This is a genomic window from Nitrospira sp. KM1, assembly GCF_011405515.1.
GTDB lineage: Bacteria > Nitrospirota > Nitrospiria > Nitrospirales > Nitrospiraceae > Nitrospira_C.
Genome location: NZ_AP022671.1, coordinates 575319 through 806004 on the forward strand (window position 1 = coordinate 575319; position 230686 = coordinate 806004).

Genomic DNA, 230686 nt, shown 5'->3' on the forward strand with positions numbered 1-230686 from the left:
TTGCATTTCTGCTTACCGATACGCTGCTCATCTTTGACAACGTCGCGCAGAAGATCAAAGTCGTCGCAAACGCTCACGTGGTCTCGAGCGGTGAGCGTGGCATCAAACAGGCTTATCGAACGGCTACAGAACGTATCGAGCGCATGATTGCTCGTTTGCGTCGTCCGCTTCGTCGATCGAGACCTCACCGTCGTCGCAAGCCGATTTCGTTCACATCCAATGTCGGCAAGGACGACTTCGAAAAAATGGTCACCCGCACCAAGGAGTACATCCGGGCCGGCGACGTCGTCCAAGCGGTGCTCTCCCAACGTTGGGAAACCAACGTCCAGGCCCCGCCGCTACAGCTGTACCGTGCGCTGCGGGTCGTCAATCCCTCTCCATATATGTATTACCTCCGGGTGGCCGGGGTCGAACTCGTTGGTTCGTCGCCCGAAACGCTCGTCAGGTGCGAAGACGGGGTCATTTCGGTCAGACCCATCGCGGGGACGCGTCGTCGAGGCACTACACCTGAAGAAGATCAACAATTGGAGCGGCGTCTTCTCGCCGACGAGAAGGAACGGGCTGAACATGTCATGCTCGTCGACCTGGGAAGAAACGACGCAGGGCGAACTGCCGTTCCCGGGTCCGTCACAGTGGACGCCCTCATGCATGTTGAACGCTACTCACACGTGATGCATTTGGTCTCGAACATCACGGCGAAGCTCGAAGAGTCCAAAACGTCGTACGATGTTCTACGGGCCTGTTTTCCAGCCGGAACCGTTTCCGGGGCGCCAAAAATCAGGGCGATGGAGATTATCGATGAATTGGAACCCACGAGACGGGGACCTTATGCCGGCGCGGTGGGCTATTTCAGCTTTTCGGGAAATATGGACATGTGCATCAATATCAGGACGGTCGTGATCAAAAACCATCAAGCCTTCGTGCAAGCCGGAGCCGGTATTGTCGCCGACTCCAATCCGGAATACGAATATGAAGAAACCTGCAACAAGGCCCGTGCGATGATGAAGGCGATTGAACTGGCCGAGCAGGGATTGGAATAGCGACTTCGCGATAACGTCATGCTACTGATGATCGACAACTACGATTCATTTACGTACAACCTCGTGCAGTATTTCGGCGAGCTCGGGGAAGAGGTCAAAGTCTTCAGAAACGACAAAATCACGGTCGAACAGATCATCGGCATGCGCCCGACACGCATTGTCATTTCCCCCGGTCCCTGTACGCCGAAGGAGGCCGGAGTCTCCATTGAGACCATCACGTACTTCTCAGGCAAGTTACCAGTGCTAGGAGTTTGTCTGGGACATCAGTCTCTCGCGATGGCGTTTGGAGGGGAAGTCGTGCGGGCGGAACGGCTGATGCATGGAAAGACTTCCAAAATTCAACACGACGGCAAAACACTGTTCCGAAAGCTGCCCAACCCGTTCGAGGCGACACGCTATCATTCACTCATCGTCCGTCGCGACACGCTACCGTCCTGCTTCGAGGTTTCAGCGGAAACCGCCGATGGTGAAATCATGGGTATTCGTCATAAGTCCCTTGGCGTCGAGGGAGTCCAATTCCACCCGGAATCCATTCTCACGACTTCAGGGAAAGATCTCCTGCGTAATTTCCTGACACTCTCCTAAATCCGGTGGTTTCATCCCAATGATTAAAGACGCGATTGCCAAACTGGCTGACCGCCTGTCCTTAACAGAAAAAGAAGCCGAGTCGGTCATGGACGAAATCATGGACGGGGAGGCGACTCCTGTTCAAATCGCGGCCTATCTCATGGGCCTTCGTCTCAAGGGAGAAACCGTAGAGGAAATTGCCGGATCGGTCTCCGCCATGCGGAATCGTGCGGTCCGACTCGTCATTGGGGACCCGCTCGTCATCGACACCTGCGGAACCGGAGGCGATGGTCGCCACTCCTTCAACATCTCGACTACCAGCGCGTTCGTCGTCGCCGCCGCTGGCCTGACCGTGGCGAAACATGGCAATCGTTCGGTCTCATCAAAATGCGGCAGCGCCGATGTCTTATCGGCCTTGGGTCTGAACATCGACCTTCAACCGGATCGCGTGGCCGATTGCATCAACGAGGTCGGCATTGGGTTTCTTTTCGCTCCGCTCTATCACGGGGCCATGAAGCATTGTGCCGGCCCGCGTCAGGAGTTGGGAGTGCGGACCCTGTTGAACGTCATGGGCCCGTTGACCAATCCGGCAGGGGCCGCCATCCAAGTCATCGGCGTCTACGAACCCAGGCTCACTGAACTCTTGGGAAAAGTGCTGATGCATCTCGGGTCTCAGCATTGCTTTGTCGTTCACGGTACGGATGGATTGGATGAAATTACGTTGACGGACCGAACCCTGGTTGCCGAAGCCAAAGGCGGGGTGCTCTCCAATTATGTCATCAGCCCCTCGGAATTCGGATTGACTCCTGTGGCCGGACGCGAATTTGGTGGCGGCACCCCCCAAGACAATGCGGCTATCACCAGAGAGATTCTGCATGGACGAAAAGGACCGCGGCGCGACGTGGTGTGCCTGAATGCGGCCCCGGCCCTGGTCGCCGGACGAAAAGTCAAAACGCTCCAAGATGGATTTGTGCTTGCCGGACAGATGATCGATTCAGGAGCCGCGGCCGAGAAACTGGCTCGCCTGGTGGCTTTTTCTCGGAAGGGATGACACGCGTGATTCTGTCGAGAATACTCGAACACAAAAAGGCGGAATTGCGGCGGAAGCAGAGCCGCGGGTATCTCTCTGAACTCAAACAGCGCATCCTCGATTTGTCGCGGCCAATGGGATTTGCGCTTTCCTTGGACGCGAATCGAAAACCCGGCAGTCCGGCGCTCATTGCCGAGGTCAAGAAGGCTTCGCCGAGTCTGGGTCTATTGAGGCCGGAATTTCATGAGCATTTTGATCCCGTCGGCATAGCCAAGTCCTACTATACCTATGGAGCCTCGGCGTTGTCCGTGCTCACGGACAATGACTTCTTCCAAGGAAGTCTCGACAATTTAGCCGCTATTAAACGGCAGGTTCCATTGCCTGCGCTCAACAAAGAGTTCATGGTTGGAGACATCCAGTTCTATGAAGCGAGAGCCTACGGAGCCGACGCCGTCCTCCTCATCGTCGCGGCGTTGGAACGCCGGCAGCTCCTTGACTTTCATCTGCTGGCGAAGGAGCTATCCATGGATGTCCTGTTTGAGGTTCATCATGAACGCGAACTGGATACCGTCCTCGAATGGATCCCGGATGTCCGGCTGATTGGAATTAACAACCGTGACTTGAAGACGTTTTCCACCGACATCGCAGTCACCATACGCCTGGCGAAGCGGATTCCTTCCGACAAGTTGATGGTCAGCGAAAGCGGCATCCATACGCGCTCCCATGTGGAGCAGTTGGTCGAAGCCGGAATCCATGCCATGCTGGTGGGAGAATCTCTCATCAAGGCTGAGTCTATCGAGTCAAAGATCGCTGAGCTACGAGGCACAGAGATCTCGCACGGTTGCGCCAAGGAGGAGTTCCGATGAGTGTGAAAGTCTTCATCTTGGCGGTGTGGGTTGGGCTGGCCGGATGTGCTCAGAGCGGATATGGAAAGACCGAGCAGTCATGGGACAGCTGGATCGGCACCAGCAAGGATGATCGCGTTCGCGACCAAGGCATTCCGATCCGGTGTCACGGGTTCGCGAATGGCGGGGAGGCCTGCGAGTGGCCCATTCGATGGAGTCCGGAAAGTTCAGGAACATTGACCATGCAGTTCGATGCCAAGGGCAAAGCGTGTCAGTGGACCTACCGGGATGCGTACGCTGAACAACGGAGCGCGCAAAAATGCCTATGACCGGCGTATCGGCCGTACGGACCAGAGTCAAGATTTGCGGCATCACAAGCGCCGAAGATGCGGCGAATGCCGTGTCGGCCGGGGCAGACGCGCTTGGGTTCGTATTCTACCGTCAAAGTCCCAGGTACGTGTCCCCGCAGCTGGCCAGATCGATCATTGGAAGGCTGCCGCCGCTCGTCGTGCCGGTAGGCATCTTCGTGAACGAGGGAGTCAAGGTCGTACGAGATATCGTCGATAGCTGCGGTCTCGGGTTGGCCCAGTTGCAGGGAGACGAAACGGCCGCCTATTGCGAGGAGTTGCATCGTCCGGTGCTGAAAGCGGTTCGTCTCAAGGATCGAAGAAGCTTTCTCGCCATAGCGGAATTCAGGGGGCGAGCCGGCGTACGGGGATTTCTCCTCGATCGGTACTCGGAGGAAAGCTTTGGTGGAACCGGCCTAACCGCCGATTGGACGCTTGCCGCCGAAATGGCCGAATCCGCCACCGTCGTGTTGGCAGGAGGACTCACTGCAAGGAATGTCGGAGAGGCGATCCGAGTCGTTCATCCCTATGCTGTCGATGTCAGTAGCGGGGTGGAAGCGTCACCGGGAAAGAAAGATCCTGAAAAAATCAGAGCGTTCATCGAGGCCGTGCGGGTTGTTTCCCCAATGTAGGCCACCTATACTGCCTGTGCAAGGATCGGTAAAATCGATTATGAAACCCATACCCGATCAGAAGGGCCGTTTCGGAGCATATGGCGGACGGTATGTTCCCGAGACGCTCATGCCTGCGCTGCTCGACTTAGAGAAGGAATACGAGAAGGCGAAAAAGGACCGCCGCTTTCAAGCCGAACTCTCCCATTACCTGACACAGTACGTCGGTCGCCCCACGCAACTCTACTTTGCCGCCCGGCTCACCAAGCGGTTGGGAGGCGCCAAGATCTATCTTAAGCGCGAAGATCTCTGTCATACGGGGGCTCATAAGATCAACAATGCCATCGGGCAAGGCCTGCTGGCCAAACGGATGAAGAAGCCCCGCGTGATCGCTGAAACCGGTGCAGGCCAACACGGCGTGGCCACCGCCACCGTCGCAGCCATGTTCGGACTCCAGTGCGAGATTTACATGGGCACCGAGGACATGCAGCGACAGGCGCTGAACGTGTTCAGGATGCGCCTGCTGGGGTCGACCGTCACCGGGGTCGATGCCGGCAGCCGTACGCTGAAGGATGCGATCAGTGAAGCCATGCGTGACTGGACGACAAACATCGAAACCACCCACTATATCCTCGGCTCGGTATTGGGGGCACATCCGTATCCGATGATGATCAGAGATTTCCAAGCGATCATCGGCCGCGAGGCGCGCAAACAGATCCTGGCGCTGGAGGGTCGCCTGCCGGATTGTCTGGTGGCCTGTGTCGGAGGGGGCAGCAACGCGATCGGACTGTTTCATGCATTTCTCAAAGATCCACGGGTGAAGATGGTCGGCGTGGAGGCGGGCGGGCTCGGACTCACCAGCGGAAAACATGCGGCCCGTTTCTCCGGAGGTAAGCCAGGTGTTCTCCAAGGCACCATGACCTATCTCCTGCAGGACGATGACGGGCAAATCAATCTCACTCACTCCGTCTCCGCCGGCCTCGACTATGCCGCGGTTGGTCCCGAGCACAGCTATTTGCGAGAGGTCGGCCGCGCCTGCTACACCTCGGCCACGGACGAGGAAGCCTTGGCGGCATTCGATCTGCTCGCAGTAGAGGAGGGAATCGTCCCGGCGCTTGAAAGCGCGCACGCCATCGCCCACACTGTGAAGCTTGCACCCCGGATGAAGAAGAATCAGATCATTGTCGTGAATCTCTCCGGTCGAGGAGACAAGGACGTGCAGCAGGTCGCCCGCGTGCGCGGCATCGCATTATGAAGTCGCGCCTTGATCAGACATTCGAACGGCTCCGCCAGCGAAGCGAAGCGGCGCTGATTACCTACATCATGGCTGGGGATCCAACGTTGTCGGAAACCGAGCGGCTCGTGCCCGCGCTGGAGCAGGCTGGTTCGGACATTATCGAGCTCGGCGTCCCGTTTTCGGATCCCATTGCGGACGGCCCGGTGATTCAGCAGGCGGCGGAACGGGCACTGCGGAGCGGCACGACGTTGCGCAAAATCATCGCAATGGTCCACACACTCAGAAGAACAACTCAGATCCCGATCGTCCTCATGGCCTACTACAATAGCATCCATGCCTTCGGTCCGGAATCGTTCTGCCGCGAGGCGGCTGCAGCAGGCGTGGACGGCTTGATCGTCCCGGATATGCCTCCGGACGAGTCGGGGCCTTTGATGAAGCCCGCTTCCGCCTCTGGCCTTCAATTGATTTATCTGTTGGCGCCCACCAGCACGCCGTCGAGACGGGAGTTCGTGGCGAGGCATTCCCAGGGCTTTCTCTATTACGTATCTCTTACCGGCATCACGGGCGCCAAACTGAAAAATCTCGATACGGTGGGCAGAAACGTCCAGAAGATCAGAAAAGTGTCGAAAACCCCCATCGCGGTCGGGTTCGGCATCGCGACACCGGACGATGCCGCAAACATGTCCTCCGTCGCTGACGGCGTCATCGTCGGCTCTGCGATTGTCAGACAAATCGCTGATCGCCTTCAGGATAGCGACCTGGTCGATCACGTCGCACAATTCGGGCGTTCACTCAAAACCGCCATGCGTTCACGAGCGGCAGTCGTCAGTTAAATCCATCCTACACGCCGGTACACAGTCCAGGATATGAGAAGCCTGCGCAGGCTACCGCTTGGGTTGCGGGGGCATGTACGCGATCATCTCGCGGGCGAGTTCCTTGGCAACGTCCTTGAGGTTGGGGCGGAAGAACATGTAGCTGCTTGACCGCTCGTGACGGGCTTTCCACACGGTCGTACCGGTCGTGGCATCCACCAGTCTCAAACTCAGACCGACGCGGCCCACGTTATCACCTTCCTTGCGCATATACTCCCATGAGTTCACACGCACAACAATGAAGGAATCGACGTTGAGGGCTTTTCCGAGCTTGATTGCCGATTCTTTATCAGACTGCCCGGTCATTTCGAGTCTCGAAAAATAAAAGACGAGGGAGTCGAAGGCTTCCTTCGAAGACTGAAACATATCGGTCACGCTTTCCGGTGACACGACGCGTTCAATCTTGATTGTGTTACGGAGGGCTCCGGACAGGACTTCCTGGATGTCTTCACGGGCGCTATCGTACTGACTGGCCATGGGAGGCAAGACGGCAACGGCCTGCGGATGAAAGACGTTCGCCCCGGGACCTTCCCAGGCCTCCTGTAAGCCGCCGCATCCCACAAGAATGAGGGGCAGAACACAGAGAACGTGATGAATGCTTCTCTTGACGCTCGTCAGCATGGACTCAGTATACCATTCATTCTTTTACTAGGTGGAAGCTAGAACGTCATTGAAATGGAACCTGACGCCAATGCTCCCTTCTCTCGGAAATCATATCCGCCGCCCAAATCAAGACGAAAGGCAAAAATCCGGAGACCAAGCCCGGCCGTAGGGGTGAATGGTGTCGTCGCATCCTGCATGTTCTTGAATGCCCCGACTCTGAAAGAGAGAAATTCGGTGAGGATCGTCTGTTCCGCGCCCAGACTCAACAACTGGCTTTTGACACCGGGAACCAAAGTCTTGTTGGACGTGGCATCGACGTCCATCGTCAAGGTTAACGACGAGTACGGGTTAATGGCCATACCGGCCCGCACCTGTGGATTTAAGCGGAGTTCACCGCCACCCGGCGCCTTGAAGGTGGGCTGGTTGATATCCTTCGCGACCGCCCCGAATCGCAACCATGAGGTTGGACGATAGATGGCACCAATGTCGACTCCGAGAGCCGTGGAGATCGTGGCCTGTCCAAAATAGTCGGTCAGCTTCAATTCTGTGCCGCCTTGAAGAGGCGCGTTTCCGCTATACGCCGCACCCTGCATAAGTTTTCCCGTCACCCCGAACGAAAACATTTTATCGGCGAAGGCATAGGCGTAGGACAACGCGACTTGCCGTACCTCCAGACCTTGGAGCGCCATCGCCCCGGAAATGTTATTGCCATTCACTTGTACGGGGTTGCTGATGAAACTTCCACCGGTCGCCACATCCGAAACATTGATACCAAACGCGTGCTCCCCGATATGGCCTTTGATATAGAGTCCCGCCGAACCATTGAGTGACGTATTTGCCCCTGGCCGGTTCAATCGGTTGGCAATGTCCTGCGCCTTAGCTTGGTTGGCTTGTGACGAGTCATTTGGATTGAAATCCTCGAGATCCCTCACGGCATCGGCAATGCCGAGCCGGTCAATGGCCTGCGCACCCGCCTGCAGTCGAATGTCCACAGTCTGTGTCATCGCGAGCCCGGCGGGATTCCAATACGTGGCCAGGGCATCCGTCGTGACGGCCACACCGGCTCCGCCCATGCCGGTTGCGCGGGGTCCGACACTCACAAACTCCACCGCCCCTGCGGAGAGGGGAGCAAGAATCGCTATCGCCAGCGCGCTAACTCTCGTGAGCGTCGAAAGGTGCATGCATTCAGCTGCTTCCAGGAGCTGGGCCGAGTCTATTGGAAGGAACGATTCGCGTCAAGGATTTGCCGGGTACGAGGCTGGGGACTCTTCCCTATACAATCTGACCGTCTTGCATATGGATAATGCGGTCGGCCTGTGCGGACAGCTTATCGTTGTGCGTCACGATGACAAAAGTGGTTCCCCGCGCTTTGTTCAGATCTCTCATGAGACCGAACAGCGCATCGCCCGTATGAGTATCGAGATTCCCGGTCGGCTCATCGGCCAGCACGAGATCAGGCTTCTGAAGCAGGGCGCGCGCGACGGCAACCCTCTGCTGCTCGCCGCCGGACAGCTCCCCGGGTTTATGGTGCAGCCTCTCGCTCAAGCCGACCTCTTTGAGAATCGCCGTCGCCTCGCCCTCGATGTCCTGCGTGGAGCGCCCTTGGATCAACGCGGGCATGCACGCATTTTCCAACGCCGTGAATTCAGGAAGGAGATGATGGAACTGAAACACAAACCCAATCCTCCGGTTTCGGAATTCCGCCTGAGACTGATCCGAAAGGCTAAACAGATCGCGACCCTCAAAGGTCACAGCGCCCTTCGTCGGTCGCTCGAGTAATCCCAGTATGTGGAGCAAGGTGCTCTTTCCAGCTCCAGACGCTCCAATGACCGCGATTAATTCACCGTGAGCAATCGTGAGATTGATCCCGCGCAGCACCTCGAGCGTCCGTTCCCCCATAGGAAACGACTTATGAAGGTCCGTCACCGTAATCACCGACACACTCCTGTGAAAATGGAACGCATCGGCGTTATTCGTAGCGGAGTGCCGATACCGGCTCCAGTTTCGCCGCTTGGAGAGATGGATAGACGGTCGCCGCCAGGCTGATCAGAATGGCCGACCCCGCGACGAGCAAGACGTCCTCTGCCAGCACATGTACGGGAATCTTGGTAATCGAATAGACCGTTGGATCGAAGGTCCAAAACGTTTGGATCAACCAGAGAAAGGCATATCCCACGGGAATACCGATCGCCGTACCGGACAATCCGATGATCAACCCATTGAGCATAAAAATACGCCGAATGCTTTTTCGCGTCGCGCCCATGGCCTTCAGAATGGCGATTTCCTTCTGCTTCTCGGTCACGATCATGGTGAGCGTACTGACGATGTTGAACGAGGCCACGATCGTGATCAGGATCAGCAGCAAGAACATCATCGTCTTTTCCAGCTTAAGCGCGGAGAGCAGGTTCCGGTTCATCTGCATCCAGTCGCGAGCGCCGTAGGCGAATCCCAGTGTCCGCTCGACCGCCCGCGCGACCTCGTTGGCCCGGAACATATCGATCACTTTGATTTCGACGCCGGTTGCCGTTTCACCCATGTTGAAGAATTTCTGCGCCTCCGCCAGATCGATGTAGGCCATCGAGGAGTCATATTCATTCATGCCGGAATGAAAGACACCAACCACCGCGAACGTGCGGATCTTCGGCACCATACCCATGGCGCTGAGCGGGCCGACCGGCGACACGACGCTGACGACGTCGCCGGGAAAGGCTCCTAAGCGGAGGGCGAGCTCTTTGCCGAGAATAATGGCCGGCTTTTCCGACGTCTGGAGAGGTCCGTTGGGATTGTCCGGTGGGGGAAGGTTGACCTTCACCGGTTGTTGCAGCGCGCCGAGATCACCCGACGAGAGATTTTTCTCGAGGTCCGTGACCCGGCGCTCCCGCGTAGGATCAATCCCGCGGAGGATGACTCCCTGCGCCCCGGACTGCGTCGTGAGCATCACCTGCTTCAAGATAAAGGGCGTAGCGGCCACAACCTCCGGCACGGCCTCAGCCTTGTCCGCCACCGCCTGATAGTCACCCATGGAGTCTTTCATACGGTCTTGGACCATCACATGGGCCGTGGTGCCGACGATCTTTTCCTGAATGTCCTCCCTGAACCCCGTCATGATCCCGACGGTGCCGATGAGCGCCGCCACCCCCAGCGTGATGCCGGTAATCGAGACGACCGTGTTCAAGGAGATCGTCCGGTTGCGGCGCTTGGCCCGCAGATACCGCAATCCGACGATGATTTCGTAGGGGAGAGCCATCGCTATTTCTCAGGGCGAAGCTGGGGAAACAGCACGACATCGCGAATGGAAGCCTGGTTCGTAAACAGCATGATCAGGCGATCGATCCCGATGCCTTCCCCGGCCGTCGGAGGCATCCCGTATTCCAACGCCCGCAAGAAATCCTCGTCGACGAGATGGGCTTCCTCATCGCCGGCGGCACGCTGCGCCGCCTGTCCTTCGAACCGTTCCCGCTGGTCCAACGGATCGTTCAACTCTGAAAAGGCGTTCGCGATCTCACGTCCGGCGATATACAGTTCAAAGCGATCCGTCAGCGCCGGGTCCGCATCCTTCCGTCGCGCCAGCGGGGAGATGGCAATCGGATAATCCGTGATGAACGTCGGTTGCTGGAGATTCGGCTCGACCGTTTCCTCGAACATTTCATTGACGATGTTGAACAAGGGCCACGCAGGATCGACCGGGACACGAAGGCGTTTGGCAGCCGCGACGGCTTTATCCTTATCCCGCAAGTCGGAAGCATCCAGCCCGTTCACTTCCATGATCGCCTGATGGTACGACCAGCGCCGCCACGGCGGCGTCAGATTGACTTCTTTGCCCTGGTACTCGATGACCGTCTTGCCCAAAACTTGAAGCGCCAACGAGCCGATTAATTCTTCGGTCAGCCTGATCAAATCCTGATAGTCGGCATAGGCGATATAGAACTCCAGCATCGTGAATTCAGGATTGTGAATCGTTGAGATACCTTCGTTACGAAAATTCCGATTGATTTCAAATACCCGGGGAAATCCTCCGACGATCAATCGCTTCAGATACAGTTCCGGCGCGATGCGAAGATAGAGGTCCACCCCCAGTGCGTTATGATGCGTGACGAACGGTTTGGCCGCGGCGCCGCCCGGGATCGGATGCATCATCGGCGTTTCCACTTCCAAGAACCCGCGTTCGATCAGAAACGCTCTGATCCCGGCAATGATCCTGCTTCGCGTCGCAAAGATCGCATGGACATCGGGGTTCGCGATCAGATCGACGTAGCGTTGCCGATAGCGCGTCTCGACGTCCGTCAAGCCATGCCACTTTTCCGGCAATGGCCGGAGCGCTTTGCTCAAGAATGCCAATTCTCGAACTTCGACCGTCAGCTCGTTGGTTTTTGTCCGAAAGAGGATTCCGGTGACTCCAAGCCAATCACCAAGATCCAATTGCTCGACGACGGCATACGCCTGGTCGGTCAGGAGATCCTTTTTCAAATACACCTGGAGGCGGTCGGCTCCATCCTGAAGAACCGCGAACCCGGCTTTGCCGAACCGGCGGAGGGCCACCACTCGACCGGCGAATGTGGCCGAAACCCGTTCTTGCTCCAACAGTTCTTTCGACTTGTCTCCATGCCCCGCGATCAGCGCTCCCGCACGATCCTTGACCTCAAACCGCGCGCCATATGGGGCGACGCCGGCTGTCCGGAGGTGGGCCAACTTCTTGATGCGTTGCTCCCGCTGTTCATTCAACTCATCCATGCGTCACCCATATCTTTGCCGGGCCGGACCTCTGGTGTGAATGTCGGTCGTCGAGATGCGGATATAGCCGCGACATTATTCATCGGCGGCGGATGCCGGAGCGACGAGATTTCCGGAGAGTTTTTTCTTGAGGTAGGCCTGGATAAATCCATCCACATCGCCGTCCATGACGGCAGACACGTTCCCGGTCTCAAACCCCGTCCGGTGGTCCTTGACCATTTGATAGGGTTGAAAGACATACGATCGGATCTGACTGCCCCAGGCAATGTCCTTTTTTTCTCCGACGATCGCGTTGAATTCCGCTTCCTTTTTCTTCTGCTCCAGCTCGAACAGACGTGCCTTCAAAATTTTCATGGCGCCGTTTCGATTCTGGAGTTGCGAGCGCTCATTTTGGCATTGCACGACAATTCCCGTCGGCAGGTGAGTGATGCGAATCGCCGTCTCGACCTTGTTCACATTCTGTCCTCCCGCCCCGCCGGCACGGAAGGTATCGATTTTAAGATCCTTGTCCTCGATCGCCACCTCGACGTCGTCGTTCAATTCGGGATAGACGAAGACCGACGCGAAAGACGTATGGCGTCGCTTGTTCGAGTCGAACGGCGAAATACGGACCAGCCGGTGGACTCCGGCCTCGGCCTTCAAATAGCCGTAGGCATAGGGACCCGTCACAGCAATCGTGACACTCTTGATGCCGGCCTCGTCGCCGGCTTGCAGATCCAAGGTTTCGACCTTATACGACTTGGTCTCCGCCCATCGAACGTACATGCGTAACAGCATCTCGGCCCAGTCCTGAGATTCCGTACCTCCGGCACCGGGATGGATGGCAAGAATCGCGTTGTTCGGATCAAGCTCCCCGGACAGAAGATGCTCGATATGCATCGCCGCCAAGCGCGGCTCCAGCCGTGCCAGCTCGACTTCGAGCTCCTGTTGGAGGCCGGCGTCCTCGCTTTCCCCTGCAAGTTCCAATAATGCGCCCAGGTCGCCCATTTTCCCTTCGATCTCACGCCACTGCTGCAGTTCGCGTTCGAGCGCGACTTTCTTTCGGCTGACCTTGGCGGCCGCCTGCGCGTTCGTCCAAAAACCGGGTTGTGCGGTGTGTTGTTCCAGCTCTTCCAGTTCAGAGGTCATGCGGGCGAAGTCAAAGATGCCCCCGAAGTTCGGAGACCTGTTCACTCACCGCGCGCACACGGGCACGAATGTCATCCAACATCGAACGGTCCTTTCTGGCTACACGGGGGTCGCCGCGACTGTACTGTGGGCCGGTCCTTCCGTGCGGAATAACCCAAACAGAATCAGAATGAGCGAGATTAGCACACACCCGTAGGCAAACACATCCCCGTGCCGGCTGTAGAAGGTCCGGGACTGAAGCGCGGGAATTTCGGCGTGGAACGCCTCCTCCGTAAAAATAGGGGAGGCCCGGATGATCCGTCCGAACGGATCGATAAACCCGGATATCCCCGTGTTGGCCGAACGGGCAAATGCCAGATGATTTTCGACGGAGCGGAAGACGACCATCGAGAAATGTTGCATGGGCGCGGACGAATCTCCGAACCAGGCATCATTCGTAATCGTCACAAGAAATTCCGCGCCATTGGCGGCAAACCGGCGAACCAGGTCGGGAAAGATAACTTCGTAGCAGATGACCACGCCGAACTTGACGGTTCGAGTCACTGCGGCATCGGTTTGTCCCGGCACAGGCGTCTTGGGTGTAAACGAAAAGACCGTCGGCCCGGGACCGGCCTCGAAATCGCCGATGCCTTCGACCAACTTGTCGAGAAAGAACAGCACAGACGACTTTAATGGAATGTACTCGCCGAACGGAACCAGGTGCTGTTTGTCGTATCGCCCCAGTAGAGCCCCCTGGGGTGAGAGAAAGTACGCGCTGTTCAGCAAAAACGGTTTCTTATCGGCATTGAAACGAACGGCCGGACTACCGAAGAGGAGGGGAGCGCCCGCGCGGTGGGCGATGGCCAATAACTGAAGCTGGTAGAGCGGTTCACGCTCGTACAGAAAGGGTGTCGCCGCTTCCGGCCAGACCACAAGATCGGTTCCGGCGCCGAGGGTTTCCGTCAGGCGGTCGTACCGCTTGAGCGTCTCATCACGATAAGCCTTGTCCCATTTCATAGCCTGGTCGACATTCGGTTGAACGACACCGACGCGCAACAGGCTCTTCGGTACACGACGTTCTTCGCTGACAATCAGCGACGTACTGTATGCCCAGGACAGACCGACCAAGATGGCCGACGTCGTGACCAATTCCCACGGTAGACGGGCCGGAACGAACCCCCGAAACAGCGGCATCAGCCAGGCAATGAGCTCCGCCACCGCCACATTCACTAATACGATCAAGAACGAAACCCCGTACACGCCAAGATGATCCGCGATTTGAATCACGTCGATCTGTCGATATTGCGAATACCCCAGCAGAGACCAGGGTAATCCGCTGAACAGGTAGGTCCGCACAAGCTCGAGGCTCACCCAGAGGCAGGGCGCCGCAAACAGGCCATACCTCGGCACCAATGAACGGAACCATACCAGTCCCGCGGAGTACAGTGCGACGAACAGCCCGAGATAGACGGTCAGCAGCAGCATGATGGCATAGCTGACCAATAGGGGGACCTTTCCATACGTATGCATGGCAGTCACCACCCATGACATGATCCCGGTAAAGCCAATGGTCCCGGTGAGCCACCCCAAACGGAAGGCTGTCCATCGGCTGCTTCCATCAAGGGCGAGATGCAAGGGGATCAGCGAGATCCAGGCCAACAGGCCGAGATCGAATCTGGGGAAGCACAAGGGGAGCAATATGCCGCTCGCGCTGGCGAGGATAATCGGGCGAACGGGCCGGTCACGCATTAGGCCTAACTTAGCGGAAGGTCCATTGTGATGCAACCGAGGGCCAAGGCATGCGAGAGAGGTCGGAGGAAGAAGCGTATCGCTCGATTCACAGTCCGCCGCTGTCCGTCAGTGCGTCATAAAGGAGAGAGGCCCCTCCTGATCAAATGCGATTTGGTCGAGCTCCCAGGACGTCGTGGAATCGTCCTGATCGAGTTGTACCCCGAACTGTCGGTCCTGCACCCATCGGACCGTCGCTCTTCTGATCAGCAGGGCAGCTTGCGTCGGAGGAATGAGCAGCACCGTAAGAACCATCCCGACGCGAACCGCGTGCGATCCCCGCAGGCATCCCCCTTGATGCGTCAGGTTGGCGGTGACGCCGCTCGCATGGAATGCTCCGTCTGAATAATAGACCGCACAAGCAATCGGCACTCGCAGACTCGTCCGCTTATCGGCATGACACAGCATCGATTCGCACTCCTCATCAACTGGATGGTCGTGAGACGACAGGATCGGGACAGGGATGTTGTTTCCGTCCCGCGCGGATTTTGAGGATAACGGCTGCAATGACCACGCCGGTCGCGTCGAGCAGCAGATCATCCGAGGATGGAAACCGGCCGTCAACGGTGCCCTGCCGGATTTCGGTCCAGAGACCAAAGACCAGTGCTGCAGACGACCCCGTCAGGAGGGCATAGGACAATGGCCAGGACCGCTGTTCCAGTTGTCGCATCAGCAGGTAGGCGAGTACTCCGTAAGCAGGGACGTGGGCGCCATTCAGCACGAACCAGGGAACCTGGACCATCAGATGCCCGCTGAATCCGACTCCTGGTGCGATCATCGCCCCGAGATACAAGAGACACATGTAGGCACCGGCGGAAATTAATCCCATGGAGCGCTCCTCGTTATGAGGCTGTCAACCGGAAGGTACAGAAAGACAGGGCGGACAAACCATTGTTCATTGGTAGGGGGCAAAGACCTGCGGAAGATCGATCGAAACTCGCGTAGGGGAGGTTGTCGTGCGTGAGACGGGACGGGGTTTCTTCTTTCGAAGGGGGGATTCAGTCCTGCCGTTTTTGTTCCGGCTTTTGATGGATCCATTCCAGCGGCGCAGCCGAACCGCACAGATAGGCTTGACCGAAACCGAGAACCACGTGAGCGTCATGCAGTTGAAGTTCCCAGACATCAAAATCACCGAATCCAAACATGATCGCAGACTGGGGAAAGCGGGAGAGATAACGGGCCTTCACCGTCGCATAGGCGGAGCAATCCGGAGAAAGCACGGCGCCCGTGCCTTGAAGGTTCATTCGACGCAACGCAAGCGGATTTTTTTCTGGCTCATCCGGCTCGGATATAAACAAGGAGAGCCGCGCATCTTGCAGGAGATGCCGGGTGTGCAGAGCGAGCCGGCTGAGATGGAGATAGGCCCTGGTCCAATCATCACCGAATACGTACGGCACATGCGAACCGAACGGAAGTCCATCCCGCATCGTGAGCAGGACCGCCGTTCTCACGCCCGCCGCCAATGCCTGCCATGCGGCTTGTACGGCCTTTCGATCCAGCGGCTCAGAGAGATGACTCATATCCATGTCTCCTCATGATCGAGTGCGTCCATAGCATGCTGCCGCGAGCGTCGTCGAGACCCACCTCGCATAGTAATCAACGACACGGTTCCCTGTCACGGATAAGACGGATAGGGCGCAATGGTTCCGCAGAGTATGATCCGCCGACATACCGCACAAGAGATCCTGCGTGAGCTACTATTGACAGGATCTATCGCGGCGATTACTGTGCCGACACGAAGAGAGGGCCACGGACACCATGAGCGCCGTACCAGACCTCAACCCTGCCGGGCGTTTTCGAGAACTGCTCGAATCGAGCGAACTCACCTTCCTTTGCGAAGCCCACAATGGGATCAGCGCCCGCATCGTTCAGGAAGCAGGCTTCGCAGGAATTTGGGCCAGCGGGCTCTCCATTTCAGCCCAGCTTGGCGTGCGCGATAACAATGAAGCCAGCTGGACTCAGGTCCTGGAAGTATTGGAGTTCATGTCCGATGCCGTCAAGATCCCCATCCTCTTGGACGGAGATACCGGCTACGGAAATTTCAACAACATGCAGCGGTTGATTCGCAAGCTTGAGCAACGAAGAATCGCGGCAGTCTGCATCGAGGACAAGCTATTTCCAAAAACAAACAGCTTTCTGAAAGGGTCCGCCCAACCGCTCGCGGACATGCAGGAATTCTGCGGCAAGATCAAAGCCGGCAAAGATGCCCAGACCGATCCTGATTTCTCTTTGATTGCAAGAGTCGAAGCCTTCATCTGCGGATGGGGTCTGGCCGAAGCGTTGCGGCGGGCAGAAGCCTACCATCAGGCCGGAGCGGACGGCATTTTGATCCATAGCGCGCTGTCCGTGCCGGACGAAGTGTTGGCCTTCAAACGGGAGTGGGGGAACCGATGTCCGGTGGTCATTGTGCCGACGAAGTACTATGCCACGCCGACGGACGTGTTCCGCCAGCACGGCATGTCGATGGTGATCTGGGCGAATCATATGTTGCGGGCAGCCGTGTCCGCCATGCAGAAGACGGCGCGACAGTTGAAGACCAGCGAGCATCTTCTTTCGATCGAAGACCGGGTGGTCCCGGTCGCGGAAATTTTCCGGCTCCAGAATGCCGCAGAGTTGCAGGAAGCCGAAGAACGTTATTTACCACGAGGCGCAGAGAACACGCGGGCAATCATCCTGGCGGCTTCACGTGGCGATGAACTCGGAGATCTCACGAAGGACCGCCCGAAGACGATGGTCGCCGTTCAAGGCATTCCGATCTTGGGACACATTGTGGATTCCTACAACGCCGTCGGCATCAAGGACATCGTGGTCGTACGGGGATACCAAAAGGATGCGGTCGCGCTGCCTAATCTCACTTACGTCGACAACGACGCATTCGCTCAGACCGGAGAACTGACCTCCTTGGCCATCGCGCTTCGCCGGCAGACGAATCTGCAACAGGACCTCGTCATTTCATACGGTGACGTGCTCTTTCACAAGTACATTCCTCAAGCGTTGTGCCAGGAAAAAGATGACTATGTCATTTTCGTCGACAGCGACTGGAAGAATCATACCGGCTATGCGCGGCTTGGGGGCTTTGTGGAGTGCACCAATCCGAATTCGCGCAAAGCATTTAATGCTACGATTTATCTGAAGCAACTCGGAAACAATCTTCCTGCCGAATTGACCCACGGCGTATGGATGGGATTTCTCAAAGTCGCATCGACAGCCGTAGGCAGCTTGCAGCTCATCGTGGAAGAGATGCAGGCCCGCAGCGGCAATGAAAGAGCCGGCATCCCAAAACTGCTTCAAGAACTTGTGAGCCGTGGGCAGCAAGTCCGTGTTATTTACACGGCGGGACATTGGCTTGACATTAACAGTCTGGATGACGTGATTACGGCGGGATCATTTTGAATCAACGCTGAAGGTAGTCGATGCCAAACCTGAGAATGCGCGTACGGACTCAAAACTACGAGTTTACATAATAAGTCTTATCGGACATTAATTTTGTAGTTTTTCCATGTCACTGGAATTCCTCGGTCGTCTCCAAAAAGAGCTGTCCTTGACCGGCAACGCGGTTTACGAATCCGTGCTCGCCATCGCCGAACGGGTCAATCGCAAGGTACAAATCCTTCGTCTTCATGCACAGGCCGCCAGCCTTTTGAGCCAAATCGAGTCCGTCCAAGGCGAACTCGGGCGCCTGATTGCCGATGCGTCACCCAGCAAGTCATTTTCACCTAAAGCACAAGAGACGAGGGTCATAGACCTCGACAATACATTTAAGTTGTCAGTCGATCGCGTGCATGAACTGAAGCAAACCTTGATTGTCTTGGACAGCCAAATACGGGAACTGAAGATGGAGACCGTGCACGAGAATCTTCTGACCCTCCAGCGCGACCTGGGTCTGCGCGGCGTTTCATTGGAGCGCTTCATCGTGGCTGACGGGAGCGCAGCCGTCGGCAAGAGCACATCAGACGTTCCAGGATCTGTCAGGTTGTTCACGATTTTTCGGGGACCGTTTCTTCTCACGCCGTCCGATACCATTCCTTTTCGCCGGGATGATGTCGTCATCGTCATCGCCGCTCGATCGGACCTTGAGGCGCTGGCCGCCTGGTTTGCACCGGTGCGTCGCGTCAAGACTGCCTGATCCCGCCCCCGGTGAATCATCCGGCCCCATGAGTTTTATGGGGATTGTGTTGTAGACTGGACATACAGGAGTAGATGGTGCGTCTCAAGCTTGCTATACGTGCCGGGTGGGCGCTCGTTTGTGTGAGCGCCGCCTGTCTCGGTCCGGTCGGTATCCGCGACGCCGGCGCATCCGTCGGCAACGCGTCGACCGGGCTGCAGCTTCTCGAAGACATCCAGACGGCCATTTCGGAACTGGCTGAGACAGCCAAACCGTCCGTGGTCAATCTCTTCCCGGTCACCACCGGGAAAGGCCGGGATTTCCTCCAAGACCGTGCTCCAAACCCCTCCGGGTCCGGATCCGGCGTCATCGTCGACCCGGAAGGACATATCATCACCAACAATCACGTCATCGGAGATGCGGCCGAAATCGAAGTTCGCCTTTCTGACAAGTCCAAACTTATCGCACAGGTTGTAGGGAAAGACCCCGACACCGACCTGGCCGTATTGAAAGTCACCGTCGATCATCCCCTGCCCAGCGCCAAGTTCGGAGACTCTTCCGGCGTTCGAGTCGGTCAATGGGTGCTCGCCGTGGGAAATCCGTTTGGATTAGACCGCACGGTCACATTGGGCGTGGTCAGCGGCATCGGCCGCGAGAATGTGAACCTCTCGCGTTATGAAAATTTCATTCAGACCGATGCCTCGATCAACCCGGGCAACTCCGGCGGCCCGCTCTTCAATCTGCGCGGTGAAGTGATCGGCATCAATACTGCCATCATCAACTTCGCCCAAGGCATCGGATTCGCGATTCCCTCCAACATGGCCAAGCAGGTGCTCCAACAGCTGCTTGCCCAGGGACGCGTCGTCCGAGGGTGGTTGGGCGTGGGCATCCAACCCTTGACGCCCGAGCTGGCACGGAAATTCGGAGTCACGGAGAACGAAGGCGTGCTGGTCAATGAGGTGTTCGAACGCGATCCCGCCGCCGCCGCCGGGATCAAACCCGGCGACGTCATTACTCGCATCGAGGGAGCCGTGGTTGACACCCCCAACCGCCTGTCCCGAGTGGTGGCCGGACTGCTGCCCGGCGCCACGACAAAAGTCGAGGTCGTCCGGAACCGGCAGCGGATGGTGCTCGATGTCGCATTGACGGAGCGCCGAGACCAGCCAGTCGTCGCCTCACTGCCCCAGTCTCGGACCGATGCCAAACTCGGATTGGATCTCCAGGATCTCACGGCCGCCCTGGCCGAGAAATTCAAACTCCGCGAGAGCAGAGGCGTCCTGATCACGCGCGTGGAATCCGGCAGCCTCGCCCACTCGGAGGGACTGCGCGAGGGGGACCTGATCAAGGAAGTCAATCGTATCGACGTCGGCTCTGTCGGCGAATTTACCGCGGTGATTGCCAAAGTCCGCCGCGGCGAAACCGTCCTGCTCCGCGTGCTCCGGGAAAGCCGGGCGTTCTATGTCGTGCTGAAATCCGGCGACCACTGAGCAGCCTCAATGCGCGGTCACCGTCTGCCTCGACGCTTTGTGCTCCTCAATCACCCGTGAGGCGATCTCACGGGGGACCTCGTCATACCGAGACAGTTCCATGACATAGCTCCCCGCCCCGCCCGTCAGCGAGTTCAGCGCCGTCGTATAGGTCAGGATTTCAGCCAGCGGAACGATCGCCTTGACGAGTTCGGCCTGGCCTCTGGCTTCGACATGAAGAATACGCCCGCGTCGCGCATTCAGATCTCCGATGACCGCTCCGATATGGTCGGCGGGAGCATCGACTTCGATCGTCATCATCGGCTCCAAGAGGACCGGATGCGCCGCCTCGACGGCTTTTTTGAAAGCCATCGATGCCGCGATCTTGAACGACATTTCCGACGAATCCACCACGTGGTAGGAACCGTCGTACACCGCGACCCGCATATCGACTACTGGAAATCCGGCCAGAATTCCATGCTGCATGGCCTCGATGACGCCCTTCTCGACCGCCGGAATGAAGTTGCGCGGGATGACGCCGCCAACCACCTTATTCTCGAAGACAAACCCCTCCCCCCGTCCGAGCGGCAACACATCGAGCCAGCAATCTCCATACTGTCCGTGTCCCCCGGTCTGTTTTTTGTATTTTCCCTGCGCTTGGGCGGAACCGCGAATGGTTTCCCGATACGGAATCTTGGGGGTGTGAATGACGACATCGGCTCCATACTTCCGGTGAAGTTTTTCCAGCGCGACATCGATCTGCAACTGTCCAAGCCCACTCAAAACCATCTCTTTCGTGTCGGCATGCCGGGAGAAGTCCAGCGTCGGATCTTCTTCGATCAATTTGTGCAATCCGAGACTGACCTTGTCGATATCGGCATTGGTCTTGGGCTCGATCGCAAATGACAAGACCGGGCGTGGCAAGACGATCCACGGATGAGTCACCGGTTCACGCTCGTCGCACAACGTATCCCCCGTCTGCGCATCCTTGAGTTTTCCGATCGCCACGATTTCACCGGCTTCCGCAAACGGCACCGCCGCATGTTTCTTCCCGACGACGGTGTAGAGGTGTCCGCCTTTTTCCTTGACCTTCCTGCTCGCATTGAAAATTTGCGTATCGGCCCGCAGGACGCCGGACAGAATCCTGCAGTACGACAGGCGGCCGATAAATGGATCGATGATGGTTTTAAAGACGAGAGCGGACAACGGCTCCTCGGCCGGATCACGCGGTGGCGCCGTCACCGTGCTGTGTTTCGATGCGGCAGACACCCGCTGACTTCGTTCCTGCGGTGACGGAAACAAGCTGCTCACGGCCTGGAGGAGCGGAACGATTCCAACATTGTTCGTCGCCGATCCGCAGTACAACGGGAACAGCATTCGCCGGTGCACGCCTGTTCGAAGTCCCGCAATCACATCGTCACGACACAATTCGCCGGCTGAGAGGTACCGTTCCAGTAATTGATCGTTCGTTTCCGCCGCCGCCTCTTGTATCCGCTTTCTTCCTTCGGCCAGCCGTTGGTTCATGGCAGAGGGGACTGGACCTGCCTGGTGTTTCGGGCTATCGGAGCTCGACTGCGTCACGGTTTGCTCCACGAGATCGAGGACGCCTTCGAGCTTCGATCCTTCCGCCGCCGGAAGGGTCATTGGAAGCGGACTCATGTCGAACGATGCGCGGCACGCCGCATCGAGCTCGTCCAATGCCGGCGAACCTTTGTCTCCCACGTTCAGGAACAGCATGCAGGGAAGTTGCCGTTCCTTGAGGCGGGACCATATTTTGATGAGCTCGCTTCGGATTCCGCCGGAAGGAGTCAGCACGACAATCGCCGCATCAACCGCTTCAAGCGAGGTGAGGGGTTCGCCGAGCAGGCTGAGGGAACCTGGGGTATCGAGGAAGGTGAGGACTGTGGAATTCCAGTGACAGCGCAAGAGGCTCGTGCTCACCGAGCTGTGGCGGTGGACTTCTTCCGGTTCGAAATCCGAGACGGTGGTGCCGGTTGGAACCGAACCCATGGCCGGAATGGCGCCCGTGGTGAACATCAACGCCTCGGCAAGCGAGGTTTTTCCTGTCCCTCTACTCCCGACAACGGCCACATTTCTGAGAGATACCGTCCTTAGCTCATTCATGGGGCCTCCTCTCTCTCTATAGCGGAACGCTCAGGGGGCCTTCCGCAAAAAGGTGAACGCCCTACATACGTGTTGACTCCTTTTCCCGCCTCATCGACGACACATTCCCATTCAGCCACCCACAATCGGCGAAACTCACATAGCGCCCATCGCCCATCACGACATGATCCAGGACCCGGATTCCCAGGAGCTCTCCCGCCGATACGAGTCGAGCGGTCAACTCATGATCTTCCGGACTGGGCGTGGGGTCTCCACTAGGATGATTATGAAGAAAGATCACGGCTGCGGCAGATTCTTTTACAGCCAGGGCAAAAACTTCCCGGGGATGAACAATGCTTAGGGTCAAACTGCCTTCCGATACGGTGACCTCCCGGACGATCGCATGCTTGGCATCCAAAAGGACGACCTTGAAGATTTCGTGTTTCAAATCTCTCATCGACGAATGAAAATGGTCGAAGAGGTCACGGCTTGAGGAAATGCGCATTCCCTTCGTCAACGGAGTGGCCAACGCACGCTTTCCCAGTTCGATGGCTGCCTTGAGCTGTGCCGCCTTGGCCGCCCCAATACCAGGTATTGTGCAGAGCTCCTCAATGCCACACTGCCCCAGGCCTCTGACACCCCCGAGCCGTTGCAGAACGTCCATGCCGACCTGAACGGCGGAAGACTGACGCCGACCGACTCGAAGCAGAATTGCAACCAACTGGGCATCGGATAACGCACTGGCACCACGGGAGAGTAACCGTTCACGAGGACGCTCCGTCTCAGGCCACTGCGTGATGGCGATCCCGGATCTTTTCATCTTCATCCAGGCACTCCGTGAACAAAAAAATGATGCATTGAACGTTTTTGTACTGGCCTCTCGCCCCCTAAAGCCCGCTTGGTGACAAATACGTAACGGCTAACGTGTTGAAATTACGTACACGAACAAGTTGGTGTAGCTTTTGCTTAAATCCGGCGCAGCTGTGCACGTCGTAACCTGGGAGGATTCGATGGAATGTCCGAAGTGCAAAGGGCTCATGATGCTTGAGCGTTTCTCCGACTTCTTTCTGATTTTCTACGCCTGGAAATGCATCAATTGCGGCGCGATCATCGACCGCACCATTTCCAACAATCGGCGTAAGAGCCTGGCGGCTCGGGACAGCCAGCCCGCGACGGCTGCAGCAGCTCGTTAACACTTCTTTATTGCGTCGGCGACCATCCGAGTTCGCTCGTGCGGTCGCCATGCGAGCCTACCTTTCGCCTCCCTCACACCCACCGTCAAATCCGCTGGCCGAATTATAGACAGGGTCACGAGAGTCGTCAAAATGCCAGCAATCTGTTTGTCTGGTTCAACGTAAATTATTATGTCCGCTTGCCACCCTGGTATCTGCCCCAAGATACAATGGTGTGGGCCACCCGTCATCTTGACCCTTTCAAAAACGCTATGTTAGAGTCTGGCACTTCTAGAGCGCCTTCTCACCTCATTTTTTATGCGCGTCATAGCCGGCTCCCACCGAGGTCGACGCCTGAGCGGGCCACGAGGGGTAGAGTTTCGGCCGACATCAGATAAGGTACGCGAAGCGCTGTTCTCCATACTGGGATCACGAATTGTCGATGCCTCCTTTCTCGACCTGTACGCTGGAACCGGCGCGGTGGGAATCGAGGCATTGAGCCGCGGCGCGTCGGCCGTCACCTTAGTCGAATCGCATCCGGCCGCTGTGCAGCTGCTCACACGCAATGTCGAGACGTGCGGGATGAAGGATCGGACCGATATCAGGAAAGGGCGTGTCGATGTATTTCTGGCTCGACAGGATTGGTGGCGAGGTCCTTATCAGATTGCCTTTGCCGATCCTCCTTACGCGTCAACCGGCGAAACGGAGCCTTTGTACCGCTTATGGCGCGGCGGCCTCATGACCGACGACGGAGTCCTTGTTTTGGAACAGAGCTCACGAACGACCGCACCTGCCATCGACCACGCAACACTGCTGCGTCGCTACGAATACGGAGACACCGCGTTGCTCCTCTACGGTCCAGCCGAGCGTGGTACTTCACCGCGATGAAAATTGGCATCTACCCAGGTACATTCGACCCGATTACGCATGGTCACACCGATATCATCACACGGAGCCTTCGCGTATTCGATAAAGTCGTGGTCGCCGTGGCGCCGAATCCCGCGAAACACCCGCTCTTCAATCTCGAGGAACGGGTTGATATGGTGAAGCTGGTCATGAAAGATATCGGACAGGTCGAGGTCGTGACATTTGAAGGCCTGTTGGTCGACTATGTGCAGCGATCCGGCGCGCATGGCATTATTCGAGGGCTACGCGCGATCTCGGACTTCGAGCACGAATTCCAAATGGCGCTGATCAATCGAAAGTTGGCGAAGAAAGTCGAGACGGTGTTTCTGATGCCGAGTGAAGAATATTCCTATCTCTCGTCAACCATCATCAAGGATGTCGCCACGCACGGCGGGTCCTTGACGCCGTTTCTCCACCCTGACGTTGCACGGCGGCTGCAGGAACGCATCCGGAGTCTCAAATCATGAAGCTGGCAGCGCGTGTTGGAAGAATCGCCCCGTCGCCGACCCTTGCCATGGCGGCCACGGCCAAAGCCATGGCGGCACAGGGCATCGACGTGATCGATTTCTCGACCGGCGAACCGGACTTTGATACGCCGGAACCGGTCAAGGCCGCTGCGGAGGCTGCCATCCGTGCGGGCTTTACGAAGTATACGCCCTCGTCGGGCATTGACGAGCTGCGATCGGCCATCATCGATAAACTGCGGACGGAGCTGGGTCTGCAGTATGAAAAATCCCAGATTCTGGTCTCCTGCGGTGCGAAACATTCTTTGTACAATCTGGCCGAAGCCTTGCTCGAAGAGGGAGATGAAATCATCATCCCGACTCCGTACTGGGTATCGTATTCCGATCAAACGCTTCTGAACGACGCCAAGGCGGTGCTTCTGCCGACAAGAGAAGCGGACGGGTACGCTATCCGGCCGGACGAACTGCAACGCCTGATCACGCGACGTACGAAGGCCATTATCATCAACAGTCCGTGCAATCCGACCGGCATCACCTATGACCGCCGGATGCTCGAAGGCGTGGCCGCGCTGGCTGAGCGGCACGACCTGCTGATCATCTCGGATGAAATCTATGAAAAGGTGCTGTATGACGGAGCCTCGCACGTCAGCATCGCTACGCTCGGTCCCGAGATTGCCGCCCGCACCGTCATCATCAATGGCGTGTCGAAGGCCTATGCGATGACCGGTTGGCGGATCGGCTACGCGGCGGGGCCGAAAGAATTGATCGGGGCCATGGCCAATATTCAGAGCCAGAGCACATCGAACCCCTGTTCGATTTCGCAGAAAGCGGCGGTCGCAGCCCTTCGCCTCGGCGAACCCTATACCATCAAGATGGTGCAAGAATTCGCGCTGCGCCGGCAGGCGATCGTGAAGGGTCTGAACCAGATTTCCGGAGTGAGCTGCCGGATGCCGGCCGGCGCCTTTTACGCATTCCCGAATATCGGCAGGATGCTGGGGAAAACGGGTCCCGACGGTGTGATCGCGCACCCGCAAGACCTTGCAAACTATTTACTGAAACACGCCCACATTGCCGTCGTGCCCGGCGAACCATTTGGCAGTCAGGAACACGTGCGACTCTCGTATGCGACCGCCATGGATACGATTTCGCGCGGCCTGGAACGGTTAAATGGCGCCTTGCGTCAGTTGACTTGAACCTGAGGAGGAAACTGCGGTGCCGATCTACGAATATCTGTGTGAAGGGTGCGCGTACAAGTTCGAGGTCAAGCAGAGCATCAAGGACGACCCGATCGCGACCTGCGAGCGTTGCGGAAAGCCGGTGAAGCGACTCATCTCGTCTCCCGCCATTATGTTCAAGGGCAGCGGCTGGTACGTGACCGATTATTCCGATAAACTCAAGCCTCCGACCAGCGGCGACCCGGCCTCGCAGACAACCGGTGAGAAGAAGGAATCTGCCCCGGCGGCTCCCGCAGCGCCTGCGTCCTCCCCTGCTCCCGCGACGCCATCGGCCGCACCGCCGAGCGCCCCGGCTTCCACACCCGCTGCTTCGACGACGACTTCGACGACGACGCCTTCCACGACGAAGTAATGTGGCCGGAACGATGTTATCTGGTACGGACCGTTTTTGATTGAGGCTTCTTCTTCACAGCAGATTTGTGAGCGGATTTTCCGGTGGGCTTTGCGGCGGTCGATTTTGCAGGGGTCGCCTTCGCCGCTCCGGATTTGGAGGACCTGTTCAGACGTTCCTGCAATGTCCCGACCGTGTTCTGCAGGCCAGCGATCATCGTGCTCTTGTCACGGTTGGCTCGGCTGAGATCATCGACTTGGGCCTGTAAATCCTCCTTCACCTTGGTGATCGACGCCAGTTGGGTCTGAAACTGCATCTTCTCTGCCGTCACCAACTGAAGTTCAGACCGAAGTTGCTCGATCTGCGTCTGCAGCGCAGGAGGCCAGTAATCACAGCCCGTAAGGCTGGCCACCAACACCACGGCCAGCAGACCGCTCACGCCACGCCGGAACCCTCTCGCCATTCTCATATGTCTCCTCCGTGAATCTCGACATCACTGCAAGATCCGTCACGAGTATCGCAACGAAATCCCTTGTGTCTCTAGCACGTTCTCTATCATCTGTCGAGAGATAGCGCCTTCGCGAACGAGTCGAACGGGCTCGCGCGGATCGATCACGGTCGACGGTTTTCCTCCGGCCGTGCCCCCGGCATCGACAATCAAACGGACGGTTGCTCCGAATGAGCGCATCACGTCTTGCGCCGCAGCGGCCGGCGGCTCACCGGAGCGATTGGCGCTCGTGCCGGTCAATGGCCCCGTCGTGATCAGGATGTCAATCAGTGGACGGCAACAGCTGAGTCGCACACCCACCGTGCCTGTGTTGGCCGTTACATTATGGGGAAGCTCGCGCCGGGCGGGAAACAGAATCGTCAACGGGCCCGGCCAAAACGCGCTCATCAGTAACCGGGCAATCGGAGAAGACTCTTCGGTCAGCAGCGAAAGTTGTGTCAGCGAACCGATCAGGACCAGGATCGGTTTGCCTTCCCCCCTGCCCTTCGCATCGAGCAGTGCCTCCACCGCGCGGGCATTGAACGGATCGACTGCCAGTCCGTAAAACGTTTCCGTAGGCAAGCCGACAATGCCGCCGGACGACGTCACGGCTTTCACACGCTGGGCAAGCTGAACGGCATTCTCGGGATGATAGGGTTCGATCACTCCCATGGGATGAGACAGACCATTGATCAGCGGGAGGCTCGCAAGGCCCGGTCGGCAATATCCGTGCGATAGTGGCATCGGTCGAAGCCGAGCTGCTTGACCCTGCGATAGGCCAATTCCTTCGCCTCACCCAGGCTTTTTCCGATCCCCGTGACACCCAGCACCCGCCCCCCGGCTGTCACGACCCGGCCGGCAGCCTCCGTCGTTCCGGCATGAAACACAATCATCTGCCGGTTGGATTCGAAGTCCAGGCCACGAATCGGCAACCCGTTCTCATACCGGCCGGGATATCCGCCTGCGGTCATCACCACGCATACGGCGGCATGATCATGCCATTCGACGGCGAGTTGGTCGAGCCGGTGGTCCACAACCGCTTCAATGACGTCCAGCAACTCCGTCTTGAGCAGTGGCAGGACGACCTGGGTTTCCGGATCTCCCATGCGGGCGTTGAACTCCAACACATACGGCACGCCCTTCACGATCATCAGGCCGGCGTATAACACCCCCTGAAACGGCGATCCCATCCGAGACAGTCCCTGGACGACCGGCTCGAGAATTTCACGGGTCACCCTCAGGCGGAGTTCCGGTGTGCCGATCGGGGCCGGCGCATACGCGCCCATGCCGCCGGTGTTGAGACCGCTGTCTCCGTCGCCCACCCGCTTGTGATCTTGTGCGGGCAACATCGGGACGACGGTTCTCCCATCGGTAAACGCCATGATCGTGAGTTCCTCTCCATCGAGAAACTGTTCGATCAATACCTGCCTCCCCGCCTCGCCGAACACGGCGTTGTCCATGGCATCGATCACCGCCCGTGAGGCCTGCTCGCGCGTCGTGGCGATCACCACGCCTTTCCCTTGCGCCAGCCCATCTGCTTTGACGACGATCGGCAACTCGTGCTGGTCGACATAGGCCAGCGCCTCGGACGTCTTGTCAAAACTCTTGGCGGTTGCCGTTGGAATGCTGACGCGCGCCATCACTTCTTTTGAAAACGTCTTGCTGGCCTCGAGGCGGGCCGCCGCTTTCGTCGGGCCGAAAATCCTGAGTTTCGCCCGCCTGAATTCATCGGCGATTCCCAAAGCCAGGGGAGCTTCAGGCCCAACGACGGTCAGATCGATCTGTTCACGGATGACGAAAGCCTTCAGCGCGGCGACATCATCGGCTTTGATGGGAACACAGACGGCGAGCGAGGCAATGCCGGCATTGCCCGGCGCACAAAACAGGATTGGTTTCCGAGGGCTCTGCGCGAGCTTCCAGACCATGGCATGCTCGCGCCCGCCGCCGCCGACTACGAGGATCTTCATGGAAGATGCATTCCGATCGTTCCGGCAATCCGAAGCCGCCATGAAGCCGGCGGCTTGGACATCTCTTCATCAAGGGTGCTGGTATCGACTGAGAGGGCCATCGAATCCGGACATCCAGCATCGTGGTCGTGACCGCGCGAGCGGCTAGGTCATAATTGATTTAATGACGGAAATGTCTCATACCCGTCATGATCATGGCCAGTCCGTGTTCATCCGCGGCCTTCACGACCTCGGCATCGCGAATCGACCCGCCCGGTTGAATCACGGCCGTAATGCCCGCTTCCGCCGCCGCGTCCAGTCCGTCACGGAACGGGAAAAACGCATCCGATGCCATGACACAGCCTTTGACGGGCATCTGAGCTTTCATGGTCGCCAGCTTCACACTGTCGACCCGGCTCATCTGGCCCGCGCCGATTCCGACGGTTTGGCCGGGCTTCGCAAAAATGATCGCATTCGACTTCACATGTTTGCAGACCTTCCAGGCGAAGGCGCAGGCGGCATATTCCTCATCGGTGGGCTTCCTGACGGTCGGCACGGTCAGCGCCCGCAAATCCGTCAGCGCGCCGAGATCGCGATCCTGGACGATCAAACCACCCACGAGTTTCTTGAGGTCGTAGCCTTCCTGTTTGACTTTGTGCAGCGGTCCGACGTCGAGCAAACGAAGGTCCTTCTTGCGTTTCAGCTCCGCAAGCGCGTCCTCGGCGAATCCCGGTGCAATCACGACTTCGACGAATGTGGACGTAATCTCCTTGGCGGCCGCGAGGTCGACGGGCCGGTTGAAAGCGATCACGCCGCCGAACGCCGATATGGGGTCCGTTTCTCTGGCCTTCACATACGCCTCAACCGGCGTCGTGCCGAGCGCGGCGCCGCAGGGGTTGTTGTGTTTGATGATCGCCACGGCAATCTCGTCGTACTCTTTGGCCAACTCGAGCGCGGAATTGGCATCGAGGAAATTGTTGTACGACATCGCCTTGCCGTGGAGGATCTTCCCGCGCGCCACCGACGGTTCCTGAGAATGCAGCTCACGATAAAACGCGCCCTGCTGGTGCGGATTTTCTCCATAGCGCAGCGTGTCCGCCAGTTCGTATTGCAGCGTGAGGACTTTCGGGAACTTCGCGGCAGTGCCCTGATGGTGTTTTTCGAGATAGCCGGCGATAAGACCATCGTATCGCGACGTATGTTGGAACACTTTCATGGCGAGCTCGCGGCGAAGTGCGCGCGTGACCGTATTGTCTTTGACGGCCTGCATGACCCGCTGATAGTCGGCCGGATCCACCACGACGAGCACGTCCTCGTGATTCTTGGCCGCCGATCGCAACATCGAGGGACCGCCGATGTCGATGTTTTCGATCGCATCGTCGAAATGGCAGTTGGGTTTTGCAATGGTGGCTTCGAACGGATACAAATTGACGACCACGACGTCGATCGGACCGATATTGTGTTGTTTCATCTGTTCGGCATGAGCCGGAAGAGACCGGCGGCCGAGCAACCCTCCGTGGATCTTCGGATGGAGCGTCTTGACGCGCCCGTCGAGGATTTCCGGTGAGCCCGTGTACGCCGCCACGTCGGTAACCTGAATCCCGGCTTCGCGCAATGCCTTGGCCGTTCCTCCGGTGGAAAGGATTTCGGCGCCGAGGGCTTCCAAACCCTTGGCCATGTCGATGATGCCGGTTTTATCTGAAACACTGATCAGCGCCCGCTTGATGCTGGCCATGCTCTACTCCTTGGCGATTGTCCGATAGCGGTGGTTCGTAGTCGGGAAGGCGGTTGGAGAATAGCAAATGAAGTTCGTAACTTCAAGGCGACGAACGGACGGCTGCGCGCCGCCTACACAGGCATGCCGGCGGTTGTGACCACGCCGAATATGTGATTACAATCGGCACATGCCACGCTCGAATCCGGCCGGCGACCGGCGTCCCCTCCTCTATGTGTCCCGTCTGCTACCCGATGCGGTGATGCTCGCCATCCGACGCCGCTTTCACCTGGTGAACGAGCCGACCCCAGCCGCTCCATCGCGGGCCGAGCTGGCGGATAATCTCCAGCGCGCTGATGCCGCCATCGTCACATTGGCCGAAACGATCGACGCCGATTTGATCCGCAGCGTCCCCCACCTACGAATCCTGTCCAACTACGCCGTGGGATACAACAACATCGACCTCGTTGCAGCCGCTCGACAGGGCCTTGTTGTCACCAATACACCCGACGTATTGACCGACGCCACGGCCGATCTCACATGGGCCCTGCTGCTGTCGACGGTCCGCCGGATCGTCGAAGGCGACCAGTTGATAAGGAGCGGCGCTTGGACGGGATGGACGCCGACGCATTTTCTCAGCGGCGAAGTGACGGGACGGACCCTTGGAATCGTCGGGTTCGGGCGCATTGGACAGGCCGTGGCGAGACGGGCATCAGGATTTCGCATGCGTGTCATCTACCATACGCGGCGCCCGGTGCCATCGCCGGAGCCCTGGACCCACGTCTCATTGCCCGAATTACTTCGTGAGGCGGACATGGTGTCGTTGCACGCCCCGTTGACGGATCAGACCCGTCATCTGATCGGCGCCAAGGAACTGGCCGAGATGCAGAAGTCGGCGGTGCTCATTAATACGTCTCGTGGGCCTCTGGTCGATGAATCCGCGCTGGCCTCTGCGCTGGAGAATGGAACCATCAGCGGCGCCGGCTTGGATGTGTACGAGGAAGAACCGGCCGTTCATCCGGGGCTCATCGCCTCGAAAAAAGCGGTGCTGCTCCCGCACCTTGGGTCCGCCACTTGGGCGGCGAGAGTGGAAATGGGCATGATGTGCCTTGCGAATATCGAGGCGGTGTTGGCCGGAAAGGAAGCTCCCAACCGCATCCGGACGGACAGTTAGTGTGGTGTCCCAGAAATTCCTTTGTGGTGATCTTGTTGAAGCATGAATGGAACTCCTTGAAACTGCATGCCCTTCGACGGATTCAGGGCAAACGGGTTATGAACAAAATTTGTGGGACGCAACACTAGCAGGCTGTTGAAAAACTGTTTTGGACACCGGAAAACACAGAGCCGGGCATGATCGCTGATCGGGTCGCAAGAGTTCACAGGATGTTCAAAAAGGCCTTCCGGCAAGGCCGCAGCGAGCGAAGAGGTGAATCGTACTCTCTGCCGTACGCTGAGCCTCTGAGCGATGCGAGAACGCAGCCGGAGGACTTTTTCAACATCCTGCTAGGTGGCGTATCGGAATTCTCGGGACGGGATCGGTGTGGATGGATGACGTGTCCGGATCGATTCGAGGCGCTGCGGTACATCATGGAAGGTCGGAATGGATTCATACATCGTCAGGGCTCGCTGCCACTGGGCCTGCGCTTCATACAGCAACCCCAGTTCGTATCGGATCGCATGGGCCTTCGCCCCTTCACACCTCGGATCACCCAAAAGACGTTCGAGATGAGTGCTCGCCTCAACCGGATGGCCCTGCTCCTTGAGGCAGACCGCGATCATGAGACAGGAGTCGAGGAAAACCGCGGGTGACCTCATTGAAAGCAGGAACTCTTCTTTCGCTTCCTCCGGCAATCCCATGTTCTTGAACGCCACACCGAGCGTGTAATGGGTTTCCGAATCGAAGACGTCGGCTGAATCGTCGGAAGGCCGAGGTGGCGCATCCTTGGCTGCTGCGGCAGGTACCGGATCGGAGGGTTGCGGCAGCTGAGTCAAAAGCGAACTACCAGGGGCCAGCTCCTTGACCTTTTGATAGAGATCGTAGGTCCGGCCGGAGTCTCCGGCGGCCATCCGCAATTCAAGGGCGCGCGTGTACTGGATCGCGGCGCTGGCAGCATCCCCTTTTTCTTCCAGCAACCGGCCGAGCAATTCCCGTGACTCAGCATCCTCCGGATCATGGCTCACCAGGCGGCCGAGCCAGATTTCCGCCTCGACGAGACGGCCCGCCTCCCGATAGGACTCGAACTGTTCATGCTTCGAATGGATAGTGGTATCGTCCCCGGATGCCGGGCTCTCGTGGAACCGGTCAGTCGCATCGTCCGGCGCGGCATTGGCAACAGAGAACTCCATGACCGGCCTGGCATCCGCCGAGCCGAGGTCACCGTCCGTCTGTGAGAGGCCAGGAGGATGATCGTCTATTGAACTCCTGGTCGCAGGCGTCCAGGAATCATCCGGGGCAGCCCCCGTGAGTGAAAATTCCTCCTCGGGTCGCTGCTCTTGAGGAAGAGTGAGCCCGTCCACCAAGACCGTCTCAACCGATTGTTCGGACGGGACAGCTTCGGTCGATTCTTGGGTTCCCGCCCTCATGAGGGCGGTCAGTTTCTTCACGACCGCGCTCTCGGGAGCCAGGGTTCTGATCTTCTCAAAGATCTCTTCGTGCAGGGACTCCATGCCCGGTTCCGGATTTTCGATGAGCACTTCCACGGCCTTTCCATAATGGATGACGGCCGTCTGCACGTCGCCCTGTTCTTCGTGGAGTTCGCCCTGCAGTTCCAGGAGCGGTACGGAGTTCGGCTCGATTGCCAGGAACTCCTTGATGAGCGCCTCGGCTTGGGTATACTCCTGCGCGCGCAGCGCGGCTCCAGCCAGAAACCGGTATTCTCCCAACGCGACCAAGAGCTGCCCCTGATTCAAATGCAGCCGGGCCAGCAGTTGGCATACCTGAGGATTGCCGGGCTCTTTCGACAGCAATTGATTGAGAATGGCTTCGGCGCCGGCATACTGCTTTTCTTCGATACGCCGGCTGGCTTCCGCCAAAAGATCGGTCGGCTCCAGACTTTTCCCGACTGCAGACGGCGCGCCCGCTTTCGATGTCCGGACGGGATCGCCACCCGACTTTTCAAAATGCTCGATGAACTGTCTGGCTTCGTTGTTTACGGGATCGATGCGCAGGACGGACTGGTAAGCCTCTTTGGCTTCCGTGAACCGCTGCTGGGCGGACCGTTCACGACCCAACTGCAAATACACCTTGGTGGCTTCATCCTGCATGTTTTCCTGCACGCAGAGTTCGGCCACCCGCTGCTGCGCGTCAAGGTTCGACGGATCCTGGCTGACGATCCTCCGATAGATATCGAGTGCTTCTTTGGTCTTGCGCTCCTTCAAATAATGCTTGCCCAGGGTCAGATAATCCTGGACCGCGCTGCTCAGCAGCCCGCGCTCCGCGTTGAGATCACCCAGATGGCGGTAGACCTCATACCGGGCAGGATCCAGCTTCAGCACTTTCTTAAAGGTCGCGATGGCCTTGAGCGTGGCGCCTTCGGCGCGGAAAGCATTGGCGGATTGGAGAAATGCGGCGACCGCTTCTCCTGTGGAGTTTCGCTTGAGGTGCAGTTCGCCGATGGAGTTGTAGATGCTTCCATCGGCGGGAGATTCCGCCGACAGCTTCTTCCACTCGTTGATGGCGGAGTCGAACTGACCTTTTGATGCAAACAGCTGGGCGCTGTGCAAAACCTTGCTGCGGTCGATGCCCAAGGCAGACCTCCCGTGACCATCAGACGCTAACAGCGGCGGGATTTTTTGTCAACGAAACGGGGATAATACGTGCACGCAGATTTGGAAATTTCCCGATGCGTCCGTTCCGGTCGACAACGACCGGTTTACGCGCGGAGCACTCCGCGTCTGTCACCCTAGGGTAACGCCAAGGAGACAGGTTCGGCGGGAACGATTTTGGTCGTGTCGATGACCAGTTCGTCTTTGTTGTTGGCCAGCAGCGTATCCCAAATGCTACTCTGCTGTTTGATGACCGCCTCTTCAGGTTTGAAAAGCAGGTCGAACCCTTTGGCCGCCGTCGGGCGCATCGGGTACCGCCGGTCGTAAATCATGCCGTAGGTCGGAATGCCGTAGACGAACTGCCAGTTGCCGAGGATGACATGGAGCTCTGCGTCCCGGGCGTACATCCCTCCCGTCGTAATCACGCGTTTCACGGATGTCTGCGGCTGGCTCAGATAAAACGTCACCCGTTCGTTATACTTCGCTTCCGCGAAGGCTTCCGTAATCTGAGGCGCCAGCAGCTCCACCTCCTCGGGTTTGAAAACCGGAACCAGCGGAGCTTCGCCTTGGAATTTCCGCTGGAGCCAAATGCGATGTTCCCGAACCGACATCCCGTTGAGAATCTGTTTCACGTACTCAACCGTGAAGGTCATCGGATGCGTATGATGGCCGGGAGGCCATTCCGGAAGCACGGAGTCGTCAATTTCCAGACGGACGAAATTGACGGGATCTTCGTAGACCGCGCGATACGGCGGCTGAGGAATGGCGCAGCCGATCATCGCCATGATGCAAAGCCCGGCGAGGAAGAGTCCACTCACGCAGCGCCGTGATTCCGAATCGTGCGTTGCCACAGGAATCCGTGTGGGATCACGCCTCACTCACCGTGACGGTCATTTCGATGCGCTCGAGCGGATTGTCCCGCCCGTCTCGCTTCATATTGACGATCTTGTCGGCCACGTCCATGCCGCTGACGACCTCCCCAAACGCCGTGTACTGCCAATCCAGAAAGTTCGCATCGGCGACACAGATGAAGAACTGGGAGCCGGCACTGTCCGGGTCGTTCGCGCGGGCCATGGAGACAATGCCCCGCTTGTGGGGCTTACTGTTGAATTCGGCCTTGATGCGATACCCCGGTCCGCCGATGCCGTGCGACGCCCGATCCGCGCTCTTGCTGTTTGGATCACCGCCCTGGATCATGAATCCGGGAATGACGCGATGGAATGTAGTGCCGTTATAAAATCCTTTGTTGGCCAAGTCCGTAAAATTTTTCACGTGGCCGGGCGCCACGTCGGGGAAAAATTGCAAGACAATGTCCCCGAGCGCCTGCCCTTTGCTCGCGACGGCAATGGTCGCCCTAGTCTTCGGAGTCGCTTCCGCCATGATGAACGTCCTTTCTGGTTATCGGAATAAGAAGGGCGGAGGGGCGACACCCCCCTCCAATCCCTGATTGATTACGGTCCATGACTTTCCATCGTCGTCGCTCCGGAAAGCCCCGGCATTGGTCCCGGCATAGAAGGTCCCCGGCGCGGATTCGATCAGCACCTGAACCGACAGGCTGGTCAACCCATTATTGAGCGGCACCCATTGGCGGCCATGATCGACGGTCTTGTAAATCCCATACCCAGTGGCCACAAAGAGACCCCGGCTATTGCTGACGATGCTGCGAATCGAGTCATTGGGAAGTGCGCGGCTGATCGCCTTCCACGTCGTGCCGGCATCGGTACTGCGAAACACCCCGCCGTCGAAGGTGCCGGCATAGATCGAGCCTTCGGCATCGATGGTCAGTGCGCGAATAAAGTTTTCGATCATGCCTTCGTGATCTTTCAGGCCCTGGCGCATGCGGACCCACCCGGCGCCGTCAGGCTTGAATCGCAGAACGCCCTTACCGGATGTCCCCGCATAGAGCGTGCCGTCCGATGCCTGCGCCAGCGCATGCACCAGAATCTCATCGAGCCCGGTGGTCACAACCGCCCATCGATCGTGACCGGCCACCAGACGATACGCCCCATCGGCCGTGCCCGCATAAATGACGTCTCCCACGGCCAATAGAGCTTTGATCTCCTGCCGCTTCAGCCCGCGACTGACCGGCTGCCACGTCTTGCCCTTGTCGCGTGTGCGAAAGACGCCGCCTCGGAACGTTCCCACGTACACCGTCCCATCCTTTGCCGTCACCAGCGAGAGAATAAACGGATCGGTGACCCCTTCGCCAGATTTCGTCCACGTAGTACCCCGATCGTCGCTTCGAAAAATACCAAAGCCGAACGAACCGGCATAGAGCGCCTGATCGCTTATCGTTAACGCTTGGATACTTGTCGCCTGTTGATCGAACGGCCCCGCAGCCCCCGGCCCTTGCTGTGCGAACACGGCGTCCGGCAGGCCGCAGAGCAGCAGAGAAACGAACGCGATGAGGGAATGACGGATGCGCATGGTGTTCGTACGGATATCTTACCGGACGCGATGCCCCGCTGTCCCCATCGGAATGTCGGGGTCGAGAGGCAGTGTCACGTCGGTCGGTCCCCGGCGTCCGAATATTTTGGCGCCGAGGATGCCGATCTCGTAGAGCACCATCAACGGAACGGCCATGAGCAACATCGTGAACAGCGTGGCGTCCGGCGTCACGATGGCCGAAATGATCAACGCGCTCAGCACGGCGTGCTTGCGATAGGTCGCAAGCACGCGCGCCGATACTACGCCCACACGTGCCAGGATGGTCAGCACGAGCGGCAATTCGAATGCACACCCGAACACCAACAGAAATTTCACGTTGAAATCGATATAGGTTCCGACGCTCAATTGCGGCGTGATATCCCGATCCATGCCGAAACTGACGAAGAAATCGATCACCAGCGGCAGAATGACCAGGTTGCAGAACACGAGCCCGAGAACGAACAATCCTCCCGCCAGCAGAAAGATCGGGATACCCCAGCGCTGCTCCTTGGGGAGCAGCGCCGGTTCCACGAATTTCCAGAATTGGTAGAACACCACCGGAAGGCTGATCAGGACCGCGGCCAGGAACGAGACTTTAATAGAGGCGAAGAGCGCCTCGGTCGGCCCGTAGAAGACCAGCTGATTGGGAAACGGGCGGTTCAGCCACGCCACCATTTCGGCGGAATAGGTAAAAGCCGCCATCAGCGCAATCAAAATCGTCGCCCCGATGATGAGCAGACGTTTCTTGACCGTCTGAATGTGGGCGGCCAGTGGATTGACGATCGACGGCATGCGTAGCGGTTCCGGTCCTAACCGGGCCGGTTGTGGATCCTCGACGAATCCTTCTGTTGTTAGTGGACCGAGGATTGCTGGTCATGATCGCGATAGACGCGGATCATCTCAGCCATTCTGTCTTTTTTCGCCAGTTTTTCCTTTTGCAATTGCTTCTTTGACAATTCTTCCATCGGGGTGAGCACGTGACGTTTCTGCAGGGTGTTCAGTTCCAGGTCCAGCCGATGGTGAGACTCTTCCAGTTCACGGAATTCTGTGTTGGATTGGCGCAGCCGCTCCGCGATCACATTCTCCGTCATCATGTCGCACCTCCTGGTTAGAATTAGGCGAAATCGTGATGCGCACCCCCTTCTGCCGGAAGCACAGGCACGCTGCTTCCCTTGAGCGTGATGGGGTCCAATTGCATCAGGACGGCATCTTCAACCGGTTGGGTATAGTAGTTAGGCCGGACGCTGACTTGGCGGAATCCAAAGCCGCAGTACAGCTGCCGGGCGGCAGCATTGGAGATCCTGACTTCCAGGATGGCTTTTGTCGCCGCCTGGGACACCCCGTACTGCAGAGCCGCGTTCACGAGGGCCGTGGCGATGCCCCGGTGCCGCATCGATTCGATCACCGCCAGATTCATCAGCCGGATTTCCTCAAAGACGACCCAAAAGCAGAGATACCCGAACACGGAGGCCGGTGCCAACCCCTCTTCCGGCGTCCCCTTCGCAAGAAAAAAATGCGCGAACGGATTGCCGGTCAGTTCAGCTTCCACCATTTTGCGCGTCCAGGGGGCGGAGAAGCAAGCCTCTTCAATCTCCAAAATTGGGGAAAGGTCCGAAGGGGTCGCAGGAATAATTTTATATGAAGTCTCGCTCACTTGTGCAACTTCCTTTTCGAACGCGCAGCCGAGCGGGCCTCGAGTTTTCGAGAAATCTTCTCGCGACGGCGCGCGACAGGCGATGCCCCTCCAGACTGTTCGAACCTGATCTCCGCTTCAGGACGCTGAACATAGAACGGGCTGACGCCGATACCGGCCGTGTCGTTGGCCGCCAGCCTGGCCATGCCGGCAAGCGCGACCGATACGGCCGATGGTCGTTGGACCTCATCAGCCGCTTCCTCGATATGCAACATCTTGGGAGCTGCAGAGCGGATGGCCTTTGCTTCAGTCGACCACCCTTCTCCATACAGCACGACCGAATCCATTGATAACGCCCTTCCCAGCATTTCAGGCGATCCTACCTGCTCGGCCACGACATGCCGAAGTCCGTCCTTTGTCCATTGGAACACTGCCCAATAAAGTTCCCCTCGCCGGCTATTCAATACCGGGCACAAAAGACGTGTCGAGCCTCGGAGATTCCAGGCCATGGCCTCCAGGGTGGGAACGACCGCGAAGGGCGTCTGCGTGACCGAGCGGAATCCAAGGATGGTCGCCAACCCGACGCGCAGACCGGTAAAGGATCCAGGTCCGATGGACGCCACTAAGCCATCCAACCGTTCGAGCGACAGCCCGGTGACCGCGAGCAGCTTATCGATGGTAGGGAGAAGGAGTTTGACATGAGCGCCGGCGGCCTGCTGGTCGTGCCGGCCAAGCACGTGGTCCCCGTCAAGAATCGCCACACTCTGCCAAGCAGTCGCCGTATCGACGGCCAAGACTTTCATCGCCAGCGTCGCAGCCCTTCTATCCTTGTTGTTGACCTTGCCCGAGATCGCCGGGCTTGATCGGCTGGTTTGGAATGAGTTCGTGAAAGGTGACCTGGACGCTGCCCCGTCCGCGGCCGTCTTCCAGCGAAATTTTGAACGGACGGAGCAGCCTCGTTTCCGTCCCGGACGCCGAAGCCGGGAGATCCCCTACGGCACGAAAATCCTCATATTCAATGGAAGCGTCCAGTTGCCCCGATTCCGTCAGCCGTTCCTCGCGCACCACGAGCATCGTACGCCGATCGAACCAGAGACGCCGGCGCAATTCCTGCGTTCCGTCCGGCCGCGTACCGGAGATGTCGAGCCGATAGCGATCGCCCTGTTCATGTATGGCCGCTGATTCGCCCGGCAAGAGCGCTCCGGTTCCCAGGACACCTCCCATGGCCCAGATGCTCAGTTGAAATGGGCGTGCCAACTTTCCCATTTCGCTCGTATCAGAACCTTGCCCGGAAAGCACGCGACCCATCGTGGGAAGCCTGAGCATGTATTGATCGTCCATCTGCACGAACTCGAACAATTCGCTGCCGACGGTTGTGAAACCTCGAAGGCGCATGGCATTGGGCCGTTGATAATACACGGCGCCTTCGACTCGTGTGGCGATCGGAAGGATGCCGCCCCGTACCTTGGCGCTGAACAATCCCTTTAAACTCTGGATCGCGGCTTGACGCCGGTGCAGCAACCCGGTCAAGTCCTCGACCGTCGCCTCCTGGAGCGGCGCCTCTTCGTGTGCGGGCGTCGTGCTGCATCCGGCGGATACCGTACCCAGTAAGCACATGATCAGGACTGTGCTGCGGATGCTAGGCCAAGACCACATCGAGTGCTTCTCCCACTTCGGTAATACCGACCAGTTCGATGCCATCGATCCGTTCGAGTTTCGCCAGATTCCGCTCCGGCAATAAACACCGCTTAAATCCCATTTTGGCCGCTTCGCGAATCCGCAATTCCGCCTGGCTGATGGCCCGAACCTCTCCGCTCAGGCCGATCTCCCCGAGCACGAGGAGCCCGTTTTCGACAGGAACTTCGCGCAAGCTTGAGGTCACCGCTGCGACGACACCCAGATCGATCGCCGGCTCGTCAATGTGCATGCCGCCCACCACGTTCACGTACACGTCCTGCCCGGACAAATGAAGGCCGAGGCGTTTTTCCATCACGGCCAGGAGCAAGGATACGCGGTTGAGATCGACGCCGTTGGCCATGCGCTTGGGCATCGCATAACTCGTCGAGGACACGAGTGCCTGCAATTCCACGAGGATGGGCCTGCTGCCTTCCAGGCTCGAGACCACGACCGAGCCGGTGCTCCGTTGCGGCCGCTCGGCGAGAAACAGTTCGGACGGGTTGGTCACCTCCTCGAGCCCGGAGTCCTTCATTTCAAAGACACCGATCTCATTGGTAGACCCGAAGCGATTCTTGACCGCCCGGAGGATCCGGTAGCTGTGGCCCTTGTCCCCCTCAAAATAGAGTACCGTATCCACGATATGTTCCAGCAATCGTGGACCGGCAATCGCCCCCTCCTTCGTCACGTGCCCGATGATGAACACCGGCACACCGGACCGCTTTGCGAACCACATCAACTGTCCCGCGACTTCCTGAACCTGGCTGATGCTGCCGGGGGCCGAGGTAATCTGTTCCGTATAGACGGTTTGAATCGAATCCACGACGAGCGCCGCCGGCTGGATGTCCTGCACCGATTTGAGGATCTGCTCGAGCGAGGTTTCGGCAAGAACCAGGAGATTGGGATGCTCGATCCCGAGCCGCTGCCCGCGCATTTTGATTTGGCGTGGCGATTCTTCCCCGGATACATACAAAACCGGCTGCTCAGCCGATGCAAGCCGCGGCAAGGCCTGAAGGAGAAGCGTCGTCTTACCGATTCCCGGATCGCCGCCGATTAACATCACGCCGCCTGGAATGACGCCGCCGCCAAGCACCCGATCGAACTCCCCGATACGTGTCAACCGGCGATCTTCGCCGACGACTTCGATGTCGCCGATCGGAGTCGCCCGGGCCGGAGCGGACTTCATGACGACCGGCCGACCTTTGCCGGTCGGAGCCTGCCGTTCTTCCTTCATCGTATTCCAGCCGCCGCAATCCGGGCAGCGACCCAACCACCGGGGAGCCTGGTGCCCGCAGGCCTGGCAGGAAAAGTTGGTCTTAGCTTTCATCGGCAGCGCTTTCTCGATACCCGCAACCCATAATCATATCTTTGGTTCAACGAACGCCCCGCGGCCGTCATTCCGGAAAAGAATCCGGCGCGGTCATCTGCCAGCCTTCTCCATTCAGGGCCTTCATATACTCCACGAGATCCTTCTTTTCTTGGTCGGTCAGCCCCAACGGAATGATCAGATTCGAAAGGTGAGGGTTGACGATACCCCCGCGGTCGTAAAACTCCACGACTTCTTCGAGCGTCGCAAACCGCCCGTCATGCATGTACGGAGCGGTCCTGGCAATTTCGCGAAGCGTCGGAGTCTTGAATCCTCCGACGGTGCCGGGGTGTTGATCGACGCTGTAACGGCCCAAGTCGGCGCGACCTTTATCCCAATCGATGCCCAGATTGTGAAACTCTTCATCGCTGAAATTGAATCCTGAATGGCACCTGGTGCAGCGGCCCTTGCCTTGGAATAGAGTCAGGCCCCGCCGCGCCGATTCGGACAGCGCGTTCACCTCGCCTCCCATATCGAACCGGTCTGCAGGACTGTTCCCTGATAGAATCGTCCGTTCAAATGCAGCGATAGCTTTGGCGATCCCATCCATCGTCACATCGGAACAAAATACCTGCTGAAAGCGATCGCGGTAGCCCTTGATACTGTTCAACTTGGCGACCTCGGTATCCGAAGAGATCATGCCCATCCGAACCGCCTTGGTCAGCGGGTTCTTCGCCTGATCTTCCAGCGTACTCATCTTACCGTGCCACAGCTGAGCGCGGCCATACAGGCGATTCACGACCGTCATGCTGTTGCGGGTCGATAATTGATTGGAAATGCCCATCGAAAGTTTCGTACCATCCGTCCAAGCCAATTCCGGCTTGTGGCAGCTTGCACATGAGATGGTGTTGTCCATCGACAGACGCGGGTCGAAGAAGAGCAGCTTGCCCAGCTCGACTTTCTCGACGGTCAGGGGATTCTCCGCCGGAATGTACGCCTTGATCTCGTCCTCCAAACCGAATGGAATTTTCAACTCGTACGGCGTGGCAGTCACCGTGCAACTTTTGCCGGCTAATGGGGCCACGCCAATGGGATTGGCAGCGACCGGCGCCAGGAATTGAAGGACTGTGGTCAGGACGAACGCCGTGCAAACAAACGGACTGCAACCCCGAACCATCCGCAACGATGCTCGCAGCATGATCAGCCAATCTCCCTTGGGTCTGTGACAACGGCGATGAGGGTCTTGATACCGCGCTTGCGCAGGGGGAGATTAATTCATAACAGTGGTAACATCAACGCTCAATGTGCGCTTCACGATCGAACTGACCCCGCACGAAAAGTAACAACACGCTAATCGTGCGCCTTCACCCCTTCGTAGGGGAGAACCTGTGTGCAGGTTTGTTTTATGATCGATTTCGCTGATATACATCACATCCATCTCTAGATCGAGACTATATATGCACGACTATTGGTTCAAGAAACATGCTCTATGTGCACTGATCCTCTGTATTGGCTCCGTCATCACCGTGAACGGCTGCAATGACGTCTCCAACGCTCCGCCGCCTCCGACCGGTCCCACGGGACTCACAGTCACGACCACCGCGCTTCCCCCGGCGACCATCAACCAGCCCTACGCGGCAACGGTCAGCGCCACCGGCGGCGTCACTCCATATAGTTGGTCTGTGTCTCCGGCTTTGCCGGCCAACGTGGCACTTGATGCCGGGACCGGAGCAATCAACGGCATCCCAGCGGCGCAAGGCGCCTCCAACCACACCTTCACCGTCCAGGATTCTTCGAATCCACCAAAAACCTCGCAGCGGCTCCTGACATTCAATGTGCCTGGCGCTCCGAGCATTACGACGACGTCGTTGCCACCCGGCACCGTCAATTCGCCATATCCGCCCACGACGCTGACGGCAGCGGGTGGACTGCCCCCGCTGGTGTGGCAACCGGCTGCCATGCCGTTCGGACTCACATTCGACCCAGGCACACAAACGATTCTCGGCACGCCTTTGAGCGCAGGCTCGCAGAACGTTACTTTCACCGTTCGGGATTCTTCCGTCCCCCTGAACCAAACTGGTTCAGCCACGCTGAACCTGACCGTCAACGCAGCTCTGACGATCAACAACAGCTCCCCTCTTCCAGGCGGGACCCTGAATCAACCTTACGGGCCGGTGACGCTCACGGCATCGGGCGGTGCGCCGCCATATTCCTGGTCCATCCTCGGCGGGACGGCTCCGGCCCCCGGCTTGTCGATGACGGCGGGTGGAATCATCACCGGGACTCCATCGGCTGCCGGATCATTCACGAACACCTATCGCCTGCAGGACAGCAACGGCATCGTCGCGACCAAACCGCTCGGCATGACCATCGCCACCCTGGTTATTACCACTCCCTCGCCGCTGCCGAACGGCAAAGAACTCTTCCTATATACGGGGCTCAATCCTTTGGTAACGATGTCGGCGAGCGGGGGGACGCCGGGCTACACGTGGAGTGCCTCCGGTCTTCCGACTGGTCTTACCATGAGTTCATCAGGGCAAGTCACTGGCATTCCCGCTCTCGGAACTTCAGTCGCTTCACCGTATGCAGTCGTTATCTCGGCCACAGATTCCGCCGGCCTGAGCGTGAGCCAAACCTTTAGCTTGACGATTACACCGTAGTTTTGAGGAGTGAGGACTGACAGGAACGATCGGAATAGGACGAGACGGCTTACCCAAGCCTCAGCCCGGAATACACGACTCCGTTCGTTCTCGAAGAATCGGGAGCGCCGATGTAGAGGCGCAACGTCGAGACATCGAACATCACCACTCCCGTGAGCGTTCTTCCCGCAAAGAGACAAGGCGCCGGTCCGAACGTCATCCTCTGATCAAAGACGTTGCCACGTGTACGCGGGGTCGCCGAGCCGGTGAACGTACAGCCGTTGCTCTGGGACCCTGCGAATCCGCCGTCGGCCGCCACGGTGATATTTGTCGATTGGAGGCCGGCGGTCGTTCCGAGCTGCCCCGCATAAAATCCGGCCAAGCTCGATGTCGCCGGCGTCGTATCGTAAGCGGAATTGTAGGAACTGTTGAAGCTCTGTTCCCCGCCGGATACGTACGTGACCGTGCCGCTGAACGATTGATGACGGTCATAGTTCGCTGAAATCGTCGCATCGAGTGCGCCCCTTCCCTCGGCGTTGATGTCCTTGGCGTTGGAAGAGGAAAACCTGCCCTCTGTCGAGGTGCCTGTCCCCTGAATCATCCCGGCAATCTGATTGATATTCCCCGGGACGGAATAAAAGAAATAATACGTTCCATCACTCAATACGGCGGCCGTCAGCGTCCGGCCACTGCCGGTGCTGCCGGACCACGCTCCTTCGGCGGTCGTTGCCACCGAGTCCGACTCACCTTGATCGCCACAACCCGCCAGGCTGAGTGCGACGATACAGGCCACGATTCCAGGCACGTTGAATTTCATGCACGTACCCTACAGCGGCGCCGGTCGTGACATCAAGGGAATACCCTATTAGGTGGGTGATCCGATTCGTTGGATGAGCGGAATGACGCAGAATTGCCGGCTTCTTGACCGTTCACTGTGGCAAACAATCGATTATGTGCAAGTGTGCGTGCCAAGCATGGAAGGTATGACAATGAGGGGAGTGACCGGCTGGTGCGCAGTCGGATTTAAAAGAAGGAATCCAACCACCCCTTTTCATGCCTTTTTTCAGGGGTGTCTTTGAAGACTTTCCCGACCGTCGTAACCCCCTTTCTCACCGCCTGGTCGAGGACATCTCCCGACGTAAGCGGCTTGCAAAATGCCTGTTGTGCACCATTGGCAATAGCGAGGTTCAAGACTTCCTTATTGTGCAAGCGAGTGAGCACGATGACCGGAACATTCGGCCTTCTCGCTACCGGAACGAGTTTGATCAAAACTTCGAAACCGCTCATATCCGGAAGATCCAGCTCCAGAATTACGCACTGGACCGGACGAGACCCATAGATCGCCAGACCGGCCTGGCCGTCGAGCGCCTCGAGAATTCTGTACTCGGGAGAAATAATCCGCAAGCGGTCGACGAAGTAATGCCGGTCCTGATCATTCCCGTCTATGAACAAGACCGTTGTCGTACCGGTCGATGAGAAACCAGGAGACATGAAGGCCATCGGCGACCACCCTCGGTTCATGATCTGGCGATGACTGCGCGGTCCTAGAATCGTAGGCCGTTGCAAAAGTGAGGTCAACAGGGCACAAATGGCCTCTGGTGGCCGATTTGCTGCCATTCCTGGCGCTCGAGAGACAGGCCTTCAGGCCACAATTCGAAGGAGCATCTGACACCGCTTTTAGCTTGGATTCTGGAAGGAAGTGCTTCAGAGAACTTGCTACGGTCCGACCGTGTTGCCTCAAGCCGCGACATTCACCCCATTCTGCTTGAGTACCTCCAATACCTTGGGAATATCCGGAGGGCCGGGGGGAATCTCCTTGCTGATGGCGGTGAACATCTGTGAAGCCGTGCCACCCTGACCGGTGAGTTCGAGCATTTGGCCGCCGCCGGAGCCGTAGCGAAAACCGTGAATCGTGCCGGCGGGCACGTGCACGAGCGTACCGGGCATGCACAGTACGGTCTTGTCTGCGCAACTGAACTCGATCTGGCCTTTGAGGATAAAGAAAGACTCATCCCAGGCGTGGCTATGCAGCGGCGGACCCGTTCCTTCGTCTCCCTGCTGGAGGCTGATCTCATACGATCGTGTCGCCGCGTTTGACGCGAGCACGGTCACCTTGGTACCGAGCACATCCAATGCGGGATCGTAGTCCTTGGGTGTCACGATAAACGGCTGGGTCTTCACGGCGGTATGTTCGCTCATGGCTGGAATCTCCCCTCGTAATCGGGAAACGATTGTCGCGGTTCCTCGATTCGCTTGTCAACGCCTGCCCGGACATTCACAGCGGCCAAGGGAAGCTCGGAGGCATCCGTAACACGCGGTCCGTTCGACCCCTGTTCTGTTCATTTCAATCAAGTTCTCCGTGACCGTCGAAAGTCACTCGTTTCTTGACGCCGGCAAGGTTGTTGGGAACGATAGCAGTCACAGCACGACAGGTTGTCAGATCAATCCGACCGGCACCGCAGAAATCAGGAGGCCCCGTTGAAACCGCATACGTTTACTACTGTGCTCACGTTCGTCCTCATTCTCTCCGTGAATGCCGCCTCCAATTTGCCTGCCTGCGCACGAGAATTGGACCTTGAGGTGTACGGCATGGTCAGTTATGGAATGACAGAAGCCGAGGTTGCCAGGCGCACCGGCTCACCCGATCAGCGGATCGATCAATATGAACCGACCCAGCTTGGACAGCGCGTGGTGAGCTATCAGTATGTTTGGAATGGCGACGCGAGCAAAGGAGAATGGACAACGACCATTACATTTTCCAGCAATACCAACAAAGTGGTGCAGATTGACCGAAGCCGGCGATAGTCAACCACCGATGGTTCTCTGCTGGACGACACTCTCTCCATATTTCTGCCTCACGGTTGAACATCGATATCCATCGTGAGCCATCGAAGCTCGCATGAACTAAACCTGTGACATCCCTATATACAGATCCAGCCCTTACCCATTGCAGGTGAGATCACTGACCGGTGGGAGGTTGGTCCATCTTCCGGCCGGTTGTTTCTCTTCTAGGAAAGTCGAAAACTTCTCTCTGTTCCTTGCCGGTGCGTGGTACTGCCTCGATTGCTCTGAACACTGCCTTGCTGAGCACATCTCCTGATGTGATTGCCTTATGTAAACAGACCTGTGCCCCGTTCTTCTCGACAAGCTCACTGAGCATAAAATTGGACAGTGTGGTGAGGACAACGACCGGGACAGTCGGACGACGAGCGATGGGAACCAGCTCGATGAGAATCTCGAAGCCGCTCATATTAGGAAGATCGAGTTCCAGGACTACGCAATCGATGTGGTGAGTATAGAAGCAGTCGAGACCCGTCTTCCCACTGTCGGCCAGGAATGTGAAGTACTCGGGTGCAAGGCGGTCGGCAAAATATTCGCGGTCTTCGCGATTTCCGTCAATGATCAGAACGGACTTCCTATCTGAATGTGCTGGTGAAGATGGAGGCCGGGGAGGAAGCAGATTTATCATGACAGCGATCTGAACAGGATGGTCAAAGAGCGTGAAAGGTTATTGTGAGGCGGATGGCATATTAGGTCAACAGACCGAGAAGCCCGGGTAGGAGCTGATTTGCCGGTCAAGATCATCGGCTTGGCAGGGTCTGCCTATCAAAAGTCCCGTGCTAAATCATCGTGATGATTTTAGCTCCAGGCCGATTCACTTGGAAATCCACACGGCTGGCACAGCTCGCCCGCGAGCATTAGATGGAAAGTCTGGTCTTAGTTCTAGAGAACTTGAACAATTCTTTCTGTTCCTTAGTAGCATACGGGACTGCCGCTATCGCCTTGAACACAGCCTCCCTGAGTTGATCTCCTGACGTGGCCGCTTTATGCAGCCCTGCTTGAGCGCCGTTCTTCACAGCAAGTTCGGTCAGCATCACGTTCTGTAATCTGGTGAGAACGATGACCGGAACAGTCGGACGACGAGCCACAGGAACCAGCTCAACGAGTACTTCGAATCCGCTCATATCGGGAAGATCAAGCTCAAGGACTACACAGTCGATTCGGTGGGCGTAAAAACATTCGAGGCCGGCCTTTCCTCTACCGGCCATGTACAGGAAATACTCTGGCACAAGACGGTCGGCATAATACTCTCGATCATTGAGAATACCGTCAATGATCAGCACAGAGTTCCTGTCATAGCTTCCGGTGGATGATAATTGCGCAGGAGTGGAGGGTGAGGTAGACGCCATGGAAGACCTCCTGCGTTATATGGTGAAGATGCTGTAGTCTGCGCCGGGTGGGAGATTTGGTCAAGGGACCTGGAAGCCAAGATAGGAGCCGATTTGCCGGCCAGCATCGTCTCTGCCCCGCTCGGCACGCCATGAACTAGAAGTCCTAGACCCCGCCATCATCCGCCGGATTCTGCCAAAGATCGAATCGCTCGCAGACGCTCCTCGTCCACACGGTGCCCGCAAGCTAACCGGCGAGAAACACGTGTGGCAAATCCGCATCGGTGTTCTCTGCGTCTCTCCTGATGGAAAGCGTATCAAGAAGATATGTGGGGTGGAATTGCATCTCACTTCTTGGAGCGTAAGACAAGAGCTCCTTCGTGCTTGAGCTTGGCGAGCCTATATCATATATGGTATACGTTAATCGCGACATGTGGGAGATCTTCGAACATCGACGCGCGGCAAAGCGGCTCGATCGTCTCCCAAAAGAAATCCTCAAACGGTATGAGAAGTGGAAAGATATCGTAAGGGTCTCTGGACCGTCAGGGCTTCGACTGATCAAGGGATTCCACGATGAGCAGCTGCAGGGAGAGTGGAAGGAACATCGGTCATCGCGCCTTGGCGATCAGTATCGCGTCATCTACAAGATGGACCAAGAACGAATTTTGGTTCTTGTAATAGATTTAAACCGCGCATGATTATCGGAGGCAATCATGAGAACTAGAGAATTTCAGCCGGCACGAAAGCGGGTGACCGTATCCGTCGGTGAATCGGTACGCATCATGCGGGAACTTCAAGGAGTCACACAGAATGAGCTGGCCAGGCTGACTGGAATCCCACAATCCACAATATCTGCCATCGAAACTGACAGCATCAATCTTGGCGTTGAACGTGCAAAGGTTCTGGCTCGTGCGCTACGTTGCCACCCGGCTGTGCTGGTTTTCCCAGGATGGGACATTCACAAGCCGTCTGCCGCGTAAAATCCTTGCGCCCGCCGACACGTCGAAGCCCCGCGACTCTGCAATGCAATTTGGAACCAATCAGCAGTAAAGTTCCACCGCAGCTCGCGAACTTCCGAAAGAATCGCCATCTCGGAGTGCTACTTCATGAAAGCCTTTCTTCTCTCAGTCAACATCAATGCCTACAATAGGAGATGAGGTGGCAATGGAAAAGCTGAAAAAACGTTAGCTCGTCCATCCTCTGGAAGGCAAGTAACCGAGCAGTCTTGCCGGCTTTGTTTTGTCAGCTCTCATCCCACCTTGGGCAGGTGGAACTCGGCAATTACCGGTAGTGTGACTGGTTCTCCTTTGGCGACACGAGACGAGAAAAACAGAATTTCGAGGTTTTCAAGATCATGCGTCTGTGGGTTCAGCCGAGCAACGACCCCATAATCTAATTCCTCGGAGTCCTGCTCGGGATACGGTTTCGTTTTTCCGAGATACAATATATCGCCGGCTTTGTCGTATTCCACCGTCAGGGTCGTTTCCATAGCACTACCCCTCCTGAGAGCTGCCGAGCCACATACGCGGTCACGATCCAATGTCGACCGGGGGGAGACGGATCAGCGACCACCACAACGACAACAAATTTACCGCCTTTGACATCAGGAAACCAATGGGAAAATAACAGACTGTTGGAGAATCGAACATCCTTCCGCACTTCATCAGGATCAGCTAGGGTTTCTTCGATGTGATCTCGGTGTTGGGGCAATAACTCTGGGTGCTTCTCGCGGATATGCGATTCTCGCTCTTCTGTCAATTCGACCTGAGTCTTAAGGAACGGACAGCGCAAGTTCATCGCAGCTTTCCCTTGTGCCTCGTCGTGAGGCACTCAATGCTCCCGACCATCAGGCCCAGGAGCAACTGCGGCAGGATACATTGGCATGAGGATTTTGGAAAGTGCTGGCATGCGGAAGACGGCGGATCAGAGTTCAGTGGCAGGCACGGTGTGGAAAGATTGGAGCGACGGCAGAATCCAGCGGATCAGCAGTAAATACCGCCTCAGAAAAAACTTCCGGTACATTTTTCTTTATTCAAGACAATTGTTCACCCCAAAAACTTTGACACCGTTTCTCCTATTGAGCGTAATGCAAGGGCAATCTCTTGATGTTGGCTTTGCACCGTAACTCGGTTATTCTTCAGGCGTGAAGGTTGGCGATGTACTGGATAAGCTACGAGAAGATGGTTGGTTCATTGTTGCCACGAAGGGCAGTCATCGCCAATTTAAGCATGCCAGTAAACCTGGCCGCGTCACTGTGGCTGGCAAACCAAGCGATGACTTGCCTCCTGGAAACTGAATAGTATCTTTAAGCAAGCTGGCTGGAAAAAAGGAGCACACTGACATGCGTTATGCTGTGGTGATAGAAAAAGCACCCGCGAATTATGCGGCATATGTTCCGGACCTTCCCGGCTGCATCGCCACGGGTGCCACCGTTGCAGAAACCGAGTCGCTCATCCGTGAAGCGATTGAGTTTCATTTAGCGGGACTCAAAGAGGATGGCCTTCCTATTCCTCTTCCAAGCAGCCACGTCGAATACGTGGATGTTCCTGCCTAACAACCATCCGATCGACGCAGGCCACCGCAGCGTGTACTACGTGTTAAGCCCTCTCGCAACAAGGACTCTGAACTGGGGTTCTCCAACCCTCATTGCCTCACTCTCCGGCGGATAGCCCTGCTTCCGGCTGATCGGAAGTCTGGCTATCGGCTGATTGCAAGGTTCAAGGTCGGCTAATTGAAACCTTTCACGCCGGCTGCGCAACAGGTCTTTACTGATTCAACCCATTCCTATCATGCAGGTTGCATAATGCAGCACGAGGAGTTGGCTAGATTTCAATGCGAATGCGGGCTTTTCAAGTATGCGCCCTTTAGCAATGGGCACGTGATACACGTGGACTGCGTGCCGGGTGCGGATGAAAACGCTCTACAGATACGTGCGTGCGAATTTCCATCCAGTCGCTCAACTTCGAGTGGAATCTGCCTGAAAAAAGTAGAATGTCCCCGTTCGCAGCTCTCGTTTTGGCGTCCCTCATGACTCGACTTTTATACAAGATCTTCCGCCTTACAAGAGTTGAACCGAAGGAAGGCCACATCGAGGATGCCGACGTAGCAAACTGGCGCGTGATCTTTCGTTTCGAAGATGGACACGCGTGCGACGTCGAACTGATTGACTACCACTAATGGGAGAATGAACCATGCGTATGAAGAGACCCCCTCATCCGGGACAGATCATTCGGCGGGAGTGCATCGAGCCCTTGAGCCTGACAGTCACCGAAGCGGCGGCCCGACTGGGCGTGACGCGGCAGAATCTGAACAATCTGCTGAATGGGAAGTCGGGAATTTCGCCGGAAATGGCGATCCGGCTTTCCAAGGCCTTTGGCAGCCGGGCGGAAGTGTGGCTTGGGCTTCAGATGGACTACGATTTAGCAGAAGCAGAAAAGTCGGCAAGCAAAATCAGAGTCACGAGGATCACGCCCAAGAAAGAAGCCGGCGTGGTTGCGTGACGCGGTCGGGAGAAGGTCGTGGCGAAGAGTTGAACTGATGATAATTCTCTCATGGGAGGAGGAGAGGCATCGCGCATTGTCACAGAGGAAACAGGAGGCAGAGGCCGGAACCGGCCGGCCGGAGAGGAACAAGCAGCGGAAGTGACAGGGTCATTTCTTGACGGAAAAAGATTCCCGGTACCTTTGTTTTGGACAGTCAGCCTGAGGGCCGTCAATGCGCTCATCGAGCAGAATGTTCCTCTCTTTATCTCTTGACTCCCCCTGCAAGCCTACTTAGGCTGTAGCCACACTTGCAGCTACGGAGGAGAACGTGAAGTTTGCCAACGTACGTGAACTGAAAAGTAAGACATCTGAGATGCTCAGAACGGTTGAACGGGGCAACACAGTTCTAGTCACCACACATGGGCGGCCGACAGCGATGCTGGTACCGGTAACAGAAGACGACATCGAAGACACCCTCTTGGCCTATAGTCCCCAGTTGCGAAAGAAAATTGATGAGGGGCTGAAGGATATTCGAGCAGGGAAAACGATGGAATTGTCGGAATACCGCAAATCCCGCTTCAAGAAAAAGGCGCGCACCAGGTGACCTATCAGGTCTACTTGTCGGCGCATGCGCAACGGGACCTCGACAGATGCTCGGACAAGATAGCCAAGCAGATTCTCGCCGATTGTGCCCGCCTCGCCGATGATCCGATTCCTGATGGAAAGCGCATCAAGAAGCTGCAAGGGATGAGGGTGCCCTGTATCGATTGCGAGCGGGAGACTATCGAGTCGTTTTCTCACGATCAGGAACCCGAATCGACATCGTGCGCGTGCTGAGTAAACCGGACTTCCAAAAGTTCTACTAAAGGGAAGGTCTGATTAATTCAAAGTTTCATACGCGGATCAGTTGAATTCCCCATGTTTTGCGGGCCCGGTTAATCGCAATCGTGAATTATTCAGACCTTCCCTAGAAAGCCCCACCCTCTACATCATCTCTTGACGGTACCGGAAGAAGTTTCCCGATATTTTGTTATCTCCATGGGGAATGTATGATTGCAAGACTTTACCCTCTCTGTTCCTCAGTAGACGATTACACCTTCGCAGTCAACTTTCCTGTCCCCTTTTTCTTCTTCTCTTATCTTAGGCGCAGCGATCAACAGCATGTGTCACCCATGAAAGTAAAGCATGTTCCTCAGCATGGACCCTTTCAAGTAGCTCGGCTGATGGCATCTTCAGACTTGTAATTTTTCGGGCTAATTCCTGTGGCGGAAGTCCCTGGTTCACTAGAGTGGAAACGTCCAATCCCAGCGGTATTGAACCCACTCCCTCCTGAAATTGAGAAAGCATCGGTAGAACGACTTTCCAGCTTTGCCTTTGAGATACGTCTGGACAAGCCAGAATCCATAACTTGCAGCTCTTCTCAATTAGATCTTTGGCATGCGGTAATGCTGAGACATCATAGATCAGAGTCGGTTCAATACTGCCGGAAGCAATCAGATCTGAAAAATCACAGGCAACGGCATTGGCAGTTTCAATGGCGGCCTTGACCTTGTCAGTCTGCTTTTTCTTGTTGAAGATACCAAACATGATTCCTCCTCCCCAAGATAATGATGTCATCAATCTTACAGAGATCCGAGAATAGCACCATCAAATGAGTATCATGAGCAATCCTCTGACATCGCCGAGCTTCCGATATTTAACTTAGGCCAGCGACTTTCCTTCAGCGGCTTTAAGTAACATGAGAGACTGCGGATGTAGAGACCTTGTATCAAGATTTTTTTGCAACTAGGCCGCTCCGTCCGCCAATCAAGCAGCCTCGTAGCTTTCTCCGAATTGGTCAAATCATTATCTCTCTCTGGTCTCCTTTTCTAGAGGAAGAAGAAAGGGAGCAGGGTACAGAAGCCATCTATACCTATCTGTATGTGTGGCCCCGCGGCGCCTTCAATGACACAGATCGTCGACATCAGGGCCGTTCGATCGGACTGGCAGTCGAGAGGATTCAGCTGCTACGCGTTGACAGACCCGCACCCCTGGTTTGGGAGGATTACCGGCCACCCTCTCAATGACAGTATGGCTAAAGAGGGCGGTGGCTGACTGCTAAAAGTAGGATTGACTGACTTATACTCGTTGAATCACATGTTTTTATAGGAATATGAGCGCTAGCGGTTTCTTTGTCCCGCCGCACAGGGAACCAGCTTGAGGCTTGCTCTTCGCAAACACATGAACTAATCTTTGCCCCGCCCTGGAAGATTTCTCATCTGCGAATGAAGAATGTAACTCCATTTCATGCTAGCACTGTTGTCATCAACGACAAGAGTAAAGAATGGATTCCCACATCGTTTGATAACTTTCTCGAAGAACTGAGACATCTTGAAGATCAATTCAATACTGATGACCGCTTGCTTATCTTTCGTGGTCATCGAAGAAGACAATGGCTATTGGATTCTACATTTGTTAGATCTTGCAAGGCGGTCTTATTCGGTCTTAAGGAATATCAACGTTTTTCCACGCGCCTTGCGAATTCAAGTAATCTACATTTCGCCCTTCTAAACCTGTTCCTCTTTAAGTTCGGAATCTTAGCTCGCCCGTCAGCAGAACTACACACATTGGAAACATCACGCGGCATCGATCCTTGGTTTGAATTCATGAAACGAGTTCAACAACATCCCGATGAAGGCCATGACGGTCCTTTTTGCCTAAAAGGAACGAACATTTTAGATTGGACGAAGTCATCCGACGTTGCCTTGTATTTTGCCAATGATAATAGGGCGGGAGACGGAGCTGTTTTTGTCAGTGACTCGACCGCGACTGGCAAAACATTACAGGTTGTGCCAGTTGGTTCCATTCTCGATAAGATGCATCAAGATGGAAATGCCGGCAAGGCGCTGGGTGTGCCGTTGATGTTCCATCCAGAACATCAAATCCTAAATCAAAGGGCGAAAAACCAGCAGGCGATTTACTTCGCTCAGATGGAGCTCAGAGTTGACCTGGAAGTCATTTGGCGCGAACAGGAAAAATGGTTAGAAGACGAAACCATAGTTATCAAGCTTGTCTTGCCAAGCGGTACTGAGACGCAGGTGAATGAATATCTGCTCAGAAAGGAAATTACTGCGGGATTTCTTTTTCCGATGAGCTAAAGATGGTACGCGAGAAATCACTCTTCCAATTCTTATAGCGATGATGAGGCATTCGCCTAACCCCACTCGCTGCAGCCTGCCGCAAGCGCGCTTCTTCTTGTTTTTAGCGTTTGAGCCGTTTTTCAGCTTCCATATACTGACGGCATGCTCATTTTTCAGGTTGAGGTGGTGGAGGGCTTGGCTGTTGAGTTCCCGACTGATTCAGTCGGGACCGGTTTCTGAAGGACCACCATATTGTTAAGGAGTGATTCAGTATCTGTAATCCGCAGTAGGTGACTAGGAAGCAAAGGAATGAAAAGAGAATCTGGGTAATAGGCATTCCATCTGTTATGTATTTACCAAATGCCCATAGGGCAAGAGTGTATCCCAGCAGAAAGATGAGACATAAAATAGTCCACACATGCCAATCAACGATTTTGTCAGCAACACGAGCAACACTATTGGCATTGGACCAAGCAGCCACAGCCTGAATGTAGAATATCAAGGAGGCAATAGCGAAGCCAAAGAGAATACTTGTAGCTGTGAGAAGATCGTTTAGATGAGCACGAATTGGGGCGATCGCTGTTGGATCATAAAAAAACCAAATGTATGCTCCAACCCAGCTAATGAGAGCAGTCCAAAATTCGCCATCTTTCCAAAGCGCTTTCCGAAATACGACACGCTGAAGGAAATGACCGAGTTCGTAATACATTGCTACTGGAGATCGTCCATCATTCGTGTCATCTTGGTCCATACATCAGTAGTCGTCACCTGCCCCCTATCGTTGATTTCAAAATCAAGCAAAGCATGTTTCCCCAGCTTTTCCGTGTTAAAACTATCCCTCTCAACACCCCGTCGCCCTTTGATCGCCGCATAGCCTAGTTCACCTCGGCCTAGCTTACTACGAATCCATTGAATAAAGCCTCCCTGGCGCTTCAAGCTGGACCTACGCCTTGCACGGAGGGTAACTTCGGCCTTGTGAGCGTCGGACTCTCGAGCAACTATTCCCAGTTCCGTATCCAAATCCTGCCATCCGGGATTGGGACGGACAATCCTCACCGTTGCCTCAGTGATTCGATCCAGTGTTCCAAGGCGTCGAATGAATTCAGGCCCAGGCTCTGCTTCGAGACTAACTGTAACGGGTTCGGCGGCATTACTAGTATTCTCGTTATGAAATTTGTCGATCATCCATTGCAGATAATGTTCCACACTGGAAGGCCAAATACCACGCTGATTTCTTTCGATTAGCATCATGTATCGAACTCCACAGCGCCTTCCTAAAAGGTGTGTCCATTCAACACTAGTTTGCGTGTCCGTTAGCGGATTTGGCTGAACATGAAACGCCTCAGTGTCGAGCACATCAGGTCGATAACCTTTTGTGAAACTCATGAATCGTAAACGCAAATAATTATGTTCTAACTTTGCCTCGCTCAAGACATAAGACTTGTCCCCGGCTTTCATTGCCAAATCGGATAGCCGCCGAGCTTTCCTTCGGACATCAAGAACGAATCTTCCATAGTTAGAGTCTTGCTCCAACCCAGAGATTGTCAGTCTGTAAACTTCCACCTTGCGCTGTTTTGTCGGCATAACAGACCACCCCTATACATTGGTTAACGTCTCTGATGCTCACAGCTCTCCTTTGAAGGCTTTGGGTAGGATGAAGGGCAGAAGTACGGCGAGTTCGTTGGAGGTTTCGGCTCGTTGCATTTCACCGAGTCTATTCTAGTTTTGACCTGCCGCAGCTTTACCTGAATAGGCCGTGAAGGTAGCGACATACGGTAATCAAGAAAGTCCGAGGGATTCAACGCCTACGTCGTGAGGGATGGAGAATGTACCGGGAGTCTTTTGTGAACGCATATTCCTGCTGGCGCTGATGAATGACGGATGCTCAATCTGCATCGTAACTTCTATCGCTTACTTCAGGTGTGAGCCGGGGGAACTTTCGTATGTGATCCGAAAGACCATATCCGTCAGCCATCGCTTGAATGAATCGTTATCCATAAATTGCTTGAACAGCTCCGTATCGTCCTTGAGCACTGCGGTCATCACTCTTGCCAACGCCTTATCGTGTTCAATTTTCGCGTTCTGCCTGTCCGAGTTCTGTTTCGCATTTTGATAGGCCGTGTCAGCAGCCACACGGTTCGGGATGTCTTCTGTGATCAGCTTGTGCACCCGGTCGGCGTCCGTCCAGGGAATGTTGCCGAATTGATCGTTGAAAGATTTGAGAATATTAGAAAGCCGGTCAAGTTCCGCTTCGGGCTTACTCCCCCCGCCTGTCATGGGTACCGGTTCGATCTCGGCGTTCTCATTCGGCAACTGGATCTTCATCGCCGCTTTCTTCTCAATACGGTAACTGTCCATATCGATGGCGTCCAGGATGCCCTTGGAGAGATCCTCTTCTTTCGGCGCCGGCAACTTGAGCACGAGGAAGTTGAGAAAGATGGACAATTTCTCCCACTTGGCATTCGTGTAGGGCAGGATTGAAGAGAGGAAGCCATACGCCCGCAGAAACGCCTTGGCCTTCCCCTTGAAGTCGACTTGCCCATCTTCGTTGAGCTGCTCATTATAGACACCCACGCAGGCGTCCAAGATGGGATCGAGCCTGTCACGGTCGGCTCCGCCGAGATACAGCGTCACAAGCTGCTCGATCTGCGTCGGAGCATACACTTGATAACCGTCGAGCGCGGCTTTCAAGTCATGGAGTTTGTTGGGATCAGTCTCTTCAGCAAGAATCGTCATGCGATAGTAGTCGGCGAAAGCCTCCTGGATCGTGTCGCTATCGTTCATGAAATCAAGTACGAATACATCATGCTTCTGTGGGTGAGAACGATTGAGACGCGAGAGGGTCTGTACGGCCTTGACCCCGGATAAAACCTTATCCACGTACATCGTGTGGAGCAGCGGCTCGTCGTAGCCGGTTTGGAACTTGTCCGCGCAGATCAGAAACCGATAGGGATCCTCCTGTATCTTGTCCGCTATCTGACTTGATGGAAAACCGTTCAGCGAAGCTTCCGATACCTTGACGCCGCCGTACTCGTGTTCGCCTGAGAAAGCCACGATGGGCTTGTGCGGACTCTTCCGTTCTGTCAGATAATCGCGGAAGGCATAGAAATACTGGATCGCCCGCTCGATCCCACTAGTCACCACCATAGCCCGCGCCTGCCCGCCGATCTTGTTCAACGCCAGGACCTGCTCATGGAAGTGATCCACCATGATTTCGGCCTTGAGGCGGATGGCGTGGTCATGACTTTCGACGTAGCGGCGTAGCTTCTTCTTTGCCCGCTTGGTGTCGAACTCCGGATCGCCCTCCACCTTCTTGATCAGTTTGTAGTAACTCTCGACCGGGGTGTAGTGCTTAAGCACATCCAGGATGAACCCTTCCTGAATTGCCTGTTTCATCGTGTAGCTGTGGAAGGGACGATGTTGAATCTTCCCTTCTGCGTCCGGAGGAAGTGCCGCGCCGAAAATCTCCAACGTCTTGTTCTTTGGGGTGGCGGTGAAGGCGAAATAACTCGCGTTTGGAAGAAGCTTCTTGGCCTCCATGAGACGGTTGATTTTATCTTCAATGGTTTCGTCATCCTCCTCAGCTCCGGCAACCGAGAGCGCGATGCTAAGGGCAGCCGCTGTCCGACCACCCTGGCTGGAATGCGCTTCATCGATAATGATGGCGAATTTCTTCCCACGTTGCTCATTTCCAATCTCATCCAGGATGAATGGAAACTTCTGCACCGTGGAGATGATGATCTTCTTCTCCTCGGCAATGAATTTCCGTAGATCCCCGGAGTGCTCGGCATGCGCCATCGTTGCGCCCACCTGGGCAAACTGTTTAATGGTGTCACGGATTTGCTTATCGAGGATGCGACGATCTGTGACCACGATGATCGAGTCAAAGGCCGATCCTTCGTCCTTAGGCAATCCGATGAGCTGATGTGCGAGCCAGGCAATGGAATTCGACTTGCCGCTGCCCGCTGAATGCTGAATCAAGTAACACCGGCCGACCCCGTGCTGTCGTGCATCGGCAAGGAGCTTGCGCACCGCATCGAGCTGATGAAAGCGGGGCCAGATCTGTACCGCCCTCTTCCTGCCTGTCTTCTCATTCTTTTCTTCGACAACCTGAGCGTAGTTCTCCAGAATATCGGTCAGCCCTTCCCGGCTAAGAATCTGCCGCCATAGATAGTCGGTCTTAATGCCATGTGGGTTAGGCGGATTCCCTGCTCCATCGTTCCAACCTTGATTGAAGGGAAGAAACCATGACCCTTTCCCTTTGAGATGCGTACAGAAGCGGACTTCGTGATCATCTACCGCGAAGTGTACGATGCAGCGTCCAAACTCGAAGAGCTTCTCGTGCGGATCACGGTCCCGCTTGTATTGCTCTACCGCATCTTCGACCGTCTGCTTCGTAAGATTGTTCTTGAGCTCGAACGTGGCGATCGGCAAGCCATTGATGAATAGACAGAGATCGAGCGCTCGTTGTGTTTCATCACGGCTATAACGAAGCTGCCGCGTAACGGAGAAGCGATTGGCGGCATAGAGAGACTCGGCCTTCTCATTGCCCGGCGACGGCGTACCGCAAAATAAAGAGACATCGTACGGCCCGTCCTTGACGCCGTGCCTAAGCACATCAATAATTCCACGTTTGGTTATCTCCCCCTGAAGTCGAGACAGAAACTTGCGCCTTGTCGGGCTATCGTTATAGAGGTCCAGTGACTCCGCCGTTTTAGGCTGAGTGGCGTGGAGAAAGGCACGAAGTTGGGTGAGATCGACACAGAACTCGCGGTCGTAGTCTTCGGCTTGACCGACAATCCATCCGGTACCGCCATATCGTTCCCGAATAAGGCTGACGCCCTCACCAGCAGGCGGTGATTCGCCGGATCGCCGGCCAGCCATCGCCGCAACGATAAGGCTTTCGAGACCTTTCTCGCTGGTGTCGGTGTTCACGCTACCTCTCCAATCAGTCAAGTGACCATCAAGTACTTAAAGGCTCTCTTACCTATGATTTCAAAAGAGTAGGCTCTCGGACTTGCTCATCAGACCCCATTCTAATCAAGTACCCATCAAGTACCGGAATGCCGGTCTGATAAATAAGACTTTCAACACTTGACTGGTTCATGTGCTGATAAGGACGACTCGAGCCTAGCGCGCGGCAGGTATAACGGATAACCACCCCTTGTCCTGAAGCACCTGCCAGGCTAGGCCAATCTGTTGCGGCGAGAATCGACGCTTCCGCTCGTTCCATTCAAACGTCGCTACGGTGGCCTTCTCTAGTGTGCTCGCACCTTCCTGAGTCGTAACCCAGTGGACGGTAGACAAGAGTTCCAAGCCAAAGGGTGTTTCGAACCCCTTCACCAAATCCGCAACTCGCTCGAATCGACGTTGGGTGATCGGATGTCCAGTCAGAAATTGCGCGGCTTCCTGGACGGAGCCAGGCACCAGTTCGAGTGGTTTTTCCGGATCATCAATTTCATCCGTATAGCCGGATGTCAAATAGCCTTCCACGCTGAGGAGTAGATGGCGAAGATTCTCCGCGTAGGGACCGTACGGAGCCTTGACATACCTGAGCCGCAGCGTCGTTTCTCCGGCCGCTTGCATGAAGTAGAAAAGCTTGTGGACCTCCAGCAAACTGATGAACGGGTCCATCAGCCCGGCAAGATAGTGCTGCATCAAAACCACAAGCGCAGCGCGTGCTTCCGTCATCTTCGGTACGGGCCCCGATGATGAGAGCGATTCTGCAGAGACAGGAGAGCCCGCTGGACTGAAAAGCAGTACTCGTACATCCGGGACTGCCATCAAGGCCTGCTCGATTCGAGGTCGTACGTCTCCCCAATCGAGCCCTCCTTGTCCACATCCAAGCGGTGGAATAGCGATAGAGCGAATGCCTAGCCGTAGGATTTCTGCGACGAGCGCCTTAAGTCCGGACTCGATATCAGTGAGCCGACTCTTCCCTTTCCAATGCCTCTTCGTGGGAAAATTGATGATGTAGCGAGGATTGGTAAGGCTGTTGATTCCGAAGACGAACATCTTCCCCGGCTGTAATTCCTTGCGCTTGCAGACCGCTTCGTAGGCCTTGAAGTTGTCTGGGAAGGCTTTGCGAAACTGGAGGGCAATCCCCCGCCCCATGATCCCGACACAGTTGACTGTATTCACCAACGCTTCCGCGTCGGCAGCCAGAATGTCACCTGATGTAATGGCAATCATGGGAGCGGCTCCTCTTCAATAATACCAATCACGAAGAATTTCAACAGGCGGCCTGTGAGCAGCACCCTGGAGAGCTGCTTCAGACTCGGCCTTTATCCTTGCAGAATAGACCCCAATCCGGCGAACCAATTCCCATGGAAACGATCCATGAACGAGAAATTCGGCCTGTTTACCTTCTTTCACATCAGAAGACCGGAAGTCGGTCTCAGCCACAGCAGCCTAGAACCTATCTCAAAATGGTTGTGTCGATGAAAGAAGTCTCTATAATGTGCCCGCATGCTGCGGTTGCGCGACGACCAATGGGAACGGATTCGGGAACATTTTCCCGAGGAACACATTCCCGAAGGCCGCCCCGGCCGCAAACCGGTGCCCGCCCGTGCCGTCTTGGAGGCGGTCTTGTGGATCCTGAACACTGGCGCGCAATGGCACCTGCTGCCGCAGTGCTATCCCAACTACAAAACGGTGCATCGCCGCTTTCAGCAGTGGTGCGACCGCGAGGTGTTGCGCGACATGCTCACGCAGTTGGCTAATACGTTGCGCGAGGAAGGCGCGATCGACGAGCGCGAGAGCTTCATTGATGCGACGTTTGCCTCGGCGAAGGGCGGAGGCGACGACATCGGGCCGACCCGCCGGGGCAAAGGCGTGAAGATTCTCGCCATTGTCGATCGGCATGGGTTGCCGCTCTCGGTGAGTACGCATGCCGCGAATCATCATGAGGTCACCTTAGTGCAACTCAGCTTCAATTTCTACATGCTGGAGGCCAAACCCGAGCATCTTATTGGCGATCGCGCCTATGACAGTGATGGGCTCGATGACGAGCTGAAGCAGAACGGCGTCAACATGATCGCGCCCCACCGCTCCACGCGAAAACTGAAGACCCAAGATGGTCGCCATCTGCGCCGCTACCACCGTCGCTGGCTCGTCGAACGCTTCTTTGCATGGCTGCAATGGAAGCGGCGCTTGCTGATCCGCTGGGAGTATTACGCCACCAACTTTCTCGGATTTGTGCAGCTTGCATCCATCACCATGCTCCTGAAGCAATTTTGAGATAGGTTCTAGTTAATCTGATCGAGCTTATCTAGTCCATCGCAAATCTGAACATAATAGGAACCCGCGTTCGAAAGACTAAACGTCCACAGACGCTCCTTTCTCTCTGCCCATTCCACAACCTCGTGCAGATCTGCCTCTAAATGAACAATCGGTTCCTGTCCACCTCGATAACTTAGGTCTGGATGATTGGCACAATGAATCAAGTACAACATTACAGATCGTGGGCAGAAATAGAATGGGACATAGTCGCCAACCTTCGTTCCAGCATGGCATGAAACGGAGATCTCTTCGATTCGCCGGCGTTTGATCTCGGACATCCCAATTGTCACGCTTGGACCACCCCGAGCAGCAATAGTGGCATCACACAAAAGCGTTCCGTCACCCACGATAGTCACCAGATTATCGATATGGGTAATGTGATAAATCTTAGGGCGATCAGGGACCGGCTCACGTCTCGGCCTCTTCAGACACCGCGTCGAGGTCTTCGCTTTCCGGATCATTTTCGCGTTCCGCGACCGCTTCAGCATCATCGAGAGGTCCGGGCTCTTCTGATGCGTCCGGCAGCTTGGCTGCTGCCTCCCGCACATCAAGCTTGCCGGTGACCACGTCGGCGATCAGGCGAGTGCGGTATTCGCGAAGCAGACAGATCTCGCGTTCTGCGAACTGCAAAGCCGACTCGACTTCCGTGGTAGCGTCCTTTACCCATCCAACGATTTGGTGTTGCTCGTCGATCGGCGGCAGAGCCACACGAAAGTGACGAAGATCTTCACATGTAAGTGCGCCCTTTGTGCTCCCGGAATCGTCACTCATACGGCGCAGTTCTGAATATGCAGCACCAAGGAACTTCTGCAAGTACTCTGATGTGGCGATCCTATCGTGCTTACGCGGCGTGATGAACGCGATGTGTTGATTGATCGTTGCCTCAATCATCAGAACAGCGGCTCTCCCACGCGTCTTTCCCTGCCCTGTGATCGCAACTAGCACGCTGCCTGCGGGAACACGAGGCAAGTGGCACTCCCGTAGCGCCGAATCGGTGACCAATTGGTCAGACGCCACAATGGAGCCAGCATTTACGCTGCTACTGTTAAGCCACGGGTACGTGCCGTCACTCCAATAAGACGTGTTGCCGCGTGATGGCGTTGAGCCATTGCCGATAGCAGCAAAATGTCCAATCTGCCAGACCTCCCAATGTGCCGGCACATCCCCCAACCATTCCACGCCTGAGGGTTTGAGGCGGACACTGGGGTCGAGACCGCGTGTCACAGCATGGTGAATGATGGCCTGCTTCTGCTCCTCCAGCAGTTTGATTAGCTTCTGCTTGGTGCGGATATAGCGCTGGATACGTCGGTCGGCATGGTCGAGGAAGTGGACGATGGCGGATTGTTCGGACCCGGGAGGGGCGCAAAACGGGGTCTCCTTCATCCGAGCTTGTGACAAGTCCCACTGACCAATCCGCACACCATCGGATGCTTGCGTGAAGAATGGAACGTAGGTCTTCGAACGAATTGCTGCATGAAAGAATTCGCCCTCAACCCCGTTCACATCGAATACAAAGTACGCAGGGCTAACAATGCCATCATGGTGCGACACTCCGTATGAGCCTTGCCATGCCTTCATCTTGTTCATCGCAAACTGCCCGACACGAACGACCTTGTAGTTGCTCAAATCATCAGGGATGAAGTTGTGGTTCTCGTCCTTGCTTGTCGTGTCTCGTTGAATCACGCCTTTCTCTCGCACGACAGAAAGCAGTGGCAGATCAGGTTGATTGCGGTCAGTTACTCGATCCAATACATGTCGTAGTTTTCGTACCTCCCAATGCTCTGGCACATCCCCTAGCCAGGGCACACCGGAGTCCTTCATGGCTGGATAGGGTTTGAGGCCAGCAATCATGCTCCTTCACTCCCTGTCGGGCCAGTCTGCCAGTCTTGAGCGATCCGTTCCCAATCCGTGTTTCTCGAGATGGGCTGGCTGTCTTCGTCCTTGCCCACCCACACCCCCCAGAACTCCGGGTCGTCGGAGCGTGGTTGCTGTGACTTCGGTAGATCGTTCATCTTCACAAGGACCGGCAACTCTGACGCCCAACCAAGAAGAATTGCGCTCTGTGACGGTAGGGATGGAAGCTCGCGGAGCAGGCCTCTCAGATTGTCTGGAACGAGGCGTTGGACCAACTCCTGATCGCGGTCGTTGCTTATCCGGTGGAGAAGAAACGTGTTGCACTGCGATAGCACAGTGGGTGAAAGCTCAGACGGTCGCTGCGAGGAAAGGACCAATCCGAGTCCAAACTTCCGGCCCTCGCGGGCGATACGCTCGAAGACCTGACAACAAACAGATGCCGCGTCCTGATTCTCGATATCCTCCTTGTACCGCTTTATAAAGGTGTGGGCCTCTTCCATGACGAGAACTGTTGGGAGCGCCACACCGTTTAATTTCACGTAACGTTGGAGTGCTTCAAAAATCATACGGGCAATCACAGCTGTCACAATATGAACGACTTCCGTTGGCACCAAGGAAAGGTCGATCACTGACACACAACCATTCTCGGCATTGTCGGTGCCAACGTAGTTTTCGAGCCATCCTTGGAGTGTTGTGGCAGTCGAGCCGCCCATGATGGGCTTCATGCGTGTGTCGGTCAATAACGCGCGTATTCGTACGAGCAGGGTTTCGACGTGCTCGGAGACGTTGAGCATCTCCGCTACCGCCTCGATGCAGCGAAGAAGGGATGTGCCCTCGAATGGACGAGGGGCATCGACATCCGCAGGGATCACGTCAGCTTCCGTGCCGCCGAATGCTGAATGAGCCTCGCTTGCAGCCGCCAGCAATTCTTGGATCTCAGGCCTGGTGAAGTCGTGGTGAGCATATTGGACTCGCCGTGGTACGCAGAGAGCCTCGATTTTTCCAACGAGCGCCTGCAGTTTGGTGTGCTGATCGCCGCCGAAAGACGGCAAGTCGGATTCAAGCCCCGTTTTCCATTTCTCCAATTTTTCGAAGAACGACTTGGGCTTTGGGAATGCTCCCCAGGGACTGCCGCTGTTCTGCTCAATCCGAATAGTCGTCACGATCGTACGAAGAAAGCTGCGCATCTCGTGATTGGAGTCGGCTGTAGGCTCTATATCGCTGTCGCGAATAAAGCGGAGCGCATGCATTAGTGTAGGTCGCTGTGTCTTTGCGCTTGCCTGTGTGAACGAGCACCACTCGGCGCTATTCCAGAACCACAACGGAACTTTCAACGCCCTTTCGCCTTCAGCAGGATTCACCTTGAAGATTCTCGCCTTGGCCGAGTCGGCGGCGGCGAAGGCTCGTGAATATTCGCCGTTCGGGTCGAGGACGATGAACCGGGCATTTGGCTGACCTTGTTGGCGAATCGCATGCGCCTCTTCGAGGCCCCAGCGAATCAACCCGGCAACCGAACAGGATTTCCCGCTCCCGGTGTTTCCGAGGACGGCTAGGTGCCGCCCGAACAAGCGGTTCGGATCGACGCGTACCTCAGCATCACCGGCAAGAGGGCTTGTCCCAATCTTGACGCGCCGACGCTCGCCGGACTCGACAATTGAGCGAAGCTGTAACTCGGTTGGGAGCATGACCGCAGCGCCAATCGATGGCAGCGCATCGGCGCCGCGCGTGAATACGTAACCCCTCTCTTTACCAGTCTTCTCTGGTCGAACGCGTAAGGTGCCGAGCGGGTTGAGCCGTAGCCTGCGTGATGGAAAGGGTAGATCCACGAGGCCAAAGTCCTGCATTCCGCGCCGTTTGGGGAATGCCGACCGTTCCACGGTCAACCATTCAACCTGGCCGACCAATAACCCTTCATCTACAGAGATCAGCAGATAGCCGTTTACTCGGGGGAAGGGTCGGGGTGCTCCGGCGTTGAGCGCTACCGACCCGGGCGCCTCAATGTCGAGAGCGACCTTGATCTCGTCAGGCGAGACGAAATCGACAGTGCCGATCAAGAGGCTCCCTGCCTGCTCGAAGGGCGCTTGGCTCACGACACTGAACCTCCACCATCAGGCACGGCTTCGCTAACAGTGTCGTGTTGGGCTTGCTGCGTGCCCCACCTGGCTTTCAGCAACTCCGCCATGCGGAACGTGGTGCGGTCGATGGCCGGTTTCGGCAGGTAGTGTTCGACGAGAATCGCGAGGTTACCGAGATGATCTCCAAGCAACAGCGTGATTTGAGCATGTCTCCTCAACTTCTCATACGTGCGCATAATTCGGCCGAGGGGGTCGCCGTAGGCGATGATTACGAGATGTGCCGACGGAATCGTCAGCATGTCCTCGATGACCCGGTTGATGTGGTCGTCGCCGAAGCTATAGCCATAGCAGACCAAGGTGCTGTTGGGACGACAAATCCCTGCGGCGAAGTCGCGGAACAGTTCGACATACGGATGCGAGGCCGTCTCCCGGTCCTTAGCGGCATTCGGATAGATCATGAACCGCATTGCATCAGCGCCGTTAAGTCCCGGAGCGTTGAGATAAGGCGCGGCATCCTCCGCGCCAAACGGCAGTCCGATCCGCCGGATGGTGCGTTCCACATCCACCCAATCGACCGATCCATGTAGCTTCGTGAACCGTGCCACGCCTTCAAGATAGCGCGGTTCGCCTCGGATGCCGGGCGGGTTGTAATGCAAATCGATATCCAGGCGCGACGCCCGGAATAGCGGCGCAAGGGTTCCGACGAAGCGGTCAATCAGCCGAAGCCCAGCCACATCTGCACCGGCTTCAATATAACGGTCGTAGTTCGTCGTGAATAGATTCAGACGATCTCTCGTGCCAGATCGGCTGGCGAAGCTCATCAGAAAGCTGACGAGGTAGTTAAACGCCTCCTCTCGCTTCACCGTAGCCGTTGCTGCCAGGCTCCGCTCCGCCTTGAGGATCGAATTAGCAAACGAGGCAAGGGCGCTTTTCAGGTCCTTCCGCAGCCCTTCGACCTGCTCCTGTTCATGGGAATCTCCTGCCTTGGTTGACGCGACGATCTCGAGGCCCCGCAAAAGCTCGTTGGCCGCACGGATCTGGTCCTCAAAGTTGCCACTGTTCCGCCCTGCCATCGTAGCGACGCGTTTTGCATCCTCCGTGATTTCCGCGGACAGCACGTCGAACTTGACAGCGGTCATACCAGGTAACTCCGCCTCTGTCGCGAGTCCGTGAATGGCGTGAGTCAACCCGGAGCCGAGAAGCAAAGACAGGTGCTCAGACTGGACGAGGGCCGTCAGCCAAGGTTCGATGCGCGGTCGTAATTTCTCTGGACCAAAGGTCTCATCGGCCTTCGCCCAGGAGCAGGGGGTGTCAGGAGATACTTTGAAGGCTTTGCTAGGTTCCGTTGTGGTTGCATCGTACCTGATGAAGATTGGAGCAGGGTCATCGCGAGTCTTGAGAATCTGCCCTTGAGCCCTGATGTGTTGCTGAACTTGCTCCGGCATCATTAGTGGCCACCTCCGACAATCTCCCCCAATAACCCCTCTGTCACCTTCTCCAGCGCCAGGATATCCGCCCGAATCTCCTCCAGCGTGCGTAGCGGCTGCGGCTTGTAGAAGTAACGCGTGAAGCTAATCTCGTAGCCGATTTTGATACTCTCCGGGTCGTACCATGCGTCCGGTACGTGGGGGAGCACCTCTCTACGGATGAACGCTTCGATACCGCCTTTTTCCAATAATGGAATTTGCTCTGTGTCACGCAGTTCGGTATCGGGCTCGTATTCCACCACAACGGATTTGCCGCTGATCGTTGCCTCAAACAAGCCGAACAATGGATCGGACTTCGCCCCTTTCTTATGGATCGTTTTGATCACCGGCTGGGCCTTCTCATCCCGCTCGCCCGTCTCCTTGAGCGCTTTGATCTCTTTGGGACTGTACACTTTGCCGGAATCAATTCCCTTGAGCCGCAGCGGCCGCTCGACCGTCACTTTCCAATAGCCGAATGCCTCGTTGCGAAATATCTTCGACTGCTCGGTCTCTTTGAAATCAAGAAATGTCCGACAGATGCGCTGGATGTCGTCGTCCGACAGCTCACAGTTCTTCTTGCCCAGGTTCTTGCGCAGCGGCTTGAACCACTGTGTGGCGTCGATGAGTTGGGTTTTGCCTTTACGATGATCCGGTTTCCGGTTGGTGAGAACCCAGACATAGGTGGCGATGTCGGTGTTGTAGAACATGTTCAACGGCAGGGCAACGATGGCTTCCAGCCAATCGTTTTCGATGATCCAGCGACGAATGTTGCTTTCGCCTTGGCCGGCATCGCCGGTGAAGAGCGATGAGCCGTTGTGTACTTCGGCAATCCGGCTGCCGAGTTTGGTCCTGTGCTTTATCTTGGACAGCATGTTGGCCAGGAACAACATCTGTCCGTCGCTCGATCGCGTGATCAGCGAGTATTCGGAATCGCCTCCGTGCTGAATCATGAAGCGCGGATCTTTGAGACCGTCCTTCCCGCCCAGGCGTTCGAGATCGCTCTTCCAGCTCTTCCCATAAGGTGGATTCGAGAGCATGAAATCGAATTCCCTTGAGGGGAAGGCATCGTTGGACAGCGTGGAGTGCTCCGGTCCCCCGACAAGATTGTCCGCCGCTTCCCCTTCGCCTTTCAGCAGGAGATCGGCCTTGGCGATGGCATAGGTTTCGGCATTGATCTCCTGCCCATAGAGGTGCGTGGCCACTTTCTTCTTATGCTCGGCCGCCAGTTGTTGCAGCGTGTCTTCCGCCACCGTCAACATGCCGCCCGTGCCGCAGGCACCGTCGTACAGCAGATACGTCCCTGACTGAATCTTTTCGGCGATCGGCAGGAAGATCAGCTTGGCCATTAATTTCACGGCATCACGCGGTGTCCAGTGTTCGCCGGCTTCTTCGTTGTTTTCTTCGTTGAACCGGCGAACCAGTTCCTCAAAGATCGTCCCCATTGCGTGGTTGTCCAGTCCTGGATGTTTGACCGATCCGTCGTTGTTCTTGACTGGATTCGGGCTCAGATTGATGTCCGGCGACAGGAACTTGCTGATCAATGTACCGAGGGCATCAGCTTTGGAGAGGCGCGGGATCTGATTGCGAAACTCGAAATTGTCCAGGATGTCCTGAACGTTCGGGGAGAATCCATCCAGGTACGCTTCGAAGTCAGCCTTGAGTTGTTGTTGGCTGGATCGGGCGCTGAGATCGCGAAGCGTAAACTTAGACTTGTTGTAAAAATCTTGGCCGGCCGCCTGCCGCAACGCGGGATCTTGGTGAACTACTTTGGCCTTATTAAGCGAGGCCTTCATATCCAGCACTGCTTGCTTGGTCGATTCCAATACCGCGTCCAAGCGACGGAGCACGGTCATCGGCAGGATCACGTCCCGATATTTTCCTCGTACATAGAGATCGCGCAGCACATCGTCGGCGATTCCCCAAATGAAGTTCGCAATCCAGTTCAAATCTCCATTATTCATTCATCACTCCACTAAGGGTCGATGGCGCAGTCAATTACGCCATTGGTGGCGGAAAAGCAATCATTCCGAAGGTGGGTTTGGCTGAAAGGACAGGTTTTTTGACAAAGCGCTCGTACTTCTACTGGACTGGCTGAGAGATTCCAAACATACTCATGGGGTGATCAAGATCCTTTGCTTTCTCACTGATATTGGCTAAGGATATAGGCCGGTTTAGGGCCTCGCCCTTCCGGGATGGAGGGTTCATCGCCTCTCCGGTGATCGGAAAGGGACATGGAGCATCTCCACGTCAGGGAACTGGCGCATCACCTTTGAAGAAGAAGATGGCTATTTGGATTTGTTAGATTTGGAGGACTATCACTGATGGCGCCGAAAGGAATGAAAATCGGGATGAAGCCTGCCCATCCGGGAGGGTTCATCAAGACGGAAATCTTGGACGAGCTCGGTCTGAACGTGACCCAGGCAGCCGGAATCCTTGGCGTACGCCGTGCGACACTCTCCGACCTGGTGAATGAAAAAGCCTCGCTGACGCCGGAAATGGCGCTGCGTTTGGAGAAGGCCTTCCGTCTCAGCATGGACATGCTGCTTCAGATGCAGGCCTGGTACGACAGCACCGAGATGCGTAAGCAAGCCGGGAAAATCAAGATCGAGCCCTTCATCCCGGCCTAGTCTTATCAGTTGCCCATGTGGCTGCAGATCCGACCATTCTTTTCATTGACCAGCTGCAGACGGCTGGATCACCAGCCGATAGGTCACAGACCGACCTTCCTCAACATTTGTCGGATTTTTTCATAGGACACCGAGCGTTCGGCCCGTCGTTCATACCAGCGAGCCACATCAATCAGATCCTCTTTGAGCGCTGGATTGGCAAAGAGGTGTTGCAGAACAACTTCCCGTTGTGATCTGGGCAAAGCTTCAAAGGCAGTGAGGAAGACTTCGGCTGTCGCATTTGCTGGTTCATGAATGGCTACTCTTCCATAAGCGTCGAGGCGTCGTGTCAAAGTTGCCCGTCCCAATTCTGCGTCCACTTAACGGTTTGCCGTGATAGCGAGTCGGAATCCCAAGGCACGCAATAAGGCATCGAGGCTGCGAAACTCGGGGGTACCCCGCTCGGAGAGCATTTTGTACAGGCTCTCGCGATTGAGCTTGGTTTTCTCAGCCAGTCGGGCCACACCGCCTTGAGCCTCCGCTACATTCCTCAGCGCCAACATGAACAGTTCAGGATCTTCCTCCTCTAACGCAGCATTTAAATAGTCTTCGGCTTCGCCTATATCACGCAGGCTGTCGATCAAGTAGGGTTGATAAGCCTTGCTCTTTTTCATAACCGCCGTGGTGCGGATGGCGGGGGTCGAACCCGCACGACCCTTTCGGGTCACAGGATTTTAAGTCCTGTGCGTATGCCTGTTTCGCCACATCCGCATCGGATGGAAGAGGATCCGGAGTGTAGCATTTCAATCATAAGGAAAAAAGACGAGGCCGACATCGGTCTTGAACGTGAGCTCTTGACCTGAAGCTTACAGATCGAGGATGGAGATTATGCGCCGGAATGCGAGCGTGCGTGAAAATTCTGACCGGCAGGAAGGATACGATCGAAAATCGGAATGATTCATTATGAACTTCGCGGTACCGAACCCGAGAGAGCGAGATGTCCTTTCAAACGCAAACAGCCTGTGCCAATTCTGGCATCAGGCCGAGTGCGGTCGGAGATGAACACTGCGCGACGCGTCAGCAACGGGTCGCGCGCCGACATACTATATTAGGCCGCTTCTTTCGTATGAAGGTCCCGCTTCTGGACAATGGCCTTGCTGCGGTCCACGACATCTTTCACTCCGCTCTGCACGGCGCGGCCCCAGCGCGTTGCATTCACCTGCGCCTTCTTGGCATATCGCCCGATATCGCGCCGCGTTTCTGCGCCGGTCTGCGGTGCGAACAGCAGCCCGATCCCCGCTCCGACAACCGCCCCGCCCGCGACCAATGCCGCCATCTTTGCCGCATACTTTCCCTGGTCAGACATGTTGCACCCTCCTTCAGAACGGTTAGTTGAACACTGTTGACGCATCCCTCGACATTCTACGAAGGGCTACAGCATCAACCGTGCCAGGGACTATTTTGCGAGAATCTATGGAAAACTTTTTCCCCGCCCGGCCGGGGGTTAACGCGAGTTAATCTATGGTCTCGTTTTGTTCACACTCCGCGACACAGTCGTGATGGAAACCCAACAGGAAAAGTCTGCCCACAACGGTTTTTCGCTACGGAGACCTTGTCTGCATCGGCCGCCGCATAAACTCATGATGGTTGCTTGCTTTGGCCGTATCCCTCCCCTTATGATCCGCCACAACGCCACATGAGGCATTCATGATACGAATGAACGCAATTCCTTATCCGAACATCGACCCCGTCTTCCTGGACCTCGGAGTGGTACAGCTTCGATGGTACGGGCTCATGTACCTGATCGGGCTCACCATCGCCTATTTTGTGATCCGTCAAAAAACTGCCACGTTGGGTCTGGGGCTAACCAAAGACCAGGTCTATGACATGGTCGTGTGGGCGGCGTTCGGTGTCTTCATCGGCGGGCGCCTCGGCTATACGCTGTTCTATAACCTGTCCTATTACCTCGAACACCCGCTGAAGATTTTTGCAGTCTGGGAAGGAGGCATGTCGTTTCACGGCGGGCTGATCGGCACGATCGTGGCGTTGATTTGGTTCGCCAAGCGGCAGCACATCCCGGTCTATACCGTGGCCGACATGGCCGCCGCCGTCACGCCGATCGGACTCGGACTGGGGCGGATGGGAAACTTCATCAACGGTGAGCTCTTCGGAAGAGCATCCGATGTCCCCTGGTGCATGGTGTTTCCCTACGGGGGTCCGGTCTGCCGGCACCCGTCGCAGCTGTACGAGGCAGCATTGGAAGGCGTGCTGCTGTTCACGGCGCTGTGGCTGATCGGAAGACGGCCGACGCCGCCTGGAACCGTGTTCTGGAGTTTCATCACCGGATACGGCATCTGCCGGATGATCGCCGAGCTCTTCCGCGAGCCGGACGCTCACATCGGGTTTCTGTTCGGGTCGTTCTCGATGGGGCAGATTCTCTCATTCCCCATGATCGTGATCGGCAGCTTCATGCTGGTGCTGGGATACCAACGCCGCACGCTCACGAGTGGACCGGCCGGCGGCAAGGTCACGACGGGCTGAGGGCGCGACGCCTTCAATACGGCATTTCGTCGTCGTCCAAACCGACATGATGGCCCAGCTCGTGAACCACCGTGTCCCGTACTTCCTGCCTGATTTCTTCCGGAGTCCGGCACAACCGTAAAATCGGCCCGCGGTAGATGGAGATGCGTGGCGGTTGCTGTCCTCCGGTTTGGAAAAACGCCGGCTCCGCAAGCGAGACCCCTTGGTAGAGTCCCAGCAGGTCGTCCTCCGATTCGAGTTCCAAATCGCGAAGGACATCTGCGGGCGGCTCTTCCTCGACGACCACCGAGACTTCCTCGATCATCTTGTCGTACGGCGCAGGCAGGTCATCGACGGCCTGCTCGACCAAAGCGGCAAAGGCCTCCTCTGAGACATGATGGCGGCGCCGGGCGCTCACGGTCAGAATCCTTTATAGGTGGGATCCTGGTATGATTTCTTGCTGATGTCGTGCTGCAGTCCGCCTTGCTGACTCCGGAGCGGAGGGGAGTCCCAGATCACCTTGTTGCCGGGAGCGAGATTCGCGGCCTCCATATAATGCTTCCGCGCTTCAGCCGGATTGCCCATTCGATCGAGCGTGACACCCAGATTGTAATGCGCTTCGGCCACCGAGGGATCGAGCACGATCGTGTGACGGTACGCCTGTTCGGCCCCGGACCAGTCGCGCGAGGCGAAGAGCGCATTGCCCTTTTGGAGTTCAGCAGCCACCGCCGGCGTGACGTCCGGTGGCGGCTGCAGTGTGTTCATCGCCTGCGTGGTTTTGGAACAGCCGGCGATGAGAGTGAACAGAACTAGCAGAATTCCGGGAACTGACATGGCATCCTCCTTAAACGTCCACCGTCACGCCCGATCTCACAAAAATAAATTGAAACCCGGCATCCGACTCGCCGAGAGATCGTTCGACGGCAGCGCGATAGATCGACGCTTGACCTTCATACTGTCGAGCCCGCTCGCGGGCCTCGTCGCCCGCCACATCATCGGTCTTATAGTCGGCAATCCAAATTCTCCCGTCAAGACGGTAGATCAGGTCGATGACCCCTTCCATCACCTGGCCGTTTTCCCACGGCATCAGAAACGGGATCTCCCGTCCCAGGATGGTCGCCGCTCGAAGGCGACCGTACGCCTCCGATTGCACGAAGCCGGCGAACATCCGCCGGATTTCTTCGGTCAGGGACGGAACCAGCGGCAGCTGCTCGGCCGTCAGGATGGCTTGGGCCGCAGCCATATGGACATCCATATCTTCCAAACCACCGGCAAACTCCCAGCGCTGGAGAATACGGTGCGCCAGTATGCCGACCAGGCGATTCTGTTCACGATCCCGAGCCGCCCGGGATGATGCCATGCGCGGAGATCGCACCGCAGACTCCGGCCGTGACATTCCTGTCGGCGTCACATGCCGCGGCCTCTGCTGCGCGGCCTTCCAACGGCCCGTCCGCTCCTCCCACAGAGAGGCCATGCCCGCCGGATCGATCGCAGGAATGTCGGATACGATGCCGGATTCACGCCGCTGCCGCTTCCGGACTGTGCCCCTCACAACGACATGTGGAATCGCGCTGGCTCCGACCGTGAACGCGGCGGTTGACGGATCGCCGATGTCCCCCTCTCCGATCGCCCGCAGCAATTCAATGACGGATTCACCTACTGCACGGGCGGTCTTGCCGCCGGAGAGCACCAGCATGTCCTTGGCGCGTGTCATGCCGACATAGAGCACGCGCCGCCGTTCCGCTTCCTCCCGGATCGCGGCCTTTTCTTGTACGAGCACGGCGCCGAGCGTCCGATGGCTGCCGAGCGACAGGCCGTACAATCCGGTCGACCAGTCATAGCTCACAGGCGGGACGGACCGTTCCCCTCCGCTTCCCTGATGCAGACCGGGCAGGACGACGACCGGGAATTCCAATCCCTTGGCTTTGTGGATGGTCAAGATGTGAATGGCGTCGTGCGACTCTTCTGCGAGCGGACTTTCCGCCTCGTCCGGCCGCTCGTCGAGACGCGAGACCATCAATTCGACGAATCCGCCGAGTGTCATGTGCGGACGGTCCGACAGCCCGGCGGCCGTCTGTTTGATCTTGACAAGATTGGCAACCGCCTGTTCGCCGTGGATCGAGGCCGCAGCCAATTCCAACATGCACAGCCGGTCGAAGACCAACTGGATGGCATCGGCCAGAGGAAACGCGGCGATCTCATGGTGCAGATAGGCCAATTGCTTGAAGAGATCTGCGATTTGATCCTTGCGTGGATGGTCCCATTGGGTGAGCCGGTCTGGGGCGAGATAGGTAAACAGTCTCCGCTCGCGCAGGTCGAAAAGTTCGCGATCGGTCAATCCGCCCAGCGGCGAGCGCAGGATGCCAGCCATGGCGACGGAGTCGTGCGGGTTGTCCAGCACGCGAAGAATATTGATGAGGTCGATGACTTCCTGCCGGCGGTAGAAGTGTTTTTCTCCCTCGATCAGGTACGGGATGCCGTGCCGCTGCAGCGCTTCCAAATACGCATCGGCCTGTGTCAGCTTGCGGAAGAGGAAAGCGACGTGCCCCGGTTTGACTCCCGGACGTCCAAAGAGATCCTCCTTGAGCCAGCGGGCCAGCATCTCGGATTCCGCTCTGGTCGCTTCCTGGCCGCCGTAGGCTTCAGCGTCCGCATCCGGTGACACCACGCGCAGATGCACACCGGGATCGACAGCCGGTGAACGCCGCGCGCGGCACACCTCCAGCCGCACGTTCGACGGTTGCACGTGCGGCCGGCGTTCGAACAGCCGGTCAAACACGTCGTTCACCGGTTCGAGCACGGCCGCATCGCTCCGGAAATTCGTAGTCAACGTGTGAATCATTCCTTGCTGAGATTCGATCTTCCGGACGACCCGGTCGAAGGCCTCGATGTCGGCCCGGCGAAAGGCATAGATCGATTGCTTGGGATCGCCGACGATAAACAGCTTTCCATCCTCCAGTGTCGTCTCATGCCACGTGGATGCATGTCGGCCAAGCCGTTCCGAGACGGCCAGGATGATCTCGTATTGAATCGGATCGGTATCTTGAAATTCGTCCACGAGCACCGCCCGGTAGGCCTGTTTGATCTGTTCCCGCACTCCGGGATGGTCACGCAGCAGAGATCTGGCTCCTGCCAGCAAGCCATCGAACGATATGCGCCCTTGTGCGGTAAAGGAGGTGCGAATGTCCTGAATGATTGAAGCCAGTAAGTTAATCAGCTTCTTGAAGAATGCATCATTAACATATAGCAATTGGACGGCTATACCGATGTACTGGCTGGCTTCCTTTATTTCCGATTTCTCCCATCCCACGATCGTGCCACCGGGATCCTTCTCGAGCCATTCCAGATCGGTTGTAGAGATTTTGTCGATCGCATTTGAGCCCTCTTGCCCATAAGCGGACAAGACCGCGACCGCAGCGGCAAGCATGTGCTCGATCTTTTTTCTCTTTGGACGGTCATGACGATCGAGGAGCGCCGCAGCCCGATCGCGTGTCTCAACAAGCCAACCCCGTTCAGCAGGTCCCGGCTTGTCCCGCATCAGCTGCGCCTTGATCGCTTCCAGATCGACGAGATCGCCGGCCAACGCCCTCGCGATATTTCGTATCTCCTCGAGATCAGCGATGCGGAGAATCTCCCGCCACAGCGTATGGTGGCGGCCTTCACGGCTCAGCTCGCGATCGATCCAGACATCCCAGGCCCTGGCAAAATGTTCTTCGAAGCGCGATCCATCGTCCTCTTCGAAGGAAGGATCGAGGCGCGCTTCGAGCGGATAGAGCCTGAGCAAATGGGCGGCAAAGCTGTGGAGCGTCCCGATTTGGGACTTTTCCAGATCGTCGAGCGCGGATTGAGCCCGGGTTGCCACGGTGTCCCGTGAAATATTGTAGTGCGCGCAGAGCGCCGGCACGGCTACCGCTCCCCCATCGGACACGGACCCCGCATCGCCGCGGGCCTGCTTGATCAAGGCGGTCAGGCGCTCCCGCAGACGCAGCTTCATTTCAGCTGCAGCCTTGTTCGTGAAGGTCAACGCCACGATCTCGGTGACGGCCACCGGAGCCGGTTCCTTGACGAGTAAATGCACCATACGGTTGACCAGCAGCGTCGTCTTTCCCGTTCCGGCGCCCGCGACGACGATGACGTTTCGTTCGAACGTCGTTTCCGCGAGCTCCCGCTGCACGAGGTCGCTGACCGTCTCGGCATCACGCATCGTTCACCCGCAAGCTTCGAATCCCTTTCAATCCCTTGAATTCATCCGATCGGTATGTGCGCCACCAGCTGGGCGAATGCTCCAATCGGCAGGCGGTTCTGTAGTCGCACATGTTGCAATAGGCATCGGGGATCATGAAAAATCGGCCGGCCAGGATGCCGTCCAGCAGGATCTGCATCGTGTCATGAAGCCGGCTGTATTGATCCGAGCCGCGCGCAGGCATGTGGAAGGGCACTTTAGTCACCGGTTCCGACCATCCGGGCGCCAGAAACATAAATTGCACTTCGTGCGGGATGCGGCCGCCCTCCACGGCCATATGGGCATAGACGGGAGGCTGGAGACGAAATCCCCGAACTGCCGCCTGCAGCAGCTGGCGGTCCGTCGCCGTCATCGTGGACCCCATCTTGAATTTGTAATCGACGATTCGTACGGACTGCGTATCCGGCCGGCGGTCGATCCGATCCACCCGTCCATGAACTTTCAAATGGACCTTCAACGGAACATCGTCCTTGGATACGACATCCGGCACGACGCCTTCATGTTCGACTTCGAATACTTCGGGGATATAGCCGTCTTCGCGAAACGCGTTCAGATCGCTCTCGATCGCGGCCCGCATCAACACTTCAACGGTTTCCTTCGCCAGTTCCCACAGGAGGTAGGGACCCGCCGGTTTCCGCTCCTCGCATTCCCGGGCGGCCAGTTCGACGGACTCGTGGATCAACGCCGTCAATGCAGGATCCGCCAATGGCTGAAGTGGCCAGGCCGATGAAATGAGCGACCCGTAACAGAGGCGCAGCGCGGCATGGGCCAGCGTGCCGAGCACGGCGGCATCGACCGCCTGTCGCGTCGGCGGAGCCAGCGGTTCGAGCTTGAGCACGTCCGAGGAGAAATATTGGAACGGGCAGCGGGCATAGCGTTCCAGCGGTGTCGGCGCCATCCCGCGGCCGGCGATGCGATTCCCGTGCGATTGGAGCAGGCCGGTCATTCCATCGAACGGCGTCAGGGCGGAATCCTCGTTTTCGATCTGAGCGAGCACTTCCATGGCATGCAGCAATCTCTTGGCGTCTCGGCCCAAGGCCTCGGACAATTGCACGGCACCGCTCCCGTTCAGGGCAGCCCATCGAATCAATTCGTCCGGCGGCAAAAAATGACGCAGGAACGGCCGCTGGCGGATACGTTCCGTCAAGCGCCTCGGTGAAACTTCCACTGGCGGCTGATCGACGGAAAGAAGGCGTCCCGCCGTCTCGAGGTAGGGCGATGGAGCCAGCGGCCGCCCCTGCTCGTCCGAACGCTGAAAAGAGAGAAACAGCTTCCGCCCGGCCGACTGGCATAACAGCGCAAACAGCAATGACTCTTCTTCATAGCCGTCAAGTTTCTCGTCGACTTTGAAGCCGAGCGTGTCGTCGAGCACGGCGCGATGGCGGTCGCGCAGAAACGCATCTTCGCGGATGAAGCGGGGAAAGATCTTGTCGTTGAGGCCCACGACGAACAATGTCTTAAAGGGTATGCCCCGCGCGGCCATGGCATCCAGCACCGCCACCCCACCGTGCGAACCCGATTCGACCGGCACTGACGCACGTTCCAGTGCGCGCACCAATAGACTCACGAAGGACTCCCAGGTGAGTTCCTCCCCCATCGGCTCAAGTTCGTGCAGCTCGGACAGGACTGCATCGATTGCCGCCCACACGGCCCGCTCGTGAATCGTGCCGGCGTCTTCCGATAATTCTTCGCCGGGCCGCTGCACCGTCGTGTCAACCAGACCCGCCAGCGCCTCGATCATCACCGTGATGCTTCCCCGTTCCGGGAGTTCCTCGCAAGCCGTAATCAGGTGGTCCACCTCACGGCGCAACTGTTCGATCACTTCGGCAGCCACGTTCCAGCGTTCGCATCTTCCGGCCAGTTCCGGCGTCTCCTCCATGTCCAGTCCGGAATCATTCACGCGTCTGAGCCTGTCCCATTCATCGAGTCCGCGCGTGATGTGAAGGATCGCGAGCACGATCTTCCATTGATCGGGACGCCGCTTCAGCTCGTCCCGGTCTCCGGACGCGCCGCGATAGCGGTGCGACATGATCACGTCGAGCACGGCCGTTCGGTAGTAGTCGTTCATCCGCAGCGAAGCCAATTGAACCAGCACCTTGCAAACCGGTTCATGAATCAGCGTGCGCGAGAGCGTGGTGGTAAAGGGGATGCGATGTCGATCGAGAACGGATTTGAGCTGCGGCGCATAGGGCTCCAGCGTGCGGGCGACAACGCCGATCTCATCGAAGCGGTATCCCTGTGTCTCCACCAGATCCAGAATCGTCCGGCAGACGAGCGCGAGTTCCTCATCCGTGCCTGCAGCGCTCCGGACAACGAGTTCAACCGGTCCCGGTCCCGACGATCCGGAGTGACATATCGGGAGACCTACACGGGTGATGGTTGCCGAGCCTCCAACCATCGGCTGCAAATGCCGCTCGAAAAAACGGCGCGCAAACTCGAAGGCAGGCTCGTCGTCCAACGGAAATACGATGGTGACGGGCACCGTATGGCTGACGGCTTCGAACAGTGAAAGCTGCGCCTGCGTCAGATCGTAGACCCCGTAATAGATCACCTCCCGCATCTGCTTGAGAAATATCGAGGACGGCACGGCCGGAGTCACTGCACGGGCGAAATCGTCCGCCGTCCCGACCTCCAGAGAACGTGCGGCTTCCTTGACGCCGGCATAAACCGTGAACAGCGCACGCAGCCACTCGCCGTCATCCCGGCCGAAGTATTGTTCGTGAACGGCACGGAGCGCTTCGGGAGCGGCCACCCCGCCGTCGACGAGATCGGAGAGCGTCGCCCAGAGCGCGGTCCACGTCCCGGCAGAATCGGCCAGATGCTGCAACGGCGTCAGTCCCGTCAGACGATTTCTGACAATGTGCCGGGTGAGATGTTCAAAGAACAGATCCGCAACTATGCGGACAGGCGCGACCGGTGCCGGCCCTTCCGCGGCGATGCGAAGCGCGAGCTGATGAAATGTCAGAACATGAACGTTCAGCAGAGCGAGCGACCGGTCGACGGCCAGAAGCTGTTGAACGCGTTGAAGGAGCGTACGGGAAGGAACGACGATCGCGACCGCGGCAAAGGGATCAGCCCTTTTGGCCCGTGCAATCTGATCGCAAAGCGCGGATTCGAGATGGGGATGGAATCGGCCGGTCAGCACCAAGGGCATGGTCGGACATTTTACCCGGTCTCCGGCCCCAAAAGCTCACCGTTGCAATCCACGCAGGCCCAGTCTCCATCGATGAAGGACATGGGGTCTCCGCAGATCGGACAATCGGGGGGTTCACGATTGATCCGTGGAAGGATCGGCAACTCGATGTCATCTTCATCGATCATACGGTCTTGACCTCAGGGAATCGAATGGCAGCCGGAGGCTACGGATCGCAAAAGGATCAGGTCTCTCGCGGACGCATCTTGAGTTGAAGGGCTTTTTCTGCACTCTCCCGACTGGGAACACCCACGAAAGTCAGGCGGCCGTCGATGATCGTCGCCGGTACGGCACGGACGGAATGACGGTTCGCAAGATCTTGACCGTCCTGAGTGGTGATGTCGACTTCCCGATAGGAAAAGCTGTACTTCACGCGCAGCTGTTTCCACAGGCTTTTCGCCGACGGGCATGCGCCGCAACTGGGAGACACAAGCAAGGTAATATTCGGCATGATGAAGGCTCCGGACTGTGATTCAATCGGATCTTAACACCGGCTTTTCAGCCGGTGCAAGAAGGCCATCGACAGGTGCCGGAGCCGCACCGGCGTCAGATCACCCTGCTTTAGATCTTGGCTTCAGATCTTGCCGACCAGATCCAGGCTGGGGCGCAGCGTGCGATCTCCGGGCTTCCAACCGGAAGGACACACTTCCGATCCGTTTTCACGCACGAACGCAGAGGCCTGCAGCTTTCGGAGCAGTTCGCCCATGTCACGGCCGACGTTGTTGGCGTGCACTTCGTAGGCACAGAGGCGTCCGTCCGGATCGAAGATGAAGCTTCCGCGCAACGCCACGCCTTCGCGATGGATATACACACCGAGCGACTGAGCCAAGCGCCCGCCCATGTCCGCAAGGAGAGGAAAGGGGATGTTCTTAATGGCCTGCGACGTATCGTGCCAGGCCTTGTGCACGTAGACAGAATCCGTGCTGACGCCGATGATCTGAGCTCCGAGTTTCTTGAATTCAGCGTGACGCTTGCCCAGATCTTCCAATTCCGTCGGGCAGATGAACGTAAAATCGCCTGGATAAAATACCAATACCAGCCACTGCCCGCGATAGCTGTCCAATGAAACCGACCGGATCTCCCGATCGTGATACACCTGGTACGTGCCTTCAGGAACCGCCTGCCCGATCGATGCCATAACCGTTCTCCTCCTTGGCTGTGTGATCGTGAACGCTGCGACTTTCACTAACAGGCTGTCGACAAAGTCCTCCTCACGCCGTGCGCCTCGCTGCGGCCTTGAGGCAAACCGACGCGTCTTGGCGCGGCGGAGCGGGTGGGTGAGAAAAGACGCCTTTCTGAACAGCCTGCAGGGCGTCCTACTGACGCCCGTGACCTCAGACAGGACTCCATTTCCGAGGTCATCACGTAGTTTGTCAACACACTGCTAATTCCAATTGGTCACTCGTGATGAACTGCGATCTTCGTTCTGGCCCAGCAGCGCCGTGACCTGGCCGATTGCCGCCTGTTCGGCCTCTTCCCGATTGTCGTACGTGCCGGTCAGAATCGATTCGGTGTCGCGATGTTCGTGAAGGCCGCACTCCACCGTTCCTTTGACGCTCCACCGGTTATCCTGTTTTCGCACGAACGCGAGACGCACCGCGCACCCGGCTATGTGGATCTCTTTGACATCGTCTCGACTGTCCGTGTTGGGGTCCTGATCACCCATGTGTCATCACATCAGCGTGGATCGGGTGGATGACTGGGCTTCCTGCCCGGAGGACTCTCCAGCTTATGCGGAGCGTTGCCTTTATCGCCGTCCCGCTCGTCAGGATTCACGGCCATTCCAGGATCGACGACCGGCGGCGTGACCACGGCGTCCGGATTGGGAATTACGTCGGGCTGCTTCACCATGCCGGGATCCCGGGGATCCGGTGGAATATCTTGGCGAGGCGCCGTGGTGCCGGGCGGCGCCGTACCTGGATCGCGCGGGGCCGGCTGCGCGTCCTGGTCCGCCATCGCGCCGGATGCCATCAGCAAAACCGCCGAGCTCATGAAGACCGCGAGATGTCGTTTCATAGACTTACGTTAACATGCACCCTTCCGATTGCGCCACTGCAAATATGCCGAACACGGTTGCAGCAAGAAACCTTCTCTACCGCTTGCCGTCATATCCACGTTCTTGCCAGCGCTCCAGCAGTTGGATGCGGCGCCTCAATTGTTCGGCGGTGGCCTGATCGACGCGGCTGCCCGTTCGCCCGATCAGCTCCGCGTTCAACCGCCGGTGATCGATCCCGCTTTTGCGCGCGACGGAGGCCACAAGAAGGCGGTGCAGATCCCGCAAGTCCCGCTTTTCCTCGTGGAGCGAGACCGCGTGTTCCTGCTTGAGAGGCGATCGTTCCCCTTCTCCCCCGCCCTCATCTTCGCCGATCAGGGCATCGAGCTTGGCCACCGCGTTGAGCGGCACGTATTCCTTCTTTGAGACCACCACCCTGCCGAAGAGGTCTCGCGGCACCGCGGGCATGACATCTTCCAAGACATGGTCGCGCTCGGCCTTGATCTGTCTGGCGTAGTGCACGAGCACCGGATCTTTCGGCAGATACAACCAGGCGCGTTGCGGTTTCGGCACGGAATCCTGCATGCGGACGAACCGTCCGACGACCTGGCGAAAATACATTTCAGTCAGCACGTTCGTTCCATAGACGCCGACACGCAGGCGCGGGATGTCCACACCCTCGCTGACCATGTTGACCGCCACCAGCCACTGCTGTTTCTGATGCCCGGAAAACTGTTCGATCGTACGCGACGCCGACGGATCATCCGATACGGCGACGACCGCCTTCGTGCCCGTCACTTTCCCGACCAGATCGGCCACCCACTTCGCATGCTCTTGATCCATGCTGACGATGAGCCCGCCCGCGTCGGCTTGTTCGTCTTTTCTGAGCCGGCTCAACTGCGCATGCGCTTCCGTGATGACGGGTCCCAGCCAGCTTTCCTGCAGCAGCGCGGTCTTGAGCCGTTCCCGCTGAAGATCGAACTTCAATCCATCCTCGAAGGTCGCCGTATGCTCGCGTCCGTCCGACAGCCAGGTCAGCTCGCCTTCGTAACTGGGGAAAACAATCGGACGGCACACGCTGTCGCGGATGGCGTCCGTATACCCGTACGCAAAATCGGCCCGGCTCTCGCCGTGTTCATAGCGGATGAACGGAATGGGATTGTTGTCCGAGCGGAACGGCGTACCCGAGAGCACCAGCCGGAACACCGCCGGTTCGAATGCACGGCGGAGCGCCTTGCCCCAGTTCTTGCCGTCGCCGGCATGGTGCAATTCGTCGAGAATCACCAGCGTCTTTTTGCTCCGGCAACTGCGCTCGAAGACGGCCGGCGCCAGACAAACCTGTTGGTACGTGACGACGGCGCCGTGATAATCCGGTGCCTCGATGGTTTGTTCGTTGGTCAGAGCCGGATCGACATGGAGGCCGAAGCGCGCCGCCGCCTCGGACCATTGGGTCCGCAGATGATTCGTCGGACAGATGACCAGGACGCGGGCCGCCGCGCCCTTCATCAGAAAATCATGCGCGACGCGCAACGCGAACCGCGTCTTGCCGGCCGCCGGCGTGGCCATCGCCAGGAAGTCGGATGCGCCATGGCCGAGTACGGCGTTCCAGGCGCGCTGCTGCCAGTCGCGCAACGCGGACGTCCAGACCGGTAATGGCCGCGCAGCCTGCGCGCGGCCCGTACGACGGGGTTCTTGTGTATTGCCCGGCGCCAACGCTGACCTCGTGTCACACAGTGGATTGTCGAATCTGAGCTCGGCGGATGGATGGCCTAGCAGGCTGTTGAGAAAGTCCGCCAGCGGCGTTCTCGCATCGCTCAGAGACTCAACGTACGGGACAGAGTACGCTTCGCCTCTTCACTCGCTGCGGCCTTGCTGGACGGCCTTTCTGAACAGCCTGCAGGGCATGCTAATGCCGCCCGTGACCTCAGACATGACTCCATTTCCGAGGTCATCACGTAGTTGATCAACACACTGCTAGTCGAGCCAGTCCTTTTCTTTGAGCTTTCTCGGCAGGTACTTCTTCGTCAGATACTGGAAGTCCTTGTTGGCCAGGGCGTCGAGCTCGTACTTGAGCCCGCTGGCGAGCATGCGTTTGATTTCCGCCTGCCAGGCGGGCTTCTGAAACCACTGGTAGTTCATCAATTCCTTCGCGCGGGCGATATCTTTTTCGTTGAGCTTGATCCCGACATTTCTTGGCAATTCATAGCGTTCCGGATCGGCGCTCGACAATCCCATGAACTTGGCTTTGGGGATCGCCATACGCTGGCTTTCGAAGGCCAGGTTGATTGAGCCCTGTTTGACGACCGAATAGATGTAGTAGCCCCATGGATCGTTGTCCACCAACACATAAACGGGAAGTTTGTGCTCCTCGTGCAGGCGCCTGGCGAGTCGCCTGACTCCTCTCGGCGGTTGGCCGTTGCCGGTCAGCAGCACGCAATTATAGCGCCGCCAGAACTTGTCTTCCGACAGCCGGTTCCATTGGGTGCCTTTCTCGACCAGCAGCAGAAAATCGGCCGTGCACCGGCGGATCTCCAGGTACTCGGGTTCGACAATCGAAGGAACGGAGTAGCCGCCCTTTCCCAACTTCGAACAGTCCACCCGATCGCCGTCGTCACCGAAGACCACCGGACCGACGATGCTGCCGCTGTTTTCCGCCCGCACGTGAAGTTCCTCGCGCAACGCCGCGAGCGAGACTTCCAGATCTTCGATCACGGGATCGGATTCATCCTGCGTATCAAAGGTGTTCTCGTGAGAATCCTTGATCGTATGTTTCGTGCGGTAATAAATTTCACGAAGCGACGTCGTGAGGTCCGCTCTCTGCAATTCCGACAAGGCATCGGCGACAAGGACGGTCTGCATGAACTTCTTGGCCATGCCGACATTGAAGAACGAGCGCGCCTGCTTCTTGCCCCCCATCTCGATCAGGCCCCGTCGTTCGTTGAACGACACGTTGGACAGGGCACGGATGGGAATTGAAAACGTCGGGTCTTTCGACCGGTCCGCGGCGGTGATCACGACGTCGGCCAGCCCGATGAGCTTCTTTTCGACCGCCGTTGTCTTCTTCTCTTTTGTCGTGGCCATGACAGTTCCTATTTCTTTCCACGGGGTGCAACAGGTTTTGCGTCTTTACCGGCCTTGCGTGACCTGCGCGAACCGCCGGCCGGCTTTTCCGAGAAGAGCGGCATTTGACCCGGCCTGGCCTTCGACGACTTGCTCTTTGCTTTGGCGCCCGCGCCTTTCTCGTTCATCTTTTCATCTGGAACAGCAATACGATCCTTCTCCGTCGGCGGTTCGCCGGACTCGGAGACGGCCTCCGCATCGGCTTCCACCTGAGAAGCCAGTTCGGCTTCGCCCTCGACGCCTTCGGCCGTCACGATGATTGAATGCGGGAGGCCCTCCGGACCTGCGCCCGTCTTTCCGAGGGCTTCGTCGGTCTTCAGTCCGCCGGTTCGCGACGTCGCGATTTTCTGCAACTGCGCCTTCAACTTTTCTTTGGGGAGCTTGCCGCCTTTCAGGCGATTGCAGGCCTCAACGACTTCTTCGATATACAATTCGAAAATATTCCGCCGCCGGAATTCACTCGCCGCCCGCTCACGACGCCGGAGGAACAGCCCGAGGCGCCGGCCGCATTCACGCAGCGCGAGCGTGATCTCTTTCTGGATTTCGTCGTAGTCGGCGATCGCTTCTTTCGATTCGCTGGTGAACGGCACCCACACGGACGCCATGTGCACGAAGATCACCATCGGCCCGCCGGGTAACGCTCCCCGGGACTGGCTGACACCATAGTTCTTCCACGTCGTGTTGAGGACGGCCTTGAACGTCGAGCAGGCCGATTGTTGATAGAGCAAGGGCACGCGATTGGCATAGCGGATCACCCTGGCGAGTTCCGAGTCGCCCTCGTCGTCCTCGCCTTCCGCCTTCGGCATGGCCGGCTGTTGCGGCTTATTCTGATCTTCCGGTCGGTTGCCGTAGGCCAGACCGGCTTCGATCGCAAACGGATTGCCCCGATACACCGCCGGCGGACGGCTCACGGCCGTATAGAATTCGCCTTTGATCTGTTTATACAAACCGGACAAGATCGCCTTCTCGCCGATCGGCGAAATGCAGTTGGTCGGCGGCGCCATGATCTTGGTGGCCTGGACCGTCTGGTACAGTTTCTCCGCAGCCGGCCCCTTCAAATCGCGCGGCTTCACGTTCGGCGAGACCTTGGCTTCCTTGCACATCTCATCGGCCAGTTGAGGCGACACGCGGCAAAAGTCGCCCGACAGGAATCCGGACAGAGAATGGCTCTTGGTGTCCTGGAGCATCTTGAGCATCATGCCGAATTCGATGCCGTACGGATGCGGCTTGATCTCGCGCGGGGACGGCGGCAGTTCGTGATAGGTGCGAGCGTATTCCTTCGTCTCGCCTTCCGGCGTGTGATACACGAGCTTGACGTGCGGATTGGCAATCGACGTTTGTTCGAGCCATTCGTCGACGGACGCCCGGCCCTTCTGGTATTTCCCTTCGACCTCGAGTGTGACCTGGGTTCCCTGCGGCTGCTCCCAGTCGATTTGCTTGTTCTCATGGACGAGCGGCTCGTTCTTCTTGGTGTCGATCTGCACTTCGAAGAAATGGGCGGCCGCGCGCGGTCCCGTGCGCGAAATGATCTTGACGGGTTTGCCGGTCGTGAGCTGTCCGTACATGCCGGCGGCAGAGATGCCGATCCCCTGCTGGCCCCGGCTCATGCGGAGCCGATGGAACTTCGACCCGTACAAGAGCTTCGCAAAAATTCGGGGAATCTGCTGGCGCACGATACCGGGTCCGTTATCCGTGACGGTGATGCGGAATTTCGTGGCCTGGCTGGGCGCGACCGGCTCTCCGTTCGACACGACTTCGAGGCGCACCGTGACGTCCGGCAAGATCCCGGCTTCCTCGCTTGCATCGAGCGCGTTATCGACGGCTTCCTTCACGCAGGTCAGCAATGACTTGCGCGGACTGTCGAAGCCGAGCAGGTGCCGGTTCTTCGTGAAAAATTCCGAGACCGAAATCTCGCGCTGGCGCGCACCCATTTCGACAGCCGTCACCTGCTGCGCCGGCCTGGCGGAGATTTTCGTTGCAGCGGCTGATTCGGGAGGCGATGGGGCGGACGCGGAAACGGATGTTGCCGATGTGGACTTGGACTTATGTGTCTTGGCCATTCATCCTCTCAGGACAGTGAACGTCATGTGTCTTGGTACCATAAACGCTTTGCGGATTCCAGCCTGTTGGAAAAACCGCTGCGTCACGGCGGGTGTCGGACATGTGAAATGGCTTGCCGAACGGTGACCATCGGCTTGAGAAATTTTGTTTCAGACGGTGCAGCGCCACATTCGGAACACATCTTCATGCGGTTGTCGATCAGGAGGGCATAGTGGCGAATGTACTGGAGTTGTTTGCTATGGGAAAACGAATTCGCTGCAGAGGGCCGGCGGCGTTGCGATGTTTTGGGTGGGAGGAGCACGCACCTAACCGAGGACGATTAGGTACGGCGGAGATCTCGGGAGGACTTTAGGCTTCCCAGTACAAGCTGGGCCTGCACACCATCCTCAGCGCTCGATCCCCTTATGAACCATATTCCCTCGGGGCGTTAACTCCTCCCACATGTTTACGATAGGCTCGGTTGCAGAACCAGTCAAGTAAACTAATTTGCAGCGTCGGCATTCGGACACCTTGTGCGAACGAGTCTGCAGGCCTACACTTGTGTCGATCCACTCTCCTTCCTTCCATCCATAAGGAGGTGCGCCATGCAAACCTATGTGAGCCTCGTGAAGTTCACACAGCACGGTCTCCAGTCCATGAAAGAAAAGGGTATGGAGAGGGCCGAGATGGTGAAACATCATGCAAAGACATTGGGTGGAAAGCTGGTCCAGGCCTACTATTGTCTCGGCGAGTACGATGTCGTCGCCGTCTGGGAATTTCCCGACAACAAAACGGCCATGAAGGCCGCCGTCATGAACGCGGCGATGGGACACATCCAGATTACGACCATGCCGGCCGTTCCCAGGGACGAGTGGAAGACCCTGCTCAAAGAAAGTCTCGGAAAGCGTTGACCGGATTTCGGCACGAGCACGGCGGCGCGCAGTCAGGCGTGAGCGATTGGTCGATGAAGCGATATTGACTTCTTCCAGGCCGCACCGTAGGGTGCACGCCTTGATGCAATCGGCACGCTCCGGGGTCACCGACATTTCATGACGCGCACCGCCTCACTTCTGCTCTTGTTATTGTGCTTCGGCCTTCCTCTTTCAGCCTGTCAGGACCGGCGCGCGGATCGCGCATACCAAAAAGGCAATTACACCAAGACCGCTGCAGAGTTGCAGTCGCTTGCCTCAATGGGGGAGGCGCGGGCCCAATACGACCTGGCTCTTCTCTACGACAAGGGGCTGGGCGTGCCCCAGAGCGATGAGCAAGCGCTCCTGTGGTACAAACGAGCGGCCGAACAGGGCGAGCCGCATGCCCAATATAATTTGGCGTTGATGTACATGAACGGTCAGGGCGTACCCGTCGATCTGGTCCAGGCGTATTATTGGCTCAGCCTTTCAATTGCGCTCGGCAACGAGCACGCGGCCCAGGCGCGCGATTATGTGGAAGCCCGCATGACGACTGTGCAGATCACGGAAGGCCAGGGGCTCGCGCGACACCGGTTGGAGAGTGGTCCCGCCATGCCCCGCAAGCCGCAGCACCTGAGCCCGTAAATCCCGCCCATTTCTCCCCTCCGATTGATGTTCTGAAGAGTTGACAGCCTGATTGCCAGCGGGCTACACCATAACAAATGGCCCTCCATCCTCTGGCAGGGAAACCCGCCCCGGCATCGAGCGTGATGGACACCGCCGCGCTCCTCGCGGCCTATACGTCGGAGCGGCCGGATCCCACCGTCAAGCGGCAGCGGGTTGCCTTTGGCACATCAGGCCATCGGGGCTCATCCTTCAAGCAATCGTTTAACGAATTCCATATTCTCGCCGTGGTGCGGGCCATCGTGGAGTATCGCCGCGGGCAGGGCGTCGATGGTCCGCTCTTTCTCGGCATGGACACGCACGCGCTTTCCAGGCCTGCGTTCATCAGCTCCCTGGAAATCCTCGCGGCGGACGCCATCGATGTCATGATCGACCGGGATGAAGGCTATACGCCGACTCCCGTCATTTCTCATGCAATCCTGACATACAATCGCGGCCGGCGCTCTGGGCTCGCAGATGGGATCGTCATCACGCCGTCTCACAATCCACCGGAGGACGGGGGTATCAAATATAATCCGCCGCAAGGCGGTCCTGCGGATACGCATGTCACCAAATGGATCGAAGACCGTGCCAATGCGCTGTTGGCCGCCGACCTGGAGGGGATCAAGCGCATTCCCTTTGAGCGCGCGAAACAGGCATCGACCACTCACCGTCATGATTACGTCGGTTCATACGTCGACGATCTTCGAAACATCGTCGACGTCGAGATGATTAAACGCGCCAAGTTGAAACTCGGCGTCGATCCGCTCGGAGGCTCCGGTATCGCTTACTGGCAGCCGATCGCCGATCGCTATGGATTCGACATCGACATCGTGAACCGCACCATCGATCCGACCTTTCGCTTCATGCCGCTGGATTGGGACGGCAAGATCCGAATGGATTGTTCATCGCCCCATGCGATGGCCAATCTGATCGCGCTCAAGGACCGTTTCGATGTGGCATTTGGGAACGACGCAGACAACGACCGTCATGGAATCGTGACTCGCTCCGCCGGACTCATGAATCCAAACCATTACCTGGCCACGGCGATTTCCTATCTCTTCTCGAACCGTCCTGGCTGGAAGCCGGGCACCGGAATCGGCAAAACATTGGTCAGCAGCAGCCTGATCGACCGGGTGGCAGGCCGCATCGGCCGTCCGCTGGTCGAGGTGCCGGTTGGATTCAAATGGTTCGTGGGCGGCCTGCTCGACGGCTCGCTGGGGTTCGGCGGCGAAGAAAGTGCGGGCGCCTCATTTTTGCGACATGACGGCACGGTCTGGTCCACCGACAAAGACGGCATCATCATGGATCTGTTGGCCGCGGAAATGACGGCACGGTCCGGGAAGGATCCGTCCGAGCTGTATCGAGATCTCACCAAGACTCTAGGCGAACCAATCTACGAGCGCATCGACGCGGCCGCCTCGCCCGAGCAAAAAGTTGTCCTCGCCAACTTGTCTCCCGCTCAGGTTACAGCCACGGAGCTGGCAGGTGACAAGATTCTGGCGATGCTCACAACTGCGCCGGGCAACGGCGCACCGATCGGCGGTCTCAAAGTCGTGACGGATCAGGGTTGGTTTGCTGCGAGGCCTTCGGGGACCGAAGACGTCTACAAGCTCTACGCGGAAAGCTTCAAAGGGAAGAACCACCTCAAGCGGATCCAGGACGAAGCACAGGCGCTCATCGCCAGAGCACTGTCGGTTTCTCCATAATGGGCACACTCGACTTCGTTCAATGGCCTGCGATGGTCGTAACCGTGATCTCCTCCTGGCTTGTGGCCTCGCAGATGAAATGGAAGCGCGAGGCCGGCTTCTGGTGTTTTCTCTTCAGCAATGTGCTGTGGGTGCTCTGGGGATGGCATGCCGGCGCCTACGCGTTGATCTTGCTTCAGGTCGCTCTTGCCGCCATAAACATACGAGGCGCTTACAAGAACGAGTGAGTGAGCGATCATCACGACACCGGCCTCTATCGAGTGCGGTTTCCAGCGTCAGTCACCACAACATGACCCCGCTTTCTACCAAACAGCTTCTTCCTAAAGACGATTCCTGGTCCACCCCTTTTGCCGAATCGCTGCTGCAACATCTGGATCTGCAAGCGGGATTACACATCCTCGATGTCGCCTGCGGCAGCGGCATCCCTGCCTTTTATCTCGCCGAACAAGTCGGGCCGTCCGGACAGGTCCTCGGCCTGGACGTGAATGCTCACCAAATCGCTTACGCGCGGTCGATCCAGGGATCGCAGATGCCCTGGCTCCGGTTCGAGTGCGCCGACGTCCGCGCTCTTCCCGATACGATCGCCCAGTTCGATCGTATTACCGGAAATCTCTCGGTCATGTTCTTCCGCCCCGACCGGTTCGACACGGTGAAGGGTTTGATCGACCATCTCAAGTCGGGCGGGCAAATTGTGCTGACGTTTCCATCTCAGGGCACCTTTGATTCGCTGTGGGCGTTGATCGACCGCCACATGGTCGAGGAGGGCCTCACGGTCGAGCGAGAACGATTCCAGACGTACCTTCAGGAGCGCCCGTCGATCGAAGAAGGCCGAGACTGGCTCGAACGGCTCGCGTTGGATCGTATCGTCGCCGCCGACTACCCGTTGCCGGTGGAAACGGGAACAGGCCGCGACTTTCTCGAACACCCATTGTTACGTCGCGGGTTTCTCGATGATGTCTACGAATGTTTCGACGATCAGCGAGGAGCCGAACGATTCATGTCCGGCATCGCCCGGGTACTCCCCGCGTGTTTGCCGTTGATTGCCAGACGCGGGGTGTTGGCAGGATGGAACCGCCAGGCCGCCGAGTGAATCGGCGCCCGCCGGACTACCGCAGCTGCGACAGCAGCGCGGACGGATCCCAATAGCCCCACATGATTTGAATCGTTCCCTGCCGGTTGACCTCGAACACATCGATGCCTTCGGCCTTCGCCGAGCGCCCATTCTTTCCTGTTCCGTGCGCAGTGAATTTCACGGCGGCGCGATCGGCGGTGACGACGAGATAATCTTCCGTAAAGTCGATGGCCGTGAACGCATCCGTCACGCCGATGAAGAACCGGCGCAGCGCCTCCTTGCCTTCGAGCGGTGTCCCGCCGTACGGATCGTGACTGACCGCGTCCTCTGCAAAACAGCTCAACCACGCCTCCACGTCCATCTTGCGCGTTGCCGCGAAGTACCGCGCCATGAGCGCCCGTATCGTCTCAGGTGGCATGTCGATCCTCCTGCTCGCAGGTAAACGTCTCGTTTAACGGACATACTCCCGATTGCCGAGGAGCAGTCAACGATCAGCCCGCCACATGACGTTCGGCGTGGTAGGAACTGCGGACGAGCGGTCCGGATTCCACGTGGGTGAACCCCATGGCCAGCGCCTCATCTTTTAGCAGGGAAAACTCAGACGGATCGTAAAAGCGTGCGACCGGCAGATGGTCTCGCGTCGGCTGCAGGTATTGGCCGATCGTCATGATGTCGCACCCGACCGCCCGCAGATCGCGCATGACTTCCCTGGCTTCATCCAACGTCTCCCCCATGCCGACGATCAGTCCGGACTTCGTCGTCATCCCCAGTCGCTTGGCCCTCTGCAACAAATCCATCGACCGTTGATACTTTCCTTGTGGTCTGATCGCTGGAAACAACCTCCGCACGGTTTCAATATTATGGTTCAGGATATCGGGGTTTTCAGCACAGACCAGTGTAAGAGCCGCTTCGCAGCCGTCGAAATCCGGAATGAGGAGCTCGATGCTGCAGGTCGGGAGACGCGCCCGTATTTCGTGCATCGTTTGGACGAAGACAGCCGCCCCGCCGTCCGGCAGATCATCGCGATTAACCGACGTGATGACTGCATGGCGAAGGCCCAGCGCCTGCACGGCTGCCGCCACTTTTCGCGGCTCCCGGTCATCCACCGGCAGCGGCCTGCCCGTCTGCACCGAACAGTAATGACAGCGTCTCGTGCAGATCCCACCCAGTATGAGGAACGTGGCCGTCCCGGCGTTCCAGCATTCCCAGCGGTTCGGGCAGCGGGCTTCTTCACAAATCGTGTGCAGACCCAGGCCGTCCATGGTGTTCTTGAGATCAAGATATTTGGCAGTCGTGGAGGTCTCCACTCGAAACCAGGGTGGCAGTCTGGGACGGGACTGGGACCGAATCTGATCGGGAGAGATCAACTTCATTCACACGTCATTTCGCGAGATGGGGACGGAACCACGTGAGCAATTTGTCCAGCAATCCCGAGGGTTCAGGACTGGGAACAACCGGATCAGGATATTCCACCCAAATTTCCTGCGAGCCGATATAGATGCCCCGGCGATAGGTCATCTGAGATTTGAGCTGCCTGTATCCGCGGGCATGAAGGATCTCCACCAATCGGAGCAGAGCCGCATCCTGCGTCAACTGCGAATCGGTATGCAGTCTGGTCGATTCGTACCTCAGGTTGGCCCGATAGCCTGTTTCGTGATGCTCGAATTCGACCGGACGGCTGAATCCGCGCTCCCGATCGTCCAGACCGGCAAGTTGGAATGTGTCCAGCGTCTCGTGATCCATGGGCCCTCGACAGGCGCGCTACAATCCGACGTACAGGTCGGCCATCTGCAGAGTGGAGATGGTACGGACGGTACGGCGCGCAGCCGGCACCTTTTTATTGTCCGACCGGACGCCGCATTATTCCAGTGCCCTATAGACCGCGACCAAGTCGCTCAACGCCGTGGTCTTATTCTTGAGGATCGCGCGCTCAGCCTGAATGGCCTCACGGTGCTGGGGATGACTGCCGTTTTTCAGACAACTTGCGCCCAATCCCAGAATCCGATCGCATTCCTCGGTCAGCTTCTTTTGCACCACGGGATTGACCTCGAGGATGTTCATCAGCTCGCGGCGCGTCGAGCTCAGATGGGCTTGCAGATCCGCATCCGGATAGGTCTTGCGCGCGGATTCATCGAAACAGCGGTCCAGGTAATTTGCCAGAAACACGTAGAGCCGAACGAGCGCGGCGGCGACTTCAATCTGGTCTTTGGCCGTAGCGGGCATAGCCGTTCCTTTCTATCTCGATCCGGGTGTCAGAGAAGGACCTTGATGTCCGCTCCTTCCACCTGAACCTGATACGATTCCACCTTACCGGACGGGTTGTTCTTGCAGACACCGGATGTGACGTCGAATCTCCAGCCGTGCCAGGGACAGGTCACGACGCTGCCTTCGAGTTCACCTTCCCCAAGCGGCCCTCCCCGATGGATGCAGACATTGTCGATCGCGTAAAACGTCCCGTCTACGTTAAAGACGGCGAGCGTCTTTCCATTCGATTCGGCCACGATCCCGCTGCCCGGCTTGACGTCGCCGGTCCCTGCGACACGCACGAACTCACCCATGAAATTCCTCCACCAATAGCAGGATGTTGAAAAAGTCCTCCGGCTGCGTTCTCGCGTTACTCAGAGGCTCAGCGTACGACAGAGAGTACGATTCGCCTCTTCGTTCGCTGCGGCCTTGCCGAAAGGCCTTTTTGAACATCCTGCGAGCTTTTCCGACTCGATCAGCGATCATGCCCAGTTTTGTGTTTTCCGGGGTCCAAAACAGTTTTCAACAGCCTGATAGTGATACCGCTAGTTTTGTGTAAATGGTTCTTTGATTTTCTTGAGCAGGCTGTCGATCGATCGGCCTTCCTTCTTCCCGCCCAATGTCCCGATGATCTTGTCGGCGATATCCCTGAATGCCTTGGATTGGGGTGATTCCGGATGAGCCACGACGATCGGATGGCCGGTGTCGCCGCCGTCACGGATCGCAGGATCAATCGGAATGCTCCCCAGGAACGGAACGCCGACCTTTTCCGCGGCGCGCTCTCCGCCACCATGAGAAAAAATATCCGTCCGCTCGCCGCAGTGGCCGCAGACGAAGAAGCTCATGTTTTCGATGATCCCCAGCAGCGGGACGTTCACCTTGGTAAACATCGCCATACCTTTCCGGACGTCGTACAGCGCAACCTCCTGGGGCGTCGTCACGGTGATCGCGCCAGCCAGCGGGACCATTTGCGACAGCGACAGCTGCACGTCGCCGGTGCCGGGAGGCAGATCGATCATCAGGTAATCCAATTCACCCCACAGCACGTCGCGGAAAAACGCCTGCAGGTATTGGTGCACCATCGGCCCCCGCCATACGAGCGGGGCTTCTTCGGGGACCAAGAACGCCATGGATATCAGCTTGACGCCGTAGTTTTCGACCGGAATGATTTTCCCATCCTGCTGCTCCGGACCTTTCGTGCTGCCCATCATCATCGGAATGTTCGGGCCGTATAAATCCGCATCCAGCAATCCGACTTTTGCACCCGTCAGAGCCAGGGCACAGGCCAGATTCGCGGCCACGGTGGACTTACCCACGCCGCCTTTCCCGCTGCTGACGGCAATCACGTGTTTGACGCCTGGAATGAGCTGCTCTTTCGGCTGGGCCTGCTGGCCGGGATGTGAATGTTCGTCCGCCATCTGAAGCCCTCCTCCTAAGGGTGCATGAAGGCCATGCACGCGTGCACGATGCCTCTCCGCATCATACGAGATCGACGGATGCAAAGGAAATGGGTCAATAGACCCACTGTGACGGCCGCGGGGTTTACTCGGAAAGAACGGTGGAGTCAAGACGTCGCAGATTGGTCGCCAGGCCGAGCAGCGAAAGCGTGTAAATGATCCACTTCGACGGATCGAAGTTATACCATTTCGGCCCGTTGCGGTAATCGCGGGCGTAGGTGTGATGGTAATTGTGATAACCCTCTCCGAAGCTCACCAACGAGATGAGCCAGTTATCCTTGCTGCTGTCCTGTGTGCCGTGCGGTTGATCGCCGAACATGTGACACAGCGAGTTGATGGCGAAGGTCGAATTCAGCACCATGAACATGCGGAACATCCCGGCGAGAAAGAAGCAGCCGATACCGCCCATGATCCCTCCGTGCAGGAAGCCCAGCACAAGGGGGAACGCCAGACCGGAGATCACGATCGCATGATAATTCTTGTGCTGCCACATGACCATCGGATCTCTCCGGAGCTGCCGCTCATATTTTTCCAGCCGGTGGGGCGTGTTGATGAATAACCAGCCACAGTGGCTGTGCCAGAATCCCTTCTGGGCATTGTACGGATCTTCCTCCTGGTCCGTCCGAGCGTGATGCCTGATGTGGTCGGAGCACCATCGGAGCGCCGAGTTCTGCAACGCCCATCCGCCTCCGATCAGAAAAATGGCTTTGACCCAAGGGTGGCACTCGAAGCTACGATGGGAGATGAGCCGGTGGTACCCAACTGTAATTCCCATGCCGGTGAACACATACAGGATGCCGAAGACGATCCAGTCAAAAAGCGTATAGCCGTAGAGAAATCCGAAGAGCGGCGTGCCGACGAGTGTGACGATTGCAACCAGGCAAAACAGGATGAACGTCTTGTAGGCAAACGGCGAAGTACCGATAGCGTCGGGCATCCCCACTCCTTAGGTAAATCAGGTAAAAACGAATCAGATCAGCGGTGCTGGCAGTGCTGCTTCGTTCGAAGCATATGCTAACGAAACCTTACGGATTTTTCAACAAAATCCTCACGGTGTATACTGAAGTCGGTGCGAGCGTTCAACGGGAGGCGCATATCCCGTGAGGCATCCCCCGCCTGACCAACGGACCGTCATATCCATCGGCAAACACCTGGCGCATCTTGCCGCCGGACGTACGCCTTGGCTCTTCGAACGGCGCTGGTGGTCCCAGGCGGCGATGAATCTCGCCATGCACGACCCGGCCTTCAAGACGCAGCTGTTTCGGTTCATCGATATGCTCCCCTCCGCCACGTCCGACGCCCGTGTGGTGGACCTCGCCAAGGAATATTTCGGGCCGATGACCGATCACACGTTTGCGCTTCGGTGGGGACTCAAAGTGCTCGCTGCCACGAGCGTCGGAGCCAGTCTCACCGGGCACGCCATCAAGGCCCATGTCGAGCAGCTGGCCAAAACGTTCATTGCCGGCTCCGCCATAGACGATGCACTTCCCGTCTTGCAGGGGCTCTGGAAGGACGGAAAAGCCTGGTCGGTGGATCTCCTGGGAGAGGCCACGATCAGCGACCGAGAGGCCGACCGTTATCGTGATCGCTGTCTGGAAGCATTGCAGACGCTCGCTCCGTCGGCGGCGTCCTGGCCGTTCGTGCCGCATCTCGAACGGGATCATCTCGGTTCTATTCCACGCGTGCAGCTCTCTTTGAAGATCTCCGCCCTCTCCCCGCACCTGGATCCGATCGATCCGGAAGGCAGCTACCGGTCGGTTGCGGCGAGGCTGCGCCCCGTCATCGAAGAGGCCATGCGGTTGCCGGCTTCGCTCATTTTCGACATGGAACAGGCCGCGACCAAGGATCTGTTGATCGCCATCTTCGTTCGTCTCTTCTCTGAACCGGCCTTTCGATCATTTCCCTACGCCGGGTTGGCGGTACAGGCCTATCACAGAGACACCGCCCGCGATGTCCAATCGCTGATCGAATGGGCCGAAGCACGAGACGTCCCAATTACCATCAGACTGGTGAAAGGCGCCTACTGGGATTCAGATACCATCCGCTATCGACAGCTGGGCTGGCCCGTGCCGCTCTTTGAAAAGAAACCGGAGACGGATGCCAATTATGAAACACTCGTCCACTCTCTGTTGAACCGGACCTCGGTGATTCGACCGGCGTTCGGCACCCACAATCTCCGCACTCTGGCTTATATCGAGGCCGTCGCCGAGTCCCTTCGGATCGCACCCGAGACCTGGGAATACCAAATGATCTATGGGATGGCGGAACCCTTCCAGCATGCCATGTGGCGCCGCGGGCGGCGCCTGCGTCTCTATACGCCGGTCGGTGAACTGCTGCCCGGCATGGCTTACCTCGTCCGACGCCTTCTCGAAAATACATCGAACGAATCGTTCCTGCGGAAGGAGTATGTGGAATCCCAATCTCTGGACACGTTATTGACTGCGCCTGCCGTTGATCGTACAGCCGCCGCACCTCGGCCGGATGGAGACGGTGACACGTTTCACAATGAGCCGCCCCGCGACTTTTCCAGAGAGACGGTTCGCGAGGCCATGCAGGACGCGATCGCCTCAGTCAGAAAACAGTTGGGCCGCCAATGGCTCCCGTTGCCCGGATCACCCATCCTTTCAGGTCCGGCAGTCACCTCCCAGAATCCCGCCAGGCCGGGCGAAACCATAGCCATACTTCCCGGCGGCTCGCCGGCCGATATCGACGCAATCGTCGAACGCGCGCGCGCGGCCTGGCCGCAGTGGAGCAATCGGCCGCCGCACGAGCGAGTCAACATTCTTCGGGCGGCAGCGGCCCTCATGCGTGAACGCCGCGAACTCCTTGCGGCATGGGAGATTCTCGAATGCGGAAAGCCTTGGCGCGAAGCGGATGCGGATATCGCGGAAGCAATCGACTTCCTGGAATTCTATGCACTCGAATGGCTTCGTCTTGGTCCTCCCAAGCAGCTTGGACGGATCGCCGGAGAATTGAATCATCGCATGTTGAGCCCGCGAGGCGTGACTGCCGTGATTTCGCCCTGGAATTTTCCGTTGGCCATTCCGGCCGGCATGGTCTCGGCGGCATTGGTGACCGGGAATCCGGTCATCTTCAAACCGTCCGAGCGTTCGTCGATGATCGGACGGCTTCTGGCGGAAATTCTGGTCGAAGCCGGTTTACCGGAAGGAATCTTGACTTTCGTGCCCGGGGCTTCAGAGGTTGGAAACAGGCTGGTGCGGCATCCCGATATTGTGACCATTGCCTTTACCGGATCGAAGGAAACCGGCATGGCCATCCTCAAAGAAACGGCGGCGCCCGCCGGAGGCTGCCGCCTGATCAAGCGGGTTATTGCGGAGATGGGCGGAAAGAACGCCATCATCGTCGATGAGACGGCGGATCTCGACGACGCAATCACTGGTGTGATCACGTCATTCACCGGGTACTCAGGGCAGAAATGTTCCGCCTGCTCCCGAGTCATCGTGCATGCCTCGGTCTATGACCTGTTTGTCAGCCGGCTGAAGGACGCCGTGCGGAGTCTCCGGATGGGACCACCGGACGATCCTGGAACTCAGATCGGACCGGTCGTCGATGAAAGGGCCCGCGCCAAGATTCTTGACTACCTTGAGATCGGCCGACGGGAAGCCCGGCCGCTGATCGACGGGCGTATCGAACAACCTGGATGGTATGTTGGCCCTACGGTGTTCGAAGACGTGCCCCCAACGGCGCGCATCGCCACTGAGGAAATCTTCGGGCCCGTTTTGGCCGTCATCAAGGCTGTTTCATTCGACGACGCGATCACCATCGCCAATGGGACGGACTATGCGTTGACCGGCGGGGTCTACTCGCGCAGCCCTGCGAATCTTGAAACGGCCAGAGCAAGATTCGACGTGGGAAACCTCTATCTCAATCGGCCGATCACCGGCGCGCTGGTCGGACGGCAGCCGTTCGGCGGCCATCGCCTGTCAGGAGTCGGAGCCAAGGCTGGAGGGGAAGAGTACCTGCTGCAGTTTGTGATCACGCGCATCGTCAGTGAACAGACCCTGCGGCGCGGGTTTGCTCCCGTCGAATGACGTCTTCAACGGTTTGATTTCGTACGATTCCAATTCCTCTGTGATCTCGGTAATGACCCCACGGTCCTCAAGCGGCGACAGCTCTTGCCGTTCGACGTACTTCACGAGGCCGACGCCCTTCGCGAACCACGCCGTCATCACGTCCGTGCCGGTCACGACCTTGTTCGATCCCGATAATCGGATCTTCATTTTCATGCGGGCTTCGACGCGAACGGCATCCTGAAACGTTCCCGCCGGGACCGTCACCGGTTCCTGCCCCACGACCGTCGAATCCCCTTGCGCGTCCGCCTTTTCATTCACGCCGTCACGGTCCATGTCGGTACCGAAATCCAAGTCTTTTTTATCGAACTGGGCAAACGACGTCGCAACCTTCATCGGGAACCGCACGATTTGATAGGGAATCAATTGCTTCTCCAATGGAGTTCCCGGCTCAGAGCCGTAATACACGATCCCGACCGAGTCTCGGCGATAAAAGCTGTCCGAGACGCCGTGATTGCCCGGATTCGTATCGTGGAAGACCATCACTGTCACGCCGCGCAATGTCTTGGTTCCAACCACGGAGGACACGTTTGAAAAGAACTTATGTTCGATGGTCTGCAACGGACCTTCGGTGATCTGTCCCCGATATTCCCAATGACTTCCGGTCGTGTCGGGGAAGAACTCGTCCGACCGGTCGATCCCAATCGGATCATCCGCTGCAGGCACCGCCGATGGAGCTCCCACGAAGAACGGCAAACAGAGAATTATAAAAAAAGATATCCGAAAAACCGCTGGCTTCATCATAAGTTCTGACCTCCACTATCCGATTGTGACCGTATCATAGCATTCGAGGGGGCGGCAACACCGGGAGGCGGTACGGCGTCGGACGATGAAAACCTGCTTGCCTTCGACCCGGATCGTCACCATAATCCGCCTCCATGCACACAATTCCTCATCCATCTGCCGAGGGAAGCCGTGCGGCCGTTCTCGTCACAGGTGCGTCGGGCGGCATCGGACGAGCCGTCAGTTTGGCCTTTGCCGGCGCCGGCTATTTCGTCGGAATCCACTATCGCTCGAACAAAACCGCCGCAGCGGAAACGCTGGACCTCGTTCGTCACGCCGGAGCAGAGGGACGGCTATACGAAGCGGACGTACGGCTATCTCCATCCGTTCGCCTCATGATAGACGCTATGGCTCGTGACGCTTCCGGGCTGAACACGCTGGTGTGTAGCGCGGGCATTGCAGGCAGCCGTCTTCTTCTACGAGAGGAAGAAGACCGGTGGGCAGATATCGTGGCAACGAACCTGACTGGCACCTTTCATTGCCTGCGGGCGATCGGTCCCCTCTTTGCCTCTTGCGGTGGAGGGTCCATCGTTGTGATAGGTTCGTTTTCCGGATTCCACGGGTCGGCGGGGCAAGCGGCCTATGCCGCTTCCAAAGCCGGACTCGTCGGCCTCGTCAAGACGGCCGCATTGGAGTGGGGGCCGAGCAATATTCGTGTCAATCTTCTATTGCCGGGGTGGCATCTCACGGGTCTTTCAGGTGATGCATTCCCTTCGCCGGACCAATACATCGACCATGCTCTTCAACGCCCGCCCTCGCTCAAGGAAGCGGCTCATACGGTCCTTCATATGGCTCGATCACAAGACCTGTCAGGTCAGGTATGGAACTGTGACAGTAGGAGTCTCTGAATGAAACGCTCAGGAGCGCGAAAGGCTGTCGGCATCTTTGTTACGGGAACGGACACTGATGTCGGGAAAACACTGCTGACGGCATCCTTGGCTCTGGCCTTGCGCCGTCTTGGACGTGATGTCGGCGTCATGAAGCCGATCGAAACGGGAATCTCGAACGCGGACGTGGCTCGCTCCGATGCCGCCCGCCTCCGGACGGTGATAGGGAGCGATGAGGCCCTCGGGGCGATCTGTCCCTATCGTTTCGATTTGCCGGTCGCCCCGTTCGCGGCGGCCCATACCGAACGCCGGAGCATCGACCTGGGAATGATTCAGCAGGTCTATCGCCTGCTCGCCGGCCGATACGATGCGATGGTGGTAGAGGGAGTCGGCGGCGTCCACGTTCCGATTGCACGCTGCAACGATGTCATGGACTTGATACTCCGCTTGAAACTTCCGGTGGTGGTCGTCGGTCGCGCAGGACTCGGCGGAATCAATCATGCCTTGCTGACGATCCACGCCCTTCGCAGAAGAAAAATCCAGGTTGTGGCACTCATGCTCAATCGAACCACTCCGGTTCAGTCGCGAATAGCTCGTATTCAAGAACGCACCACGGTGCAAGCGCTGAGAGAGGGCGCAGAAGTACCTGTGTTCGGACCTCTTCCGTACGTCCCAGGAATGCAGAGAAGGTTTCAACCGGCTGCCGTTGCGCTGTCGAGGACGGCTGCGGTCATGCGCCTCGCGAAGCTGGTCCTGGCATCTGCCCGATAAACCGCGCCACGGCCGTTTGGATGTCCGAGGCATTCAACACCGCCGAGATCACGGCGACGCCGTTGGCCCCTGCCCGAATGATCTCTCCGACATGTTCCGCCCGAATTCCACCAATGGCAAAAATCGGCACGGTAATCAGTGATCGGACAGCCCTGAGGCCTTCGATACCGACTACCGGGTCATGGTCGGTTTTCGAGAGCGGCGTGAAGATCGGCCCATACCCGATGTAATCAGGTCTGAACCTGGCAGCCGCCTCAACCTGTGCGGGACTGTGCGTCGAAAGGCCGACAATCTTGTCCGGTCCCATGATGGCTCTCGCCTCTGCATAAGGCAGATCGTCCTGTCCCACGTGCACGCCGTCTGCATCCACGGCCAAGGCGAGATCACACCGGTCGTTCACGATGAAAGTGGCTCCAACCGCTTTCGCGATGGTTCGAAGAGCCGACGCTTCTCCATAGGCCTGTTTCATCGACGCAGCTTTATTGCGGTACTGGACAATTCTGGCTCCGCCGCGAACCGCGTCTTTCAAGACCTCGTCAAGCGGACGTTCGGGCCTGACCGTGGGGTCGAGAATGACGTAGAGACCTGACAGTGTCGGCGGGGATGTGCGGCCGGTCATCGCGGGATTGTACCTGGCGCGGTCACAGACGGCTAGCCGGCCAGAAAACGGTCGAGAAACGTCGTGGAGACGTGGCCCTTCTGGAAGTCCGGATCGTTGAGAATCCGTTTGTGAAGGGGGATCGTCGTCTTGATGCCTTCGATGAGAAATTCGTCGAGCGCGCGCCGCATGCGGGCGATGGATTCCTGCCTGGTCCGGCCGTGTGTAATGACCTTCGCAATCATCGAATCGTAATGGGGAACGACCAAGGCGTTGGTTTCCATGGCGGAATCGACCCGGACGCCGTACCCTCCCGGAGCGCTGTACTTGGTGATCAATCCAGGGGAAGGGGTAAATTTTTCAGGGTCCTCGGCATTGATGCGGCATTCCAAACTGTGCCCGTTGATCTTGATGTCCTGCTGCTTGACCGAAAGGGGCTGGCCGTCGGCAAGTTGAATCTGCTCTTTAATGAGATCGACTCCCGTGACCATTTCGGTAATCGGATGCTCGACCTGGATCCGCGTATTCACCTCCATAAAAAAGAAATTCTGGTCCTTGTCGAGCAGAAATTCGACCGTGCCGACGTTGCGATAATGCACGGCTTTGACGGCTTCGACCGCCGTGCGGCCGATTTCCCGTCGCAGCTTTTCGTCCACGGCCGGAGAAGGCGTCTCTTCGACGAGTTTCTGATGGCGTCGCTGAATCGAACAATCCCGCTCCCCGAGATGGACGACGTGGCCCCGATGGTCGGCGGCAATCTGCACTTCGATATGACGAGGCTCCAGAAAGTATCGCTCGAGATAGACACTGTCGTTTCCGAATGTGGACTTCGCTTCAGCTTGGGCCGCCTGGAACGCGCGCGCAAGATCCTCCGCCTTGTTCACGACGCGCATGCCGCGCCCGCCACCACCGGCGGCAGCCTTGATGATGACCGGATAGCCGATTTTCGTGGCGGCTTCAAGCGCTTCCTGCTCGCTCTTGAGCCCCCCCGGGCTTCCCGGTGTCACGGGCAGGCCTCGCCTGGCGACGATCTCACGGGCCTTCGCTTTGTCTCCCATCAGCGCGATGTTCTCCGACGTCGGACCGATAAACTTGACACCGATCGATTCACAGACTTCGGCAAAGTGGGCGTTTTCCGAAAGGAACCCATAGCCGGGATGAATGGCGTCCGCGCCGGTAATTTCTGCGGCGCTGAGCACGTTGGGAATGTTGCGGTAACTGAGCGCGGCTTCGGCCGGTCCCACGCAAATTTTTTCATCGGCGGCGCGGACATGAAGACCGTTGACATCGGCCTCGGAATGAATGGCGACTGTCTTGATTCCAAGCTCTTTGCAGGCCCGGATCACGCGCAGTGCGATCTCTCCGCGATTGGCGACCAATACTTTTTTAAACACGAACCATCTCCGGTATGAACTGAGGGCTACACATGCTCGGGACGGGCTGTGACTGGGCTAGGCGGTCGCTTTCGGATCGATGTGGAAGAGCGCCTGGCCGTATTCGACCGGCTTCGTGCTTTCAGCCAGTATCTTGACGATTCTCCCGTCCACTTCCGATTCGATCTCATTCATCAACTTCATCGCTTCAACAATGCAGAGGACTTGTCCCTTTCTCACGAAATCACCCTCCTCGACGTACGGATCGGCATCGGGAGATGGAGAGCGGTAAAACGTCCCGACGATCGGAGACGTGATCGTGACCAAGCCCGTCGCATCGGCCGACGGCGCGCTGGCCTGCGTTGGAGCCTGACTCGCTGCAGCGGCCGGTGAGAAATCGGGCACCGAGGCCGTCACGGTCTTCATCCCCACCTCATGGCGGAGACGAATACGAATCCCGTCGCGCTCCAGTTCCAACTCGGTCAGATTGTTCCGCTTGAGCAGATCGACCAATTCCTGGATGTGCTTGGACTGGCTCCCGGTCAGAAACAGTGAAGGGCCACCTTCCGTCTGCTCGACAAGCGGCAGTACGATCGGCGCTGCACGCTTCTTGGACTTGCGAGGTTTACTCCCGCTCACCGAACACGCTCCACATAGGCCCTCGTACGGGTATCGATCTTGATCGTGGTGCCCACCTCAAGATACAGCGGGACTTTGATCGTTGCCCCGGTTTCGACGATCGCGGGTTTGGTCCCCCCGGAAGCCGTATCGCCGCGAACCCCTGGTTCGGCCTCGACGACTTTCAATTCGATGAAGATCGGCAGTTCGACATCGATCGGCCGGTGCTCATAAATGAGAATCTTGGCGTTCATGTTTTCCTTCAACAAGTCGGCATTGTCACCCAACTGCTGCTTTTCAAAGGTCAACTGCTCGTAACTATCGGTATCCATGAACGTATAGTCGTCGCCTGTCGCATACAGAAACTGCATCTCGCGCTCTTCGAGATCCGGTTCTTCGAAACGCTCGCCTGAGCGAAACGTCCGGTCCAGGACGTTGCCTGACAGATAGCTTTTTAGTTTGGTGCGGACAAATGCGCCGCCCTTTCCCGGCTTCACATGCTGAAATTCGACGATATAAAACGGTTCCCCGTCAACCATCAATCGCACACCGCCTCGAAAATCCGTGGTAGAAATCACTGCGTACTCCCTTCACATATTTGGCAGACACCACTGTCCTACCGTTTGAAGATGCTCATCTGCCGCGTTTTTTCCTGACCGGCGCCGATGTCTTTCTCGGACGGCGAGACGAGGTGAGATGCGCGTGCAGACCCCGCAGACCGAGGAAGTAGCTCTCGGCGCCGAATCCGGATACCTGTCCAACCGCCACATCGGCCACGTGCGAATGATGCCGAAACGCTTCGCGGCCCTGAATATTTGAAAGATGGACCTCTACCGTTGGCAGCGCCACCGCCAGGACGGCATCCCGAATCGCCACACTAGTATGGGTGTACGCCGCCGGATTGATCAGAATCCCGTCATACCCGCTTCGTGCTTCCTGGATCCATGTCACCAATTCGCCTTCGGCATTTGATTGCCGGATATCCACGTCCACGGTCAGTTCGTCTGCGAGTTTGGTCAACCCGGCATCGATGGCATCCAGAGAGGTGGTGCCGTAAATCGACTGCTCCCGACTGCCCAAGAGATTGAGATTTGGACCGTGTAGCACCAATATCCGCAGCATGCACAACCCGCCTACCCATCGAAATAATCACTCGCACGGCTCCCAAAAGTGCGAGCAGGGCGGCATTGTAACAGGCCACTCAAGACCGGTCAAACGCTCGAAATGTCTCAGGAAGTTGAGGAAGCGGCGCCTGTAGAGGTTGCGTCTTTGCGCCGGTTTTGCCCGATCGCGCGCAGCCAGGACTCCAGTTGAGCGATCGTTTCCGCATGAGGTGACGGTTTGGAGGGAGGCGGAGTTGCTTCAGTTTCAGGGCTCCCCGTGGCCGACTGCCCAGCGGGTTTTCCGCCATCCGCCTGCAAGGCAGATTGGATGATCGAGCCGGCTCTTCCTAGTGGAGAAGACGTTTCACCTGTTTCATCGGAGGCGGAGCCGGAGAGGTCCTCCCGATCCTGCAGGCCAACAGGAGTGCCGCGCTCGGGTGTCGGCTCAACGGACGGGGACGCGTGAACAGGCTGTTCAACCGAGGGTGCTTGGACGTCTTTACTCCGTGGGACCGGACCTTCCTTGGCAGGCATGCCTAGTCGAGCTTGAATGGAAAGCGCTTCCTCATCGCGTGGATTCAGAGCCAGAATCACGGCGCATGATTTCAACGCCGCACCCGTCTGCCCCTGACTCGCATAGATCTTGACCAGTGTTCGATGCGCCCGCAGATTTTCAGGACTGACCTTGATCGCTTCTTCCAGAACAGCCTTCGCTTTGACCGGTTGTCCCAGTTGATCATATGCCCTGCCAAGCACGACCATTGCGGTGATGAACCCCGGATACCGCTTGAGGCCGTCTTCCAAAACCCCCGTGGCTTCCTTCCACATACCGGCCTTGCAGTATTCTTCGGCCAAGGGCAGAAAGGCCTTGGAATGGGGATCCTTAGCCAATTGGAGGGCTAATCGATCGATTTCAAGAGCTGAGTCCGCGTTCTTTTGATTCGGCCGCATACGCTATCTCATCTTCGAACCGAGATCGGTCGCTCGGGCATGCACGGCATCAGGCACGAGGCGCGCCGCTGCATCCAGGATTTCATCAGCCAATCGGCGTTTGGACTTCAGAGGCAATTCGCTGATCGTTCCGTGGCGGTCGATCAGGGTCGCAGCATTCTGCTCGCTGCCGAATCCGGCGCCGGGAGCCGTCACGTCGTTTGCGACGATCAGGTCCAGACCCTTGGATTTCAACTTTTCCATCGCATGGGGGATGAGATTCTGAGTTTCCGCGGCAAATCCAACCAGCAATTGGCGATCCCGGAGGGCGGACACCGTCGATAAGATATCTACGGTACGTTCCAGATCCAAGGTCGTGTCACACTGCGCTTGCTTCTTGAGTTTCTGGTTCGCCGCCTGCTTCGGACGGAAATCAGCCACTGCGGCGGCCATGATGACCACGCTACTCCAAGCCAACCGCGCGATGATGGCGTTGGTCATCTGTTCCGCCGATTCCACGGCAATCATCTCTACGCCGCTCGGCGGAACGAGCGCGGTCGGCCCACTGACCAGCACAACCTGCGCACCGCGGGATCTCGCAGCTTCAGCCAGCGCATAACCCATTTTCCCCGATGAACGATTTGAGATAAACCGTACAGGATCGATGGGTTCATGAGTCGGTCCGGCCGAAATCAGAAAGCGATGCCCCGACCAGTCCTTGCGGGAGAAGATCGCCGATCCGACGGCTCCGAGAATTGATGCCTCATCGGCGAGTCGGCCGGCACCTGTCCTGCCCGACGCCAGCGGTCCTTCTTCCGGATCTACGATGACGACGCCGCGCGCGCGCAAGGTTTGCACATGAGCCGTCACTGCGGGATGAGTCCACATGCCTCCGTCCATCGCGGGAGCGCAGACGACAGGGCATTGCGCGGTCAGGATCATGGTCGATAGCAGATCATCCCCGAGTCCCAAGGCCATCTTCGCCAGGAAATTGGCCGTCGCAGGGGCGATACAGATGACATCCGCCTGCTCAGGGACCGTGAGATGCTTCATTTCCTGGTGGGCCTCAAAGAGATCCGTCGCCACGGGTCGTCCGGAGAGAACTTCAAAGGTCAGGGGTGTGACGAATCGTGTCGCCGATCCGGTCATGACGACTTCAACGGTGGCGCCGTCGCGCAGAAACGCCCGGACAAGACCCGCCGCCTTGTATGCGGCAATGCTGCCGGTCACTCCGAGAACGACCCGCTTACCGGTCAGCGACACCCCTTGGCCTTTCGGAATCATCACTCTTCAGCTTCAGCCTCCGGAGCCTTGGGCGTATCATCGACGTACACGCTCAATTCCTTCTTGATCTCGCGTGCATCCTCGCCCGTCATCATGGCAATGCGTTCGGTCTCGCCTTCCTTGCCGCGTTTGGCTTCCTTCATGGCGTCACGCGCCTCTTTTCCGGTGAGATATTTCGCCTCACCGCGAAGCACCTCATCGAGCGCCACGGTTGTTTCCTTCGTGAATCGGGACGTGCCAAAGGGCCTGGAACCTTGCAGGATATGCTTTGCGCGTTGGGCCGCGACGATGACCAAACGGTGGCGGGAATCAAATTGATCCGGCGTATACTGCGGCAGCAAACTCAACATGTCGATCATGGGGACCTCGTCTCCTTCTGTTTGTTATGAAAGATCTTTGCGACCTTCGGGTTTTCCGTTTTCATCGATCAGAAAATTATTCTCGATCCATGCCGTGTCCATGCGTCCGGTCTTTAACTGCTCGGCCAGGAACACATGCTCAAGATCTCGCAATGAGCGCGTCAAATCGTCATTGCGGACAATATACGCGTATTCTCTGTAATTCCAGACTTCTTCCTTGACCTTTTGCATCCGGCGCTGGATTTCATCGGGGGAATCCGAGGCCCGGGACTGCAGTCTGGACTTCAGCGCGGTCATGGATGGCGGCAGGATAAAAATGGGCACCGCGTCGCTGAACTTCTGCTTGACCTGGAGAGCGCCCTGAACATCGATTTCCAACAGGACGTCCACCCCTTGCGCCATCTTATCGGCGAGAACTTTGCGCGGAGTGCCGTAGAGATGTCCGTACACTCGGGCCCATTCTACAAATTCATGGCGGTCGATCATGTCCTGAAATTCGGATTCGTCCATGAAAAAATATTCCCGGCCGTGCTCCTCTCCGGGACGCGGTTTTCGGGTCGTACAGGAAATCGAGTGCCAGAGACCGGGTATCCTGGCAACGAGTTGTTTGCACAGCGTCGTTTTCCCCGTGCCGGACGGAGCGGAAATGATGAACAAAATTCCTCTCCGACGCACGGAATTGCTCGAATGTTCGGTCGGACTGGCGGTCCCGCTCGATGCCGTTGATGTGCTCATTCGACGTTCTGCACCTGTTCCCGTATTCTCTCGAGTTCGGCCTTCATCTGCACGACATGACCGGCAATGACGGCGTCATTGGCCTTCGATCCAACCGTATTGACCTCCCGCCCCATTTCCTGAAGCAGAAAATCGAGAGTTTTACCCACAGATTCCGCGCGGTTAAGGTGCTGTTCAAACTGTACCATATGTGACTCCAATCTGACCAATTCTTCTGTAATGTCGCCTCGGTCCGCATACACCGCCAGCTCCTGGTGCAAACGCATCGAATCCGGCATCTCCCCGTCCATCAATTTTCCGACGCGCGCCTTCATGCGGTCAAACGTCTCTTGCACGGCCTGAGGAACCCGTTCGGTTACGGCGGTTGCATGTGTCCGGATCGATCCGATCCGACCCAACATGTCCTTCGCAAGCGCCGCCCCTTCCTGCCGCCTCATGGCGTCAAGCTCGGCCAACGCCTGGCCGACCAGCGTGTGGACAAGTGTGGTGAGGTCGGGATCTTCGACCTGCTGATCTGTAATGGATATCACGTCTCGGAACCCGGCAAGCAGATGAATATCGATTGCACCGCTCAATTTGAGCGACTTTTTTAAATCCCGAAGGTTTCGATGGTACTGTTTTGCCAATGACAGGTCAACATTGACCGTTCCGGATTTCGCTTTACCTCCTTGAGCCGACACGGAGACATCCACACGGCCGCGCACGCAATATTGCTGGACCAATTTCTTCACGGTGTCTTCCGAACGGCCGACCGCCCGAGGAAGACGGCACGCCACTTCAAGGAATCGGTGGTTTACGGATCGAACCTCGACGAGGACGGCGCCATCGTCGTGCGCAGCCTGTTTGCGACCGAAGCCTGTCATGCTCTTGATCATCGGGGGCTCTTCTCCTTCCAGGGACACTCGGAGTAAATCGGGCACCGCCCGCATTGCGGCAATCTGGCCGTGCACACATAGCGGCCGTGCAAGAGGATTCGCTGCGAGACAGCCGTCCATTCGGATTGAGGGAGTAACTGCTGAAGATCTTCTTCGATCCGATCCGGATCCTCCGAGCGCGTGAATGCGAGGCGGTTGGCCACTCTCTTGACGTGGGTATCGACGATGATGGCGGGCTTGCCGAACACATTGCCGAGCAGGACATTCGCCGTCTTTCTCCCTACTCCCGGCAACGTCACCAATTCCTCCATCGTCGAAGGCACCCGGCCGTGAAACCGTTCCGTCACCGCTCTGGCGCACATGACGATGCTTCTGGCCTTGCTTTTGAAGAATCCGGTCGAGCGGATCAACGGCTCGACTTCAGGCGTCTCAGCCCTTGCGAGTGTTTCGGGGGTGGGAAACCGCTGGAACAACACCGGGGTGACCTGGTTGACCCTCGCATCAGTACATTGAGCCGAGAGAATGGTCGCCACGAGCAACTCCCACGGTGAACGGTGCTGGAGTTCCACTTTGGCATCCGGCATGGATCGGCCGAGCAGCTTGCCGATGCGTCGTGCCCGCGCGCCTTGATCAGATTCTCGAGTGCGTCGAGGAGCCATAATTTTCAGGCGGGATTGTGAAGCGACTAGCTTCGAGATGCAAGGGCACCGGCATTGTCAACGGCGGCATGCCCGGGGGTGGGAAGGTCATCACGGGAGGCCAACTGTCGTTCGAGACGATGAAGCAACGGATGCAATGTTTGGGGCTCGAGTGCTGAAATGCCGATGGCCCCATATCTCCGGCACAAGAGCTCCGCCTCCGCAGCGGGAAGTCGATCGCATTTGTTAAACACGAGCAGTCTTGGAATCCGGTCGAAGCCGAGCTCGCCGAGGACGCGATCGACTGCCGCCATGTGCTCATCCAGATCTCTCGCCCCTGCATCCACCACATGCAACAGCAGATCGGCGTCACGCAGTTCTTCCAGCGTCGTTCGAAAAGCGCCAAGCAGGTCTTTCGGGAGATCCCGGATGAAACCGACCGTGTCGGTAACGATGACCTCCCGGTCGTGTGGGAACCGGAGCCGGCGACTGGTCGTGTCGAGCGTCTCGAATACCCGGTCGTCCGCACGGACGTGACTGTCCGTCAACACGTTGAGAAGCGTCGATTTGCCCGCGTTCGTGTATCCCACGATCGAGATGACCGGCATGGCATGCCGCATCCGTTTGGCCCGTCGCTGACCCTGGTGCCTGGCAAACAACTCCAACTCTCTCTCCAAATGGCTGATCCGGTCTCGAATCCGCCGGCGGTCGGCCTCGAGCTTGGTTTCTCCCGGTCCACGCGTCCCGATACCGCCTCCGAGTCGTGACAGCGTGGCGCCGCGCCCCGTTAACCGGGGAAGCCGATACCGTAATTGAGCCAGTTCAACTTGGATTTTTCCTTCTCGGCTGTGCGCCCGACTCGCAAAAATATCCAGAATCAATTGCGTGCGATCGATGACCGACATGTCCGTCAATTCGGCGATCGCTTTGATCTGAGCCGGTGACAGTTCCTGGTCGAATACCAATAGATCCACACCCTTTTGAAGGGCATGGATGAGCGTTTCTTTCAGTTTTCCACTGCCGACCTGATAGCGTTGATGGCCGTCCTGAGTCCGCTGCACGATCCTCTCGACAACCGCCACTCCCGCCGAAGTCGCCAGCTCCGCCAATTCCTCCAACCGGTCTTCCTGTTCCGTTCTGCTGGCCGGAGACGCGCTGACCAGGATGGCGGTCTTGCGGCTGTGAGATATGTCATGCCCGCGACCCAATTTCTGAAGATCCGCTTCCAGTTCCTGAATGAACGCATTGAACTGAATCGTGGTACCGTACACCGGGGTCGGTTTCAATAATTTGCAAAGCTGTCCCTCAGGATTAGGTGGAAGGAGATGAGCCAGCGAGAGTAAACCCGGCTCTCCATGGTCCGTCACGCCGAGAGCGCCTACCATGTCAAGACGCAGAAGTGCCAATGTCGTGAGATCCTCCTGGCTGAGCGGCTGATCGCTCAGATGAGAGCGGATCAAGCGTAACCCCCTGAGCGATCTTGAACTCGCACGGAATTTTCCGAGCGTGGCAGGAGACGGGCCGGTCCCTGAGCCGACCAGAACTTCCTGAACCGTTCCGCGCCGGGTCAGAACCAGACCGATTGGACGACGAATGTCGTGTGTGAACCGTGCCAACTCTTTGGCCACGTCCGCGGTTAATACACTGGCTGCGGGAATACGCCGACGATAGAGGCGTTCAAGAGCCTTAATTTGGGCGGCCCGAAGCCCGTTTAATTGTCCGTGAATATCGTGAATGGCGTCCCTACCTTTCGCGCCGTATTCTCTGAGTCTCTCATCTCATCGAGGCTTCGTCGAGCGACGCACAGGCCTCTGTATCAAGTGACGCACGGCGACCGGCACGGAGGGCTTGCATCCCGGCGGATGCGATCATCGCCGCATTGTCTGTGCAGTATTGTAACGATGGGATGCTGAGTTGGATCCCTTCCGATCGTGCCTTCTCATGAAGAAGCATGCGTAACCGGGAGTTGGCCGATACGCCGCCGACTACGGCCAAAGCCCCAATTCCTGTTTGCCGAACGGCCTCGAACGCTTTGTCCACCAAGACACTGACAATGGATTCCTGAAAACCTGCGGCAAGATGGGCGCGATCTCTGTCTACGCTGGCAAGGGTCATACGTTGAAGTTTATACAGTAGGGCGGTCTTTAAGCCACTGAAACTGAACTCCAGCGCCGCCTTCCTGATCGACGATTTGGGAAACGGAATTTTCTTCGAATCGCCGGATTGAGCCAGCTTGTCGAGGGCCGGTCCTCCGGGAAATCCCAATCCAAGCATCTGCGCACCCTTATCGAAAGCCTCTCCGGCTGCATCATCTCTCGTACAACCCAACAACTGGCATGGACCGGCCTTCGTCTTCTTATAGAGGTGGGTATGCCCACCCGATACCACGAGCACGACGGCGGAAGAGGGAAAGTCCGGGTTCTGCAACCAGGCCGATGCGATATGTCCTTCTAGATGCGTGACACCGACGAGAGGGATGCGTAGCGCGTAAGCGAGAGCTTTGGCATAACTGACTCCCACAATAAGGGCGCCGGCAAGTCCTGGGCCTTGGGTGACGGCAACACCGCAGATATCTCGCCATGCCGTTCCTGCCCGCTCCAGGGCCGATGCCGCAATAGTCTCAATCGACTCAATGTGCGCACGGGACGCGAGCTCGGGGACGACACCGCCGAAGCGTTCATGGACTTGGTGCTGGGAAGAAATAACCGAGGACCGTACCGTGCCGTCTGCATCCAAAACCGCCGCGGCAGTTTCGTCACAGGATGTTTCAATCCCCAGCAAGGGGCCTTCCACCCATCGATCTGCGGAGAGATATGTATCGATCTGCCCGGTCACTGGTTTGCTCTCATCGCTTGAAAACACGTCGACCCCTGCCGCTCTATGAACGACAAGGGTCGAACAGACATGATCCAGCTTCTTATGGAAGTCGCCTCTTGGCCACCATCAAACGCCGGCCATAGCCTCCTGCTCGATGAACGTCGGCGCGCCGTCGCGCAGGACGACCTTGATCTTACGACTGTCCTTGAATCTTCCCTTGATCATTTCCTCTGATAAGGGGTCCCCAATCGCGCGCTGAATCGTACGGCGCATCGGTCTCGCCCCGTACAAGGGCTCGTACCCTTCCTTGATCAGCCACGCCTTCACCTCTTCATCCACTTCAATCTCCACACCCTTGTCCAGCAACCGCAAATTGAGTTCGCGAAGGAGAATGTCAAGGATGTTATTGAGATGCGACTTATCCAACTGATGGAAGACCACGATCTCATCGATCCGGTTCAAGAACTCCGGACTGAATGAGCGCCGCAACTCTCCGAGCACTTCTTCCTTCTTATGGCGATCTTGTTCGGCTTCCGTGCTTTGAAATCCGAGCGAGACGCCTTTTTGAATGAGTTTTGTTCCGATATTGGACGTCATGATAACAACGGTATTCTTGAAATCGACCTTGCGGCCGAGGCTGTCCGTCAACACCCCATCGTCCAATACCTGCAGCAACAGGTTGAACACATCCGGATGGGCTTTTTCGATTTCATCGAACAGAACCACGGAATAAGGCCGCCGACGAACTCGCTCCGTCAACTGGCCTCCTTCTTCGTAACCAACATAGCCTGGAGGAGCACCGAACAATCTGGAACTGGTGAATTTCTCCTGATACTCTGACATGTCGATCCGGATGAGCGCGTCCTCGGTGTTAAAGAGAAATTCCGCCAGTGTTCTTGCCAGTTCGGTCTTGCCGACTCCGGTTGGGCCTAGGAAGATGAACGAACCGATCGGCTTTTTGGCTTCCTTAAGGCCGGCCCGAGAGCGCCGGATCGCGCGGCAAACCGCCGAGATCGCCTCATTTTGACCCACCACACGCTTGTGCAGAAACTCTTCCATGCGAAGCAGCTTGTTCGATTCCTCTTCTTCAAGCTTGAACAGTGGAATGCCGGTCATCTTGGAGACGACATATGCGACATCTTCCTTCCCGATGGTCGGCTTGTGCTTTTCCTGATTCTTTTTCCATTCGCGTTTCGATTCATCGAGGAGCTTCCGAAGTCGCTCTTCTTCTTCTCGATGACGAACGGCCTCTTCGAAGTTCTGCATTGAAATGGCCAGTTCCTTATCGCGTGAAACCTTCTTGAGTTCCTGTTCCATGGCTTTAAGCTCGCCCGGTAAGGCGTAGGTCTGAAGCTTGGCGCGCGATCCTGTTTCATCAATGAGGTCGATGGCCTTGTCGGGTAAAAACCGATCCGTGATATACCGGTCGGACAGTTTGACCGCTTCGACGATCGCTTCCTCGGTGATCTCAACCCCGTGATGTTCCTCGTACCGATCCCGAAGTCCTTGAATGATCCTGACCGTCTCGTCCAGGCTTGGAGGCTGGACGTAGATTGGCTGGAACCGCCGTTTCAGCGCGCCGTCCTTCTCGATGTGCTTGCGATACTCGTCCAGCGTGGTGGCCCCGATGCATTGGATCTCGCCGCGCGACAAAGCCGGCTTCAGCATATTCGACGCATCAATCGACCCTTCAGCCGCTCCTGCGCCGACCAGCGTGTGCAACTCATCAATAAAGATGATGATGTTGCCGGCCTGCACGATCTCCTTCATCACAACTTTCAAGCGCTCTTCAAATTGGCCCCGATATTTGGTTCCGGCGACCAGGGAGCCAAGATCCAATGCGATGACCCGCCGTGAAAGAAGATTGTCCGGAACTTCCGATTGGACGATGCGTTGCGCCAGACCTTCGACGATTGCGGTTTTTCCGACACCGGATTCGCCAATGAGTACGGGATTATTTTTTGTACGCCGGCTGAGTATTTGTAGGACCCGTTCGATTTCGTCGGCGCGCCCGATAACCGGATCGAGCTGGCCCTCCTGAGCCATCTGGGTCAAATCGCGTCCGAATTCATCCAACGCCGGAGTATTGCTCTTCCGGTCGCGTTCACGTGGAGCGGACTTCCGCAAAAATGTCACGGTCAACTGTCGGGCAGTGAGAAGATTGGCTCCGAGGCTTCGCAGAATCTTTCCGCCGATACCTTCTTCTTCGCGCAGGAGTCCCAAAAGCAAGTGTTCGCTTCCGATGTGATTATGACCAAGAAGTCGGGCCTCTTCGACCCCGTACTCGATGACTTTCTTCACCCGCGGGCTGAAAGGAATTTCCCCGAAGGTCATTGTGGTCCCGCCACCAGGCAGATTCCGCTCGATCTCGAGTCGGATCTGCTCTGTTGAAAGTCCCATTTTCTTGAGGATCATGAGGGCAATCCCATCGGATTCGCGCAGGATCGCCAAGACAAGGTGTTCGGTTCCGAGGTAGTCGTTCTGATGACGCTCGGCCTCTTCCCGCGCAAGGATGATGATCTTCCGACCCTTGTCCGTGAATCGTTCGAACATCCTGCCTCCTTTTTGGTGAGGATCCCCTAATCTGCCGATGAGGTCAAACCCTTCGAAAAATCTAGTCTAATTCTAACTAGATGGGTTGTCAGTGTCAAGGTTCGTGGAGATTGATACGCGTGATTACGTTCTCAAACCACGAGCGATAGAATCGGCACACGCCTCGTTCGTTGACTTCGAAAGAATCGTCCCGATAAAATTCGGCTCTTTTGTGGTCATCTTCCATTCACCTTGCGAGTTCAGACCTCGAATGAAAAGCAAAAGCATCGGCATATTAACTAAGCCGAAGTTCCCTGAAGTCAAGTCTACACTTCAAGCAGTTCTGTCCTGGCTCAGAGAAAGAAACATTGAAGTGCTGTTGGATACAACCTCTGCCACGCTCCTGGGTGAAACGGGCGGAATTCAAAAAACTCAGCTGGCGGGAAAAGCGGATGTCCTCCTCGTGATGGGAGGCGATGGCACCATGCTGAGCGCTGCGCGTCTCGCCGGAGAACGAGGGATTCCGATACTGGGCGTGAATATGGGCGGTCTGGGTTTCCTGACCGAGGTCAGACTCGAACATTTCTACCCTTCATTGGAACGCGTCTTCACAAACGATTACGTGCTTGACGAGCGGTTGATGCTCGGGACACATGTCCATCGGCACGGCGAAACCGTGGCGCAGGGAGTCGTACTCAATGACGTGGTTGTGAGTAAAGGCACCTTGGCGAGGATGATCGAGCTGAGAATTTCCATTCAAGGACGGTTTGTGACGAATCTTCGTGGAGACGGTTTAATTGTCAGCACGCCGACCGGATCGACAGCCTATTCCCTCTCAGCGGGCGGGCCGATCATTCATCCTACTGTTCAATCGCTCATGCTGACCCCGGTATGCCCTCATACCCTGACGCATCGACCACTCATCGTCGAAGGCAGCGCTGAAATCGAAGTCACGCTGACCAGCAAAGATGAGGGGGCAATGGCTACGTTGGACGGTCAGGTAGGAGTCGCACTGACCCAAGGTGATACCGTGGAATTAAAGGTATCCGAGCATCGGACCAGATTGATCCGGTTTCCAGAGAGCAACTACTATGATGTACTGCGGGAAAAATTGAAATGGGGAGACGGTTGAGCACAACGTCTGCGTGGCCTACCCTCGATCGATGAGACCGATCATTTCCTGGTTCGTGACGAACTTGAACTCACCAATACATTCCGTGGCACCCTGTTGTTTCTGTTCCGCCGATTCTAAAATCCGCAGCGCCTTTACATCCACTGGGCGGCTTTTCCGTTCCTGAAGCAAGGCGTGCAGCTTGTCGAGGACGGCCTTCGCCTGACTGCCTGTCGTCCTGGTTCCCAAATACCGGATGACCACCTCCGCACACCAATCCCCGTCCCGTTTAGCGATGCCGACGAGGCCCTCGCTCGCTTTTCTCGCCCAGCCGGCAAGAAACACGCCTTCGACGATTTTTCCGCTCGCTTCGTCATAAGCCTGAAACAAGGCATCGTCCGGTTCGTTGGCGGTTTTGTTGGGGTTCGTCACAAAGACGCCCCCTTTATAAGGCAGGCCGACAGTTTCATCGACCTTGTCCCCCACGGCAAACACGACGCTGTCACACGGAAATTCGTATAACTGTTTGAGACCAACCGCCGCGGTATCGGCTCCTTTTGGCTCCAGCTTGTTCTCTTCCATCTCCAATCCACGGACCTGATTATTCGCATCGACCAAGATCCGTTTGGGAGAGGCGAGAAACTGGAACCCCATCTTGGCGTCACTGACCTTTGGCTCGCATTTTGTAAACTCACCGGTCAGGCTCTTGAAAATTTCATCAGGATTCTGACCGACTGCGACAAGCCGATCCTTGATCCGTGTAAATTCTTTCTTGATGCCTTCCACATCCATGTTGGCACACACTGCACGAATTTCCTTCGGATTGTATTTCCGCTCTGCCGGTCCCCGTCGAACGATCGCCGTCACGCGTTCCACCTTCTTGTAGCGAACCAACCAATGAGCAATATCGACCATGACGTCACCGGCACCGATCACCGCGACATGCTTTCCCACATTGAACGGACGGTCGCCGAATCCAGGCAAGCGATTGAAGTGGTAAACGACATCCTTCGCATGAAATACACCGTGGGCCGAATCACCCTCTACTCCGATCGCCTTGGTTCCCTGTGCTCCAATGGAGAAGACAACCGCGCTCGCACCCAACCCACGCAATTCCTCTACCGTCAGATCCTTTTCTTTTCCAATGGAGACATTGCCCAAATAGTGAATATTGGGCTGTTCGAGCAGTTCCCAGTACTGCTTCCGCAATCCGCCGCGCAATTTTAGTTTGCTGGGAAAGATGCCGTACTCGGCCAATCCGCCGAACTTGATGTCTCGGTTAAGAATAATGACGTCATGTCCTGCCTTGCCAAGAGAAGCTGCGACGGCCAACCCGGCCGGACCCGCCCCAGCGACAATCACCACGTGGTTTGTCTGTGCACTCATGCAATGTTCCCTAATATTGAATTGACGAAAATGTCTAGAACTTCAACAGTTCCGCGGACTTTAGCATACAGGCCTTCCCCTGTCAAAACTACCTGGTCGCTGCCTATCCTCCTGCGCTTCCGACAGGACCACCTGATTCAGTCATTCTCCAAGGATCCAGCAACTCATTCAGTCGCGTGTCCGGAAGCACTCGCTGCTCCCGCGCAATCTCACGAACGGTTTTGCCCGACTTATAGGCTTCTTTGGCCAGCTTGGCGGCCGCTTCGTATCCGATTTCAGGGGCCAGCGCCGTGCACATGGCCAGACTTTCTTCGATCAGGCTCTTGCAGCGTTCTTCATTGGCTTTGATTCCTGCGATACATTTCGAGGCAAAATTGTCTGCCGAGGTCGCCAACAGTTCTATGGATTGAAGAACGTTATATGCCATGACCGGCAACATCACGATCAATTCAAAATTTGCGGCTTGACCGCCGACCGTCACCGTCACATCATTACCGATCACCTGCGCGCAGACCATCGTGACCGATTCCGCAATGACGGGGTTCACTTTACCAGGCATGATCGAGGAGCCTGGCTGAGTCTCCGGCAGATTGATCTCCCCCAGTCCACACCGGGGGCCTGAACCAAGCCATCGAATGTCATTGGCGATTTTCATCAGGCTGACGGCAAGTGTCCGCAATTCCCCGCTGGCTTCCACCAATGAATCCTGGGCCGACTGCGCCTCAAAATGGTCGGCCGCCTCGACGAAAGAGCAACCGGTCTCCTTGGAGATGATGGCCATAACCTTGGCGGAGAATTCGGGATGGCAATTCAGACCCGTACCGACTGCTGTGCCGCCCAAGGCGACTTCGCTGAGCGCGCTTTGCGCCCGTTTCATCCGCTCAAGGCCCAGTTCGATCTGCCGGGCGTACCCACCGAACTCTTGTCCGAGCCGAACGGGAGTGGCGTCCTGCAAATGCGTTCTGCCGATCTTGACGACCTTGTCGAACTCTCCGGCTTTGGCACGAAGAGCCTGGTGCAGCCGTTTCAGTGCCGGGGTCAGTTGGCGGTGGATCATTTCAGAGGCCGCGATATGGATCGCGGTAGGGATCACGTCATTACTGGACTGTCCGAGATTCACATGATCGTTCGGGTGCACCATCTTGCTGCCGCGGACCCCACCGACCAATTCAGTCGCGCGGTTGGAAATCACTTCGTTGGCATTCATGTTCGTAGACGTCCCGGAGCCGGTCTGGAAAATATCCACAGGGAATTCCGCATCGAGTGTTCCCTCTACGACCTCACTGGCAGCCTGTTTGATCGCGTCGGCTGTTTGAGAATTCAGAAGGCCAAGCTCGTGGTTGATCGCTGCGGCCGCCCGTTTGATCAGACCCATTGCCCGGATGACTGACCGGGGCATGCGTAAGGTGCTGATGGGAAAATTTTCTATGGCACGAGCCGTCTGCACACCGTAATAGGCGTCGGCTGGAACAGCCAATTCCCCCATGATATCCCGCTCGATCCTCGTTGCTCCCTGATTGTGCTTGTCATCGTGACGCATGCGCTACTCCTAAAGGTTCTCCGCAGTCGCGGAGGCATGATAAACTCAGGTCCCCCGCAAGCACAAGAGCGGCACGATGAACGATGCAATCGTCATGGTCGAAACCTATCCGGGATTTAAGGGAGAGGACACGCCCCGTTTATTCACCCTGAAGGGACAACGGCTGGACATTATCGATATCGTCGAACGCTGGGACACCGATCAACATTGTTACTTTCGGATCATGGCGAGCGATACGAACCGTTACGTGCTTCGCCACCACATTGACGAGGCTCTGTGGGAACTCGTCATGCGAGAACGATAGCCCACAGCCAGCCCGCACCTCCATTCATCGACTTCCCTCAAGACACACTTCGTCTGATTGTTCTCGATGTGATTCTCTTCAACATCCGCCCGTCATTCCGTGCCCTATTGGCCGATGCCCCATAATGTCGGCTCGAATTCACACAAACACAGTGTCTACATCACCTCTCAAGCCGACAGAACGTAGGTCACTTTCTCCGTCGTGTCGGCGTCGGCTTCAAATGGGATACGGCTCCAGACCGTCACGGAATATCGGCTCAGCGCTGGTCTATGGGGATGTAGGGTCGGTTGTGGTCCCCCGCGTAAATCTGGTCGGGACGGAACAGCTTGTTTTCCCGAAGCTGCTCCAGCCAATGCGCAAGCCATCCAGAGACCCGGGAGATTGCGAAAACGGGCGTGAAGAGGTCGATATCGATGCCCATTTTGTCATAGACAATACCGGAGTAAAAATCGACGTTCGGGTAGATACCCTTGGCATTCAAGGATTCTCCCGCGACCTGCTCCAGCTTCATGGCGATTTCATATAATGGTGACGGTCCGGATTCTTGGAACAGGCGCTCGCACAGTCGCTGTAGCACAACGGCTCTCGGGTCTTTGACCTTGTAGACCCGATGACCAAAACCCATGAGTTTGTCCTTGCGCCGTATTTTTTCATCCACATAGCTACGGACCCGCTCGACGGTGCCAATGTCCCTGAGCATCTGCACGACTTCCTCGTTCGCCCCCCCGTGCAGCGGCCCTTTCAATGCTCCGATCGCCGACGCCACCACGGTATAAGGATCGGCCAGAGTGGATGCCGTGACCATGCCGGTGAACGTCGATGCATTCATCGTATGTTCGGCATGCAGAATGAGACAATCGTCGAAGACGGCCGACCAGAGCGGAGGCGGCTCCGATTCAGTCAACATGTAGAGAAAGTTTTCGCTGAAGCCAAGATCATCCCGCGGCACGATGACCTCGTCGCCATGCCGCAAGCGAGCCCAGGCGGCCACGATCGTCGGAAGTTTGGCGACGAGACGCACCGCCGACCAGTAGTTGTTGTCTTCGCTCTTGACGTGACGACCCGGATAGAACATACCGAGCGCCGCCACGGCCGCCTGCAGCGCGTCCATCGGATGCCCCTGATCCGGCAAACACTTCATGAGGTCCACAATCATGTACTTCAGGCGACGATGACCGATGACGTCTTCGTTCCATTTTGCCAGCTGCTGCGGTGACGGCAATCGTCCAAACAGGAGGAGATATGTCGTTTCCAGATAAGACGATCGATCGCAGAGCTCTTCGACTCGGATGCCTCGATACTCGAGAAGACCTCGATCTCCATCAACATCGCTGATCGCCGATTTGGCTGCGGGGACCCCGGCTAAACCCGGCATGAAATCATGTGGCATAACGCTCTCTCCTCCCGGGTTCGTACTCTGCTCTTTTCCATGCCGTGGCGCAAGCCGAATCCCGGCGACCTTGCAAAGCCCGCATGCGATTGGCATACTGAAATGACTCTTGAAGCGGAACGATCACGTGAGTAGCTTGACCTCGCCTGCCGATCACAATCAGATGTTCCACGGTTTCTCGCTCGCTGCAATCTCGCTTGTTCACCTGGTCGTCTTCGCTCTGCCGGCACTGGCTGTTCTCATCGCGCCCGGAACCGGGGCTGCTGAAGAGGAACTGCTGATTTTTGCCGTGGTCAGCGAGGCGCCGAAAGACAAGACACACGTAGCGGTGAAGGCATCGATCAACGATGTGGCATCAGACACCAGGTTGATCGCATCGGATTCGATTCTGAGTAATCCGGTCTGGAAGAAGCTGGAAATTTGTCACGCCCTGCGCGCGGACGGAGCGAAGGTTCCCGAGGGTTATCGAGTGACGACCGTACGGGTCATCGATGCAAGCATGCTTCCGATGACACTCCAGTCATTTGCAGGCGACTGCCTGATTAAGAAGGCCATTGACATCGCACCGCTCGTCGATTGAGTCCACCCGCCTATTGATCTCGACAATCCGGGCACGCCGTCGGTTCCTGCGGGGCATCGCACTCTTCTCCTGTGAGAGGAAAGAGCTGGCCGCATATCGCACAGCCGCGAATTTCGAAATAGGCCACTCCATCAGGATCTATGTCCGTGGGAAGCAGGAGCTCGAACGGGTCATATCCGACGGCCACGCCATCGGGAAATTTGACCACGGCGAGACGATCATTAAATACCTCGAAGGTCGCTTCCTGCCCTTTGCGATCAATCAAGTGACCGATGACGAAGACCGGCTGTCCCTTGCGTTTGATGCGAAGATCGCGCAAAGTGCGGTGGTCGGACGTCGCGCACGAGAATTGACCGCTCGAACTGGTTCCTGCAATAGGCATGTGGGAATCGTATTCAGCCGATCGAGGGGACACCATCTATCATAGCGGCAAAAATTCCGTCAAGACCAAGCGAGGCAATCAATCATCAAGGAGATGAGGCATGGCCGGAATCATCATTTATCAAAAACCCACGTGCTCGACCTGTCGACAAGTGCTGCAGCTCGTCAAGGAAAGCGGCAAGCCGTTCACCGCTGTGAATTATTACGAACAGCCATTTACGAAGTCCCAACTCATGTCCTTGTTCAAGAAGGCCGGGTTATCCCCCAAGGATGCTCTCCGGACAAAAGAAGACATCTACAAGGAACTCGAACTGGCAAAAACCTCCCACTCCGATGGCGAACTGATTGACTTGATGATCGCGCACCCGGATCTGCTCCAGCGGCCTCTAGTCGAGAAGGGAGATGCAGCCATGCTGGCGAGGCCTGCGGAAACCGTCAAGGCCATGCTCTGACAGAACGGGTCCCGAGTCCTTGGCAGGAATCATGTGCCGGGATTGGTCATCGGAGTCACTCGCAACGATCTCGAAGCGGCATCGATAGACACGGCCACGCTTCCATTGAGGACCCGCGTCAGCAGTTCACCGACAATGGTATATCTCCAGCCGCGTAACACCGGAAGATCGATTGGCACCTGTTTTTCCGCAGCGTCCACCATCGCTTGAATCTCCGCGCTCGTGGCCAGGAGTGTAGGAGCAATTTCCGCCTCGGCCGCTCGCGCCTTGAGAATGGCTTGCAGCAATTCCACCACTCCACGTGATTCCGGCTCCGGTTTCCGCTCCCGCGGCACCTCGGGCCACGACGCCGGAGGCGATGCCAGTGTCGAGGCAATCAACTTGAGAAGATGCTCACCATGGCGGTCGGCCTCAGACGCATGCAGACCCCGTACGCCTCGCAATTCGTCCAGCGTGCGCGCGGGATGTCTGGCCAACTGAAGCAGGACTTCGTCGCGCATCACCCGCCCTCGCGGCACGTTCCGGCGTCGGGCCTCTGACTCACGCCATGCGGCGAGATCGCGAAGCACAGCAGCATGTTTCGGCCTGAGACTGTCCCAGCCCCGAATGCGTTGGTACCGGTCGAGCGGTTCGCGTCCCTTTTCCCCTACGGCAGCTTCCAGGCGGGCAAACTCTTCCTGCACCCATTCAAGACGCCCAAGATGTTCCAGTCGATTGAGAAGCACCGTGTGGATAGAGAGCAAAAACTGGACGTCTTCCGCCGCATAGACAATCTGATCGTTAGACAGCGGGCGTGCGCTCCAGTTTGTAAAGGTATGCGCTTTGGCGAGTTTCGTTCCGATCACGCGTTGCACGAGATTGGCATAGGCGATTTGCGCGCCATAGCCCAGCATCGAGGCAGCCACCTGAGTATCGAAAAACGGCTTGGGGATCTGTCCGGCATGGCCGGCGATGAGGTCCAGATCCTGTCGGCCGGCGTGAAATATCTTTTCGATCCGAGGGTCGCAAACCACATCCCAGAAGACATCGAGCGAACCATCGGTTTGGACGGCAGGGAAATCGATCACGGCTGAGACGTTGCCGGCCGCCACCTGTATCAGTTCGAGCTTCGGGACGAAACTCTCCTCTCCCACGAATTCGGTATCAAGGGCGATCCTCGAATGGGAACGGAGCCGGTCGGAGAGTTCTTCAAGATCTCTCCGCGATGTGATGTACGAGGGGCGTGCTGTGGACGTATCGGTCATTCTGCAGGACTGTACGGCCGATCAGGTGGGCGCATCGGTTCGGTATTGCTGAGACTGAGATACTCTTTGAGAAACTGATAGGCTTCGAGCATGCGCCGAAGTTCCGGCTCGGAGCTGCGATCACCATTGTTCGCATCAGGATGCAGCGCTTTGGCCTTTTGACGGAATGCCGTCGTCACATCGGCGAGTGAACTGCCGAATTCGACCCCCATGATGGCGTACGCGTCGACCGCGTTGTTTACGCCTGAACTTTGTGAGAGATCTCCGCCGCCACCGCTCGCCGCTTTCAGCATGTCGGCCAAGCTGATCTTTCGGCGACGCCGGCGGGGCCGTTCGCGGATTTCACTGTCCAAGTCGTCCCAGCGATCCTCTACAAACTCAAGCCGCGACTCGAGGCGCATTGCGCCCGAAAGGTCACAAATCTGTTCCAATTCTTCCTCTATTTGCAGCAGGGATTTGATAATTTCATCCAAACCCTGTTCGACACGGAAGTAACTGTCCACCCGTTCTTGCATCATCGTATCGACGGCCACGTCTATGCTGTCTTCCGTCTTCGTCCTGAGCGAGCCGATCCGTTTGCTCATGCCAGCACGGAATTTCATGAATTTTACCGACGAAAATGGCATCAGATCGATCTCGGCCTAAATTTTGGCTATTGTAGCATAGGCGGCTCGCACTGCTGAAGTGAGATAAGCAGCATCGGAGAAGACGACGGCCCTGCGGCGAGAGCTCACGAGGAGGTCAGATCCTCTCCGACCTTGTTGCGCCGGCGTGCGACGCCTGTTTCATAAGCCGCGCCAGCAACGGCTCGAGCTATTCGAGGCACCACTTCTTTGTCGAAGAGGCTGGGAATAATGTAGTCTTCGCTCAAGGCCGCACGGGGAATGGCTTCCGCCAACGCCTTGGAGGCTGCAAGCTTCATCGCCTCATTGATGGTCGTCGCCTGCACGTCCAGCGCCCCGCGAAAGATTCCTGGAAACGCCAACGCATTGTTGATTTGGTTGGGCAGATCCGAACGGCCGGTCGCAAAGATCCGGCAATGGGAAACAGCCAATTCCGGCGCCACTTCGGGATCGGGATTGGCCATGGCAAACACGATGCGATCTTTCGCCATCACGTCAAGGTCATCGGCCTGCAAGAGGTTTCCGACTGAGAGGCCGATGAAGACATCTGCTCCACGCAACGCATCGCGCAACGTTCCTCTCGGCCGGTCTCTGGTCAGACAGGCCCGTAGGTCGGCTCTGCAGGCTCGCAATTCCTCCGCCTCTCCGTAGAGAATGATTCCCTCCTTATCGCACCCCAACAGATGCGAGACTCCGGCTGCAAGCAGCATCCGACAGCAGGCGGTTCCGGCGGCACCCAGACCATTCACCGTGACGCGGACGTCCTCCAACTTCTTGCCGATGATCTCCAGGGCATTGCTCAATGCCGCAAGGAGCACGACCGCGGTCCCATGCTGATCGTCGTGCATCACGGGAATATCCAAGGACGATCTCAGGCGTGATTCCACGTCAAAACAATGCGGAGCGCTGATGTCTTCCAAATTGATGGCGCCGAAACCGGGGGCAATCGCCTGAACAGTTCGAACGATGTCGTCCGTCTGTTGCGTATTCAGGCAGATCGGCCACGCATCGATTCCGGCGAGTTCCCGGAACAGCATGGCTTTTCCCTCCATCACGGGAAGAGCGGCTTCAGGGCCGAGATTACCCAAGCCCAGCACGGCCGAGCCGTCCGTCACGACCGCAACGCTGTTGCTCTTGGTCGTAAACGCATAGGCCTTTGCCTTATCCTTCGCGATGGCCTGCGCCACGCGCCCGACCCCGGGCGTGTACACCATCGAGAGAATATTTCTCGTGTTGACCGGCAGTTTGCTTTGGACCTTGATTTTTCCACCCAGGTGAAGAAGGAAGACGCGGTCGGATGCGGACAACACGGTTACGCCCTCTATCCGACCGAGACGCTGCACGACGCGGTCACCGTGAGACTCGTTCCGCGCATCGAAGGTGATATCGCGTACCATCAGATCGGCGGTGGCCGAAACCAGATCCACGGCGCCAAGGTTGGCACCCTCCTCGGCCAATGCGGAGGCCACCCTGGCAAACATGCCAGGCTTGTTCGCGAGAGCGATTCGAGCGGTGAGCCGATAGTTGGAATACGGTCCGATGTCGTTCATCCGACGTATCAACACGTGCGGTGCTCTCTTAATTATACCCGGTCATCGCACACGCACCCAGGAAATAATCCAACAACATCACAGATGCTGCAATTTCCTCATGCAGCCTTACGTGAGACCGCATCCTCATTTGTTCCATTGATCGGAGTTTCGGACGAGTGTTAAGGTGGCCGTATGTCCTCGCCACCTAATTCATCACGTGCCAATCGCTTGAGCACTGAAACCAGTCCTTACCTCCTTCAACATGCACACAATCCGGTCGACTGGTATCCGTGGGGGCCCGAAGCCCTTGCAACGGCCAAACGGCTCAACCGTCCGATTCTCTTGTCCATAGGGTATTCGGCCTGCCATTGGTGTCACGTCATGGAACGGGAATCTTTTGAGAACGAGACCATCGCCGCACTCATGAATCGTCACTTCGTCTGCATTAAAGTCGATCGCGAAGAACGACCCGATCTCGATGACATTTATATGCAAGCGACCGTCACATTGAATCATGGTCAGGGCGGCTGGCCGATGACGGTCTTCCTCACCCCCGAACAGCAGCCGTTTTTCGCGGGAACGTATTTCCCTCCAGAGGACCGTTGGGGACGGCCTGGATTCCCAGCGATCTTGAAAAAGATTGCGGCCATTTGGGAAGAGAATCCCGGAGACCTACGACAACAGGCCCGCCAACTCACGGACCGCCTTAAGGCAGAGTCCCAGACTGCGCTCCCCGCCTCCGTCGATGATGCCGTGTTTGACGACGCGGTTCGCGAATTCAGCCAGCTGTTTGACGAACGGTTCGGGGGATTCGGCCAGGCACCGAAATTCCCTCCGGCTGCAGGCCTCTCACTCCTTCTGCGCTGTCACCGGCGGACCGGCGATCCCCACACGCTCCGCCTGGTAACCAAGACACTGGACGCCATGGCCGCCGGCGGCATCTATGACCATGTAGGCGGAGGGTTTGCACGCTACTCGACCGACGAGCGCTGGTTGGTGCCGCATTTCGAAAAAATGCTCTACGACAACGCGCTCCTGACCCGCACCTATCTCGAAGCGTTTCAGGTTACGGGTCGGGCCACCTACCGGCAGGTCGTCATGGAGGTGCTGGATTACATTTTGAAAGAGATGACGGATTCTGAAGGCGGATTTTATTCCGCAACGGATGCAGATTCCGAAGGGGTCGAAGGGAAGTTTTTTGTGTGGACACCCGAGGATGTCCGGAAGGTGCTGGCCGATGAACAAGACAGCCGTCGGATCTGTGCCTGCTATGACATTACCGAGAAGGGTAATTGGGAACACCGGAGCATCCCAAATCGACTCCGTCCAATCGAATCTGTGGCCAAAGAGTTGGATGTCACCGTTGATGAATTGACGGAAACGATGCGCAGAGTTCGGCCGGCCCTCTATCAGGCCCGCAGCGCGCGAGTGCCTCCTGGTCTGGACGATAAGATCATTGCCGCATGGAACGGGATGATGATCGCTGCCATGGCCGAGGCCGGGCGGGTGTTGGGCGTTGCCCGCTTCATCGATGCGGCGCGTCGTGCGGCCGATTTTCTGCTTCGCGTGCATCTTTCCGAAACGGGTCAGTTACTCCGGACCTCTCGAAACGGGCACGCACATCTCAATGGCGTGCTGGAAGATTACGCCTATCTTGGTGAAGGATTGGTCGATCTCTACGAAGCCTGCGGAGACGATCGGTATTTGGACGCCGCGCTCGGCTTCGGCGTCCGCATTCTGGACTCGTTTGAAGACAAGGACCATGGAGGCTTTTTTACGACCGCCGACGATCATGAACAATTAATCGTCCGTGGACGCGACGGCGCGGACGGCGCCACTCCCAGCAGTAACGCAGTGGCTGCTTCTCTCCTAGCGCGGCTCTCCTATCACGATGATCGGCAGGATTTCCGTAATGCCGCGGTTCGCGCCATACGGTCCTATGGGAAACAAATCTCGCGCTACCCCCGTGCCTTCGCCAAGAGCCTTGCTGTCGTGGATTTTCTCACGGAAGGCCCTCTCGAACTGGCCGTCGTCGGAGAGGAGGCCGGTTCTGCTTCGAATACGTTGCGCGGAGCGATCGGCAAGCGGTACCTGCCCAATAGAATCATCGCCCTGACAACGAGAGCCGACGGACAATCAGCCCATCCTCTTTTGTCCGGCAAAGGATCGGCTGCAGGCAAACCCGCTTTATATATTTGCCGAAATTTTACATGCCAGCGCCCGGTCACAGATCCGCTCGAGGCCCTGCAGGCCGTGGCCGCAGCCGATCAAGGACAGTCGGCTTTCCGCCAATCCCTCCTTGCGGACTCTCCGCTTCCGGGCGCCGCTACTCCGGAAGGAACGGCACGCTTCGCCGCCTCCATGGTTCATCGGCCCCACCGGTCCGGCTCGCGCGAACATGGATATGGGCCGTTCGGTTCGACTGGACTCACCGCTTCGAAGTTGGGTTTCGGCGGTTACCGCGTGGACTCCAGCAATCCGGAGTTCAGCGCGGCGTTGACCAAAGCGCTATCCGAAGGCGTGAATGTCATCGATACCTCCACCAATTACATGGACGGAGAAAGCGAACGGCTGATCGGTTCCGTTCTCAAAGAGGTCATCAATCGTAAGATCGTGTCGCGCGATCAAATTATCGTCGTGTCGAAGATCGGATATGTCCAGGGAGAAAACCTCAGACGCGCGCAGGCCAGGGAACAGGCCAATCATCCGTACCCTGATATGGTCAAGTATGGAGACGGCATCTGGCATTGCATCCATCCAGACTTCCTGGCCGATCAACTGACGGCCTCACTCGATCGTCTCGGGGTGGCCACTCTGGACGTCTGCCTGCTTCATAATCCCGAATATTTTCTTTCCGAGATCACCCGGCATGGAAATCCCCAACAGCGGGAACAGGCTCGTGATGAGTTCTATCGGCGTGTCGCCCTGGCCTTCGACTATCTCGACTCGCAGGTATCGAACGGACGCATCCGATGGTATGGAGTATCTTCCAATACCGTTGCCGCCGATCAATCTGATCCGGATGCCACGTCACTCCACCGTTATCTCACCGCCGACCGGCAACGCCATTTTGCCGTGCTGCAGTGTCCCATGAATTTGTTCGAAAGCAGCACATTCTTACCGACCGATTCCACACAGCAGGAGACAGATTCAGTCCTGACCGTCGCACAGAAATACAAACTTGCCGTCCTGGTCAATCGCCCGTTGAATGCCATGGCTACGCGAGAATCAGGAATGTTGCGCCTGGCAGAAGTGCCGCCGGAAGGAACGCCGATCGATCTCCTGAATCAATTAACGATCGTCAAGAAGCTCGAAGATGAGTATCGTGCAACCCTTGCGCCCGTCATTCCGCACGGAGGAGAAGGTACTGCGCCCGCTGAGTTCTTTCGATGGGCTGATGAACTCGGAGGTCTTCGGGAGAAAATTCAGGGATTGGAGCATTGGGAACAGATCGAGCATCAGATGATCGCTCCGCACGTCAACCAGGTTCTGCAATCAATGCCCCGCCTCATCCCCCAATCGTCAGCCGAGCAATGGGAAACATGGAGAGATCGTTATGTCCAAGAACTTCTCGCTCTCTTGGGTGGCTTGCGTCATGACGCAAGTGTCAAAAGCGCATCGCGGGCACAGGCCGTGACGGCTGCCCTTCATTCTGTCTTACCGGCCGAACAAGGCAAGAAGACGCTCTCCCGCAAAGCGCTCTGGACTCTCGTGAGCACACCGGGCATCGCCTGTGTCTTGGTCGGCATGCGGACGCGTGTTTACGTCGATGACGCCCTGGAAGTCATGAACTGGAAACCTCTCGCTGACGTCAAGAGCGTGTACCTCGCGGCAAGACGAGCGGCGCAATCGCTGTGAAGAAGGACGAGAGGGGGTCTACTTGGGATTGCCAATCAGGCGTTTCAACCAAGACCCATTCGCAGTCTGAGGCTGTAAGCGGCCCGCCTGTGCATCCCTCGGACGCACGGAGAGTTCTTTGATCCGGAAGGAAACGTCCTTAAAGGCGGGGGTGACCTGCGTAATACGTCGGTACACCGACAGCGCCTCCGCGTTCTGACCGATCGATTCCAGTGTCCTGCCCAAAAAATACTGCACGTCATTCACATCTTTGCGGGAGGCGGATTGATCGTTGAGGGCATTGCGGAACGCCTGAATGGCGGACTGTGGCTCACCCATCGTTTTATAACAGAGCCCGATCTGCGCATGTGCCTTCAACCAATGTGATGCGCTCTTGCTCGCCAGTTCGAACATGTCGATGGCTTCCTTCAACCGCCCGTCATTCTTCAACGACATGCCCTGAACGTAACACCGCTCCGGCGAACCGACGGATCGGAGCGGAGCTGAGTCGAACCTCTGAGCCGAAGGCCTGGTTGGCGGACAGGGAATGGACGAAGCTTCGACCTCGGTCGTGTCTTCCGGCGCGTTTGCCAGTCCGCTCAGATCTTCTTTGGCGGACAGAGGCAGAATCCCTCCTCTCGTCCGATCGAACGCTGCCTGGGCGACCAGTTTCGACGTGATAATCCTTGCCTGCTCGGCGAACCCATACGTCAAGGCAATGTCGCACACTTGATTGATCAAACGTGGATTTCCTCTGCTCAAGCGGTGAACGAGCTTGCATGCCCGATCCGTTAACAGTGTGGGATGTCCGCCGGCGATCTGAAGCCGGTGCCGGATGTACTGCGCCGTATCGGTTTCAGACAGAGGTTCGAGATGATAGTCGGCAACGATCCGCTGGGCGAATTGCGTCATATCGATACGCTTCAACAAGGTGTGGAGATCGGGCTGTCCCGAAAGAATGATTTGCAGCTTGAGGGTTCTTCCATCGTTGAGATTGGACAGCAAACGCAATTCTTCGAGCAGTTCCGCCCCGAGACTCTGTGCCTCGTCAATGACCAAAATAACCCGCCGATGCTGTTTCGATTCTCGAAGAAGAAATTCGGAAAACATGTGGTACGCTTCGACCGGATCCAGACGCTTCTGAGTCAGTTTCAAGGCCAAGAGAATCCATGGAAGAAGATGATCGATATCGTATCGGGCATTGGTCACAAGCCCGATTGAATGCTTTGTCCCATGCTCCGCGATGAGTTTCTGTAAAAGGGATGTTTTCCCCATTCCAGGATCACCGGTCAGGACGATGAATGGAGCCTGACTGAGCAAGCCGTATTCGAGAAGGCTGTAGGCGGCCCGGTGTATGGAGCCGGGGTAGAGAAAATCGCTGTCCGGCAGCAGGGCGAACGGTTTGGCGCGAAGATTATAGAATGATTCGTACATTGCTCTTATTCCCGCTGCATGTGGCCGAAGATCCCAGGAGTTGGCGCCTACCTGCGCAGTAGCACATCAATGAGCCAACATCTTCCACATGTTGGCAGGCGTCGCCGATGACTTCCCTGCCTTGTTCATGACGGCCCCCAGCACGGGTCGAGAGTTTTTCATCAGCGAAAGAGCCCGCTGAACCTCTTCGACCGTAGTTTTTCCTTCCTCTACGACCAGTAGCAATGCATCCGTATAGGGAGAAAATGCCAGTACGTCTGCCGTATGGAGGAGAGGCGGCAGGTCGAAAATAACAACACGGGATGGATAACGATGCTTGAATTCCTCTACCAAAGCAAGCATTTTCGGCGATGTCAGAACTTCCGTCGAATTAGGAATAGACCTCCCGCCGGGCAAGAGTACGAAGCGACCAATGCCGGGATGAATCAACAGATCCTCGACAGGGAAATCGTCGAGGAGAAAGTCCGCAAGCCCCGGAGCATCATTGAACCCAAACACTTCATGGATGCTCGGACTTCTAAGATTGGCATCCACGAGCAACACGGTTTGTGTGATTTCCATCGCCAGACTGACCGCAAGATTGACGGCGGTCAACGTCTTACCCTCTCCATAACCGGGACTGGTTACCCCAACGACATTCCAGCCGTTTTCGCGTAACCGATGCATGACCTGCGTGCGCAGGATCTTGAACGCGTCCACAAAGGGTCCCTTGTTATACGCTGCCATCACACGCCGCTCACGCAAGACCGAGAGCGGAACATTCAGCGATTTCGTACGTGTATAGACGATCGAGGATGGTACAGCCTGACCGGATCCCTGAACGGAACTGATGGGAGGAGCAGGTCGTCCCCCCTGTTGTTCTTTGAATATCTGTATTGCAGCCCTCAAGCGGTCCATTCGTTTTCCTCACATGCGATACATTGCGCCCGTTTACTCCATCCCGAATCGCCTGACGGTTGAATACCAGATGACGTCCAACGGAGACCAGAAGACATGGACAAGGACGAGGACGACGACCACCGCAGCCACCCCGGCCCCTCTGATCAGTCTTCGCCGATTGATCGCCCGTGAGAGATCGCTTTCGTTCGGCATAAACGGAATCACTGCAAGCGGGAACAGTTGTGTCACATGAGCGAGCTGTTCAGGAGATTTTACGGAATGATCCAAGTTCTCGGCCGCTGCTCCTGCGCCGAACCCTCCAGCAAGTGCGAGAATGAATCCTAGAACCGCAATGGCCGGCCGATTGGGTTTTTCAGGCTTTTCCGGCAGACTCGGTGGATCGATCAACGAGAACCGCTCCCCTTTCCGTTGAACCTCCAGCCCCTCTGAGACTTTCGCTTCCAACAAACGGGAACGGATTTCCTGATATTTTTGACCGGACGTGTCGCGATCACGGGTGAGCGTCAAATAGTCCGGTTCGAGTTCGGGAGTTCGTTCGAGTCTGGACGCATAATCATTGAGCCGGCGTTTGACTTCTCCACGGGTCTTCCTGAGAGCATCGAGCGTGGAATTGGCAGAATTCAATTGGGCCTGGAGGTTGATATATGCAGGGTTCTCAGGGCGTGGAGCAAGGTTTTTCTTCGAAGGCTTGGCTTTGATATTCCGCACCTCCTGTTCTAGCGCCTCGATCCTCCGCATCGTGCTCACGACATCCGGGTGATCCTTTCCCAGACGTTCAGAAAATTCTGCCAATGTGGCGCGGGCATCCACGAGCGCCTTGGTGGCCTCATCGGCCTCAGGAACATGTCCGGTTTCCTTCTCCAAAGCGCCGATTTCCTGCTTCATCCGCATGATGTCGGGATGATCCGGGGAAAGATTTGCCGCCGTTCCCGCATACTCCGCCCGGAGAGCTCGAAGGCGTTCGGCCGAATCCAGAATTCTCTCACCGCTCGCGGAGATGATCGGCGTATGCGGCTTGATAGTGGCCAATTCACCTTCGAGATAGTTTTTTCGTTCTTCGAGACTACGTATCTGTTGTTCAACGTCCATCAATTCGCGATCGGCTTGGTTCATCAGTTGCTGATTCAGCGGTGTCAACTCGGGAAGCGCTCCTTTGGCCTGATGCTTGAACCCGGCGATCTTGGCATCGACCTCACCGATGTGCTTGGCGAGACTTTCGGCTTCCTGTTGCAAAAACGCGGTAGCCTCCTGCGCTTGCCGTTCCCGGCTTTTTAGATTCTCCCCGAGAAACAAACTCGTCAGTTCATTCGCCACTTTTTGCGCCACTTCCGGAGATCGGCTTTCATAGGCAACGGTAAACGCGATGGTCGCCTTGGTCGGATGCTGGGTGCGCTTGTCTACGACATCGGCGCTGATCACTTCCACGTCGATATCTCTGATGAATCGCTTGACTACCTCCTCGATCGGACTCGTCTTTCGCAACTCGGCGTATAAATCGAACTGCTCCACGACCTTCCATAGCGTGGTACGGCTCATCACCTGCTGCTTGATGGTTTCAATCCGCTGATCGGCGTAACTCGTAATAGACGAGCGCACGAGATCGGAAGGAATTTCCTGCTCTTCAATCAAGATCGTCGCCATCGACTTGTAGGTAGGAGGCCACAGCAATGCGGCGAGCATGCTGAGAAGCAAGAGTGCCCCTCCACACGACAGAATCAGCTTTCTGCGTCGATGAAAAATCGAGACATAGTCTTGGATGCTCTGCGCGGACGCCGTGTGGGCTTTATGCGGTGTGGTCATAAGGTCGAATCACATCGTTAATTTGAAATGGCCAACTTTGGAGGAAAATACGTGATCGTGAACATCGTAGCATTGGAGTCGGCGATACCAATCGATCCTGTCACATCACGCTGCCCGTACGTGTAGGACAGTTGCATTCTCCACCATTCCAAGAATCTCCATGCCACTGCAGGGCTGAAGGAAAAGTACGTCTGATTCGGGAAGGCACCTCCGAGCGAACGCTCGGTCAAACCTTCGACTCGATACGCGTTGGCATTGAACGACAGCGTGATATTCTCGCTCATATTGTGAGACAATAACGCCGCGAGTTTGTCCGTCTGAATAAGCAGCCCGAAACCGCTCGGGATGATCTCTCGAGACGCAGAGAGCTGGACGGAGGAACTCTCGAATTTCTTCAACATGTTAGCCCCGAATACCCACACCGTATCTCGCGTCGACACACTCGTCCCAGGCGATTCGGACGTTGAATTAAGAAATTTCGGTCCGCCGTATACGGTTCCAGTGAGTGATTCAGTGAATGTATGCGTTATACTCAAGTTGATTCCTGGAATGTTCGCCCTGAACGAAGACGGAGAATCTGTCGTATGAAATGCGGCATAGGTGCCGGCAAGTTGAATTTGATCATTTTCGGTTGTCTGATAGAGCAATCCGCCCGACCCCCCATATAATTGATAATCGACCAAACCCAGGCGAAGGCCGTCCTCATAGGTCGTGTTGGAAAATTGAAACGCCCCCTGCAATGAGAACTTTTCCGTGATACTCCTTGTCCAGGTGGGATAGGCGTTGAACTGATTTCGTTGGGTAAACCGCAGCACGACGCCGGTCGTCAGAAGTTCGCTCATCAGCGTATTGTCGCGGGTGAATCCTCCGGTGAATCCAAATTGATCCTTCTCCGTCTTATAGCGTACGGTCAGAGGGAGAAATATATTGGTGAACGACGTGCTCTCTCCCCCATAATAGGAGACGAAGTCCGACGCAACCCGCCCGCTCACCTCCAAGCGTTCGGTTTTGCCGGCAAATTCAGCCGCAGGCGAGACCCAAAAGCCATACGTTTCCTCATGCGGCAGCGGTGTAAGAAGCAGGTTACTGTTATACACGCCCTTTACTCCGATATATGGCAACAATGACCACTCTGCTGCCATGGTTTCATATTCCACACCTATTCCCAGCAAGCCCAGCACGATCAGAGCCGACACACATCGGTCTGACCATCGAAGATGCCTGCCACGATAGCAGATCACATTCCATAATAGATGTACCACGACCGTTACGGAACCATGACTACATCGCCCCGTTGCAACAGGATATTCTGTTCAAGATCTCTTCCCTTCCGAACGTCACTGTAGCGAAAAGGAAATACCTGCTGCTGGCCCTTGACGCGACGGATAACTTTGATATCGTTTTCGCCCGCGAATGGAGTGAGCCCCCCGGCAAGACTCAAGGCTTGCAGCACATCGGTATAATGTCCGATCAGATACTCACCGGGCTTATTCACTCGTCCGACCACATAGACCTTGTAGCTCAACACCTTGATGACGGCAACGGAAACGTTCGGATTCGGGAAATATTTGACCAGCCGCTTGACCAAATCCAGACGAATCTCTTCAACGGTTCGCTCTTCGGCCTGAATATCTCCGACCAGCGGAAATGAGAACATACCGTCAGGCCTGACCACGACTTCCCGCGTCAACTGCTCGTCTTTCCACACTGAAATCAACATGACGTCTTCCGCGCCCAGGCGATACCCGGCATCGACGGCTGCTGAAGTAGGTTGAGCCCCCAACACATCGAATTCCTGGCATGACGTGTTTCCGATCGTCATTATCAGCAGTAATGCGATTACTCCGGCAGTTTGTCGATATGAGTTCGCAACGGAAGCCATCAACATCGTACCCTATCCTCTCATTTGAGATAAAACATCCTCGGCCTCTTTCCGCCCGTAAAAACTATCAGGACTCTGGACGGCTTTGGAGAGATATCCTCGTGCCTCCGCTGTCCTGCCAGAACGATAGTAGGCCATTCCCAGGTGATAATTGATGGCTGCGGCTCGAGGCAATTTGGTCGCGGCATCTTTTATCAATCTGAGTGCCTCTTCCTGCTGCCCCATCTTGAATCGAACCCAGCCGAGCGTATCAAGGAAAGCAGGGTGAGGCGCCTCTTTTTCGAAATCCCGGCTCAGCGCAAAGGCTTTCTGAAGGCTCTGGGGATCGCTCTTGTGATCAACGAGCAAAACAGCCAAATTATTGGCCGCAAGGACATTGCGAGGATTCAGCCGAAGCGCCTGGTCGTATGAACCAATCGCATTGTCGATTTGTCCCTGCTCCGAGTGAGCCAGCGCCAGAAGCATGTACAATTCCTCACTGCTGTCGTTCGCTCTAAGACCGACCTGCAGGACCTCAATGGCCTTCCCTGGTTGCTTTTGCGCCACCCACAATCCCGCCCAATCCAGCCAGGGAGTGATCCACCGGGGATTTACCGACGTCGCCTTCTGGAAATGGGTGTCGGCATCCGCATGCCGGCCGCCAAGGGCAAGAACTTCTCCGAGCAGTCCATGTGCATACGCATGATCGGGATGATTCGCCAGTAGCGCGTCCAGCCGTTTCCCAGCCTGATCGAGGTACCCCCTACCAACTTCCAACTTGATCAGTGCGAGAAGTGGTTCCGGTTCGTTGGGAGCTAACCCCGTTGCACGTTCATACGCACGAGCGGCCTCGTCCATCTGCCCCTGCATCTCGCGATATCGTCCTTCGGCCCAATAAGCGGCATAGCCGTTCTTCGAAGCATTGCGCAGTTTCGAAAGGGTGCGCTCGACCTCCACCCAGTTCTTGGTCATCAGGTCGAGAGTCATCAACATGTCGAGCGCGGCTATATCATCAGGGCGCTGTTTGAGTAGATCCTCCAAGCGGGCTCGTGCCTGACCATGCCGCCCACTCTGGGTATCCAAGGCCGCCAGCGAGCGCCTTGCATCCACTTGGCCGGGATACAAGGCCACCGCGCGTTCAAAACTTTCCTTCGCGAGATTGATTTCTCCGGTGACCTGATAAGCCTGCCCCAACAGAAACTGCACCGTTGCCAGTTCCGGGCGGTCATGAAGAACCGTGCGGAACGCTTGGACAGCCTCTTTACCGTTTCTTCTCGCCAACGCCATTCGGCCCATGAGAACAAGGGCCTCGGACGACCGCGGATTCTCTTTCAACACTTCCTGGACCTGCCGCTCTGCGTCAACCTGCTTGCCGAGACGCAAATCGAGTTCCGCCAAGTCCACCTTGGCTTGGAGCCCAGCTGGTTTTTCCCGATATTCTTCAGCGACAGCCACATACATAGCTCGCGCCTTCTCATGCTGTCCGTTCGCCAGATAATGCGCAGCCAATCCAAATCGGATCGCGGTCGAACGAGGCAGGTGCGATGCGGCATCTACTAACACACGTTCTGCTTCGGAGATCCTTTTCCGGTTCCCGAGATAGTCCGCTAAAATCAAACGTCGTTGCTCGTTATCAGGCTCAAGTGCAACGGCATCCCGAAGTATCGCTTCGGCCTTGCCGGTATCGCCCTGGCTGTCCAACAGACGGGCGAGCCGAAGCCGGTGATCGAAAGAAGAAGGCTCGACCTCGATCATTTTGCGGGCAATTCGTTCCGCCCCTGCCATATTCTTTTCCTGCAACAGAAGACTGTTGAGATTGTTCAGAAGATCCATGTCTCTGGGGTGCGCCTGCAGGGCGCGGTCGAGCACGGCCTCCGCTTCCCGAAATCGTGATTCGACTCCATACAAAGTGGCAAGCATGATGGCCACGTCCGGCTCGGCCGGAAATCGTGAGGACAACTCTTCAGCTTCATTGATGGCTTCTTTCACCTTTCCTTCAGAACCCTTCACCGCAATCTTCAAGGCGAGGGCCTGAGGATGGTTCGGATGTGATGCAAGGACCTTATCGGCAGTCGTAATGACGTGGGAGGTGAGGCGGGCTTCAAGATAATACTTGGCGAGCGTGACCAATGCCGGCGCGTGATTCGGAACCAGTTCGACGACTTCTTGATAGAGCTGGACGGCATTGCGCCAATTCTTTTCCCTCTCCTCCACTTGAGCAAACAAATAGTAGGCGTCAGCATCCTTGGGATCGATTTTCAACACGTTCCGAAGTGCGACTCGAGCTTTAGGATAGTTGCTGACCTCAATATATTCCTGAGCCTTGGTGAGATATTTAGCTTTACGCTCTTCCGGTCCCCCGCAGGCCATCAGAGCTGCCGCGATTCCCACAACTGCTAATGCTTGTAACAACATGATATTCATGTTCCCACCCGTGTTCGTCTTGGTATCTGTAACCCCGTGGTGCTCACCATATCCACATCCGTATGCCAAGACCGAATAAAATCCACAATGAAACAAGGCCGAGTTGCTTAACTCGGTCTGAGAACGCATGTAACAGCAACTCAAACGAAAAGAATAGGACAATCAATTTCGCCGAGAACAGTCCTAATTTGGAAATATTCTGGCTGACTTCTGGCAGCAAAGGGAAAATGACCGCCAGAAACACCATAAGATAGTCCAAGGGGGTTGTCTGAAATCTACTCTGTTCGTCGAATCGAAGACAGAGAAACACCATAATCGCCACAATTACAAAAAACACTTTGTGAGTCATGCTGAAAGCCGTCACGGTCCGAAGCCATGAATCCTCGCTGACATAAAGAAGGAAGGTGGTTCCGACATAAAGCCCTCCACGGACAAAATACGGAACAAACCTTGGGAAAAACGATAGGCCTCCCAGTACAATCCCAAAGAGCGCGAATGAGAGGTAGCCCACATCCGATGGTACCTGCCCCGGAAGCAACACTAAGCCAACCAGAAAAAGCGGCACGGCCACGGCTAGAAATCGAATGGGCATGTCGGTAAGCCATGGCCCGTTCATCAGCCCGCTTATCCGAACGCTAGACAGAAAACGCCCGTCCCGGGAGGCCGTTAACGGCTGAACGCCACGCCCGGCTGCGATAAAAATGCCAAGGACTGATCCTGCAATTGTCAGATACAGCGGAATAATGAGCAAATCGGACTGCCATCTGAGTAGGTAGGCCATCCAAAGCATTGTTGCTTGAATCGCGTAGATGACGATCACGGCCTCGTAATGAGACAAACCTACCGCAAGCAATTTATGGTGGATGTGAGCGCGATCTCCGACGAATGGCGACCGGCCCTCTGCGATACGTTGTGCCGTGACACCCAATGTGTCAAGAAAGGGCAAGCCCAGAAGAAATAATGCGAGGCTCGGACTGAACGGACCACGTGCCGAATCAGTCACCATAACGGCCAATACCCCCATCATGAATCCAAGTAATTGGCTTCCCCCGTCTCCCATGAAAATTCGAGCTGGATATGTGTTGTATCGCAGAAATCCTAGAAGGCCGCCGAGCAACGGAATGCTCAGCAGCAGAACCGTCGTGTCGTGTGAAAGATACGCAAGGTAGGCAATCCCTGAAAGACTTAAAAAGGACAGCCCGCCGGCAAGACCGTCCAACCCATCGGTCAAATTGACGGCATTTGAAACACCGATGAGAAATATCAGCGTGATGGGTATCCCAATCCACACGGGTAACTCAGCATCAATCATGAACGGAACGGTGCCAAATTTAATTCCTCCGATCAGGATCACGACCATGGCGGCAAGCATCTGGCCCAGCAGTTTCATCCGATATCCGAGATCCACACGATCGTCCCATACTCCGAATCCAAGTATGATCACGCTCCCGAAAAGAACAGATAATGTCGTTCCGTCCCTCGGTGCCCACAACGCAATACTGATACAAGTACCGACGGCAAATGCGATTCCTCCAACGCGTGGCACCGGGTGCGCATGCACCTTGCGCTCGCCTGGAATATCCATAAATCGAAATCGAGCCGCCATGAGTCGGAGCGGCGGAATGAGCGCCATACAGATCAGGAGCGAGGTCATAAAGCTGAAAAACAATTCGCTGTTCATGCGATCAGTCCAACCTGTCTTAGTTCTTAGTCAGGCACATAACGGTTCAATTCCGGCACGACGGTCGACACGAATTTCTCCAAGCGACGATTGACGTTTTCCTCCGACTCGCCTGGTCCCACCAATGACGCGATGCGTACGAGCGCTCCGTCTGTGCGGCTTCTGGACAAGGAATCCCATAATAAATAGAACTTCACAAGATATTCACTGGCCAAAATTCGATCACGCTGCTTGAACCAATAGAGGACGACCTGCCGCTGATTATCTTTCTTGATCAATGCCCGATTCATATGCATCGGCTGCGGAAATCCGTGGTACAGGGGCACATCCATGGTCTTTAACGACTCGATTTCCCATCCACCGCCTGGGAGGCAACTCTGTGGAGAATGTGCAGATTGGCCCTTCCGTTGAGAGCGGTAATAGGCGCTATAGAGGCTGATGGGATAGCCATCGTTCGATATATATTCGGCCAGCACATAGTCATCGAAGTGCAGAGCGTCGATATATTGCTTTTCCAACAACTGAGGCGTCCCGGTCCATTCATCCAAATGCATGGGAAAATCAATGAACATGCGCCTCTCCGGAGCGACTTCTACACGCTCTCCAATAAACACAGAAGCGACTGCTGCTGGGACAAGCAGCGCGACACTGCAAAGATACGCAGGGGTTGTCGATAGACTTCTTTGACCCATACGACTGTGAGAGGATGGGAGCGGGCTCCCCATCCGAACCGGAGAACGGTCGATCCAGCTGAAACGATCGCTCAATGACCTCCCGGTGCCGACAGGATCGACTATCGTTAGAATCCACATTTCGAGGATAAGCAACCCCAGACTGGCCATGAACAGCACCCACCCCTCGAACAAATGATAAAAGCCTTCTGCGGCAGACTGACCATGCCACTCCACCATCACACCGATCATCCCGATACGAAATCCGTTGACTAAGATCGAAATCGGTACGGAAGACACTACTAATATGACGCGTTTCCATAACCGGTCCTTGAACAGATACGCGCACAGAAGTGCGAGCGAGAGCAGCGGGAGCATATAGCGGATACCGCTGCATGCCTCGACAACTTGGAGCTGAACGGGTCCCAGATCGATGACATTTCCTTCTCGAAAGGCTATTACTCCGACAAACTGGAGACATCCCACGCCCAAAGCTGATGACCATAACTGGAGCCGGCTCGACAGGCCGGCATACAGAAATACGGGGAGCGGAATACTGGTCAACAAATACAACAGTGGAAACGTTACCTCTCGAGCCGCTCGCAAGCCAATCAATGAAACGACGACTCCCACGATGATCACCCATAAAGCCAGGTGTTGAAACGCATAGAGTGCCGCCAATTCACCGACCCAATAGAAGGCCAATCCTATGGCGATAATAGCCGGACCGTACCAAGATGAACGGATCCCAACAGCCGCGATGCGATGACGTGCTTGCCATGCCAGAAAGAGACTGATGAATGGCACGAACAATCCATGACTGTAATCCTCGCTCTCGGTCCAATAGGTAAACAAGACTCTGAGACTGTCGGAAAAGAGATACCCGAGAATGCCGATTAGGAAAAAGAGGCTGGATGCCAAGGCCAGCTTGCCGCTCATCACAACCTCAGCGGTATTGGATCTCGGGCAAGACAAGTTCATCACAACTGGAACACCGAGTGTCCAACCGGAGCGCTCCACACAAATGTTCCATGACACACTCCGCATCTGCACGCACGGTGAATGGGATTGGGAATTAAGAGCAGTGTTACAAAGAAAGGGCTTGGCACCCAACGAGGATACCAAGCCCATCGCGCCTCACCTTCGAGTGAGCTTATGCTTGGGTACGTTGAAGATTCCGCAAGCCCCCGGCCCCCAGTCCTACCAACGAAATAAGACCCGCTCCGAACAAGATCACCGCAGCCGGCAGGGGCACCGCAGTGAGTTTGTTCAGTGAACCCTGGACCCGAACCAGATCCCCCTGTGCATTTTCGAATACAAGTCTCCATCGTGTCCCTGTTAAGGAGGAGAGGCTTGGCGGATTCTGCAAATTCGTATTTGCAAACAGACTCCCCTCTCGATCCAGATTCAGATCGAAGGAACTCGGCGTGTACCCGTTGACTGCAGCGCCTGTTGCCGCCGTCACCAGCCGCCAACGGTCGCCCAGCATGCCACCGCCAAGATCGATCCCTTTCAAAACCGAAACAGTGTTGGCTCCCGGTGCATACGAAGACGTGTATCCGCCGACAGACAGCGTCATATTTGTCACGACGCCAGGATAATTCCCACCCGTTGCAAGCGTGTTATCAAACTGAAACGTCCCGGAAACAGAAGAGGTCGGGTTGATCGTCGGCAACAACGCACCGTTAACTTGCCCCACGCTTCCGGTAAATGAATAGCTCACCAATGCCGCATGAGCTGGACTCTGCAACAGCAAGACACACAATGTGATCGCAGGCAGCAGAATTCGTTTCAGCGGCCCCTGCTTGATAATCTCCATACCGATCTCTCCTTCGATTAAAGGTGGTCCATTCTGCACGGCTTTCGGATAAGCAAATCCCAGACCGCACAACCACCCATTATCTAGTTGAAATCGCAGGGATACAAACAGAGGATCAAATGTGCCTGTTGGTCATACCCTACGGACACAGTGCAATTCTGGATCGCGATAAGAAGAAACTTCCCACCTGATGTCATATGACATCAGGTGGGATGATCCGACCGGACATAATGTCCGATGAGCACATCACGCCGTCATGGTGAAACGATTTTTTTGCGGCCTCCACCCTCCTGCACCGAGTCCGATCAACGCTATCAAGCCTGCAGAAAACAGCATGACTGCTGCCGGTAACGGAACGGCGGTCAGGGAAGTCAGCGAGCCCCGCGCACGAACGTTGCCGCTTGCATCTTCAAATACCAGGCGAAACTGATTGCTCGCAAAGGATGAAAGACTGGGTGGCGTGGTCGGCAATGCTGCACTGGTAAAGGCTGTTCCATTGTTATTGTCGAGTTCAATGTGGAATTGCAACGGCGCAAAGCCTTGGACGGAATTGCCCGAAAGAGGCGCCGTCAGCGCAAAACTGTCCATCGACGGTAAATTCTGGATCCGGATAGCATTGCTTCCGCTTCCCAGAGTTCCGGTAAAGGAACCAAGATTGACGGTCAAACCCTGAATGGCTCCATTGTAGAGTCCTATGTTCGCACCCGGATTGCTGTCAGGCGTTGTGGATTGAAATGTGAATGACCCGCTGAGGGTCTGGCCGGTGTTGAGAGCAGGAAATACCGACGGGCTTACTTCTCCCACCGCGCCGGTAAATGCAAATTGTAAGAGCGCGGCTGATGCTTGATGGCTCGGTAAAGCTCCGGACATCAGTGTCAGCGCGAGTGCACTGGCTCCGGTTAATGCGATCAAATGCTTCTTTTTCGTCATAGCAGTTCCCTCCATGGTTAAGTCCTGTGGTTAGTCCTGTAACACATCACGCTCTTGCCAAACCTCAAGAGCGCCAAACACAACCTACATTTTGGGATTTGGAATCCGAGCGCAGCTACAAGCCGAAGCTACCTCAAACATGCAACCATGATTACTACTTAGTCGATCGAAGCAGCTTGAACAAGGACAAAAAAACGTATTTTTAAAATTTAATGTTGCAGAGACAAATGTTCCCGATCAGACGGTGGACCTAGCCTAGAGAAAATGCATTCTGAACCTAAACAATGCTGGGAATACACAGAGAATGTACGGATTGGATGGGCGCTGGCAATATCTGTTGGAGCTAGAAACGTCTGACTCTAAATCTATGTGACAATTTGCTCTTACTCATCAACGCGTAGTCTGTACGTAGTCTGTAAATTGTGTATGTATTCACCTACAAGACGACGGTCTGAGCGACAGAATTTCCTGCACAGGCGGAAGACACGACACGAGCTAATTTTCTGGCCAACACGACTCTGTCGAAATGTTCCATGACGAATGCCCTTCCACTCGCACCAAATCGATGGCACAGCTGCCGATTGTTGAAGAGTTCGAGCACGCGTACGGCAAGGTCTTTGGCATTTTCCGGTTCAATACAATATCCGGCCTGAGCATCGGTCAAGAGTGTTGCGCTCTCCCCTTCCACACCAAGCAAGATGGGTTTTTCCATGGCGAGGCTTTCGAATATTTTTGAGGGGATGACTGTCTTGAACAGGTCCGATTTTTTCAACAACACAAGGCTGATATGGGAGAGCGCCCACAGTTCCCGCATTTTACTCTTCGGCTGCTGTTCAAGCATCGTGACGTTGTCCAAGCCCAATCGACTGCGCATCGACAGGAGCTTTTGCCGTTCGGCGCCGTCGCCGACGAGGAGAAACTGAATCTTCGTACATCCAGAGATTTCCTTGGCAGCCTCGAAAATAGTTTCGAGATGATGTGCCATCCCGTGGGTCCCGAAGTATGACACCACGAACTTGTCTTCAAGACCAAGCTCTTTTGCCACGGCGTTATGCCCATCGAGCGGCTGATATTGCTCCAAATCCACGCCGTTCTTGATCACGGTAATTTTCTGGCCGTCGATGCCCTTTCCGATCATGTACCGCTTAAAAGAATCCGTAACAGGAACGATCTTGTCAGCATGGCGGTAGGCAAACAACTCAACACGCTCCAGCATTCGTATGAGCATTTGATTTTTGATAGCTCCCACCGCCAGAATCGATTCGGGCCACAAATCGCGAATCTCCAGCACCCAAGGGATGCGCTTCAGTCTGCTGACGAAATACCCTGCCAGGCCATTAAAGAACTGCGGCGAAGTCGACAACACGACATCGGCTTTCGGTAAAAATAGCGCGGCAACCACGGCGGAAGCCATATACGAAATATAGTTCAGCGTTCTCTTGAGAAATCCCTCATTCGCAGTCACGTAAGTCCAGACGCGGACCACGTGAATGCCGTCCTTTGTTTCACGGTGAAACAAACGGTTCTTGTAGCCACCGTACACTTTGCCCTGTGGATGATTTGGAGCACAGGTCACCACGGTGACGGTGTGTCCGTCCTTGACCCACTGCCGGCAATGCTCGTAGGTCCTCGTCGCCGGAGCATTCACCTCTGGTGGGAAATAATGCGACAGAAACAGCACATGCACCGGTACACCTCACTATTGAATGGTCTGGATTGAATCGATCTTTGTGATACGGTATCCGAGCATCATCGGGGCATCAGCTGCGCGAGTGCAGATAATAGATGCGTTCTTCATTTCCCTACCAAACTCCGGATAGTAATCCCCCTCTGCAAGCGCAATCTCAGATTGATCGCAGGCCTCGATGATGACGACCGCGCGACCGGAGCGATCTCGCACACTAACGGAGCTACCATCTAAGCATGCATGAAGATCGGGATGGAGATGGATGTAGTTCCTTGCAATGTGCTTTCCTGTCCCTTCTATCCTATCGCGCACTTGCCAACATGAATGTCCATCGTATTCGATGGATCTTGTGTGCACAAGGCCACCTGAGATTCTTCTATATCCGTTATGTGAACCTTCAAATATCAGACGGTTATCAGACTCAATCCTCGCATACGCGTGCAAAGCTCTTGCCCGTTGCGCAACACGAAACACTCCCCACATTTCAGACTGCTCCTGTCCATCGATCTCTACTGTGTTGTGAGCACGTGTGCTACGCGCATACCGTCGCTGAGGACTGGGCTGATAGTCATATATCCCGCTGTCCACGATCACGCGGCGGCCGTCTATGGCCAGTTCGTAGCTGAGTGTATCGCAATGTGCGTGCCCTGGCTGATAAGTTGGCCCAATGTCGCCGCAATCGATGACCATCATGTCATTACGATTTCTAAGCGCAAAATACCCGCTTTGCGGCTTTTCGATCGCTACGCGAGCAAGGTTGCTTTGAGGTCTCTTATAGCCGATGATTTGAGCCGCGTACCTAAAAATCTCATCCGGTGCTGGAGCAATGCCGATCGCTGAATCGTTAAAAAGAGGAATCATGCCGTCCGGGAGACAGATGTCGTGCAGAAAGTCCAAGGATCGATTCATACGAGTACGGAAATGATCGAACTCTCTGAAGCGTTTTCCCACGGACGAACCCATCACATTGAGCACATCGAGATAGTCCATGACGCAGATACAATGGTACATCGGACTTCTTTCGTAATGGCCGCCATCTGAGAGAAATTGCTCCTCGAGTTCTTCCCGCAGAATCTTCAATCCGGTTTCAATCCATCGATCGGCATCGTCTCCTTGGAAATACATTCCGGCAAAAAACAGCGCAACACCATTCTTGAGATAATGGTTCGCGAGAATATGATATTCGATATTGCGTTCCAACCAGAGCGCCTGATGGTAAAGACTCTTGTTCCACTCAGGTGGAACGGCCACCTGATCTCCATTGAAAAACTTAATCCAATTCACGATGCGCAGCGAAGCCGTGTAGGGCTCCCAAGCATCCTCCATACCTGCAGGAACATGGAGCACCCAATCTGCAACCAACTGCGCCTTGTCTGGGGTCGATCGCGCTGGATCGTTCAAATAGTCAAAATAGTGAAGATTGTAACGCCACAGCTTGGGCATCTCGCCCGAGGACCAATCCACAGCGTCATGAGAAAATGTTTTTTTTCGATTTAAGAAGCACAACGTGTGCTCGGCGGATGATTTCTGAGCACCCGTAGGACTCGATTGAATCAGAATTTTCCCGCGAACAGGCGGAAGAACTTCGCGACACTTTGGAATGGAGGAAGGACACAGCCGCCGGCGCACGAAATAGACGATTTGTGAGAGCTTCAGATACCGAAGGGTCCCCGCATACAGGCGTATTCGATCCATGAAACGATTTATGCCAAGGAGTCCATGATATCGAACGTCGTTCTGGTTACCTCCACGAGCTCGTGAAAGGGAATTGGGGACGGGCCTCCTTGTCGGATGGCGTCCACAAACGCAGCGACGCATGCGGCATTGCCTTTATCCTGCCGCCAAAGATTCATCTTTCTGAATCCCGGCCATCCAAACCCGGTCAGTCTCCGGAAATTATCCAGCTGCAAGACTCTTCCTGTTGAAAAGACTTCGAGCCTTTCTTTTGGGAACGATTTATGGCCGTTGGCAAGATAATGAATCGTGCCCGTTGAACCATTCTCAAATTTCATTGAGATCACGACCTTATCGTCTCGGACGATCGCATGATTGGACGATCCCATCATCAACGCCTGTACAGTAGTCACAGGTGATCCAACCAAGAAACGGAGGAGATCAACAAAATGGCATCCCTCTCCGATGATCCGACCTCCCCCAATCTGGCGATCCTGAGTCCAATGCTCGGGAGGAATATGGCCGGCATTGACGGTCATGATGAAGGTCTTCGGCTGTTCTATGCTGACAAGCAATCGCTTCATTTCCACGATTTGCGGAGAGAATCGCCGATTGAATCCCACCATCAACAGTGGAGATGAATTCTTTTTATCAGCGCATACGGATTGATACAGTTGGATTATTGCATCAAGATCTTCCCGAGTGATCGCCAGCGGTTTTTCGACAAACACATGCTTCCCGGCTTTCAGTGAATCGCAGACCAGTCGTGCATGACTATCATGTCGAGTCGCAATGACTATCGTATTCGTAAGCACGGAGTCGATTACGCTCCTGCCGTCTGATGTCGCTTCTGCAAAGCCGAACTTCCGACCGGCATGGGCCGCGCTCACTCCTGTACTGCTGGCAACTGAATGCAATCCCGCCCCTGCGCTTTTGAAAGCGGGGAGGAGTACTTGAGTCGCATAATTGCCGGCCCCAATACACCCGACGACCGGGTCTGAGGCCGTGATGGAATGAGGCTCTTGGGAGAGCGTAACCGTCCTGATCGACAATCTTTTCGTTGAAGACTCCTTCGAAGCCGGATACTGCAAGATAATGCCAAGAGACGGTGTCCCGCTTGAAATGAGATCGTACGCGGCGAGGGCTGTGTCGAAAGGGATGCGATGGGAAATGAGCGGGCCCACGTCCAACCTGCGATCGGCTAGCATATCGAGAACGGCTTCGAAGTTTCGCTGTTCCGTCCAGCGGACGAGCCCAAACGGGTAATCCTGCCCACATTCTTCATATTGCGGATCGTACCGCCCGGGTCCATACGAGCAGGAAACCTGAAAGCTCAACTCTTTTTCGTAGAAATCGGCCCGTGATAGTTCCAACCCAGTTACTCCTACCAAGACGATGCGTCCGCGTTTGCGGCACATCAGGGCTGCCTGATGTACAGGCTCGTTACTCTTCGTGGACGCCGTGATGATGACCGCATCAACTCCTCGTCCTCGTGAAAAGGCCATGGCGGCATCGAGTGGATCGGGGTTCTGAGCGAGGTTGAGAACATCAGCTCCAAAGATCTCCGCCAGAGTGAGCTTGGCCGGATCGTAGTCGAGCCCCAGAACCCGACACCCATGAGCTTTGAGCAATTGAACCGTCATTAAGCCGATGAGGCCCAAGCCGGTTACCACCACGGCCTCCCCCAAAGTGGGTTGAAGCAACCGTATGCCTTGCAACGCAATCGCCCCAACAACCGTGAAGGCGGCCTCTTCGTCTCCGACGAGATCAGGGATCTTTGCACACAAGTTTCGCGGCACGCAGACGATTTCGGCGTGCTTTCCGTTCGATGCCACCCGATCGCCAATGGCAAATCCGGCCACACCGTCGCCCACTTCCAAAATCCTCCCTACGTTGCAATATCCCATCGGCAGCGGCTGATCTAGCTTGTGGCGTACCGCATCAATCGTTGGCATCAACCCATCCGCTTTCACTTTATCCAGCACCATCCGCACTTTTTCAGGTTGCTGACGAGCCTTGTCGATCCAATTGGCCTTGCCGAATTCGACCAACATACGCTCGGTGCCCGAGGAAACCAACGAGCGCGTCGTTTCAATGAGGAGATGGTTCTCTCTCACTTTCGGAGATGGAATCTCACTCAGATGGGTTTCGCCGGATCCCAGGTGCTGCAGAATCTGTTTCATTCATACTCCGCTTATCACGAATCGTAGTTTTCCCGTAGTGCTCCGCTGAAGAGCATTCACATATTCCAACGTGATGCCAATGTCATGACCAAGTCGTTTGCGTGCCTCGTGTAACAGCTGCCTCTCAGAATTCGCGTCGTACCCATCCCGCTTGACGATACGGAAGACCAGCGCCCGGCGGTCCGGCTGGTATATTTGCGCCTCTCTGACATGGGTCAAATCTTTGAATATGTGGTCCAGCCTACCGATACGAGCTCCGTTGGGTAGCGTGACATAATCCTCCCGACGGCCATCGATCGAACCAACCGTGCGACCGGGCACATGACACTTCAATTGAGGCGTGCAAAGCTCGACGAGATCGCCGGTGTCATAACGAAAAAGAGGGAACGCGGGATTGCTCCAGTTTGTCCCCACGATTCGAAAAACATTGGCGTGATGTTCGAGCGGGACGAATTCCACAAAAGAGTAGTCCTCATCAACATGCAGGTGCCCGTTAACACATTCGGAGATATTTGCAACAGCTTCTGCCTGTCCATAGTGCTGACGGACTGGACAGCCAAACGCTTCCTCGATGAGTTGCTTCTGTTGCGGCAACAGATTCTCCGCTCCGGCCGTAACCACTCGGGGTCCTTTCGACAACCTTCTCCCTCTGTCCTGCAAATAGCCGGCAATTAAGGACAAGACTGACGGATAGCCGTGCAGCCAAGGAGGCGCAAGGCGATCGAGCGCGTCCAAATACACCGGGGCTGTTTCCGCAGAGAGGTGATATCCGCTGAAGAGGATCTGGCGACCTGGATAATTCATTCTCCAAAATGGAGCAGTGGTCTGCAGAAGAGGAACAACCGATCGACCGCCGAAATAGCCACACCATGTATTGTGAGACACGCCATGCCATTGCCGATACCGCCACCAGAGCGCCCACCGTTCTCGCTCTGCTGCCGCAGTCTCGCTAAAGACGAGACCGGCGCCGGTAGTCCCGCTGGTATGACAAGAAACCAGATCATCTTTGTTGATTGTAGGGTTACGAATCCGATCAGAGTCTTGTTGCACGTCTCCCTTGGTTAAAATAGGGAGTTTCTTCAGTTCGTCGAAAGGATTATCGCCATCAGGACGAACGTGATAGCGAACAAACCGCTCGGCCCAATACGGACTGCCTTTTCCGCTTGAGAGATGTCGTTTCAAACGGAGGTTCTGAAGATTATCGAGATCATGCCTAGAGAACCTCACCCGCTCATTCAGGACATGACTAATCTCTCTATATTCCGCTCCGTACCTCCGCCTGACTAACCTCCAACCCTCCAATGAGCACGCGGCATGCTGCAAGGCAATCGGGAGCTTGTTATAGATCTTCTCTCGGTCCATCACATCCCCGTCGTCACTTGACCACGAATGCACAGAGCCAGATGCTGTCCTGAGTGACCGGGTTCGCAAAGGCAAAGTCTCCGTGCGAATACTTGAGCCCTCCCCCCCACAACCGTTGCAGAGGCTCACACCGTAGCGTCTTCCAGATACGTCTGACCGAGTCCTGCCAATACCACTCCCCCAACAGCCTATAGTCCTTGATATTCCTCGCTACAATACTCTGTTGCATTTTAAATAGGCGATCATTGGTGAAGCGTTGCCCCCAAATCTCGACCTTGGAAAACTTCTCTTCGAGCATCGACCGAAACTCATCCAGCGTGAATTCCTTTACATGAGTGTGATTCACGGGCGACGGTTCGAATCCGAGGGAAAAGACGGGGCGGTTCGGCGTCGACACAAATCCCACTCCAGAATGCCGAAGATGCCGGTGAATGGTATCTAGCAAGGCCTGTGGTTGGTCCACATGCTCGATCACCTCGCAACATATCACCGTATCCCAAATGCCATTTCCACAATCAAAGTTTTGACTGCATATATCACCTTGCAAGAATGATCCTGCGGGATATATCTTTTTGGCATACGCGATCGCACTGGATGAGATGTCTACTCCAGTGACTTCCTTTGAGCCTAGCTTCTCTTTCGCATAAGCAAAATTGAATCCGGTCCCGCATCCAAGATCCAACACCTTTCTATCTCGGATGCTGCTTTTCTCGTCCAGGAATTTGATCCTCGCAATCTGCTCCTGAACCATCATCGCCGGATCATCATCCAAATCGCGTTCCGGCGCCAGAGGAATCGCACGGCCTGCATTGACACGCTCGTCATATCCTTTTCGTGAATTGATCATTGTGGTCTCGTCACGTGGTTTTAAACATTCCGGATACCTACACAAGAATTGCGATCACCGCAATCCGCCTTTTAGATTCGTTGCGGCTGCTATGCTCATCAATATGTGCCTTCCTCTCACCCATGCGTCTTTGAGCCGATTGGTCACATGACTACCGGCGTCGCCATATACAGGAAGCAATATGTTTTTCCTGCGGTGTTTCCTGAACCATCGGACGTATTCCCCATGGGTCATAGAATCGAAAGGAGTTAATGCTCTGATCCGTGTTGAGCTTTCCAATGCCTCCGACATTTCATATTCGACTGATCCGATGCTGCGGTTATAGGAATACCAATGACAGTTCATCCGATTGGCTGACGGAACCCATTCAAATGCTAATTGGCGTAGTGCAAAATCAGGAAACTTCAAATTCCTTCCGAAAACGAACCCTTCCGGCACATACCAGTTGCCGAGTCCGTATACAATCGGGTTCCCCAAGTGCATTTCTATACCCTGCACACAATGACTGTGACAGCCAATCACCGCAGACGCTCCATGTCGTATTGCTTCATGAGCCATTTGGCGATGCATCGGCTGGGGATAAATTTCCAGTTCATAGTTCCAGTGCATGAGCAAGACGATTCGCCTGCCGGGGAATATCTGTTTGGCTCTCTCCACACCGTCAAGAACCGAATCATGAGAGAGCGGATTTACGCCTGGAGTCCTCTGGGAAGCTACCCGGCATCCTATAGGGGACCAACCGAACCCTAAAAACACTGTTTCGCCCTCTGGATCTTTGAGAAGAACTGGCCGCGAAGCTTCCTCCAGGGAATCCCCTGCTCCGCACGACAAAATCCCGTGTTCCTGCAATGCGTGAACTGTCCGCTTCGGGGAACAGTCGATATCGGTAATGTGATTATTGGCGAGCGACACTAACCGCACATTGTTCTTATGGAGATAGGAAAGCACCGCTCGATCGTTATAAAGACTATCATCCTGCGGACTCGAATCTTCGGGAAGAATCGCACCCTCGAGATTCGCAATCACGGGACTTGTGGCAAAGCGCTTCTCGGTACATGATATCGACTCTGGCGTTCCCTTTGGGAACGCGATGTCTCCAAGAAAAAACATATGTACCCTGATACCTTTCTTCTGTCGAACTACAGTCTTATCCAGCCGGCGTGACATTGCGAATTTTATCGCAGTTGCGACGATGCAATGCGTAAATGCAGTTCTTGTACATCTCGTATTTCATCTCTTGCGTCGGCAAAGCATGAAGAACCTTTTTCCCCTCCGTAATCAAGAAGTGCCAGAGCTTGGCATCCTTGAGTACACGGATAATTGCGCCTGCAGCGTCTCGAGCATTCATTGGTTCGAAGTATGTTGCGGCATTTCCACATACATCGCGTGCAAAGCTTAGATTCGTCGTCACTATAGGCACACCCATTGCCATTGCCTCCGGGTAACTTGCGGAGAATGTCTCCAAAACTGAAGGTAGAAAAAGCATGTGACATGCACGGTATATGTCGGGACCTTGGCCTAGCGGAACATATCCCGCGTTCACGATTCGGTCATCAACCCCAAGTGCTCTCGCCTTCGACATTACCTTTCTGATTCCATCTCCTTCACCCGGCAGCGTCATGACAAATTCAAAGCGCAGGTCCGGTTGAATTGACCTGAGCTCTTTAGCGACAACGGGAACAATCTCCAGATACTTATGCCTATAGTAGGCAGCCATGCATAAAATCCTGAGATTATCCCCGCCCGATGGCACGTTCGTAACGGTTTCGCACCTAAGATAGGATTTGGCGCAGTTATTAGGAATTATTGTAATTCGTTCTTTCTGTATCCTCAGCCTATTACTCATCCCTTCTTTCGCAGTTGCCGTTTCTGTTACCCAAGCATCGGCCTTTCTGAACATGACGGCCTTGTACAAGATGCGCCCCAGGAGCTTCACCGCATTGACCGGACCCTGTACCGTCCGCCATGCCCACCGATCACCGTGTGTCACCCATCCATCAGCCACGCCGCAAAGATGCGGCTGTACAAAATCGACGTATGCGGGACCGAACAGGGTGAACACGATATCCGGGTTTATATCCTGCGCCAACTTTCGAAGTATCTTCCTACTCTGAATATTTCGTGCCGGTGAGGGGCTGACAACTGATACAGAATGCGACATGGATGCGACTCCCAATTGCTCCAACTCCTCAGCTATGTTCTTAGAAATCACATAGTGCCACGCAATATCATCAGATGTGCTCATTGCCGTTTGAATAAAGGAAGCGGCGACCTGCAAGGCCCCCCCCTTTACTAACGTCGAACAGTTCAATAAAACTCTCACTCGGACATGATCTCCAGCATGATAAAAGACTCTGACCGCATTCCTCGCATCCCTCCCCGCCGCCTCTCTTTCCATGAAAGCCATGCACAACCCATAGATTCGCGAGACCTTAGATACTGGCAACCCAGGGTGGATGAAGAGGGGACGGAGGAGGACTTATCTCTGGAACTTCATCTTCATTGTCAGGTTGCACCCTACATACGGTCGCACCGCTCAAAGCAAACCCCATCGTCGTAACGATCGAATTCGCGAAAACGTCAGCCGTGTTAGACCACAGCATCAAACACATTGCCCAAATACTAAAAAACAATGAGCCAGATGCCACGACTGTCCCTTGGTATTTCATAAACATACCAATCCCTCGCAAGACGAGAGAAAAATAGGCGACCACAAGTGTCAGTGCAACCACGACCCCCACTTCTGCACTCAGTCTGATGAATGAACTTTCACCAAGACCTTCCATCTTGACTGCCTGGTACACCTGCGCTCCGCCGCCAAAGAGGCGAGAACCGAATGTGAAATAACCCAGTCCCTCGCCAGTAAACAAATAGTCCTCTAACATCGTCTCGATCGGGAGCCAGACATTCCCTTCGAGCCTGACAGGGACGGCTGTGATGACGCTTGCGAAGCGATCAAACACGGCTTGCGCCATACCGGGTCTGGCAACCCAAGCCCCCATAAGACCTCCTGCGATCAGCACGCTCGGGATGACTATTTTTCTCAAACTCACGCCGTGTTCCCTCATATGAATCACGTTGATCATGATCGTACCCAATACAAGAAACATCAGTGCCGCTCTTTGTCCTGATACAAAAATAACCGCCAAATCGAACAGCATCAAGGCATAGAGCAGTGACGATCGTTTGACCCTGGAGAACAGGAGGTAACACCACTTAAAAAAGACAAGGGTGAAGATGACCTGGCCGAATTTGCCGGTGTGCGTAAATATGGACGTCGGCCTGAACATTCCGCGTATGAGCAGCCCTTTCTCCGTCGTCGCAAAATCGCCTACTCCAAGGGCTGAGGTTCCCCATACCGAATTTATAGGATGGTCCTTACCCAGGAGCACCTGCAATATGGCCATCGAGCCAATTATAAGAATCCACGCGTTGACACAGAAAAATATCCGGTCATATCCATTCTCGACTGCAGATACATATCGAGCACAGAGCAGCATGTAAACCAATGGCAAAAATGTCGCCCGCAGACCTATTCCATACATTCCTATGTGGTTGCCGGCAGACAGATGGTTGACCAGGGTCAGAACGATGACGAGTGCGCTCAAAAGTACAAATACGGACGGCACGTTCTTCACGTCCAGATTCCCCTGAAGACCTACGGCAATGGCCGTCAGAATTACCAGCGCATCTGCCGCCAGGAACACAAGATCGGAGTAGACAAAGTACTTCCGAATTACCTCCTGTAGGATTGGCAAGTTGAGCAGGAATAGCAGCCACCAATGATTCATTTTTTCCCCATGCCATTCAAAAGACCTTGCCTCCGCATCGGCTCTCTCATATCCATGACTCAGGTTCAATAGGCTTGGCGGCGAACGTATGCGACCGAGGACTTCGAGCCAGCGACAATCCGCACTTCACCAGCGATACACACGCGCTCTCACAATGGACATCAAATGACATATGCCTATCCGTGATGAAATCGTAACGACCAGCCAGACCACGCATTCGCACCGAGCACATAGCGGGAAGCCGTGTAGGAATAGCCGACAAGCAAAGTCAATTCCGTCAGAATCCTGTTGAGGATTGCCCCATTCACCCCGTACAGATCTATAAGAATGTATGCACACGGGACACTGATGAGCGCCGCAACCGCCTGGCAATACAGCCTCCGCCTTCCGTGATCGCCTGACATGAGGGAACTCTCGATACTCGTAGACATGAAGCGCAAGAGGATGCACACAGACAGCATCGATAGAATCTCACCAGATCGACTGTATTTGTCACCGAAGAACAGATTGACAAGCGCTCCTCCAAGCCAATAGATGCCGATGGTAGCGGCGAGACCAAAGAGGGTCATCGTTGCGCATCCAAAACGATACACAGATAGAAACTTCTTCCAATCACTGTAAAACCAGCGGTGGATCTTCGGTAGCAAAAATTTCTGATACATCGCTTGGGGAACCAGAAAGGTCACCAGCAGAAAAGCGGTCGCAATTGAAAATGCTCCTGCGGCGATTGGACTAATGACGCTTCCTAGCAACACGATCTCGATCCGTCCATACAACATGCCCAGCACCGCAGCCCCGGCGAACGGCCAAGCCACCGTCAAGAGGTTCTTCAGACTGGGACTAGCAGGCGAAGGATTTTCCGAATAAGCACTTGATGACTGGTGTCCAGCCAGTCGCATTTTTGATGGTGTGAATGACGCGAGGGCGAACGCAGAGCTTGCGATAAGCAGCAGTGACATCGCACAGAACCCTTTGGCCACCAAATCTACACTCGGCGTTGCCGCGTAATACACAACCGCAGCCACCGACAATCTGCCTAAGTGGGGCAATAGTTGCCACATCGATAACGCGGTATATCTCGCCTCGAGTTGTAACTTTGCACCAAGCAACTCCACCAGTACCTGCATGACCACCATAGCCTGCAACCACCAGATGGTTCCGAACAGACGAGCATCATTCATGAACCAGATGACGCACCAAGATAAACCGAGGACACAGGGCCCCCAGACCAACATGAACCCAAACGACTTCTTGACCCATCTGAAAGCCTGCCACCCTTCCTGTCCAAATATGAGAAGCCACACGCTGGGCATGCCAAAGCCGATCACGGCGGTCACGATCACAACAATCGATAACGCGGTACTTAAAATTCCAAAATCCTCGACCGTCAGGATCCGACCGAGCAATACCTGAGTAAGGAATGCAAGAAACCCCGATCCTGCCAGGCTGAAAAAGATGAGCGCGATGCTCTTCAGGCTTGACTTCAATTCGGATCGAATAGTCAAACGTGCTCGACTTTCCATGAGCAAATTCGTCAGCATCCGAATCCTTCCTGCCTGCCGGAGGGCTAGTGATCGTAGCAGGCGGAGACCCTTACCGAGAGCCTTATTGCAAAAATGGAACTTCTTGCACCTGGAGGCGAAGCTAGAGCAGACGTCCCGTTTCTGTTCAATTATTCTCGGAAACTACCCGAAGTAAGTGATAAATGGTCTTGGAACGGACCTCTGCCAGATGAGCCGGTAGTGATGCCCGCAGATCCGTCAAAAATTTTTTTGCTTCGAGTGCAGCAGCAGGATATGGCTTGGAAGAGTGTTCTAATGCATTTTCCAGTGTTGTCACATAGCGCACATCATCAATTCCCTCTCGAAAACCTTCCCAAGCCAACGTATCAATGACTCCATCGACTGTCGGGTACGTAAAGTTGTGGTCACGATATTGTGGATGATCAAAGTCATTCCATATGAATCCCATTGAATCCTGGTAGGCATAGGGCATGGCTCCGTCGTAATCGTTTCTCCATAACTCCAGTCCGTAGTTTCGTCGAAATACTTCTGGATTTTCCGGTCCGGTCTGAGGATTGGCATATGAAAAAATCCTATGCCCTGCTCCGTGGAACTGTTCCGCCTGAACGGGTTGTAGCTTACCTGCCAGGACCAATAGGTCCAAAAGATCTCCTGTTAGCGAGAACGCGTCCGAGGATCCCGCAGTAAAAACCTTTACTCCTTCGTCACGCACCGCCTCCCATGCTTTTCTTTGGGATGCCAGTCTCTCTCCCTTGGCTTCGTCGATACCGTAAAGATAGATAGTCTTGATTCCTTGCTCGCCCACTATGTCTTTCATTGCCTTCAGCCGTCGGTTTAACATGATCAACTGTTCAGCTGTGTCGGGGTTTCCTGTGCCGGAGCCAAGGTAATATAAGGTTGAACTATCCAAGCCGACTTCTCTTCGTATCCTCAGGGTTTCATTAAGTTCAGCTTTGTTCAGACGATGATATACAGTTGGATTCTTTACCCCATGTGCCAGCATATTGGTAAGCTCGGCAACAAATTGTGTATGGCTTTTCCGTTCTGATGAAATGGTAGAGCTTTCGGAAAGCGTACCCCGGTAATAGATACTATAGTCAATTTTTGGAGGATCCAGGTTAAAAGGAAGAACCTCAAGAGTGACTCCGAGATTGCCTATCAGACCAGTATCGTCCATCACGGCAATACGGCCGCGATAGATGCCGGACTTGGCATCATGAGGAACATGCACCGTGACCCACAGCTGTCTCGTTTCGTTCTTTCTTAGGGATATCGGCTGCAGTTCCTTAGCATCGCTCACTGGAAATTCGTCGGCAGGAGTTTGAACACGGACACGCAGCGCCGCAGGCTCGGTCACCGACACCAATTTGTTACCAGAAGGAAACTTTAACCTCACAAAGTTCGACTTGGATGCCTCATCAGCTTTAATTAGCTCATCGTCCTTCAGGAGCAACTCTGGCACGAGGACCTTGGATTTTCCCATATAAGACAGCCCAATGGTGTTCCATCCGCCTCCTGCCTGATACCACACTTTGACAAGCCGAAGATCTATGCTGCTTTTAGGAATGCTCCCACTATCTCCGACAAGGTCACTTGGATCGAACCGTAGGTTTGTAATATCACGCCCTGAGGACCGAATCACGAAGCTCACCGGCTCATACTCATCGCGACAGGCACTGACTTGTGCCATCGTAGATGCGCTGCCCGGTAACGGATACGTTCCAGGAAGGATCTGTCCAGGGCTGATGGGATCGACCACGTGCACGAACAGCGGCCCCAAATTCGGCACTTCGGCGTAACCAGGCATGTTCATAGAGAGCGCGATACTCGCTCCCATAACGATAATGCCCAATATCTGAGATGAAGTCTTCACCGTACTCGCCCGATTATTCATCGCGTTCATGATCATTTTCACCTACCGTCAGTCGCGGCCAAACGCCCACCAATCGATAGGCCCTCCATTTACGCAACCTATTTTGAAACGTACGTCATGCACCGATTAACAACTGCTCGAGAATCTTGACAATCCGCTCTGACGTTTTTCCGTCCCATTTAGGGGGAATTCCACCCTTTTTCCATTTGCCAGCCTTCAATCGGGCCAAGGCCGGTGCTAGGTTACTCGGATTTGTCCCAATCAATTCGTTCGTCCCCATCGTAATTGTTTCAGGGCGTTCGGTATTGTCACGGAGCGTCAAACATGGCACGCCAAGCACGGTTGTTTCTTCCGTGATCCCTCCGGAATCGGTGATCACAGCTCGTGCATGCCTCACCAAATAGTTGAATTCAAGATAGCCCAACGGATCGATATAGTGGAGCTGTGGAGTGCGAATGCCAAGCTCTCCAAGCTGCTTAGCGGTACGAGGATGGACAGGAAATACCACGGGGAAGCCTCGAGTGCCGTCGACGATGGCTTCGAGCAAGGACAACAAACCCTGTTCACCGTCGACATTCCCAGGACGATGTAATGTCACAACGAAATAGTTGCTCGGCTCAAGCGCCAAGGCATTCCAACATTCCGGTGGACGTAGACGTGGAAGCTGCGTGAGGAGCGTATCAATCATCGTATTTCCGACAAAGAAAATACGATCTTCGTCGACGCCGGCTTGGCGCAGATTGTCATTTGCCGTCTGGCTTGTCGTGAAAAACCAGTTCGTGATTGAATCCGTGACCACCCGATTGATCTCCTCCGGCATCGTCCAATCACCGGACCGAATGCCCCCTTCCACATGCGCTACCGGTACACCCAGCTTACGCGCGGCAATTGAGCACGCCATGGTCGAGGTGACGTCGCCCACCACGAGACACAAATCGCTCTTTTCTTTTAAAAGAATCTTTTCGTATGCCATCATGATTCCGGCGGTTTGTTCTGCTTGTGTGCCAGACCCAACTTCCAAATTGATGTCAGGATCTGGAATACCCAGTTCTTCGAAAAAGCTGCCTGACATGGCCCGATCATAATGCTGCCCAGTATGGATCAATCGAAAGCGAAGCTCGCTTCCCCGATTCTTGGCGTCATTGAGGGCGCCTATAATCGGTGCAATTTTCATAAAGTTGGGACGTGCTCCAGCGATCAAGTCAATTCGTTTCATTCATACACCCGGTCCCCATTCGTGCCCACGAAGTGGATTGGATAGTCGATGCGGGATCATGATGCGGTGAGCGCTCGCTACTGAAGATTTCTTAACCGATTTGAAGGGGTTGGGCAACAAGAAATCCAGTTGTGCTACTAACCTCTCGTCTCGAAAGATGTTCTGCCAGCCTGGCACTCCTAGGCTGGTCGAGAACGTGTCACTTCTGCTGAAAGTCCGGATGGTCGGATTCTTTTGCTGCTTAGAGACTCAATCCGCGCAGTCACATCCCGGAACTTCCCGTCTTCACGTCGAAGCCATCGATACGCTTCCAATGCTTCATCGTCTCTTCCTAGAGATTCGAGAGAGCGACCAAGAAGATACAGCACTTGAACCGTCTCCTTCATTGACGCATTCTCCGACTTCAATGCATGCCGAAACGCGATCACGGCCTCTTCGTACCTTTGTTCCGATTTGTAACAGAAGCCTATTTGCGCGTAGGCCTTGAGCCCATAGCAGGTATCGTTGGCCGCCTTCTGAAACTGTTCAATCGCCCTGCCATATAACCCCGCTCTTCGAAGGGCGAGTCCCCGCTCGTACCACTCCGCGCTGGTGATAACCTCTTCCAGGCCATTCTCCTCGGTTTGATAGACGGCTTCAGACATGGACAATATTCCAGAGCCTTCGAAACTGAGCAAAACCTGGACCAGTGAGCTAATGGCAAGAGATCCAACTCATTCAATGGTTTACGTGAATGACCTGTATGAGACCTGTGCGGAACCTGCCAATACTGTACGCATCTCGAATCAGTGACCTTTGGTCACGGCAGGATGACAAACGACTCTGTTGGATAGAATCTAAATCTCTGATTTAACTGCACATTGTGGCGATTCACCCAATCCACTCGATTGGTTTCTTGAGGGCTGCATCCGCCCCCCAAGCAGAACGCTCAGTCTCAACGGGATGTGACACGAATAACCGAACTCAGTGCGGCTACGCTTGGGACCGATCGGCCCATTCACAAAGCTTCTAAGAAGCTTTTTCATGAGCCATTTCCGATGCGGGAGAGAGAATCGCCTACCTTGCTAGGACGAGTAGGGAATATCCTCCAAAGATGCGAGCAGAAAACGACATGCTGATCTTTGAACACAACCACCGAGGAACATTTGCGATAGCCCGTTTAACCGAAGGATGTTCTCTAAAAAGTTGCATGCACGGATTTGTGTAGAAACTATCGATCACATCATGACCCGTATCTTTCAACGTGGCTATAGCCGAATCAGCCGTAAAGTAATGAAGGTGGCCCATTGAATACCGATTGTTCAGAAAGACGTTCCTCAGGACTGAAGAGACATGAAGATCTAACGGTATATGGTAAATTTTATAGTTCGCCTTCATTCTGCACTTGGCCAGAAATCCCATATAATCCGGAATGTGTTCGTATACGTCTATTGCCAATAGAACATCAAAATGCTCGCGATTTCCTTCAGCGAACAAGTCCTCGCAAAAAAATCTTACTCTAGAAGTTTCGTGTCGCTTCGCAAGTTGAATTGCGAAAGGTGAGATGTCATACCCCCAAAACTGTGTGTCACGAAGTTCCTCAACCCTGGATAGCTCATTAATGATTAGACCCGCGCCACATCCTATCTCTGCCACCTGTTTAGGACAGAGACGGTTGTCACGAATTACCTTAGAAATCTGCTTTGCCTTCCACGGAGAATCTTCAGCGTGCCATGACTGCGAGGTTTCCAGGTATTTCCCGCTCGTGTATAACGTTTCGTTCGTCATGCCAAAGCCTTCATGGTCTTCTAGGGTTTAAAGAACATATCGCTTTCTGCTTCCAACCCCCCATCGTAAAGCCTCTATCCACTAAAATATAAATACTATCCAGTCTCCAATGTACTGAACTCTTTTCTCTCAGCGCAACACAAGTCTCTTACGTGCGGCTGAGAAGATGCACCTCGGTAGTATTTCCTCACCAACGAAGTTCCCGACCGCGAACATGCCAAACACCATCAGAAGGATGTGGGGCTGCCGGTAGGACCTCCAACAGAGTCCGTTCAAGTCCGAGGGGCTCCGCGCAAGTTAGCCCAGCAGGTTTCAGGCAAGAGCGTCACCTCGCTCAAAAGTTTACATCAATGCGGTTGGGGGGATGTGGCGCTGCACATCCTCAATGGGTCACCTTGCGTCTTGGCAGGGCGACAACGACTCTATCGCACAGATTTAGAAATGGACTTCGCGAAGCTTGTGACGATTTGCCATGAACCACTCGATCGTTTTCTTCAGACCTATTTCCAGGCTATGCCGAGCCTGAAATCCGAAAAGCTCTTTCGCTCGCGTGACATCCAAACACCGTCGAGGCTGACCGTTCGGCTTCGAGGTGTCCCACACGATCTTGCCGGCAAATCCTATCTCATGAGCGATCCGCACAGCGAGATCTTTAATGGTGATTTCCGTTCCCGTTCCAAGATTCACTGGCAAACTGTCATCGTATACCTCAGCGGCACAAAGAATGCCCTCAGCCGCATCCTCTACATACAAAAATTCCCGGCTCGGCGATCCGTCTCCCCACAGAGTGACGGCTTCAGCCCTATTCTCCCGGGCGTGATCGAATTTCCGAATCAATGCCGGAATGACGTGTGAAGTCGCCAAATCAAAATTGTCTCTTGGTCCATAGAGATTCACCGGAAACAATACTATCGAATTGAACCCGTATTGCTGCCGGTAGGCCTGCGACTGCGCTAACATCATTTTCTTGGCTAATCCATAGGGCGCATTGGTTTCTTCCGGATATCCGTCCCAAATGTCGTCTTCCCGAAAGGGGATCGACGCAAACTTCGGATACGCGCAGATGGTGCCAAGCGCGACAAACTTCTTAAGGCCATGCTGACGCCCAGCTTCGATGAGCTGTGCCCCCATCATGAGATTGTCATAAAAGAACCTGCCGGGGTTGGCTTGATTGGCTCCGATTCCCCCAACCCTGGCCGCAAGATGGATGACAAGATCCGGGTTCGCGTCCTCGTACAGACGTTGGACGGCCTCCATTCGAACGAGGTCGTATTCTTTGGCTCGCGGAACGACGATCTGAGAACACCCCAATGCCTTCAACCGCTCGACCACGAACGAGCCGAGAAATCCGGCGCCGCCGGTCACCACGACGCGTTTCTCTTTCCAAGACGACGTCATCGTCCGCCCGTTGCCCTGACTCCTTCTAGCCGTTCCTTCTCCGATGCCAGGTCGGCGTCCACCATCATCGCGACCAACTCTTCAAAACGGACCTTCGGTTGCCAGCCAAGCTTCCGCTTCGCCTTATCGGCATCGCCGATCAACAAATCCACTTCCGTCGGGCGATAATATTTCTGATCGATCTTCACATACTTTTTCCAGTCGAGCTCCAATCGGGCGAATGCCAATTCGAGCATCTCACGGACGGTATGCGTTTCTCCCGTGGCAATGACATAATCTTCCGGCTCGTCGGCCTGCAACATCATCCACATCGCCTGCACATAGTCCCCGGCAAATCCCCAGTCCCGCTTCGCCTCTAGATTGCCAAGAAATAATTCCTGTTGCATACCCAACTTGATGCGCGCCGCCGCCTTCGTAATTTTTCTCGTCACAAAGGTTTCACCGCGCCGTGGTGACTCGTGATTAAAGAGGATGCCATTGCACGCAAACATATCGTAGGCTTCTCGGTAATTGACCGTGATCCAATAGGAATACACTTTCGCCGCGCCATATGGACTGCGCGGGTAAAACGGCGTTGTTTCCCGCTGCGGAACTTCCAGGACCTTGCCGTACATTTCGCTTGAAGAGGCCTGATAGAACCTTGGCTTCAGACCCGATTCGCGAATGGCTTCAAGCAGGCGTACGGTCCCCAGACCCGTGATTTCACCGGTGTACTCTGGAATATCAAAGCTGACGCGAACATGGCTCTGGGCGCCGAGGTTATAGATCTCGTCGGGGTGAACCATCCGAAGAATGCGGTTCAGCGAGCTGGCGTCGTTCAAGTCACCGTAGATCAGACTGAGACGGCGGTGAGGAACATGCGGGTCCTCGTAGATGGGATCGATGCGGCCCGTGTTAAATGAACTGGATCGTCTGATAATGCCATACACTTCATAGCCATGAGCGAGGAGAAATTCTGATAGATACGACCCATCCTGCCCGGTGATGCCGGTAATGAGTGCTTTTTTCACGATGACTCCTGGTTAATTCGGGAATTATCGAACGAACGATCAGAAAGTCCAGATTTGACGGAGTCTTCCACGATACAGAAGTGCACCGTGACGAAAAGCAGGCCAAGACATGAAACGGAAGCTATGGAAGCGGTCACAGGACTCAAACGGATTCGCCCACTTCAAGACCGCCTTCACTAGGACTATTCGGCACGGTCTTATTTTCTGGCTTCGATTCCTCTTCCCAATACAGCAGGCGATGACAATACGGACAGGTGTGAAGATCTTGAGACCGTTTTACTTCGGCGACGAGTTGTGGCGGAATTTGGAGGCGACATCCGGAGCACATGCCGCTTAAGATCGCGGCAAGCGCCTGATCCTTCCTGGCGTTCTTTAACTTTCTATACCGGTCAAGGAGCGTGCGTTCTACCCGCGCCGCGCGTTCACGCTGCTCTGATTCAAGCGCCTCCAACTCAAGCGACAACTTCCTGTCGAGTTCGTCCAGAACCTGCTTCTCGCCTAGAAATGTTTTTTCGACGATCGACACCTTTTCTTTGGCATTTTGAACGGTTTGCTGGAGTTGCTCAATCTTCTCCATGCAGGACAGGACTTTGTCCTCGATTTCAGACTTCTTCTTATTGGCCATCTGCAATTCGAAGAGATGCGCTTGGTACTCCTTGTTCGTCTTGATTTCAGAGAGCCGCGCGCGCATTTTGTCGTTATGCGCATCTTGCGCCTCGACATCTCGCTCGAGTGCCCGTCGTTCCTTCACCACGGCGTCCATGGAGGCTGTATTGTCTTGAAATATCTGCTGGGCTTCGCGAAGAGGAGCCTCGAGCGAATGGAGTCGTTCCGGGATCTTCCGACGTTGATCGTGGATCTCGACAATCCGAAGATCCAACTTTTGCAGTTCGATGAGAGGAGAGAGATGTTGGTTCAATGCACTCCTATGCTTACTTCGTTGCGGAGAGCCCCACGAGACGGCTCGTCGCCGCCCCACGCCCATCCGCTGGTGGGCCCACTAGGACTTGAACCTAGGACCAGCTGATTATGAGTCAGCCGCTCTAACCACCTGAGCTATGGGCCCGGATGGTCCAGCTCATCGCTAATTTTAGGCCTCACTCGTGATGGAGTCAAACGGTGACGCCCGATGGCTCATAAGCTTTCGACGAAACTCCGAAGCTTTTTACTGCGGCTTGGATGCCGAAGCTTGCGAAGCGCTTTGGCTTCGATCTGCCGTATTCGTTCTCTCGTGACTTCGAAATCCTGCCCGACTTCTTCCAAGGTATGGTCGGTGGCTTCACCGATCCCGAAACGCTTGCGAAGCACTTTTTCTTCGCGTGGCGTCAACGTTTCGAGTGCACTATTGATTTGACGTTGCAGATCGTACCGAATGGCGGCTTCGAGAGGAGAAATCGCCTTCTTGTCTTCGATGAAATCCCCCAGATGACTGTCTTCCTCTTCACCGATCGGTGTTTCGAGAGAAATCGGCTCACGCGCGATCTTCAAGATTTTTCGAACCTTGTCGAGCGGAAGATCCATGCGCTCGGCAATTTCCTCCGGGGTCGGCTCGCGACCGAGCTTCTGCACCAGATGCCGGGACGTACGGATGAGCTTGTTGATGGTCTCGATCATGTGTACGGGAATGCGGATCGTCCGTGCTTGGTCTGCGATCGCGCGCGTAATGGCCTGTCTGATCCACCACGTCGCGTACGTGCTGAATTTATACCCGCGCTTGTATTCGAATTTGTCTACCGCCTTCATTAACCCGATATTGCCTTCCTGAATGAGATCGAGAAATTGGAGTCCACGGTTCGTATATTTCTTGGCGATACTGACCACCAGCCGAAGATTCGCCTCCACCAACTCCGCCTTGCCCCGTTTGACCTTTTCCTCCGCCACGTCCAAATGCTTGACCGCATCCTTGACTTCCTCGCCCGAGACCAGCGCTTCTTCCGTTTCCAACTGGCGGATTTTTGATTTAGCCGCCTGATAGATCTTCTTGATGTCCTGAAGCGTCTCTTCCGACACATTCGCTCGCCGCTTGACCGCCAGAAAATCCTTTCGATCCCGGCAAAGCTTGCGCAGGAGTTCGGCGCCGGCCTCACCGGCGACACCGAGCCGCCGCTGGCTGCTGACGATCTCCCTCTCAGCGGTGCGAATTTGAATGGCCATTTCCCGCACGCGCTGGACCATACGGTCCTTCAGCACTCCGTGGAGATTGACCGCCTCCATCTTGTCGACCACCTGCTCCCGAATGGCATCGATTTGTTTCTTGATTTTCTTAAGCTTGGCCGGATCCTTTCCAGCTTGGCGAGATTTTTCGTACAGACCTTTTAATGAGGTCGAGACCTTCCTGACGGTATTCAACCCTTCCAACGTTTTTACGCGCAGCTCTTCATAATCCTTTTCAACTTCTTCTTCCTCGAAGTCTTCTTCGGTCTCAACGATCGGCACGATCTCGCGCACGTCGATCTTACCGTTTTTCAGTTGGTCACGGAGCGACAGGATGAACTCGATGGTCATGGGCATGCCGTAGATGACAAACGCAATGTCCCGTTTGCCCTCTTCAATACGCTTGGCGATCTCGATTTCACCTTCGCGACTCAATAAGGCGACACTGCCCATTTCCTTCAGATAGAGGCGAACGGGGTCATCGGTGCGGCTGAGCGCCCCTGGCGTCAAATCGATCTCCTTCTCGTTCTCTTCGCCGCCATCCGCCTCTTCGCTCTCGTCCGCCGCCTCCTCCCGATCCCGGCCTTTCTGTTGCCGCTCACCCCCTTCCGGGGCATCGACAATTTCTATGTCCATTTCACCGAACATGGTCATGATGCTGCCAAATTGTTCAGACGACACCACTTCAGCGGGCAATGTGCTGTTCAATTCATCGTAGGTCAAAAAGCCCTTCTCTTTTCCGATCGAGATAAGCTTCTTCACTTCGACGAGCAATTCTTGTTTCGCCATACTTACTCCTTGACCAAAGACAATACGCCGGTCCCGGGTCGGCCTGCCTTCTTGGACCGTAACTCGTTGATTTGTGAATTCAAGGCGTGGACGTCCTCGAGTCGGCCGTCACGCTCGGCTGCCTTGAGCTGTGAGATCAATGTCCGCATGAACTCTTCAGTACGTTTGCGATCGAGGGTGTCAAGACAGTCCTGGACATGCGTACGTACATCGTCGAAATGTTCGTCGCGCATGGAAAGCTCTGAAGCGGCCTGTCCGCACACCGGATCATCAATGGCCATCGACAACAGTTGTTGAACGCTGACTCGCCCGTCTTGATCCAGACATGTCAATGCCCGCTCAACCAGTGCGCGGCACACATCGATGGAAAACGCCTCAGGCTTTAGGCGTGCCACATCGGTCGCGTTCAATTGTCCATGAAGAAGGAAGTAGACGAGGTCTCGCTCTTCAGGTGCACCTTTGTACGAAGGCATTGGGCGGTCGACCACCGTGCGGTCACGTTGCCGGCGATCTTCTTTACTACCAACCAACGCCGGATACCGTTCGATCAACCGTCCCTGGTTGATTCCCAGCCGTTCCGCCACAATCCTCATGCGCTCTTCTCGTTCTATGGGGTGCTCGCTCTTTTGGATAATCTTCAGAATATCATCGACGGCACGGATCCGGCCTTCGACTGAACCGCTCTCTGCTTTCTGAAGATTATGTTCGAGCGCAAAATCCAGAAGGCTGGGAGCATGTCGCTCCAACTCTGTGAATGCCTGCGGCCCTTGTTTCCGGACGAACGTATCCGGATCTTCGCCGGCTGGTAACGTGACGACTTTGACTCCCATTCCACTGTTGACGAAGAGATCAAGTCCTCGTAACGCCGCCCGTACGCCGGCGTCGTCGGGATCGAACAACAGCACGACATTCGAGGCAAAGCGTCGCAAGACCTGAATATGTTCCGCGGTCAATGCCGTGCCTAACGTGGCTACTGTCTGTGTCAGTCCTGCCTGGTGAAGAGCTATGGCGTCAAAATAACCTTCCACGACAATGACGGTCTTGGTTCGCGCGATGGCCTCGCGGGCGATATCCAATGCAAAGAGGGTTTGGCCCTTCTTAAAAAGAGGAGTATCAGGAGAGTTCAGGTACTTCGGCGTACCCTCTCCTATCACGCGTCCACCAAAACCAACCACGCGTTTCCGCAGATCCGTGATTGTGAACATGACCCGGCCTCGGAAGCGATCATAAAACCCTGGACCGCTTTCGCGGGCGATGATAAGACCTGCGGACGCAAGGTCGGAATGAGAAAATCCCTCCTTGGTCAAACTCTTGAGCAGCCCATCCCATTCATTCGGCGCCGCCCCCAGGCCAAACGCTTCGATGGCCGATTGAGTCATCCCGCGCTGATCGAGATAGTCTCTCGCCTCACACACCCCCTGCTCCTCACGGAGTCTCCGCTGAAACCACTTCGATGCCGCAACATTCACCTGCTCAATTCGAGCCGTTTGAGCAGCCTGCGGGCCTGCATGACCGGTGGACTCCACTTGGATCCCCACCTTCTGGCCCAATTCCCTGACGATTTCCGGAAAAGCGTTGCCGGTTATTCTCGTCAAGAATGTAAATACGTTTCCTCCCGCTCCGCACCCGAAACAATGGAAAATCTGTCTGGATGGACTGACAGTAAAGGAGGGAGATTTTTCCTGATGAAAAGGACAGAGCCCCTTCAGATTCTGCCCGGCTCTCGTCAAACTGACGTGTTGCCCGACTACCTCCGTGATGTCGATCCGGTCCCTGATTTGATTGATGATGTCCTCGGAAATCAGGCCTCGGCCCACGGGAGTCGCGGCTCCTGTTCCCCCTTCACGCAAGGGGGACTGACTTAATGCAAGTGAAAGGAAAATTGAAGGTTTAAGGTACCAGACGGGACAGAAACCTGTCAATGTTACCTATATGCTCATTCAATGTAAAGGGCCGGAGACCGTCCATAAATATACACATGACGCGGTAACAATTATCCAGGAGGCCATGACATATGCCGGCCTCCAAGGATATGGACGTGCATGTGGAATACCGTTTGCCCTCCATCTCGACCCGTATTTGTCACCAGGCGGTACCCGGCTGCGTCGAGGCCTTTCTGGGTTGCGACCTTCGTACTGGCAAGAAAGACGTGCGCAAGCAACGATTGATCATGGGCACTCATTTCTTGGACCGAACTCAAGTGACGTTTCGGAATCACCAACACGTGCACCGGAGCCTGCGGATTGATGTCGTCGAATGCCAACGTATGGTCATCCTCATAGACGATTTTCGCTTGAATCTCCTTCCCGACAATCCTGCAGAATAGACAATCGCTCATGCGTTGCTCCTACGGCTGTTTCTCCGGTCTCAATCCGGATGACCCGAATCGACGTCCCAATTCATCGTAGATGTCCTTGAGCGCAATATCATGATACCCCAATACCATGAGGGTATGAAAAAAGAGATCGGCCACCTCGTATATGATTTCTTCGCGCTTGCCGCCTTTAGCCGCGATGAGAACTTCGCCTGCCTCTTCAGCCACCTTCTTCAGAATCTTGTCGTGACCTCCTTCGAATAACTTCGTCGTATACGACCCCGGCTGAGGATGTGTCCGACGCGAACTGATGATCCTCAACACCCCTTCGAGTATCCCTCCGAACGCCTCATCCGACTGCTGCAGAGCCGCGGCATTCGGCGCTTCCATTTTCGTAAAAAAACACGCCCGTGCTCCGGTGTGACACGTCGGTCCCATCTGTTGAGCCTTCACCAACACGGTGTCCCGATCGCAGTCGATGAAGACCTGCTTCACGGAGAGCTTGTGTCCGGAGGTTTCCCCCTTTTCCCATAGTCGCTTCCGCGATCGGCTCCAAAAATGGACGGACTTTGAAGACAGCGTCTTCTGGATCGCCTCTTCGTTCATATATCCCAACATGAGCACGGTCCCGTCCAACCAGTCTTGGATGACGGCGGGAAGCAATCCCTTCTCGTCGAACTGTATCGTGTTGCCTATCGCGTCCTGCTGCATCTCTTCACGCTGTCTTTTCCAATTCAGATTCCAGCCTGACTGCGACCCCTCGTTCATGCAGGAAATTCTTGACCTCTCGAATCGTAAAGGTCCGAAAATGAAAAATGGATGCGGCGAGCACGGCATCCGCATTCCCTTTCACAAATCCATCATACAGATGTTCCAGAGTCCCCACGCCGCCGGAGGCAATCACAGGTATGGCCACACGGTTCGAAACCGCGGCCGTCAGTTCCAGATCATAGCCCGATTGCCTACCGTCTTGATCCATGCTCGTCAGTAGGACCTCCCCAGCGCCGTAACTCTCCATTTGCCGAGCCCATCCCAGCACCTCGAGACCCGTGGCCTTTCTTCCTCCGTGAGTAAACACTTCCCAATGACCGTCGCCGACCTTTTTGGCATCGATGGCGACTGTGATGCACTGCGTACCGAAACGCCGAGCGGCCTCTTTGACAAAGTCGGGACGCTGCACAGCAGCCGTATTGATGCTGACCTTGTCTGCCCCGGCGTTCAACAAGGCGCGAATATCATCCAACGAGCGAACGCCTCCCCCGACTGTCACGGGCATGAACACTCTGGCGGCCGTGCGTTCGACAACATCGATGATGGTATTCCGGTCTTCGTGAGACGCAGTAATGTCGAGGAAGCAAAGCTCGTCCGCCCCTTCACCGTCGTAGATGGCGGCCACTTCGACGGGATCACCCGCATCACGGAGATTGATGAAACTGACTCCTTTCACCACGCGCCCGTCCTTCACGTCGAGACATGGGATGATTCGTTTCGTCAACATAGTTCCTGAAACAGGCGCGCCGCCTCGGCGTAGTCCAATTTTCCGTCGTAGAGTGCTTTTCCAATAATGGCGCCTTCAATACGCGGACCCAGTGAACGGATGGCACGGAGATCTTCGATTCGCGTGACCCCACCGGAGGCGATAACCGGGAACGAGGAATGTTCCACGATATCTCGCAAGGCGATCAGGTTTGGCCCATTCAACATTCCATCCCGTGCGATGTCGGTATAAATCACCGCCCCGATATCATGACCCGACAGCTCTTGGAGCAGATCAATGGCTTTGGTCTCCGACACCGATGTCCATCCCTTGACCGCCACTCTGCCGTCCCGAGCATCCAGGCCAAGCAGAATACGCCGCGGAAATTCTTTGCAGGCTTGAGCCAGAAATGCACGGTCGGTCAGCGCGGAGGTGCCGAGTACCACACGAGAGACCCCGGCGTTCAGATAGCGTTCGACCGTCGGCATATTTCGAATTCCTCCGCCGACTTGGACTTGAATGTCAACGGAACGGATCACAGACTCGATCTCAGGAAGATTGCGCGGTTCACCGTCGACGGCGCCGTTCAAATCCACAAGATGGATGACCGAAGCTCCCTGCTCCTTCCACTTTCGAGCGACCGCCGGAATGTCATCGGAATAGACCGTCTCCGCGGCCATGTCGCCTTGTCTGAGCCGTACGCAACGGCCGTCTTTCAAATCGACTGCAGGAATGATGCGCACCGTCAATCCTCCGTGATTCCGAACGGGAATGACTTCAAAATTTCATCAACGCCGTAGCGGGCCAACTCCTCCGCCGTGACGAATACGCCCCCGTGTTGGACAAATCCCATGAAGTCCTGGGTCATGGGCATCTGTTTCTCGTAGTAGTTGCCGACCCAGAGCACTTGTCCGTCCGCGGCCACCGTCTTGACCTCAAACCCCACAGTCGCAGGTGGGTTCGCCCCGAGTCGACCGCCGACGCGTTCCTGATAGATCAAGACCTGACCGATGAACGCGGCATCCGCCTTGAGCTGTTTGGCCGCCTCCGCAGCGGCAAATTCACGGCCGGCCGGATTCTCGTCATTGGCCGCTTTACGCCCCGCCTGTTCCGCATTCGAAGGGGAAAGCACGACCACTCCCTTGCGGTTTTTGAGGCGGTTCCAGAACAAGTGCGTGACTTTTTCAGCCGCATGGTCCGGAACCGTCACTGTGTGTCGCATAGACGGCTCTCGCGACGAAGGGACCCCGAGGGAAATATCCGAGCGTCGCGCCCCCTGCGGAGTGGACAGATAGAGATCTCCGGGATCTGGAATCTGCGGTGTCGCGATGGCCGTAAACGGCAGCAGCGCGACCGTCTTGATTTGATACCGGTTCAATTCGCTCGATGAGTGAGTCGTGATTTTCGAACCGCTGCAACCGGCTGCCATTCCGGCGGCCAACACCGTCGTCAACAGCACGTCGCGCCTGAGCAACGCCGGCGACATCACGACGTCATTTCCAATCTCCGAAGTTTCTGATCAATCGGAGACCGATCGACTGGCTTTTCTCGGGATGGAATTGGCAGGCAACCACGTTCTCCCGCCAGATGCTGGAGGCGAAATCCGTCCCGTACGTTGTGGTGCTGGCCACGATCGATCGATCGGTAGGAGCGACGAAATACGAGTGAACAAAATACCATGCCGAGTGATCGGCGATTCCGGCGAATACCGGGCAGGGTCGTCGTACATCGACTTGGTTCCAACCCATGTGAGGAATCTTGAGGCCGGGATCCGCAGCGAAACGTTTGACGGAGCCGGGAAGAATCCCGAGGCCCTTGTGTCGCCCGAACTCCTCACTCTCCTCAAATAGGAGTTGCAACCCCAAACAGATTCCCAAAAATGGCTTTCCCGATCGAATGGCGGCGTGAATGGGCTCTATTAATTGGTGACGATCCAGGTTCTCCATGCAATCTCCGAACGCCCCCACCCCCGGTAATACGATGTGGCTGGCACTCGCAATGACCCCACGGTTTCGGGTGACAACGGCCGCATGGCCCGCCGTCTCGAACGCCTTGGAGACGCTGCGGAGATTTCCCATGCCATAATCGATGATCGCTATCATGGTCGAGTCGACGGCCTCATCAATAAAGCCCCAACCTCGTGAGAGAAACGGTCATCCCTAATCCAGACCGGTGTCCCGTAACATACCTTAACCGTCCCGACGCCCGCCACTCCTGTGGGTTAACTGTGGGCTGACTTGCCCAGGGGGAATATGTTAGGTTGCCGCTTAATGTAATTGATGAGGTTCATGACATGAAGCGCGCTGCCATTCTCGTCGGAGGTCTATCGGCCCTGACGCTCCTGGCGCTAGTGTGCGTGCCGCGGCATCTCCCCGTTCCCGCGCCGACCATCGCCAATCCAATCCCTGCCAGCTTTCACGCACGTTTGGAGCAGGGGACGCTGACGCTAAGAGGATCGATGCCCGATGCGTCGACGCGTGAACGTATTTTGAAAGAAGCCCGCGCTCGTTACGACGCCGGCAAAATCAAAATCGACGATCAGTTGGTTGTCGATCCACAAGTGGCGTCTGCTCCTTGGCTCGAGGCGCTGCCGGGGATTCTCCCGGTGTTGGGCATGATGAACACCGCCAGAGGATCAATCATCATCGACGGGCGGTCACTCGTCCTGAGCGGCCGCGTGGCGACGGAGCAGTCCAAGATCGCCTTACTCAGTTCCATCACACCCATGACTGCTGCCGGGCTCGAACTGGAAGACCACATTCTGTCATCCGGAGGACACACGACACCCTCGTTGCGGCGAGGCTCGTTGCAGCCAAAACTTGATGCCGTACTCGCGAAAGCACGAATCGAATTCGAGTCCAATAAGGCGGTCTTGAGCGCCAAAGGCATCGCCGCCCTGGATCAAATAGTCCCCTTGATCAGGGATTATCCTCAGGCCTCGATTGAAATCGGCGGGCACACCGATCCCTTTGGTGCACCGGCGTACAACGTGGACCTCAGCCACCGTCGCGCCGAAGCCGTCCGCCAATATTTTGTCAAGCATGGGCTCGGCAACAAATTCACGGCAGTGGGTTACGGCGCGTCCAAGCCGCGCTCGAAAGAGCAGACCCAGGCCGCGTTACAACGCAATCGGCGAATCGAATTGCATGTAACCGGAAACGGTGACCTATGATCGCGCTCGTGGGCCAGATCCTGACATGCCTCCTCGTGGCCGCGGGCATCGGCCTGATCATGGGATGGCTTCTTCGGCAGCTGTCGATCGATCAGCTCAGCCAGCACATCTATGACGTCACGGCGGCGTTGCGAGACAAAGAACACGCGCTGCATGACGCGCAGCTCGAACTGAAGGCCAATGAGACCTCCATCGAAGCGCTCGAGAGCGATCTTGAAGAAGCCCAAGCACTCGCGGCCTCGCAACAGCACGACCTCACATCATCTGCCGAACGCGTATTGAAGGTCCAATCGGACCTCGCACAAGCGAGTCAACGTGTCGCCGAATTGGAAGCCGAGCGGTCCGCCTCCCAACAAAGCGACGGTGAACGGCCCGATATCATGGCGGCATTTGAGCAGGAAGCGCGGCTCGCCAATGCAGCGAGGTCATCAGCGCGGCGGGAATTGAGTCTCAAAGAAGCTGAAGTCATCGAGTTGCACGCGAAACTCGAAGAGGCCGGGATAGCCATCGCAAAACTTGAACGGCTCAAATCCCAAATGTCGGAAATGGAACCCGCCCAAGGGCGGGTGCATTGGCTTGAAGTTCAGCTCAGCGAAAAAGAAGTTCAATACCGCGCCGGCATGAATGAGAGTGAGCGGCAGCGGGCGGATCTCGCTCGCCGCGTGAGCGAACTGGAACCCCTGGTGCAGCAGGTTCAGGATCTCACAGCCGCGAATGCGAGTTGGGAATCCAGGTACACTCGGGCGGTCAAGCAGCATGCGACGGACGAAGGAATCATCGAAACTCAGCGCGGAGCGATCCAGGACCTTCAAAATTCGTTAACCGACCGTGACACATCGATTCGGAAGCAGAGCGATCAATTGGCGGCGCTGCAGCGGCAATTAAATGAGCTACAGTCGCTCTACGATGGGCTGGCGTCCCAACACGAAGGAAAAGTCCAGCAAGCGGGAGCCGAGCGACAGGTCAGAGGACGTGAAAAACCCATGAGGACCGCGCTGAAAGGCCGAGCGGCGCGTGACGGTGTGATTCCCGCCCAAAAATCCATGAAGAAGGATCAGCTCAATTTGCAGATCGCCGATTCCCATGTCGCATTAGAATCCGCGGCTCAAAAGGACGATCTCAAAAAAATCCGGGGAATCGATTCCATGCTCGAACAAGCTCTTAACGAATTGGGGACCTGTACGTTCATCCAAATTGCCAAATGGACCACTTCGGACATTACAAAGGTAGCACGGCATCTCGAAACTCCAGCCGATCGAATCAGACGGGATAATTGGATCGCAGAGGCAAAAAAGCAGCATCGAGTCAAGTATGGAGAGCAGATTTAGGCATCTTGATGCCTCTGGATCTTGCGGAGATGATTACGAACCCTGGGTAGGCTGTCGGTCATGAATAGTGACCTATTTCCTTTCAAAGCCGTACCGTACCTTCCCTTACATTCGTAGGGGTAGACCCCTCCTAATCCTTGCCGTAAAATCCCCGCACTCATGGTCATGCCGCTCAAAAAATGTAAGCCTCATACTGTCCCCTAGTCCTATCGTCCTCTAACACGAAAGAACTGGATGCCTATACAACTGTTCGTCTCTAAGACCCTGAGAATCCTTTCTCTATTAGGTACAGTCACATTTGGTTTATATGGATGCAATGATGTATCCAATGCGCCCGCTCCGACAGTTCCTCCATCCGCTGACTCCCAACTTTCTCAGCTAACTGTCACACCTGGGACCCTCGTACCAACATTTGCACTCACTACCAACAATTACACGGTCGATGTGACCAGTGACATAACCAGCGTTACGGTCACGGCGCTAACACAGCATAGTGGGGCATCGGCAAGCATCAACCAAAGCAAAGCGACAACGAGTCAGGCAAATCAATCAGTACCTCTCGGAGAACCGGGCTCCGGCACACCGATTCCCATCGTGGTAACAGCTCCGAACGGGACTCAGAACACCTACGTTGTAACCGTGAATCGGGCGGCGCTCACCGGAAATAACAGCCTTCAGAGTTTAACTATCTCGCCGGGAACTTTGAGCCCAGCCTTTGACGAAAACACCCTCAGTTATTCAGACGATGTCGCCACCACTGCTGCGAATGTCACTGTGACGGCCACCTTGCAAGATACTCATGCGACCATGACCATAAATGGGCAGCCGACAAACCCTGGCCAGGCGCGGATCATTCCCCTTGGAACGCCCGGATCGAGTACGCAGGTCGAGATTGCAGTGACTGCGCAGAACGGGACCGTCAAAACATATTCTGTAACCGTGAACAAGTCGGGGGGAAGTAACAACCTCCAAGGCTTGACGATTTCGCCAGGAACGTTAACCCCTGCATTCGCCCCTAATACATTGAATTATTCGGACGAGGTTGCCAGCAACGTGACCAATGTTTCCGTGATTCCTACCCTGGTGGATACCAATGCCACCGTGACGGTAAACGGACAGGCAACAAATTCAGGCGAGGCAAGTACCGTCTCGCTTGGAGTAGCAGGATCGAGCACGACAATCTTTATTGTCGTGACAGCGCCGAGTGGAGCTCAGAAAACGTACATTCTTACGGTGAATCGAGCGGCCCTCGGGGGAAATAACAATCTCCAGAGTTTGACTGTGACATCGGGCACCCTGGCCCCGGCATTTAATGCAAACACGACTAACTATTCAGTGAACGTTGCCAGCGGCGTCACCAGCGTCACGGTCACGGCGCAAGCACAGGACGCCGACGCCACCGTAAACATTAACGGTCAGGGCACGACTAGTCGCTCAGTCACTCTCGGTGGCGCGGGATCGAGCACCCCGATCTCAATTGTGGTCACAGCCCCGAACGGAAGTCAGAAAACATATCTGGTGACGGTGAATCGAGCGGCCCTCGGAGGAAACAACAATCTCCAGAATTTGACCGTCTCACCGGGCACCCTGGCCCCGGCATTCAACGCAAATACGACGAACTACGAGGTGGATGTGGCCAGCGGCGTCACCAGCGTCACGGTCACAGCGCAAGCACAGGACAATGGTGCAACGGTAAGCATTAACGGCCAAAGCACGACTAATCGCTCAGTCACTCTCGGTGGCGCGGGATCGAGCACCCCGATCTCGATTGTGGTCACGGCCCCGAACGGAAGTCAGAAAACATACTTTGTGACAGTCAATCGCGCGGCACTGGGAGGGAACAACAATCTCCAAAGTCTGACTGTCTCACCAGGGACTTTGGACCCGGCATTTAACACAAATACGACAAGCTATTCAGTGGACGTGGCCAGCGGCGTCAACAGCGTTACGGTGACGCCTACTCTCCAGGATACCAGTGCAAGCATGATGGTGAACGGACAAGGAACAAGTTCGGGGCAGGCGCGGATCATTACGCTTAATGGACCCGGATCGAGCACCACGATCTCGATTGTGGTTACGGCGCCGAATGGAAGTCAGAAGACATACTTTGTGACGGTGAATCGAGCGGCACTTGGAGGAAACAACAATCTCCAGAACTTGACCGTCTCACCGGGCACCTTGAACCCGGCATTTAATACAAACACGACAAGCTATTCAGTGGACGTCGCCAGTAACGTCGGCAACATCACGGTGACCGCTACCCTGCAGGATACCAATGCGAGCATGACGATCAACGGACAAGGAACCAGCTCTGGTCAGGCACGCTCCATTTCACTACAGCCGGCCGGATCAAACACTACTATCACGATCATCGTGACCGCCCCCAATGGAATTTCAAATCCTTACACCATCACTGTAAATCGGGCGATGCCCGGAACCAGCGCCGACCTATCAAGCTTGACCGCCTCAGCGGGACAACTTCAGCCATCATTCAACGCGGCGACGCTGAATTACACTGTTGCTGCTCCCCTTCTCACACTGAGCACTACAATCACGGCAACGCTGGCAGACTCCAACGCGACCTTGACGATCAATGGTTCGTCAGCGACGTCCGGAGTGGCATCACCAAATATTCTTTTAATTCCATTATTAAATCCTCCAATCAATATAGTCGTAACAGCACAAGACGGAGTAACAAAGAAAACTTACACTGTTACGATCACAGTAGGACCATAGATTCTCTGGAGTCTCGCTTCCAGAAATATTCCCACTGGTATAGATCCAATCGGAACATTATCCGGAGTTATTTCGGGAACACCTACAGCGGCAAGCACTTTCAATTTCACACCACAGGTCACTGATACCCTTATTGCAAAACGGATCCTTCTCCTGCCATATTGACCCGTAATCAACGAGAGTAAGGATCTCCGTAGTGGTAGATCTCCATTTCTGAGATGAAGCTCGGCTTTAACCATAACCGTACCTGTAAACAATTTTTCGATCTTCCACCAAGTTTTCTGTTGCGCAAGCTCCCTCTGGAATGCACAGTCACGTCATGATCACACTGCCGTCCTCCCGCAGCCCGGCCGTTCAATTGATCGGCATAATCCTCTTCATAGCCACCAGTATTGGTTTTTATGGCTGCAATGATGTCTCAAACGCCCCTCCTCCACCGGAAGGACCGGGTGCACTCACAGTGTCCTCAAACGCTCTGCCGACGGGTTTTATTGGAGTCGCATATCCCAACCTGCAATTGGCAGGGGCGGGAGGAACCCCTCCCTATACTTGGAGCGAAGGTGCGAGTTCGCCGGGACTACCTCCGGGACTCGCATTGAACTCTTCAGGCGTGATAAGCGGGACCCCGACACAGACCGGGGCATTTTCGCCGACGTTCAGATTAGTCGACTCGGCGAAACCGCCGGCTGCAGTAGAAAAAGTCTTGACCGTCACTGTTTCACAAGTTCCTCAGCCATCGATCAACAACCCCTCACTTCCTAACGGAGTCCAAAACAGGAATTATTCCGCAACACTCACTGCATCAGGCGGCACTCAGCCTTATACGAACTGGTCGGTCACTCCCGCGCTTCCGCCTGGTTTGACTTTCACTTCTGCAGGAGCCACGGCCACGATCACCGGGACCCCAGCCGGCATCACGAACACCACCCATACGTTCAGGGTAACCGATTCCTTTTCTCCCACGCCTCAAACTGGTTCGACCCAGTTGACGTTGACCGTCACCGCCGCGCCACTGCCACTGTCGATTTCAACCGGCTCACCTTTACAGGACGGAACAGTAAACCAATCCTATGGCCCAATTACCTTGTCGGCCGCCGGCGGCACCCCTACGCTCGTGTGGGACCTAGCTTCCGGCTCACTTCCTCCCGGCCTTCAATTAAGTCAGGGAGGAATTCTGAGCGGCACTCCGACCGCGCCCAGTTCGGTCACACCGGTTTTCAGGGTCCGGGATGGAGGATCTCCGCAACAGACTGCCACCAAGCCTCTCGCGATTTCTATCAGTCTGCCGGCACCGCTTACGATCACGACGGCTACGCTGCCGGATGGACAGCTAGGCCAGTCTTATAACCAAACAGTCCAGGCAAGCGGCGGGTCGGGCGCTCGCAACTGGAGTTTCCAGGGTGGCAACATCCCTAATCTCTCCATTAATCCGTCAACCGGAGTGATCTCCGGCAGCCCCACTCCGACAGGGACATTTACCTTCACAGTTCAAGTTACGGATGCAGTATTTACTACTCCCGCCACTCAGACCTTCACGATCAAGATCAATCCGCCGGCGCCGCCAAATATTACGACTTCGTCGCTTCCAACTGGCACGGTGAATTTTCCCTACACGCCAACAACGCTAACGGCAACGGGCGGTGCAGCTCCCCTTTCGTTCCAACCAGTGGGCCTGCCATTTGGATTAAGCTTCAACGCTTCTACTGGAACGATCAGCGGAACTCCGACCAGCAATGGCACGCAGAACGTGACATTCACGGTCCAGGACTCGACGGTTCCGACCAACCAAACGGGATCGAAGGCGTTAACGCTCACCGTAAACGCGGCTCTGACCATCGACACCGCGTCTCTTCCTGGCGGTACGGTGAGTCAATCCTATGGTCCTGTCACTTTGTCGGCATCAGGGGGAGCCGGCCCTTCAACTTATACGTGGTCGGCTACGGGTCTGCCTCCGGGCATTTCGGTCAGTCAGAGCGGTATCATCGGCGGAACGCCATCGGCTGTTGGTCAATATCCTGTTACCTTCCGGGTTCAGGACGGCAACAACATCGCCGTCACGAAAGCTTTGACGATTACAGTGTCCGCGGTGGTCATCACCCCCACTTCCCTGCCGCCCGGCAAAGAGCTGCTCCCTTACGCATTCAACATGTCGGCTAGTGGGGGGACACCGCCGTACACTTGGAGCGCGACAGGTCTTCCGTCAGGTCTCTCCATAAGTCCATCTGGACCCACAGCCGGACTGATCACCGGTATTCCCGGTGTCGGAACATCAACGGCTTCGCCGTATTCAGTCACTATTACAGCCACTGATTCTGCCAATGTGAGCTCGCCCTCGCAGCCGCCGTTCAGCTTGACCATAGCGCCTTAAGTCAAGACTTAATACTTCCTCTATTTGAACAAACCATTTTCTTCCAGAGGTCCGCACGGACCTCTGGATAGTTTCACCGTCGCAATCGTGTAACATTAGACCCACTCCCCCCTTCGTAGGGCTGACCGCAGGGAAGCTTCTCCCGTATCATGCCTTTGCCTGTCACTGGGAGTCACCGCTTAATCGGACTCTCGGATGTTCGGCTCGATCTTACAGTAAGTTTCAAGGTCGATCTGGGTTGTCATACGCACTGAACCATGAACACCACGGTTTCTCGGAATCATTTAGGGCGAAAGAGTTCTGTCCTAGCTCGAGCTTATGAATTCAGTTGTGTATCGGCTTTATGCTTCGTCTATGCGCTTGGTCTGACCGGCTGTAACGACGTCTCAAACTCGCCGCCGGCGCCGACCGGTCCGGCGCCGCTTACAATTACATCCGGCTCGTTGCCGGTAGCCACGCTTGATCGCCCCTATGCGACCGCGATGGGCGGATCCGGAGGCGTCAGTCCGTATTCGTGGTCGGTCTCTCCCGCATTGCCCGACGGTCTCTCCTTCGACAGCTCTACCGGCGCGATCACCGGCACCCCGACTTCGCAAGGCACGACGGTTCATACCTTTGCACTGCAAGACTCATCCTCACCGCCTCAGTCGGTCCAGAAATCGTTTTCGATTACCATCAGTGATGGTCCTCCGCCGCTTTCAATCACGACGTCATCGCCTCTTCCTGACGGCAATGTGGGAAGAAGCTACACCGTAACGGTACAGGCGGAAGGCGGGACAGGGGCACTGACTTGGAGCGTACCCTCCGGATCGCTTCCTCAGAATCTGAATCTGGATTCGGCAACCGGCACGATTTCAGGAATACCGACGGCGGCAGGCACATCGAATTTCACGCTGCGCGTGGCCGACGGAGCAGGCCAGACTGATGCACAACCCTATTCATTGACGATCATTCCACCTTCACCGCCCACCATTACCACGACCTCTCCTCTTCCAGGAGCCACTGTCGGCCAGGCTTACAGTCAGACCCTCCAGGCGGCGGGTGGAAACGGTACCCTCACGTGGAGTCTGGCGAGCGGTTCGCTCCCTGCAAATCTATCGCTCAATGGTGCGGGCACGATCGCGGGAACCCCAACGAACGCGGGCAACTCGAACTTCGCCGTGAGAGTCACGGATTCGTTGTCTCAAACCGCAACAAAATCTTTATCGATCATCGTGAGCGCGGCGCCCAATCCTCCCGTCATCATTACGACCTTACTGCCAGGGGGCACCGTGGGCGTTTCGTACGATCAAACCTTGCAGGCGACCGGAGGAACAGGCACGCTCGTCTGGAGCCGCGCAAGCGGTTCGCTTCCCGCGAATTTGTCATTGAATTCGAACGGAAGGATCTCCGGGACACCGACCAATACCGGCACCTCCAATTTCACGGTGAGAGTGACCGATGCATTGTCTCGTTCGGATACTCAGCCGCTGTCGATTTCGATCACCGCCGCCTTGACGATCACGACAAATTCCTTGCCCAACGCCAGAGTGGGACGCTCTTACAGCACCACGCTGCAGCGATCCGGAGGCGTACAACCGTTCAACTGGTCAGTCTCTCCCGCACTTCCTCCAGGGCTCAATCTGAACTCATCCACCGGCGTCATCAGCGGCACGCCGGCACTCGCGGGGCTCGGCTCGCGCAGCCTGACTTTTACTGTCCGAGACTCCTCGACGCCGACGAACCAGACCGCAAACAAGACTCTCACCCTCACGGTCAATCCCTAATTTTCCTCCCGCTCGCGACGTTTGACTTCCATATCCTTGCCTCCTAGAATCCGCCGATGACTTCTTCCTTTGTGCACCTCCATCTCCATACACAGTTCAGTCTTCTCGATGGCGCGAACCAGATTGAACCGCTGGTTCAACAGATCAAGTCGTTCGGGCAACCGGCGGTCGCCATGACCGATCACGGCAACATGTTCGGCGCCATCGAGTTTTACCGCAAGGCGAAGGACGCGGGGATCAAGCCGATTATCGGATGTGAAGCCTATATGGCACCCGGCAGCCGTCTGAATAAAGACGGCAGCAAACTCGCACATAACGATTACTACCATCTGATTCTGCTCGCGCGAAATCTGACCGGATATCAAAACCTCATCAAGCTCGTAAGCAAAGCATATCTTGAAGGATTTTATTACAAACCTCGGATGGATAAGGAAATTCTAAAAGATCATCATGAAGGGCTGATCGCACTGTCCGGCTGTCTCAGCGGGGAGATTCCCTATCTCATCGGTCAAAAGGACATGGCCGGAGCCATGGCGGTGGCAGGCGAATTTCAAGAAATATTCGGCAAAGATCATTTTTACCTCGAGGTGCAGGCGAACGGGCTGGAGCATCAGCGCATTGCCAATGCTGGGTTGATCGAGATCCATAAGAAGCTCGGGATCCCGCTCGCCGGGACCAACGACTGTCATTATCTGAAGAAAGAAGATTCCAGACCGCACGATTTGATGCTCTGCCTGCAGACCGGCAAGACCATCAGCGATCCCAATCGCATGAAGTTCGACACCGACGAACTGTACGTCAAATCAACCGAAGAAATCGCTCCCGCCTTTGCCGAATTCCCGGACGCCGTCGCGAATACCTGCCGGATCGCCGATCATTGCGATCTCGAATTGGCGCTGAACAAAACGTACCTCCCGCAATATAAAGTGCCGGAAGGGTACACGCGCGAATCGTATCTGGAACACCTCGCAACGGAGGGGTTGCGATCGAGGCTCAAAGAGCGGCCCGGTACCGCCCCGTCCGCTACATACGAGTTGCGACTTCGGGAAGAACTGATGGTGATCTGCTCGATGGGATTTGCGGGATATTTTCTGATCGTGTGGGACATCATTCGCTTTGCGCGGTCGCAAGGGATTCCCGTGGGGCCGGGCCGCGGCTCGGCCGCCGGCAGCCTCGTGGCCTACGCCCTTCGCATCACCGATCTGGACCCGCTCGTCTACACGCTCCTCTTCGAACGGTTCTTGAACCCGGAGCGAATCTCGCTGCCCGATATCGACATGGACTTCTGCATGGACCGCCGCGGCGAAGTCATCAATTACGTCGTGGACAAATACGGGTCCGACCATGTCGCGCAGATCATTACCTTTGGAACGCTGGGTGCAAAAGCCGCTATTCGGGACGTCGGCCGTGTGCTCGAGATGCCGTACGCCGAAGCGGACAAAGTCGCCAAGCTGGTCCCCACCCAATTGAACATCACGCTGCAGCAGGCCTTGGATACGGAGCCCAGACTACGGGAACTGGTCGAGACCGATATCAAAGTCAGGGAACTGATGACGATCGCCCAGTCGCTGGAAGGTCTGGCTCGCCACGCGTCGACTCACGCCGCAGGCGTCGTCATCTCCGAAGGTCCGCTCACGGACCACGTCCCGCTGTACAAAGGGGCCAACGACGAAATCGTGACGCAGTACTCGATGGGGGACGTAGAAAAAATCGGCCTCGTCAAATTCGACTTCCTCGGCCTCAAGACCCTGACGATGATCCGGCGGGCCGAAATGCTGATCAACCAGGTCCGCCCCAACCAGCCGCCGCTCGCAGTCGATCAACTTCCATTCGACGACCCGAAAACATTCGCCCTCCTGGCGTCCGGCAAGACCACCGGCGTGTTTCAGCTTGAAAGCTCCGGCATGCGCGATCTTCTGACCGGATTCAAACCAGATCGCTTCGAAGACATCATCGCCATCATCGCGCTCTACCGTCCGGGGCCGATGGACCTGATTCCGGACTTTATCAAACGAAAACAGGGCAAGGTGCCGATCACCTATGAAACGCCAGAACTGGAGCCGATCCTCAAGGACACCTACGGGGTCATCGTGTATCAGGAACAGGTCATGGCGATCGCCAATACGGTCGCCGGGTTTTCCCTCGGGCAAGCCGACATTCTCCGCCGAGCGATGGGGAAGAAAAAACCCGAGGAGATGGAGAAGCTTCGTATCAAGTTTCTGGAGGGCGCCAAGAAGAACAAGACACCCGAGAAGAAAGCCGAGAAGCTGTATGAGCTCATCCAAAAATTCGCGGGATACGGCTTCAACAAATCGCATGCCGCGGCCTATGCCGTCGTGTGTTACCAGACGGGATATTTAAAGGCACACTACCCCACGGAATTCATGGCGGCCCTGATGACGAGCGACATGGGCAACCAGGATAAGATCGTGGGATATTTCACGGAATGCCGCGACCTCGGCATCAAGGTTTTGGGACCTGACGTCAATGTGAGCCAGAAAGATTTCGCGGTGGCCGACGGAGCCATTCGGTTCGGACTCGCCGCGATCAAGAATGTGGGAGAGGGGGCGGTGGAATCCGTCCTCGAGATCCGCACGGGAGGCGCTGCGTTCGTCTCGTTCTTCGATTTCTGCCGTCGTGTCGATCTGCACAAGGTGAACAAACGTATGCTCGAGGGACTCATCAAAGCGGGGGCCTTCGATTCGACCGGCGCCAAACGCTCTCAACTCATGGCCTGCCTGGACCAAGCCATCGAAGACGGCGCGGCAGCTCAACGAGAGCGTGAACTGGGACAGACCAGCATTTTCGGAGAAGTGCTGCATGCTCAGGGCGAAGGGTCTCATGCCGCAACTCCTCAACTGCCGCCTATCCCTGAATGGGATCAACCACAACGCCTCAAATATGAACGCGAGCTGACCGGCTTTTATATCACCGCCCACCCACTCGCGCGGTACGAGGCGACAATCCATGCACTTGCCAGCGCGACAACCGCCGGCCTGACCGAATTATCGGACGGGAAAGAGGTCAAACTTTGCGGCATCATCGCCACCGTCAAATCCATGCTGACGAAGAAAGGCGACCGGATGGCCTATGTCAGCTTGGAAGATCTTCAGGGAACAGTTGAGGTCATCATTTTCCCCGACCTGTTCAAAACCTCCGGAGACCTCATCACGCCCGAACGGCTCGTCCGGATCACAGGGACGATCGATCGTGGAGACAAAGGCACGAAATTACGGGGCAGTAAGATCGAGCCTTTGGCTGAAGTTCAAACTCAGTCGATCAAACGCGTGCATATTCGTCTCTCGGATGCTCCGGAAGTCGCGGGACAGCTGCCGCGACTTCTCGACATCTTCAAGCGGCATCCCGGCGCTACGGCCGTGTCTCTTACGTTCCGGACCGAAACAGCGCTCGAGGCAGACACGGCTCCCCTGCCGAACCTATCAGTTACGGCCAGCGAGCACTTCGTCGCCGATGTTGAAGAAGTACTAGGCAAGGGGGCCCTATCTTTGGTATCGTAGCTCCGGCTGGATGAGCAGTGGATGCTGACCACTGTATCAACGCTTTTCCCTATAGATAGAACGGTATGCGCGATTACCTTGAATTTGAAAAACCGCTCCGCGAGGTCGAGGAAAAGATCGAAAAGCTGGCCTCGTCCGGAAGCGGCAAGTCCAATCAGCAGGAAGAAGTCCGCAAGCTGCGGATGAAATTGGCACAGCTCGAGCATGAGCTGTACGGCCGCCTCACCCCGTGGCAACGGACGCAACTCGCGCGACACCCGCAACGACCCAGCACACTGGACTATATCAACGAAATCTTCCGCGACTTTCTTGAATTTCACGGAGACCGCGCCTTCGGCGACGACCGTGCCATCGTCGGCGGCTTTGCACGATTCAACGACCGATCGGTCATGGTCATCGGCCATCAAAAAGGCAAGACCCTGAAGGAGCGCATGCAGCGCAATTTTGGCATGCCGAATCCGGAAGGATACCGCAAAGCGCTCAGGCTTATGAAAATGGCGGAAAAGTTCAGCCGGCCGATCATCACGTTTATCGATACCCCCGGCGCGTATCCCGGGATCGGCGCGGAAGAACGCGGACAGGCAGAAGCCATTGCGAGAAATCTTCTCGTCATGTCGCGATTAACGGTGCCCATCGTCTCGGTCGTCATCGGTGAGGGCGGCAGCGGTGGCGCACTCGCGCTTGGGGTATCGGACAAGGTTCTCATGCTCGAGCATGGCGTCTATTCGGTCATTTCTCCGGAAGGCTGCGCTGCGATCCTGTGGGACGATCCGGCTAAAGTACCGGACGCCGCCACGGCGCTGAAAATGACGGCCCAGGATCTTTTGCAACTCGGCATCGTCGATGACGTCATTCCTGAGCCCATCGGAGGCGCTCATCGCGAACCCAAAGCCGTCACCGACCGTGTGGCCAAAGCGCTCACGAATCATCTGTTCCCTCTTACCGAATACTCTCCCAGTCAACTCCTTGAGCAACGCGACCAAAAATATCGCCGCATTGGATCTGTCAGCGGCATGGACTCTCCTACCCTGTAATTGTTCGCGACTCCCTGACTCTTCCTTTTGAGTACGCTCGAGAACAGCGCCCTTTCGGCTATCGTCTTCTCCTCGCCGACGGTGCGAAATATCTCATCGGTTGAGACGCATCCATCGTGCCGCTCCGATTCCAGCCGCACGACCGCTGGCGAGGCAGGCGGTCAGCAGGTAGCCGCCAGTCGGCGCCTCCCAGTCCAGCATTTCACCGGCGCAGAAGACGCCGTGGATCTGTCGGAACATGAGCCATTCATCCAGCCCTTCGAATCGCACGCCTCCCGCCGTGCTGATCGCTTCACGAACCGGTCTGGCCGCAGTCAATTTGATTGGCAACGATTTGATTGCCCTCGCCAAGCTCACCGGATTGCCAAAGTCTTCCTTCGGCACCACCTCGCGCAGCAGCGCCGACTTGACCCCCTCGATCCCCGCATAGCGTTGAAGATGCGTCGCCACGGTCCGCTTTCCTCGTGGTCTTGAAAGATCGGTGACAAGGCGGGTCAGGTCGCGGTCCGGACTGAGGTCGAGATGCAGCATAGCCGAACCGGCGCGGTCGATCCGGTCGCGAAGAAGCGCCGCAATCGAATAGATGACGCCTCCCTCGACTCCGTATTTGGTGACGACGAACTGTCCTTGCCTCCTGACAGGGAGATCCGAGGCATCGTGCGCCGACACCTCGACCGCTTTGACCGGACATCCTTCAAATCGTTCTCGGATATGATCGCTCCAGTTGACGTCAAATCCGCAGTTGGCAGGGCGGAGCGGAGCCACATCGATGCCGCGCATTTTTAGGAATGGAACCCATGAGCCATCCGAGCCGGTCTTCGGCCAACTTGCGCCACCCAGTGCGAGAATGGTGGTCACCGATGAGACGGCGCGTATGCCCTGTGGGGTCTCAAATCGGAGGCCTCCGGACTCGTCCCATCCGCACCAGCGGTGCCGCAAATGAAACGTCACTCCGCCGCTGCGAAGCCGGCGCAGCCAGGCTCGTAACAGCGGGGCAGCTTTGAAATCAGTTGGAAAGACGCGCCCTGAGGTCCCGACAATGGTGGAGATTCCCAGCTCCCCGGCCCATGTACGGACGGCTGTTGCATCGAAGGCCGACAGGAGAGGCGTCAGTTCCCCCTCGCGCCCGCCATACCGCGAGAGGAAGAGACACGCCGGCTCGGCATGGGTCAGATTGAGACCACCTTTGCCGGCCAGCAGTAGCTTGCGGCCAACCGATGGCATGGCATCAAAGACGTGTACTCGAACGTCTTCGCTCCTGACCGACTCCGCGGCCATTAATCCGGCCGGACCGCCACCGATGATGTGAATGTCCAAAACTCACCTCTTGGCCGACACCGCAAGATACCATTTCGGCTTCATCCGCCCGAAGTCCGTCCTGACGTGGACCTTCAACGATTTTTTCGAATCCAGTACGCATGTACAATCGCTGGTCCTGACAAACACGACCCAATGCCAGTACGGTCGACCATCCTTGACATGCCACTTGATTGCCAAGAGCGCCATCGGAGGCAGCCGCTGCCACGAACGAAATGGTCGCGGCATTGCCGATCGATATCCAAATCGCGTGAGCAAACGCCGCACGGGTTGGGTGTCAGACCACAATCGCGCATCTGCCGCGGAAATCCCCAATTCATCTGCAGCCGTCTTGGCCGCGGCATAAGACACGCCGGCAACGGCTGCCACACTCGCGATCCCGCAGCCGGTCCGTTCACACTGGACGACAGAATTGCGACAGAGGCTCTTGGGTCGGTTCATCGATGACGTGATCTTTCAACGCGGCGTTCTCCGACACCGAGATGAAGAGCCGCCACGTCGAGCTCCTGTTCCAGATGATGCAACACGTCATCGCTGATCGTCCCGTCATTGCGCAGCCCGACGAGCGCCAGACGCTCCGCGGTCATGGTTTCATGTTGTAGCCGCTGAAAGGCGGCGGTCGAGTCGGCGAACACAGTGCCGTCAGCCGACGCCGCCCGTGCAAAACGTTCGAGTCTCCGGCTGTACTGCAGTTTCAGTCGTTCGACGTGCTCTGGAGCAATCCAGTCCTCGGCTCTGACCTGATCCAAGCGATTCAAGGCCGCCGTCACCGCATGTTCACGCGCGAGACGTTCCTCTTGTTCGAGTCCGTGATCTTCCGTACGTGGCAGGAGACGGATCAGAGGCGGCAGGGACAACCCCTGAAAGACAAGAGTTGCCAGGATCACGGCAAAACTGATCAGAATAATTTCCTCACGAAATGGAAAAGGGCTTCCGGACTGCGTGGTCACCGGCAGTGCCAGCGCGGCAGCCAACGTCACGATCCCCCGCATTCCGGTCCAAGAGACGAGAAAGACCCAGGTCCAGGGAGGCGTCGGTTCCTTCTTACGAACCGACGCGCTGAACCATCTGGGAATGACTGCGGCAAGTGGAACCCAGATGAGACGCACGACGATGACCGTCACGCTGACCAGTGCTCCCGCTCTCAACAGAGAGCCGATCTGGTCGGGGGAAATGGCGCCCCGCAGCGCGCCCAACTGCAACCCGATGAGGATGAAAATGACGCCGTTGAGCATGAAGATGAGCAGGTCCCAGACCGCACGAGCCTGAAACCGCGTGGCAGGCGCCACCGCGTTGCTGAATGTTTGCCGTAGATGAATCCCGCCGGCCACGCACGCCAGGACAGCCGATGCATGAAGGGATTCGCTGATCACCCATGCAATGTAGGGTGACAGCAAGGTGATCGCCACCTGAGTAAAACTGTCCTCGCTATAGCACAACGCCCATCGCGTGAGGAACGACACGCCGATGCCGACCGCCGCGCCGATGATGGCCGCGTAGACGAACTGGGTGGCCGCATCTCCGATCATGAAGGTGCCGCTCGCCGCGGCTCCCACCGCCACGCGATACAGTACCAACGCCGTGGCATCGTTGACGAGACTTTCTCCCTCTAGAATCGTTACGACTCGCCGTGGAATTCCCAGTCGCTTTCCGATCGCCGTGGCAGAAACGGCATCGGGAGGCGACACAATGGCTCCGAGGGCGATTGCGGCGGCCCACTCCATCCCGGGAAACAGCATCCTGGCGACGACAGCCACCACCACGGTCGTGACCAGAACCAGTCCGACGGCCAGGAGAAAGATGGGTCTCAGATTCTGGCGAAAATCACGAAATGAAGTGAAATAGGCCGCCGCCCACAGGATCGGAGGCAGAAAAACGAGGAACACGAGGTCCGGATTGAATGTGACCGTCGGCACGCCGGGGATGATGCCCAGGACCAGTCCGCCCAGCACCAGCAAAATAGGATACGGGATCATGATCTTCTGCGCGAGCGTCGTCAGGGCCAGAACGATGGCCAGCAGCAGGATGACGATTTCGAGTTGATGCAAATCTTCCATGAACAGCCCCTCAAAGTGGTTCGAGAGCAGGCGCTAGGCTAACGAGTGCCGATCCGGAGTGTCAATGAGAAGAAGACATTGAACGGGAGGGGGGGGCCTCATCCGGCCGATCCAATTGGCGCGAAACGGTTTCCAGAAGCAATTCGAGGGGAACAGGTTTGGCGAGAGTGGCATGCGCCCCAAGGTATCGTGCGGCATTGCAGAAACCCATATCCTGACGTCCGCCCGATACGACGACGATTTTTACCTGTGGAAAATCCTGGTGGATGGCTCTCGTGATTTCGAGCCCATCCATATCGGGCATCAATATATCGGTGATTACCAGCTCGAAAGGATGCTCCCGGAGCCGGCGGACCCCCTCCTTGCCGGACGATGCTTCGGCTACCTGGTGGCCGGCGCTCTTCAGAACGATGCTAAGCAGTTTTCGTACGGAAGCTTCATCGTCGATCAACAGGATGTCCCCCACGGCTATCATCCCTCGCAGATAAGCCGACCACTCTCCGGACATCTGTTCTTGTGCCAAAGGAGCGGGATTTGGAGTACTGGCGGCTACGCCAGGTGCCTTTGCAGACGTATGCTAGCAGCCGACGGATCGATTTCAACGCCCGATCGACTCAATCCGCTGCAGTTCGTCCGGTGAGAGGGTAAAGCGCTCGGATTGAAGGTCCGCTGCCATATGCTGCGGGTTGGTCGTGCCGGTGAGGGGAAGCATTCCAATCTGCATGGAAAACCGGAAGATGATCTGGGCGGGTCCGGTTTCATACTTCGCGGCCATCGATCGGATATCGGAATCGATCAGGACCTCTCGATTGGCCGTCAGCAGCGAAAACCCTTGGTACACAATACCATGGGCACGGCATAGTTCCCGGACCTCATGGTCCCATCCGAATGCTGCATAGCAGCGGTTCTGGACCACCATGGGCTTGTGCGCCGCCTTCTCGCAGAGTAACGACAATTGTTCGGCAGAGACGTTGCTGATCCCTATCATTCTTGTTCTTTTGGATTCGTACAGTCGCTCCATCGCCGACCAAACCTGCCAATCCTCTGCGCCCAACCCACGACGATAATAGGGGCCGTGCAGCACATACGAATCGAGATAGTCGGTGTGCAGATGGGCCAGCGAGCTATCGAACGATTGTGCCACCTGAGTCGGCACATCGGCGGATGCATCGTATGGGGTGCGGTGATCCTGGCCATTGACTGGCGTGAATTTTGTTTGGAGAAATAGTCTTTCGCGCGCGACCCCTTGGGCCGACAACTGCTTGAGGGCCTCCCCGACTCGTGCCTCATCGTAGTGGATCAACTGGTTCGCCGTATCAATGGCGGTAAAGCCTGCCTGGACCGCCTCCAACACCAGTCGCGTCGTGGCGTCCTTTTTCCAGGCGGTGCCATACATAAAGGAAGGAATCGCCGTGCCGGTATAGGTCGAAAATGTCATGGTGATCTTCGCTCTACCTTGTCTGATTGAGGTTCAGCTCATTACAGTGATCGTTTCGCTCTACTTACTTCGTGCTTTGACGATGACCGCGGCAATCTGGTCGATACGGATCGTGGCGTCGTAAAATTCCATGCTCGCCAGTTCTGTCATGACGACGGCCTGCGCACCCACCTTTGCGACTTTGCCATCGAGATCATGTCCGGATACCAATTTAACCTTGACCCGTTTCCCAGCCTGCTGTTCGAGCGCTTGGCGGACGGAATCCAGGCTATTGAGCTCGACGGCCGGTTCTTCGGCTTGCGCCATCGAAAGGACGTCCATGCTCCCTGATAGAACAGTCATGTAGACGATTGCCATACCGATCAGCACTGCGTTCATAGAGACCCTCCTCCTGCCTTGGACAGGCATGGCGCGAAAAGTCCTAGCAGGATGTTGAAAAAGTCGCTCATATCACCCACCCGCCCGGACGCGCCGAGACGCGTCTTCACCAAGCTTTGTTCTCGCGGGACACTGCCGCCTCACTATCTCGGCGGCGTTCACAGGCGTGCCGTGCCTTATTCGGCACGGCGTGAACCTCAGAGGCTCAGCGTACGGCCCGGGTAAGAGCGGCTTGGGCCGCTCGGGGCGGGCGGGTGAGAAATGTTACGATTCACCTCTAAGACACGGGGCGCTCACCGACTCGCGCCCGTCCGCAACCGTGACGCTCATTATTCTTCGCGTCGCGGACCTCGCTGCGGCCTTGCCGGAAGGCCTTTTTGAACATCCTATGAGCTCTTCCAACCCAATCAGCGATCATGCCCGGCTCTGTGTTTTCCGGGGTCCAAAACAGTTTTTCAACGGCCTGCTAGTATACTGGGGAAACGCCTGAACAGGAAAGGGGCTCGGAGAGCTTATGGGGCGATGCCGAATATTGTTTTGATCTTCTGCTCCAGCAATCCGAAATCGATGGGCTTGCGCACGTAATCGCGGGCGCCGGCACGGACCGCATCCTCGAACGCTTTCCGTTCAGGATGCCCCGACATCATGATGACCGGGATCTCGGCATGGCGGACTTGGAGTTCCCCCAACACCCACATCCCGTCCATGCCCGGCATATGCAGATCGAGAAGGACCAGATCGACGGGAGACCGGGCGGTTTCCAAGGCTATCGTCGCGAGCGCCGAGCATCCGTCGGTGAACGCCATCCCCTCGTAGCCCAATGAGTCGAATCTGTCTTTGAGCGCCTCGCAGATAAATCGATCGTCATCGATGATCATGATGCGCCGCGCCATCCTCGCCTCTCTTGTGTCCGGAGAATTGCGCCAAGCGCACCATGTAAGTAAATCCTTTTCTACGCAGCTCGACATCTCCCCGGCGGCTCAGAATGTCTACGCCGAGAAACAGCTGCGTCCAGCTCATGTCGGGAATGTGCTCCATGACTTCTTCGATCGGCATCCATAGGTCGTACTGCACAACGGCCAGTATCCGGTCCTCAGGCAATCCGTCCCGTCCACGGCCTTCTCCTGTCCCAGCCTCCCGACCAACCATAGGCGACCTCCTTCATCTGCTGTTACGCCCACACACCCGATGCATGCCCAGTGCCTCTCTGTTACGACTCATCAATTATCATCGGATCGAATCTGGCAGAGTAATCTCAGCCCCAACGGTGCCCTGCGGTGATTCGATCACGACCAGGGTGCCCCGCATGATCGGATGCAACTCGCAATGATACGGGTAGCGGCCGGGCGGCAACGGGGCAATCGCAAAGCTGTTGTCGGGCGGCACAAAGACAGAATTGAATGCACAGACGCCGTCGGTCAGGCAGCCGTCATGGCGGATGCTGTGCGGCGAGGCCGTTCCGTTCGACCACCGAACCGGCATCCCTGCGGCAACGATTGCCAACTGCGGCTGATAGTATGGCGCGCTCGTTTCAAAGGCGATATCCGCCATGAGTGCGTCTGCCCGGGCGGCCGGCATGGTGACAGCCTCGGGAGAGAAGGGCATCAGCAACCAAGCGCATATTCCGATGTGACGGATGCAGCGCGGAGATTTCATGGCGGGCTCCTTTTGCCTTACCAACGTAAGCAGCGGCGTCAGGAATGAGCCTATGCCAGACCGGCATAAAGACTCGATACGGCGTTGTCGCGCCACCTATAAAGATTGCATAAAGATCAGGGAGGACCGGGGATGCCACACGGTTCAGTAAACGGCGGGAGAACTCAGGATACAGAATCGGACTCGATGCAAAACCGATAGCCGACACCGGGGTCCGTCAGGATAAACGAGGGACGGGCCGGAGCTTTTTCGATCTTCTTCCTCAGCTGCCCCACGAAGACGCGGAGATATTGCGCTTGATCACTATAGGCCTCTCCCCACACGGCTTCGAGCAGCATGCGATGGGTCAGAACCTTTCCGGCATGTTCGATCATGTACTTCAACAAATCATATTCGGTCGGCGTCAATTTCACCGGCTCCCCATTCACGACGACCTCACGGCGGTCGAAATTGACCGACAGTCCGCCGGAAGAAAAGATTGGCTGCGTGCCGCGAGCGCCGGCCGCACGTCTGAGCAACGAGCGAATCCGCGCCAATAATTCATCGACGCCGAAGGGCTTCGTCATGTAGTCGTCCGCACCGGCTTCCAGTGCTTCGACTTTTCGGCGCTCGTCGCCGATGGCGGAGAGGACGATGATAGGCACCGAGGACAAGGCTCGAACGTGACGCGTCACGTCCACACCGTTCATCTCCGGCAGCAAGAGATCCAGAATGATCACGTCCGGATGACGGTTTCGGACCATCGCCAAGGCCTGTTCACCCGTATCCGCCGTTTCAACGTCGTAGCCTCTGGCCTCCAGATTGACCTGCAGGGATCGCCTGATCGGCGGCTCGTCATCGACAACTAGGATTTTGGCTCCGCGCATGCTTGCACTCGGAGAAATCAGGCGTGCGACAGGTGGTGCAGCGTACGCACCGCGTCCCGCGTCGCCAGGGGCAAGGTGAACTCGATGATCGTGTGCGATCCTGGAGTCGAGCGTGCGGCGATCTCTCCGCCGTGAGATTCGACGATGGCCTTGCAGATCGCCAATCCAAGGCCGGTGCCGGGAATCCGAGAGGAACCTCGCGCAGGGACGCGGTAGAATCGATCAAAGATCTTCTGGAGTTCTGTTTCAGGAATTCCCGGTCCATCGTTCGCGACGCTGACCTCGATGTAGTTGCTCGTCCGTTTGGATCGCAGTGCGATCGATGCCCCAGGAGGGGAAAATTTTATCGCATTGTCCAGCAGATTGACCAGAACCTGCTGGATCTCAACCCCGTCCACCCACAGTGGAGGGATATCGGGATCAAGATTGATTTCGAGCAGGCGTCCGTTGAAACGAGCGCTGACCAGACGGACCGCCCCTTCCGCCAGCTCCTCCAACAGGTGCCATTCTCGGTTTCGACACATCGCCCCCGCCTCGATGCGGGACATGTCTAGAAGGTTGCCGACCAACCTATCCAGATAGTCGAGTTCTTCATCGATGCGATGAATCAACTCCTGTCGCAACGGCGCCTGAAGCATGGCCGCGTCGTCGCGAAGGTTGAACAGCATGGTCTTGATCGATGTCAACGGAGTTCGCAGTTCGTGTGATACCGATGACAGCAAGGAGGACTTGACCGCATCCCGCTGGCGAAAGGCCTCCATCACGGTCGCCTGACTGCGCTCAACCTCGGCCTCAGCCTGTTGAAACTGCCAGGTCCGTAGCGAGCCGACTCCGATCACGACCAGGACGGCAAGGAGCTCCCAACGGATCAGGGCATTAATGCGAGCCGCGGAATGCCGAGTCAGGAGCGAGACGACATCATTGGCGACAATCAGCAGGGCATCACTTTCATGAAGCATTTCGTCCCTCTGTCGAATGAAGTCGGGTCCACGGCTTGAGGCATTCAGCATGGCGCCCGCCATAACCGAGAGTCCGTCCAGAAGGCGGCGTTGCTCACGCAATCCGGCCCGAATCGCTTCCGTCGGAGCCGGTGGCAGCACCGGGCCCGTCATGCGGTCATCGCCCAATCCAACAGGACCTCCATCAAGCAATGACGTGACCCGATGCTTCAGCAATTCCAATGTCCGCTCATGCCGACCAACCGGGCCCTGACTCTCAAGCAGCAACTCTTTTGTATAGCGCTCGATGAGCATGCGCTGACGACCTGCGACGTCGATGACGAGCGCATCCGACTCCTGATAGTGAATGCTGGTCAGGGTCAAGGGAATGATCGAAACAGCGGTGATGACCAGAAGACCGAAAATGCCGGCAAACGTCCAGTTGCCTTTGCGACTCCGCCCGGAGATGGAGATCCCCGCCTCGCTCATAGCGACCTCCGGCCGGAAACATCATAGCAGGGTCATAGCGGGCAACTCCACAGAACTAGCCCGTTCTGTGGCCGTCATGCCCAGTGACTCAATTCCCATGGTGAAATCCCGGTGAAGGAGTATACTGACGCAGTGGGTCAGATGGACGAGGCTGGCATGCATCGCATACTCGTTCTCGGCGCCGGCAAAATTGGTTCTCTCATCGCCTGCTTGCTTGCCGAACAGGCCGGCTACACTATTCACCTGGGCGACCAATCGCTGGCCGTCGCGAAGCATCTCGTCGAAGACCTCGGCCTCGAACGTGTCACCCCCTGCCTCCTGGACGCCCGCCAACCTCATCAACTTGACGCCTATCTCTCGGCCCATCCTATGGATGCGGTGATTTCAAGCCTGCCCTATTTTTGCAATCCAGCCGTGGCGGAACTTGCCCGTTCCCATCACATCCATTATTTCGACCTGACCGAAGATGTCGCAGTGACTGACAGGATCCGCCACATCAGCACCGGTGCTTCAACCGCTTTCTTCCCACAATGCGGCCTGGCACCCGGATTCATCAGCATCGTCACCCATGACCTCATGTCTCACTTCGAGCAACTGGACACGGTCAAAATGCGTGTCGGAGCGCTTCCGCTCCATCCCAGCAATGCGCTCAAATATTCACTGACCTGGTCCACGGACGGTCTCATCAATGAGTATGGGAATCTCTGTTACGGCATCGAAGAAGGGGCGAAAGTTCCGCTTCAGCCGCTTGAAGGATATGAAACCATCGAACTGGACGGATTGTTGTACGAGGCGTTCAACACATCCGGAGGTCTCGGCACGCTCGCCGACACTGCAGCCGGCACCGTGCGGACGATGAATTACAAAACGCTGCGGTATCCCGGACATTGCGAAAAAATTCATTTCCTCATGAAGGATCTTAAACTGAACGAAGACCGGGCGACGCTGAAGCGCGTCCTCGAACATGCGATCCCGCAGACGCTGCAGGATGTGGTCCTGATCTATGCCTCCGTGTCCGGAACGAGCGAGGCCGGGTTCTTTGAGGAAAATTACGTGAAGAAAATCTATTCCCAACCTATCAAGGGAAGAGTGTGGTCGGCCATTCAAGTGACGACGGCTTCCAGCGTGTGCTGCGTGGCCGACCTCGCGCTCAACAATCCCGGACGATACAATGGATTCGTCGCGCAGGAATCCATTTCACTGCCCGATTTCCTCAGAAACGATTTTGGAGCCTATTACCGATGAGCACATGGCACACGGTCCTCAAAGATCTCGGTGTTCACGCGCTGAACCCGGGAGGAAGCACCGGGCATAGCTGGTGGTCGAGTTCACAAAAAGCCGGCCCGGTGTTGCAATCGATCAACCCAGCAACCGGCGATGTGATTGCCGGCATTCACCCTTGCGCAGCAGATGATTATGAACGCATTATTAAAGAATCACATGAGACATTTCTTCAATGGCGCTCGGTGCCTGCGCCCAGACGCGGTGAACTGGTTCGATTGATCGGGCACGCTCTCCGAGAGAAGAAACATGAGCTGGGCACCCTGGTCTCGCTTGAGGTAGGGAAGATCAAGGCGGAAGGTGATGGCGAAGTTCAGGAAATGATCGATATGGCCGACTTTGCGGTCGGTCAATCCCGCATGCTGTACGGTGCGACGATGCCGTCTGAACGGCCCTCCCACCGCATGTCCGAGCAGTGGCATCCGCTGGGACCGGTGGGAATCATCACGGCGTTCAACTTCCCGGTCGCCGTCTGGGCATGGAACGCGTTCCTGGCCGCAGTCGCGGGCGACACGGTGATCTGGAAACCTTCACCAAAAGCTCCCCTTTGCGCCATTGCCATCCAGCACATCTGCAACCGCGTGATGGAGCAGCAGGGTTATACCGGAATTTTTTCCCTGTGCGTCACCGATCAGGATGAGCTCGCCGAACGCATGGTCAAAGATGCGCGGTTACCGCTCATCTCATTTACCGGGTCGGTGGCGGTCGGCCGCCGTGTAGCATCGGCGGTCAGCCACCGACTCGGAAGAACCCTCCTCGAACTCAGCGGCAATAATGCCGTCATCGTCGACGAAGACGCTGACCTGGAACTGGCGCTCCGCGCGATCGTCTTCGGCTCAGTCGGGACCGCGGGCCAACGCTGCACGACGACCAGACGTCTACTGATCCACGAGGCGCGGGCAGAAGAGCTGACCGGCAAGTTGATCAAAGCCTATAATCAGATCTCAATCGGCAATCCGTTGGACGCCACGACGCTCATGGGTCCGCTCATCGATCAGGCGGCGGTCGAGTCTTTTCGCGCGACGCTTGCCGCCGTGACACATGACGGAGGCGAAGTGCTGTGCGGCGGCCGTGTGCTCGACCGTCCAGGTTTCTTCGTCGAACCGACGATTGTACGGGCCCAGAATGACTGGCCGGTCGTGCAGCGGGAAACTTTCGCACCGATCCTCTATGTGATGACCTTCCGCACCATCGAGGAAGCCGTCCAGATGCAGAACGACGTCCCGCAAGGCCTATCGTCGGCGCTATTCACGAATAGCCTGCGTCATGGTGAGCAGTTCATGTCGGCTGCGGGAAGCGATTGCGGCATCGCCAATGTCAACATCGGTACGTCCGGAGCCGAAATTGGGGGCGCCTTCGGCGGCGAGAAGGAAACCGGCGGAGGCCGGGAAGCGGGATCCGATTCATGGAAGGCCTACATGCGCCGTCAAACCAATACTGTGAACTGGGGACGGGAGCTTCCGTTGGCCCAAGGGATCAAATTCGGATCATCACCTTAACCGGTCGAGGCAACGCATGGATACGAATCGGGAGTTGGATGAACTGCTGGAGCGGATGGTCGCCGACTATCTATCACGGAACAGCGCGGCCACGCAGCTGAAGAAAATGCTCGACGAAGCCGGCGTGGGCTTCTACCCTGTCATGGATCACGTCACGTTGCGGACACTCGACATCGACCGCCGGGCACGACCGTTCATGTCGCTTGGGTACACCTATGACGAGACACTGGAATATGACGACTGGTACGCGAAGGTGTACCGGAAGACCGGGTACCCTGCTCTCTTCGTCGACCAGGCCTATCCGGGAGAGCGCGGCCGGAGCAGTATCATACCCGGCTGGGTCAACACATTCGGAGACGAGACCTTCCATCACATCGCGGCCAGGGTTGAGGATATCGAGAAAGCCATCGACCGGCTGAAGAACAAAGGCGTCGTGTTCGCCGGCAAGATTGTCGGCGGAGCGGGAGGACCGCTTCGGCAGATTTTTTCCACTCCCGAGATGGTGAACGGCCAGCCCTTCTCCGTTCTTGAACTGGCCGAGCGGCACCGCGGCTATCAGGGATTCATGCCTCCGCAGGCGGACAGCTTGATGAAATCTTCAGCCGGACGATAGGACATCGTCTTGGGAACCTTTATCCCATGTCCAGCAACACGTGCGCCGGATTCCTGTCTCTCGCGATCGTTTTCATCAGTTGATCCCCGAACAACACCACCACTCGCCCGCGCTGGTCCTTCACCAGCATCGAATTGGACGGGGCCTTGAAGGTCGCTGGATCGCCTTCCAGCCAGGCGCTACAGGTAAATCCCAATGAATCCAGAATGGTTTCGACGCGGTACTCGTGACGCAGCCGATACTGCAGCACATCGAACTGCAAACGGCCGACCGCCGCGACCAGGGATTCGAGATCGTTCAGGCTGCGCATGATCTGCACGGTCCCTTCTTGGGCCATTTGCTCCATGCCCCTGTCGAACGCCTTGCGTTTGCCCACATCGGTCGGACGGATTCTCGCGAAAATTTCCGGTTGGAACTGCGGCAACGGCTTGTAATTGAACCCGCCTGTGACGGAGATCGTATCCCCAATGGCAAACAGGCCGGGATTGATAATCCCGATAATGTCGCCGGGAAACGCTTCTTCGACCGTGCTGCGTTCCTGGGCCACCAGGCTATGCGGTCGGGAAAGGCGGACCTCTTTCCCCAAGCGATGATGCCTGACCACCATGTCGCGTTCGAAACGGCCCGAGCAGACTCTCAAAAACGCCGTACTATCCCGGTGCTTCGGGTTCATGTTGGCCTGCAGTTTGAACACATAGGCGCTGAACGGAGTCTCGACGGGATCAATGGACACTTCCTCGCCGTTGTCCGCATCTGCCGGTCTGGCCCCAGGGGCGGGCGCAAGGGACACGAATGCATCCAGAAAGCTCTCAATACCGAAGTTGGTCAGCGCCGACGCAAAAAACACCGGCGTCACATCTCCTTCGAGAAAACGGTCGCGGGAAAACGGATTTCCCGCCACCTCCAGCAATTCCAGATCATGCCGGACGGCAGCGATCACCTCCGGCGTCACTCGTCCGCTGCCCTCCAGGTCGCGCAAGAACATGCGCGCGACATCAACCTTTGTGGCTCCGCCATGGGCGGTCCTGCTGAAAAGCTGCACACGGTCATCTGCGCGGTCCACGATGCCGGCGAAATCACTGCCGGATCCGATCGGCCAGTTGACTGCGGCGGCATGGATATTCAGCGCCTCTTCCACTTCCGTCATGAGGTCCAACGGTGGACGCCCCGGCAAATCCATCTTGTTCATCAGCGTCAGGACCGGAATGCGCCGCATGCGGCAGACGGCAAATAATTTACGAGTTTGCGCCTCGACGCCTTTGGCGGCATCGATCACCATGATCGCGCTGTCTGCAGCGGTCAGGGTCCGGTAGGTGTCTTCCGAAAAATCCTGGTGTCCGGGAGTATCCAGAAGATTGATCACGGCATCCTTGTATGGAAACTGCATCGCGGATGCGGTGATTGAAATACCTCGCTCCTGTTCCATGCCCATCCAATCGGATGCGGCGGTCTTGCCGCCTTTCCGCCCGCGAACCATGCCGGCGGTCCTGATGAGTCCTGAATACAACAACAATTTTTCCGTTAGCGTCGTTTTGCCCGCATCCGGGTGGCTGATAATCGCAAACGTTCGGCGCTGCGCAGCAGCAGCGGCCAGTCCGTGTTGGAGTGCAGTGCCGGGGGTCATAGCGGCGCGCAGCATACCACATTGTATCGTGCAACACGCAATGCAACAGCGAGCCGTTCCGTCCAGGGATGGCCGGCGCGGCGGACGCTACGCATTCAGCTTCCACCAGAAAACTCGATGCGCCTCCAGGCTTCGTACACCACAACCGCCGCGGCATTCGATAAATTGAGGCTTCGACTTCCCTGTACCATCGGCAGCCTGAGGCGCCGGTCATCCGGAAAGGTCTTCAATATGTCCGCGGGCAGGCCTCGCGTCTCCGGGCCGAATACGAAGACATCTCCCTCGAGAAAATCAGCCTGGTCATAGCGGCGACTTCCCTTCGTCGATACCGCAAAGAGTCTGCGTCCATCGAATTGTCTCAAGCATTCCCGCCAGTTCTCGTGGAGCGTGACCGCCGCGTATTCATGGTAATCAAGGCCGGCCCGGCGTAGCTGGCGGTCATCCATGGCAAATCCCAGCGGTTTGACCAGGTGAAGCGTGATGCCGGTATTCGCGCACAGGCGAATGATGTTGCCGGTATTGGGCGGAATTTCCGGCTCGTATAGGACGACGTCAAACATACCGCGGCGGTCTCGTGGGGAACGAGTCTATCATGGGTCGTCGATCCGGCGTCGATGGAATCCTTGCTGAGTTGGCCACATACCCAAATGGCTTGACTAAGGTCGATGTCGACCGTATGAGTAAATATGACCTCTGGGGCTCGCCGGATGGCTGCGGGCTTCCGTCACGGCATCCTCCCTGACGAGTTGTGTTACGAAGGGCGTCTTTCACGCACGCATGCGATTCGTCTGGTCGGTGAAATCAAGCGTACCGCCTTTCTTCCGGCTGCTTTCCCCTCACATTCGCGGTCGATGCATGGTCCGAATCATCCTCTGCGTCATGACGCTGAGCGCGACCATCCCATCGTCCGGGTTTGCAGAGGATGAAAAGACCCCGCTCGCAGGCGAAGAGTTTCATACCGAAGTCATGGGCGAGCCTGTCAAGGTGGAAGCGCGGGACAGGAAAATCGTCACGGCCGCCAGTTTCGGCGTGGAATACCTGCCGAATGGCCCGAGTTTCTATCAGGTCCTGCCGTTCGGCGCCCTGTACGTCTGGCGCAATTCCGACGACGAGAAACGCCGGTTCAGGGGAACGTTTTCCGGCCCCGTCAACGACCTCACGTACAACGTGGGAAGCCATTCCTCAAGCGGCTGGGAACTCCGTATGACGTTGAACACCATGATCATTCCGATCGGTCGCGCTGAATACGTTGAAGGGCAGATCATCCGCGACGTCGAACTCGAGTGGAGCTACGTGTTCGGGGGTCTCGGCATCGCGTACCGCAAACAGCTTTCACCCGGCAATCAGGATAATGCCTTGGAAATCTCCCTCACCTACGAACCGGGTTTTCGGTGGTTCAGCGGTACGAGCCGGACCGCCTCCAACTTTGTCGTACCGAACGACACCTACGAAGGCCACGTGCATGCCCGCCTGCGCAAGGACGCATTGGAGCGCAACCTCATGGAATTGCCGCACCGCGGCTATGCCTTCGGGGGCGACTTCATCTACGGACATCGCATGAAATGGGACAATTGGGGCGGCGGCCAATTCGGCACCTTCAACGGCCAACAGCAGCGGGAGTTTGTGATGGGCAGCGTGTTCGGCCTGGCCGCAACCGGGGTACCCTTCGTCAACAGCGAGAAGCACCGTTTGGTCACATCGCTGTATGGCGGGATCGGCAGACATCTCGACCGGTTCTCGACGTTTCGCCTTCCCGGACGACCAACGGGCTATGAATGGGAAGCCCTGGCACTGCCGATGCTTCCGAGCGTCGCCTTCAATGAATTATTCCCGACTCGATATGGAATCGGGCATCTCGAATACCGATACGAACCCATATTTTTCCTCTATCCCTACGTGCGCGGGTCGTGGGGCTTTGTCGAGCAGCCTCGCTTCAACCCGGACAGAAGCATCCGGATGAAAATGGACTCCATGCCGGCGCTGGGCGGAGGTGTCGTCAGCGGAGCCCCCTGGCGCTCACAAGTGGAGATCAATTACAGCTACAACTTCGGCATCTACAGCGACCACAGCGGAGGCGCGCCGATGGCCGGACGTCATGGATTCTTCGTTTTTTGGTCCAAGCAGCTATAGAGAACAGCCGAGCGAGCCCGCTGCGCCCATCCGCCGACTCGCGTCAGCCGGCAGGTGCATTCGCACGGGCCTCGGTCATGCTGACCGTGCGCCTCACGTGGTGAACCAGATAGACGACGACGGCGATATTGACGAGCAGCAGAACAATGCGAAACGTGGTCGCCCGTTCCATGATCTCATAGAGTTCAAACGGAATCAGCAAGCCGGTTGACACGACCGTCATGTAGGCAGCCCACCACGCTTCCAGCCAGAGCCCCGTGCCCTCGATCAACAGCACCGTCGCATAAATGAAACTCACGACTCCCGCCATCAGCACCGTATGAGGCTGCAACGCGTCGACCCGCAGCACCAGCGCGTGAAGGATTCGCGAGTCTCCGTTGAGGTGCAGAACCTCCATGAGGCTGGCAAATTGCGCCGCGATATCTGCATGCACCATCCGAAGCAGACCAAATGCAAGGATCAACAGAGCAACCCCTTTTATCAATCGAAATATGGCGATGATCGCCAAACCGGCGTTATGCGAACGGGAGGAGTTCATCGATTGAGAATGGACAGCACGGGCATCAAGGTTTGTCAGGCTGAACAGGTTGGTTCAAGACCTACTGAGGCTGATCCTTCTTGGCGTTGCTCCTTTCCTTCTCGATGGCGTCGCGTTCGGCTTTGCATTCGCCTGCTTCGCAACGTTGGGTTTCTTCGTCCTGATTTATTGCGCACGTATTTTTATCTTCCTGGCTAATGGCGTTATCCATGCATTTCATGAAGGCTTCCTGGGCCGCACGGTAACATTCTCCGCAGGGTGTGTCGGCTGAAGTCACGGTCGCGCTTACGGTGGAGACGATGCCCCCGGCAAGAACCCACATTCCTAGGTGGCGGAGCAGCCGCGCGCGCGTCATTTGATCCCGATGACCATAGAGTCAGGACCCGTGAGCCGTTCCACCTTCGAGCTGCGGAAACCCGCTGTCTTCATCCAGGCCCGGCAATCTGCGCCCGTGAAATCAAATCCCCCGGGGGTTTCGATCAGCATGTTGAGGCTCATCAACAGGCCGAAGGCATTCGTTTTCCTGGCATCGTCGATCAACGCCTCATGAATGATCAGGGCTCCGCCCGTTGGCAGCGCCTCATGGGCTTTATGCAACAGCATCATTTTCTCTTCGAGATTCCAATCATGCAGAATGTGCCCCATGATCAGCACATCGGTCTTTGGAAGCGGATCCTTAAAGAAATTTCCGGCATGGAAGCGAACCCGAGCCCCTAACCGATTGGCTTCTATATAGCGCTCGAAGACAGGCTGCACGACCGGCAAGTCCATGCCGAAACCGGTCAGATGTTTGTGAGCCGAAGCAATTTCGACCGCCACGCCTCCCTGTGCGCATCCCACATCAGTGAATGTCTTGTAGCGCTTCCAGGTAAATTTCTTGGCGATAACTTTGGCTGATCCGATGCTGAGTCCCGTCATGGCCTTGAGAAATCCTTCTAGCCGCCGCGGGTCTGCATACAACGCCCCGAAGAAGTCTTCACCGGATTTGGCTTCATTCTGCGGCTTGCCTGTTCGAAGTCCCTCGGTAAGCGAACCCCAGAATCGGTACAGTCTGGCGTTCGCCATCTCGAGTATGCCGCCCACATACGATGGTTTGTGGCGGTCCAAAAATAGACCCGTCTCCGGAGTGTTGGCATAGCGCCCCCCGGTTCGCTTGAGCATGCCCAAGGCAACGAGAGCATCGAGAAAATCCCGCGCGCCTCGCTCATGAAGATTCACGCGTGCCGCCAATGCCGCAAGGTCGAGTGGTCCCTTGGCGAGTTCCGTAAATACGCCGAGTTCGATCGCGCTCAGGAGCGTCTTCGATCCCCAGAACGCCGTGCCGAGCTGAAGGATTGCCGCTGGAGTTGTGTGCCGTGCCGCCATGGATGATCCTTTCTGAACCGTGGCTAGAAACTGCCGTGATCCAATGCGCGCATCTCTTGCTTCAAGATTTCCTTCCTGCGTCGACGCTCCAGATGCCAGACCCTTGTGACGAAATATACAAAAACACAAAGCAGTAGAGCGCGGCCAACTCACCCATATTCTGGATCGGGAGAGGAGCCTGGAGCCCATGGACCATCCAATAGGCAAAAGCCATGAGCCCGCTGCAGAGAAATGCGGCCCAGCGGGTATAGAGTCCGATCATGACGAGAGTGCCTCCAACCAGTTCGATCGGACCCGCCACGCCGATCACGAAAGAAGGAATGGGCGGCGGAGGAATCGGGATGCTGAAAAGTTTCTGTGTGCCGTGCCACAGAAACAGGAAGCCGGTTACGATGCGCAGAAGCGCGTAGGTTTGAGGACCATAGCCTTGCAGAAACGATGGCATCGCGTGCCTCCTCTCGAAGTGGTGGGATGACGCAGGAATGGAAAACCGACGGACAGGCTACTGAGTTCATACGGATCTGTCAACGCGGCCGCATGCCAGATGATGGAATCGTGCGAAACAACGAGACGATGTGCGAGCGCCATGTCACGCCTACATGCAGTAGTTTCCACTGGTCCAATTTCCACCGGCACTGTCGCATTCGTACTTGTTCGTGGCCCTGCCTCGTTCTGCCTGACGCATGGCAGCCTCTGCATCGATTTTGTCGAACTCTTTAGCCGCGTCTCGAATGTAGGACATGCGTTCGACACTGTTATGAAAAGTGATTCCGACCGGATCGGCCGGGCAGCGAAGTCCTCGTATTGCGTTTTGTTCCTGTACGTCTCGAAAACCGATACAGTTCGTCCAATCACTCAGCCAACGCGCCCAATAGGCCCCTTTGGGATGCCCAAGTTTCGCAGCTTTCTTGAACCACTGGATGGCGAGCGCACGATTTTGGGGCACTCCCATCCCGAACTCATACATGCGCCCCAATGCGAATGCCGCATAGTCGTATTTCTCCGCTCCCTTGGCATACAGACGGGCCGCCTCGGCCCAGTTTTCAGGAACGCCTTTTCCCAACTCATAGAGCAGACCGAGCGTTTTCAGGGCCACCGGGTGGCCCTGATCTGCGGATTTCATATACCAGAACGCCGCTTGTTTCTCGTTCTTCGGCACGCCGTCACCGAATTCATAGAGTTGCCCGATACCAAGCTGGCAGTCATCATTTCCCATGTCCGCACATTGCCGATAGAGCTTCGCCGCCTTGTCGAATTGCTTCTGCTTATAGAGACGATACGCTTCCGCTTTAATGGTCATTCCCGGCCTTGTGTCATTTCGATCCTTTTCTCGCTTCTCGACATAGGCAGGAGCCGCCTTATCTCCCATCGCAATCGCCTTCTTCAAGAGTTCATTGGATTTGGCTTCATCGTGCGGCACACCCGTGCCAAGGTGATAGAGAGTGGCCAGCCGGCGCGCGGCGGCCGCGTTGCCGTTATCGATCCCCTTCTGATACCACTTTGCCGCGGTCGTCACATCCTCCTTTACCCCACTGCCCTGCTCATACAGTATTCCCAATACCAGCGGAGCCCGCATATGGCCGGCGTTGGCGGCTCGTTCCAGCCATGGAATCGCTTCCTTGTATTCTCTGGACACATAGAGCTTGATTGCGCCGGCGCAAAACATGGATTGGGCGTCGCCCGACTTGGCCTTGGCAACATGACTCGTCAGGGCGATGCCGGCAGGAGCTTTGTGAAGACATTCGGTGTCGAGGAAACTATCGGCGGCAAGTGCGTTCGCTCCCGTCTCGTCGAGCATGATGAACAGCGTCAAGACACCGGCAAGGATTCTCCCAAGGAAGCTGAGAGAGATGATCGCAATCATCAGCCGACCTCCGGGGCATTCTGAGCCGCGCATAGCAGCCTGGTCAAATAAAGCAGTTCGCCTTAAGATCAGAAAGGCAATGTGACGATCGCCCGCCGTCAGTTCGGGTGATCATCCCGGGAGCGCTCAGGTGGGGCGCAGGAATGTATTTGAGCATTTTATCGCAGAGGTCGTGGCAGCCGCCTTCAGGCGGCTGCCGCGGATAAATCGTTTCCAATGATTTGAACGTCCGCTGTCACGTTCGGTTCTGCCAACCTGACACGAGCCGCGTTACGAGCCCAGTTGAGTGTCCATCCAGTTGACTCGGCTTCGCAGCCATGCCTTCATCGCGGCCACTTCATCTTCGTACGGACTGATGGCGACCGGGTTGCGCCACCAGACATCGGTGTAGGCATCGATGGGCCAACGGTCGAAATTTTTTGACTGCACACTGCTCAAGTACGTGGTCCGGTTATCGATAAAAGTGAAGATGCCGTCGAGAACTCCGGCGGCCTTCAACTGCCGCCATCTGGCCTTCACCCGTGCGTCGAAAGCCGGGTCTTGGAACATTCTGACGAACCAGGCTCCATTTCGTGTCCACCAGCCTTCCGGCAACCCGGCATCGCTGAACGTAGCGTTCCCGCTGGACATGTCGAAGTCCCACACAGGCCCGAACGTCAGCTTCCCGTTGCGTTTTTTGAACAGATAGACGCTCTTGTAGAGCGCCGAATCGAGATTCTTGGTCACTTCGCTCACGAGATAAAAATTAATTGCGGAATCGACGTCGAGGTAGGCTGCATACCCTGCCGTCGGATCGGCGAACTGGTCTGAGTAAATCGCGTCCTCCGTCTGCTTGATATAGCCCTCGATGTAGGCTCGCTGACTCTCTCTTCCCGGCTCCAGCAGCGAATCAGGATCACTCAGGCAAAACACGATTTGTGTGCGCGGTGACTCATAGCAGTAATCTTCTCCCTTGGTCACATCGATTTCGATCAAATATCCGCCCGTGATGACATCCGGCCCGGTATCCCCCTCATCGAGCTCAGGAATATTGACGCGATTGGGATCGATCCGGATATGTTCGGTCAGTTGATAGATGCCCCGGTAGGTCCCGTTGAGTTGCAATTCCACCTGTACGCTTCGGGGCGTATATTCCATGCCGACTTGCCTGCTCAGCTCGAACGCCAGCTCGTTGCGCGTCAACGTGATATCGGCATAATTGGCGAGGAGTGCCCAATTCCGGTTTGCGGGCATGCCGAGAAGCGACGTGCTGGTCGTGAGCTGAAGCCGGTAGGGCTTTTTGGCCATCTCCCAGGTCGAGTTTCCTCTTCCTCTGATCCCAAGCGTGCTGTTGAGCAATTGCTGGCCGGTTTCGCTCGTCAGGGTATATCGCGATGCTTCATAATCCTCTTTGGACGTAATTTCGGCTCCGCTATTTGTCGTAATGGCAAGAACGGGAAGTGCGGATGCGGCCGCAGTCGGTGTCGTGGTTTGCGTCGGAGACTGGCTTGGCGGATTACTGCCGGCCGGCTGGTCGCCACTCCCGCTACTGCAGCCCGCGGCGAGAACGAGAGCGAATGCGACGAACGGCATGTGCAAACGGACAAATCTTCGTGATCGAGTGAGTGCAGATAACATCATGGGGTCATCCTTTTGAGGGTGGGTTGTATGAAAGCGTTGCCGTCGGGAATCGGTGGAAACCCAAGCGGGCCACGCTACGGCCAGAGAATAGGCACCCTACACGATCTAAATCAAGGGAGAAAATCAGTCGGGCGTTTTTCCTTTATGCGATCATTGCATAGTCGCACATTCATGAATCGACCTGTGCGTCCCGTTCGCTGGGACGGTGATCGAGCGCAATTGTGATAAAGTACCGCGGCATATTGGATATGATTATGACCGCTTCCACTCTGCGCATTGCGTTTCTTCATTTGGCGCCGGTTCCCGGAGATCTCGCCGGCAATCGACGCACAATCGAAACAGCGCTTCACCGGGCGGCTTCTCACGGTGCAGCCTGGATACTGACGCCGGAACTTCCTGTGACCGGCTACACGTTTGCCGGCACGTTGGGTACGGCTTGGATCGAGCCTCAACCCGATGCCTGGCTTACACACCTTTACGGATTGGCCCGCACGCTGGATGTCACACTGTTTTTGTCGCACCCGGACCGAGACCGGAAGACGGGCTTTTTGTACAACTCGCTTTTTGTCATCACGCCGAACCAATTGATCGCAGGCTCACACAGAAAAATCAATGCGCTGCGGACCGGCTCGGAATCTTGGTCACAGCGAGGCGAGTCCGCCATACCCATCAATGTCCCGCCCGTCGGGCTGGTCGGCTTGTTGATTTGCGCCGACGCCTACTCAGCGACGATCGCAACCAGTCTCAAGACACAGGGAGCCCGCCTCCTCGTCTCTTCGGCCGCCTGGGCACCCGGATATCATGGCCCGGACGGAGAATGGGAGCGCTGTACAACAGAGACGGAGCTGCCGCTGCTCGTGTGCAATCGAACGGGCCGTGATCTGACCTTGGATTTCACACAGGCCCAAAGCATCGTCGCAGGAGAAGGCCGGCGCATGCTCTCGATGGAGTCGGAGGAAGAAGCGATTTTCTTGATCGAATGGGATCTTGCGACCAACACACTCGCTTCTCGACAGGCGGACAAGATTAATATCTCCTAGAGACCGCCCCGTCTGGTATCATGTTCGGAATGATACATGCGCATGTCTGGTCACCAGAGAATCCTTCCGACTGACCGTGATTCGTCTCAGCTCGCGGATTGATGCTCAGGTGCACCTGAGCTCATTCCACCTCCATTGTGCAGGGTGAGAGGCTGTCCTTGCAATGAGCGGCCGGCAACGCTTCCAACGTATGCTTATCCTCTCGATGGCAGCTTACTTTGCTTCTGTCGTTCCGGACACCATATCCGCCGCGGACTCGGCAGGCCTGTCGGAAGAGCAGGTCGCCGAACGTGCTACAGATTCCTGGGAAAGCGGGGCGACCGATCACGCCATCGAAATCATCGAAGGTTGGACCGAACACCATAAGCCGACGCGTAAGCTCAACAAGCTGCGCGGCGATATTCTGGCGACATCGCGGCATCCCGGGGAAGCCATTCAAGCCTACGATGCCGCCCTCGCCGACGATGCATCCGCTCTGGACATCCGCTGGGCAAAATGGGGCGTGATGACCCGAACGGGCCAGGGCGACGATGCGATCGAAGAGCTGCAGCACATCGCGAATCTCGATTCGCAGAATCCATTGGTTCATTTACGTCTGGCCCAGGAGCTTCGAAACAAGGATCGATTGGAAGAATCGCTCGATTCGTACAAGAAGGCGGTGGAACTGGCTCCGGACTTATTGAATTGGCGGCTGGCCATGGCACGTGCGCGGTTCGATGTCTTGGATTATCAGGGAGCTGCCGATGAAGTCCAGTATGTGCTTCACAGAATCGCCCCGGGGTCCGCTCTGGAAATCCCGGCCCAAAACCTTTTGGCGGATATCTATGGAGACTCCAAAGACCGGGGCCGGCGATTCGTTCATATATTCAAGTCCGACGAAACCGAGGAACAGCTCAAAGAATGGGCGCTCATCCGGGCCGAGGGATGGAGACTCTTCGTCGACGGCCGCTATGATGAGGCCGAGCCCATCTACAAAAAAGTCTTGGCGCTCAATCCAAAAGATCCGACTGCTCATTATCAGTTCGGGTTGATCCTCATGAAACTCGGCCGATGCGAGGAAGCTCTGAAGACCTTTCGTCTCCTGTCAGATATGGAAGTGGGTGACGAGGAATATACCGACTCCGTGTTTCGGCGGGGACAATGTCTGGTTCAATTGGAGCGATGGTCTGACGCCTATGTCCATTTCCAAATTCTGTATGATGCGGCGATGGAATTTGAAGAGCGGAACAAAGGCATGGAATTGCCTCCGGGGACCCGTGTCTTGGACAAACAGAAACTGGCCAAATGGCTCGATAGGGTGCGTCCGCACGTCCCTCCGGAAGAAATCGCTCCACCTCAACCGGCTCAGCCACCCAAAGTCTTGTCAGAGGATGAGATGCACGCGAAAATCGCCGCCGTGCGACTGACACACAAGCCGCTGGATACCCGCGCCTCGCTTATGGGACGAGACGCCGATTTCAGCTGGTTCCGATTCGTGATTCCCTCCGCAAAGGTATTACGAGATGATTTTCCAACCGGAGCGCATGAATTCATTCCGGTCAAGCCGGGTGATACCTTTCCGACCACCCAGCATGAGATCTTTCTCGTATTCGGGCTGGTGTCAGCCTCCTACGATGCCATCCCATTGACCGCACAATGTTTCGTTGAACAGTCGGAAACCACCGGACAGGGTCACGCGGTCGCCCAGGATGAAGTCATGATGGCGATGAACGATCAATCAGGATATTTCACATTATCACCTCCTGCTTCAGGATGGTCGCCCGGTCTGTACCGATGCGGTCTGTTCGCAGGAGACCGTACCTCTGCGTATACTCATGTCGACGAAGTCCGCTTCCGTCTGATACCGGTGCTGTCTTCGTCCTAGCCAGACTCTGTTTAGCGACCTGCGTCGATGGGTCCACCCGGCGTTTTAATCTTTTTCACCTTCCTTTGAAAGCAGGAACACCAACAACTTTGCCGGCTCTGTCTTACTTCCGTTTCTCGACACCACATGAGGCCTCTTCGGGGATTCGTACCAGCTCTGCCCCGCCGTGTACGTCACAGGTTTCTCGTTCTCCGACTGCGAGACGACCGACCCTTCCAGGACATAGGCAATGACGGAGCCGGGATGGACGTGGGCACATCCGATGCCGCACCGGGAGCATATGAAACGATCAGCACCGTCGCGACCCGTCCTGCCATATCGTCGAGCTGCTGCTTCATCAGTACGGCGGTCGATTCGTCCGCCCATGCCGCCGATTGACACATGATGAATCCGATCAGCATGGTACGGAGCCATACCTCCATCATTCCGGTCATTGAGCCGCCGTAGGACGTTCTCATCAGGCGATTCCTTTCTTCGTACCCTTGTGGGACCAGTTCGCAACCCACACGACGTGCTTGCCATGTCCAGGTTTCAACTCGTACGCGAGACGCGCCTGCTCCAGAGGAAAACATCTTCTCCATGCCAACCCGAAAGACATGGGCAATCGATTACACGGTCGATTCGAGTCAATTGAGTTCGATTCGGCTCGACAATGAAAAACGCGCCGCGATCCCGCTGCCGCTGATCCCGCCGTTCCCCGTCGGAGGCACCAGTGATGAGACGGCCGCCCTCCTTGAGAAGGTTCCAGGATCGATCTCTCGTCTCTCCCCCTTCGATGTTCGGCACGACATCCACCCTCTTGGTGCGGCTGCAAGGAGGACCCAGCCCATGGTCTCCGATTGAAACCGGGGCCGCTTCAATGGGACAGCGATTTCAGGCGCTCGGTCAAGCGAAGATTTTCTTCGTAATCCACCGGGCAATCAATAACAGCAGGAATCGTGCTGGCGAGCGCGTTAGTCAAAACCGGTATCAGATCGGAGGGATGCGCCACCCTGAAGCCCGCCGCGCCGAAACTTTTCGCATAGCCGACAAGGTCTGGATTGCCGAAATCCACTGATGACGTGCGATGAAATTTGACCATCTGCTTCCAGCGGATCACTCCATATCCTCCGTCTCTCCAGACCAGAACCACCAACGGCAATTGCAGGCGCACCGCCGTTTCCAATTCCTGGGAGTTCATGAGAAACCCTCCGTCTCCCGTGACTGCAATGACACGGCGGTCGGGATAGAGCAGCTTGGCGGCCACCGCCCCCGGAAGAGCGATCCCCATCGACGCGAAGCCGTTCGAAATGATGCATGAATTGGGGGTTTCACAGGGAAACATTCTGGCCAACCATAATTTATGCGCCCCTACGTCGCAGATGATTTGATCCTGCGGGGCAAGCACGGATCGTAGCGCGCGCATGATATGTTGCGGGCGAAGCGGCCAACCTGCCGCGCCGGCGGATTCAGCGTCCAACTTTTCAACGATCGTCGCTCTGGCCCGCCGTGCCCACTCCGCCGGAAATGTCGTCAGCTGTTCCGTCAGATGATCGCATGCCAATCGGATGTCTCCCAACACCCCAACGTCGGGAAGGTAGTGCTCATCGACTTCTGCCGGCGTTGCGTCGACGTGAATGATCCGTTTGTTTCGGTGAGGATTCCAGAGGCAAGGTGCATACTCCACGAAGTCGTATCCGATAGCGATGACCGCGTCGGCCTGCTCTACGACCACCGAAGCATAATCCCGTGCCTGAAGCCCCAGCGTATAGAGCGACAATGGGTCGCTGTCCGGAACGACTCCTTTAGCCATGAAGGTATGCAGCACCGGAATCTGTATGCGTTGCGCGAGACGTCGTACTTCTTCATGGGCCCGCCCCCGAATGACACCGTTGCCGGCCAAAATCACCGGCCGCTGGGCTCCCGCCAGGAGATCGACGGCACGGGCGACTTGTTTCGGAGTAGGTTCAGGAAGCACCGGGGCCTGAACCAACAGCGGTTCGACCATTCGGTCACCGGAGAGTGTTTCTTCAGCGACATCCTCGGGCAATTCGATGTGTGTGGCGCCGGGCTTTTCGGTCTGCGCAATCTTGAACGCCTTACGGATCGCCTCCGGAATCACCTCGGCTTTGGGAAGCGAGGTATTCCATTTTGTCACCGGCTTGAACATGCCCACCACATCGATATATTGATGGGATTCCTTGTGCCGGCGATTCAATGACGCCTGTCCGCTGATCGCGACCAAAGGAGCCCGGTCCAGGTAGGCGTCCGCCACACCGGTCAAGAGATTCGTGGCGCCGGGCCCCAAGGTCGACAGACAGACACCCGCTCTGCCACACAGCCTTCCATGAACATCCGCCATGAATGCCGCGCCCTGCTCGTGCCTGGTTTCGATGACCCGGATGTTGGAGTTCAGCAGTGCATCCATGATGTCCAGAGTTTCCTCTCCGGGTACCGTGAACACATAGCGAACTCCCTCATTTTCAAGACAGCGGATGACTAATTCTGCGCCTTTTGTTCCCATCGTCTCGTCCTCTATCTATCCTGATCTAATATTACCGTTCTATTCATACGCAATTCGAGATGGATCGGGAGTACAATCAATCTATGAACCGTACGCTTCTTTGGTTGACGTTTGTTTGGTTGACCTGGCCTGGAGTGCTTGCGGCTTCGGAGGAATCATCTCCAATACCGGGATTCAATCAACGACTCAATGATTTCTTGGGATCCGAGGGTGGCGTGCAAGTCTATAAGGACGCGGATGGGAATGTCGGGACTGTTATCGATCCGCCCGGTGGCGTGCGGCAGGGTATCGTGCAACCACCGCCCAGTCCATCAATGAATCTGGGTCCTCCGCTGCAGCTGAATGCCCCCAAATTTCCAGTTCCGCAACCGGTCACACCAACTCAACCTCCCGCGCCGGACTTCCCCCAAAAGGCACGCTAGCCAGACCTGCTCGATTGCTGTTCACGCCCCCACTCCATATCTGCGCTTTCCAATCCTGTTTGTTCTCCGAACAGTGAAATAGCTCCCCATGCCATTTCTGATCGACTATGGTTGCGTCTCAGCTGTTAGGCACGAATGCCCATTGCGATAAGTACATTCTCTAATGAACCGTAGCAGTGAAGTGATTCTCCCACACCTCTCTCCACTGACAAACGATTCGTTCTTGTTCGATCCGATGTTTCATGTATGAATTTGGAACGTCTGCTTCCACTTCCATACGGAAATTTCAGACCAAGCCTGGATAATCTCGCATTTTTCCCTTGACACTTACGTCCTTACATCGACGACGGATTTTTTGCTCCACGGTCTGGATCTTGCTGGGTGTGGCGAAAACCACGACACTGCGCAAGCGTCGCCGGAAATTTTTCAGAGGGAAAAGGTCATCCCTTTGCGTTCGATCAACCTAGGCTCGTTATGGAGGGAAACATGTCTTCGCGTGCACTGTTTATTGCCGTGACAGCCATCATGGCTGCAACCGTGGATGCCGGGTTTATGCTGCCGGCTATAGCCCAAGATTCCACCAGAAATTCCGTTCATGTGACTCGTCCCACACGCCCGCAGCAACCGGACGATAAGTTCACCCGGATGTTCCCTGGTCTCCCGTCCTTTTCGCCTCAAACCGACGAGGTTCGAGACAGGATGAAAAAGCTCGGCGCACTGGGCGGTGTGCTCGATGCCGGAGACAATCTGACCGATCCGATCCAATCCATTGCGAACCCAGATGTCTTCAGCCCTCACAACCCGGATAACCCAAACATGACGGCGGGCGTGACGTTCTTTGGTCAGTTTCTGGACCACGACATTACGCTGGCCCTAAAGGCCCCTTTGCTTGAACGGACGGACCCCAGACGGACAACCAATTTCCGGTCGGCGGCTTTTGACCTCGACAGCGTGTACGGTGACGGACCAGACGGCTCTCCCGAGTTGTATGACCGCTCATCCGGCGACATCAAGTTCCGGATCGAGGCCATTCCTGGATCCGAATTGGCCTCAAAGAAAGGCGCCACGCGGTACGATTTGCCGCGCGACCCCAACAACAATGCCATCATCGGAGACAGTCGGAACGATGAAAACGTCGTGATCAGTCAGTTCCATCTCGCCATGCTGCGGTTTCACAACGCCGTGGTGGACAATCTTCGTGCAAACCCGGCGTTTGCCCATCAATCGGCACAACAAGTCTTCCGGCAAGCGCAAAAAATGGTCCGCTGGCACTATCAGTGGATTATTCTCAACGAATTTCTGCCGCTCACGATCGGACAGGACCGTGTCGACGATATTATGAAAAGAGGTCTGAAATATTATCGAGTAGACAACCGCACGCTGGATGCCGACTTCCGTAACTCGCGAAAAGACCCGCTTATCCCTGTCGAATTTGCCGTCGCCGCATATCGCTTCGGCCACTCGCAGGTCCGGCCAAGCTATCGACTCAACTTCGGACCGGACGGCGGTTCGCCGTTCTTTGCCTTCGTGTTCGACGATACGCAGGATCCCAATAGTCCGGATCCGGCCGATCTGAGGGGCGGGAAACGGGCCCCGCGCCGGTTCATCGACTGGCAAACCTTCTTCAATTTTGGCGACAGCAACTCCCGGTCCAACAAGAAGATCGATGCCAAGCTCTCAAGTCCGCTCATGATGTTGCTCGGTTCGCGTGGACCGGCTCCAGGCATGCCGGACGACGGCGTGCAATCCCTTGCCTCACGTAACCTGATGCGTCACGTGAATTTCGGCATTCCTTCCGGTCAAGCCATTGCCAGGGTCATGAACCTGCCTGTTCTGACGCCTGCTCAATTGTCGGATTTTGCTTCAGCCGGTATGGATAAGAGCACACCGCTGTGGTGCTATCTTCTGAAGGAAGCAGAAGTGATGGAAAGCGGCCTCCGCCTGGGGCCGGTAGGCAGCCGCATCGTCGGAGAGGTCTTTATCGGACTGCTCAAAGCCGATGAAGATTCGTACCTGGCAAGCCAACCGCGCTGGAAACCGGTTTTACCATCGGCAACGCCCGGCGATTTCAGAATTACCGATCTGTTGAAACTCGCTGGTGTGGTCCCGCCGCTCAACTGATGTGCATGTGCGGCAGGCACCCTTCACTGGGTGCCTGCCGTCCGTCTTCTGAACTCCTGATTTCCCTTAGTCCCTCTCATCTCCGAGAACTTCTCGAAGCATAGTGGCAAAATCATTGAGCGCCTGCCGTCCGTCACCAACAAAGACCGACCCATGCATCGTCGCGACGGCCTTGGGATCAAGCGCACTCAGCCGGACCAGCGTCGAGTCGGTAAGATGGCTGTACGGCAGATAATTGGCCAGCGGACCCTTCTGATACTCCTCAAGAACATTCCGGCATCGGCCGACAACATCCGACTGTGTGACCGGTTCGACGTTTCCACCCTGATGAAACAAATCCGAGCAGAACAATGTACGATGTGTTTCTTCAAATAACAGCCCGGCTTCCCAACAATGAGGGACATGCGGCGTCTGCAGAAATCGAAACCGGTATTTTCCTGTCTCCAACACTTCACCATCGACCATGCCTTTGGCCGGCCTTACGGCCACACAGTCATCGACGCTGACCAGTTTTCCTACCATGCTGCATACGGCCGTGGAATGATGAGCCGTCTGCTGCCATTCCGATAGTGAACCGCATTCGTCAGCCTCTACATGGCTGAATCCGATCCACCGGAGCGCTGTCGGATCGATTAACGTCGCGACAGCTTCTCGCACGGTAGAAAAGAACCCTCGGGGTCCGGTGTGGAACAAGAGGGGTTGTTCGTCTCGGACGAGGAACTGGCTGAATTGCAGATTGAACGGTTCCACGAAGAAGGTAATTCGAAAGACGTCGGGAGCAACCTCGGTAATCTGTGTCATCGAGCCTCCGTGCTGGTGAAATCGGTCCGACTTTCCTCTCAGGTACCACTTGCGGCCTATCAGCATCCTGAGCGGTGCGACTTTACAATCGCGCGTCTCACCAGCGGTTTGAAGGCCATCCTACGACCCGAGAGGACCGTACATGGGAAACGCGAAGCAAATCAAGAGCTGCCCATGCGCAATCTGTTGAACCTTCCCTATCGAGAAATTCTTCGCGGTCGCGTACATCGATACCACTCTGTTCATGCCATAGAACGCTCTCCAGCTTGCGTCGGCTCCGGATGCGTTCAGGTCTTCACTGGCCCGACCCGCGTTTGCCTTATACATCGCCCGGGACCGCATCGACGTCGGTTCACGTGTCCCTCTCACGACCATCTGAAACCCAGCCGCGTATGACTCCTAGATGATCCCTAAAAAGACAAATTGCATCTATTACCTGTGCACGAGATGGAAAACACCGTGTTGCACAAGCTGTGCGGAACCACCTAGAGTGAAGTATGCATGCACGTCTGTTGCAGGAGGTGGTTCATGAACCTGCTTCTCGTTCACCCCAGTCCGTTGATGTATACCAAGATTTATCTTCGACTGGAACCACTCGGTCTCGAACTGGTCGCAGCCGCCGCCCTCCGTGCCGGGCACCGCGTCACCCTCTTGGACCTCCAAGTTGAATCTCATGACCAACTCTTCGACCTGTTGAACGATCAGAAACCGGACGCGGTCGGTTTTTCCTGCAACTACCTCGCGAACGTTCCTGAAATAATCGACCTCGTAAGAGCCATCAAACGACAACTCCCGAACACAGTCGTGTTCGTGGGAGGACACAGCGCGTCATTCGTCGCTCAAGCCATGCTCGACGATGCCGCCGGCGATATTGACTGCGTGTTGAGAGGAGAGGGTGAAGGAGCCGTCATGGCGTTGCTTGAAGCGATTGAACAGCACCGTCCACTGACAGAAGTTCCTGGTGCATTGGCTCCAATGGGCGAAGGACCTCCACCCCAAATGATTGAGAGCCTGAATGATCTCCGCCCGGCGCGCCATCTTCTCCGGCACCGCCGAAAATATTTCATCGGCGTGCTCGACCCCTGCGCCTCGATTGAATTCACGCGAGGCTGTCCATGGGACTGTTCGTTCTGCAGCGCATGGACATTCTATGGAAGAAGCTACCGTACGGCCGCCCCGGAAATGATTGTCGAAGACCTCGCATCGATCCAAGAACCGGGCGTGTTTATTGTCGATGATGTGGCGTTTATACATGCCAAGCACGGCCTAGCCATCGGTGAGGCGATCGCCAGACGTGGGATCAAGAAGCAATACTATCTCGAGACCCGTGGAGACGTCTTATTGCGTAATAAGGAGGTATTCCAGTTCTGGAAGACATTAGGGCTGGCCTACATGTTCATCGGCATCGAAGCGATTGATGAGGAAGGACTGACCCACTACCGCAAGCGCATCAGCATGGGTAAGAACTTTGAGGCCCTTGAATTTGCCCGCTCGCTGGGGATTACTGTGGCGATCAATCTGATTGCCGATCCTGGATGGGACCGCCGCCGTTTTGAAGTCGTCCGCCAGTGGTGCCTTGATATTCCGGAGATCGTGAACATCAGCGTCAATACTCCCTACCCGGGCACGGAAACCTGGCATACGGAAGGCCGCTGCCTCACCACGCGCGACTACCGCCTGTTTGACATCCAACATGCAGTCCTGCCCACTTTCCTGCCGCTGCCCGAATTCTATGAGGAATTGGTCAAGACACAGCAGATACTCAATCAAAAGCACCTGGGTTGGACCGCGCTGAAATCGACGGCCCGCATTGCCGCAGGTCACCTGCTTCGAGGCCAAACGAATTTCGTGAAGATGTTATGGAAGTTTAGCAGCGTATACGATCCGGCGTTACAAATGGCAGATCATGCCCGGCCTATTCAATACCAGATGCCGTTGCCTCCGGATCATACATCCGATGTCAACGCTCAGCTCTTGTATATACATCGCGCAGAGGGTCGAAAGAGTCGCTTGTACGATGACGCGACGGAACATTTTGTGAATAGGACGCGAAGCGGCACGACCGGGTAACCAAACGTTTGTATGGCAACGCTTGGCCATAAGCTGTACGATCGAGGCACTGCCGAAGTCGTTCTTGACTCGGTCTCAGTCATTAATAACGGCTCGGTCATCCTCCGGTTCAGAGAGGTGGAGGTCGAATGGTCCAATGGCGACCAGTCATCTCTTCAGCCCATCATCGATTGCCTTCAACGGGCTGGAGCGAGGCCGCACGACGGAAGACCAAAATTGTTCCGTGCACTTTCCCTGTTCTATGACCGCCCGAGGTCGGCACCGGCAGATGCCCCGGTCATCGAACATCTTCGGCAAGATTTGAATCGACAATGCTACGTCCTCAAGCAATGTGATCCCGGTGTTCGTCTAGAACGCGCCCCAGTTGACCTGCACCATATGCGAGTGACAGTCAGGCGCATGCGGGCCGTGCTGAAGTCCGCCCGCCAGATCGTGGCCACTGTCTGGGTCGAACCCTTATTAAGCGGTCTTCAATGGCTGGGGCACATCCTTGGACATGGACGGGATCTCGACGTGCAAATCGAATACTTTGTTCGGGAAATGCAACAGCTAAAGGGCGCCGACCGCCGTCCGATCGAGCGATTTCTCGCTCGTCTTCAAGGGGAGCGCGCTCGCTATCAGCAGAAACTGATCGACGAGATGAACAGTGCGCGATATCTGGGATTTCTGACCACGTTGCAAAAATCCGCAAACGACCCGGCTGTCGTTGATCCGGAGTACAGTCCTGCCGACCTGGCACGGCGGCAGTTTCGGAAGCTCAAACAAATCGTGAATAATCTCAGAGCATCTCCCTCGGACAAAGATCTCCATCGAGTGAGGATACGTGCGAAACGGGTCCGGTATGCCGCCGAGTTGGTCAAGGCCTGCGATCGCAAACGCATATCCCGGTTTGTGAAGGCTGCGAAACGATTCCAAGAGCTGTTGGGAACACACCAGGATGCCGTCCTCGCAGAACAGTACATCTCTGATGTACTGTGACACGAGACGGGCAAACACTTGGCGGTTACGGCGGGTCTTCTGGTCGCCCGAGCACGGCAGCGGCGAACCGAAGCGCGTGAGCGGTTTTCCCTGGAATGGAAACGGTTCAAGAAAAAAGGCGGACAGCTATGGAAATAATACAATTACGGCTGATGTCGCCAGGTGTATTAATTCTCTTCATAATGCTGTCTGTCGCTGCCTCCCAAGCAGGAGAGAAGCAAGCGACTCTGGTGGTCGATGCGACTCAAGGGCCGTTGCCGGCCGTAAAGGATCAAGCTGCCCGGGCCAGGAAATCCGGAGCTGCCTCCGTGGCGGTTAAATTGGAAAATACCTCTCAGCTCCAGGATCCTCAGTTGCTTCCACTGATCGAGAAGGAAGTCGCTCATATGCTTGTGAAAGAAGGCTTCATACCGGCGCAGATATCGTTTCATCATTGCGCTGAAACCTGCCCCAAGTGACAATACCGTTCAGCGTGGCTGCAAATCACGTCCAAACAGTGCGCTCTTAAAGAGCCTCACCTGCATCGTTTCAACGTCAAGATTGGGGATATCTCCACTTGATTTCGTCTTTGTAGTTCTCGAACACGCCAGGGCCTTCAGGGTAATACCGTCAGATCGACGGCTCCTTGTCACAGTCCAACCAAAATGGCCGATGCACACGAGTTCTCCGGCTTGACTGTCGAACGTACCGCCGACCGGTTGGCCGTGATCGATCAATGTCGATCGGCTCGCGATTCCGACCTTTGTACGAAACGTTGATTCGGCAACGTCAATCTCGTACCGAGTCAGTGCATAGCTGCCTGGTTCAAGCGCCAAGACATAGTGTCTCGGCTGTTGTTCCGTGTAATGGGCCGATCCCTCAATCACAACCTCCGTCACTGCATCTGCCTTACCTTGATCTCGTTGGCAGGCTTCCCCCACTCGCCGATATAGTAATCCTTGGACTTCACCCCGATTTCTGATCGACGGGCCGCATCAAATATAATTCCCACCGCTGTTCTAATGTCCGAAAACATCCTGCCAAGAGGATCAGGTATATGAGCGCCATACAGACCAACGGCATAGACCCGCTTCATAGGGGACTTCCGAAAATTGATCTGCGCATTCATCCTGAATGCGTGGCGTACAGATGCAGCGATTGTACCGATTTCATGACACTCCGATCAGCGTCCTTTCAAATGGAAAGCCTGTGCCTTATTTCACATCCACTGGTGTTTAAAGGCAGTATTCAATGACGCGACCTCAAAGGCCTTCAGTGATGCTCATCAATGCACAGACAGTCCCTTCTGTTACGATATAAGAAATATAAGGTCATGGTAATACAGTGGATATATCCTCACTCCACCATGGCACCGGCTCTGCATGCCCTTTGAGCCTATGGCTGTATTGGTATGGCTGAAATCATTCCTGTGAACAGGGGAAAGGACATTTTTATGGTCACCCGCCAACAACCCCGATTTCCGATTACGTTTCACGGCACGCTTGAATATCAGGACCGACTTCACCAGATTACGAGATCCTGGGACCTGTCCAGAAAGGGATGCCGATTGGAGAGCCGTTTTGAAGCCTATGCGGGCATGAAGGTGAACTTGCTCTTGTCTTTGCCAGAGGGCGAATCCCCTATTCTGATCGACCGGGCCGTGGTCAGATGGTGCGGCACTAGAGAAATTGGGCTCGAATTTCAGTCTCTTCTCTCACCGTATCGTGAACGGCTTGACCATACGCTTGAGAAACTCGAAGCGGAAGTCAGCCATAGGTAGCCGGCCTTTGCGTCTCTGCGAGGCCACGTCTCAAACACAAAAGGCCTGCCGCGGTTGCGGCAGGCCTTTTCACTTCACAGGGCCTATTCCGGTAGAATTCCGCTACGATGCGACCATCGTCTTGGCTACATTGGCCGCCTGGGGTCCTTTGGCACCTTGGACGATGTCGAATTCGACATTCTCTCCTTCCTTCAGCGTTTTAAAGCCTTCACCCTGAAGGGCGGAGTAATGCACGAAGACATCCTCCCCGCTATCAAGACGGATGAATCCGAACCCCTTACGGTCGTTAAACCACTTCACCGTTCCTTTGGTCTTCACGAAACCCTCCTTTTTCTCAACGACCACGCTGATTTACGTAGCCGTGCCCGGCCCAGTTGATACACACCGCACGATAATGAAAGAAAATAGTGAAAAAATGAGAGGTGGGACGGGCTCTTTGAAGAAAGGTGAAACTGGCTCACGAGACCCATCTTGGTTAGAAACCGCGGAGCATGTAACACGCCACCTGAAATCTTGTCAAGCCTATCTTCAAGAAAAAAGCTTGATCTCCGTTTGTAGACAAGATGGGACTGCTCACCTATAGTGGTCATCCAATCCGGAGACGGCATCCCTTCATGTTCCTCCGCAAGCTGCTCGACCGTTATATTTTTACGGAGCTCCTCTCCCCGTTCTTGGTCAGTCTGGGCGTCCTGTGTTTCGTCATGCTCACGCGCGAACTGCTCCGGCTTGTCGAACTGTTGGTCTCCAAGGGCGTTGGGATTTTCGCCGTCCTCAAGGTATTCGCAAATCTTCTCCCTTCCTTTCTCGTGCTGACGCTCCCCATCGCGGGAATTATCGCGTCCATCACGGCCTTCGGACGTCTCTCGTTCGACAAGGAGCTGGTCGCCATGCGGGCAGCGGGGCTGAGCTTGCTCCGGTTATCGCAGCCGGTATTTCTCTTCGCGGCCTTGGTGTTCACCCTGACCCTCTGGCTGGCCCAATGGGGACAGCCATGGAGTTCGACCAATCTCAAAAAAGTGGCTCTGAATCTGCTCCGGGATCAACTGGTGCTTGCTCTCGAACGGGGAACGTTTAATGAACCGATCCCAAAAATGATGATATTCGTCTCGGACCTCGGCGATGATCCCCGCTCAACGGGTATTTTCGTGTCCGATGAGCGTAATGCGGATGATCCGCGCATCATTGTCGCCAGACAATACGAAGTCCTCGTCGAACCTTCGACGAATCAGATCGCCCTCCGTCTGCTGGACGGAGTGATCCATAGCAAGCCGGATGAACTGGACGAATACCAGCAAGTCGGATTCTCCAACTATGATTTGAAACTCTCTCTCAGTCAGAGCGGATATACATCGACGGAAGAACGGCCGTCCTACGAAAGCATCATGCGACAGCTGGCCGACTCACAGGGGAAGGATCCGGCTGCACTCCGTCGGCTGATGGAATATTACAAAGACCTCGCGTTTCCAACCGCTTCGCTGGTGTTCTGCATTCTTGGAGTCCCGGTGGGAATCGTCTCAAAGCGGTCGGGACGGATTGGCGGATTCGCCGTCGGCGTCCTGGTGGTGATTCTCTATTACGTCCTGAACGTCGCATGCGAGTTTCTTGTCACAACTGCCGTGATTCCACCGTTTGCCGGAGCCTGGCTGCCCAACATCATTTTTGCCGTCATCACGGTCCTATGGTTTTACAAGATAAGCCGCGAGTGAGTATGCCGCTTGGAAGTCCATGCATTCCGGTAACCGGACTCTCGTATTCGCATCACCGCCTTTTCTGACCGATGAAGATTCTTTTCCGATATCTGCTGCGTGAGTATGCCAAGATCTTCATGATGTGCTTTTCAGGACTCATGACGATCTATCTCGTCATCGATTTTTTTGAAAAGGTCCGGCGATTTCTTCGCTACGATGCCAGCTGGCTCGATGTGCTGGCCTACTTTGCGTTAAAGGTCCCGGCCATTTCGTTTCAGATCGCTCCCCTCGCAATCTTAATGGCAACCCTCCTGACTCTCGGGCTTCTGTCCCGCAGCCATGAAATTACGGCCATGCGCAGTTGCGGAATCAGTCTGCCCTGGATCGCCTCTCCATTTCTTTCGCTGGCTACGGTGGTCGCCCTGATCCTGCTCTTGTTCAGTTCGACGGTCATTCCGCTGGCATCCAACAAAGCGGAGGAAATCCGCGCGATTCGGATCGAGAAAAAGCCGCCTTCCACGGTCGTGAAGCTGCCTCAGCCATGGGCGAGAATGGGGGCCGATCATCTGCTTCATGTCGCCACTGTGGCAATCGGCGGTGAAGCGCTCGGCGGTGTGCAACTGTTCCACTTCGACACGACATTCCGGCTGGTGGACATGACGGAAGCGGAAGAGGCGAGATACGCAGGCGGAGCATGGACGCTGTACAGGGGCTTCAAGCGTATTTTCAACCGGGACGGTTCAATCACCCTCAACAGCTTCGAGCGGATGCCGGTCCCACTCACGCTCATCCCTGCTGATTTCACCACTTGGCTGGCCAGTGAGTCGGAATCGATGACGTTCCGGACCATTCGGGAATATACAGGACGCCTGTATCAGAACAGTTCGCAGATTACGCGGTTGAGGACGGACTACTATGGACGTATCGCATTTCCATTCGTGACGATCATCATGGTCCTGATCGGCATTGCCTTGAGCCTTCGACGCAGCGGCGTGCGCGGTGGCAGTATGGCCATTGGCATCGGGCAAGCCCTGGCTATCGGGTTCTGCTATTGGACCACGCATTCCATCGCGATCGCCTTCGGCCGCGGCGGGGCCTTGCCTCCTATTGTTGCAGGGTGGCTTACCGATGTATTGTTCATGAGTTACGGCCTATATTTGATGCTCAAGGTTCGCTACTAAGACTTCAAATGATTCTTTAAGTACGGCAAGCCGAGACTTGGATCAAACCCACGCGTGAACAGTTAATGAGAGCCTGGCTTCGAGCGGTCGGCGGTTGACTGATTTCCTCGCTTCCGGTAAGTAATGGTTGGGGATTTTCCTAAGAGGAATGAATAGGATGCGGGCTCGTGTCGTGGTGACGGGACTGGGCGTTGTCTCCCCGATTGGGATTGGAATCAGTGAGTTCTGGAAATCGGCTTTGGCAGGCCGCTCCGGCATCTCCGCGATCAGAGGATTCGATCCTTTCCCGATAGACGGCTATCGCTCCAAAGTGGCCGGCCAAGTCCTCAATTTTTCTCCTGAACAATACATCGATTCCGTTCAACCGGACCGCGTCGACCGTTACGCCCAGTTTGCTTTGGTGGCGGCCAAAGAAGCCCTCACGGATTCCGGCTTGCAAATGACGAGAGAACGGCCGCACAGGGTGGGCGTCTTTGTGGGAGCAGGCATGGGCGGCATGGTTATGGGAGAGAGGGAAATTACCCAACTCTATAATCATCAAAAACCTCACCGTGTCCATCCCAATTTCATTCCTGTCATTACGCTGAACAGCGCATCAGGCATCGTGGCCATGGCATATGGAGCGAAGGGCCCGAATGTCACGATTTCGACCGCCTGTTCTTCCAGTGCTCACGCGCTGGGGCAAGGTCTTCACTGTATCCGCGAAGGCCGCGCCGATGCCGTAATCGTCGTGGGAGCCGACGCCAGCATCACACCGCTGGTATTCGCCGGCTTCTGCTCTCTGCGCGCCCTTTCGACCAAGCACAACGAACAGCCGGAGCGTGCGTCGCGGCCATTCGATTTGGGCCGTGACGGGTTCGTCATGGGAGAAGGAGCCGGGGCCCTGATCCTGGAATCGCTGCCGCATGCGAAAAAACGCAAAGCTAGAATCTACGCCGAAATCGCCGGGTACGCCGCTACGAGCGAGGCCTACCACATGGTCATTCCACGCGAAGACGGTGAAGAAGTCGCGACGACGATGCGCCTCGCCCTCGCAGACGCCGGCATGACCGCTTCGCAGATCGATTACATCAATGCCCATGCGACCTCCACATCGATTGGTGACGCCGTCGAGGCGAAGGCGATCCGTCAACTCTTTAAGTCACGCGCTGATAAAATCGCCATCAATGCCACAAAATCGTTGGTGGGACATACCTTGGGGGCTGCGGGATCGCTCGGAGGCATCGCGTCGGTGCTGGCATTGCAAACCGGGCAGATCCACCCCACCGCGAACTATGACGAGCCCGATCCTGCATGCACCCTAGCTGGGGTGAGTCGCACGACACAGGAACGGAAGATCAAGACGGCCCTCTTGAATGCCTTTGGATTCGGCAGCAATAACGCCGCCGTGGTTTTCAAACGTTTTGCCGCGTAGGAACATGTCATGAGCGATCGCGAAATCCTGCAAAAAATCATTCAAGCGCTGGCGGAATATCTCCGCCGCGATCCGTCATCGATCGATGAAACGTTTCACTTACGAGACGATCTCGGTTTGGACTCCATGGCCGTCATCGAGTTGCTCTATAAGATAGAAGAAACCTTCAATCTTCAGATTCCCGATCAGGATCTTCCCGCCCTCACGACGGTGGGAGCGGTCTCCGCTTATGTCCAAAAACGTCTGGCGCCGCAGAAACCCGCCGCATCGGCCAAACTGGCCAAGGCTGCCACGACTTCAAAAAAGAAAAAAGCGTGACCATGCCACGTTCCGACTCTCCGGTAACCTTGACGCAAATCCACACATTGGTTGGCGGCACGCTCCATGGGAGCGGCGAAACTCATATCTCCCATCTGGGTTCGCTCGGGGAAGCGCTTGATGATGCGCTCTCCTTTGTCGCCAACGACCAGGCGCTCCGGGCGGCAGGATCGCTCCGAGCAGGCGCCTTATTGTGTCACCGACACATTCCTGAACTTTCCATTCCCCAGGTGGTCGTGCAGCATCCACTGCTAGCCTTTGCGCAGGTCGCTCAAACCTTCTTTGTGCTGCCTTATAGGCCACGGGGGATTGGCGCGAATCTCACGAGGGGAACCGGCGTGAAAATCGGGGCCGATCCGTCAATCTGGCCGTTCGTCACCCTGGGAGACCACGTCACGATCGGCGCACGCGTGACGCTGTACCCTGGTGTATTCGTCGGCTCAGGAAGCAGCGTCGGCGATGACAGCATCCTGTACCCGAACGTCGTCATTCGTGAGGAGTGTTCAATAGGCGCTCGCGTATTCATTCACAGCGGCACGGTTATTGGGTCGGATGGTTTCGGTTACGTTCAACACCAAGGGCGTCATCATAAAATTCCCCAACTCGGGGGCGTGGTCATTGAAGACGACGTGGAACTTGGCGCCAATGTGACCATCGATCGGGCCACGCTGGGGCAAACTATCATTAAAAAAGGGACCAAGGTGGATAACCTCGTCCAGATCGCACACAATGTCACGGTGGGTGAACATGCCATCGTCGTGGCACAGGTAGGCATCGCGGGCAGCACAACCATCGACCATCACGTGATGATCGGAGGCCAAGCCGGGTTGGCAGACCATATTCACGTAGGAGCGCAAGTCATGATTGCGGCCCGAGCCGGTGTCAACCGCAGCCTTGAGCCCAACCAGATCGTCTCCGGAGCCCCGGTAATGCCGCACGAGACTTGGATGAAAGCACAAGCCGTTATTCCCCGCTTACCGGAGCTACGCCAATCGGTTCGGTCGTTGGAACAGCGGATGGCCGCGCTTGAAAATCTGAAGAAAACGCCAGAACCCCGCAAGCGGCGTGTATCGCAATCCGGCAGAAAGCCCTCCGGCCGCAAACGCACATCGTCGCGTTGAGCGAATCGACCTATTGCACGATGCCTCGCCAAAAGAATAACTTTCCCCAATAGAATCCCGCCCAAGGCATCATCAGCGCAGGTAGGGGACTGAGAGAACCCTCGGTCAACGCCCACGTGGACGCTCCAAGCAGCGTGGCGATCCCCCCGAGATAGGCAACCGGGACGAAGTTTCTGCCTGCATGATCAATAGCCGTTGCCTGCGAAGCCGTTTTTTGTTTTTTCCCCGTCCGTTGAACCGCCATCCTGATCCGAGCGGCAAATACGTCCGGAACAGTATCCAGCAGGTATCGGTGATAGCGAGTCTGCACCCAACCAAATAGAATACCGACCAGTAACAGCACCGAACTCATTACGAAGGTCGTCCAGGTATAGGAGCCGGATGAAAACAGCTGGTACCCCAAGCCAGCCACCCCGGCAACCATGCAAACCATTCCCAATATGCCGGAGGGAAATAGAATATAGGACCGCACGTATTGCTTCGCCTGCGCCTGAATCTCCTCTCCGCGCCACATCGCAACCAACTTTGCCAATGGAATCCTCCAAATCTATGCGAGCAGTCAGTGATGTTGCTTCCGACAGAGTTGCATCATAGCATTCTTCAGGCGACATAACATGAGGATGCCAATCCAACGGCTTCGGAGCGGAACGATACTCGGGCGCTCATCCACAAAAGATGTGAGCCAGGTGTGGATAAGTATGTGGATGGAACAACAAACACTCGTCATTCAGCCAAGAGTGTCTGATTGCCTAAGACTGAGGCAATGGAGGTTCAACGATTGCGATATGTAAAAGGGCTTCACGCTTCGGCCTTGGCAGCATCGCTGAACGCTGACAAAGCTGTAGCAGCCGACGGCTGAATGATTTAAAGGAGACCTCAAACGGGAAGAATTTCGGCAATAGCGACGCGTTCGACTCGGCCGATACTCACCCACTGTTCGGCCATAGGTTCCAGCGCTTCGATGCGCCCCATCACCGTTTCCAGACGTTGAGGAAGATTGGTCGTCTTTCGATACGCCGCAACGACAAGAAATGACCGTAGTCCTTGAAGGAACATACTGATCATGCCCGCCTGAACATGCCCGGCAGCCTGGTACAATGCGTCCACTTCCTCTACGACAGGGTCGAGTTGAGCAGTCGTGACGAAGTCCGTGACGCCGACCTCCCGCAACGCCGTCAGTTTCTGGCTCATGCGAGGCACTCGACTATGTATCTCATGCAGAAATTCTTCGTCCAGCTGATCCAATTCGCCAAGAATCTGCCGTATCCGCTCCGCCGTCACGTTCATCGGTTCCCGCTCGGCCCGCACAATGACCGCTTCCAGCACATCTCGCGTGGGTTGCATCGAGCGAGAGCGAACCTGCTGCAGATCGCGTAAGGCATTCAACAAAGAAGCACCTGAGACCGCATCGAGAGATCGGACAGGAACCGACCTGTCATGTTGTGTATCGGCATCCTGGATCTCGCCTCCGGCTTCAGGATGGGAATCACTCGATTCGCCGGCCGTTTCCCGCGGATCCGACAATCCAAGATCGACCTCGATCTGTGCAGAGTAAGGCTCCGCCTCGACCAATTCGGCCGCCTGGAGCTGTGATTCCGACTGGATGCTGGAAGCTCCATGCACGGCAGCGGCAATACGGTCGAGACCTCTTTGGAGTGACACGACGGCCGAGGTCATCGTCCGCATGTTCTGTTTTCCCACGCGATGTAAGACGGGAAGCAGATCGGTCACCATCCGTTCGATTTCCCGTTGATGGACGGTCGAGGCGGACTTGGCCAGATTGGTCAACCCATGCAACATGATGCTATATAATTTTGGACGAAGCGACGCTCTGGCTCCTTCTCCCAATTGGCGTAGAGCCGCGTGAATCTGTGCAAGCCATTCTCGCGCTTCAAGTGCAAAGAGCCCGATCAGTTCCTTCTCGAAATTCACATCCAAAAGAACCGGAAAGCCAGACATAACGGTGGGGCTTTCTTCATCAGCCTCAGGCGTTTTGACACGAGTCGAAATCGTGGCTCCGGCCTCGACCACTCCTTGGATGGCGGTGGCGAGCGCATCAAGACTTTCGAGAAGTGAGGAAAATTGGTCTGAGGTAGTCGGTGTCGTCCGTCGATCGGCGGGCATGCCGGACGGAAATGCGACTCGAGCCGTATCCGGGGGCTCGAGCGTTTCGACAATGGCCACAAGGGGAGTTCGGCTCAAGTCCAATTCGCGGGCCTCATGAGACCGCCCGCCATCGATGTGCAAAACCGGACGAAGAGGGAAATCTGGATTGATGCGCACGACGGCCCCCGACTCCCCCGTCGTCAATCTGACAAGCGTTCCGAGTGGATAGGCCGAGAGTTGTTGGACCAGTGCCTTGATGACTTCACGTGGAAATGCCTTTCTCTCTGCGACAATCAATTCATGAACCGCCTCATGTGGGAAAAATCGCCGTCGGTAGGACCGTGGAGAAATCAACGCGTCGAATACGTCGACGACCCCGATAATCTGTGCGAATTCATTGATCGCACGCCCCTTCAATTTGTTGGGATACCCCTGCCCATTCCAGCGTTCATGCGCCTGACGGACGACATCGGCAAGCCATGCCCATGCCGACCCTACCTTGTGAACGACGTGATAACCGAGTTCCGGATGCTGCTCGATCAATGTCCGTTCGTCGCCGGTCAATCGTCCAGTCTTCATGACGAGCGACTGCGGCACGGCGAACAGGCCCACATCGTGAAGCAATCCGGCCAATGTCAACCGATCGAGTTCCTCTCCGTGATACCCCAGTCCTGCCCCAATTTTGGCCGAAAGTATGCTCACGTTGATCATGTTGGTGACGAGCGGAGAGCCGATGGGGCCGGCCAGAGCATGCACGACGAGATGATCGTTTTGCCGAACGGAATCCCCGATGGCCGCTGCCACTTCGGATACGCACTCAAGGTCAGGGACTTCCTGCCGTTGAATGGCCGCAGCCACATCCGTCAGGGTGTGCTCAGCCCTTCGGTAGAGATCGACGGTTCGTCGGTCATCCATACGTGTTCTTCAATCCAGGGATTATTTGACGGACTGTCGACTTCGGCACGACTTGCACCAAGATATCAGGATGAGGGGGAAAATAGTCGGGTGTTGTGTCTATGCCTGATGACCGGCTTGCAGAAC

216 protein-coding genes, 2 tRNA genes and 2 pseudogenes (2 of these 220 only partly in view) are annotated in these 230686 nt (G+C 56.1%); 69 read left to right on the forward strand and 151 right to left on the reverse strand.

What is annotated here, in order from left to right:
* The 8 genes in view from trpE to trpA are tightly spaced (at most 40 nt apart) and all read left to right on the forward strand, a layout consistent with a single transcriptional unit that may run on beyond the window.
* On the forward strand, window positions 1–1040 hold the 3' portion of the coding sequence (gene trpE / locus W02_RS02650) for an anthranilate synthase component I (RefSeq protein ID WP_173044540.1). The gene continues 457 nt to the left of window position 1, outside the view; 1040 of the gene's 1497 nt are visible here — the last part of the coding sequence; the start codon falls outside the window, past its left edge; its stop codon occupies window positions 1038–1040.
* A gap of 18 nt (window positions 1041–1058) precedes the next feature.
* Window positions 1059–1625 carry an aminodeoxychorismate/anthranilate synthase component II gene (locus tag W02_RS02655; RefSeq protein ID WP_173044542.1) on the forward strand — a complete coding sequence of 189 codons (567 nt, stop codon included), beginning with the start codon at window positions 1059–1061 and terminating at the stop codon, window positions 1623–1625.
* Window positions 1626–1644: 19 nt separating this feature from the next.
* Entirely contained in the window at window positions 1645–2658 is a 1014-nt protein-coding gene (gene trpD, locus W02_RS02660; protein WP_173044544.1) for an anthranilate phosphoribosyltransferase, read from the forward strand.
* A 5-nt stretch (window positions 2659–2663) separates the two neighbouring features.
* On the forward strand, window positions 2664–3503 hold the full coding sequence (trpC, locus tag W02_RS02665; protein ID WP_197742121.1) for an indole-3-glycerol phosphate synthase TrpC: 840 nt from the start codon (window positions 2664–2666) through the stop codon (window positions 3501–3503).
* On the forward strand, window positions 3500–3811 hold the full coding sequence (locus tag W02_RS02670) for a hypothetical protein (RefSeq protein WP_173044548.1): 312 nt from the start codon (window positions 3500–3502) through the stop codon (window positions 3809–3811). Before trpC ends, W02_RS02670 begins: the two co-directional genes overlap by 4 nt.
* Window positions 3808–4461, forward strand: a complete 654-nt coding sequence (locus W02_RS02675) for a phosphoribosylanthranilate isomerase (RefSeq protein WP_173051336.1) — start codon at window positions 3808–3810, stop codon at window positions 4459–4461. Before W02_RS02670 ends, W02_RS02675 begins: the two co-directional genes overlap by 4 nt.
* A gap of 40 nt (window positions 4462–4501) precedes the next feature.
* Window positions 4502–5695 carry a tryptophan synthase subunit beta gene (gene trpB, locus W02_RS02680; RefSeq protein ID WP_173044550.1) on the forward strand — a complete coding sequence of 398 codons (1194 nt, stop codon included), beginning with the start codon at window positions 4502–4504 and terminating at the stop codon, window positions 5693–5695.
* Window positions 5692–6510: a tryptophan synthase subunit alpha gene (gene trpA, locus W02_RS02685; protein ID WP_173044552.1), complete on the forward strand. Its 819-nt coding sequence runs from the start codon at window positions 5692–5694 to the stop codon at window positions 6508–6510. Before trpB ends, trpA begins: the two co-directional genes overlap by 4 nt.
* Window positions 6511–6561: 51 nt before the next feature.
* Here the strand turns inward: trpA and W02_RS02690 are convergent, their stop codons facing one another.
* The 10 genes from W02_RS02690 to W02_RS02735 all read right to left on the reverse strand — a co-directional run bounded on the left by W02_RS02690 (window position 6562) and on the right by W02_RS02735 (window position 16298).
* Window positions 6562–7170, reverse strand: a complete 609-nt coding sequence (locus W02_RS02690) for a hypothetical protein (protein ID WP_173044554.1) — start codon at window positions 7168–7170, stop codon at window positions 6562–6564.
* 38 nt (window positions 7171–7208) lie between these two features.
* Entirely contained in the window at window positions 7209–8333 is a 1125-nt protein-coding gene (gene traF, locus W02_RS02695; protein WP_173044556.1) for a conjugal transfer protein TraF, read from the reverse strand.
* 91 nt (window positions 8334–8424) lie between these two features.
* Window positions 8425–9051 (reverse strand): ATP-binding cassette domain-containing protein, encoded by a 627-nt coding sequence (locus tag W02_RS02700; protein WP_173051337.1) that lies wholly within the window; start codon window positions 9049–9051, stop codon window positions 8425–8427.
* A gap of 70 nt (window positions 9052–9121) precedes the next feature.
* A complete protein-coding gene (locus W02_RS02705; protein WP_173044558.1) occupies window positions 9122–10399 on the reverse strand; it encodes a lipoprotein-releasing ABC transporter permease subunit in 1278 nt (425 codons plus the stop codon).
* 2 nt (window positions 10400–10401) lie between these two features.
* Window positions 10402–11883, reverse strand: a complete 1482-nt coding sequence (gene lysS / locus W02_RS02710; protein ID WP_173044561.1) for a lysine--tRNA ligase — start codon at window positions 11881–11883, stop codon at window positions 10402–10404.
* Window positions 11884–11958: 75 nt separating this feature from the next.
* A protein-coding gene (gene prfB / locus W02_RS02715) for a peptide chain release factor 2 (RefSeq protein WP_197742123.1) occupies window positions 11959–13093 on the reverse strand; the annotation gives its coding sequence in 2 pieces (ribosomal slippage) (window positions 11959–13023 and window positions 13025–13093; 1134 coding nt in all).
* Between the two features lie 17 nt (window positions 13094–13110).
* The gene (gene lnt, locus W02_RS02720) at window positions 13111–14739 is read right to left on the reverse strand and encodes an apolipoprotein N-acyltransferase (RefSeq protein WP_173044565.1); all 1629 of its coding nucleotides are present in this window, start codon (window positions 14737–14739) and stop codon (window positions 13111–13113) included.
* Window positions 14740–14847: 108 nt separating this feature from the next.
* A complete protein-coding gene (locus tag W02_RS02725) occupies window positions 14848–15186 on the reverse strand; it encodes a PilZ domain-containing protein (protein WP_173044567.1) in 339 nt (112 codons plus the stop codon).
* A 16-nt stretch (window positions 15187–15202) separates the two neighbouring features.
* Entirely contained in the window at window positions 15203–15607 is a 405-nt protein-coding gene (locus W02_RS02730) for a VanZ family protein (RefSeq protein ID WP_173044570.1), read from the reverse strand.
* Window positions 15608–15776: 169 nt separating this feature from the next.
* Complete coding sequence (locus tag W02_RS02735) at window positions 15777–16298, reverse strand: HugZ family protein (protein ID WP_173044572.1); 522 nt, start codon at window positions 16296–16298, stop codon at window positions 15777–15779.
* Window positions 16299–16536: 238 nt separating this feature from the next.
* Here W02_RS02735 and aepX point away from each other — a divergent pair, with 238 nt between their 5' ends.
* The 3 genes from aepX to W02_RS02750 all read left to right on the forward strand — a co-directional run bounded on the left by aepX (window position 16537) and on the right by W02_RS02750 (window position 20370).
* Window positions 16537–18171: a phosphoenolpyruvate mutase gene (gene aepX / locus W02_RS02740; RefSeq protein WP_173044574.1), complete on the forward strand. Its 1635-nt coding sequence runs from the start codon at window positions 16537–16539 to the stop codon at window positions 18169–18171.
* A gap of 106 nt (window positions 18172–18277) precedes the next feature.
* Window positions 18278–18904: a TrkA C-terminal domain-containing protein gene (locus tag W02_RS02745; RefSeq protein WP_173044576.1), complete on the forward strand. Its 627-nt coding sequence runs from the start codon at window positions 18278–18280 to the stop codon at window positions 18902–18904.
* A gap of 74 nt (window positions 18905–18978) precedes the next feature.
* Window positions 18979–20370, forward strand: a complete 1392-nt coding sequence (locus W02_RS02750) for a Do family serine endopeptidase (protein WP_173044578.1) — start codon at window positions 18979–18981, stop codon at window positions 20368–20370.
* Window positions 20371–20376: 6 nt separating this feature from the next.
* Here the strand turns inward: W02_RS02750 and fusA are convergent, their stop codons facing one another.
* Window positions 20377–22473 (reverse strand): elongation factor G, encoded by a 2097-nt coding sequence (gene fusA, locus W02_RS02755; protein ID WP_173044580.1) that lies wholly within the window; start codon window positions 22471–22473, stop codon window positions 20377–20379.
* Window positions 22474–22534: 61 nt separating this feature from the next.
* A complete protein-coding gene (gene radC, locus W02_RS02760) occupies window positions 22535–23278 on the reverse strand; it encodes a DNA repair protein RadC (RefSeq protein ID WP_173044582.1) in 744 nt (247 codons plus the stop codon).
* A 184-nt stretch (window positions 23279–23462) separates the two neighbouring features.
* Here radC and W02_RS02765 point away from each other — a divergent pair, with 184 nt between their 5' ends.
* The 5 genes from W02_RS02765 to W02_RS02785 all read left to right on the forward strand — a co-directional run bounded on the left by W02_RS02765 (window position 23463) and on the right by W02_RS02785 (window position 26581).
* Complete coding sequence (locus tag W02_RS02765) at window positions 23463–23645, forward strand: hypothetical protein (protein ID WP_173044584.1); 183 nt, start codon at window positions 23463–23465, stop codon at window positions 23643–23645.
* 297 nt (window positions 23646–23942) lie between these two features.
* Entirely contained in the window at window positions 23943–24512 is a 570-nt protein-coding gene (gene rsmD, locus W02_RS02770) for a 16S rRNA (guanine(966)-N(2))-methyltransferase RsmD (RefSeq protein ID WP_173044586.1), read from the forward strand.
* Window positions 24509–24997, forward strand: a complete 489-nt coding sequence (coaD, locus tag W02_RS02775) for a pantetheine-phosphate adenylyltransferase (protein WP_173044588.1) — start codon at window positions 24509–24511, stop codon at window positions 24995–24997. Before rsmD ends, coaD begins: the two co-directional genes overlap by 4 nt.
* Complete coding sequence (locus W02_RS02780; RefSeq protein ID WP_173044590.1) at window positions 24994–26187, forward strand: pyridoxal phosphate-dependent aminotransferase; 1194 nt, start codon at window positions 24994–24996, stop codon at window positions 26185–26187. The genes coaD and W02_RS02780 overlap by 4 nt, the downstream gene beginning before the upstream one ends.
* Before the next feature lie 19 nt (window positions 26188–26206).
* Window positions 26207–26581, forward strand: coding sequence for an FmdB family zinc ribbon protein (locus tag W02_RS02785; protein ID WP_173044592.1), 375 nt, complete (start codon window positions 26207–26209; stop codon window positions 26579–26581).
* A 16-nt stretch (window positions 26582–26597) separates the two neighbouring features.
* Here the strand turns inward: W02_RS02785 and W02_RS02790 are convergent, their stop codons facing one another.
* The 4 genes from W02_RS02790 to purH form a co-directional block, all read right to left on the reverse strand.
* Entirely contained in the window at window positions 26598–27029 is a 432-nt protein-coding gene (locus W02_RS02790) for a hypothetical protein (RefSeq protein ID WP_173044594.1), read from the reverse strand.
* Between the two features lie 39 nt (window positions 27030–27068).
* Complete coding sequence (locus W02_RS02795) at window positions 27069–27791, reverse strand: L-threonylcarbamoyladenylate synthase (RefSeq protein WP_232068629.1); 723 nt, start codon at window positions 27789–27791, stop codon at window positions 27069–27071.
* Complete coding sequence (gene purD, locus W02_RS02800; RefSeq protein ID WP_173044598.1) at window positions 27740–29014, reverse strand: phosphoribosylamine--glycine ligase; 1275 nt, start codon at window positions 29012–29014, stop codon at window positions 27740–27742. Before purD ends, W02_RS02795 begins: the two co-directional genes overlap by 52 nt.
* A gap of 160 nt (window positions 29015–29174) precedes the next feature.
* Window positions 29175–30728, reverse strand: a complete 1554-nt coding sequence (gene purH, locus W02_RS02805; protein ID WP_173044600.1) for a bifunctional phosphoribosylaminoimidazolecarboxamide formyltransferase/IMP cyclohydrolase — start codon at window positions 30726–30728, stop codon at window positions 29175–29177.
* 169 nt (window positions 30729–30897) lie between these two features.
* Between purH and W02_RS02810 the strand changes: the two genes are divergently transcribed.
* On the forward strand, window positions 30898–31881 hold the full coding sequence (locus W02_RS02810) for a D-glycerate dehydrogenase (protein WP_173044602.1): 984 nt from the start codon (window positions 30898–30900) through the stop codon (window positions 31879–31881).
* Between the two features lie 329 nt (window positions 31882–32210).
* Here the strand turns inward: W02_RS02810 and W02_RS02815 are convergent, their stop codons facing one another.
* The 11 genes from W02_RS02815 to W02_RS02865 form a co-directional block, all read right to left on the reverse strand.
* The gene (locus W02_RS02815) at window positions 32211–34454 is read right to left on the reverse strand and encodes a tetratricopeptide repeat protein (protein WP_173044604.1); all 2244 of its coding nucleotides are present in this window, start codon (window positions 34452–34454) and stop codon (window positions 32211–32213) included.
* Between the two features lie 155 nt (window positions 34455–34609).
* Entirely contained in the window at window positions 34610–35290 is a 681-nt protein-coding gene (locus W02_RS02820) for a hypothetical protein (protein WP_173044606.1), read from the reverse strand.
* Between the two features lie 49 nt (window positions 35291–35339).
* Window positions 35340–35852 carry a peptidylprolyl isomerase gene (locus W02_RS02825; RefSeq protein ID WP_173044608.1) on the reverse strand — a complete coding sequence of 171 codons (513 nt, stop codon included), beginning with the start codon at window positions 35850–35852 and terminating at the stop codon, window positions 35340–35342.
* 18 nt (window positions 35853–35870) lie between these two features.
* A complete protein-coding gene (locus tag W02_RS02830) occupies window positions 35871–36899 on the reverse strand; it encodes a hypothetical protein (protein WP_173044610.1) in 1029 nt (342 codons plus the stop codon).
* Window positions 36900–36917: 18 nt separating this feature from the next.
* Window positions 36918–37691: a twin-arginine translocase subunit TatC gene (gene tatC, locus W02_RS02835; RefSeq protein ID WP_173044612.1), complete on the reverse strand. Its 774-nt coding sequence runs from the start codon at window positions 37689–37691 to the stop codon at window positions 36918–36920.
* A gap of 59 nt (window positions 37692–37750) precedes the next feature.
* On the reverse strand, window positions 37751–37993 hold the full coding sequence (locus W02_RS02840; RefSeq protein ID WP_173044614.1) for a YdcH family protein: 243 nt from the start codon (window positions 37991–37993) through the stop codon (window positions 37751–37753).
* Window positions 37994–38013: 20 nt separating this feature from the next.
* Window positions 38014–38553 carry a ribosomal protein S18-alanine N-acetyltransferase gene (rimI, locus tag W02_RS02845; protein ID WP_173044616.1) on the reverse strand — a complete coding sequence of 180 codons (540 nt, stop codon included), beginning with the start codon at window positions 38551–38553 and terminating at the stop codon, window positions 38014–38016.
* Window positions 38550–39335 carry a tRNA (adenosine(37)-N6)-threonylcarbamoyltransferase complex dimerization subunit type 1 TsaB gene (gene tsaB, locus W02_RS02850; RefSeq protein WP_173044618.1) on the reverse strand — a complete coding sequence of 262 codons (786 nt, stop codon included), beginning with the start codon at window positions 39333–39335 and terminating at the stop codon, window positions 38550–38552. Before tsaB ends, rimI begins: the two co-directional genes overlap by 4 nt.
* A 19-nt stretch (window positions 39336–39354) precedes the next feature.
* Window positions 39355–40188: a hypothetical protein gene (locus W02_RS02855; protein ID WP_173044620.1), complete on the reverse strand. Its 834-nt coding sequence runs from the start codon at window positions 40186–40188 to the stop codon at window positions 39355–39357.
* On the reverse strand, window positions 40172–41533 hold the full coding sequence (gene radA / locus W02_RS02860; protein ID WP_173044622.1) for a DNA repair protein RadA: 1362 nt from the start codon (window positions 41531–41533) through the stop codon (window positions 40172–40174). Before radA ends, W02_RS02855 begins: the two co-directional genes overlap by 17 nt.
* 67 nt (window positions 41534–41600) lie before the next feature.
* Entirely contained in the window at window positions 41601–42710 is a 1110-nt protein-coding gene (locus W02_RS02865; protein ID WP_232068630.1) for a cytochrome-c peroxidase, read from the reverse strand.
* A 259-nt stretch (window positions 42711–42969) separates the two neighbouring features.
* Between W02_RS02865 and W02_RS02870 the strand changes: the two genes are divergently transcribed.
* Window positions 42970–44172: a putative Ig domain-containing protein gene (locus W02_RS02870; RefSeq protein ID WP_173044624.1), complete on the forward strand. Its 1203-nt coding sequence runs from the start codon at window positions 42970–42972 to the stop codon at window positions 44170–44172.
* 49 nt (window positions 44173–44221) lie between these two features.
* On the opposite strand, the gene W02_RS02875 is transcribed toward W02_RS02870, so the two are convergent.
* The 3 genes from W02_RS02875 to W02_RS02885 all read right to left on the reverse strand — a co-directional run bounded on the left by W02_RS02875 (window position 44222) and on the right by W02_RS02885 (window position 46350).
* Window positions 44222–44968 (reverse strand): hypothetical protein, encoded by a 747-nt coding sequence (locus tag W02_RS02875; RefSeq protein ID WP_173044626.1) that lies wholly within the window; start codon window positions 44966–44968, stop codon window positions 44222–44224.
* A gap of 206 nt (window positions 44969–45174) precedes the next feature.
* Complete coding sequence (locus W02_RS02880; protein WP_173044628.1) at window positions 45175–45651, reverse strand: two-component system response regulator; 477 nt, start codon at window positions 45649–45651, stop codon at window positions 45175–45177.
* Between the two features lie 237 nt (window positions 45652–45888).
* Window positions 45889–46350: a cupin domain-containing protein gene (locus W02_RS02885; protein ID WP_197742124.1), complete on the reverse strand. Its 462-nt coding sequence runs from the start codon at window positions 46348–46350 to the stop codon at window positions 45889–45891.
* A gap of 279 nt (window positions 46351–46629) precedes the next feature.
* Here W02_RS02885 and W02_RS02890 point away from each other — a divergent pair, with 279 nt between their 5' ends.
* Window positions 46630–46956, forward strand: coding sequence for a hypothetical protein (locus W02_RS02890; protein ID WP_173044630.1), 327 nt, complete (start codon window positions 46630–46632; stop codon window positions 46954–46956).
* A gap of 154 nt (window positions 46957–47110) precedes the next feature.
* Here W02_RS02890 and W02_RS02895 read toward each other — a convergent pair whose 3' ends face one another.
* Together W02_RS02895 and W02_RS02900 are read right to left on the reverse strand one after the other, a co-directional pair.
* Window positions 47111–47620 carry a response regulator gene (locus W02_RS02895; RefSeq protein WP_173044632.1) on the reverse strand — a complete coding sequence of 170 codons (510 nt, stop codon included), beginning with the start codon at window positions 47618–47620 and terminating at the stop codon, window positions 47111–47113.
* Between the two features lie 229 nt (window positions 47621–47849).
* The gene (locus tag W02_RS02900) at window positions 47850–48341 is read right to left on the reverse strand and encodes a response regulator (protein WP_173044634.1); all 492 of its coding nucleotides are present in this window, start codon (window positions 48339–48341) and stop codon (window positions 47850–47852) included.
* Between the two features lie 389 nt (window positions 48342–48730).
* Here W02_RS02900 and W02_RS02905 point away from each other — a divergent pair, with 389 nt between their 5' ends.
* Together W02_RS02905 and W02_RS02910 are read left to right on the forward strand one after the other, a co-directional pair.
* Window positions 48731–49018: a type II toxin-antitoxin system mRNA interferase toxin, RelE/StbE family gene (locus tag W02_RS02905; RefSeq protein WP_197742125.1), complete on the forward strand. Its 288-nt coding sequence runs from the start codon at window positions 48731–48733 to the stop codon at window positions 49016–49018.
* A 15-nt stretch (window positions 49019–49033) separates the two neighbouring features.
* The gene (locus W02_RS02910; protein ID WP_173044637.1) at window positions 49034–49300 is read left to right on the forward strand and encodes a helix-turn-helix transcriptional regulator; all 267 of its coding nucleotides are present in this window, start codon (window positions 49034–49036) and stop codon (window positions 49298–49300) included.
* 269 nt (window positions 49301–49569) lie between these two features.
* Here W02_RS02910 and W02_RS02915 read toward each other — a convergent pair whose 3' ends face one another.
* On the reverse strand, window positions 49570–49809 hold the full coding sequence (locus W02_RS02915) for a DUF2283 domain-containing protein (protein WP_173044640.1): 240 nt from the start codon (window positions 49807–49809) through the stop codon (window positions 49570–49572).
* Between the two features lie 654 nt (window positions 49810–50463).
* Between W02_RS02915 and W02_RS02920 the strand changes: the two are divergent.
* From W02_RS02920 to W02_RS02940, 5 genes and pseudogenes are all read left to right on the forward strand, one after another.
* A pseudogene (locus W02_RS02920) lies at window positions 50464–50660 on the forward strand (type II toxin-antitoxin system HicA family toxin).
* 1 nt (window position 50661) lies between these two features.
* Window positions 50662–50874, forward strand: coding sequence for a type II toxin-antitoxin system HicB family antitoxin (locus W02_RS02925; protein ID WP_173044644.1), 213 nt, complete (start codon window positions 50662–50664; stop codon window positions 50872–50874).
* A 637-nt stretch (window positions 50875–51511) separates the two neighbouring features.
* Window positions 51512–51820, forward strand: a complete 309-nt coding sequence (locus W02_RS02930; protein ID WP_173044646.1) for a HigA family addiction module antitoxin — start codon at window positions 51512–51514, stop codon at window positions 51818–51820.
* 310 nt (window positions 51821–52130) lie between these two features.
* Window positions 52131–52406, forward strand: a complete 276-nt coding sequence (locus W02_RS02935) for a type II toxin-antitoxin system Phd/YefM family antitoxin (RefSeq protein ID WP_173044648.1) — start codon at window positions 52131–52133, stop codon at window positions 52404–52406.
* Window positions 52403–52639 carry a type II toxin-antitoxin system RelE/ParE family toxin gene (locus W02_RS02940; RefSeq protein ID WP_173044650.1) on the forward strand — a complete coding sequence of 79 codons (237 nt, stop codon included), beginning with the start codon at window positions 52403–52405 and terminating at the stop codon, window positions 52637–52639. The genes W02_RS02935 and W02_RS02940 overlap by 4 nt, the downstream gene beginning before the upstream one ends.
* A gap of 303 nt (window positions 52640–52942) precedes the next feature.
* Here the strand turns inward: W02_RS02940 and W02_RS02945 are convergent, their stop codons facing one another.
* On the reverse strand, window positions 52943–53389 hold the full coding sequence (locus tag W02_RS02945) for a hypothetical protein (protein ID WP_173044652.1): 447 nt from the start codon (window positions 53387–53389) through the stop codon (window positions 52943–52945).
* A gap of 677 nt (window positions 53390–54066) precedes the next feature.
* On the opposite strand from W02_RS02945, the gene W02_RS02950 reads away from it, so the two are divergent.
* A complete protein-coding gene (locus W02_RS02950; protein WP_173044654.1) occupies window positions 54067–54939 on the forward strand; it encodes a hypothetical protein in 873 nt (290 codons plus the stop codon).
* Window positions 54940–55632: 693 nt separating this feature from the next.
* Here the strand turns inward: W02_RS02950 and W02_RS02955 are convergent.
* The 4 genes from W02_RS02955 to W02_RS21960 form a co-directional block, all read right to left on the reverse strand.
* Window positions 55633–56505, reverse strand: a complete 873-nt coding sequence (locus tag W02_RS02955; protein ID WP_173044656.1) for a hypothetical protein — start codon at window positions 56503–56505, stop codon at window positions 55633–55635.
* Between the two features lie 327 nt (window positions 56506–56832).
* Window positions 56833–59856: a type I restriction endonuclease subunit R gene (locus W02_RS02960; RefSeq protein WP_173044658.1), complete on the reverse strand. Its 3024-nt coding sequence runs from the start codon at window positions 59854–59856 to the stop codon at window positions 56833–56835.
* 195 nt (window positions 59857–60051) lie between these two features.
* Window positions 60052–61113 (reverse strand): macro domain-containing protein, encoded by a 1062-nt coding sequence (locus W02_RS02965; protein WP_173044660.1) that lies wholly within the window; start codon window positions 61111–61113, stop codon window positions 60052–60054.
* 15 nt (window positions 61114–61128) lie between these two features.
* A complete protein-coding gene (locus tag W02_RS21960; RefSeq protein WP_173044662.1) occupies window positions 61129–61326 on the reverse strand; it encodes a DarT ssDNA thymidine ADP-ribosyltransferase family protein in 198 nt (65 codons plus the stop codon).
* 63 nt (window positions 61327–61389) lie between these two features.
* On the opposite strand from W02_RS21960, the gene W02_RS02975 reads away from it, so the two are divergent.
* Window positions 61390–62160 (forward strand): IS5 family transposase, encoded by a 771-nt coding sequence (locus W02_RS02975; RefSeq protein WP_173044664.1) that lies wholly within the window; start codon window positions 61390–61392, stop codon window positions 62158–62160.
* Window positions 62161–62168: 8 nt separating this feature from the next.
* On the opposite strand, the gene W02_RS21965 is transcribed toward W02_RS02975, so the two are convergent.
* The 5 genes from W02_RS21965 to W02_RS03000 are packed head-to-tail and all read right to left on the reverse strand — an operon-like array spanning window position 62169 to window position 69558.
* Entirely contained in the window at window positions 62169–62693 is a 525-nt protein-coding gene (locus W02_RS21965) for a DUF4433 domain-containing protein (protein WP_370467957.1), read from the reverse strand.
* Window positions 62611–64053, reverse strand: a complete 1443-nt coding sequence (locus tag W02_RS02985; protein ID WP_173044668.1) for a restriction endonuclease subunit S — start codon at window positions 64051–64053, stop codon at window positions 62611–62613. Before W02_RS02985 ends, W02_RS21965 begins: the two co-directional genes overlap by 83 nt.
* The gene (locus W02_RS02990; RefSeq protein WP_173044670.1) at window positions 64050–66146 is read right to left on the reverse strand and encodes an ATP-binding protein; all 2097 of its coding nucleotides are present in this window, start codon (window positions 66144–66146) and stop codon (window positions 64050–64052) included. The genes W02_RS02985 and W02_RS02990 overlap by 4 nt, the downstream gene beginning before the upstream one ends.
* Window positions 66143–67579: an SIR2 family protein gene (locus W02_RS02995; RefSeq protein ID WP_173044672.1), complete on the reverse strand. Its 1437-nt coding sequence runs from the start codon at window positions 67577–67579 to the stop codon at window positions 66143–66145. The genes W02_RS02990 and W02_RS02995 overlap by 4 nt, the downstream gene beginning before the upstream one ends.
* Complete coding sequence (locus tag W02_RS03000; RefSeq protein WP_173044674.1) at window positions 67579–69558, reverse strand: class I SAM-dependent DNA methyltransferase; 1980 nt, start codon at window positions 69556–69558, stop codon at window positions 67579–67581. Before W02_RS03000 ends, W02_RS02995 begins: the two co-directional genes overlap by 1 nt.
* Before the next feature lie 223 nt (window positions 69559–69781).
* Here W02_RS03000 and W02_RS21970 point away from each other — a divergent pair.
* Both W02_RS21970 and W02_RS03010 read left to right on the forward strand, forming a co-directional pair.
* Window positions 69782–69919 (forward strand): annotated as a pseudogene (locus W02_RS21970) (type II toxin-antitoxin system RelE/ParE family toxin); the annotation flags it as partial.
* Window positions 69919–70224 (forward strand): HigA family addiction module antitoxin, encoded by a 306-nt coding sequence (locus W02_RS03010; RefSeq protein ID WP_173044676.1) that lies wholly within the window; start codon window positions 69919–69921, stop codon window positions 70222–70224. The pseudogene W02_RS21970 and the gene W02_RS03010, both read left to right, overlap by 1 nt.
* 359 nt (window positions 70225–70583) lie before the next feature.
* Here the strand turns inward: W02_RS03010 and W02_RS03015 are convergent, their stop codons facing one another.
* From W02_RS03015 to W02_RS03025, 3 genes are all read right to left on the reverse strand, one after another.
* A complete protein-coding gene (locus W02_RS03015) occupies window positions 70584–70877 on the reverse strand; it encodes an addiction module antidote protein (RefSeq protein ID WP_173044678.1) in 294 nt (97 codons plus the stop codon).
* An 8-nt stretch (window positions 70878–70885) separates the two neighbouring features.
* Window positions 70886–70974, reverse strand: a tRNA-Leu gene (locus W02_RS03020).
* Window positions 70975–71311: 337 nt separating this feature from the next.
* A complete protein-coding gene (locus W02_RS03025; RefSeq protein WP_173044680.1) occupies window positions 71312–71569 on the reverse strand; it encodes a YtxH domain-containing protein in 258 nt (85 codons plus the stop codon).
* 359 nt (window positions 71570–71928) lie between these two features.
* Here W02_RS03025 and lgt point away from each other — a divergent pair, with 359 nt between their 5' ends.
* Entirely contained in the window at window positions 71929–72744 is an 816-nt protein-coding gene (lgt, locus tag W02_RS03030) for a prolipoprotein diacylglyceryl transferase (protein ID WP_173051341.1), read from the forward strand.
* 13 nt (window positions 72745–72757) lie between these two features.
* On the opposite strand, the gene W02_RS03035 is transcribed toward lgt, so the two are convergent.
* From W02_RS03035 to W02_RS03090, 12 genes are all read right to left on the reverse strand, one after another.
* Window positions 72758–73141 carry a metallopeptidase family protein gene (locus tag W02_RS03035; RefSeq protein WP_232068632.1) on the reverse strand — a complete coding sequence of 128 codons (384 nt, stop codon included), beginning with the start codon at window positions 73139–73141 and terminating at the stop codon, window positions 72758–72760.
* A 2-nt stretch (window positions 73142–73143) separates the two neighbouring features.
* Window positions 73144–73557 (reverse strand): tetratricopeptide repeat protein, encoded by a 414-nt coding sequence (locus W02_RS03040; RefSeq protein ID WP_173044682.1) that lies wholly within the window; start codon window positions 73555–73557, stop codon window positions 73144–73146.
* A 10-nt stretch (window positions 73558–73567) separates the two neighbouring features.
* The gene (locus tag W02_RS03045; protein WP_173044684.1) at window positions 73568–76927 is read right to left on the reverse strand and encodes an exodeoxyribonuclease V subunit beta; all 3360 of its coding nucleotides are present in this window, start codon (window positions 76925–76927) and stop codon (window positions 73568–73570) included.
* On the reverse strand, window positions 76920–80120 hold the full coding sequence (locus W02_RS03050; protein WP_173044686.1) for a PD-(D/E)XK nuclease family protein: 3201 nt from the start codon (window positions 80118–80120) through the stop codon (window positions 76920–76922). The genes W02_RS03045 and W02_RS03050 overlap by 8 nt, the downstream gene beginning before the upstream one ends.
* Window positions 80121–80131: 11 nt before the next feature.
* Window positions 80132–80287 (reverse strand): hypothetical protein, encoded by a 156-nt coding sequence (locus W02_RS03055; protein ID WP_173044688.1) that lies wholly within the window; start codon window positions 80285–80287, stop codon window positions 80132–80134.
* A gap of 56 nt (window positions 80288–80343) precedes the next feature.
* Window positions 80344–80610 carry a thioredoxin family protein gene (locus W02_RS03060; RefSeq protein WP_173044690.1) on the reverse strand — a complete coding sequence of 89 codons (267 nt, stop codon included), beginning with the start codon at window positions 80608–80610 and terminating at the stop codon, window positions 80344–80346.
* A gap of 123 nt (window positions 80611–80733) precedes the next feature.
* Entirely contained in the window at window positions 80734–81297 is a 564-nt protein-coding gene (locus tag W02_RS03065; protein WP_173044692.1) for a peroxiredoxin, read from the reverse strand.
* Between the two features lie 246 nt (window positions 81298–81543).
* Complete coding sequence (locus W02_RS03070) at window positions 81544–81825, reverse strand: hypothetical protein (protein WP_173044694.1); 282 nt, start codon at window positions 81823–81825, stop codon at window positions 81544–81546.
* An 11-nt stretch (window positions 81826–81836) separates the two neighbouring features.
* Window positions 81837–82175, reverse strand: a complete 339-nt coding sequence (locus W02_RS03075; protein WP_173044696.1) for a hypothetical protein — start codon at window positions 82173–82175, stop codon at window positions 81837–81839.
* Window positions 82176–82251: 76 nt separating this feature from the next.
* On the reverse strand, window positions 82252–83865 hold the full coding sequence (locus W02_RS03080) for a DEAD/DEAH box helicase (RefSeq protein ID WP_173044698.1): 1614 nt from the start codon (window positions 83863–83865) through the stop codon (window positions 82252–82254).
* Between the two features lie 261 nt (window positions 83866–84126).
* A complete protein-coding gene (locus tag W02_RS03085; RefSeq protein ID WP_173044700.1) occupies window positions 84127–85233 on the reverse strand; it encodes a DNA topoisomerase IV subunit A in 1107 nt (368 codons plus the stop codon).
* 8 nt (window positions 85234–85241) lie between these two features.
* The gene (locus W02_RS03090; RefSeq protein ID WP_232068633.1) at window positions 85242–87332 is read right to left on the reverse strand and encodes a DNA topoisomerase VI subunit B; all 2091 of its coding nucleotides are present in this window, start codon (window positions 87330–87332) and stop codon (window positions 85242–85244) included.
* Window positions 87333–87917: 585 nt separating this feature from the next.
* Between W02_RS03090 and W02_RS03095 the strand changes: the two genes are divergently transcribed.
* The 5 genes from W02_RS03095 (at window position 87918) to W02_RS03115 (ending at window position 91682) form a co-directional block, all read left to right on the forward strand.
* A complete protein-coding gene (locus tag W02_RS03095) occupies window positions 87918–88223 on the forward strand; it encodes a GYD domain-containing protein (RefSeq protein WP_173044702.1) in 306 nt (101 codons plus the stop codon).
* Window positions 88224–88361: 138 nt separating this feature from the next.
* Window positions 88362–88865, forward strand: a complete 504-nt coding sequence (locus tag W02_RS03100; RefSeq protein WP_173044704.1) for a tetratricopeptide repeat protein — start codon at window positions 88362–88364, stop codon at window positions 88863–88865.
* 77 nt (window positions 88866–88942) lie between these two features.
* Window positions 88943–90592: a phosphoglucomutase (alpha-D-glucose-1,6-bisphosphate-dependent) gene (pgm, locus tag W02_RS03105; protein WP_173044706.1), complete on the forward strand. Its 1650-nt coding sequence runs from the start codon at window positions 88943–88945 to the stop codon at window positions 90590–90592.
* Complete coding sequence (locus tag W02_RS03110) at window positions 90592–90819, forward strand: hypothetical protein (RefSeq protein ID WP_173044709.1); 228 nt, start codon at window positions 90592–90594, stop codon at window positions 90817–90819. The genes pgm and W02_RS03110 overlap by 1 nt, the downstream gene beginning before the upstream one ends.
* A gap of 62 nt (window positions 90820–90881) precedes the next feature.
* Window positions 90882–91682 (forward strand): class I SAM-dependent methyltransferase, encoded by an 801-nt coding sequence (locus W02_RS03115; protein ID WP_173044711.1) that lies wholly within the window; start codon window positions 90882–90884, stop codon window positions 91680–91682.
* A gap of 16 nt (window positions 91683–91698) precedes the next feature.
* Here the strand turns inward: W02_RS03115 and W02_RS03120 are convergent, their stop codons facing one another.
* The 7 genes from W02_RS03120 to W02_RS03150 form a co-directional block, all read right to left on the reverse strand.
* Window positions 91699–92082: a nuclear transport factor 2 family protein gene (locus tag W02_RS03120; RefSeq protein WP_173044713.1), complete on the reverse strand. Its 384-nt coding sequence runs from the start codon at window positions 92080–92082 to the stop codon at window positions 91699–91701.
* A 73-nt stretch (window positions 92083–92155) separates the two neighbouring features.
* Window positions 92156–93037 (reverse strand): lipoyl synthase, encoded by an 882-nt coding sequence (gene lipA / locus W02_RS03125; protein ID WP_173044715.1) that lies wholly within the window; start codon window positions 93035–93037, stop codon window positions 92156–92158.
* Window positions 93038–93044: 7 nt separating this feature from the next.
* Window positions 93045–93407, reverse strand: coding sequence for a hypothetical protein (locus W02_RS03130; RefSeq protein ID WP_173044717.1), 363 nt, complete (start codon window positions 93405–93407; stop codon window positions 93045–93047).
* Between the two features lie 117 nt (window positions 93408–93524).
* A complete protein-coding gene (locus W02_RS03135) occupies window positions 93525–93887 on the reverse strand; it encodes a hypothetical protein (protein WP_173044719.1) in 363 nt (120 codons plus the stop codon).
* Between the two features lie 29 nt (window positions 93888–93916).
* Entirely contained in the window at window positions 93917–94222 is a 306-nt protein-coding gene (locus tag W02_RS03140; RefSeq protein WP_173044721.1) for a Rieske 2Fe-2S domain-containing protein, read from the reverse strand.
* A 231-nt stretch (window positions 94223–94453) separates the two neighbouring features.
* Window positions 94454–95326, reverse strand: coding sequence for an Mrp/NBP35 family ATP-binding protein (locus tag W02_RS03145; protein ID WP_173044723.1), 873 nt, complete (start codon window positions 95324–95326; stop codon window positions 94454–94456).
* Between the two features lie 124 nt (window positions 95327–95450).
* Window positions 95451–96302: an acyl-CoA desaturase gene (locus W02_RS03150; RefSeq protein WP_173044725.1), complete on the reverse strand. Its 852-nt coding sequence runs from the start codon at window positions 96300–96302 to the stop codon at window positions 95451–95453.
* 163 nt (window positions 96303–96465) lie between these two features.
* Between W02_RS03150 and W02_RS03155 the strand changes: the two genes are divergently transcribed.
* A complete protein-coding gene (locus W02_RS03155) occupies window positions 96466–99417 on the forward strand; it encodes a proline dehydrogenase family protein (RefSeq protein ID WP_173044727.1) in 2952 nt (983 codons plus the stop codon).
* Here the strand turns inward: W02_RS03155 and W02_RS03160 are convergent.
* Window positions 99310–100122, reverse strand: coding sequence for a hypothetical protein (locus tag W02_RS03160; RefSeq protein WP_173044729.1), 813 nt, complete (start codon window positions 100120–100122; stop codon window positions 99310–99312). The genes W02_RS03155 and W02_RS03160 overlap by 108 nt on opposite strands.
* 212 nt (window positions 100123–100334) lie before the next feature.
* Between W02_RS03160 and W02_RS03165 the strand changes: the two genes are divergently transcribed.
* Complete coding sequence (locus tag W02_RS03165; RefSeq protein WP_173044731.1) at window positions 100335–101087, forward strand: SDR family NAD(P)-dependent oxidoreductase; 753 nt, start codon at window positions 100335–100337, stop codon at window positions 101085–101087.
* Window positions 101088–101837, forward strand: a complete 750-nt coding sequence (bioD, locus tag W02_RS03170) for a dethiobiotin synthase (RefSeq protein WP_173044733.1) — start codon at window positions 101088–101090, stop codon at window positions 101835–101837. It abuts the gene before it with no gap.
* Here the strand turns inward: bioD and thiE are convergent.
* The 14 genes from thiE to W02_RS03240 all read right to left on the reverse strand — a co-directional run bounded on the left by thiE (window position 101797) and on the right by W02_RS03240 (window position 115720).
* Complete coding sequence (gene thiE / locus W02_RS03175; protein ID WP_232068634.1) at window positions 101797–102456, reverse strand: thiamine phosphate synthase; 660 nt, start codon at window positions 102454–102456, stop codon at window positions 101797–101799. The genes bioD and thiE overlap by 41 nt on opposite strands.
* 32 nt (window positions 102457–102488) lie before the next feature.
* The gene (gene accC, locus W02_RS03180; RefSeq protein WP_173044735.1) at window positions 102489–103829 is read right to left on the reverse strand and encodes an acetyl-CoA carboxylase biotin carboxylase subunit; all 1341 of its coding nucleotides are present in this window, start codon (window positions 103827–103829) and stop codon (window positions 102489–102491) included.
* A gap of 57 nt (window positions 103830–103886) precedes the next feature.
* Window positions 103887–104447: an acetyl-CoA carboxylase biotin carboxyl carrier protein gene (accB, locus tag W02_RS03185; RefSeq protein WP_173044737.1), complete on the reverse strand. Its 561-nt coding sequence runs from the start codon at window positions 104445–104447 to the stop codon at window positions 103887–103889.
* A complete protein-coding gene (gene efp, locus W02_RS03190) occupies window positions 104444–105004 on the reverse strand; it encodes an elongation factor P (protein ID WP_173044739.1) in 561 nt (186 codons plus the stop codon). The genes accB and efp overlap by 4 nt, the downstream gene beginning before the upstream one ends.
* Before the next feature lie 55 nt (window positions 105005–105059).
* Window positions 105060–105545: a type II 3-dehydroquinate dehydratase gene (gene aroQ / locus W02_RS03195; RefSeq protein WP_173051345.1), complete on the reverse strand. Its 486-nt coding sequence runs from the start codon at window positions 105543–105545 to the stop codon at window positions 105060–105062.
* Between the two features lie 110 nt (window positions 105546–105655).
* Window positions 105656–106480, reverse strand: coding sequence for a tetratricopeptide repeat protein (locus tag W02_RS03200; RefSeq protein ID WP_173044741.1), 825 nt, complete (start codon window positions 106478–106480; stop codon window positions 105656–105658).
* 3 nt (window positions 106481–106483) lie between these two features.
* The gene (gene coaBC / locus W02_RS03205) at window positions 106484–107743 is read right to left on the reverse strand and encodes a bifunctional phosphopantothenoylcysteine decarboxylase/phosphopantothenate--cysteine ligase CoaBC (protein WP_173051346.1); all 1260 of its coding nucleotides are present in this window, start codon (window positions 107741–107743) and stop codon (window positions 106484–106486) included.
* Window positions 107743–108102: a DNA-directed RNA polymerase subunit omega gene (locus W02_RS03210; RefSeq protein ID WP_173044743.1), complete on the reverse strand. Its 360-nt coding sequence runs from the start codon at window positions 108100–108102 to the stop codon at window positions 107743–107745. Before W02_RS03210 ends, coaBC begins: the two co-directional genes overlap by 1 nt.
* Window positions 108103–108126: 24 nt before the next feature.
* Window positions 108127–108837: a guanylate kinase gene (gene gmk, locus W02_RS03215; protein ID WP_232068635.1), complete on the reverse strand. Its 711-nt coding sequence runs from the start codon at window positions 108835–108837 to the stop codon at window positions 108127–108129.
* Entirely contained in the window at window positions 108834–109712 is an 879-nt protein-coding gene (locus tag W02_RS03220) for a YicC/YloC family endoribonuclease (protein WP_173044745.1), read from the reverse strand. Before W02_RS03220 ends, gmk begins: the two co-directional genes overlap by 4 nt.
* Window positions 109709–110371, reverse strand: coding sequence for an endonuclease III (gene nth, locus W02_RS03225; RefSeq protein ID WP_173044747.1), 663 nt, complete (start codon window positions 110369–110371; stop codon window positions 109709–109711). The genes W02_RS03220 and nth overlap by 4 nt, the downstream gene beginning before the upstream one ends.
* A 26-nt stretch (window positions 110372–110397) precedes the next feature.
* Window positions 110398–111978 carry a GTPase HflX gene (gene hflX, locus W02_RS03230; protein ID WP_232068636.1) on the reverse strand — a complete coding sequence of 527 codons (1581 nt, stop codon included), beginning with the start codon at window positions 111976–111978 and terminating at the stop codon, window positions 110398–110400.
* A gap of 145 nt (window positions 111979–112123) precedes the next feature.
* Window positions 112124–113212 (reverse strand): tRNA (adenosine(37)-N6)-threonylcarbamoyltransferase complex transferase subunit TsaD, encoded by a 1089-nt coding sequence (gene tsaD / locus W02_RS03235; protein WP_232068637.1) that lies wholly within the window; start codon window positions 113210–113212, stop codon window positions 112124–112126.
* Between the two features lie 81 nt (window positions 113213–113293).
* Entirely contained in the window at window positions 113294–115720 is a 2427-nt protein-coding gene (locus tag W02_RS03240; protein ID WP_173044749.1) for an ATP-dependent Clp protease ATP-binding subunit, read from the reverse strand.
* Window positions 115721–115970: 250 nt separating this feature from the next.
* Here W02_RS03240 and W02_RS03245 point away from each other — a divergent pair, with 250 nt between their 5' ends.
* Window positions 115971–116831: an NAD(+)/NADH kinase gene (locus W02_RS03245; protein ID WP_173044751.1), complete on the forward strand. Its 861-nt coding sequence runs from the start codon at window positions 115971–115973 to the stop codon at window positions 116829–116831.
* An 18-nt stretch (window positions 116832–116849) separates the two neighbouring features.
* Here W02_RS03245 and W02_RS03250 read toward each other — a convergent pair whose 3' ends face one another.
* Together W02_RS03250 and W02_RS03255 are read right to left on the reverse strand one after the other, a co-directional pair.
* Complete coding sequence (locus W02_RS03250) at window positions 116850–118196, reverse strand: FAD-dependent oxidoreductase (RefSeq protein ID WP_173044753.1); 1347 nt, start codon at window positions 118194–118196, stop codon at window positions 116850–116852.
* A gap of 103 nt (window positions 118197–118299) precedes the next feature.
* Window positions 118300–119736: an aspartate ammonia-lyase gene (locus tag W02_RS03255; protein WP_173044755.1), complete on the reverse strand. Its 1437-nt coding sequence runs from the start codon at window positions 119734–119736 to the stop codon at window positions 118300–118302.
* Window positions 119737–119812: 76 nt separating this feature from the next.
* On the opposite strand from W02_RS03255, the gene W02_RS03260 reads away from it, so the two are divergent.
* Window positions 119813–120040 (forward strand): hypothetical protein, encoded by a 228-nt coding sequence (locus tag W02_RS03260; protein WP_173044757.1) that lies wholly within the window; start codon window positions 119813–119815, stop codon window positions 120038–120040.
* Window positions 120041–120296: 256 nt separating this feature from the next.
* Here W02_RS03260 and W02_RS03265 read toward each other — a convergent pair whose 3' ends face one another.
* On the reverse strand, window positions 120297–121430 hold the full coding sequence (locus tag W02_RS03265) for a citrate synthase (protein ID WP_173044759.1): 1134 nt from the start codon (window positions 121428–121430) through the stop codon (window positions 120297–120299).
* Between the two features lie 127 nt (window positions 121431–121557).
* Here W02_RS03265 and W02_RS03270 point away from each other — a divergent pair, with 127 nt between their 5' ends.
* Window positions 121558–122010 (forward strand): hypothetical protein, encoded by a 453-nt coding sequence (locus W02_RS03270; RefSeq protein ID WP_173044761.1) that lies wholly within the window; start codon window positions 121558–121560, stop codon window positions 122008–122010.
* Between the two features lie 10 nt (window positions 122011–122020).
* On the opposite strand, the gene W02_RS03275 is transcribed toward W02_RS03270, so the two are convergent.
* The gene (locus tag W02_RS03275; RefSeq protein ID WP_173044763.1) at window positions 122021–122392 is read right to left on the reverse strand and encodes a hypothetical protein; all 372 of its coding nucleotides are present in this window, start codon (window positions 122390–122392) and stop codon (window positions 122021–122023) included.
* A gap of 100 nt (window positions 122393–122492) precedes the next feature.
* Between W02_RS03275 and arsC the strand changes: the two genes are divergently transcribed.
* Complete coding sequence (gene arsC, locus W02_RS03280) at window positions 122493–122843, forward strand: arsenate reductase (glutaredoxin) (RefSeq protein WP_173044765.1); 351 nt, start codon at window positions 122493–122495, stop codon at window positions 122841–122843.
* 29 nt (window positions 122844–122872) lie between these two features.
* Here the strand turns inward: arsC and rnd are convergent, their stop codons facing one another.
* The 3 genes from rnd to W02_RS03295 all read right to left on the reverse strand — a co-directional run bounded on the left by rnd (window position 122873) and on the right by W02_RS03295 (window position 126260).
* Window positions 122873–124087 (reverse strand): ribonuclease D, encoded by a 1215-nt coding sequence (rnd, locus tag W02_RS03285; RefSeq protein ID WP_173044767.1) that lies wholly within the window; start codon window positions 124085–124087, stop codon window positions 122873–122875.
* Window positions 124084–124689: a J domain-containing protein gene (locus W02_RS03290; RefSeq protein WP_173044769.1), complete on the reverse strand. Its 606-nt coding sequence runs from the start codon at window positions 124687–124689 to the stop codon at window positions 124084–124086. Before W02_RS03290 ends, rnd begins: the two co-directional genes overlap by 4 nt.
* Window positions 124690–124817: 128 nt before the next feature.
* On the reverse strand, window positions 124818–126260 hold the full coding sequence (locus tag W02_RS03295; RefSeq protein WP_173044771.1) for an NAD-dependent malic enzyme: 1443 nt from the start codon (window positions 126258–126260) through the stop codon (window positions 124818–124820).
* 174 nt (window positions 126261–126434) lie between these two features.
* On the opposite strand from W02_RS03295, the gene W02_RS03300 reads away from it, so the two are divergent.
* Window positions 126435–130100 (forward strand): aldo/keto reductase, encoded by a 3666-nt coding sequence (locus W02_RS03300; RefSeq protein WP_173044773.1) that lies wholly within the window; start codon window positions 126435–126437, stop codon window positions 130098–130100.
* An 18-nt stretch (window positions 130101–130118) separates the two neighbouring features.
* Here the strand turns inward: W02_RS03300 and W02_RS03305 are convergent, their stop codons facing one another.
* The 35 genes from W02_RS03305 to hisH all read right to left on the reverse strand — a co-directional run bounded on the left by W02_RS03305 (window position 130119) and on the right by hisH (window position 172766).
* On the reverse strand, window positions 130119–131513 hold the full coding sequence (locus W02_RS03305; RefSeq protein WP_173044775.1) for an AAA family ATPase: 1395 nt from the start codon (window positions 131511–131513) through the stop codon (window positions 130119–130121).
* 66 nt (window positions 131514–131579) lie between these two features.
* Window positions 131580–132410 (reverse strand): CpsD/CapB family tyrosine-protein kinase, encoded by an 831-nt coding sequence (locus W02_RS03310; protein ID WP_173044777.1) that lies wholly within the window; start codon window positions 132408–132410, stop codon window positions 131580–131582.
* Window positions 132411–132443: 33 nt separating this feature from the next.
* Complete coding sequence (locus W02_RS03315; RefSeq protein ID WP_173044779.1) at window positions 132444–134213, reverse strand: Wzz/FepE/Etk N-terminal domain-containing protein; 1770 nt, start codon at window positions 134211–134213, stop codon at window positions 132444–132446.
* Between the two features lie 17 nt (window positions 134214–134230).
* Complete coding sequence (locus W02_RS03320) at window positions 134231–135409, reverse strand: hypothetical protein (protein WP_173044781.1); 1179 nt, start codon at window positions 135407–135409, stop codon at window positions 134231–134233.
* Window positions 135410–135480: 71 nt separating this feature from the next.
* Complete coding sequence (locus W02_RS03325) at window positions 135481–136101, reverse strand: polysaccharide biosynthesis/export family protein (protein WP_232068639.1); 621 nt, start codon at window positions 136099–136101, stop codon at window positions 135481–135483.
* Between the two features lie 6 nt (window positions 136102–136107).
* The gene (locus W02_RS03330; RefSeq protein WP_173044783.1) at window positions 136108–138498 is read right to left on the reverse strand and encodes a tetratricopeptide repeat protein; all 2391 of its coding nucleotides are present in this window, start codon (window positions 138496–138498) and stop codon (window positions 136108–136110) included.
* Between the two features lie 43 nt (window positions 138499–138541).
* Window positions 138542–140179, reverse strand: a complete 1638-nt coding sequence (locus tag W02_RS03335) for a glycosyltransferase family 4 protein (protein WP_173044785.1) — start codon at window positions 140177–140179, stop codon at window positions 138542–138544.
* Window positions 140180–140205: 26 nt separating this feature from the next.
* Window positions 140206–141789 (reverse strand): VPLPA-CTERM-specific exosortase XrtD, encoded by a 1584-nt coding sequence (xrtD, locus tag W02_RS03340; protein ID WP_173044787.1) that lies wholly within the window; start codon window positions 141787–141789, stop codon window positions 140206–140208.
* A 214-nt stretch (window positions 141790–142003) separates the two neighbouring features.
* Window positions 142004–142669, reverse strand: a complete 666-nt coding sequence (locus tag W02_RS03345; RefSeq protein ID WP_173044789.1) for a hypothetical protein — start codon at window positions 142667–142669, stop codon at window positions 142004–142006.
* A gap of 246 nt (window positions 142670–142915) precedes the next feature.
* Window positions 142916–143599 carry a hypothetical protein gene (locus W02_RS03350; protein ID WP_173044791.1) on the reverse strand — a complete coding sequence of 228 codons (684 nt, stop codon included), beginning with the start codon at window positions 143597–143599 and terminating at the stop codon, window positions 142916–142918.
* Between the two features lie 436 nt (window positions 143600–144035).
* Window positions 144036–145286 (reverse strand): glycosyltransferase family 4 protein, encoded by a 1251-nt coding sequence (locus W02_RS03355; protein WP_173044793.1) that lies wholly within the window; start codon window positions 145284–145286, stop codon window positions 144036–144038.
* A 12-nt stretch (window positions 145287–145298) separates the two neighbouring features.
* Window positions 145299–146981, reverse strand: a complete 1683-nt coding sequence (locus tag W02_RS03360; protein ID WP_173044795.1) for a heparinase II/III family protein — start codon at window positions 146979–146981, stop codon at window positions 145299–145301.
* A gap of 8 nt (window positions 146982–146989) precedes the next feature.
* The gene (locus W02_RS03365) at window positions 146990–149143 is read right to left on the reverse strand and encodes a bi-domain-containing oxidoreductase (RefSeq protein ID WP_173044797.1); all 2154 of its coding nucleotides are present in this window, start codon (window positions 149141–149143) and stop codon (window positions 146990–146992) included.
* Entirely contained in the window at window positions 149144–150325 is a 1182-nt protein-coding gene (locus W02_RS03370) for a phenylacetate--CoA ligase family protein (RefSeq protein WP_173044799.1), read from the reverse strand.
* A gap of 193 nt (window positions 150326–150518) precedes the next feature.
* Window positions 150519–151352 carry a bifunctional 2-polyprenyl-6-hydroxyphenol methylase/3-demethylubiquinol 3-O-methyltransferase UbiG gene (locus tag W02_RS03375; protein WP_173044801.1) on the reverse strand — a complete coding sequence of 278 codons (834 nt, stop codon included), beginning with the start codon at window positions 151350–151352 and terminating at the stop codon, window positions 150519–150521.
* Between the two features lie 54 nt (window positions 151353–151406).
* Window positions 151407–152519, reverse strand: a complete 1113-nt coding sequence (locus W02_RS21975) for a CapA family protein (protein ID WP_370467958.1) — start codon at window positions 152517–152519, stop codon at window positions 151407–151409.
* Complete coding sequence (locus tag W02_RS03385; protein WP_173044805.1) at window positions 152500–153759, reverse strand: glycosyltransferase family 4 protein; 1260 nt, start codon at window positions 153757–153759, stop codon at window positions 152500–152502. The genes W02_RS21975 and W02_RS03385 overlap by 20 nt, the downstream gene beginning before the upstream one ends.
* Window positions 153760–153784: 25 nt before the next feature.
* Window positions 153785–154990, reverse strand: a complete 1206-nt coding sequence (locus tag W02_RS03390) for a hypothetical protein (RefSeq protein WP_173044807.1) — start codon at window positions 154988–154990, stop codon at window positions 153785–153787.
* Between the two features lie 329 nt (window positions 154991–155319).
* On the reverse strand, window positions 155320–156684 hold the full coding sequence (locus W02_RS03395) for an oligosaccharide flippase family protein (protein WP_173044809.1): 1365 nt from the start codon (window positions 156682–156684) through the stop codon (window positions 155320–155322).
* A 127-nt stretch (window positions 156685–156811) separates the two neighbouring features.
* Window positions 156812–158569 (reverse strand): hypothetical protein, encoded by a 1758-nt coding sequence (locus W02_RS03400; protein ID WP_173044811.1) that lies wholly within the window; start codon window positions 158567–158569, stop codon window positions 156812–156814.
* Window positions 158570–158654: 85 nt separating this feature from the next.
* Window positions 158655–159755, reverse strand: coding sequence for a non-hydrolyzing UDP-N-acetylglucosamine 2-epimerase (gene wecB / locus W02_RS03405; RefSeq protein ID WP_173044813.1), 1101 nt, complete (start codon window positions 159753–159755; stop codon window positions 158655–158657).
* Between the two features lie 179 nt (window positions 159756–159934).
* Complete coding sequence (locus W02_RS03410; RefSeq protein ID WP_173044815.1) at window positions 159935–160399, reverse strand: tetratricopeptide repeat protein; 465 nt, start codon at window positions 160397–160399, stop codon at window positions 159935–159937.
* A gap of 412 nt (window positions 160400–160811) precedes the next feature.
* Entirely contained in the window at window positions 160812–161522 is a 711-nt protein-coding gene (locus tag W02_RS21980; RefSeq protein ID WP_173044817.1) for a class I SAM-dependent methyltransferase, read from the reverse strand.
* 435 nt (window positions 161523–161957) lie between these two features.
* Entirely contained in the window at window positions 161958–162920 is a 963-nt protein-coding gene (locus W02_RS03420) for a GDP-L-fucose synthase (protein ID WP_173044819.1), read from the reverse strand.
* On the reverse strand, window positions 162917–163930 hold the full coding sequence (gene gmd / locus W02_RS03425; RefSeq protein WP_173044821.1) for a GDP-mannose 4,6-dehydratase: 1014 nt from the start codon (window positions 163928–163930) through the stop codon (window positions 162917–162919). The genes W02_RS03420 and gmd overlap by 4 nt, the downstream gene beginning before the upstream one ends.
* 142 nt (window positions 163931–164072) lie before the next feature.
* On the reverse strand, window positions 164073–164849 hold the full coding sequence (locus W02_RS03430) for a zinc ribbon domain-containing protein (protein WP_173044823.1): 777 nt from the start codon (window positions 164847–164849) through the stop codon (window positions 164073–164075).
* 70 nt (window positions 164850–164919) lie between these two features.
* Window positions 164920–164996: transfer RNA gene (locus W02_RS03435), tRNA-Ile, on the reverse strand.
* Window positions 164997–165064: 68 nt separating this feature from the next.
* Entirely contained in the window at window positions 165065–166873 is a 1809-nt protein-coding gene (gene rpoD, locus W02_RS03440) for an RNA polymerase sigma factor RpoD (protein WP_173044825.1), read from the reverse strand.
* 2 nt (window positions 166874–166875) lie between these two features.
* Entirely contained in the window at window positions 166876–168690 is a 1815-nt protein-coding gene (gene dnaG, locus W02_RS03445) for a DNA primase (RefSeq protein ID WP_173044827.1), read from the reverse strand.
* Window positions 168691–168866: 176 nt separating this feature from the next.
* On the reverse strand, window positions 168867–169211 hold the full coding sequence (locus W02_RS03450; protein WP_173044830.1) for a histidine triad nucleotide-binding protein: 345 nt from the start codon (window positions 169209–169211) through the stop codon (window positions 168867–168869).
* Between the two features lie 9 nt (window positions 169212–169220).
* Entirely contained in the window at window positions 169221–169955 is a 735-nt protein-coding gene (hisIE, locus tag W02_RS03455) for a bifunctional phosphoribosyl-AMP cyclohydrolase/phosphoribosyl-ATP diphosphatase HisIE (protein WP_232068640.1), read from the reverse strand.
* Window positions 169903–170685 (reverse strand): imidazole glycerol phosphate synthase subunit HisF, encoded by a 783-nt coding sequence (gene hisF / locus W02_RS03460; RefSeq protein ID WP_173044832.1) that lies wholly within the window; start codon window positions 170683–170685, stop codon window positions 169903–169905. The genes hisIE and hisF overlap by 53 nt, the downstream gene beginning before the upstream one ends.
* Window positions 170679–171407 carry a 1-(5-phosphoribosyl)-5-[(5-phosphoribosylamino)methylideneamino]imidazole-4-carboxamide isomerase gene (hisA, locus tag W02_RS03465; protein WP_173044834.1) on the reverse strand — a complete coding sequence of 243 codons (729 nt, stop codon included), beginning with the start codon at window positions 171405–171407 and terminating at the stop codon, window positions 170679–170681. Before hisA ends, hisF begins: the two co-directional genes overlap by 7 nt.
* Window positions 171408–171409: 2 nt before the next feature.
* Window positions 171410–172150, reverse strand: a complete 741-nt coding sequence (locus W02_RS03470) for a hypothetical protein (RefSeq protein ID WP_173044836.1) — start codon at window positions 172148–172150, stop codon at window positions 171410–171412.
* 7 nt (window positions 172151–172157) lie between these two features.
* Window positions 172158–172766: an imidazole glycerol phosphate synthase subunit HisH gene (gene hisH / locus W02_RS03475; protein ID WP_173044838.1), complete on the reverse strand. Its 609-nt coding sequence runs from the start codon at window positions 172764–172766 to the stop codon at window positions 172158–172160.
* A 191-nt stretch (window positions 172767–172957) separates the two neighbouring features.
* Between hisH and W02_RS03480 the strand changes: the two genes are divergently transcribed.
* The 7 genes from W02_RS03480 (at window position 172958) to W02_RS03510 (ending at window position 186586) form a co-directional block, all read left to right on the forward strand.
* On the forward strand, window positions 172958–173836 hold the full coding sequence (locus W02_RS03480; protein WP_173044839.1) for an OmpA family protein: 879 nt from the start codon (window positions 172958–172960) through the stop codon (window positions 173834–173836).
* Complete coding sequence (locus W02_RS03485; RefSeq protein ID WP_173044841.1) at window positions 173833–175164, forward strand: hypothetical protein; 1332 nt, start codon at window positions 173833–173835, stop codon at window positions 175162–175164. Before W02_RS03480 ends, W02_RS03485 begins: the two co-directional genes overlap by 4 nt.
* A 234-nt stretch (window positions 175165–175398) precedes the next feature.
* Window positions 175399–177900, forward strand: coding sequence for a cadherin-like beta sandwich domain-containing protein (locus tag W02_RS03490; protein WP_173044843.1), 2502 nt, complete (start codon window positions 175399–175401; stop codon window positions 177898–177900).
* A gap of 319 nt (window positions 177901–178219) precedes the next feature.
* On the forward strand, window positions 178220–180268 hold the full coding sequence (locus W02_RS03495; protein ID WP_173044845.1) for a putative Ig domain-containing protein: 2049 nt from the start codon (window positions 178220–178222) through the stop codon (window positions 180266–180268).
* Between the two features lie 257 nt (window positions 180269–180525).
* Window positions 180526–182034, forward strand: a complete 1509-nt coding sequence (locus tag W02_RS03500) for a putative Ig domain-containing protein (protein WP_173044847.1) — start codon at window positions 180526–180528, stop codon at window positions 182032–182034.
* A 56-nt stretch (window positions 182035–182090) separates the two neighbouring features.
* Window positions 182091–185552, forward strand: a complete 3462-nt coding sequence (locus W02_RS03505) for a DNA polymerase III subunit alpha (RefSeq protein ID WP_173044849.1) — start codon at window positions 182091–182093, stop codon at window positions 185550–185552.
* A 65-nt stretch (window positions 185553–185617) separates the two neighbouring features.
* A complete protein-coding gene (locus W02_RS03510; RefSeq protein WP_173044851.1) occupies window positions 185618–186586 on the forward strand; it encodes an acetyl-CoA carboxylase carboxyltransferase subunit alpha in 969 nt (322 codons plus the stop codon).
* A gap of 93 nt (window positions 186587–186679) precedes the next feature.
* Here W02_RS03510 and W02_RS03515 read toward each other — a convergent pair whose 3' ends face one another.
* The 11 genes from W02_RS03515 to W02_RS03565 all read right to left on the reverse strand — a co-directional run bounded on the left by W02_RS03515 (window position 186680) and on the right by W02_RS03565 (window position 195725).
* Window positions 186680–187903 (reverse strand): TIGR03862 family flavoprotein, encoded by a 1224-nt coding sequence (locus W02_RS03515; RefSeq protein WP_173044853.1) that lies wholly within the window; start codon window positions 187901–187903, stop codon window positions 186680–186682.
* Between the two features lie 3 nt (window positions 187904–187906).
* Window positions 187907–188344, reverse strand: coding sequence for a hypothetical protein (locus W02_RS03520; RefSeq protein ID WP_173044855.1), 438 nt, complete (start codon window positions 188342–188344; stop codon window positions 187907–187909).
* A complete protein-coding gene (locus W02_RS03525; protein WP_173044857.1) occupies window positions 188341–189960 on the reverse strand; it encodes a Na+/H+ antiporter in 1620 nt (539 codons plus the stop codon). The genes W02_RS03520 and W02_RS03525 overlap by 4 nt, the downstream gene beginning before the upstream one ends.
* Before the next feature lie 61 nt (window positions 189961–190021).
* Entirely contained in the window at window positions 190022–190426 is a 405-nt protein-coding gene (locus W02_RS03530; RefSeq protein ID WP_173044859.1) for a response regulator, read from the reverse strand.
* A gap of 132 nt (window positions 190427–190558) precedes the next feature.
* Entirely contained in the window at window positions 190559–191398 is an 840-nt protein-coding gene (locus W02_RS03535; protein ID WP_173044861.1) for an aldo/keto reductase, read from the reverse strand.
* Between the two features lie 60 nt (window positions 191399–191458).
* Window positions 191459–191776: a hypothetical protein gene (locus W02_RS03540; RefSeq protein WP_173044863.1), complete on the reverse strand. Its 318-nt coding sequence runs from the start codon at window positions 191774–191776 to the stop codon at window positions 191459–191461.
* Window positions 191777–192288: 512 nt separating this feature from the next.
* Window positions 192289–192654 (reverse strand): response regulator, encoded by a 366-nt coding sequence (locus W02_RS03545; RefSeq protein ID WP_173044865.1) that lies wholly within the window; start codon window positions 192652–192654, stop codon window positions 192289–192291.
* Entirely contained in the window at window positions 192641–192925 is a 285-nt protein-coding gene (locus tag W02_RS03550; protein ID WP_173044867.1) for a hypothetical protein, read from the reverse strand. Before W02_RS03550 ends, W02_RS03545 begins: the two co-directional genes overlap by 14 nt.
* Window positions 192926–193003: 78 nt before the next feature.
* Window positions 193004–193432: a hypothetical protein gene (locus tag W02_RS03555; RefSeq protein ID WP_173044869.1), complete on the reverse strand. Its 429-nt coding sequence runs from the start codon at window positions 193430–193432 to the stop codon at window positions 193004–193006.
* Between the two features lie 164 nt (window positions 193433–193596).
* A complete protein-coding gene (locus W02_RS03560; RefSeq protein WP_173044871.1) occupies window positions 193597–194298 on the reverse strand; it encodes a response regulator transcription factor in 702 nt (233 codons plus the stop codon).
* A gap of 17 nt (window positions 194299–194315) precedes the next feature.
* Complete coding sequence (locus W02_RS03565) at window positions 194316–195725, reverse strand: ATP-binding protein (RefSeq protein WP_173044874.1); 1410 nt, start codon at window positions 195723–195725, stop codon at window positions 194316–194318.
* A 156-nt stretch (window positions 195726–195881) separates the two neighbouring features.
* On the opposite strand from W02_RS03565, the gene W02_RS03570 reads away from it, so the two are divergent.
* The 3 genes from W02_RS03570 to W02_RS03580 are packed head-to-tail and all read left to right on the forward strand — an operon-like array spanning window position 195882 to window position 199118.
* The gene (locus W02_RS03570) at window positions 195882–196970 is read left to right on the forward strand and encodes a saccharopine dehydrogenase family protein (RefSeq protein WP_173044876.1); all 1089 of its coding nucleotides are present in this window, start codon (window positions 195882–195884) and stop codon (window positions 196968–196970) included.
* The gene (locus W02_RS03575) at window positions 196967–198505 is read left to right on the forward strand and encodes an aldehyde dehydrogenase family protein (protein WP_173044878.1); all 1539 of its coding nucleotides are present in this window, start codon (window positions 196967–196969) and stop codon (window positions 198503–198505) included. Before W02_RS03570 ends, W02_RS03575 begins: the two co-directional genes overlap by 4 nt.
* Window positions 198506–198521: 16 nt before the next feature.
* Window positions 198522–199118, forward strand: coding sequence for a VOC family protein (locus W02_RS03580; RefSeq protein WP_173044880.1), 597 nt, complete (start codon window positions 198522–198524; stop codon window positions 199116–199118).
* 19 nt (window positions 199119–199137) lie between these two features.
* Here W02_RS03580 and W02_RS03585 read toward each other — a convergent pair whose 3' ends face one another.
* Both W02_RS03585 and trmL read right to left on the reverse strand, forming a co-directional pair.
* A complete protein-coding gene (locus W02_RS03585; protein WP_232068642.1) occupies window positions 199138–200757 on the reverse strand; it encodes a peptide chain release factor 3 in 1620 nt (539 codons plus the stop codon).
* Window positions 200758–200837: 80 nt separating this feature from the next.
* Window positions 200838–201302: a tRNA (uridine(34)/cytosine(34)/5-carboxymethylaminomethyluridine(34)-2'-O)-methyltransferase TrmL gene (gene trmL / locus W02_RS03590; protein WP_173044882.1), complete on the reverse strand. Its 465-nt coding sequence runs from the start codon at window positions 201300–201302 to the stop codon at window positions 200838–200840.
* A 295-nt stretch (window positions 201303–201597) separates the two neighbouring features.
* On the opposite strand from trmL, the gene W02_RS03595 reads away from it, so the two are divergent.
* Window positions 201598–202872: a hypothetical protein gene (locus W02_RS03595; RefSeq protein ID WP_173044884.1), complete on the forward strand. Its 1275-nt coding sequence runs from the start codon at window positions 201598–201600 to the stop codon at window positions 202870–202872.
* A gap of 43 nt (window positions 202873–202915) precedes the next feature.
* Here the strand turns inward: W02_RS03595 and W02_RS03600 are convergent, their stop codons facing one another.
* The 6 genes from W02_RS03600 to W02_RS03625 form a co-directional block, all read right to left on the reverse strand.
* Complete coding sequence (locus W02_RS03600; protein ID WP_173044886.1) at window positions 202916–203410, reverse strand: DUF2127 domain-containing protein; 495 nt, start codon at window positions 203408–203410, stop codon at window positions 202916–202918.
* A 61-nt stretch (window positions 203411–203471) separates the two neighbouring features.
* Window positions 203472–203765 carry a hypothetical protein gene (locus W02_RS03605; RefSeq protein ID WP_173044888.1) on the reverse strand — a complete coding sequence of 98 codons (294 nt, stop codon included), beginning with the start codon at window positions 203763–203765 and terminating at the stop codon, window positions 203472–203474.
* Window positions 203762–204775 carry a methyltransferase gene (locus tag W02_RS03610; RefSeq protein WP_173044890.1) on the reverse strand — a complete coding sequence of 338 codons (1014 nt, stop codon included), beginning with the start codon at window positions 204773–204775 and terminating at the stop codon, window positions 203762–203764. The genes W02_RS03605 and W02_RS03610 overlap by 4 nt, the downstream gene beginning before the upstream one ends.
* Window positions 204776–204836: 61 nt before the next feature.
* Window positions 204837–205220, reverse strand: a complete 384-nt coding sequence (locus tag W02_RS03615; protein WP_173044892.1) for a DoxX family protein — start codon at window positions 205218–205220, stop codon at window positions 204837–204839.
* 150 nt (window positions 205221–205370) lie between these two features.
* Window positions 205371–206639 carry a tetratricopeptide repeat protein gene (locus tag W02_RS03620; protein WP_173044894.1) on the reverse strand — a complete coding sequence of 423 codons (1269 nt, stop codon included), beginning with the start codon at window positions 206637–206639 and terminating at the stop codon, window positions 205371–205373.
* Between the two features lie 270 nt (window positions 206640–206909).
* Window positions 206910–208259 (reverse strand): CotH kinase family protein, encoded by a 1350-nt coding sequence (locus W02_RS03625; RefSeq protein WP_173044896.1) that lies wholly within the window; start codon window positions 208257–208259, stop codon window positions 206910–206912.
* Between the two features lie 254 nt (window positions 208260–208513).
* Between W02_RS03625 and W02_RS03630 the strand changes: the two genes are divergently transcribed.
* Window positions 208514–209299 carry a carbon-nitrogen hydrolase family protein gene (locus tag W02_RS03630; protein WP_173044898.1) on the forward strand — a complete coding sequence of 262 codons (786 nt, stop codon included), beginning with the start codon at window positions 208514–208516 and terminating at the stop codon, window positions 209297–209299.
* Between the two features lie 163 nt (window positions 209300–209462).
* Window positions 209463–211163, forward strand: a complete 1701-nt coding sequence (locus tag W02_RS03635; RefSeq protein ID WP_173044900.1) for a tetratricopeptide repeat protein — start codon at window positions 209463–209465, stop codon at window positions 211161–211163.
* Between the two features lie 45 nt (window positions 211164–211208).
* Here the strand turns inward: W02_RS03635 and W02_RS21985 are convergent, their stop codons facing one another.
* Entirely contained in the window at window positions 211209–211445 is a 237-nt protein-coding gene (locus tag W02_RS21985) for a cupin domain-containing protein (RefSeq protein WP_370467972.1), read from the reverse strand.
* Window positions 211337–211621, reverse strand: a complete 285-nt coding sequence (locus W02_RS03640; RefSeq protein ID WP_232068643.1) for a hypothetical protein — start codon at window positions 211619–211621, stop codon at window positions 211337–211339. Before W02_RS03640 ends, W02_RS21985 begins: the two co-directional genes overlap by 109 nt.
* Before the next feature lie 121 nt (window positions 211622–211742).
* On the opposite strand from W02_RS03640, the gene W02_RS03645 reads away from it, so the two are divergent.
* Complete coding sequence (locus tag W02_RS03645) at window positions 211743–212006, forward strand: hypothetical protein (protein ID WP_173044902.1); 264 nt, start codon at window positions 211743–211745, stop codon at window positions 212004–212006.
* 13 nt (window positions 212007–212019) lie between these two features.
* Here W02_RS03645 and W02_RS03650 read toward each other — a convergent pair whose 3' ends face one another.
* Window positions 212020–213666: an acetolactate synthase large subunit gene (locus W02_RS03650; RefSeq protein WP_173044904.1), complete on the reverse strand. Its 1647-nt coding sequence runs from the start codon at window positions 213664–213666 to the stop codon at window positions 212020–212022.
* A gap of 83 nt (window positions 213667–213749) precedes the next feature.
* Between W02_RS03650 and W02_RS03655 the strand changes: the two genes are divergently transcribed.
* Together W02_RS03655 and W02_RS03660 are read left to right on the forward strand one after the other, a co-directional pair.
* Window positions 213750–214088, forward strand: a complete 339-nt coding sequence (locus W02_RS03655; RefSeq protein ID WP_173044906.1) for a hypothetical protein — start codon at window positions 213750–213752, stop codon at window positions 214086–214088.
* A 486-nt stretch (window positions 214089–214574) separates the two neighbouring features.
* Window positions 214575–216209 carry a heme peroxidase family protein gene (locus W02_RS03660; RefSeq protein WP_173044908.1) on the forward strand — a complete coding sequence of 545 codons (1635 nt, stop codon included), beginning with the start codon at window positions 214575–214577 and terminating at the stop codon, window positions 216207–216209.
* Between the two features lie 66 nt (window positions 216210–216275).
* On the opposite strand, the gene W02_RS03665 is transcribed toward W02_RS03660, so the two are convergent.
* Entirely contained in the window at window positions 216276–217010 is a 735-nt protein-coding gene (locus W02_RS03665; RefSeq protein WP_173044910.1) for an MBL fold metallo-hydrolase, read from the reverse strand.
* Window positions 217011–217538: 528 nt separating this feature from the next.
* On the opposite strand from W02_RS03665, the gene hpnR reads away from it, so the two are divergent.
* The 3 genes from hpnR (at window position 217539) to W02_RS03680 (ending at window position 220516) form a co-directional block, all read left to right on the forward strand.
* On the forward strand, window positions 217539–219080 hold the full coding sequence (gene hpnR / locus W02_RS03670) for a hopanoid C-3 methylase HpnR (RefSeq protein ID WP_173044912.1): 1542 nt from the start codon (window positions 217539–217541) through the stop codon (window positions 219078–219080).
* A 12-nt stretch (window positions 219081–219092) separates the two neighbouring features.
* Window positions 219093–220058 carry a CHAD domain-containing protein gene (locus tag W02_RS03675; RefSeq protein WP_173044914.1) on the forward strand — a complete coding sequence of 322 codons (966 nt, stop codon included), beginning with the start codon at window positions 219093–219095 and terminating at the stop codon, window positions 220056–220058.
* A gap of 95 nt (window positions 220059–220153) precedes the next feature.
* Window positions 220154–220516 (forward strand): hypothetical protein, encoded by a 363-nt coding sequence (locus W02_RS03680; protein ID WP_173044916.1) that lies wholly within the window; start codon window positions 220154–220156, stop codon window positions 220514–220516.
* Window positions 220517–220525: 9 nt separating this feature from the next.
* Here W02_RS03680 and W02_RS03685 read toward each other — a convergent pair whose 3' ends face one another.
* Together W02_RS03685 and W02_RS03690 are read right to left on the reverse strand one after the other, a co-directional pair.
* Window positions 220526–220924: a hypothetical protein gene (locus W02_RS03685; protein WP_173044918.1), complete on the reverse strand. Its 399-nt coding sequence runs from the start codon at window positions 220922–220924 to the stop codon at window positions 220526–220528.
* Between the two features lie 8 nt (window positions 220925–220932).
* Window positions 220933–221133, reverse strand: coding sequence for a hypothetical protein (locus W02_RS03690; protein ID WP_173044920.1), 201 nt, complete (start codon window positions 221131–221133; stop codon window positions 220933–220935).
* A 315-nt stretch (window positions 221134–221448) separates the two neighbouring features.
* Between W02_RS03690 and W02_RS03695 the strand changes: the two genes are divergently transcribed.
* Window positions 221449–221817, forward strand: a complete 369-nt coding sequence (locus tag W02_RS03695; RefSeq protein WP_173044922.1) for a PilZ domain-containing protein — start codon at window positions 221449–221451, stop codon at window positions 221815–221817.
* A 102-nt stretch (window positions 221818–221919) separates the two neighbouring features.
* On the opposite strand, the gene W02_RS03700 is transcribed toward W02_RS03695, so the two are convergent.
* The gene (locus W02_RS03700; RefSeq protein WP_173044924.1) at window positions 221920–222135 is read right to left on the reverse strand and encodes a cold shock domain-containing protein; all 216 of its coding nucleotides are present in this window, start codon (window positions 222133–222135) and stop codon (window positions 221920–221922) included.
* A 296-nt stretch (window positions 222136–222431) separates the two neighbouring features.
* Here W02_RS03700 and lptF point away from each other — a divergent pair, with 296 nt between their 5' ends.
* From lptF to lpxD, 5 genes are all read left to right on the forward strand, one after another.
* On the forward strand, window positions 222432–223523 hold the full coding sequence (lptF, locus tag W02_RS03705) for an LPS export ABC transporter permease LptF (protein ID WP_173044926.1): 1092 nt from the start codon (window positions 222432–222434) through the stop codon (window positions 223521–223523).
* Window positions 223524–223594: 71 nt separating this feature from the next.
* Window positions 223595–224686 carry an LPS export ABC transporter permease LptG gene (gene lptG / locus W02_RS03710; protein ID WP_173044929.1) on the forward strand — a complete coding sequence of 364 codons (1092 nt, stop codon included), beginning with the start codon at window positions 223595–223597 and terminating at the stop codon, window positions 224684–224686.
* 157 nt (window positions 224687–224843) lie between these two features.
* Window positions 224844–226100 carry a beta-ketoacyl-ACP synthase II gene (gene fabF, locus W02_RS03715; protein ID WP_173044931.1) on the forward strand — a complete coding sequence of 419 codons (1257 nt, stop codon included), beginning with the start codon at window positions 224844–224846 and terminating at the stop codon, window positions 226098–226100.
* Window positions 226101–226109: 9 nt separating this feature from the next.
* Entirely contained in the window at window positions 226110–226418 is a 309-nt protein-coding gene (locus tag W02_RS03720) for an acyl carrier protein (RefSeq protein ID WP_173044933.1), read from the forward strand.
* Between the two features lie 2 nt (window positions 226419–226420).
* Window positions 226421–227539, forward strand: coding sequence for a UDP-3-O-(3-hydroxymyristoyl)glucosamine N-acyltransferase (gene lpxD, locus W02_RS03725; protein ID WP_173044934.1), 1119 nt, complete (start codon window positions 226421–226423; stop codon window positions 227537–227539).
* Between the two features lie 10 nt (window positions 227540–227549).
* On the opposite strand, the gene W02_RS03730 is transcribed toward lpxD, so the two are convergent.
* From W02_RS03730 to W02_RS03740, 3 genes are all read right to left on the reverse strand, one after another.
* A complete protein-coding gene (locus W02_RS03730; protein WP_173044936.1) occupies window positions 227550–228071 on the reverse strand; it encodes a hypothetical protein in 522 nt (173 codons plus the stop codon).
* 344 nt (window positions 228072–228415) lie between these two features.
* Window positions 228416–230560: an HD domain-containing phosphohydrolase gene (locus W02_RS03735; protein ID WP_173044938.1), complete on the reverse strand. Its 2145-nt coding sequence runs from the start codon at window positions 230558–230560 to the stop codon at window positions 228416–228418.
* A 99-nt stretch (window positions 230561–230659) separates the two neighbouring features.
* A protein-coding gene (locus W02_RS03740) for a hypothetical protein (RefSeq protein WP_173044940.1) crosses the window boundary here: on the reverse strand, window positions 230660–230686 show its end. 915 nt of this gene lie beyond the right edge of the window; only the last 27 of its 942 coding nucleotides appear in the window; its start codon lies beyond the right edge, outside the window; the stop codon is at window positions 230660–230662.

Bases quoted from the DNA above. Each gene is read 5' to 3' on its own strand.
- W02_RS03295 (WP_173044771.1), bottom strand. From the start codon at position 126,260: ATGAACGACATCGGACCGTATTCCAACTATCGGCTCACCGCTCGAATC.
- W02_RS03130 (WP_173044717.1), bottom strand. From the start codon at position 93,407: ATGGATCACGAGACGCTGGACACATTCCAACTTGCCGGTCTGGACGAT.
- W02_RS03385 (WP_173044805.1), bottom strand. From the start codon at position 153,759: ATGGCTTTCATGGAAAGAGAGGCGGCGGGGAGGGATGCGAGGAATGCG.
- W02_RS02790 (WP_173044594.1), bottom strand. From the start codon at position 27,029: ATGAGAATGGCGAGAGGGTTCCGGCGTGGCGTGAGCGGTCTGCTGGCC.
- W02_RS03150 (WP_173044725.1), bottom strand. From the start codon at position 96,302: ATGCCCGACGCTATCGGTACTTCGCCGTTTGCCTACAAGACGTTCATC.
- W02_RS03375 (WP_173044801.1), bottom strand. From the start codon at position 151,352: ATGATCAATTCACGAAAAGGATATGACGAGCGTGTCAATGCAGGCCGT.
- W02_RS03525 (WP_173044857.1), bottom strand. From the start codon at position 189,960: ATGGAAGATTTGCATCAACTCGAAATCGTCATCCTGCTGCTGGCCATC.
- tatC (WP_173044612.1), bottom strand. From the start codon at position 37,691: ATGCCGTCGATCGTCAATCCACTGGCCGCCCACATTCAGACGGTCAAG.
- W02_RS03695 (WP_173044922.1), top strand. From the start codon at position 221,449: ATGGCTGAAATCATTCCTGTGAACAGGGGAAAGGACATTTTTATGGTC.
- W02_RS02745 (WP_173044576.1), top strand. From the start codon at position 18,278: ATGTCACTGGAATTCCTCGGTCGTCTCCAAAAAGAGCTGTCCTTGACC.
- W02_RS03345 (WP_173044789.1), bottom strand. From the start codon at position 142,669: ATGGAGATTATCAAGCAGGGGCCGCTGAAACGAATTCTGCTGCCTGCG.
- W02_RS02690 (WP_173044554.1), bottom strand. From the start codon at position 7,170: ATGCTGACGAGCGTCAAGAGAAGCATTCATCACGTTCTCTGTGTTCTG.
- W02_RS02895 (WP_173044632.1), bottom strand. From the start codon at position 47,620: ATGATAAATCTGCTTCCTCCCCGGCCTCCATCTTCACCAGCACATTCA.
- W02_RS03495 (WP_173044845.1), top strand. From the start codon at position 178,220: ATGATCACACTGCCGTCCTCCCGCAGCCCGGCCGTTCAATTGATCGGC.
- W02_RS03565 (WP_173044874.1), bottom strand. From the start codon at position 195,725: ATGAGCGAGGCGGGGATCTCCATCTCCGGGCGGAGTCGCAAAGGCAAC.
- arsC (WP_173044765.1), top strand. From the start codon at position 122,493: ATGGCCGGAATCATCATTTATCAAAAACCCACGTGCTCGACCTGTCGA.
- W02_RS02945 (WP_173044652.1), bottom strand. From the start codon at position 53,389: ATGTTTGGTATCTTCAACAAGAAAAAGCAGACTGACAAGGTCAAGGCC.
- W02_RS02765 (WP_173044584.1), top strand. From the start codon at position 23,463: ATGGAATGTCCGAAGTGCAAAGGGCTCATGATGCTTGAGCGTTTCTCC.
- W02_RS02750 (WP_173044578.1), top strand. From the start codon at position 18,979: ATGGTGCGTCTCAAGCTTGCTATACGTGCCGGGTGGGCGCTCGTTTGT.
- W02_RS02915 (WP_173044640.1), bottom strand. From the start codon at position 49,809: ATGGAAACGACCCTGACGGTGGAATACGACAAAGCCGGCGATATATTG.
- W02_RS03410 (WP_173044815.1), bottom strand. From the start codon at position 160,399: ATGTCTGAAGCCGTCTATCAAACCGAGGAGAATGGCCTGGAAGAGGTT.
- W02_RS02730 (WP_173044570.1), bottom strand. From the start codon at position 15,607: ATGGGATTAATTTCCGCCGGTGCCTACATGTGTCTCTTGTATCTCGGG.
- W02_RS03090 (WP_232068633.1), bottom strand. From the start codon at position 87,332: ATGGCCAAGACACATAAGTCCAAGTCCACATCGGCAACATCCGTTTCC.
- W02_RS02725 (WP_173044567.1), bottom strand. From the start codon at position 15,186: ATGCTGTGTCATGCCGATAAGCGGACGAGTCTGCGAGTGCCGATTGCT.
- W02_RS03420 (WP_173044819.1), bottom strand. From the start codon at position 162,920: ATGACGTCGTCTTGGAAAGAGAAACGCGTCGTGGTGACCGGCGGCGCC.
- W02_RS03550 (WP_173044867.1), bottom strand. From the start codon at position 192,925: ATGGTTGGTCGGGAGGCTGGGACAGGAGAAGGCCGTGGACGGGACGGA.
- W02_RS03510 (WP_173044851.1), top strand. From the start codon at position 185,618: ATGCGCGATTACCTTGAATTTGAAAAACCGCTCCGCGAGGTCGAGGAA.
- hisH (WP_173044838.1), bottom strand. From the start codon at position 172,766: ATGATAGCGATCATCGATTATGGCATGGGAAATCTCCGCAGCGTCTCC.
- W02_RS03100 (WP_173044704.1), top strand. From the start codon at position 88,362: ATGACGCGCACCGCCTCACTTCTGCTCTTGTTATTGTGCTTCGGCCTT.
- W02_RS03260 (WP_173044757.1), top strand. From the start codon at position 119,813: ATGAACGATGCAATCGTCATGGTCGAAACCTATCCGGGATTTAAGGGA.
- W02_RS03535 (WP_173044861.1), bottom strand. From the start codon at position 191,398: ATGACATTTTCGACCTATACCGGCACGGCGATTCCTTCCTTTATGTAT.
- W02_RS03545 (WP_173044865.1), bottom strand. From the start codon at position 192,654: ATGATCATCGATGACGATCGATTTATCTGCGAGGCGCTCAAAGACAGA.
- fabF (WP_173044931.1), top strand. From the start codon at position 224,844: ATGCGGGCTCGTGTCGTGGTGACGGGACTGGGCGTTGTCTCCCCGATT.
- W02_RS03075 (WP_173044696.1), bottom strand. From the start codon at position 82,175: ATGAAACGACATCTCGCGGTCTTCATGAGCTCGGCGGTTTTGCTGATG.
- W02_RS02705 (WP_173044558.1), bottom strand. From the start codon at position 10,399: ATGGCTCTCCCCTACGAAATCATCGTCGGATTGCGGTATCTGCGGGCC.
- W02_RS02905 (WP_197742125.1), top strand. From the start codon at position 48,731: ATGGTATACGTTAATCGCGACATGTGGGAGATCTTCGAACATCGACGC.
- W02_RS02865 (WP_232068630.1), bottom strand. From the start codon at position 42,710: ATGCTGCGAGCATCGTTGCGGATGGTTCGGGGTTGCAGTCCGTTTGTT.
- W02_RS03470 (WP_173044836.1), bottom strand. From the start codon at position 172,150: ATGTCGCCGGCGTTGCTCAGGCGCGACGTGCTGTTGACGACGGTGTTG.
- W02_RS03570 (WP_173044876.1), top strand. From the start codon at position 195,882: ATGCATCGCATACTCGTTCTCGGCGCCGGCAAAATTGGTTCTCTCATC.
- lpxD (WP_173044934.1), top strand. From the start codon at position 226,421: ATGCCACGTTCCGACTCTCCGGTAACCTTGACGCAAATCCACACATTG.
- W02_RS03310 (WP_173044777.1), bottom strand. From the start codon at position 132,410: ATGGACCGCTTGAGGGCTGCAATACAGATATTCAAAGAACAACAGGGG.
- W02_RS03665 (WP_173044910.1), bottom strand. From the start codon at position 217,010: ATGACACAGATTACCGAGGTTGCTCCCGACGTCTTTCGAATTACCTTC.
- W02_RS03675 (WP_173044914.1), top strand. From the start codon at position 219,093: ATGGCAACGCTTGGCCATAAGCTGTACGATCGAGGCACTGCCGAAGTC.
- W02_RS03660 (WP_173044908.1), top strand. From the start codon at position 214,575: ATGTCTTCGCGTGCACTGTTTATTGCCGTGACAGCCATCATGGCTGCA.
- bioD (WP_173044733.1), top strand. From the start codon at position 101,088: ATGAAACGCTCAGGAGCGCGAAAGGCTGTCGGCATCTTTGTTACGGGA.
- W02_RS03070 (WP_173044694.1), bottom strand. From the start codon at position 81,825: ATGGGTGATCAGGACCCCAACACGGACAGTCGAGACGATGTCAAAGAG.
- hisIE (WP_232068640.1), bottom strand. From the start codon at position 169,955: ATGAACGAGGGGTCGCAGTCAGGCTGGAATCTGAATTGGAAAAGACAG.
- W02_RS03520 (WP_173044855.1), bottom strand. From the start codon at position 188,344: ATGAACCGACCCAAGAGCCTCTGTCGCAATTCTGTCGTCCAGTGTGAA.
- lysS (WP_173044561.1), bottom strand. From the start codon at position 11,883: ATGGATGAGTTGAATGAACAGCGGGAGCAACGCATCAAGAAGTTGGCC.
- xrtD (WP_173044787.1), bottom strand. From the start codon at position 141,789: ATGAGCGGCAAGCTGGCCTTGGCATCCAGCCTCTTTTTCCTAATCGGC.
- W02_RS03210 (WP_173044743.1), bottom strand. From the start codon at position 108,102: ATGATCGACATGTTGAGTTTGCTGCCGCAGTATACGCCGGATCAATTT.
- W02_RS02870 (WP_173044624.1), top strand. From the start codon at position 42,970: ATGCACGACTATTGGTTCAAGAAACATGCTCTATGTGCACTGATCCTC.
- W02_RS03555 (WP_173044869.1), bottom strand. From the start codon at position 193,432: ATGAAATCTCCGCGCTGCATCCGTCACATCGGAATATGCGCTTGGTTG.
- W02_RS02735 (WP_173044572.1), bottom strand. From the start codon at position 16,298: ATGAGTCATCTCTCTGAGCCGCTGGATCGAAAGGCCGTACAAGCCGCA.
- W02_RS03500 (WP_173044847.1), top strand. From the start codon at position 180,526: ATGAACACCACGGTTTCTCGGAATCATTTAGGGCGAAAGAGTTCTGTC.
- W02_RS03290 (WP_173044769.1), bottom strand. From the start codon at position 124,689: ATGAAATTCCGTGCTGGCATGAGCAAACGGATCGGCTCGCTCAGGACG.
- nth (WP_173044747.1), bottom strand. From the start codon at position 110,371: ATGGCTCCTCGACGCACTCGAGAATCTGATCAAGGCGCGCGGGCACGA.
- W02_RS21980 (WP_173044817.1), bottom strand. From the start codon at position 161,522: ATGACGAACGAAACGTTATACACGAGCGGGAAATACCTGGAAACCTCG.
- trpA (WP_173044552.1), top strand. From the start codon at position 5,692: ATGAAGTCGCGCCTTGATCAGACATTCGAACGGCTCCGCCAGCGAAGC.
- thiE (WP_232068634.1), bottom strand. From the start codon at position 102,456: ATGACCGGCCGCACATCCCCGCCGACACTGTCAGGTCTCTACGTCATT.
- W02_RS03400 (WP_173044811.1), bottom strand. From the start codon at position 158,569: ATGAACGCGATGAATAATCGGGCGAGTACGGTGAAGACTTCATCTCAG.
- W02_RS02900 (WP_173044634.1), bottom strand. From the start codon at position 48,341: ATGGCGTCTACCTCACCCTCCACTCCTGCGCAATTATCATCCACCGGA.
- pgm (WP_173044706.1), top strand. From the start codon at position 88,943: ATGGCCCTCCATCCTCTGGCAGGGAAACCCGCCCCGGCATCGAGCGTG.
- W02_RS02840 (WP_173044614.1), bottom strand. From the start codon at position 37,993: ATGATGACGGAGAATGTGATCGCGGAGCGGCTGCGCCAATCCAACACA.
- W02_RS02825 (WP_173044608.1), bottom strand. From the start codon at position 35,852: ATGGCGGAAGCGACTCCGAAGACTAGGGCGACCATTGCCGTCGCGAGC.
- hisF (WP_173044832.1), bottom strand. From the start codon at position 170,685: ATGTTGACGAAACGAATCATCCCATGTCTCGACGTGAAGGACGGGCGC.
- lipA (WP_173044715.1), bottom strand. From the start codon at position 93,037: ATGAAGTTGATCTCTCCCGATCAGATTCGGTCCCAGTCCCGTCCCAGA.
- W02_RS03615 (WP_173044892.1), bottom strand. From the start codon at position 205,220: ATGCCATCGTTTCTGCAAGGCTATGGTCCTCAAACCTACGCGCTTCTG.
- W02_RS03135 (WP_173044719.1), bottom strand. From the start codon at position 93,887: ATGCCCGCTACGGCCAAAGACCAGATTGAAGTCGCCGCCGCGCTCGTT.
- W02_RS03600 (WP_173044886.1), bottom strand. From the start codon at position 203,410: ATGAACTCCTCCCGTTCGCATAACGCCGGTTTGGCGATCATCGCCATA.
- W02_RS03335 (WP_173044785.1), bottom strand. From the start codon at position 140,179: ATGAACAGCGAATTGTTTTTCAGCTTTATGACCTCGCTCCTGATCTGT.
- W02_RS02930 (WP_173044646.1), top strand. From the start codon at position 51,512: ATGCGTATGAAGAGACCCCCTCATCCGGGACAGATCATTCGGCGGGAG.
- trmL (WP_173044882.1), bottom strand. From the start codon at position 201,302: ATGTTTGACGTCGTCCTATACGAGCCGGAAATTCCGCCCAATACCGGC.
- purD (WP_173044598.1), bottom strand. From the start codon at position 29,014: ATGAAGATCCTCGTAGTCGGCGGCGGCGGGCGCGAGCATGCCATGGTC.
- W02_RS03120 (WP_173044713.1), bottom strand. From the start codon at position 92,082: ATGCCACCTGAGACGATACGGGCGCTCATGGCGCGGTACTTCGCGGCA.
- W02_RS03540 (WP_173044863.1), bottom strand. From the start codon at position 191,776: ATGAACGCAGTGCTGATCGGTATGGCAATCGTCTACATGACTGTTCTA.
- W02_RS03490 (WP_173044843.1), top strand. From the start codon at position 175,399: ATGCCTATACAACTGTTCGTCTCTAAGACCCTGAGAATCCTTTCTCTA.
- radA (WP_173044622.1), bottom strand. From the start codon at position 41,533: ATGAAAGCTAAGACCAACTTTTCCTGCCAGGCCTGCGGGCACCAGGCT.
- W02_RS02795 (WP_232068629.1), bottom strand. From the start codon at position 27,791: ATGCCACTATCGCACGGATATTGCCGACCGGGCCTTGCGAGCCTCCCG.
- W02_RS03605 (WP_173044888.1), bottom strand. From the start codon at position 203,765: ATGACGCGCGCGCGGCTGCTCCGCCACCTAGGAATGTGGGTTCTTGCC.
- W02_RS03645 (WP_173044902.1), top strand. From the start codon at position 211,743: ATGCCAACCCGAAAGACATGGGCAATCGATTACACGGTCGATTCGAGT.
- W02_RS02965 (WP_173044660.1), bottom strand. From the start codon at position 61,113: ATGATTGCCATTACATCAGGTGACATTCTGGCTGCCGACGCGGAAGCG.
- W02_RS03640 (WP_232068643.1), bottom strand. From the start codon at position 211,621: ATGAGAACGTCCTACGGCGGCTCAATGACCGGAATGATGGAGGTATGG.
- W02_RS03325 (WP_232068639.1), bottom strand. From the start codon at position 136,101: ATGTTGATGGCTTCCGTTGCGAACTCATATCGACAAACTGCCGGAGTA.
- W02_RS03610 (WP_173044890.1), bottom strand. From the start codon at position 204,775: ATGGCGGCACGGCACACAACTCCAGCGGCAATCCTTCAGCTCGGCACG.
- W02_RS02855 (WP_173044620.1), bottom strand. From the start codon at position 40,188: ATGTGGTCTTGGCCTAGCATCCGCAGCACAGTCCTGATCATGTGCTTA.
- W02_RS03560 (WP_173044871.1), bottom strand. From the start codon at position 194,298: ATGCGCGGAGCCAAAATCCTAGTTGTCGATGACGAGCCGCCGATCAGG.
- hpnR (WP_173044912.1), top strand. From the start codon at position 217,539: ATGAACCTGCTTCTCGTTCACCCCAGTCCGTTGATGTATACCAAGATT.
- rnd (WP_173044767.1), bottom strand. From the start codon at position 124,087: ATGACCGATACGTCCACAGCACGCCCCTCGTACATCACATCGCGGAGA.
- traF (WP_173044556.1), bottom strand. From the start codon at position 8,333: ATGCACCTTTCGACGCTCACGAGAGTTAGCGCGCTGGCGATAGCGATT.
- W02_RS03200 (WP_173044741.1), bottom strand. From the start codon at position 106,480: ATGCGGCCGAATCAAAAGAACGCGGACTCAGCTCTTGAAATCGATCGA.
- W02_RS03145 (WP_173044723.1), bottom strand. From the start codon at position 95,326: ATGGCGGACGAACATTCACATCCCGGCCAGCAGGCCCAGCCGAAAGAG.
- W02_RS03365 (WP_173044797.1), bottom strand. From the start codon at position 149,143: ATGAAACAGATTCTGCAGCACCTGGGATCCGGCGAAACCCATCTGAGT.
- W02_RS03300 (WP_173044773.1), top strand. From the start codon at position 126,435: ATGTCCTCGCCACCTAATTCATCACGTGCCAATCGCTTGAGCACTGAA.
- W02_RS03395 (WP_173044809.1), bottom strand. From the start codon at position 156,684: ATGCTGACGAATTTGCTCATGGAAAGTCGAGCACGTTTGACTATTCGA.
- W02_RS03110 (WP_173044709.1), top strand. From the start codon at position 90,592: ATGGGCACACTCGACTTCGTTCAATGGCCTGCGATGGTCGTAACCGTG.
- W02_RS03315 (WP_173044779.1), bottom strand. From the start codon at position 134,213: ATGACCACACCGCATAAAGCCCACACGGCGTCCGCGCAGAGCATCCAA.
- W02_RS21965 (WP_370467957.1), bottom strand. From the start codon at position 62,693: ATGATGCTGAAGCGGTCGCGGAACGCGAAAATGATCCGGAAAGCGAAG.
- W02_RS02830 (WP_173044610.1), bottom strand. From the start codon at position 36,899: ATGCGCATCCGTCATTCCCTCATCGCGTTCGTTTCTCTGCTGCTCTGC.
- W02_RS03485 (WP_173044841.1), top strand. From the start codon at position 173,833: ATGATCGCGCTCGTGGGCCAGATCCTGACATGCCTCCTCGTGGCCGCG.
- W02_RS02880 (WP_173044628.1), bottom strand. From the start codon at position 45,651: ATGGCCTTCATGTCTCCTGGTTTCTCATCGACCGGTACGACAACGGTC.
- W02_RS03625 (WP_173044896.1), bottom strand. From the start codon at position 208,259: ATGATGTTATCTGCACTCACTCGATCACGAAGATTTGTCCGTTTGCAC.
- W02_RS02655 (WP_173044542.1), top strand. From the start codon at position 1,059: ATGCTACTGATGATCGACAACTACGATTCATTTACGTACAACCTCGTG.
- W02_RS02700 (WP_173051337.1), bottom strand. From the start codon at position 9,051: ATGGGGGAACGGACGCTCGAGGTGCTGCGCGGGATCAATCTCACGATT.
- W02_RS02675 (WP_173051336.1), top strand. From the start codon at position 3,808: ATGACCGGCGTATCGGCCGTACGGACCAGAGTCAAGATTTGCGGCATC.
- W02_RS03000 (WP_173044674.1), bottom strand. From the start codon at position 69,558: ATGAATAATGGAGATTTGAACTGGATTGCGAACTTCATTTGGGGAATC.
- W02_RS03250 (WP_173044753.1), bottom strand. From the start codon at position 118,196: ATGAGTGCACAGACAAACCACGTGGTGATTGTCGCTGGGGCGGGTCCG.
- W02_RS03480 (WP_173044839.1), top strand. From the start codon at position 172,958: ATGAAGCGCGCTGCCATTCTCGTCGGAGGTCTATCGGCCCTGACGCTC.
- W02_RS21975 (WP_370467958.1), bottom strand. From the start codon at position 152,519: ATGTCACGCCGGCTGGATAAGACTGTAGTTCGACAGAAGAAAGGTATC.
- W02_RS02810 (WP_173044602.1), top strand. From the start codon at position 30,898: ATGCCACGCTCGAATCCGGCCGGCGACCGGCGTCCCCTCCTCTATGTG.
- W02_RS03305 (WP_173044775.1), bottom strand. From the start codon at position 131,513: ATGTACGAATCATTCTATAATCTTCGCGCCAAACCGTTCGCCCTGCTG.
- lnt (WP_173044565.1), bottom strand. From the start codon at position 14,739: ATGCGTGACCGGCCCGTTCGCCCGATTATCCTCGCCAGCGCGAGCGGC.
- coaBC (WP_173051346.1), bottom strand. From the start codon at position 107,743: ATGATTCCGAAAGGCCAAGGGGTGTCGCTGACCGGTAAGCGGGTCGTT.
- W02_RS03690 (WP_173044920.1), bottom strand. From the start codon at position 221,133: ATGAAGCGGGTCTATGCCGTTGGTCTGTATGGCGCTCATATACCTGAT.
- W02_RS03265 (WP_173044759.1), bottom strand. From the start codon at position 121,430: ATGCCACATGATTTCATGCCGGGTTTAGCCGGGGTCCCCGCAGCCAAA.
- W02_RS03245 (WP_173044751.1), top strand. From the start codon at position 115,971: ATGAAAAGCAAAAGCATCGGCATATTAACTAAGCCGAAGTTCCCTGAA.
- tsaB (WP_173044618.1), bottom strand. From the start codon at position 39,335: ATGAAAGTCTTGGCCGTCGATACGGCGACTGCTTGGCAGAGTGTGGCG.
- W02_RS03045 (WP_173044684.1), bottom strand. From the start codon at position 76,927: ATGCGTGATGCCGAGACGGTCAGCGACCTCGTGCAGCGGGAGCTCGCG.
- W02_RS03595 (WP_173044884.1), top strand. From the start codon at position 201,598: ATGGTCCGAATCATCCTCTGCGTCATGACGCTGAGCGCGACCATCCCA.
- W02_RS03575 (WP_173044878.1), top strand. From the start codon at position 196,967: ATGAGCACATGGCACACGGTCCTCAAAGATCTCGGTGTTCACGCGCTG.
- W02_RS03635 (WP_173044900.1), top strand. From the start codon at position 209,463: ATGAGCGGCCGGCAACGCTTCCAACGTATGCTTATCCTCTCGATGGCA.
- W02_RS02910 (WP_173044637.1), top strand. From the start codon at position 49,034: ATGAGAACTAGAGAATTTCAGCCGGCACGAAAGCGGGTGACCGTATCC.
- W02_RS03025 (WP_173044680.1), bottom strand. From the start codon at position 71,569: ATGTCTGACCAGGGAAAGTATGCGGCAAAGATGGCGGCATTGGTCGCG.
- W02_RS03065 (WP_173044692.1), bottom strand. From the start codon at position 81,297: ATGGCATCGATCGGGCAGGCGGTTCCTGAAGGCACGTACCAGGTGTAT.
- rsmD (WP_173044586.1), top strand. From the start codon at position 23,943: ATGCGCGTCATAGCCGGCTCCCACCGAGGTCGACGCCTGAGCGGGCCA.
- W02_RS02950 (WP_173044654.1), top strand. From the start codon at position 54,067: ATGAAGAATGTAACTCCATTTCATGCTAGCACTGTTGTCATCAACGAC.
- W02_RS03505 (WP_173044849.1), top strand. From the start codon at position 182,091: ATGACTTCTTCCTTTGTGCACCTCCATCTCCATACACAGTTCAGTCTT.
- W02_RS03055 (WP_173044688.1), bottom strand. From the start codon at position 80,287: ATGATCGATGAAGATGACATCGAGTTGCCGATCCTTCCACGGATCAAT.
- purH (WP_173044600.1), bottom strand. From the start codon at position 30,728: ATGGCCAGCATCAAGCGGGCGCTGATCAGTGTTTCAGATAAAACCGGC.
- W02_RS03085 (WP_173044700.1), bottom strand. From the start codon at position 85,233: ATGGCCACGACAAAAGAGAAGAAGACAACGGCGGTCGAAAAGAAGCTC.
- trpD (WP_173044544.1), top strand. From the start codon at position 1,645: ATGATTAAAGACGCGATTGCCAAACTGGCTGACCGCCTGTCCTTAACA.
- W02_RS02985 (WP_173044668.1), bottom strand. From the start codon at position 64,053: ATGATTGCTGGCCTCAAACCCTATCCAGCCATGAAGGACTCCGGTGTG.
- W02_RS03115 (WP_173044711.1), top strand. From the start codon at position 90,882: ATGACCCCGCTTTCTACCAAACAGCTTCTTCCTAAAGACGATTCCTGG.
- W02_RS03585 (WP_232068642.1), bottom strand. From the start codon at position 200,757: ATGCTGCGCGCCGCTATGACCCCCGGCACTGCACTCCAACACGGACTG.
- W02_RS03680 (WP_173044916.1), top strand. From the start codon at position 220,154: ATGGAAACGGTTCAAGAAAAAAGGCGGACAGCTATGGAAATAATACAA.
- W02_RS02955 (WP_173044656.1), bottom strand. From the start codon at position 56,505: ATGCCGACAAAACAGCGCAAGGTGGAAGTTTACAGACTGACAATCTCT.
- W02_RS02670 (WP_173044548.1), top strand. From the start codon at position 3,500: ATGAGTGTGAAAGTCTTCATCTTGGCGGTGTGGGTTGGGCTGGCCGGA.
- W02_RS02875 (WP_173044626.1), bottom strand. From the start codon at position 44,968: ATGAAATTCAACGTGCCTGGAATCGTGGCCTGTATCGTCGCACTCAGC.
- W02_RS03060 (WP_173044690.1), bottom strand. From the start codon at position 80,610: ATGCCGAATATTACCTTGCTTGTGTCTCCCAGTTGCGGCGCATGCCCG.
- W02_RS03620 (WP_173044894.1), bottom strand. From the start codon at position 206,639: ATGATTGCGATCATCTCTCTCAGCTTCCTTGGGAGAATCCTTGCCGGT.
- W02_RS02780 (WP_173044590.1), top strand. From the start codon at position 24,994: ATGAAGCTGGCAGCGCGTGTTGGAAGAATCGCCCCGTCGCCGACCCTT.
- W02_RS03650 (WP_173044904.1), bottom strand. From the start codon at position 213,666: ATGGGAACAAAAGGCGCAGAATTAGTCATCCGCTGTCTTGAAAATGAG.
- rpoD (WP_173044825.1), bottom strand. From the start codon at position 166,873: ATGGCGAAACAAGAATTGCTCGTCGAAGTGAAGAAGCTTATCTCGATC.
- W02_RS03255 (WP_173044755.1), bottom strand. From the start codon at position 119,736: ATGCGTCACGATGACAAGCACAATCAGGGAGCAACGAGGATCGAGCGG.
- W02_RS02995 (WP_173044672.1), bottom strand. From the start codon at position 67,579: ATGATGCCGGAGCAAGTTCAGCAACACATCAGGGCTCAAGGGCAGATT.
- W02_RS03095 (WP_173044702.1), top strand. From the start codon at position 87,918: ATGCAAACCTATGTGAGCCTCGTGAAGTTCACACAGCACGGTCTCCAG.
- W02_RS03360 (WP_173044795.1), bottom strand. From the start codon at position 146,981: ATGGATCGAATACGCCTGTATGCGGGGACCCTTCGGTATCTGAAGCTC.
- W02_RS03220 (WP_173044745.1), bottom strand. From the start codon at position 109,712: ATGATCAAGAGCATGACAGGCTTCGGTCGCAAACAGGCTGCGCACGAC.
- W02_RS03050 (WP_173044686.1), bottom strand. From the start codon at position 80,120: ATGCCCTTGGTGCTGACCGGCCGATTCCATCCCCATCTCGAATCCGCG.
- W02_RS03010 (WP_173044676.1), top strand. From the start codon at position 69,919: ATGGCGCCGAAAGGAATGAAAATCGGGATGAAGCCTGCCCATCCGGGA.
- W02_RS03655 (WP_173044906.1), top strand. From the start codon at position 213,750: ATGAACCGTACGCTTCTTTGGTTGACGTTTGTTTGGTTGACCTGGCCT.
- W02_RS02885 (WP_197742124.1), bottom strand. From the start codon at position 46,350: ATGAGCGAACATACCGCCGTGAAGACCCAGCCGTTTATCGTGACACCC.
- W02_RS03275 (WP_173044763.1), bottom strand. From the start codon at position 122,392: ATGCCTATTGCAGGAACCAGTTCGAGCGGTCAATTCTCGTGCGCGACG.
- W02_RS03015 (WP_173044678.1), bottom strand. From the start codon at position 70,877: ATGAAAAAGAGCAAGGCTTATCAACCCTACTTGATCGACAGCCTGCGT.
- W02_RS03630 (WP_173044898.1), top strand. From the start codon at position 208,514: ATGACCGCTTCCACTCTGCGCATTGCGTTTCTTCATTTGGCGCCGGTT.
- W02_RS03140 (WP_173044721.1), bottom strand. From the start codon at position 94,222: ATGGGTGAGTTCGTGCGTGTCGCAGGGACCGGCGACGTCAAGCCGGGC.
- trpB (WP_173044550.1), top strand. From the start codon at position 4,502: ATGAAACCCATACCCGATCAGAAGGGCCGTTTCGGAGCATATGGCGGA.
- W02_RS03040 (WP_173044682.1), bottom strand. From the start codon at position 73,557: ATGTCAGTTCCCGGAATTCTGCTAGTTCTGTTCACTCTCATCGCCGGC.
- W02_RS03450 (WP_173044830.1), bottom strand. From the start codon at position 169,211: ATGAGCGATTGTCTATTCTGCAGGATTGTCGGGAAGGAGATTCAAGCG.
- wecB (WP_173044813.1), bottom strand. From the start codon at position 159,755: ATGAAACGAATTGACTTGATCGCTGGAGCACGTCCCAACTTTATGAAA.
- W02_RS03330 (WP_173044783.1), bottom strand. From the start codon at position 138,498: ATGAATATCATGTTGTTACAAGCATTAGCAGTTGTGGGAATCGCGGCA.
- W02_RS02925 (WP_173044644.1), top strand. From the start codon at position 50,662: ATGCGTTATGCTGTGGTGATAGAAAAAGCACCCGCGAATTATGCGGCA.
- radC (WP_173044582.1), bottom strand. From the start codon at position 23,278: ATGAAGATGAAAAGATCCGGGATCGCCATCACGCAGTGGCCTGAGACG.
- lptG (WP_173044929.1), top strand. From the start codon at position 223,595: ATGAAGATTCTTTTCCGATATCTGCTGCGTGAGTATGCCAAGATCTTC.
- W02_RS03350 (WP_173044791.1), bottom strand. From the start codon at position 143,599: ATGACGAAAAAGAAGCATTTGATCGCATTAACCGGAGCCAGTGCACTC.
- W02_RS03720 (WP_173044933.1), top strand. From the start codon at position 226,110: ATGAGCGATCGCGAAATCCTGCAAAAAATCATTCAAGCGCTGGCGGAA.
- W02_RS03240 (WP_173044749.1), bottom strand. From the start codon at position 115,720: ATGTTCGAACGATTCACGGACAAGGGTCGGAAGATCATCATCCTTGCG.
- lptF (WP_173044926.1), top strand. From the start codon at position 222,432: ATGTTCCTCCGCAAGCTGCTCGACCGTTATATTTTTACGGAGCTCCTC.
- W02_RS02975 (WP_173044664.1), top strand. From the start codon at position 61,390: ATGCTGCGGTTGCGCGACGACCAATGGGAACGGATTCGGGAACATTTT.
- fusA (WP_173044580.1), bottom strand. From the start codon at position 22,473: ATGAATGAGCTAAGGACGGTATCTCTCAGAAATGTGGCCGTTGTCGGG.
- aepX (WP_173044574.1), top strand. From the start codon at position 16,537: ATGAGCGCCGTACCAGACCTCAACCCTGCCGGGCGTTTTCGAGAACTG.
- W02_RS03165 (WP_173044731.1), top strand. From the start codon at position 100,335: ATGCACACAATTCCTCATCCATCTGCCGAGGGAAGCCGTGCGGCCGTT.
- W02_RS03735 (WP_173044938.1), bottom strand. From the start codon at position 230,560: ATGGATGACCGACGAACCGTCGATCTCTACCGAAGGGCTGAGCACACC.
- W02_RS03580 (WP_173044880.1), top strand. From the start codon at position 198,522: ATGGATACGAATCGGGAGTTGGATGAACTGCTGGAGCGGATGGTCGCC.
- coaD (WP_173044588.1), top strand. From the start codon at position 24,509: ATGAAAATTGGCATCTACCCAGGTACATTCGACCCGATTACGCATGGT.
- gmk (WP_232068635.1), bottom strand. From the start codon at position 108,837: ATGAGCACATCAACGGCATCGAGCGGGACCGCCAGTCCGACCGAACAT.